General features: G+C 39.4%; 221 protein-coding genes, 1 tRNA gene, 19 pseudogenes, 2 riboswitches and 1 other annotated feature (2 of these 244 cut by a window edge). Of the genes and pseudogenes, 161 read left to right on the forward strand and 80 right to left on the reverse strand.

The window, feature by feature from the left end; genetic code table 11:
* Positions 1-1,036, forward strand: partial view of an oligoendopeptidase F gene (pepF, locus tag LIT25_05555; protein USK34820.1) — the 3' portion only. Its footprint begins 782 nt before the window's first position; only the last 1,036 of its 1,818 coding nucleotides appear in the window; its start codon lies beyond the left edge, outside the window; its stop codon occupies positions 1,034-1,036.
* Positions 1,037-1,338: 302 nt separating this feature from the next.
* Here the strand turns inward: pepF and LIT25_05560 are convergent, their stop codons facing one another.
* The 5 genes from LIT25_05560 to LIT25_05580 form a co-directional block, all read right to left on the reverse strand.
* Entirely contained in the window at positions 1,339-1,497 is a 159-nt protein-coding gene (locus tag LIT25_05560) for a hypothetical protein (GenBank protein USK36172.1), read from the reverse strand.
* A gap of 344 nt (positions 1,498-1,841) precedes the next feature.
* Positions 1,842-2,720 (reverse strand): DsbA family protein, encoded by an 879-nt coding sequence (locus tag LIT25_05565; GenBank protein USK36173.1) that lies wholly within the window; start codon positions 2,718-2,720, stop codon positions 1,842-1,844.
* Positions 2,720-3,130: a thiol management oxidoreductase gene (locus tag LIT25_05570; protein ID USK34821.1), complete on the reverse strand. Its 411-nt coding sequence runs from the start codon at positions 3,128-3,130 to the stop codon at positions 2,720-2,722. The genes LIT25_05565 and LIT25_05570 overlap by 1 nt, the downstream gene beginning before the upstream one ends.
* Before the next feature lie 294 nt (positions 3,131-3,424).
* Complete coding sequence (locus LIT25_05575) at positions 3,425-4,021, reverse strand: lytic transglycosylase domain-containing protein (GenBank protein ID USK36174.1); 597 nt, start codon at positions 4,019-4,021, stop codon at positions 3,425-3,427.
* A 4-nt stretch (positions 4,022-4,025) separates the two neighbouring features.
* The gene (locus LIT25_05580) at positions 4,026-4,637 is read right to left on the reverse strand and encodes a CYTH domain-containing protein (GenBank protein ID USK34822.1); all 612 of its coding nucleotides are present in this window, start codon (positions 4,635-4,637) and stop codon (positions 4,026-4,028) included.
* A gap of 415 nt (positions 4,638-5,052) precedes the next feature.
* Here LIT25_05580 and LIT25_05585 point away from each other — a divergent pair, with 415 nt between their 5' ends.
* From LIT25_05585 to LIT25_05600, 4 genes are all read left to right on the forward strand, one after another.
* Entirely contained in the window at positions 5,053-5,436 is a 384-nt protein-coding gene (locus tag LIT25_05585; GenBank protein USK34823.1) for a hypothetical protein, read from the forward strand.
* A gap of 172 nt (positions 5,437-5,608) precedes the next feature.
* On the forward strand, positions 5,609-6,244 hold the full coding sequence (locus LIT25_05590; protein USK34824.1) for a GTP pyrophosphokinase family protein: 636 nt from the start codon (positions 5,609-5,611) through the stop codon (positions 6,242-6,244).
* A 21-nt stretch (positions 6,245-6,265) separates the two neighbouring features.
* Positions 6,266-7,060, forward strand: a complete 795-nt coding sequence (locus LIT25_05595) for an NAD kinase (GenBank protein USK34825.1) — start codon at positions 6,266-6,268, stop codon at positions 7,058-7,060.
* A 21-nt stretch (positions 7,061-7,081) separates the two neighbouring features.
* On the forward strand, positions 7,082-7,984 hold the full coding sequence (locus LIT25_05600) for an RluA family pseudouridine synthase (GenBank protein USK34826.1): 903 nt from the start codon (positions 7,082-7,084) through the stop codon (positions 7,982-7,984).
* A gap of 136 nt (positions 7,985-8,120) precedes the next feature.
* Here LIT25_05600 and prpE read toward each other — a convergent pair whose 3' ends face one another.
* Entirely contained in the window at positions 8,121-8,855 is a 735-nt protein-coding gene (gene prpE / locus LIT25_05605) for a bis(5'-nucleosyl)-tetraphosphatase PrpE (protein USK34827.1), read from the reverse strand.
* A 145-nt stretch (positions 8,856-9,000) separates the two neighbouring features.
* A complete protein-coding gene (locus LIT25_05610; GenBank protein ID USK34828.1) occupies positions 9,001-10,176 on the reverse strand; it encodes an FtsW/RodA/SpoVE family cell cycle protein in 1,176 nt (391 codons plus the stop codon).
* Between the two features lie 318 nt (positions 10,177-10,494).
* Here LIT25_05610 and mgtE point away from each other — a divergent pair, with 318 nt between their 5' ends.
* From mgtE to LIT25_05675, 13 genes are all read left to right on the forward strand, one after another.
* Positions 10,495-11,862 (forward strand): magnesium transporter, encoded by a 1,368-nt coding sequence (gene mgtE, locus LIT25_05615; protein USK34829.1) that lies wholly within the window; start codon positions 10,495-10,497, stop codon positions 11,860-11,862.
* A gap of 22 nt (positions 11,863-11,884) precedes the next feature.
* A complete protein-coding gene (locus LIT25_05620) occupies positions 11,885-13,738 on the forward strand; it encodes a monovalent cation:proton antiporter family protein (GenBank protein ID USK34830.1) in 1,854 nt (617 codons plus the stop codon).
* A gap of 69 nt (positions 13,739-13,807) precedes the next feature.
* Positions 13,808-13,917: riboswitch (TPP riboswitch) on the forward strand.
* A gap of 72 nt (positions 13,918-13,989) precedes the next feature.
* Positions 13,990-14,676, forward strand: coding sequence for a thiaminase II (tenA, locus tag LIT25_05625; protein ID USK34831.1), 687 nt, complete (start codon positions 13,990-13,992; stop codon positions 14,674-14,676).
* Positions 14,673-15,281, forward strand: a complete 609-nt coding sequence (gene tenI / locus LIT25_05630) for a thiazole tautomerase TenI (protein USK34832.1) — start codon at positions 14,673-14,675, stop codon at positions 15,279-15,281. The genes tenA and tenI overlap by 4 nt, the downstream gene beginning before the upstream one ends.
* Positions 15,278-16,393, forward strand: a complete 1,116-nt coding sequence (thiO, locus tag LIT25_05635; GenBank protein ID USK34833.1) for a glycine oxidase ThiO — start codon at positions 15,278-15,280, stop codon at positions 16,391-16,393. The genes tenI and thiO overlap by 4 nt, the downstream gene beginning before the upstream one ends.
* Entirely contained in the window at positions 16,390-16,593 is a 204-nt protein-coding gene (thiS, locus tag LIT25_05640) for a sulfur carrier protein ThiS (GenBank protein USK34834.1), read from the forward strand. Before thiO ends, thiS begins: the two co-directional genes overlap by 4 nt.
* A 3-nt stretch (positions 16,594-16,596) precedes the next feature.
* Positions 16,597-17,364: a thiazole synthase gene (locus tag LIT25_05645; GenBank protein USK34835.1), complete on the forward strand. Its 768-nt coding sequence runs from the start codon at positions 16,597-16,599 to the stop codon at positions 17,362-17,364.
* Entirely contained in the window at positions 17,365-18,381 is a 1,017-nt protein-coding gene (locus LIT25_05650) for a thiazole biosynthesis adenylyltransferase ThiF (protein USK34836.1), read from the forward strand.
* 142 nt (positions 18,382-18,523) lie between these two features.
* Entirely contained in the window at positions 18,524-19,759 is a 1,236-nt protein-coding gene (locus LIT25_05655) for a DUF445 domain-containing protein (protein USK34837.1), read from the forward strand.
* A gap of 118 nt (positions 19,760-19,877) precedes the next feature.
* Positions 19,878-20,651, forward strand: coding sequence for an enoyl-ACP reductase FabI (gene fabI, locus LIT25_05660; protein ID USK34838.1), 774 nt, complete (start codon positions 19,878-19,880; stop codon positions 20,649-20,651).
* A gap of 618 nt (positions 20,652-21,269) precedes the next feature.
* A complete protein-coding gene (locus LIT25_05665) occupies positions 21,270-21,731 on the forward strand; it encodes an SRPBCC family protein (protein ID USK34839.1) in 462 nt (153 codons plus the stop codon).
* Positions 21,732-21,737: 6 nt separating this feature from the next.
* Entirely contained in the window at positions 21,738-22,184 is a 447-nt protein-coding gene (locus LIT25_05670; protein USK34840.1) for a GNAT family N-acetyltransferase, read from the forward strand.
* Between the two features lie 70 nt (positions 22,185-22,254).
* Positions 22,255-22,671 (forward strand): spore coat CotO family protein, encoded by a 417-nt coding sequence (locus LIT25_05675; protein ID USK34841.1) that lies wholly within the window; start codon positions 22,255-22,257, stop codon positions 22,669-22,671.
* A gap of 127 nt (positions 22,672-22,798) precedes the next feature.
* Here LIT25_05675 and LIT25_05680 read toward each other — a convergent pair.
* From LIT25_05680 to LIT25_05700, 5 genes and pseudogenes are all read right to left on the reverse strand, one after another.
* Positions 22,799-24,151, reverse strand: a pseudogene (locus tag LIT25_05680) (IS1182 family transposase).
* Between the two features lie 123 nt (positions 24,152-24,274).
* Positions 24,275-24,844: a manganese catalase family protein gene (locus LIT25_05685; GenBank protein USK34842.1), complete on the reverse strand. Its 570-nt coding sequence runs from the start codon at positions 24,842-24,844 to the stop codon at positions 24,275-24,277.
* An 18-nt stretch (positions 24,845-24,862) separates the two neighbouring features.
* Positions 24,863-25,126 carry a spore coat protein CotJB gene (locus LIT25_05690; GenBank protein USK34843.1) on the reverse strand — a complete coding sequence of 88 codons (264 nt, stop codon included), beginning with the start codon at positions 25,124-25,126 and terminating at the stop codon, positions 24,863-24,865.
* 2 nt (positions 25,127-25,128) lie between these two features.
* The gene (locus LIT25_05695; protein USK34844.1) at positions 25,129-25,362 is read right to left on the reverse strand and encodes a spore coat associated protein CotJA; all 234 of its coding nucleotides are present in this window, start codon (positions 25,360-25,362) and stop codon (positions 25,129-25,131) included.
* Positions 25,363-25,549: 187 nt separating this feature from the next.
* Entirely contained in the window at positions 25,550-26,608 is a 1,059-nt protein-coding gene (locus tag LIT25_05700) for a CotS family spore coat protein (protein ID USK36175.1), read from the reverse strand.
* Between the two features lie 616 nt (positions 26,609-27,224).
* Between LIT25_05700 and LIT25_05705 the strand changes: the two genes are divergently transcribed.
* The 3 genes from LIT25_05705 to LIT25_05715 are packed head-to-tail and all read left to right on the forward strand — an operon-like array spanning position 27,225 to position 30,128.
* Positions 27,225-28,358 (forward strand): glycosyltransferase family 4 protein, encoded by a 1,134-nt coding sequence (locus tag LIT25_05705; GenBank protein ID USK34845.1) that lies wholly within the window; start codon positions 27,225-27,227, stop codon positions 28,356-28,358.
* 15 nt (positions 28,359-28,373) lie between these two features.
* Positions 28,374-29,474: a CotS family spore coat protein gene (locus LIT25_05710; GenBank protein ID USK34846.1), complete on the forward strand. Its 1,101-nt coding sequence runs from the start codon at positions 28,374-28,376 to the stop codon at positions 29,472-29,474.
* Between the two features lie 15 nt (positions 29,475-29,489).
* The gene (locus tag LIT25_05715) at positions 29,490-30,128 is read left to right on the forward strand and encodes a hypothetical protein (GenBank protein ID USK34847.1); all 639 of its coding nucleotides are present in this window, start codon (positions 29,490-29,492) and stop codon (positions 30,126-30,128) included.
* Positions 30,129-30,225: 97 nt separating this feature from the next.
* On the opposite strand, the gene LIT25_05720 is transcribed toward LIT25_05715, so the two are convergent.
* The 3 genes from LIT25_05720 to LIT25_05730 are packed head-to-tail and all read right to left on the reverse strand — an operon-like array spanning position 30,226 to position 33,592.
* Complete coding sequence (locus LIT25_05720; GenBank protein USK34848.1) at positions 30,226-31,356, reverse strand: glycosyltransferase family 4 protein; 1,131 nt, start codon at positions 31,354-31,356, stop codon at positions 30,226-30,228.
* The gene (locus LIT25_05725; protein USK34849.1) at positions 31,353-32,309 is read right to left on the reverse strand and encodes an NAD-dependent epimerase/dehydratase family protein; all 957 of its coding nucleotides are present in this window, start codon (positions 32,307-32,309) and stop codon (positions 31,353-31,355) included. Before LIT25_05725 ends, LIT25_05720 begins: the two co-directional genes overlap by 4 nt.
* Positions 32,306-33,592 (reverse strand): UDP-glucose/GDP-mannose dehydrogenase family protein, encoded by a 1,287-nt coding sequence (locus LIT25_05730; protein ID USK34850.1) that lies wholly within the window; start codon positions 33,590-33,592, stop codon positions 32,306-32,308. The genes LIT25_05725 and LIT25_05730 overlap by 4 nt, the downstream gene beginning before the upstream one ends.
* A 217-nt stretch (positions 33,593-33,809) precedes the next feature.
* Between LIT25_05730 and LIT25_05735 the strand changes: the two genes are divergently transcribed.
* A complete protein-coding gene (locus tag LIT25_05735; GenBank protein USK34851.1) occupies positions 33,810-34,892 on the forward strand; it encodes a glycosyltransferase in 1,083 nt (360 codons plus the stop codon).
* Between the two features lie 149 nt (positions 34,893-35,041).
* Here LIT25_05735 and LIT25_05740 read toward each other — a convergent pair whose 3' ends face one another.
* Both LIT25_05740 and LIT25_05745 read right to left on the reverse strand, forming a co-directional pair.
* Positions 35,042-35,830, reverse strand: coding sequence for a hypothetical protein (locus LIT25_05740; GenBank protein USK34852.1), 789 nt, complete (start codon positions 35,828-35,830; stop codon positions 35,042-35,044).
* 45 nt (positions 35,831-35,875) lie between these two features.
* Positions 35,876-36,151 carry a hypothetical protein gene (locus tag LIT25_05745; GenBank protein USK34853.1) on the reverse strand — a complete coding sequence of 92 codons (276 nt, stop codon included), beginning with the start codon at positions 36,149-36,151 and terminating at the stop codon, positions 35,876-35,878.
* Between the two features lie 143 nt (positions 36,152-36,294).
* Between LIT25_05745 and LIT25_05750 the strand changes: the two genes are divergently transcribed.
* On the forward strand, positions 36,295-36,645 hold the full coding sequence (locus LIT25_05750; protein USK34854.1) for a DUF1360 domain-containing protein: 351 nt from the start codon (positions 36,295-36,297) through the stop codon (positions 36,643-36,645).
* A 132-nt stretch (positions 36,646-36,777) separates the two neighbouring features.
* On the opposite strand, the gene LIT25_05755 is transcribed toward LIT25_05750, so the two are convergent.
* Together LIT25_05755 and LIT25_05760 are read right to left on the reverse strand one after the other, a co-directional pair.
* Entirely contained in the window at positions 36,778-37,575 is a 798-nt protein-coding gene (locus tag LIT25_05755) for a hypothetical protein (protein ID USK34855.1), read from the reverse strand.
* A 127-nt stretch (positions 37,576-37,702) separates the two neighbouring features.
* Positions 37,703-38,410 (reverse strand): hypothetical protein, encoded by a 708-nt coding sequence (locus LIT25_05760; protein ID USK34856.1) that lies wholly within the window; start codon positions 38,408-38,410, stop codon positions 37,703-37,705.
* Positions 38,411-38,622: 212 nt separating this feature from the next.
* On the opposite strand from LIT25_05760, the gene LIT25_05765 reads away from it, so the two are divergent.
* From LIT25_05765 to LIT25_05785, 5 genes are all read left to right on the forward strand, one after another.
* Positions 38,623-38,943, forward strand: coding sequence for a hypothetical protein (locus LIT25_05765; protein USK34857.1), 321 nt, complete (start codon positions 38,623-38,625; stop codon positions 38,941-38,943).
* A gap of 119 nt (positions 38,944-39,062) precedes the next feature.
* The gene (locus LIT25_05770) at positions 39,063-39,206 is read left to right on the forward strand and encodes a hypothetical protein (protein ID USK34858.1); all 144 of its coding nucleotides are present in this window, start codon (positions 39,063-39,065) and stop codon (positions 39,204-39,206) included.
* 140 nt (positions 39,207-39,346) lie between these two features.
* Positions 39,347-39,562 carry a hypothetical protein gene (locus tag LIT25_05775; GenBank protein ID USK34859.1) on the forward strand — a complete coding sequence of 72 codons (216 nt, stop codon included), beginning with the start codon at positions 39,347-39,349 and terminating at the stop codon, positions 39,560-39,562.
* Positions 39,563-39,654: 92 nt separating this feature from the next.
* Positions 39,655-39,789: a YjcZ family sporulation protein gene (locus LIT25_05780; protein USK34860.1), complete on the forward strand. Its 135-nt coding sequence runs from the start codon at positions 39,655-39,657 to the stop codon at positions 39,787-39,789.
* A 317-nt stretch (positions 39,790-40,106) separates the two neighbouring features.
* Positions 40,107-40,361 carry a stage VI sporulation protein F gene (locus LIT25_05785; GenBank protein ID USK34861.1) on the forward strand — a complete coding sequence of 85 codons (255 nt, stop codon included), beginning with the start codon at positions 40,107-40,109 and terminating at the stop codon, positions 40,359-40,361.
* 75 nt (positions 40,362-40,436) lie between these two features.
* Here the strand turns inward: LIT25_05785 and LIT25_05790 are convergent, their stop codons facing one another.
* Positions 40,437-42,698, reverse strand: coding sequence for an ATP-dependent helicase (locus LIT25_05790; GenBank protein ID USK34862.1), 2,262 nt, complete (start codon positions 42,696-42,698; stop codon positions 40,437-40,439).
* A gap of 155 nt (positions 42,699-42,853) precedes the next feature.
* Here LIT25_05790 and LIT25_05795 point away from each other — a divergent pair, with 155 nt between their 5' ends.
* Positions 42,854-43,000: a hypothetical protein gene (locus LIT25_05795; GenBank protein USK34863.1), complete on the forward strand. Its 147-nt coding sequence runs from the start codon at positions 42,854-42,856 to the stop codon at positions 42,998-43,000.
* 123 nt (positions 43,001-43,123) lie between these two features.
* Positions 43,124-44,011, forward strand: a complete 888-nt coding sequence (locus tag LIT25_05800) for an MBL fold metallo-hydrolase (protein ID USK34864.1) — start codon at positions 43,124-43,126, stop codon at positions 44,009-44,011.
* On the opposite strand, the gene LIT25_05805 is transcribed toward LIT25_05800, so the two are convergent.
* The 5 genes from LIT25_05805 to LIT25_05825 all read right to left on the reverse strand — a co-directional run bounded on the left by LIT25_05805 (position 44,008) and on the right by LIT25_05825 (position 48,500).
* Complete coding sequence (locus LIT25_05805) at positions 44,008-44,685, reverse strand: DUF421 domain-containing protein (GenBank protein ID USK34865.1); 678 nt, start codon at positions 44,683-44,685, stop codon at positions 44,008-44,010. The genes LIT25_05800 and LIT25_05805 overlap by 4 nt on opposite strands.
* Positions 44,686-45,603: 918 nt before the next feature.
* Positions 45,604-46,035, reverse strand: coding sequence for a GNAT family N-acetyltransferase (locus tag LIT25_05810; GenBank protein USK34866.1), 432 nt, complete (start codon positions 46,033-46,035; stop codon positions 45,604-45,606).
* Entirely contained in the window at positions 46,036-46,557 is a 522-nt protein-coding gene (locus LIT25_05815) for a YjcG family protein (GenBank protein ID USK34867.1), read from the reverse strand.
* 72 nt (positions 46,558-46,629) lie between these two features.
* On the reverse strand, positions 46,630-47,352 hold the full coding sequence (locus LIT25_05820) for an esterase family protein (protein USK34868.1): 723 nt from the start codon (positions 47,350-47,352) through the stop codon (positions 46,630-46,632).
* Positions 47,353-47,444: 92 nt separating this feature from the next.
* Positions 47,445-48,500 (reverse strand): hypothetical protein, encoded by a 1,056-nt coding sequence (locus LIT25_05825; GenBank protein ID USK34869.1) that lies wholly within the window; start codon positions 48,498-48,500, stop codon positions 47,445-47,447.
* Between the two features lie 167 nt (positions 48,501-48,667).
* Here LIT25_05825 and LIT25_05830 point away from each other — a divergent pair, with 167 nt between their 5' ends.
* From LIT25_05830 to LIT25_05865, 8 genes and pseudogenes are all read left to right on the forward strand, one after another.
* Positions 48,668-49,555 carry a DMT family transporter gene (locus LIT25_05830; protein USK34870.1) on the forward strand — a complete coding sequence of 296 codons (888 nt, stop codon included), beginning with the start codon at positions 48,668-48,670 and terminating at the stop codon, positions 49,553-49,555.
* A gap of 71 nt (positions 49,556-49,626) precedes the next feature.
* Positions 49,627-49,756: riboswitch (SAM riboswitch) on the forward strand.
* Positions 49,757-49,841: 85 nt separating this feature from the next.
* A complete protein-coding gene (locus LIT25_05835) occupies positions 49,842-50,966 on the forward strand; it encodes a methionine biosynthesis PLP-dependent protein (GenBank protein USK34871.1) in 1,125 nt (374 codons plus the stop codon).
* Positions 50,953-52,137: a cystathionine beta-lyase gene (metC, locus tag LIT25_05840; protein ID USK34872.1), complete on the forward strand. Its 1,185-nt coding sequence runs from the start codon at positions 50,953-50,955 to the stop codon at positions 52,135-52,137. Before LIT25_05835 ends, metC begins: the two co-directional genes overlap by 14 nt.
* 207 nt (positions 52,138-52,344) lie before the next feature.
* Positions 52,345-52,539, forward strand: a complete 195-nt coding sequence (locus LIT25_05845) for a hypothetical protein (GenBank protein USK34873.1) — start codon at positions 52,345-52,347, stop codon at positions 52,537-52,539.
* Positions 52,540-52,944: 405 nt separating this feature from the next.
* Positions 52,945-53,394, forward strand: coding sequence for a YfmQ family protein (locus LIT25_05850; protein ID USK36176.1), 450 nt, complete (start codon positions 52,945-52,947; stop codon positions 53,392-53,394).
* A gap of 190 nt (positions 53,395-53,584) precedes the next feature.
* Positions 53,585-53,890, forward strand: a complete 306-nt coding sequence (locus tag LIT25_05855) for a hypothetical protein (protein ID USK34874.1) — start codon at positions 53,585-53,587, stop codon at positions 53,888-53,890.
* Positions 53,891-53,996: 106 nt separating this feature from the next.
* Positions 53,997-55,193: pseudogene (locus LIT25_05860) on the forward strand (threonine synthase).
* 80 nt (positions 55,194-55,273) lie between these two features.
* Positions 55,274-55,648 (forward strand): DUF948 domain-containing protein, encoded by a 375-nt coding sequence (locus LIT25_05865; protein ID USK34875.1) that lies wholly within the window; start codon positions 55,274-55,276, stop codon positions 55,646-55,648.
* A gap of 24 nt (positions 55,649-55,672) precedes the next feature.
* On the opposite strand, the gene LIT25_05870 is transcribed toward LIT25_05865, so the two are convergent.
* Entirely contained in the window at positions 55,673-56,608 is a 936-nt protein-coding gene (locus tag LIT25_05870) for a YafY family transcriptional regulator (GenBank protein ID USK34876.1), read from the reverse strand.
* Positions 56,609-56,701: 93 nt separating this feature from the next.
* Here LIT25_05870 and LIT25_05875 point away from each other — a divergent pair, with 93 nt between their 5' ends.
* On the forward strand, positions 56,702-57,226 hold the full coding sequence (locus LIT25_05875; protein ID USK34877.1) for a dihydrofolate reductase family protein: 525 nt from the start codon (positions 56,702-56,704) through the stop codon (positions 57,224-57,226).
* A 36-nt stretch (positions 57,227-57,262) separates the two neighbouring features.
* Here LIT25_05875 and LIT25_05880 read toward each other — a convergent pair whose 3' ends face one another.
* The gene (locus LIT25_05880; GenBank protein USK34878.1) at positions 57,263-58,504 is read right to left on the reverse strand and encodes an AraC family transcriptional regulator; all 1,242 of its coding nucleotides are present in this window, start codon (positions 58,502-58,504) and stop codon (positions 57,263-57,265) included.
* A 170-nt stretch (positions 58,505-58,674) separates the two neighbouring features.
* Here LIT25_05880 and LIT25_05885 point away from each other — a divergent pair, with 170 nt between their 5' ends.
* Complete coding sequence (locus LIT25_05885; GenBank protein USK34879.1) at positions 58,675-59,040, forward strand: hypothetical protein; 366 nt, start codon at positions 58,675-58,677, stop codon at positions 59,038-59,040.
* The gene (locus LIT25_05890) at positions 59,040-60,605 is read left to right on the forward strand and encodes a cation acetate symporter (protein ID USK34880.1); all 1,566 of its coding nucleotides are present in this window, start codon (positions 59,040-59,042) and stop codon (positions 60,603-60,605) included. Before LIT25_05885 ends, LIT25_05890 begins: the two co-directional genes overlap by 1 nt.
* Before the next feature lie 206 nt (positions 60,606-60,811).
* Here LIT25_05890 and LIT25_05895 read toward each other — a convergent pair whose 3' ends face one another.
* From LIT25_05895 to LIT25_05905, 3 genes are read right to left on the reverse strand one after another with little or no spacing between them, the layout of a single operon-like run.
* Positions 60,812-62,416 carry a YndJ family protein gene (locus tag LIT25_05895; protein USK34881.1) on the reverse strand — a complete coding sequence of 535 codons (1,605 nt, stop codon included), beginning with the start codon at positions 62,414-62,416 and terminating at the stop codon, positions 60,812-60,814.
* On the reverse strand, positions 62,403-63,005 hold the full coding sequence (locus LIT25_05900; GenBank protein ID USK34882.1) for a DUF4166 domain-containing protein: 603 nt from the start codon (positions 63,003-63,005) through the stop codon (positions 62,403-62,405). Before LIT25_05900 ends, LIT25_05895 begins: the two co-directional genes overlap by 14 nt.
* A gap of 10 nt (positions 63,006-63,015) precedes the next feature.
* Positions 63,016-63,918 carry a DoxX-like family protein gene (locus LIT25_05905; GenBank protein USK34883.1) on the reverse strand — a complete coding sequence of 301 codons (903 nt, stop codon included), beginning with the start codon at positions 63,916-63,918 and terminating at the stop codon, positions 63,016-63,018.
* An 87-nt stretch (positions 63,919-64,005) separates the two neighbouring features.
* Here LIT25_05905 and LIT25_05910 point away from each other — a divergent pair, with 87 nt between their 5' ends.
* The 5 genes from LIT25_05910 (at position 64,006) to LIT25_05930 (ending at position 68,629) form a co-directional block, all read left to right on the forward strand.
* A complete protein-coding gene (locus tag LIT25_05910) occupies positions 64,006-64,578 on the forward strand; it encodes a histidine phosphatase family protein (protein USK34884.1) in 573 nt (190 codons plus the stop codon).
* 77 nt (positions 64,579-64,655) lie between these two features.
* The gene (locus tag LIT25_05915) at positions 64,656-65,510 is read left to right on the forward strand and encodes an AraC family transcriptional regulator (protein ID USK34885.1); all 855 of its coding nucleotides are present in this window, start codon (positions 64,656-64,658) and stop codon (positions 65,508-65,510) included.
* Positions 65,511-65,762: 252 nt separating this feature from the next.
* Positions 65,763-66,482, forward strand: a complete 720-nt coding sequence (locus tag LIT25_05920; protein ID USK34886.1) for a DUF2161 family putative PD-(D/E)XK-type phosphodiesterase — start codon at positions 65,763-65,765, stop codon at positions 66,480-66,482.
* Positions 66,483-66,717: 235 nt separating this feature from the next.
* Positions 66,718-67,584: an effector binding domain-containing protein gene (locus tag LIT25_05925; GenBank protein USK34887.1), complete on the forward strand. Its 867-nt coding sequence runs from the start codon at positions 66,718-66,720 to the stop codon at positions 67,582-67,584.
* Between the two features lie 427 nt (positions 67,585-68,011).
* Positions 68,012-68,629, forward strand: a complete 618-nt coding sequence (locus tag LIT25_05930; GenBank protein ID USK34888.1) for a DedA family protein — start codon at positions 68,012-68,014, stop codon at positions 68,627-68,629.
* 43 nt (positions 68,630-68,672) lie between these two features.
* On the opposite strand, the pseudogene LIT25_05935 reads toward LIT25_05930, so the two are convergent.
* Positions 68,673-69,308, reverse strand: a pseudogene (locus LIT25_05935) (FtsW/RodA/SpoVE family cell cycle protein).
* 177 nt (positions 69,309-69,485) lie between these two features.
* Between LIT25_05935 and LIT25_05940 the strand changes: the two are divergent.
* The 6 genes from LIT25_05940 (at position 69,486) to LIT25_05965 (ending at position 75,976) form a co-directional block, all read left to right on the forward strand.
* Positions 69,486-71,075: a long-chain-fatty-acid--CoA ligase gene (locus tag LIT25_05940; GenBank protein ID USK34889.1), complete on the forward strand. Its 1,590-nt coding sequence runs from the start codon at positions 69,486-69,488 to the stop codon at positions 71,073-71,075.
* A gap of 72 nt (positions 71,076-71,147) precedes the next feature.
* Positions 71,148-71,783 carry a lysoplasmalogenase gene (locus tag LIT25_05945; protein ID USK34890.1) on the forward strand — a complete coding sequence of 212 codons (636 nt, stop codon included), beginning with the start codon at positions 71,148-71,150 and terminating at the stop codon, positions 71,781-71,783.
* Positions 71,784-71,798: 15 nt separating this feature from the next.
* Positions 71,799-72,542, forward strand: coding sequence for a hypothetical protein (locus LIT25_05950; GenBank protein USK34891.1), 744 nt, complete (start codon positions 71,799-71,801; stop codon positions 72,540-72,542).
* 83 nt (positions 72,543-72,625) lie between these two features.
* Positions 72,626-73,252: an NUDIX domain-containing protein gene (locus LIT25_05955; protein USK34892.1), complete on the forward strand. Its 627-nt coding sequence runs from the start codon at positions 72,626-72,628 to the stop codon at positions 73,250-73,252.
* Positions 73,253-73,699: 447 nt separating this feature from the next.
* The gene (locus LIT25_05960; protein ID USK34893.1) at positions 73,700-74,857 is read left to right on the forward strand and encodes a rod shape-determining protein RodA; all 1,158 of its coding nucleotides are present in this window, start codon (positions 73,700-73,702) and stop codon (positions 74,855-74,857) included.
* A 180-nt stretch (positions 74,858-75,037) separates the two neighbouring features.
* A complete protein-coding gene (locus tag LIT25_05965) occupies positions 75,038-75,976 on the forward strand; it encodes a DMT family transporter (GenBank protein USK34894.1) in 939 nt (312 codons plus the stop codon).
* A 388-nt stretch (positions 75,977-76,364) separates the two neighbouring features.
* Here LIT25_05965 and LIT25_05970 read toward each other — a convergent pair whose 3' ends face one another.
* A complete protein-coding gene (locus LIT25_05970; protein USK34895.1) occupies positions 76,365-76,832 on the reverse strand; it encodes a CPBP family intramembrane metalloprotease in 468 nt (155 codons plus the stop codon).
* 10 nt (positions 76,833-76,842) lie between these two features.
* The gene (locus tag LIT25_05975; protein ID USK34896.1) at positions 76,843-77,076 is read right to left on the reverse strand and encodes a hypothetical protein; all 234 of its coding nucleotides are present in this window, start codon (positions 77,074-77,076) and stop codon (positions 76,843-76,845) included.
* A gap of 268 nt (positions 77,077-77,344) precedes the next feature.
* Here LIT25_05975 and sigH point away from each other — a divergent pair, with 268 nt between their 5' ends.
* Together sigH and LIT25_05985 are read left to right on the forward strand one after the other, a co-directional pair.
* Positions 77,345-77,995, forward strand: a complete 651-nt coding sequence (sigH, locus tag LIT25_05980; protein USK34897.1) for an RNA polymerase sporulation sigma factor SigH — start codon at positions 77,345-77,347, stop codon at positions 77,993-77,995.
* A gap of 150 nt (positions 77,996-78,145) precedes the next feature.
* Positions 78,146-78,934: a DUF4240 domain-containing protein gene (locus LIT25_05985; protein USK34898.1), complete on the forward strand. Its 789-nt coding sequence runs from the start codon at positions 78,146-78,148 to the stop codon at positions 78,932-78,934.
* Positions 78,935-78,969: 35 nt separating this feature from the next.
* Here LIT25_05985 and LIT25_05990 read toward each other — a convergent pair whose 3' ends face one another.
* Positions 78,970-79,761, reverse strand: a complete 792-nt coding sequence (locus LIT25_05990) for a DUF817 domain-containing protein (protein USK34899.1) — start codon at positions 79,759-79,761, stop codon at positions 78,970-78,972.
* Between the two features lie 300 nt (positions 79,762-80,061).
* Between LIT25_05990 and LIT25_05995 the strand changes: the two genes are divergently transcribed.
* Positions 80,062-80,910 (forward strand): VOC family protein, encoded by an 849-nt coding sequence (locus LIT25_05995; protein USK34900.1) that lies wholly within the window; start codon positions 80,062-80,064, stop codon positions 80,908-80,910.
* Positions 80,911-82,122: 1,212 nt separating this feature from the next.
* A pseudogene (locus tag LIT25_06000) lies at positions 82,123-82,473 on the forward strand (Crp/Fnr family transcriptional regulator).
* A 177-nt stretch (positions 82,474-82,650) separates the two neighbouring features.
* On the opposite strand, the gene LIT25_06005 reads toward LIT25_06000, so the two are convergent.
* A complete protein-coding gene (locus LIT25_06005) occupies positions 82,651-83,139 on the reverse strand; it encodes a DinB family protein (GenBank protein ID USK34901.1) in 489 nt (162 codons plus the stop codon).
* Positions 83,140-83,420: 281 nt separating this feature from the next.
* Here LIT25_06005 and LIT25_06010 point away from each other — a divergent pair, with 281 nt between their 5' ends.
* From LIT25_06010 to LIT25_06020, 3 genes are all read left to right on the forward strand, one after another.
* Positions 83,421-84,440, forward strand: coding sequence for a fatty acid desaturase (locus LIT25_06010; protein USK34902.1), 1,020 nt, complete (start codon positions 83,421-83,423; stop codon positions 84,438-84,440).
* Positions 84,441-84,522: 82 nt separating this feature from the next.
* Entirely contained in the window at positions 84,523-85,647 is a 1,125-nt protein-coding gene (locus LIT25_06015) for a sensor histidine kinase (GenBank protein ID USK34903.1), read from the forward strand.
* Positions 85,644-86,243 (forward strand): response regulator transcription factor, encoded by a 600-nt coding sequence (locus tag LIT25_06020; protein USK34904.1) that lies wholly within the window; start codon positions 85,644-85,646, stop codon positions 86,241-86,243. Before LIT25_06015 ends, LIT25_06020 begins: the two co-directional genes overlap by 4 nt.
* 327 nt (positions 86,244-86,570) lie before the next feature.
* On the opposite strand, the pseudogene LIT25_06025 reads toward LIT25_06020, so the two are convergent.
* The 3 genes and pseudogenes from LIT25_06025 to LIT25_06035 form a co-directional block, all read right to left on the reverse strand.
* Positions 86,571-87,475 (reverse strand): annotated as a pseudogene (locus LIT25_06025) (NAD(P)/FAD-dependent oxidoreductase).
* Between the two features lie 222 nt (positions 87,476-87,697).
* The gene (locus tag LIT25_06030) at positions 87,698-88,096 is read right to left on the reverse strand and encodes an Rrf2 family transcriptional regulator (protein ID USK34905.1); all 399 of its coding nucleotides are present in this window, start codon (positions 88,094-88,096) and stop codon (positions 87,698-87,700) included.
* 384 nt (positions 88,097-88,480) lie between these two features.
* The gene (locus LIT25_06035; GenBank protein ID USK34906.1) at positions 88,481-88,966 is read right to left on the reverse strand and encodes a DinB family protein; all 486 of its coding nucleotides are present in this window, start codon (positions 88,964-88,966) and stop codon (positions 88,481-88,483) included.
* Positions 88,967-89,108: 142 nt separating this feature from the next.
* On the opposite strand from LIT25_06035, the gene LIT25_06040 reads away from it, so the two are divergent.
* The 7 genes from LIT25_06040 to LIT25_06070 all read left to right on the forward strand — a co-directional run bounded on the left by LIT25_06040 (position 89,109) and on the right by LIT25_06070 (position 94,389).
* Positions 89,109-89,939, forward strand: a complete 831-nt coding sequence (locus tag LIT25_06040; protein USK34907.1) for a GNAT family N-acetyltransferase — start codon at positions 89,109-89,111, stop codon at positions 89,937-89,939.
* 159 nt (positions 89,940-90,098) lie between these two features.
* Positions 90,099-90,851 carry a hypothetical protein gene (locus LIT25_06045; protein USK34908.1) on the forward strand — a complete coding sequence of 251 codons (753 nt, stop codon included), beginning with the start codon at positions 90,099-90,101 and terminating at the stop codon, positions 90,849-90,851.
* Positions 90,852-91,017: 166 nt separating this feature from the next.
* A complete protein-coding gene (locus tag LIT25_06050) occupies positions 91,018-91,176 on the forward strand; it encodes an NUDIX hydrolase (GenBank protein ID USK34909.1) in 159 nt (52 codons plus the stop codon).
* On the forward strand, positions 91,155-91,427 hold the full coding sequence (locus LIT25_06055) for a hypothetical protein (protein USK34910.1): 273 nt from the start codon (positions 91,155-91,157) through the stop codon (positions 91,425-91,427). The genes LIT25_06050 and LIT25_06055 overlap by 22 nt, the downstream gene beginning before the upstream one ends.
* 53 nt (positions 91,428-91,480) lie before the next feature.
* Positions 91,481-92,017 carry a DinB family protein gene (locus LIT25_06060; protein USK34911.1) on the forward strand — a complete coding sequence of 179 codons (537 nt, stop codon included), beginning with the start codon at positions 91,481-91,483 and terminating at the stop codon, positions 92,015-92,017.
* A 71-nt stretch (positions 92,018-92,088) separates the two neighbouring features.
* A complete protein-coding gene (locus LIT25_06065; protein ID USK34912.1) occupies positions 92,089-93,363 on the forward strand; it encodes an MFS transporter in 1,275 nt (424 codons plus the stop codon).
* 555 nt (positions 93,364-93,918) lie between these two features.
* A complete protein-coding gene (locus tag LIT25_06070; protein ID USK34913.1) occupies positions 93,919-94,389 on the forward strand; it encodes a GNAT family N-acetyltransferase in 471 nt (156 codons plus the stop codon).
* Between the two features lie 444 nt (positions 94,390-94,833).
* Here the strand turns inward: LIT25_06070 and LIT25_06075 are convergent, their stop codons facing one another.
* Both LIT25_06075 and LIT25_06080 read right to left on the reverse strand, forming a co-directional pair.
* Positions 94,834-95,742 carry an endonuclease/exonuclease/phosphatase family protein gene (locus LIT25_06075; protein USK34914.1) on the reverse strand — a complete coding sequence of 303 codons (909 nt, stop codon included), beginning with the start codon at positions 95,740-95,742 and terminating at the stop codon, positions 94,834-94,836.
* 763 nt (positions 95,743-96,505) lie between these two features.
* On the reverse strand, positions 96,506-97,261 hold the full coding sequence (locus tag LIT25_06080; protein USK34915.1) for an alpha/beta fold hydrolase: 756 nt from the start codon (positions 97,259-97,261) through the stop codon (positions 96,506-96,508).
* Between the two features lie 162 nt (positions 97,262-97,423).
* Here LIT25_06080 and LIT25_06085 point away from each other — a divergent pair, with 162 nt between their 5' ends.
* The 6 genes from LIT25_06085 to LIT25_06110 all read left to right on the forward strand — a co-directional run bounded on the left by LIT25_06085 (position 97,424) and on the right by LIT25_06110 (position 102,079).
* Complete coding sequence (locus LIT25_06085) at positions 97,424-98,656, forward strand: MFS transporter (GenBank protein USK34916.1); 1,233 nt, start codon at positions 97,424-97,426, stop codon at positions 98,654-98,656.
* 10 nt (positions 98,657-98,666) lie between these two features.
* Positions 98,667-98,819, forward strand: coding sequence for a hypothetical protein (locus LIT25_06090; protein USK34917.1), 153 nt, complete (start codon positions 98,667-98,669; stop codon positions 98,817-98,819).
* A gap of 170 nt (positions 98,820-98,989) precedes the next feature.
* The gene (locus LIT25_06095) at positions 98,990-99,517 is read left to right on the forward strand and encodes a helix-turn-helix domain-containing protein (protein USK34918.1); all 528 of its coding nucleotides are present in this window, start codon (positions 98,990-98,992) and stop codon (positions 99,515-99,517) included.
* A 31-nt stretch (positions 99,518-99,548) separates the two neighbouring features.
* Positions 99,549-100,340, forward strand: a complete 792-nt coding sequence (locus LIT25_06100) for a CPBP family intramembrane metalloprotease (GenBank protein ID USK34919.1) — start codon at positions 99,549-99,551, stop codon at positions 100,338-100,340.
* 19 nt (positions 100,341-100,359) lie between these two features.
* Positions 100,360-101,259: an ABC transporter ATP-binding protein gene (locus LIT25_06105; GenBank protein ID USK34920.1), complete on the forward strand. Its 900-nt coding sequence runs from the start codon at positions 100,360-100,362 to the stop codon at positions 101,257-101,259.
* Positions 101,252-102,079 (forward strand): ABC transporter permease subunit, encoded by an 828-nt coding sequence (locus LIT25_06110; protein USK34921.1) that lies wholly within the window; start codon positions 101,252-101,254, stop codon positions 102,077-102,079. The genes LIT25_06105 and LIT25_06110 overlap by 8 nt, the downstream gene beginning before the upstream one ends.
* Before the next feature lie 116 nt (positions 102,080-102,195).
* Here the strand turns inward: LIT25_06110 and LIT25_06115 are convergent, their stop codons facing one another.
* Complete coding sequence (locus LIT25_06115; GenBank protein ID USK34922.1) at positions 102,196-102,963, reverse strand: SurA N-terminal domain-containing protein; 768 nt, start codon at positions 102,961-102,963, stop codon at positions 102,196-102,198.
* Positions 102,964-103,200: 237 nt separating this feature from the next.
* Between LIT25_06115 and LIT25_06120 the strand changes: the two are divergent.
* Positions 103,201-103,488 (forward strand): annotated as a pseudogene (locus tag LIT25_06120) (amidase).
* A 49-nt stretch (positions 103,489-103,537) separates the two neighbouring features.
* Positions 103,538-104,050, forward strand: a complete 513-nt coding sequence (locus LIT25_06125) for an acyl-CoA thioesterase (GenBank protein ID USK34923.1) — start codon at positions 103,538-103,540, stop codon at positions 104,048-104,050.
* A gap of 159 nt (positions 104,051-104,209) precedes the next feature.
* Here the strand turns inward: LIT25_06125 and LIT25_06130 are convergent, their stop codons facing one another.
* Positions 104,210-104,857, reverse strand: coding sequence for a glycosyltransferase (locus tag LIT25_06130; GenBank protein ID USK34924.1), 648 nt, complete (start codon positions 104,855-104,857; stop codon positions 104,210-104,212).
* A gap of 63 nt (positions 104,858-104,920) precedes the next feature.
* A complete protein-coding gene (locus LIT25_06135) occupies positions 104,921-105,055 on the reverse strand; it encodes a bacitracin ABC transporter ATP-binding protein (GenBank protein ID USK34925.1) in 135 nt (44 codons plus the stop codon).
* A 456-nt stretch (positions 105,056-105,511) separates the two neighbouring features.
* Here LIT25_06135 and LIT25_06140 point away from each other — a divergent pair, with 456 nt between their 5' ends.
* The 6 genes from LIT25_06140 to LIT25_06165 all read left to right on the forward strand — a co-directional run bounded on the left by LIT25_06140 (position 105,512) and on the right by LIT25_06165 (position 113,590).
* Positions 105,512-107,338 (forward strand): APC family permease, encoded by a 1,827-nt coding sequence (locus LIT25_06140; protein USK34926.1) that lies wholly within the window; start codon positions 105,512-105,514, stop codon positions 107,336-107,338.
* 164 nt (positions 107,339-107,502) lie between these two features.
* Positions 107,503-107,952 carry a MarR family transcriptional regulator gene (locus LIT25_06145; GenBank protein USK34927.1) on the forward strand — a complete coding sequence of 150 codons (450 nt, stop codon included), beginning with the start codon at positions 107,503-107,505 and terminating at the stop codon, positions 107,950-107,952.
* A gap of 13 nt (positions 107,953-107,965) precedes the next feature.
* A complete protein-coding gene (locus LIT25_06150) occupies positions 107,966-111,094 on the forward strand; it encodes an MMPL family transporter (GenBank protein ID USK34928.1) in 3,129 nt (1,042 codons plus the stop codon).
* Between the two features lie 507 nt (positions 111,095-111,601).
* Positions 111,602-112,219: a YitT family protein gene (locus tag LIT25_06155; protein USK34929.1), complete on the forward strand. Its 618-nt coding sequence runs from the start codon at positions 111,602-111,604 to the stop codon at positions 112,217-112,219.
* A 602-nt stretch (positions 112,220-112,821) separates the two neighbouring features.
* Positions 112,822-113,097, forward strand: a complete 276-nt coding sequence (locus LIT25_06160; protein ID USK34930.1) for a metalloregulator ArsR/SmtB family transcription factor — start codon at positions 112,822-112,824, stop codon at positions 113,095-113,097.
* Between the two features lie 109 nt (positions 113,098-113,206).
* Positions 113,207-113,590: a VOC family protein gene (locus LIT25_06165; protein USK34931.1), complete on the forward strand. Its 384-nt coding sequence runs from the start codon at positions 113,207-113,209 to the stop codon at positions 113,588-113,590.
* Between the two features lie 396 nt (positions 113,591-113,986).
* Here the strand turns inward: LIT25_06165 and LIT25_06170 are convergent.
* A pseudogene (locus LIT25_06170) lies at positions 113,987-115,415 on the reverse strand (IS4 family transposase).
* A gap of 332 nt (positions 115,416-115,747) precedes the next feature.
* Positions 115,748-116,731, reverse strand: coding sequence for an NAD(P)-dependent alcohol dehydrogenase (locus LIT25_06175; protein ID USK34932.1), 984 nt, complete (start codon positions 116,729-116,731; stop codon positions 115,748-115,750).
* 383 nt (positions 116,732-117,114) lie between these two features.
* Between LIT25_06175 and LIT25_06180 the strand changes: the two genes are divergently transcribed.
* The 3 genes from LIT25_06180 to LIT25_06190 all read left to right on the forward strand — a co-directional run bounded on the left by LIT25_06180 (position 117,115) and on the right by LIT25_06190 (position 119,839).
* On the forward strand, positions 117,115-117,231 hold the full coding sequence (locus tag LIT25_06180) for a spore germination protein (protein USK36177.1): 117 nt from the start codon (positions 117,115-117,117) through the stop codon (positions 117,229-117,231).
* 104 nt (positions 117,232-117,335) lie between these two features.
* Positions 117,336-119,165 carry a bifunctional metallophosphatase/5'-nucleotidase gene (locus tag LIT25_06185; protein ID USK34933.1) on the forward strand — a complete coding sequence of 610 codons (1,830 nt, stop codon included), beginning with the start codon at positions 117,336-117,338 and terminating at the stop codon, positions 119,163-119,165.
* 386 nt (positions 119,166-119,551) lie between these two features.
* Positions 119,552-119,839 (forward strand): hypothetical protein, encoded by a 288-nt coding sequence (locus LIT25_06190; protein USK34934.1) that lies wholly within the window; start codon positions 119,552-119,554, stop codon positions 119,837-119,839.
* 268 nt (positions 119,840-120,107) lie between these two features.
* Here LIT25_06190 and LIT25_06195 read toward each other — a convergent pair whose 3' ends face one another.
* Positions 120,108-120,323 (reverse strand): YjcZ family sporulation protein, encoded by a 216-nt coding sequence (locus LIT25_06195; GenBank protein USK34935.1) that lies wholly within the window; start codon positions 120,321-120,323, stop codon positions 120,108-120,110.
* A 155-nt stretch (positions 120,324-120,478) separates the two neighbouring features.
* On the opposite strand from LIT25_06195, the pseudogene LIT25_06200 reads away from it, so the two are divergent.
* The 7 genes and pseudogenes from LIT25_06200 (at position 120,479) to LIT25_06230 (ending at position 126,672) form a co-directional block, all read left to right on the forward strand.
* Positions 120,479-121,322, forward strand: a pseudogene (locus LIT25_06200) (MFS transporter).
* Between the two features lie 1,252 nt (positions 121,323-122,574).
* Complete coding sequence (locus LIT25_06205) at positions 122,575-123,264, forward strand: alpha/beta hydrolase (protein USK34936.1); 690 nt, start codon at positions 122,575-122,577, stop codon at positions 123,262-123,264.
* A 214-nt stretch (positions 123,265-123,478) separates the two neighbouring features.
* Positions 123,479-123,937, forward strand: coding sequence for an SAM-dependent methyltransferase (locus LIT25_06210; protein ID USK36178.1), 459 nt, complete (start codon positions 123,479-123,481; stop codon positions 123,935-123,937).
* Between the two features lie 275 nt (positions 123,938-124,212).
* A complete protein-coding gene (locus LIT25_06215) occupies positions 124,213-124,605 on the forward strand; it encodes a VOC family protein (GenBank protein ID USK34937.1) in 393 nt (130 codons plus the stop codon).
* A 231-nt stretch (positions 124,606-124,836) separates the two neighbouring features.
* A complete protein-coding gene (locus LIT25_06220) occupies positions 124,837-125,619 on the forward strand; it encodes a DUF2935 domain-containing protein (protein ID USK36179.1) in 783 nt (260 codons plus the stop codon).
* Positions 125,620-125,888: 269 nt separating this feature from the next.
* A complete protein-coding gene (locus LIT25_06225; GenBank protein USK34938.1) occupies positions 125,889-126,164 on the forward strand; it encodes a helix-turn-helix domain-containing protein in 276 nt (91 codons plus the stop codon).
* Between the two features lie 46 nt (positions 126,165-126,210).
* Positions 126,211-126,672, forward strand: a complete 462-nt coding sequence (locus LIT25_06230) for an SRPBCC family protein (GenBank protein USK34939.1) — start codon at positions 126,211-126,213, stop codon at positions 126,670-126,672.
* A 329-nt stretch (positions 126,673-127,001) separates the two neighbouring features.
* Here LIT25_06230 and LIT25_06235 read toward each other — a convergent pair whose 3' ends face one another.
* Both LIT25_06235 and LIT25_06240 read right to left on the reverse strand, forming a co-directional pair.
* Positions 127,002-128,594 carry a phosphodiester glycosidase family protein gene (locus tag LIT25_06235; GenBank protein ID USK34940.1) on the reverse strand — a complete coding sequence of 531 codons (1,593 nt, stop codon included), beginning with the start codon at positions 128,592-128,594 and terminating at the stop codon, positions 127,002-127,004.
* A gap of 605 nt (positions 128,595-129,199) precedes the next feature.
* The gene (locus tag LIT25_06240) at positions 129,200-129,538 is read right to left on the reverse strand and encodes a VOC family protein (GenBank protein USK34941.1); all 339 of its coding nucleotides are present in this window, start codon (positions 129,536-129,538) and stop codon (positions 129,200-129,202) included.
* 360 nt (positions 129,539-129,898) lie between these two features.
* On the opposite strand from LIT25_06240, the gene LIT25_06245 reads away from it, so the two are divergent.
* Both LIT25_06245 and nhaC read left to right on the forward strand, forming a co-directional pair.
* Positions 129,899-130,228, forward strand: a complete 330-nt coding sequence (locus tag LIT25_06245; protein USK34942.1) for a M20/M25/M40 family metallo-hydrolase — start codon at positions 129,899-129,901, stop codon at positions 130,226-130,228.
* 183 nt (positions 130,229-130,411) lie between these two features.
* Positions 130,412-131,833: a Na+/H+ antiporter NhaC gene (nhaC, locus tag LIT25_06250; protein ID USK34943.1), complete on the forward strand. Its 1,422-nt coding sequence runs from the start codon at positions 130,412-130,414 to the stop codon at positions 131,831-131,833.
* Between the two features lie 30 nt (positions 131,834-131,863).
* Here nhaC and LIT25_06255 read toward each other — a convergent pair whose 3' ends face one another.
* Positions 131,864-133,129 carry a transcriptional regulator gene (locus LIT25_06255; GenBank protein USK34944.1) on the reverse strand — a complete coding sequence of 422 codons (1,266 nt, stop codon included), beginning with the start codon at positions 133,127-133,129 and terminating at the stop codon, positions 131,864-131,866.
* A gap of 108 nt (positions 133,130-133,237) precedes the next feature.
* Here LIT25_06255 and LIT25_06260 point away from each other — a divergent pair, with 108 nt between their 5' ends.
* Entirely contained in the window at positions 133,238-134,365 is a 1,128-nt protein-coding gene (locus LIT25_06260) for a dipeptide epimerase (protein USK34945.1), read from the forward strand.
* Positions 134,362-135,069, forward strand: coding sequence for a GNAT family N-acetyltransferase (locus tag LIT25_06265; protein ID USK34946.1), 708 nt, complete (start codon positions 134,362-134,364; stop codon positions 135,067-135,069). Before LIT25_06260 ends, LIT25_06265 begins: the two co-directional genes overlap by 4 nt.
* Before the next feature lie 313 nt (positions 135,070-135,382).
* On the opposite strand, the pseudogene LIT25_06270 reads toward LIT25_06265, so the two are convergent.
* A pseudogene (locus LIT25_06270) lies at positions 135,383-135,703 on the reverse strand (transposase).
* A 175-nt stretch (positions 135,704-135,878) separates the two neighbouring features.
* Complete coding sequence (locus LIT25_06275) at positions 135,879-136,169, reverse strand: general stress protein (GenBank protein ID USK36180.1); 291 nt, start codon at positions 136,167-136,169, stop codon at positions 135,879-135,881.
* A 289-nt stretch (positions 136,170-136,458) separates the two neighbouring features.
* On the opposite strand from LIT25_06275, the gene LIT25_06280 reads away from it, so the two are divergent.
* Positions 136,459-137,175: a YebC/PmpR family DNA-binding transcriptional regulator gene (locus LIT25_06280; protein USK34947.1), complete on the forward strand. Its 717-nt coding sequence runs from the start codon at positions 136,459-136,461 to the stop codon at positions 137,173-137,175.
* Positions 137,176-137,844: 669 nt separating this feature from the next.
* Here LIT25_06280 and LIT25_06285 read toward each other — a convergent pair.
* The 3 genes from LIT25_06285 to LIT25_06295 all read right to left on the reverse strand — a co-directional run bounded on the left by LIT25_06285 (position 137,845) and on the right by LIT25_06295 (position 142,097).
* On the reverse strand, positions 137,845-139,071 hold the full coding sequence (locus tag LIT25_06285) for an NAD-dependent malic enzyme (protein ID USK34948.1): 1,227 nt from the start codon (positions 139,069-139,071) through the stop codon (positions 137,845-137,847).
* Positions 139,072-139,337: 266 nt separating this feature from the next.
* Positions 139,338-140,777, reverse strand: a complete 1,440-nt coding sequence (aspA, locus tag LIT25_06290) for an aspartate ammonia-lyase (protein ID USK34949.1) — start codon at positions 140,775-140,777, stop codon at positions 139,338-139,340.
* A 33-nt stretch (positions 140,778-140,810) separates the two neighbouring features.
* Positions 140,811-142,097: a cation:dicarboxylase symporter family transporter gene (locus LIT25_06295; protein USK34950.1), complete on the reverse strand. Its 1,287-nt coding sequence runs from the start codon at positions 142,095-142,097 to the stop codon at positions 140,811-140,813.
* Between the two features lie 218 nt (positions 142,098-142,315).
* Between LIT25_06295 and LIT25_06300 the strand changes: the two genes are divergently transcribed.
* The 3 genes from LIT25_06300 (at position 142,316) to LIT25_06310 (ending at position 145,954) form a co-directional block, all read left to right on the forward strand.
* Complete coding sequence (locus LIT25_06300) at positions 142,316-143,557, forward strand: sensor histidine kinase (GenBank protein ID USK34951.1); 1,242 nt, start codon at positions 142,316-142,318, stop codon at positions 143,555-143,557.
* A complete protein-coding gene (locus LIT25_06305) occupies positions 143,554-144,468 on the forward strand; it encodes a response regulator (GenBank protein ID USK34952.1) in 915 nt (304 codons plus the stop codon). Before LIT25_06300 ends, LIT25_06305 begins: the two co-directional genes overlap by 4 nt.
* 286 nt (positions 144,469-144,754) lie before the next feature.
* Positions 144,755-145,954, forward strand: a complete 1,200-nt coding sequence (locus tag LIT25_06310; protein ID USK34953.1) for a phosphoglycerate dehydrogenase — start codon at positions 144,755-144,757, stop codon at positions 145,952-145,954.
* 647 nt (positions 145,955-146,601) lie between these two features.
* On the opposite strand, the gene LIT25_06315 is transcribed toward LIT25_06310, so the two are convergent.
* Positions 146,602-147,282 (reverse strand): response regulator transcription factor, encoded by a 681-nt coding sequence (locus LIT25_06315; protein USK34954.1) that lies wholly within the window; start codon positions 147,280-147,282, stop codon positions 146,602-146,604.
* 325 nt (positions 147,283-147,607) lie between these two features.
* Between LIT25_06315 and LIT25_06320 the strand changes: the two genes are divergently transcribed.
* Entirely contained in the window at positions 147,608-147,817 is a 210-nt protein-coding gene (locus tag LIT25_06320) for a hypothetical protein (GenBank protein ID USK34955.1), read from the forward strand.
* Positions 147,818-147,931: 114 nt separating this feature from the next.
* Complete coding sequence (locus tag LIT25_06325) at positions 147,932-149,398, forward strand: phospholipase D family protein (protein USK34956.1); 1,467 nt, start codon at positions 147,932-147,934, stop codon at positions 149,396-149,398.
* Positions 149,399-149,697: 299 nt separating this feature from the next.
* Here LIT25_06325 and LIT25_06330 read toward each other — a convergent pair whose 3' ends face one another.
* Positions 149,698-150,090 (reverse strand): DUF948 domain-containing protein, encoded by a 393-nt coding sequence (locus LIT25_06330; GenBank protein USK34957.1) that lies wholly within the window; start codon positions 150,088-150,090, stop codon positions 149,698-149,700.
* Between the two features lie 142 nt (positions 150,091-150,232).
* Between LIT25_06330 and LIT25_06335 the strand changes: the two genes are divergently transcribed.
* The 5 genes from LIT25_06335 to LIT25_06355 all read left to right on the forward strand — a co-directional run bounded on the left by LIT25_06335 (position 150,233) and on the right by LIT25_06355 (position 153,211).
* Positions 150,233-150,751, forward strand: coding sequence for an N-acetyltransferase (locus tag LIT25_06335; GenBank protein ID USK34958.1), 519 nt, complete (start codon positions 150,233-150,235; stop codon positions 150,749-150,751).
* A 290-nt stretch (positions 150,752-151,041) separates the two neighbouring features.
* The gene (locus LIT25_06340) at positions 151,042-151,170 is read left to right on the forward strand and encodes an FbpB family small basic protein (protein USK34959.1); all 129 of its coding nucleotides are present in this window, start codon (positions 151,042-151,044) and stop codon (positions 151,168-151,170) included.
* 15 nt (positions 151,171-151,185) lie between these two features.
* Positions 151,186-151,578, forward strand: coding sequence for a sporulation protein (locus tag LIT25_06345; protein USK34960.1), 393 nt, complete (start codon positions 151,186-151,188; stop codon positions 151,576-151,578).
* Between the two features lie 4 nt (positions 151,579-151,582).
* Positions 151,583-152,368: a TerC family protein gene (locus tag LIT25_06350; protein USK34961.1), complete on the forward strand. Its 786-nt coding sequence runs from the start codon at positions 151,583-151,585 to the stop codon at positions 152,366-152,368.
* Between the two features lie 264 nt (positions 152,369-152,632).
* Positions 152,633-153,211, forward strand: coding sequence for a YdcF family protein (locus LIT25_06355; protein USK34962.1), 579 nt, complete (start codon positions 152,633-152,635; stop codon positions 153,209-153,211).
* Here LIT25_06355 and LIT25_06360 read toward each other — a convergent pair.
* Positions 153,208-153,411, reverse strand: coding sequence for a hypothetical protein (locus LIT25_06360; protein USK34963.1), 204 nt, complete (start codon positions 153,409-153,411; stop codon positions 153,208-153,210). The two genes, LIT25_06355 and LIT25_06360, sit on opposite strands and share 4 nt — an antisense overlap.
* Positions 153,412-153,794: 383 nt before the next feature.
* Between LIT25_06360 and LIT25_06365 the strand changes: the two genes are divergently transcribed.
* The 10 genes and pseudogenes from LIT25_06365 to LIT25_06410 all read left to right on the forward strand — a co-directional run bounded on the left by LIT25_06365 (position 153,795) and on the right by LIT25_06410 (position 163,356).
* Complete coding sequence (locus LIT25_06365) at positions 153,795-154,523, forward strand: amino acid ABC transporter ATP-binding protein (protein ID USK34964.1); 729 nt, start codon at positions 153,795-153,797, stop codon at positions 154,521-154,523.
* Positions 154,524-154,545: 22 nt separating this feature from the next.
* Positions 154,546-155,358, forward strand: a complete 813-nt coding sequence (locus LIT25_06370; protein USK34965.1) for a transporter substrate-binding domain-containing protein — start codon at positions 154,546-154,548, stop codon at positions 155,356-155,358.
* 62 nt (positions 155,359-155,420) lie between these two features.
* The gene (locus LIT25_06375; GenBank protein ID USK34966.1) at positions 155,421-156,074 is read left to right on the forward strand and encodes an amino acid ABC transporter permease; all 654 of its coding nucleotides are present in this window, start codon (positions 155,421-155,423) and stop codon (positions 156,072-156,074) included.
* A 13-nt stretch (positions 156,075-156,087) separates the two neighbouring features.
* On the forward strand, positions 156,088-156,738 hold the full coding sequence (locus LIT25_06380) for an amino acid ABC transporter permease (protein USK34967.1): 651 nt from the start codon (positions 156,088-156,090) through the stop codon (positions 156,736-156,738).
* Between the two features lie 210 nt (positions 156,739-156,948).
* Positions 156,949-157,754: pseudogene (locus tag LIT25_06385) on the forward strand (DUF1206 domain-containing protein).
* A gap of 159 nt (positions 157,755-157,913) precedes the next feature.
* Positions 157,914-159,434 carry a spore germination protein gene (locus LIT25_06390; protein USK34968.1) on the forward strand — a complete coding sequence of 507 codons (1,521 nt, stop codon included), beginning with the start codon at positions 157,914-157,916 and terminating at the stop codon, positions 159,432-159,434.
* A 13-nt stretch (positions 159,435-159,447) separates the two neighbouring features.
* Positions 159,448-160,540: pseudogene (locus LIT25_06395) on the forward strand (spore germination protein).
* Complete coding sequence (locus LIT25_06400; protein USK34969.1) at positions 160,537-161,460, forward strand: Ger(x)C family spore germination protein; 924 nt, start codon at positions 160,537-160,539, stop codon at positions 161,458-161,460. The pseudogene LIT25_06395 and the gene LIT25_06400 overlap by 4 nt, the downstream one beginning before the upstream one ends.
* 176 nt (positions 161,461-161,636) lie before the next feature.
* Positions 161,637-162,260 carry a spore coat protein gene (locus tag LIT25_06405; GenBank protein USK34970.1) on the forward strand — a complete coding sequence of 208 codons (624 nt, stop codon included), beginning with the start codon at positions 161,637-161,639 and terminating at the stop codon, positions 162,258-162,260.
* 853 nt (positions 162,261-163,113) lie between these two features.
* Positions 163,114-163,356 carry a WGxxGxxG-CTERM domain-containing protein gene (locus LIT25_06410; protein ID USK34971.1) on the forward strand — a complete coding sequence of 81 codons (243 nt, stop codon included), beginning with the start codon at positions 163,114-163,116 and terminating at the stop codon, positions 163,354-163,356.
* 65 nt (positions 163,357-163,421) lie between these two features.
* Here LIT25_06410 and LIT25_06415 read toward each other — a convergent pair.
* From LIT25_06415 to LIT25_06425, 3 genes and pseudogenes are all read right to left on the reverse strand, one after another.
* Positions 163,422-164,025: pseudogene (locus LIT25_06415) on the reverse strand (alcohol dehydrogenase catalytic domain-containing protein).
* 187 nt (positions 164,026-164,212) lie between these two features.
* Positions 164,213-164,548 (reverse strand): metalloregulator ArsR/SmtB family transcription factor, encoded by a 336-nt coding sequence (locus LIT25_06420; GenBank protein ID USK34972.1) that lies wholly within the window; start codon positions 164,546-164,548, stop codon positions 164,213-164,215.
* Complete coding sequence (locus LIT25_06425; protein USK34973.1) at positions 164,548-164,970, reverse strand: SRPBCC domain-containing protein; 423 nt, start codon at positions 164,968-164,970, stop codon at positions 164,548-164,550. Before LIT25_06425 ends, LIT25_06420 begins: the two co-directional genes overlap by 1 nt.
* A 286-nt stretch (positions 164,971-165,256) precedes the next feature.
* On the opposite strand from LIT25_06425, the gene LIT25_06430 reads away from it, so the two are divergent.
* From LIT25_06430 to LIT25_06445, 4 genes are all read left to right on the forward strand, one after another.
* The gene (locus LIT25_06430) at positions 165,257-166,246 is read left to right on the forward strand and encodes a TAXI family TRAP transporter solute-binding subunit (protein USK34974.1); all 990 of its coding nucleotides are present in this window, start codon (positions 165,257-165,259) and stop codon (positions 166,244-166,246) included.
* 62 nt (positions 166,247-166,308) lie between these two features.
* Positions 166,309-166,818, forward strand: a complete 510-nt coding sequence (locus LIT25_06435) for a DUF1850 domain-containing protein (protein USK34975.1) — start codon at positions 166,309-166,311, stop codon at positions 166,816-166,818.
* Positions 166,808-168,775: a TRAP transporter permease gene (locus tag LIT25_06440; GenBank protein ID USK34976.1), complete on the forward strand. Its 1,968-nt coding sequence runs from the start codon at positions 166,808-166,810 to the stop codon at positions 168,773-168,775. Before LIT25_06435 ends, LIT25_06440 begins: the two co-directional genes overlap by 11 nt.
* A gap of 448 nt (positions 168,776-169,223) precedes the next feature.
* Positions 169,224-169,295, forward strand: a tRNA-Val gene (locus tag LIT25_06445).
* Between the two features lie 96 nt (positions 169,296-169,391).
* On the opposite strand, the pseudogene LIT25_06450 reads toward LIT25_06445, so the two are convergent.
* Positions 169,392-169,523 (reverse strand): annotated as a pseudogene (locus LIT25_06450) (site-specific integrase).
* Positions 169,524-169,539: 16 nt separating this feature from the next.
* Between LIT25_06450 and LIT25_06455 the strand changes: the two are divergent.
* The 3 genes and pseudogenes from LIT25_06455 (at position 169,540) to LIT25_06465 (ending at position 170,761) form a co-directional block, all read left to right on the forward strand.
* Positions 169,540-169,698 (forward strand): annotated as a pseudogene (locus LIT25_06455) (VOC family protein).
* A 206-nt stretch (positions 169,699-169,904) separates the two neighbouring features.
* Complete coding sequence (locus LIT25_06460; GenBank protein USK34977.1) at positions 169,905-170,285, forward strand: hypothetical protein; 381 nt, start codon at positions 169,905-169,907, stop codon at positions 170,283-170,285.
* Positions 170,286-170,389: 104 nt separating this feature from the next.
* The gene (locus LIT25_06465; protein USK34978.1) at positions 170,390-170,761 is read left to right on the forward strand and encodes a hypothetical protein; all 372 of its coding nucleotides are present in this window, start codon (positions 170,390-170,392) and stop codon (positions 170,759-170,761) included.
* Between the two features lie 1,242 nt (positions 170,762-172,003).
* On the opposite strand, the gene LIT25_06470 is transcribed toward LIT25_06465, so the two are convergent.
* The 3 genes from LIT25_06470 to LIT25_06480 all read right to left on the reverse strand — a co-directional run bounded on the left by LIT25_06470 (position 172,004) and on the right by LIT25_06480 (position 178,697).
* Positions 172,004-172,399, reverse strand: a complete 396-nt coding sequence (locus tag LIT25_06470) for a tyrosine-type recombinase/integrase (GenBank protein USK34979.1) — start codon at positions 172,397-172,399, stop codon at positions 172,004-172,006.
* A gap of 215 nt (positions 172,400-172,614) precedes the next feature.
* Positions 172,615-176,769, reverse strand: coding sequence for a S8 family serine peptidase (locus LIT25_06475; GenBank protein ID USK34980.1), 4,155 nt, complete (start codon positions 176,767-176,769; stop codon positions 172,615-172,617).
* A gap of 842 nt (positions 176,770-177,611) precedes the next feature.
* The gene (locus LIT25_06480; protein ID USK34981.1) at positions 177,612-178,697 is read right to left on the reverse strand and encodes a site-specific integrase; all 1,086 of its coding nucleotides are present in this window, start codon (positions 178,695-178,697) and stop codon (positions 177,612-177,614) included.
* 376 nt (positions 178,698-179,073) lie between these two features.
* Between LIT25_06480 and LIT25_06485 the strand changes: the two are divergent.
* From LIT25_06485 to LIT25_06525, 9 genes and pseudogenes are all read left to right on the forward strand, one after another.
* Positions 179,074-180,146, forward strand: a pseudogene (locus LIT25_06485) (IS3 family transposase).
* Between the two features lie 595 nt (positions 180,147-180,741).
* Positions 180,742-181,083 (forward strand): metal-sensitive transcriptional regulator, encoded by a 342-nt coding sequence (locus LIT25_06490; protein USK34982.1) that lies wholly within the window; start codon positions 180,742-180,744, stop codon positions 181,081-181,083.
* Positions 181,084-181,098: 15 nt separating this feature from the next.
* Positions 181,099-181,305 (forward strand): copper chaperone CopZ, encoded by a 207-nt coding sequence (gene copZ / locus LIT25_06495; GenBank protein ID USK34983.1) that lies wholly within the window; start codon positions 181,099-181,101, stop codon positions 181,303-181,305.
* A 180-nt stretch (positions 181,306-181,485) separates the two neighbouring features.
* Positions 181,486-183,906 carry a heavy metal translocating P-type ATPase gene (locus LIT25_06500; protein USK34984.1) on the forward strand — a complete coding sequence of 807 codons (2,421 nt, stop codon included), beginning with the start codon at positions 181,486-181,488 and terminating at the stop codon, positions 183,904-183,906.
* Between the two features lie 24 nt (positions 183,907-183,930).
* Positions 183,931-184,809, forward strand: a complete 879-nt coding sequence (locus LIT25_06505; GenBank protein ID USK34985.1) for a hypothetical protein — start codon at positions 183,931-183,933, stop codon at positions 184,807-184,809.
* Positions 184,810-184,834: 25 nt separating this feature from the next.
* Positions 184,835-185,170 (forward strand): (2Fe-2S) ferredoxin domain-containing protein, encoded by a 336-nt coding sequence (locus LIT25_06510; protein ID USK34986.1) that lies wholly within the window; start codon positions 184,835-184,837, stop codon positions 185,168-185,170.
* A gap of 153 nt (positions 185,171-185,323) precedes the next feature.
* Complete coding sequence (locus LIT25_06515; GenBank protein USK34987.1) at positions 185,324-185,572, forward strand: hypothetical protein; 249 nt, start codon at positions 185,324-185,326, stop codon at positions 185,570-185,572.
* Between the two features lie 448 nt (positions 185,573-186,020).
* A complete protein-coding gene (locus LIT25_06520) occupies positions 186,021-186,791 on the forward strand; it encodes a hypothetical protein (protein ID USK34988.1) in 771 nt (256 codons plus the stop codon).
* 63 nt (positions 186,792-186,854) lie between these two features.
* A complete protein-coding gene (locus LIT25_06525; GenBank protein USK34989.1) occupies positions 186,855-187,085 on the forward strand; it encodes a hypothetical protein in 231 nt (76 codons plus the stop codon).
* Between the two features lie 59 nt (positions 187,086-187,144).
* Here the strand turns inward: LIT25_06525 and LIT25_06530 are convergent, their stop codons facing one another.
* Together LIT25_06530 and LIT25_06535 are read right to left on the reverse strand one after the other, a co-directional pair.
* A complete protein-coding gene (locus LIT25_06530; GenBank protein ID USK34990.1) occupies positions 187,145-187,300 on the reverse strand; it encodes a hypothetical protein in 156 nt (51 codons plus the stop codon).
* A 343-nt stretch (positions 187,301-187,643) separates the two neighbouring features.
* Complete coding sequence (locus LIT25_06535) at positions 187,644-188,186, reverse strand: tetratricopeptide repeat protein (protein USK34991.1); 543 nt, start codon at positions 188,184-188,186, stop codon at positions 187,644-187,646.
* 437 nt (positions 188,187-188,623) lie between these two features.
* On the opposite strand from LIT25_06535, the pseudogene LIT25_06540 reads away from it, so the two are divergent.
* From LIT25_06540 to LIT25_06555, 4 genes and pseudogenes are all read left to right on the forward strand, one after another.
* Positions 188,624-188,806: pseudogene (locus LIT25_06540) on the forward strand (dienelactone hydrolase family protein).
* Positions 188,807-189,596: 790 nt separating this feature from the next.
* Positions 189,597-189,752: pseudogene (locus tag LIT25_06545) on the forward strand (6-phospho-beta-glucosidase).
* Positions 189,753-190,292: 540 nt separating this feature from the next.
* The gene (locus tag LIT25_06550) at positions 190,293-191,459 is read left to right on the forward strand and encodes a pyridoxal phosphate-dependent aminotransferase (GenBank protein USK34992.1); all 1,167 of its coding nucleotides are present in this window, start codon (positions 190,293-190,295) and stop codon (positions 191,457-191,459) included.
* A gap of 45 nt (positions 191,460-191,504) precedes the next feature.
* Positions 191,505-192,188, forward strand: a complete 684-nt coding sequence (locus tag LIT25_06555; GenBank protein USK34993.1) for a copper homeostasis protein CutC — start codon at positions 191,505-191,507, stop codon at positions 192,186-192,188.
* 125 nt (positions 192,189-192,313) lie between these two features.
* Here LIT25_06555 and tatC read toward each other — a convergent pair whose 3' ends face one another.
* The 3 genes from tatC to LIT25_06570 all read right to left on the reverse strand — a co-directional run bounded on the left by tatC (position 192,314) and on the right by LIT25_06570 (position 194,564).
* Positions 192,314-193,060, reverse strand: coding sequence for a twin-arginine translocase subunit TatC (gene tatC / locus LIT25_06560; GenBank protein USK34994.1), 747 nt, complete (start codon positions 193,058-193,060; stop codon positions 192,314-192,316).
* A 66-nt stretch (positions 193,061-193,126) separates the two neighbouring features.
* On the reverse strand, positions 193,127-193,306 hold the full coding sequence (tatA, locus tag LIT25_06565) for a twin-arginine translocase TatA/TatE family subunit (protein ID USK34995.1): 180 nt from the start codon (positions 193,304-193,306) through the stop codon (positions 193,127-193,129).
* Positions 193,307-193,364: 58 nt separating this feature from the next.
* Positions 193,365-194,564 carry a metallophosphoesterase family protein gene (locus LIT25_06570; protein USK34996.1) on the reverse strand — a complete coding sequence of 400 codons (1,200 nt, stop codon included), beginning with the start codon at positions 194,562-194,564 and terminating at the stop codon, positions 193,365-193,367.
* 423 nt (positions 194,565-194,987) lie between these two features.
* Between LIT25_06570 and LIT25_06575 the strand changes: the two genes are divergently transcribed.
* Together LIT25_06575 and LIT25_06580 are read left to right on the forward strand one after the other, a co-directional pair.
* Entirely contained in the window at positions 194,988-195,779 is a 792-nt protein-coding gene (locus tag LIT25_06575; protein USK34997.1) for a DeoR/GlpR family DNA-binding transcription regulator, read from the forward strand.
* A pseudogene (locus tag LIT25_06580) lies at positions 195,769-196,784 on the forward strand (histidinol phosphate phosphatase domain-containing protein). The gene LIT25_06575 and the pseudogene LIT25_06580 overlap by 11 nt, the downstream one beginning before the upstream one ends.
* 81 nt (positions 196,785-196,865) lie before the next feature.
* Here the strand turns inward: LIT25_06580 and LIT25_06585 are convergent.
* Positions 196,866-197,852, reverse strand: coding sequence for a LacI family transcriptional regulator (locus LIT25_06585; protein USK34998.1), 987 nt, complete (start codon positions 197,850-197,852; stop codon positions 196,866-196,868).
* Between the two features lie 235 nt (positions 197,853-198,087).
* On the opposite strand from LIT25_06585, the gene uxaC reads away from it, so the two are divergent.
* The 4 genes from uxaC to LIT25_06605 all read left to right on the forward strand — a co-directional run bounded on the left by uxaC (position 198,088) and on the right by LIT25_06605 (position 203,309).
* Positions 198,088-199,494 (forward strand): glucuronate isomerase, encoded by a 1,407-nt coding sequence (uxaC, locus tag LIT25_06590; protein USK34999.1) that lies wholly within the window; start codon positions 198,088-198,090, stop codon positions 199,492-199,494.
* A gap of 21 nt (positions 199,495-199,515) precedes the next feature.
* Complete coding sequence (gene uxuA, locus LIT25_06595; protein USK35000.1) at positions 199,516-200,607, forward strand: mannonate dehydratase; 1,092 nt, start codon at positions 199,516-199,518, stop codon at positions 200,605-200,607.
* Positions 200,585-201,430: an SDR family oxidoreductase gene (locus LIT25_06600; protein USK35001.1), complete on the forward strand. Its 846-nt coding sequence runs from the start codon at positions 200,585-200,587 to the stop codon at positions 201,428-201,430. The genes uxuA and LIT25_06600 overlap by 23 nt, the downstream gene beginning before the upstream one ends.
* Positions 201,431-202,292: 862 nt before the next feature.
* Positions 202,293-203,309: an LD-carboxypeptidase gene (locus LIT25_06605; GenBank protein USK35002.1), complete on the forward strand. Its 1,017-nt coding sequence runs from the start codon at positions 202,293-202,295 to the stop codon at positions 203,307-203,309.
* A 48-nt stretch (positions 203,310-203,357) separates the two neighbouring features.
* On the opposite strand, the gene LIT25_06610 is transcribed toward LIT25_06605, so the two are convergent.
* Positions 203,358-203,540 carry a YolD-like family protein gene (locus LIT25_06610; protein ID USK35003.1) on the reverse strand — a complete coding sequence of 61 codons (183 nt, stop codon included), beginning with the start codon at positions 203,538-203,540 and terminating at the stop codon, positions 203,358-203,360.
* 304 nt (positions 203,541-203,844) lie between these two features.
* On the opposite strand from LIT25_06610, the gene LIT25_06615 reads away from it, so the two are divergent.
* The 3 genes from LIT25_06615 to LIT25_06625 all read left to right on the forward strand — a co-directional run bounded on the left by LIT25_06615 (position 203,845) and on the right by LIT25_06625 (position 207,611).
* Positions 203,845-204,669, forward strand: a complete 825-nt coding sequence (locus LIT25_06615; GenBank protein USK35004.1) for a uroporphyrinogen-III synthase — start codon at positions 203,845-203,847, stop codon at positions 204,667-204,669.
* Between the two features lie 147 nt (positions 204,670-204,816).
* Positions 204,817-205,039: a binding site (T-box leader), on the forward strand.
* Between the two features lie 217 nt (positions 205,040-205,256).
* The gene (gene proB / locus LIT25_06620) at positions 205,257-206,348 is read left to right on the forward strand and encodes a glutamate 5-kinase (protein ID USK35005.1); all 1,092 of its coding nucleotides are present in this window, start codon (positions 205,257-205,259) and stop codon (positions 206,346-206,348) included.
* A 15-nt stretch (positions 206,349-206,363) separates the two neighbouring features.
* A complete protein-coding gene (locus LIT25_06625; GenBank protein ID USK35006.1) occupies positions 206,364-207,611 on the forward strand; it encodes a glutamate-5-semialdehyde dehydrogenase in 1,248 nt (415 codons plus the stop codon).
* A gap of 114 nt (positions 207,612-207,725) precedes the next feature.
* On the opposite strand, the gene LIT25_06630 is transcribed toward LIT25_06625, so the two are convergent.
* Both LIT25_06630 and LIT25_06635 read right to left on the reverse strand, forming a co-directional pair.
* Complete coding sequence (locus LIT25_06630; GenBank protein ID USK35007.1) at positions 207,726-208,016, reverse strand: hypothetical protein; 291 nt, start codon at positions 208,014-208,016, stop codon at positions 207,726-207,728.
* Between the two features lie 177 nt (positions 208,017-208,193).
* On the reverse strand, positions 208,194-208,475 hold the full coding sequence (locus LIT25_06635; protein USK35008.1) for a hypothetical protein: 282 nt from the start codon (positions 208,473-208,475) through the stop codon (positions 208,194-208,196).
* A gap of 336 nt (positions 208,476-208,811) precedes the next feature.
* Here LIT25_06635 and LIT25_06640 point away from each other — a divergent pair, with 336 nt between their 5' ends.
* Genes LIT25_06640 through LIT25_06655 form a run of 4 tightly spaced genes read left to right on the forward strand, consistent with a single transcriptional unit; the run spans position 208,812 to position 211,804 of the window.
* Positions 208,812-209,543: an NTP transferase domain-containing protein gene (locus LIT25_06640; protein USK35009.1), complete on the forward strand. Its 732-nt coding sequence runs from the start codon at positions 208,812-208,814 to the stop codon at positions 209,541-209,543.
* Between the two features lie 3 nt (positions 209,544-209,546).
* The gene (gene rfbB / locus LIT25_06645) at positions 209,547-210,506 is read left to right on the forward strand and encodes a dTDP-glucose 4,6-dehydratase (GenBank protein USK35010.1); all 960 of its coding nucleotides are present in this window, start codon (positions 209,547-209,549) and stop codon (positions 210,504-210,506) included.
* 4 nt (positions 210,507-210,510) lie between these two features.
* Positions 210,511-211,353: a dTDP-4-dehydrorhamnose reductase gene (gene rfbD / locus LIT25_06650; GenBank protein ID USK35011.1), complete on the forward strand. Its 843-nt coding sequence runs from the start codon at positions 210,511-210,513 to the stop codon at positions 211,351-211,353.
* Positions 211,346-211,804 carry a dTDP-4-dehydrorhamnose 3,5-epimerase family protein gene (locus LIT25_06655; protein ID USK35012.1) on the forward strand — a complete coding sequence of 153 codons (459 nt, stop codon included), beginning with the start codon at positions 211,346-211,348 and terminating at the stop codon, positions 211,802-211,804. The genes rfbD and LIT25_06655 overlap by 8 nt, the downstream gene beginning before the upstream one ends.
* A 10-nt stretch (positions 211,805-211,814) precedes the next feature.
* Here LIT25_06655 and LIT25_06660 read toward each other — a convergent pair whose 3' ends face one another.
* Genes LIT25_06660 through LIT25_06670 form a run of 3 tightly spaced genes read right to left on the reverse strand, consistent with a single transcriptional unit; the run spans position 211,815 to position 214,306 of the window.
* The gene (locus tag LIT25_06660; GenBank protein ID USK35013.1) at positions 211,815-212,633 is read right to left on the reverse strand and encodes a glycosyltransferase family 2 protein; all 819 of its coding nucleotides are present in this window, start codon (positions 212,631-212,633) and stop codon (positions 211,815-211,817) included.
* Between the two features lie 6 nt (positions 212,634-212,639).
* A complete protein-coding gene (locus tag LIT25_06665) occupies positions 212,640-213,284 on the reverse strand; it encodes an acetyltransferase (GenBank protein USK35014.1) in 645 nt (214 codons plus the stop codon).
* The gene (locus LIT25_06670; GenBank protein ID USK36181.1) at positions 213,281-214,306 is read right to left on the reverse strand and encodes an SDR family NAD(P)-dependent oxidoreductase; all 1,026 of its coding nucleotides are present in this window, start codon (positions 214,304-214,306) and stop codon (positions 213,281-213,283) included. Before LIT25_06670 ends, LIT25_06665 begins: the two co-directional genes overlap by 4 nt.
* A 452-nt stretch (positions 214,307-214,758) precedes the next feature.
* On the opposite strand from LIT25_06670, the gene LIT25_06675 reads away from it, so the two are divergent.
* The 12 genes from LIT25_06675 (at position 214,759) to LIT25_06730 (ending at position 227,672) form a co-directional block, all read left to right on the forward strand.
* A complete protein-coding gene (locus LIT25_06675; protein ID USK35015.1) occupies positions 214,759-215,877 on the forward strand; it encodes a DegT/DnrJ/EryC1/StrS family aminotransferase in 1,119 nt (372 codons plus the stop codon).
* Positions 215,874-216,902 (forward strand): N-acetylneuraminate synthase, encoded by a 1,029-nt coding sequence (gene neuB, locus LIT25_06680; GenBank protein USK35016.1) that lies wholly within the window; start codon positions 215,874-215,876, stop codon positions 216,900-216,902. Before LIT25_06675 ends, neuB begins: the two co-directional genes overlap by 4 nt.
* Positions 216,892-218,052: a UDP-N-acetylglucosamine 2-epimerase gene (neuC, locus tag LIT25_06685; protein ID USK35017.1), complete on the forward strand. Its 1,161-nt coding sequence runs from the start codon at positions 216,892-216,894 to the stop codon at positions 218,050-218,052. The genes neuB and neuC overlap by 11 nt, the downstream gene beginning before the upstream one ends.
* Positions 218,053-218,072: 20 nt before the next feature.
* On the forward strand, positions 218,073-218,789 hold the full coding sequence (locus LIT25_06690; GenBank protein USK35018.1) for an acylneuraminate cytidylyltransferase family protein: 717 nt from the start codon (positions 218,073-218,075) through the stop codon (positions 218,787-218,789).
* Entirely contained in the window at positions 218,779-219,579 is an 801-nt protein-coding gene (locus LIT25_06695) for an SDR family oxidoreductase (protein ID USK35019.1), read from the forward strand. Before LIT25_06690 ends, LIT25_06695 begins: the two co-directional genes overlap by 11 nt.
* Positions 219,573-220,493 carry a Gfo/Idh/MocA family oxidoreductase gene (locus tag LIT25_06700; protein ID USK35020.1) on the forward strand — a complete coding sequence of 307 codons (921 nt, stop codon included), beginning with the start codon at positions 219,573-219,575 and terminating at the stop codon, positions 220,491-220,493. The genes LIT25_06695 and LIT25_06700 overlap by 7 nt, the downstream gene beginning before the upstream one ends.
* Positions 220,477-221,301, forward strand: coding sequence for an SDR family oxidoreductase (locus LIT25_06705; protein USK35021.1), 825 nt, complete (start codon positions 220,477-220,479; stop codon positions 221,299-221,301). Before LIT25_06700 ends, LIT25_06705 begins: the two co-directional genes overlap by 17 nt.
* A gap of 16 nt (positions 221,302-221,317) precedes the next feature.
* A complete protein-coding gene (locus LIT25_06710) occupies positions 221,318-222,781 on the forward strand; it encodes a CDP-glycerol glycerophosphotransferase family protein (protein ID USK35022.1) in 1,464 nt (487 codons plus the stop codon).
* Between the two features lie 21 nt (positions 222,782-222,802).
* Positions 222,803-224,269, forward strand: a complete 1,467-nt coding sequence (locus LIT25_06715) for a CDP-glycerol glycerophosphotransferase family protein (GenBank protein ID USK35023.1) — start codon at positions 222,803-222,805, stop codon at positions 224,267-224,269.
* Between the two features lie 27 nt (positions 224,270-224,296).
* Positions 224,297-225,259, forward strand: a complete 963-nt coding sequence (locus LIT25_06720; protein USK35024.1) for a Gfo/Idh/MocA family oxidoreductase — start codon at positions 224,297-224,299, stop codon at positions 225,257-225,259.
* Entirely contained in the window at positions 225,244-226,197 is a 954-nt protein-coding gene (locus LIT25_06725) for a Gfo/Idh/MocA family oxidoreductase (protein ID USK35025.1), read from the forward strand. Before LIT25_06720 ends, LIT25_06725 begins: the two co-directional genes overlap by 16 nt.
* Positions 226,198-226,325: 128 nt before the next feature.
* Positions 226,326-227,672 (forward strand): CDP-glycerol glycerophosphotransferase family protein, encoded by a 1,347-nt coding sequence (locus tag LIT25_06730; protein USK35026.1) that lies wholly within the window; start codon positions 226,326-226,328, stop codon positions 227,670-227,672.
* 66 nt (positions 227,673-227,738) lie between these two features.
* Here LIT25_06730 and LIT25_06735 read toward each other — a convergent pair whose 3' ends face one another.
* Positions 227,739-228,617, reverse strand: a complete 879-nt coding sequence (locus LIT25_06735; protein USK35027.1) for a glycosyltransferase — start codon at positions 228,615-228,617, stop codon at positions 227,739-227,741.
* A 152-nt stretch (positions 228,618-228,769) separates the two neighbouring features.
* On the opposite strand from LIT25_06735, the gene LIT25_06740 reads away from it, so the two are divergent.
* Positions 228,770-229,195, forward strand: a complete 426-nt coding sequence (locus LIT25_06740; protein ID USK35028.1) for an OsmC family protein — start codon at positions 228,770-228,772, stop codon at positions 229,193-229,195.
* A 46-nt stretch (positions 229,196-229,241) separates the two neighbouring features.
* Here the strand turns inward: LIT25_06740 and LIT25_06745 are convergent, their stop codons facing one another.
* The 3 genes and pseudogenes from LIT25_06745 to LIT25_06755 all read right to left on the reverse strand — a co-directional run.
* On the reverse strand, positions 229,242-230,189 hold the full coding sequence (locus LIT25_06745; protein USK35029.1) for a nucleoside hydrolase: 948 nt from the start codon (positions 230,187-230,189) through the stop codon (positions 229,242-229,244).
* Positions 230,190-230,449: 260 nt separating this feature from the next.
* Positions 230,450-230,620 (reverse strand): annotated as a pseudogene (locus LIT25_06750) (DUF805 domain-containing protein).
* A 31-nt stretch (positions 230,621-230,651) separates the two neighbouring features.
* Positions 230,652-230,686, reverse strand: partial view of a helix-turn-helix transcriptional regulator gene (locus LIT25_06755; protein ID USK35030.1) — the 3' portion only. 325 nt of this gene lie beyond the right edge of the window; 35 of the gene's 360 nt are visible here — the last part of the coding sequence; its start codon lies beyond the right edge, outside the window; it ends in the stop codon at positions 230,652-230,654.

Raw genomic sequence — 230,686 nt, forward strand, 5'->3', positions numbered from 1 at the left:
CGAAGCAGCCCTCAGCAATAATAATATTCCTGAAGAAGTGTATGAGAATCTCGTTAAAACGGTAAACGATAATCTCCACCTGCTTCATAAGTACATCGAGCTCCGCAAAAAAGTGCTCGGTCTTGATGAGCTTCATATGTATGACCTTTTCACACCGCTTGTGAAAGACGTCAAGATGAAAATTCCTTATGCTGAAGCAAAGGACTATTTGCTGAAAGGTCTTGCTCCGCTTGGCGAGGATTACCTGGCCATCTTGAATGAAGGCTTTGAAAACCGCTGGGTTGATGTGCACGAAAACAAAGGGAAAAGAAGCGGTGCCTACTCTTCTGGAACGTACGGCACAAACCCATATATCCTGATGAACTGGCAGGATAATGTGAACAATCTCTTTACATTGGCCCATGAATTCGGTCACTCCGTGCACAGTTATTACACAAGAAAATCTCAGCCGTATCAATATGGACATTATTCAATCTTCGTAGCAGAGGTTGCTTCTACATGCAACGAAGCGTTATTGAATGATTATCTGTTAAAAACCATTGATGATAAGAAAAAACAGCTTTATCTCTTAAATCATTATTTAGAAGGATTCAGAGGCACAGTATTCCGTCAAACGATGTTTGCCGAGTATGAACATACGATTCATAAAAAAGCACAGGAAGGCGAACCGCTGACGCCAGATCTATTAACGAAGCTATATTATGATCTAAACAAAAAATACTTTGGTGAACACTTGGCAGTGGACGAGGAAATAGGCCTGGAATGGGCAAGGATTCCACACTTCTACTACAATTACTATGTTTACCAGTATGCAACTGGATTCAGTGCAGCAACCGCACTCAGCAAGCAGATCCTTGAAGAGGGAGAGCCTGCTGTCGAGCGCTATCTGGAGTTCCTTAAATCCGGAAGCTCGGATTATCCGATTGAAGTGCTGAAAAAAGCAGGCGTGGATATGACATCGCCCCAGCCAATTGAAGAAGCTTTGAAGGTATTTGAAGAGAAGCTGAATGAGATGGAACAGCTTTTGTCAGAGTAAAATAAGAAGAATGCAGCTTTTGGGCTGCATTCTTTTTTAGTTTCTGCAGAAGGCGGGAAGGCGATTAAAGGCTTTATTTGGCAAAAGCGGGAAGAGGATAAAAAAGCCGTAATGTACTATAAACGGCTGCTGTCATTCTATTAAAAAAAATGATTCGGCTAAATGTTTCTTAATTCAAGCTGGAAAAACGGATAATCTGCTAATAAATTAGCTGATTCCGCTTAAAAAACTATAAAAATGGCTAGAAAAAGCTTGTCAAAATACAGATATCGATTGAATATAGACCATATTCAGAGTTGCGACTAAAACCCCTTAAAAGTTTTCCGGTGATTCACCAAATATAGTGTCACAAAGATGGAAATAAACAAAAGCGGAGATGATATCAGCAATGGAAACATCTCCATTAATCCAAGTATATTTAGAAAGAAACTTATAATAATCAGAATTATACTGATAATCAGGGGAAGGCTGCTGTTCAATTTGAAATCCTCCTTGTTTGTCCTTTCTAAAAAAATATGAAAGACACGCTGTATTTATGTTTGTGACAAATTTGTGAAATGAGTTTCTATGGGTTGTCATAAGTCGACAATTTCTGATATATTATAGATGTGAAATCAATCACAAACAAACATTTACCCCTTTGTTTGACCGTGAAAAATTTCTCCCATCCCCTTTGTTGTCGTTAAGACATACAGAAGACTCCGTATTACCCGTGCGGAGTCTTTTTAAGAATAAGAAAGTAAGCGTTTTCAATTTAAAAAGAAAGAAATCCGGTACAGGAAATTGTACCGGATTTCTTTCTTTTCTATCCAATGTATCTCCAGAACGTACCGTGCTTCACTGGCACGCGCTCAACCTTTTGAGAAAGCAAATACTTTTTCATTTCCTTTTCCGCGTCTTCTGCCGTCATATTGTAAACTGCCGCAATCTCTGCTGTAGCGACAAATTGAAAATAGCTTAAAAAGATTTCAAGCGGCGGAGCTTGAGATGGCTTCGGTACATCCCCGAGCATTTCCGATAAGATGCCAACATACATTTCATAAGAATAATACCCGCTGATTTTCAGCCCTTCCTGATCGACATTCTGATTAAAGAAAGTGAGTGTAGGGTTTTCCTGAACGTCCATTTCCACAGATATTTTTAAATCGCATTGCAGTGCTTTGGCGGCACTGGCTGAATGAAGATCTTTTACAAACTCATCAGCGTCAAGGCCGACTTCCTGTGCAATTTGTACAAGAACTTTTTCTTCTGCAATATTCTTTGTTTGAAGAAATAAGACTTCCTGAAGTTTCCGCAAATAACGGATACCTGCTTTTCGGCCCTGAAGCTCTGCTGATTTTATCGCAAGCGAAGCTGCAAATGGAGATGAAATCGAACTTTCAGATCTTAGTATCCCATCACAGGACATCCCTGTTAAACTGGCTGTTTTTTCCCATGCTCGCGCAAGATTTGCCGGATTTTTCCGTTTCAGCTGGTTAAGCGTTTTGATGCGTCCGCTGATGATATGTTTTAATGTAAAGAATCTTCCATATTCAATCAGCAGTTTTTTTATGATCGGTTCAAGTGCCCAGCAGTCAGGGCATAGTGGATCGATGAACATATAGATTTCGAGCGGTTTTTTTGAATTGCCCTGACAGTGAGAGAAAAATGGAGCTGATTTTTGATTCTCACCGTGCTGAATCATCATTGCTGAGAACCCTTCGGCTGCTGTTTTTCATCTGAAGTGTTCACCATGTGCCGGGCTGTCAGTTCCAGCCGTTCAAAAAACCATTCCCGAAATCGTTCATCAAGTTCTAATTCATCCATTGCTTCTTCCATGCAGGAAAGCCACGCCCCGGCTCTTGCAGGGGTAATTTGAAAGGGCAAATGTCTTGCCCGCAGCATGGGATGTCCATGTTCTTCTGTATATAAAGACGGTCCGCCTAAGTATTGCGTCAAAAATTGCTTTTGTTTTCTAGCTGTTTCCGACAAATCATCTGGAAAAATCGGAGAGAGCAGAGGATGCTTGTGCACTCTATGATAGAAGGCATCAACCAGCTGCGAAAGTGCATCTTCCCCAATCGCTTCATATGGTGTTGAAAATTGATCAGCCATGCCTGTGATCTCCTTTATTAATAAGATAAGCTTATTGTAACAATTGACCTACCATTGCTCAAACAAACTGCCTTGAAAAGTCATGTTATGTTCTAATTATATAATCCAGATGGAAAATGGCGATAGCCCTTTTTTAGTCTCCAGGAGTCTTTGTCCAGTTCTATAGTTTAGATCCAAGGTCAAAAGGGATTTGACGGTGCTTCCGCTTTTCTTAGTATATGTGAAGGGCTTCGTTCTATGAAATGAAAAAGGGAGCTGATTTAAAGCCGCTTTCGCTTTAAATCAGCTCCTTTTTTAAGCAAAATAGGAAGAAGTAATTTTTTGTACGTAATTTTGTGTTTCTTTAAACGGGGGAATGCCGCCGTACTTATCAACATTTCCAGGCCCGGCGTTATATGCTGCAAGAGCAAGTGGGATTTCACCATTGTATTTCGTAAGCATCTGCTTTAAATACTTCGTTCCGCCTTCAATGTTTTGAACGGGGTCAAAAGAATTCATGACGCCAAGTGACTGTGCCGTTTTTGGCATAAGCTGCATAAGTCCTGCAGCCCCTGCAGCACTCTTGGCATTAGGGTTGAAGCCCGACTCTTGAGAAATGACAGCTCTGATCAGTTTCTCATCCATGCTGTATTTGGCTGCCATTTGAGAAATGATGCTGTCAATTGCCTTGCTTGCCGGTTCAGAAGATGTCATACGGACATTTACGTTTACGGGCGGCATTGTCAAAGGGACGGCAGCTTGCTTAAATTGAGGCTGGACCTCTTCTGTCAGTCCGTCAATATAAGATTGAAAGATATCCTTGAACATGGACGCAGAGGAGGATTCGGAAGCTTCATCTGTTTCCGTTTGGGACAGGCTGCGTAAAGCCTGAAGCTGCATCAATGCTTTCATATAGTTAATTTCCACTATCAAGCTCCTTCTCATTAGCGATCTGACGTTTATGATCATAAAAACGTTTAATTTTGTTCGGCGTTGTGCGCAGAGGAATTTGCAGGGAGGCGAGCAGCTCGTGAAAAGCAAGCAGTCCTTCATCTGCATCCAAGACCTCATATTCAACCTCATAATCCTCTTTATTTATATATCGGCTGTGATCAAGAACAATTAAGCCATTTTTATAGGTTTTCTCTGCCCGATTTGTGGATAAAGTTCCAAAGAAGGAAATGCTTTCAGAATGAATGCCGAGTAAAAGTATCCGTTCTAAAACCTGGCCTTTTGGAAGGGCTGAGTCGGATGAAAGAAGCTCTTCCGCTTTTTTGCCTGTGATTTCCTGGTGAGTTTCAAGCAGGCCGACAGGTGCAGGTTCTTTTAATGTCAGTATGTACCTGCCGTTTTTAAAGCGAATACGCAGGGCCGCACCGTGCTCTTTAAGATGGAATTCCGGCGTATCAAAATAATGGTTTTCCTGGAGTCTGAAGTCATCATCAGAGATTTGAAAAAAATCAGCCAGGCGGGAAAATTCACTTTCAGTAAGCAGATTTTTATATTCAATTTCAATTTCCTGGGTCATGGTTAAAGTCCTTTCGGTTATCAGATATTAAAGCGTTGCTAATTGATGGTAAGCAAAATTGCCTGTCGGCTCTGCTTTTCTTGTTGTCCAGCTACACCGCCCGGCTCCTCGGCCAGAACGGATCCGCCAGTAAAGGCAAAAAGCGCCTTTTCTGTCGGATCCTTATCTGTCTGCCTGCGCTAAACAGGGCGATTCCGCATTTCAGTGTTGTCCAGCTCCACCGCCAGCTCCTCGGCCAGAACAAATTCCCTCAAGAAAGTCAAACCCGGACTTTTCGGGTGAATTCTTATCTGTCTGCCCAGCCGGCTCCGCTTTTCTCTTTATTATGGCAATTTAAAAAACGGTTTTCAATGTTTATCATGCACAGGGTGAATATGATAAAATAGACGTGGAATTGATTTGGAAGGAGATTTTTATGAAACGAAGAATTGAAGTGAATGAAGCTGTACTTGATCAAGAAAGAATGATACTTAAAGCGATGCCTTTTGAAGAGGATGATTTAAATGGTTTGACTGCAAAGGGACAGATGCTGGTCGACTCCGATCAATTGGCGTTTATTTACATAATGGATAATAATGAAGATTTTATTTACACAAACCTGCCAGCTGAGGTTTGGCCGCAGCTGAAAACGGCATTAGACAGCGGGATACCATTAGATCTGAATGTAAACGGATTGACGATTGAGCTGACAGATATCCTTGATGAATTATCCTATTTGCTTGAAAATATTAAAGGTAACGCAAACTATGGGGAAGAAATGGAAAAGAAAGTCGTTGAGACATTTGGCTTAAATGACTAATACAAAAAAGCATGTCAGATAAAGTTTGCGCATTGACGGCAAGCGGAGTCGCCCAACTCTTGCCAGAACAAATCCGCCAAAAAAGTCTAACCCGGACTTTTCTGCCGGATTCTTCTGCCATGTCTGAGCTAAACGGGCGCTTGCGCTTTTCTAAATGACGAGGGGGAAGGCTATGATCGGAAGAAAATGGGAAGTATTTTTAGCACCGTACCATCAGGCGGTTGATGAGTTGAAAGTGAAGCTTAGAGGGACAAGAGCGCAATATGAACTAGAAGGCAGCCATTCTCCGATTGAATTTGTTACTGGAAGAGTTAAGCCCATTGCAAGTATTCTTGATAAAGCAAGACGCAAAAATATTTCGCTTGATGCGCTTGAGACTGAAATGCAGGATATAGCTGGCATTCGCATGATGTGCCAGTTTGTAGATGATATAAAGCTTGTCGTCGAAATGCTCAGACAGCGGAATGATTTTGAAATCATTGAAGAACGTGATTATATTTCGCAAAAAAAAGCAAGCGGATACCGCTCCTACCATGTAGTGGCCAAATATCCTGTTCAAACAGTTTCAGGTGAAAAAAGCATTTTGGTGGAAATTCAAATCAGAACGCTTGCGATGAATTTTTGGGCAACTGTTGAACACTCTCTTAATTACAAGTACAGCGGGAATTTCCCCGAAGACATTAAAATCAGGCTGAAAAGATCAGCGGAAGCAGCTTTTCTTTTAGATGAAGAGATGTCAAAGATACGCGGAGAAATAAGAGATGCACAAGTCATTTTTTCAAGGAAAACAGAAACGAAAGATAAATGATGAATAAAGGGGCATGCTGTTATGAAATTTGCGGTCACATCTAAAGGAGATACCGTTTCAAATACATTAATGCATAAGATGAAAGCCTATTTAATGGATTTTCATCTCGAATATGATGAGGATAAGCCTGATATTGTGATTTCAGTAGGAGGAGACGGGACACTTTTATATGCCTTTCACCGCTACCGCAGCAGGCTTGATAAAACGGCATTTGTAGGAGTACATACTGGTCATTTGGGTTTTTATGCCGACTGGGTTCCGGATGAAATTGAAAAGCTTGTGATTGCGATTGCGAAGACACCATATCAGGTTGTTGAATATCCGCTGCTTGAAGTTATCATCAGACATAATGACGGAGGACGGGAAGCCCGCTATCTTGCCTTAAATGAATGTACCGTGAAAGCGATTGAAGGCTCTCTTGTCATGGATGTTGAAATCAAAGGCCAGATTTTTGAAACCTTCCGGGGCGACGGTCTGTGCATGTCTACACCTTCAGGAAGTACAGCTTATAACAAGGCTCTCGGAGGAGCTATTTTGCATCCGTCAATTCCTGCGATCCAGGTTGCGGAGATGGCATCAATCAATAACCGGGTATTCAGAACAGTAGGCTCGCCTCTTGTTTTGCCGGATCATCATACTTGTTTATTAAAGCCGGTTAATGATGTTGATTTCCAAATCACCATCGATCATTTAACGGTTCTGCATAAAGACGTAAAATCGATTCAATGCCGCGTTGCCAATGAAAAAATCAGGTTTGCGAGATTCAGGCCATTTCCATTCTGGAAAAGAGTCCGCGACTCATTTATTTCCGAATAGGATCCTGAGAGGAAGATCGTTGTGAACGCGTTTCAATTAACATGGACAATCCCTGCTGCAAAAGAAGGCATGCTCATTCGGGATTATCTTAAGGAAAAGAATATATCAAAGCGCGCTTTAACAGATATCAAGTTCGGAGGCGGATGCATTTTAGTGAATGGTGAACATGCAACCGTCCGCTTCGAGCTTAAGTCAGGGGATGAGCTCAAAGTCATCTTTCCTGTTGAAAAGCCAAGTTCAGGCATGCTTCCTGAAAAAGTAAACTTTGGTATTGTATATGAAGATGAATGGTGTCTTGTCATTAATAAGCCGCCTTATCTACCGACCATTCCCTCGCGTGAACATCCAGGCGGGACGCTTGCAAATGGTCTGCTCTTTTATTACAGGGAAAAAGGGATCGCTTCAACCATTCATGTTGTCAACCGTCTGGATAAGGATACATCTGGGCTAATGCTTGTCGCTAAGCATCGTTTCGCACACTCCTTGTTTTCTTCCCTTCAAAAGCAGCACGGAATCAAACGGACTTACCTTGCTTTGGTTGAAGGGAAAGTTTTGGTGAAGCAGGGCACAATTTCTGAGCCGATCGGCAGGAAAGAGGACAGCATTATAGAACGGACTGTCAGAGATGATGGCAAGCCTGCTGTTACACATTACAATACTATTGCGAATTCAGAATGCAATACACTTGTTTCCCTAAAGCTTGAAACAGGAAGAACGCATCAAATAAGAGTTCATATGTCCCACATCGGCCATCCGCTATGCGGCGACAGTTTATATGGAGGCAGTCATCGTCTTCTATCAAGGCAGGCGCTGCACAGTGCTGAACTGTCATTTTTTCATCCGTTTCTGGAAAAAGAAATGAACTTCAAGATTGATTTGCCGGATGATATCCGATCGGTGATAAATAAGAAAGACTCATGCTGAGCACGGCATGAGTCTTTTTCGATGATTAAAAGTGGGTTTTCGAAAATAAAAAGGATCTTTTTATCAAATTCTATTTTTCGCAGCTAAATCCGATGATTTCGAAAATAGATTTACTTTCACACTAATTTCAGGCTCTTCAATCCATCTCCCGGAACCTTGATTCGTCATACGGCAAAGATGATTTGACTGTAACAATCTCTTTTTCAGGATATCTGAGCGCTGTTAAATAACCTCCAAATACTGCTCCAGTATCAATGTTCACCGTATTGCCGACAAACCGTGCTTTGCGTACAGGTGTATGCCCATAGACAATTAACGGTTTACCTTTGTAAAGCTTTGCCCAGTCTCTTCTGACAGGAGTTCCGTCAGGGTTAGTCTGGCCGGTTATGTCCCCGTAAAGCACAAATTCTTTTACTTTTTTGTGCGTTTTTCCTATGTAGTCAGCCCTGATTCCTGCATGGGCAATGACCAGTCTGCCCTCATCGAGGACATGATAGAGAGGAGATTGATCGTAGAGCTTCATAAAACTCTGATAGACATCCTTTCGCTCTTCTTCTCCCAATGCTTCGAGTTCTGCCGCTGTCGTTTCTAAACCGTGTGCAACTTGGACTTTGTTTCCGAGCATGTAGCGGTAAAGTTTGTTGCAGTGGTTGCCTGGCACATAATATCCTGCTTGGTTCGAAGTGATTTTTATAACGGTCTTGATTACTTTTATAGAATGGGGTCCCCTGTCAGCCAGATCTCCTACAAAAGCGAGTTTTCTGCTGCTGTGAACAGGATACCCATTATTCCAATCATAGCCAAGCTTTTCCGTAAGCTCGCAAAACTCGTCAAAACAGCCATGAATATCACCGATAATATCAATTTTCATCTAAACCCGTCCTCATTTGTCTCTTTTTCTAAGATGATAGCAGATATCTTTAAAGAATCAAAAATATCATATACCTTCATCGTTCCAATAAAGAAAGAAAAGAATTCAGGATAAAAGAAAAAACCCGTTATGAAAACGGATTTCATTAGTCAAACATATACTTTCTGGTTCGTGATCTGACATTTAAAACAATGCCGATGGCAATCATATAGGTTGCAAGTGAACTTCCTCCATAACTGATAAAAGGAAGCGGGAGTCCTGTAATTGGCAGGAGGCCGACGGTCATGCCGACGTTTTGGAAAACCTGAAACGTGATCATGCCGATGACTCCTGTGCATAAAAAGCTTCCGAATGGATCGTTGCTCTCAAGTGCAATATGAATCATCCGGTAGATTAGAAGGAAGAAAAGGGAAATCACGATACTGCCGCCGATAAATCCGAATTGCTCACAGATAATGGCGAAAATAAAGTCTGTATGTCCTTCAGGCAAGTAAACCTCAAGCTGCTGATAGCCTTTTCCGTAAAGCTCACCCGATCCAATTGCAAGAAGAGATTTGATAAGCTGAAATCCGATATCGCTGGAATATTCATAAGGATTAAGCCAGCCATAAATACGATCAAGTTTATAAGAATTGGTGTCTAAAATGTACTTGTTGAAGAAATCCGGAAATGTGAAAAAAATAAATACGCCTAGAGCGGCAATTCCGGCACATGATAATATAAAGCTGAAGATGATTTTCCATTTAACCCCCGAGACAAGAATTAATGAGCCGATTATGGCGCAAAAGACCATTGTCATCCCCGTATCCGGCTGTCTCATCAGCAGGAGTATGGGAGGTGCCGCTGTGGCAAATACTTTACCTAACAGGAGCAGGTCATCTCTGACTGTATTTGTGGCGTATTTTTCCCGGTGGTCTGTAATGATTTTGCTAAGGACAATAATCATAAAAATTTTCATCAGTTCCGATGGCTGGAAATTACCGATTCCAGGAAGGGTATACCAGCTTTTTGCACCTTTAATCGGCTCTACAATAGGCGACGGCAGGACTTCAAGCCCCAATAGCAAAACCATCCCAAATCCATATAAATACCATGAGAGCTGTTTGAAACGGTCAAAATCAATGACCATTGTTCCGATGACTGCGATAATACCGATGATGTACCATTTAATCTGAAGAAAAGCAAAGTTTATATTCTGCAATTTTTCGGGTAGAGTAGGTTGGGCACTGCTTATCGCAATGACACTGGTCAGCGCCATTAAAAACATGATAAAAATAAGTGTGTAGTCTAACTGCTGCTGTGGGGATTTATCTGTGTTCATTATGGATCCCTTTCTATTAAAAAACTAATATTGCAATGAATCATATTTTTTTATGAACCACCAAACAGTGGGGAATAAGCTCCCTGTGAATGAAGTTTCACTTTATCAATCTTAGCGAAAATTGATGAATTTGCAAAGGATTCATTTGTAAAACATCACAAAACATGCTACCTTATCACAAGGAAAAAACGACTGTACAGAGCGCAAACGCTAGTGCAGTGCATGTTTCTGCATGTAAATAAAATGTATCACAATTTGATGACATTTTGATGTCTTGGCTTTAATATAGGAACGGATTGGGGAAGGAGGAGACTCTGGATGTCAGATGAAAGAGAAAAATTAGAGATTGAAGCTGCGGAACTAGTAACAGCTTTGGAAAACGAAGATCTAGACGGGTTTCGCTCCATGTTTTTGGAGCAGCATCCATATGATCAGGCGAAAATCTTTGTGAAGCTTGAGCAAGAGGAGCGATTGAAGCTTTATCATTATTTGTCTCCTGAAGAAATGGCTGCTCTTTTTGAGAATATTGAAGATGAAGAATACAATTACGAAATGTATTTATCCGAAATGGATCCGCGTTTTGCATCACAAATGCTTGAGCACATGTACGCGGATGATGCGGTAGACGTGCTTAACGAATTAAACAAAGATCAGGCAGCAAGCTATCTGACCATCATGGATGATGAAGCTGCACAGGAAATTCGTGAACTCCTGCACTACGAGGAATTTACGGCAGGAAGTATCATGACCACAGAATTCATTGCCATCATTGCAAATCAGACTGTCAAATCGGCCATGCATATTTTGAAGCATGAAGCTCCTGACGCTGAAACCATTTACTATCTTTATGTAATCGATGAAGATAAGCATCTAGTGGGCGTTATCTCGCTTCGTGATTTAATAGTCAGCGATGATGATCTCATGATTGGCGAAATTATGAGTGAACGGGTATTTTCCGTATCTGTGGGCGAAGATCAGGAAGATGCAGCAAGAAAAATGAGAGACTATAATTTCCTTGCTCTGCCAGTAGTTGATTTTCAGAATCATCTTTTAGGAATCATAACGGTTGATGATATCGTTGATGTTATCGACGAGGAAGCATCTGATGACTATTCGAAGCTTGCAGCTGTATCTGATGTGGATTCCATTGACAGGAGTCCTCTGTCAGCCGCTAAAAAAAGATTGCCTTGGCTTGTGATTCTTTTATTTCTCGGAATGTTAACGGCAAATTTAATAGGACAGTTTGAAGAAACGCTTAATAAAGTGGCCATTCTTGCTGTTTTTATCCCGCTGATTGCCGGAATGGCAGGGAACACTGGTACTCAGGCACTTGCGGTAGCCGTCAGAAGAATAGCGATGGGAGACCTTGAAGAAGGCAGTAATTTTAAAATTATTGCCAGAGAAGCTGGTACAGGGATTATCAATGGTGCCGTGTGCGGAGTTCTAGTAACAGGCGTCGTCTATTTCTGGCAGCATGATTTCTTCCTGGGTCTTTTAGTTGGCATTTCCATTCTTGCAACCCTGACTGTTTCGACAATCGCCGGCGCTTTTGTTCCGCTTGTGATGCATCGGCTGAAAGTTGACCCAGCTGTTGCATCAGGCCCATTTATTACAACGATTAATGATATTATTTCCATTCTTATTTATTTTGGTATGGCTACATTGTTCATGCAATATTTAATCTAGATTCAGTTAGGAGGGAAATACTGTGCATGGAGCTTCCTTTTCATCACTAGTTATCGTACTGTTAGCCGCTTTTGTAACCCCTCTCCTGCTGCATCGCTTTAAAATTAAAGTCATGCCTGTCGTAGTGGCCGAGATTATTATGGGGATCATTATCGGGAAAAGCGGATTCAATCTTGTTCAGGAGGATATGTGGCTTGAAACGCTATCCATGCTCGGTTTTATTTTTCTTATGTTTTTGAGCGGACTTGAAATTGATTTCACTGCTTTTATCGGTGGACGGAAGAAAGAAAAGCTGCCGAGCGGGAAGGAAGCGCCAAATACGTTTGCCGTTTCTTTTCTTGTCTTTGTTGGCATCTTTATATTGTCTCTGCTCTTATCGTATCTGTTTGTTTTCCTTGGTTTTATTGAAAATGCCTTCTTGATGACGCTGATCATTTCAACCATATCACTCGGAGTGGTGGTCCCTACACTGAAGGATGCAGGCATTATGAAATCGAATATCGGTCAGATTATCTTGCTCGTTGCTGTCATAGCTGACTTAGTGACGATGATTCTTCTTGCCGTGTTTGCATCGATATATGGAGGAGAAAATACAAATACATGGCTGCTTCTGCTGTTATTTGGTGCTGGAATTGCTTTATATTTTCTCGGCAAAACCTTTCAGAGCAGATCATTCATAGAAACGATGTCTAAAGGCACGATTCAAATTGGGACAAGAGCTATTTTCACTCTGATCATTGTCCTTGTTGCCTTATCAGAAACAATCGGGGCAGAGAACATTTTAGGAGCGTTTTTAGCGGGTGTTCTAGTCTCACTGCTTTCCCCAAATAAAGAAATGGTTCAGAAAATGGATTCCTTCGGGTACGGATTTTTGATACCGATCTTCTTTGTTATGGTTGGTGTCGATCTTGATGTATGGTCGCTGTTTGAGGATCCAAAAATTTTAATGCTGATCCCATTGCTGTTTATTGCGCTGCTGATCTCTAAAATTGTGCCGATTTATTTACTGAAGAGATGGTATGACACAAAAACAACGCTTGCTTCAGGATTTTTGCTGACATCAACCCTATCCCTTGTTATTGCGGCAGCTACCATTGGAGAAAGAGTAAATGTGATTGATGCTCAAATGTCGGGTGCGCTCATTTTAACGGCTGTTCTGACGAGTATTTTTACTCCGATTGGGTTTAAGAAGCTATTCCCTGAACAGCTGTCTTCGCAAAAGAAGGTGAAGGTAGCTTTTATAGGAGCCAATCAAATGACACTTCCAGTGACGCGCGAGTTAAATCCGAAAATGTACGATACAACGGTGTATCATACTCATGTCGATAAAAATGAACAGCAGATCGCTGAATCATTGTTTCAAATTGAGGAGCTTGAAGATTACTCAATCGAGACCCTGCAGTCCCAGGGAGTTTTTGAAGCAGATATCCTTATTGCTGCTGCAGGCGATGAGGATACGAATGCTGAAATCGCCCTATTTGCAAAAGAGGTTGAAGTTGGGCGGGTGATTGCCAGCATCTCATCACCGTTATTAGACGAGCAGCTAAGAGCGAAAGACATTGATGTCTTCTCTGTGCTGCTTTCTACTAAAACCCTGCTAAGGGCTCTTATTGAAGCACCAGGCATCATGAAGATTCTGACCAATAACGATTCAGCGCTTTATCAGATAAAAATGAACAACAGACGCTACGATGGCATGGTGCTCCGCGGCTTTCCATTTACAGGCGACGTCATTTTTGTCCGTATTTTCAGGGAAAATGAATCGATTGTGCCGCATGGGGATACAGAGCTGAAACGCGGAGATTTACTGATTCTGACTGGATCTGCTGAATATGTGGATGAGCTCAGACAAGAGCTTGAGTTCCATAAAAGTTGATAATTATGACTTGAAAGTTTCTTTGAGCATGGTATGATGTACATGTGAATATTTCTAAAATAATATATGAACGACCGCTAGGGGAGCCCTTTTAGAAGGGCTGAGATTGAAGTTTGCCTTCAAGACCCTCCGAACCTGATCTGGCTAAAACCAGCGTAGGGAAGTGGTGTAAAGGTCTATTTATACACCACTTTTCTATTCGAAAAGTGGTTTTTTGCCGTTTTTATACTAAAAATGAGGAGGAATAAAACATGTCATTTTCAAAAGAATGCCGGGAGTATGCAAAAAAATGGTGGGAAGGAAGCTTTGAACATCCTTTTGTAAAAGGGATTGGTGAAGGCAGCCTTTTAAAAGAGAAATTTAAATATTATGTGATGCAGGATTCTTATTACTTAACCCATTTTGCAAAAGTACAGGCTTTTGCAGGGGCTATGGCCACTGACTTGCATACAACGTACCGGATGTCCGTTCATTCGCAGGGAACCTATGAGGCAGAGCTATCTTTGCATCAGCAATTTTCTGTCCTGCTTGGGATCACGGACACCGAACGGAAGGAATTTAAACCATCGCCGACTGCGTATGCTTACACCTCCCATATGTACCGTTCAGTTGCGACAGGAAATCTTGGTGAAATCATTGCAGCTCTGCTTCCATGCTACTGGCTCTATTATGAAGTCGGGGAGCACCTGAAAGATTGCAAGCCGGGTGATGAAGTTTATGAGAAATGGATTGCGACTTATCACGGTGATTGGTTTAAAGAGCTTGTCCTCGAGCAGGTTGCAAGATTTGACGAGCTTGCTCTGCGTGCAAGTGATCACGAGAGACAAATGATGAAAGAAAACTTTCTCATCAGCTCGATGTATGAATATCGTTTTTGGGATATGGCGGAAAAGATGGAAGCATGGGATGAGACACAAACCATGCTGATGCAAAAGTGAAATTGCATCTTGTCACAGATGGACGGCACACTGCTGCAGAGCTCGTGAAAATCATCACAGATATACATACAGCTGCAGATGCCATTCATATTAGAGAAAAGAATAAATCGGCTGGGGAACTGATCGACTTGATTGAAGCGCTCCATCAAAATGGGGTGCCAAAATCAAAGCTTGTCATGAATGACCGTGTGGATGCAGCTGTTCTTTCTGGTTTGCACCAGGTTCAGCTCCCATCGCACAGCTTCAATGTGAAACTGGTGAAACAGCGCTTCCCGCATCTTGAGGTAGGCTGTTCCGTCCACACTGCTGCTGAAGCAGTATATTGTGCTGAAAATGGGGCAGATCGTCTCCTTTTCGGGCATGTGTTCCAAACATCATCAAAAAATGGTCTAGAAGCAAGAGGGATAAGCAAGCTTGCGGAAATAGCGGAATCTGTCAGCATTCCAGTCATTGCAATTGGAGGAATCACTCCTGCTGTCATTCCTGATCTAAGAGATTTAAAGATTGAGGGAGCAGCCGTGATGTCCTATGTTTTTTCAGCGGAGCAGCCAAATCATGCGGCACTTGAACTTGCTGATCAGTTAAAAAGGGGGATGGGCCATTGAAGCCTTTATTTGATGCGGGCATTATCGGCGGAGGAGTCATTGGGCTTGCCTCTGCCTATTATTTAGCGAAAGCCGGTCTTCGAGTTGCGGTATTTGAAAGCGGAAAAACAGGCAGCGGAGCATCCAGTGCTGCGGCGGGTATGCTCGGAGCCCATACTGAAACTGAAAAGGACGATGCTTTTTTCAGGTTTGCTAAAGAAAGCCAGGCACTTTATCCAAAATTAGCTCATGATTTGCTGCTTGAAAGCGGAATTGACATCCAGCTTCAATACAATGGAATGTACAAACTGGCAATGACGGCCGAGGAAGCCGATTCTTTGAAAAAAAGAGCAGAAATAGAAAAGGATGTAGAATGGCATTCCAAAGAAAAAGTCCTAGAATATGAAAAAGACATAACAGATGCGATTTACGGGGCTCTGAAAATTGAAAAAGATGGAAAGCTTACTCCAGCTGCTCTGTGCAAAGCTTTTACAAAAGCCATTCAGCTGATGAGCGGAAAAATCTTTGAAAACACACCAGTATACAAAGTGAGCAGATTTGAAGGCTCCCACTATGAAATTGAAACGCCTCAAGATACGTTTTTTTGCGAAGCTCTTATACTTGCAAATGGCACATGGAGCAGCCGGCTGATAAAGGATTTAACACGTAATATATCTGTTCATCCTGTTAAGGGCGAATGTTTGTCTGTGACAATGAAAGATGGAAAACTATCGTCTACTGTTTTTCATGAAAGCTGTTATCTTGTGCCAAAGCTTGATGGAACTATAGTTATTGGGGCAACGATGAAAGAAGGAACCTGGAATACTGAGCCTTCCGTACAGGGAATCGCTGCTCTCTTGAATAAAGCAGTTACAATTATGCCGGCAATTGAAAATGCCAGTTTTCATCGTGCATGGGCTGGATTAAGGCCGGGAACAGCCGACAGCAAGCCCTTTATTTTCAAGCATCAGGGCATTCCGAATCTCTTTGTGGCAACAGGGCATTTCCGAAATGGCATCCTGCTCGCTCCCAAAACAGGTGAAATGATCAGAGATTTATTTTTTAATAGACCGGCAGCTGAAGAATACGTTCACGCTTTTAGAATGGACCGTGCAGATGAGGTGAAACTATGAACATTAAAGTGAATGGCAGCATGATAGATATGCAGTCTTCTGTGCGCACCGTTCAAGATTTGCTTGCTTTTTATGAGGTGAGCAAAAGAATCGTCATTGTGGAATATAATTCAGAAATAATAGCCAAAGAAGAATACGCGAAAACAGTTATTAATGATGGGGATGTTTTTGAAATTGTTCATTTTGTAGGAGGAGGATAATTTATGTTAACGATTGCTGGAAAAACCTTTCAATCAAGACTGCTGCTTGGAACGGGAAAGTATCCCTCTTTTGACATTCAAAAAGAAGCGGTAAATGCAGCTGAAGCTGATATTTTAACATTCGCGGTGAGAAGAATGAATATTTTTGAACCGTCTCAGCCTAATTTTCTGGAGCAGCTTGATCTTTCGCGCTACACGCTGCTGCCGAACACAGCTGGTGCAAAAACGGCTGAAGAAGCTGTCAGAATCGCCAAACTCGCTAAGGCTTCAGGGTTATGTGATATGATTAAGGTAGAAGTTATCGGGTGCGCGAAAACATTGCTTCCCGATCCTGTTGAAACCTTAAAAGCAAGTGAGGAGCTTGTCAAGGAAGGATTTATTGTACTTCCTTACACGTCTGATGATGTCGTGCTTGCGAGGAGACTTGAAGAAGCAGGCGTTCATGCGATTATGCCGGGCGCGTCTCCAATCGGTTCAGGACAGGGCATTATCAATCCTTTGAATCTATCATTTATTATCGAACAAACGAAACTGCCGGTTATTGTGGATGCAGGGATTGGATCAGCTGCAGATGCTGCAAAAGCGATGGAGCTTGGAGCGGATGGTGTGCTGTTAAACACTGCTGTTTCAGCTGCAGGCAATCCGGTCAAAATGGCAGCGGCTATGAAGCTTGCCATTGAAGCAGGAAGATTAAGCTTTGAGGCAGGCAGAATACCAGTAAAAACCTATGCATCTGCAAGCAGCCCGGAAGAAGGAATGATTACATCCTAAATGGAACGGTACTCTAGGCAAATCTTATTCTCTCCAATAGGAGAAACAGGACAGCAGAACATTCGAAATGGTCATGTGTTAATCATCGGCGCGGGAGCTCTTGGGACAGCAAATGCGGAAATGCTTGTTCGTGCGGGTGTCGGCACACTAACGATTGTGGACCGTGATTACGTCGAATGGAGCAATTTGCAGCGCCAGCAGCTTTACACTGAAGAAGATGCGGTTTTGCGTCTTCCTAAAGCTGCTGCTGCAAAACAAAGACTTTCCCAGATTAATCATGAAGTGGAAGTCCAGGCGGTCATTGAAGATGTAACAGCTGATAATATTTTTGCATTCAGTCAGCATGCAGACGTTATTGTAGATGCGACGGATAACTTTGAAACTCGTCTTGTTATAAATGATGCAGCGCTTAAGCAGGGCATTCCGTGGATCTACGGGGCATGTGTCGGAAGCTACGGCCTCACTTATACAATCATACCGGGACTCTCGCCATGTTTGAATTGCCTTTTAAAGCAAATTCCAATGGAAGGCCAGACGTGCGATACAGTTGGCATTATTAGTCCGGCGGTCCAAATGGTTGCCTCTTATCAAACAGGGGAAGTGCTGAAATTGTTAACCGGGGCAGCGGATCAGGTGAGAAAAGAATTGCTTTCTTTTGATGTTTGGAGAAATCAATTTTCACAAATAAAAGTGCATGCATTAAAAGATGAAGCCTGTCCATCATGCGGGGACTCTGCCGTTTATCCATTTTTATCACGCAGCAACAGTGTGAAAACGTCGGTTCTCTGCGGCAGAGATACGGTTCAAATAAGGCCGGCAGTCGCTAAAGAAATGAACTTTAAGGAGCTTGCAAAAGTACTTGGAAGAGCGGTAACAGAAATCACTGCAAATCCGTATTTACTTTCATTTCAGACAGAACATCAGAGGGTTGTCGTATTCCGTGACGGCCGTGCCCTGATTCATGGAACAAAAGACATGGCTGAAGCCAAGAAGATTTATCAGCGATATTTGGGGTAACAAGCCTGTAAGAATACAAGAAAAGAACTGGCCATGCTTTGGCCAGTTTTTTCTGTAAAAGGACATAGATTTATTGGATTTCTTTCTGATTTTAGACTAGCATGGAATTACCATTATTTTATATAGATTGAAGGTAGATTATGTGTCTAATAAATCAAAGAATTTAGCCGGAATATCACTTGCTGTCATGGGAACAGGGTTTGCTGCAGCGATCCCTTTTCAGGGAACTGTCGCTGGAGAATTTATGCAGGGAGGATTTGAAGCTGGGCTTGTCGGCGGATTAGCAGACTGGTTTGCTGTTACAGCTTTGTTCAGACACCCATTCGGCTTGCCTATCCCTCACACCGCGTTACTGCCTAAAAATCGAAACAGGATGATTAGGGCACTTGTTAACACAATCGAAAATGACTGGCTGTCAAAAGAAAGCATTCAAACGAAATTATCACAAATAAATCTGACAGAAAAGCTGCTGCCTATTCTTGAAAAAGAGGTACATTCCGATTCTTTCAAAAAAACAATGAAATCGTTCATTATCCAAATGATTGAAAGTGCTGATTTGGGAAAGCTTGCTCCCCTTATTCAGAAGCAGCTGAAAGGTTATTTAACGTCAGATGAAGTATTAAAGATGCTTAAAGCTCTCATTCATCAGGTTCTTGAACGGAAATATGATGAAAAGAGCCTGGATTATTTCCTTTCAAAATTAGAGGAATGGGCATCAAGGCGTGATCAACGGGAGGAGTTTGGCAGATTTGCGATGAAGGCCATTGATAATGGACAAGCTGATGGTTTTTTGCAATTTGCCATAAAATCCTTCCGGAATATTGTAAATGAAGAAAAACTCGGAAAGATTCTTCAGGATATTATCCTGAATGTTATTGGGGGGTTGCGAAATCCTGAGAGTGAATATCGTCAGGCCATCCTTGGCCGCGTTCGAAAAGAATTGCTCGGCATTCAGGAAAATCATGCTTTATTAGAGGAAATAGACCGGTTGATTTTAGAGTGGGACCCTTCAGAAAATCTGATGACAATCTTAAAGAAAACGCAAGTAAAAGCTTTAGCCATCATTGAAGAAGGTTCATTTATGGATGATCATCTTATGCCTTTTGCTGATCAATTAATCGGAAAAATAAGTGCTGATAAAGAAAAAACAGATGCAATCGAGAACAAAATACAGGAACAAATTACTCTTTTTATTGAAAAAAATCATTCGAAAATCGGTAAACTGGTCGAAGAGAATTTAAACAAGCTTGATGATGAGAAATTAATTGATATGATAGAAAATAATGTAGGGAAAGACTTACAGTGGATCCGTGTGAACGGTGCAGTGTGCGGATTTTTCATCGGAATCGTTTTGACAGGACTTAAAATGCTCTTTTAATTTGCTGTAATGATCCAGGTTCATTCATGAAATCCAGCAGCGGTCTAGAAAAACAGCAAATAGCATGCTATACTTATAACCAGGTACTAATAACATGTATTAATTAGGAGGATTCCAAATGAATTTATCATTAGCTGGACGCAATGTAGTCGTAATGGGCGTCGCAAACAAACGAAGCATTGCCTGGGGAATTGCCCGTTCTCTTCATACGGCAGGAGCACGTCTTATTTTTACATATGCAGGTGAACGCCTTGAAAAATCAGTGCGCGATTTAGTTGAAACGCTTGATCGCAATGATTCGATTGTCCTTCCTTGTGATGTAACAAATGATGCTGAAATTGACACTTGTTTTGAAGCGATTAAAAATGAAGTAGGCGTTATTCATGGAATTGCACATTGCATCGCGTTTGCACATAAGGAAGAATTGAGCGGAGAATACATGAATACAACCCGCGACGGATTTTTGCTTGCTCACAATATCAGCTCTTATTCACTGACAGCTGTGGCAAAAGCTGCAAGAGGCTTGATGACAGAGGGCGGAAGCATTGTGACACTCACATATCTTGGCGGAGAAAGAGTCCTTCCTAATTACAACGTTATGGGAGTGGCAAAGGCATCACTTGATGCAAGTGTGAGATACTTGGCAAGCGATTTAGGAAAAGACGGCATTCGCGTGAATTCAATTTCTGCCGGCCCAATCCGTACGCTTTCTGCTAAAGGAATCAGCGATTTTAACTCCATTCTGAAAGATATCGAAGAACGCGCGCCGCTGCGCCGTACAACAACTCCGGAAGAAGTTGGGGATACAGCACTTTTCTTGTTCAGTGACCTTGCAAGAGGGATGACTGGAGAAAATCTACATGTAGACTCCGGATATCATATTTTAGGTTAATCAAAGCCTCCATTCTCTTTAATTTTAATGGAGATAACAAAATACAGAAGAAAACGGGTAATGAATTGCACAGCAATTTTTGCCCGTTTTTTTGTTGTTTGGGGCGAGTATTGGCAAGCTATGATTTCCTAAATACAGGAAAGAGCGTGTTTAGAGGACTCAAAGGCCCTGTATGATTCTCCAAATCCAGGATAGAGGGTGATTAGAGAACTCAAAGGCCCTGTATGATTCCCCAAATCCAGGATAGAGAGTGTTTAGAGGACTCAAAGGCCCTGTATGATTCCCCAAATCCAGAATAGAGAGTGTTTAAAGGACTCAAAGGCCCTGTATGATTCCCCAAATCCAGAATAGAGCGTGTTTAGAGGACTCAAAGTCCCTGTATGATTCCCCAAATCCAGGAAAGAGCGTGTTTATAGGACTCAAAGGCTCGGTATGATTCCCAAAAATCCAGGAAAGAGCGTGTTTAAAGGAATCAACTACCAACCCGATAATCTCTTTAATGAGGCAGTTTTTTTATTCCTGAAACAAATAAGTGATTGCTTGTCTATGCGGCGTCTCCTAGTCTGATAAAATGTGGATAAGGAATAAATCATAATCATAAGGAGGATTGATTATTGCATGAGTGAATTTCAAGATCAAGTCACTGTAAATGCACCGCTTGACCAAGTATTCAAATTTTCCGCTGACGTTGAAAATGCCCCTCTGTTTATGCAAAATGTGACGAAAGTAGTGAAGCTGACGGATGGACCTGTTCAAGCAGGCACGAAATACAGAGAAACCCGTGAAATAAGGGGAAGAGAGGCTTCAGCGGTTATTGAATTTATTGAGTATGTTCAGAGTGCAAAGTACTCAGTTAAAAGTGAAATGAAAGGGATGGAAGCCATCTATCATTACACGTTTTCTGCATCAGGCAATCAGACGACAATCCGTTTTGAATGTGAAATCAATGCGAAAAAATTCACAATGAAACTCATTAAGCCGGTATTTGTGAAGATTATGAAAAAAGAAGACGGAGATCATCTTCAGCGTTTAAAAAAAGCATTGGAAGCTCAGGCTGCGGATGATAAAAAAGGACAGTGACCAATTATGGGGTTAACATTTAAACTGGCAGCTTCAGACGAATTAGAAGAAATTTACGAATTAGCAGGAGAAAACCGCAGGGAAGCAACCAATCACGTTTCAGACGATAATAAGGAAAAGATGATTGAAGCCTATGAATATTCCGCAAAATATCAGGCTTATTTTGTTTGCTTGATGGACGGCAGCACAATGCTTGGCTGGATTATGATTGATAAAGCATTCGATTTCTTAACGGGAGATGAAATTGGCTGGATTAATGATCTATATGTAAAAGTGCCATACAGAGGCAAGGGATACTCCAAGTTATTGATGGAGGAAGCAATAAAAGAATTCAAAAAAAACGGGTACAGCGATGTTAGGCTGAATGTGTATGCACATAACCAAAAAGCGATGAAACTGTATGAACAAATGGGATTCAAAGACGTCAGCAAATTTATGAAAGTATCACTTTAACACACTCATCATAAAACTGATCTCCCCGCATATACTTCTTTGTAGATCATGAACATGAGGAGGGAAGTCTGTGAAAAAGCATCAATCTGTTAAAAATCCTCCGCTGCTGTATATCGTTCAGCCGGAATTGGAACCTGTTTTAACATCTATGCAAAAAACATATGTCTTAAGAAAAGATCTGCCGGCAGAAACAGCAGCGGTACCTGAAGAGCCAGTATTGAGCGAGGAAGTGAAAGCTGAATCTGCTATGCTGAAAGAAAAAAGGCTGACAAAGCCTCTGCACTCGTTTAACGATCTTACAAATAAAGAGAAAATTGAGCTGCTTCTAAATTTACCTGAGAGACTCTCCAGTTTAAATTGCAGCATCAGTACAAATGTAAAGACTCATATTGGAAAAGTAACAGAATATAAAGATGAGTGTGTTTTGATTAATGGAGAGAAGATTCCGTTAAACGAGATTCAGGCTATCACTTTAAAAGATTTATAAAAGAACCACGGGTTTTCCGTGGTTCTTTCAGATTGTAGACAAAAGGCATTCGGATGAACTCTATCCGAATGCTTTTTGTCATTTCTGGGGCTAATTTGATGTTTGTAGGCCTATTCGTTGACTATTTTTATACCGCTTTCGCTGGCTTCCATGTCCAGGATGCCAACTTTTTCAAGTTCATGGCAGCAAAAGTAAGCATCGCCTGCATGGACAATTTTTTGAGTCCTCTCAACGTTGTCCAACGCATACCATGCTTTTCTTTTGCATCTGCAAAGACACGCTCTATCGTTTCTTTGCGTTTTGCATAAATTGTTTTGTTCTCTTCTGTATGACGAAGGTGTTCAGCTTCATCTAAGTATTCTTGCCAGAGATGCCTTTCAATCAATTTCTGATGATTTTGGCTCTCCGTACATTGGCTTAGGAATGGGCAATTTTCACAAACCTTCGGATCGGAAGAGTATTGTCTGTATCCTTTTTTCGTAGTAGTTCTGTAAGGAAGCACTTGATCGTGCGGGCATATGTAACAATCAAAATGTTCGTCATACACATAATCACTTTTCTTGAAAAATCCATCTTTTGTTTTTGGCCGTGTATAAGGAAAAACCGGACGAATTTCTTTTTCGTTCAAATAGTGAGCAAGAGCAGGGTTCTTGTAAGCAGCATCGGCAGCAACAGCAACAGGTTTCTTGTGAAGCTCAGTTACTTGATCAAGTAGAGGCTCGAATATTGCACTGTCGTGCACGTTACCAGGCGTAACGATTGTCCCCAGAACAAATCCTTTTCGTCAGAGGCTGTGTGAAATGAGTAAGCGAACTGTTTTGTTCTTTCATCTTTTACGTAATAGCCACTTTCCGGATCCGTCGTACTTTCTTTAATCACTTTCTCTTCCGGTTCAAATTTATCTGGGGAAAAGGCTTTTTCCGTTTTCTTCGCGGTCTAGATTGAGTTCGTTTTGGAGCCTTTCCTCATATGATTTCGTTTCTTTTCGTACGATCTTTTCTGATACTTTCGTTTATTAGCACTAGCCTTTACGTGAGTTGAATCAATAAATACCTGTTCTCCATTGACCAGTTTCTTATCAATCGCCTCTTTTAAGATGCGGTAAAATATCTGCTCAAACAGATCTGTATCCTTAAAGCGCCGTTCATAGTTTTACCGAATGTTGAGAAGTGGGGCACCTTGTCATGAAAACCAAAACCCAAAACCAACGGTAGGCTAAGTTGGTTTCAATCTCTTCAATGGTTCTTCTCATGGATCGAATACCGAAAAGGTATTGGATGAAGGTCATTTTAATCAATATGACCGGATCAATACTTGGACGACCTCGATCTGCGGAATAGACTTTCTCTACTAATGGATAGATGAAAGAAAAATCGAGAGCTTGTTCAATTTTACGGACTAAGTGATCTTCCGGCACCAACTGTTCAAGTGTAATCATTTCTAGTTGATCGCGATTCATTTGATTATTTTTAGACAACATCCAAATCACCTCTGTATTGTTCTATTTTCATTATATAAAAAAACTGCCGACAAATCCCCCAAAAAGGGGGGATTTGTCGACAGTCTGAAAGAACCACGGGTTTTCCGTGGTTCTTTTTTGTTCTCAAAAGATCTTTTTTCTGTCTCTTTCTTCTTTTAAAATTTCTACGGCTTCTCTAAACCTCTGAGAATGCACGATTTCCCGTTCCCTTAGAAATCTGAGAGAATCATTTAAATCAGGATCATCAGACATATCAATAATCCATTGATAGGTAGCACGGGCTTTTTCTTCTGCTGCAATATCTTCGTATAAATCAGCAATAGGATCTCCTTTTGCCTGTATATATGAAGCAGTAAAAGGAACTCCAGCAGCATTTTGGTAAAACAATGCGCTGTCATGGATTACGTAATGATCTCCAATACCAGCTTCTTTCAATTGCTGGGGGGTTGCATCTTTTGTTAATTTATAAATCATTGTCGCAATCATTTCAAGATGGGCGAATTCTTCCGTTCCAATATCTGTAAGAAGTCCGACGACTTTATCAGGAATGGAATAGCGCTGATTCAAATAACGCAATGCAGCAGCAAGCTCTCCGTCCGCTCCTCCATATTGTTCAATTAAAAATTTGGCCAAAGTAGGGTTGCATGTACTGACTCTTACAGGGTATTGCAGCTTTTTATCATATGTCCACATTCTGATCCTCTCCTTTCGTCATACTTGCCATGGCCATGGACCGCTTTTCCATGTCCAGTATTCACCTGAAGGATTAGGACTTCCTTGACTGAGAGGTCCAAATTGGGCTTCGAACGTTTGTTTGATTTGTCTGCAATATTGTGCATACTGGTTATATTGGGAGATAGCCTGAGCATCATCAGGATGCGTGTCTAAATATAAGGTTAGTTCGACAAGAACAAAATCAACCGCCTGGATTTCCTCTAACTTCTGATAGTATTCGGGCGGAAGTGTTTTAGCCATCTTTAGCTTCCTCCTTTTTTATATGGATTTTCATAATAATCATAAAAAACAGGCCATAATGTACCTTTTTTTAAGGCTTCATATGGGGAGAATTGAGGAAGATTGGGCGGCTGAAATCCCAGATATAAGTTTGGGGGAGTCGAGTAGTATTTTTTGCCGATCGGCGGACAGGGATCGAATTGGCTGTGAAAAGGAATATAGGTTTTAACTGAGGAGAAAGATTCCTGATTTTTCATTTTCATACACCTCACATTATTTAAGTCTCTTACGAATGTATTCATTTAGTATTAAAATAATGAATAACTTGAATGATATGGATTTGTACTTAGATGGTTTAACTCAACATGGTTTGGTCTTTTTCAAATAATAAAAAAAGATGACAGCAGCCAGCAGCCAGCAGCTGAAATCATCTTTTGATTGGCATTATGAATTAATTAAGCTGTTTAAATGGGCTTCTTTGATTCTTTCATACTGGAAAGCCTGAGCAAGCTCCTCTGGGAACATATCTGTTTTTCTGACAAACTTTTCCCGTGCAATATCATACATTTCATAAGGGAATAGCATATCGATATACATCACTTCTTTTTGTTCAGACGTTAAAGGATTGACACTTTCATAAGCATTCATCATTAATTGGAATCTTGCTTCATCCCACACTCCTGTTGTATCAAGTAAAGGTATAATCATTTTTCGCAGGTCGCGGATAGGAAGATCATAAGAGACCGTATCTAAGTCGATGACCCAAATCTTGCCGTCATTCCCGAGCACAGTATTTCCTGCGCCATAATCCTGATGGCAAAGGGTTGGATTTGCAGACTGTTCTTCAATCCAAGGGACATACTTTGAATTCATCAGGCGGTCAAGGGTTTGGCGCCCCTGTTCGATGAAATAGTCAATTTCCTGCAGATACAATTGAGAGAACGGGTTATCTGGAGTATTTTGGGCGATAATTTTCCATGACTCCATTTGCTGACATCTTTTAATATAGTGATTTTGCCAGCGTCCGAGCTTTTTAAACACAGGAATGCCTTCTGGCGGATGATAACCTTCAGACCAAAGATGAAACTCCGCCAGTCCTTTCATAACCACTTCCAGATCCGGATCCACTGCTAAATCAAATACGCCGCCTTCAATCCAGTCATAAAGAACGAATAGAAAAGGACCTTGTTTTGTAAAGAGATCGTTGTGTACATTACGGATGATTCCAGGTACTCTGCCGCCTTTTTCGGCTAAGTAATTCTGTGCATTAATGGAGAATAATGCTTTCTTCTCAGGACGGTGTATCCGCTTTAAACAAACCGGTCCATTGCTCGTGTGAATTTTCCATACGAGTGCCATTTGCCCGCCTTGAATGACTTCAATCCGGTCAACCTGAACGTCCCAGCTCTGAATAATGTATTCCGCAAGCTTAACAAGTTTGGCTTCCTCTTCAGGAGAGAGAACATATGTCTCTTCTTCTTCATTGCTATCTTCTTTTTTTATTTTAGCTTCTTTTAGGGTTTTTTCAGGTCTAGGCGCGATAAAATTATCAGCCTTTTTTTGTCTTTCTTTTCTAGCTTTTGCCTCTGGAGACATCGGTTTTTTTTTCTTTTTCTCCTTCTTTGTGTTAAGCTCAGCAGCGGGTTTCACTACTTTCTCCGTCTTTTCCATTTCATTTACATCTTCTGCTGTTTCTTCAGGTGCTTTTTTCTTCATCACTTCTACTCCAGTTTTAGAACCAAAATCAAACGAAACATTTGATTTCATCGATTTCCTTTTTGTATTACTTTTCCTGCGCCTCGCCGATCTAAGTACGGCTGGTTCAGCTGCTTGATTGGGAGCACTTTCTGCAGCTGTTTTTTTAGTTTCCGTATCCTTTTCTGAGAAGCCCAAGGATCCTGTGTTTGCGTTTTCTTTCAATATGGTCACCATCCCATCCTTTTACTTCATAGATTATGAGAAAAGGTTGTTTTTTGTCCTAGGATAAATGCCGCCGTCTGAAAAAAGATTAAAAAATAATCAAATCGCCTTTTTTGAAAATGTTACATGAAGAAAAGCACATACTCCCTGTTTTTTCGTATTTTAAGATAAGGGCTTACTAGACGAATGGAGGTAACGTATGAAAATTGCATTAATAGCGACTGAAAAACTCCCTGTTCCCGCAATTAAAGGAGGAGCTATCCAGATCTATCTGGATTCCATCGCCCCTCTTATTGCACAAAAACATGAAGTGACAATCCTTTCAATTCAGCATCCAGATCTACCTGAAAAAGAAACGAGAAATGGTGTTCATTATATACGTTTTGCACAAAGCGAATATCAGTCTTTTCTCGGGGAGCATTTAAAGAACACAAAGTACGATGTGGTTCACCTGTGCAACAGACCAGCCTGGATTCCTGCCCTGCATGCCCAGTCGCCGAATACGAAATGGATTTTAAGTGTTCACAATGAGATGTTCGCGGTTGAAAAAATGACGGATGAAGAGGGCAGAGCCTGTATTGCAGCTGTCGCTCAAATCGTAACAGTCAGCGATTATATTGGCCGTACCATTACAGACAGATTCCCTGAGGCAAAAGGGAAGGTAAGAACCGTTTATTCAGGTGTAGACCTGCAGACTTATTTTCCCGACTGGACGCAGGAAGGCAGAAGGCTCAAAGAAAGAGTGCGTTCTGAATTAAATCTGAATAATCAGAAAGTTATTTTATTTGTAGGTCGTTTAAGTAAAGTAAAGGGACCTCATATCCTCCTGCAGGCAATGCCTAAGATCCTTGAAAAACATCCTGATACTGTTATGGTTTTCATCGGATCGAAATGGTTTGGCGACAATGAAGTCAACAACTATGTCAGTCATTTATATAAACTCGGCGCCATGTATCCTGAAAATGTTCAATTCATTCAGTTCGTTCAGCCGAAAAACATTCCAACTCTATATGCCATGTCAGATATTTTTGTATGTTCATCACAATGGCAGGAACCGCTTGCACGTGTTCATTACGAAGCAATGGCCTGCGGACTTCCAATCATTACGAGCAACCGCGGAGGAAATCCTGAAGTCATTGATGAAGGCAGAAATGGTAAGGTTATCAAAAATTTTGAAGATCCATTTGCTTATGCTGAAGCGATAAACTCCCTGCTTGACAGCTCTGGAAAGCGTAATGAAATGGGAAGATACGGAAGATCAAAAGCAGAGCGTGAATTCAGCTGGAACACAGTAGCCGGGAATTTACTTAGAGTTTATGAAAATGGAAGATAGAGAGGGTGAAACATCTTGGATACAGAACTAAACAAATATGAGCTCCAAATGAATATCCTAAACTTGTACCCTTTTGATGTGCAGTCGATAACCCTTTTAACCAACAAAAGCGGGCGTACGACTTGGAAAGTAGAGACGGGTCAGGGTGTGAAAATTTTAAAGAGAGTAATCATGAAGCCTGCAAGGATGCTGCTGATTGCAGAAGGACATGAGCATTTGCAGGACAATGGTCTGCCGATTGCAGGCATACACCGTACAAAAGCAGGCGCAATCTGTGTCGGTGCTGATAATTCAGCATATGTCCTGTATGATCTGCAAGAAGGAAAAGAAGTTCTCTATTATGATAAAAGACAAATGCTCCAGATCATGGAGTTCATTGGGAAATTTCATCAAACTTCAGCTGGCTATATGCCGGATGAAATGAGCAAAAAAAGAAGCCGCCTGGGAAAATGGCATAAGTTATTCAGATGGAAGCTGCAGGAACTTGAAGGAAATAAAATGCTCGCTATAAAATCGGATAAAGAAAACAATCTTCCAGCTCCGGCGGTCATCGAACCTGATGCAGAACAAACGTGGCTGCAGGATCCCTTCTCAAAAATGGTGATTGAATCAATTGATGAAATGATTCTGCGAGGCCAGCAGGCCCTTGCGGAACTCGATGAAGGCCATTATAAGCAATGGTCTCTTGAATGCTTAGAATCCAGAATGTTTTGTCAGCAGGACTTTACGCTTGCCCGTTTTATTGAGACCGAAGAGGGCCTTGCAATGAAAGAACTGCATTCCATTACAAATGATTTGCCATCCAGGGATTTGAGAGTGATTTTAAATAAAGTTTTGAAAAAAATGTCAGTCTGGGATACTGAGCTTGTCATTGAGTTATTAAGAACGTATGACAAGACGAATCCACTTACGAAAGAACAGTACAGGGTTTTATGGACAGATTTGAAGTTTCCTCATTTATACTGTTCGATCGTTCATAAGTATTTCCTCGGTCAAAAAACATCCTGGTCAGATGAGAAATATAAATGGGCCCTGCAGAACATTATTTCTGTTGAGCAGTCAAAGCATGAATTTTTAACTGATTTCGATGGGTTATTTTCAAAAATTAAAGCATAAAGGAGGGTGAGCAAGATGAGTACAAATCACTCTGAATTCAGTGAAATTCCAAAAGTGGAACTAGTGAACTTTTCATTTTCTCCTCCTGGTCCGATGGGATGGAGCTCAGCTGAATATGAATCGATGCTTGAAGATCCAGAGACTTTCTTGTCAAAGTATAAAATACGGCATGCAGAGCCTGCGACTGGAAATGTAGAGCTAATTGAATTGCCATTAAAAAAACGGAAGCCTCAAGAAGCAATTATGGGTGTTGAGCCAATAAACGAAGTAATGCATGAGACCGTCCAATCTTTAACCCAAGAGCTGCAAGAGGCAGCAGAAGAACCTGCAGCTGCTTTATCTGAAGCAGCTGAGGTGAAAGCTGTTAAGGTGAAAAAAGAGAAAAAGCCTTCATCAAAGAAAAAAGGAAAAGACCAGCTGATTGTATCTGAACCTGCAGCTGAGATTCCTGAGACAGCAGTTCAGGAATCTGCTGCTAATGAAGAAGAAATGATCCCTGCAGCGAGTCTAAAGGCTGAAGTAACTCAGAAGCTGTCTGCTTTTGAACAGCCAATAACCGATCAAGAACAATCGGGTCTTCGCTTTACCTCATCAAGAAGAAAATCAAAATCAGGGCCTTCAGCGCGTAAAAACAAAGTTTTGTTTTTAGATTGAAGGTTAGTAGTTTGATATCAGCTTGCTGATATCTTTTTTTAATATTGGCCGAACCAGAATGCCAAAAATTAAAAGAACCAGCATTTAGCCGGTTCTTTTAAGCGTTAATATATATTTGTTCCAATTTTCTTGCTGTCTTAAAAAAAGAAAAATTCTTTTCAGCATAGTGCCGTCCATTTGTCCCTAGAACTGCAGAAAGAGTGCTGTTCGCAAGGAAGTCTGAGATGTGTGCTGCAAATGCCTCTGGCTGATCATACTCTTTGATCACATAGCCATTCATACCATTGATGATTACTTCTGCATTTCCCCCGCGATCAGTGGTGATAATCGGCAGCCCGGCTGCCATGGCCTCGTAATGAATTCTCGCCAAAGGTTCATGCCACTGCGAGCTGCATACGAGCATATCTCCCATGAGAAGTACATTTGGTATTTCTTCAGAAGGTATATATTTTGTAAAAAGGATATGTTTATTTAAAGGCTCTGATTCATCGTATAAGTACTGAACATATTCATTTATTCCATTTTCACTGAACCATTTTCCTCCGACAATGACTAAAACGGCGTCAGGGTGCTCTTTAATGACTTCCTCCATTGCTCTTATTAAAATATGGGGTCCTTTAGTCCGGCTTAATCTTCCGATAAAAAGGATCACTTTTTTATTTTGCAGTCCGTATTTCTTCCTCCATAAATCCTTAATTTTGATGCCTTCAGGAGACCCGCTGGGATAAAACTTTGAAAAATCAACACCAGAGTATACTACATGAGTTTTTTCTTCTGCCTCTGGATAGCGGACGGTGACAGTGCGTTTAATGTATTCACTCACTGTTGTGATTGCATCGCAGTCTTTAATGGCTGTCAATGCCTGATTGGGTTTTAGTTTTCTCGTTGAGAACATATCGTTATGCAGGCTGAGAATCAGTTTGCTGTCCGGGGAAGCCTGTTTATATCTCCAAATTTCGTTCGGGCGATTAAAAACATGAATATGTGTAAACGATTTTCCCTTTAGATTATGTGCTGCCTCCTCATGAAAGGATGACCTTGGAAAACGAATATATGCAATGCCATTTTCAGTATTCTCAGCAGGGAGAAGAGGGTCTGTAATCGAATAAATTGTGACGCTGTACTTTTGGCTGAAATAAGGGGAGATGCCGTCCAGCATAAGCTGAATGGCACCTCCTTTCACAGCTGGTGCGGGCAGTTTTTCCGTGCAGATAAAGGCGAGATTCATGGCGATTCTCCTTTTAAAATGACCTTCATATAGTCAAATTCTTTTATAAGCCCTTCGCGAAGGGAAATATCAGGTGAATAGCCTAATACCTTCGCTGCGTGAGAGATATCTGCATGAGTGTGCTTCGGTTCTCCGGTAGCTGCATCTAAATACCGAATGACAGCTTTCTTGCCTGCAATTTTTTCAATTTCAGTTATGATTTCATGAATGGCTGCTCTTTCCTTTCCGCCGATGTTAAAAATTTTTCCGATGGTATTCTCTGCGTTCATGACAGCGGCTGTTCCCTTAACGCAATCATCAATGTACGTAAAATCACGGGATTGAGTGCCGTCGCCAAATAAAGTGAGCGGCTGATCCGTTAAAATTTGTTTAAAGAAGCGGTGAAAGGCCATGTCTGGCCGCTGTCTTGGACCATACACGGTAAAATAGCGCAAAATCGTAACAGGAACATCAAAGTTCTGATGATAAACGGAGCATAAATGCTCGCCTGCAAGCTTTGTTACCCCATAAGGCGAGAGCGGATCGGGCATGGTATCCTCAGGGACCATTCCATGTTTGTATCCATAAATAGAAGAGGTGGAAGCATAGATGAACTTTTTGAGACTTACAGACTTAGCAGCCTCCAATAAACGCTGTGTAGCAAGGATATTATTTTCAGTATAAGGAAAAAAGTCCTTTCCCCAGCTTGCTCTTACTCCAGGAATACCTGCAAGGTGATAGACGATATCTGCTTTTTTCAGGAGGCCGGCACAGTCAATATTCATGATTGATTCTTTAATCAGCTTAAAGCGAGGATGCGGCAGCAGATTAAATGCGTTTAAATCTTTCAAAGAGCCTGGTGTGGGACCGATAAAACAATCGATCCCGATAACTGTATTTTCTTCTTGTTCCAGCAGCTTTTCGCATAAATGAGAGCCAATAAATCCAGCGCATCCTGTCACAATGATTCTCATAGGCGGCCAACTCCAATATAATCTAAGTCAGCTTTCCTGATGAGAACAGGATTAAGACAATTTCTTGCATCGATCACAGATCTGCCTTTCATAATACGCCGTACCTGCTTCCAGTCGAGGCCGATGATTTGCTTCCAATCCGTTGCGACAACAATTAGATCTGCATCCAGTATAGCTTCATAAGGAGTCTCAGTCTGCTCAACCATACTGAGCTCTTTTGGCAAAGCTGCTTTGGGATCATAAGCAGACACTGTACATCCATATTCATGGAGTTTTTTAATGAATGCAACAGCTGGGGATTCCCGGATATCATTTGTATTTGGTTTAAAAGCAATGCCAAGAACGGCAATTTTCATAGAGGACAGAGCCGGAAACATGGTTTTTATTTTCTCAAAATAGACGTTGATTTGTGTGGCATTCACAGATTGAACAGCATCCAGTATGAGCGGCTGCAGCCCGTTATCTTTAGCAGTAAAGCTTAACGCTTTTAAGTCTTTTGGAAAACAGGAGCCTCCGTACCCAATACCTGCCTGCAAAAAAGAATGGCCAATTCTCGCATCCAGGCCGATCCCTTTAGCTACATGTGTTACATCCGCGCCAAAAAGTTCACAAACTCGGGCGATTTCATTGATAAAACTGATTTTAGCAGCTAAAAATGCATTAGAAGCATATTTAATCAATTCTGCTCCAGCATAATTTGTTACGATGACGGGCGCTTCAATTCCTTTATAGAGTTCATTTAATTTATCAAGTAAATCCTCGTTTTCTTCCGCTAAGCCATAAACAATCCGATCAGGAAACTTCATATCATGAAGAGCTGATCCTTCCCTCAAAAATTCCGGATTTGAAACAAGATCAAATAGGGAAGCCTGATATCCTTTTTCTTTCAGCAATTCCAGGATTGCGGCATTGGTGCCCGGAGGAACTGTACTTTTTATTATGATTATTTTATAGGAAGCGAGATGGTCCGTCACATCAATCATCGCTTTATATAGAAAGCTTAAATTAGAGCTGCCATCCGGTAGGGACGGTGTTCCTACTGCCATAATAATGATTTCTGCATTGCTTATGCCTGATGAAAGATCGTCAGTAAAGCGGAGCCTGCTTTTATTTTTCTGGACGCAATCTTCTAAATCAGGTTCAAAAATTGGAATAGAGCCGTTCTGCAACGATGCAATCTTATCAGTGTCTTGATCGATGCATGTAACGTGATGACCAAGATCTGAGAGAACTGCTGCAGTTGTTAAGCCAACATAGCCAGCGCCAATCACGCAAACATTCATAGTAGAAACCCCTTTCTAAACACCATCTCCCATAGCCTATTATGAAACAAGCATGAAAGGTTACAGCAGATGAGAAAAAACTCATAAAAGGGCCTTTTCACAGGGACAAATTACCTTCAGGGCATCTTGTGAATAGGCTACAACATAAAAAAATGAAGAGCGAGTGAGGTAGAAGAATTCTTATCTTTACCTTGAGCAGAGGAGTGAATCTTCTCAGATGGAAACAATTGCGCATTATTTAACGGAAGATGTGAAAATCAATCAGCGCTTTATATATAATCAAATGGTTTATCAGGGGCTGTACCGCTCTATTGTAATCGGTCCATTTCAAAGGAAGCATGACACGGATTTCCCCTTAGATTCTTTTTATAATATAAATGAGATCCCGGATCTGACTGCCTTTTTTAACGAACAGAGGGTAGCCGCCATTCATGCACATCATGGCAAGCATGCCGTTGATGTCTTTCCGCTTGCCATGCAGCATAACCTTCCATTTATAGTCAGCATCCGCGGTTCTGACGGTTCGGCACAAAGCGAAGCGCTGTATAATAGAAACTTTTCGCGTTACCGTTCAATTGTCAATCATGACAGTTTATTCGTGCCGGTTTGTGAATATCTTGGAAATGAGCTTCTGAAGCTTGGGGTTCCAAACTGTAAAATAAATGTTCTGTATGGAGGAATTGACCTGGATGTGTTTCCATTTCAAGAACGCCACAAACCTGCTGATGGGGAGTTTGTCATCATTTCAGTCGGCAGACTGGTTCAAAAAAAGGGGCATGATACACTGATACGAGCTTTTAAGTCGGTCCATGAAACATATCCGAATATTAAGCTTAAAATCATTGGAGGCGGAAAGGAGAGAGCTAATCTCGAAGCGCTGATCGGGGAACTGCATCTAACGAATGCTGTGTTTTTATTAGGAAAAATGAGCTTGTTTGATATAGCAGAAGAACTGAAAAAAGCGCACCTCTTTTGTTTGCCGAGTGAAATAGCCCAAAACGGAGATGTGGAAGGCATTCCAAATGCTATTAAAGAAGCGATGGCGATTGGTCTACCCGTGATATCAACCAGGCATGCAGGGATACCTGAGATGATTTCTCATCTTCGCACAGGCTATTTAATTGAAGAAAGAAATGTTCAGCAGCTCTCGGACGGAATTGAATCATTCCTCCGTTCACAAGAAACATGGAGTGACTATACCCGTGCTGCAAGACATGTGATTGAAGAACGATTCGACTTGAAAAAACAGCTGATCAAGCAGCATGAGATGTATGATAAATTTCTTAAGAAGAATTGGTAATAAACGCAGAATGAAATCTGCGTTTTTTTCTGCTGCAATTAAGAAATGCCCAAGTGCCTTGGTCAGCGCAGGCATGGAGGATCCATTCTGTCTGAGGATTAAGACGCTGAGTACGGCAATCTTTCTTATCCAATAAAAAAAACACCTGACTAGGTGCCAAAGTATTTGCTGTTTGCATCTATGATAAGCTGAGGAAGCTCATGCAATCCCTCTCTTTTTAAAAAGGCAAGCAGCTTCTCTTTTTCCTGCTTCGTGACATTCCAATCAGATGGGATTTCTGCAAGAATCGCCCGAATGTCCTCTTGCTTTACATTTCTCATTTTTTCACTGAAATCATAAAGCAAAAGGGGATCCATAAGAAGCGAACTAGCCCATTTGTATACAGGCATATCAACGCGGTAAACAGGCTCTTTAGAAAGTGTTTCTTCATTCCATACATACATGCCCGGAAAGCATCTGCCATGATCAATCATCCAAAAGAAATAGGTTCCGTTTTCTTTTTCTTCAAACAGTATATTTGTCCGGCTGCGGTCATTGTTGTTCACCCACTGATCAAACACGAGCATTCCCGCCAGGTCTTTCATATTTACAAGGTTTTCTTTTTGCGGAGGCATTGAAAGCTCTGCATAGGATTTTACATTTGTCAGAAATGGAAAAGCCAGATGGTTACCCTGCTTATAAGAAGAATAGCGGCATGCAGGTATTTCTGCCAGAGAGTCTTCAGGCATATGAACAACCTTTAGCGGCAAACACGGCAAATCAAGAAGATGGGCAAGCTTTGCTGTAAGCCACTCATTTACTATTTCCCGTTTGCGGTAGTGCCGCACCATATGAAATTTAACCACATAATGATTCCCATCACTGAATAAAAACAGCTGCGCATAATTTCCTTCCAATGTTTTTAAGTATTGGATTGGCATGATCTCTTTATCTGACAAGTATCCATCCCCCTTATACTAGGAAGAGCTGTTATAGACAGCTCTTTACTCATCCTCTCCTTCAACAGCATCTTCACTGAGCGGAAGTTCAAGTTCAGTAATTTCATCTAAATGGAAAGTCACGGGTTCTCCTCCATTTTCATAAAAACGGTCGATGATAAAAGCAGCTTTTTCATCATCTGAATTGTATGATTTGAAGGCAGCTTCATAATGAATTTTTTCCCCGAGATGAACATTTACTTCATCCCCCGCTGTTATTCCGGCCAATTTTTGTTTTATATCATTTGATTCTTCAAAGTTAAAAAAGATTACTTTGCCCATAATATCCTCCTTTGATGCTCCATTTCCTATACAGTATATGTAACACCTCTCCAGAAAGTTAACCAGTAAACGCGAACTTCGGTCATAAACGCCATGACCTTTCATAAAATGTATCATTATCCAAAGCAGAGAAGGAGATATATATGATTGGATGGATCGACTTTATTTTACTGTTTTTAGCGAGCTTCAGGCTTACCAGGTTGCTTGTTTTTGATAAAATAACAGCTTTTATCAGAAGGCCTTTTCATAAGGAAGCGGAAGAGGTTTTGCCTGATGGAAGCACACTTTCCTATATTGAAATAAAGGGAGAGGGGCTTCAGAAGTGGATTGGCGAATTGCTCAGCTGTTACTGGTGTACGGGTATTTGGACTTCTGCCTTTCTGTATATTATTTTCGTTAACATGCCGGACCTCGCATCTCCCCTGATACTCATTCTGGCGATCGCAGGCTGTGCAGCGATTCTTGAATCTATTATTGAAAAATTAATCTTCTAAAAAAAGAGTCTATGCCGCTAGACTCTTTTTTGTATTCTTTGCACATAATCTCTGGACTGGACTAAAAAAGAGCATTTTTCCTGTCTGGTCCTTATCTGTCTTCTTGCACTAAACAGTCGGCTCCGCTTTTCTTTATTGAATCGAGATTTTGTTTAACGAGGGCACTCCCCTCTGCAGTTCTTTGGTGTAAACAAAGCCATTTACGGTTATGGGACGGCTGTCTGGTTTTGGGAAGGATATTTCGAAACTTGAGAAAACTAGATGATCATTTGGTTTAATTGGTGCATCGATTAAAGGCTGGAGCCAGTATTGATTGTCGCTGCGGATTCGCTCACGCCAATTTTCATGGACGTGTTTCCAATGATTATTTGCAGCATCTTCGTAAATTTTAGTATCATCCATTTTTCGCTGCAGGATGATTTTTCCGCTTAATGATCCAAAGAGAAGCGGTGTAATTTGAATACAGATAATCGGCTGGTGCAGAGGCTGATTACCGGTGTTTTTTAGGATGAAGTCTCCAAATACAGTCAAGTTGTCATCTTCTCCCTGAGGAAGGAGAATGGAAGCCTGAAAGTGGGCACTTGCTTGCACAACCGGTTCTATGACTGCTGGTTTTGCCTGATCTTCCTGCATCAATATTTTTTTGCGCAGATCAGCTGTCCGTTTTTTTTCTTCCTCAAGAGCGACTTCTAGTGTGAGCACTTTTTTCTCAAGCTTAAACACCTCTTTTTCAAACTGATCGGTGTGGGTGTGGAGTGCTTCGTTCAGTTTTTCCTGCAAATACTGATTCCGGATGAGCTCTTTCTTTACTTGATTTTCTGCGTCATTGACAAGCTGCTGCATACGGCTTAGTTCAGAACGGTAATGCAGAATTTGCTGCTGCAGCTGAAGAGAGCGCTCACCGGAATTGGGCTTTTCTTGCTTTTTCATTTTTGCAGCTCCTTTCTGAACTCCCTAAAGCATATGTATGAAGGAAAGCATCAAATCATTTCTTGGTACCCGCATATGAAACAAAAAAAATAAGAGGCTGTATTTGATAACAGCCATCTTAGTTTAATTAGTGTACTGGGAAGATTTCAGGGCATTGCGGCGGGAATTTCATGTTGTTGTCGCATGCACCGCTTGCTTCTGTTAACTCTTCACGCGGCTTACAGATTTTAGCTTCCACTTCTAGTTTCACGTCAGCTTCCATTTGGATATCTAAGCAGAATGAAATGGATACATCAAGTTGTGAGAACACGTCTGTGCAAACTAAAGTTGCATCGCACTCAAAGAAGTTAACATGGCAATCAAGTTCAGTTCCATCTGGAGCACAAAGGATGAATGTTTGAGCTGTAGCAAACGGAATTGGTCTTGATTCACAGATAACCATGTCATTTGCATCTAAGATTTCAACTGTTACAAAGCCTTTAACAAGTACTTTTACTCTTTGCAAAGTAACTTCGTCCCCGTTTGGAAGGGTTACAGTTACATCTTGACGTTTGTCTTGAGGTGAAATCTCCATGCAGAGAAATGACTTGCTTTTCTCGTTTGGATCGATGCGATTACCGTCTTTATCACTTAGGAAGCAGTTTACTGTAACGTCTCTTGTATGCCCCATGTTCTTTAAGAACATACAAATATCGTCTGTTTTGCCGTCGCAGTCAAATATTTCATCTAAATCATCGTCGTTTATACTGATTAGAGGCAGGTCTACTGAACGTGTAACCCAGTCGAACACTTTACGCGTATTAATACAAACTTTTTCTTTTCTAGATTGACTCACTGTTGTTTTCCTCCTATCTTAATTTCTCCCGTCCAATTTAATGAACAGATACATTAGGTGTCGGGACTAATGTATAGTATGTTTTTTCCCAATTTGTGTGCCGTGATAAGAGCGGAATTTTAGGTGAATGTCAGTTTCCTGCATAAAACCTCTGAAGGCTGAATTTCATAGTAGTAAGGGAATAATTTAATATATGGATGGGAGAGAGGATTGTGACAAATCAACAGACAGAAAACGTAAAAGCTCTCAAAGCGCGGATCTCTTACTTGCAAAGAGAACTTTCACATACGCGGGCACAGCTGCTGGATTATGAAGAGGATGGGTCTTACAATGAACTGCGCAGAGAAAATAAAAATCTAAAGGAAAAACTCATTCATCTTGAAGGGGAAAATCTCGTTCTATTTGAATTGCTTACAAAAAATAAAACTGAGGAAGAAAAAGATTCTGCGCAGTCAGATAAATTTTATGATTCATGGTTTATAAGCAACCTGAAAAATCAAGCTTCAAAAGATGACGATAAACCGAAAGAATAACATACTCTTAAATAAATGACTGACCTTGTGTCTCCGCTTTTATTATTAGTTCTTTCGCTGAAGTCAAAGAGATGGTTTATGACATAGATTATAAGCAAGAAACGTAAGGGAGGATTATCATGCTAAATAAAAAAGCAACGAAAGCGCCGAAATCAAATTCAGTGGTCTTTTATGGCTCTTCCCACTATAATCAGCAGCCTTCTGGCAGCATGAAGAAAACCGGCTGCGGATGCGGAAAGAAAAAGATGATTGTCAGAGATTAGATAATTGATAAGAGTCCTCTCCATTTGGCAGAGGATTTTTTGTTTTTTAATTAAGTTTTTAATTGCTCCTTGAGGAAGGAGCTTTAAAACAAAGGCAAACGCCGGCACTTCTGAATAAGTTAATAGAAGAGGTGAGTGACATGGGAAAGATTAGCGGGAAATTCGAAAAGTTTCTTGATGGGCTGTATGACCGCCATGATGAGATCCAGGAAAAGCATTCAAAATGGATGAGCGAGAAGGAGAAGGATTTAAAGTCACTTGCTATCTCAGCAGGCAAGTTTGAGGATAGGGTGGAGCAGGCGGCAAATGAAGTGGAGAGATGGATGGCAGCTCAGGAAAAAAATCTAAAATCATAAATATCCGCACTTGACCTGCTCAATTTGTCCAACCAAAACGGCATCACGGACATATGCTGTATAGACGAAAGATAGAAGGAGGTGGCTAAGATATGGGTTACGGATACTATGGCGGCTGTGGCTACGGCGGCGGTTACCAAGGCGGAGGATACTGCGGTTCAACATTTGTTTTAATCGTAGTATTGTTCATCTTATTGATCATTGTATTAGGTGCTTCTTTCTGCTAAGCATTTCTGAACGTGATAAAAAAGGAAGTATGGGCATTATTGTCCGTACTTTCCTTTTTTTAAGGCTCTTTTCGTAAACATTGATGCTTAAGGTAGTCATTAAAAAATCGGGGCTTGGATTTTTTACAGTAGTTTCGGTATATAAAAATAGCCATGCATTTTTAAATTTTTGGAAAAGAGCACGACAGAGAACTTATTGCGAAAAAAAAACATACGCAAAGCAACAATCAATGCGAACACAGCCTTTTATAAAAGATAGGCAGGCACATCAAATACAGAGCTTCATAGGATATATCATCGTAAAGGAGGCAACAAACATGGATAATCACTTCTTTAAAAATCTTGAAAAGAAAACTGGCGTTAATATGAAGGAAGTATTAGATCTTGCCAACTCCCTTCAAAATGCCAATTTCCAAGATGAACAAACCGTCCGCAGCGTTATTCGCCGCGTCTCTCAAATTGCCAATAAGCCTGTTAATAAAGAAATGGAAGACAAAATCGTAAACAGCATTGTGAATGGAAAAGAGAAGCTGGACTTTGGAACAATTTCTAAGATGATTAATAAGAAATAAGAAAGCAGCCTCTCCAGATTTGGAGAGGCCGTTTTGTGAGGTTTGGCTGAAATATTTCGGCTGATTGTCTCAAACTCAAACCATCAGCCCTCTGATAAAGCGTGACGGAATCGCTTTCCGTCCGCGTCTGTATTGAGGAACAGAAACTGACAGAGAAGATTTAGCACGTGTCATGGCGACATACATTAAGCGGCGTTCTTCTTCGATTGGCTTTTCATCGCCTTTTCGGAAGGAGTCCAGGGCAAAGTCATGCGGAAGGCCTCCGTCTACTGCCCCCAGAATATAGACATGTTCATATTCTAAACCCTTCGCCCGGTGCACCGTCATCAGCTGAACGGCATGTGGATCACGCTTTTGTTTCCATTCTTTCGATTTGGCTGTCATATGCTCGACATGCTCCAAAAGTTCCGCAACCGTATCGAATTTATTGGCAAGCACTCTTAAATCTTTCAGATCGTCCGAGCCTTTTTCAATGGCGTTGCCTTCATTGCCCCGTTTTTTCAAAAAGTCAGAGAACCCCATATCTTTTTCAATTATATCAATGGCAGCTGTAGGCTTTAATGTTTTCAGCTTTGCAAACATCGGGACAATCCTCTTGATTTTTGCCTTTTGAAAAGGCTGAAGGGCCTCCAGTTTGGTCAGTGCTTCAACAAATGTACAATCGTATGTGATGGAAAAAGCCTTTAAGTCGTTCAGGGCACTCTGTTTTATAAACAGGGCGCTCATCACATGGACGATGGCTGCAGAATCATCAGGGTTCATCCCAAGCCTTAAGTAAGCAAGCAGCCCCTTAATCATTCTCCTTTCGTAAAAAGAAAGGCCTTCCTGTTCAATCGTAAAAGGGATGCTCGATTGAGCGAGCCGCTCGAAAATGGCACGGCCAGCCGTATGGGTCCGGTACAGCACAGCAAATTCACCCGGCTTTGCCCCGTTTTCAAGCTTTTCCTTCATGTCATTCACAACAAGCGTCGCTTCCTCTTCTTCATCATGAGGAAAAAAGAAGAGCGGAGGTGCCTCATTTTGATATTGAGCGTTCATGGCTTTTTGGTGGCGCTGTTTATTTTTAGAAATAACCGAATTGGCACTAGAAACAATTTCGTGGCTTGACCGGTAATTCTCTGCAAGTGTCACAATTTTCGCATCAGGAAAATCATTTTTGAAATTCAGGATAAAAGACGGATCACTGCCCCTGAATGCGTAAATGGATTGATCATCATCTCCGACAACACAAAGCTGATTTGTGTGAGATGACAGCATTTTTAAAAGCTCGTACTGAACGGGATTAATGTCCTGGAATTCATCAACGAGAAAATAGCGGAATCGGTTTTGATATTGGGCAAGCAGTTCAGGATTTTCTGCTAAAAGCACGTAGCATTTGATCAGCATATCATCAAAATCGAACTGATTCTGAGCGCTCTTCATTTCTTCATATTTTTCGTAAAGGAATAAGGCCTGTTCTTCCCATTCTGTTTCAGGCTTAATGCCGCGGTTAGAGAGAAACGTATTTTTCCAAAAGCTGATCTGCTGCAGAGCCTGATCGTATGGAAACTCCTTCTCATTTAGACCAAGCTCGCGTCCGGCGGATTTTATGTACTGCTCTTTCTGCCAGTCCCATTTAATTAAGTGCTGACCATTCCATCTTTCGGGATCACTGTGCATCAATATTTTGTAAAAGATGCTGTGGAAGGTACCGCAAACCAGCCTTCCTGATGAAGGCGATGCGGCATATTCATTCAAACGGTGTTTCATTTCCTGTGCTGCCTTTGAAGTGAAGGTGACAAGCATAATGGAGCCTGGGTTTATTTGCTGTTCCTCCATCATGTAAAGTGCGCGTGTAGTTAAAACGCGGGTTTTGCCGCTCCCGGCGCCAGCGAGAACAAGAAGCGGACCGTCAATAGTAGTAACAGCTTCAAGTTGTGTATCATCAAGATTTACTTTCAGAATGCTTTTTGCAGCCGTTTTTTCTTTTACACGCAAGGGAGTTTGTCCTAGTTTTGCAAGCTGGTAAGGCTTCCAGGAAGTTTCTTTTTTTGGCTGATCCCCGCCTATGGCTCTTTGGGCAGGCATGCGGAAACCGTTTGTTTCTTTATGAACGATTTCTTTTGAGGCAGCAGCCTGCTGAATCGTTTCGCTGTATTGTTCACATTGCTCATGTATCGCATGATCAGCATGATAAAAATAAGGTTTTTGTTTGATGCCTAAGTATAGCTTTAATGGCTGATTACAGCATGCGCATGTCACTTTTCCATGAAGGCTTGCTTCATAGATCTGCTGAAAACGTTCTCTGGCCAAGTAAGGGAGCTGTATAAATTCATCTTTAAATTTTCCGCAAATCAACGAAAGTCCTCCCATAATTTCACAGTAAAATGCGTACCTTTATAAATAAAGACACAAACTCTATCTTATCAAAAGGAAGCAAAACAAAAAAGGGGAAGGAACATTCGTTTTAGAGCACGAAATGATGGGAATAGATTCTGAAAGGGGTGATGTAGATGAGTTACGTAGCACCAATAATTATAGATCAATATGTGCAGTACACCAATCGGATGGTCAGGCACAAGCCGGATTATGCAGAATTATTAAGTGTCGCGCGAATTGAACTAAACACCAGACCTGAGGGAGGAAGAGAAGAAATTTGACCATATGCTGGATCAGGCAAAACGGACAAAGCGGGCAAGGGAGGTTTATATGAAAACATTGACAGGGAATGGATGTCTGTTTTACGAATCGATTTGAAAAGACTTAATAAAAAGGAGTATGTCATGAAATGCATCAAACTAACGGAAAAATGCTTTTATTTTCAAGGTGCCGTCAATATCGGCTATATTATGAGCGGCAATTATGGCATGCTTATTGACGCAGGACTGGATCCTCAAACAGCAAAAAAGGTCTGCAGGCAATTATCGGCCCAAGGCTTTCCATTAAGCCATTTATTTATCACTCATGCTCACGCCGACCATTACGGCGGCGCAGCATATATTCAGGAAAATCATTCAGTTCATACATACGCTTCAAAAGAAGAGGCAGCCATATTAACCAATCCGATACTAGAACCGCTTTATTTATTTCAAGGCAACAAGCCACTTCCTGAGCTGCGGAACAAATTTCTGGAAGGGGCACCTATTATCATTGATGAAGAGGTAACGGAAGGAAAGCACCAATTTGGCGATGTCTTATTTGAATGCATGGCACTCCCCGGTCACAGTCTTATGCAGCTTGGCGTAATGGTGGACGGCATATTATTTGCTGCGGACGCCTATTTTGGTGCAGAACAGATAAAAAAACATAAGATTCCTTACATAATAGACGCCGAAGATACACTTAAATCCTTAGAAAAACTTTTAACCATCGAATGTCTAGGAGCGGTGCCGGGTCATGGAAATTATGAGGAAGCGTTTCAAGAAACGGTCAAGCTAAATATAGAGTATCATCATCACGTTCTTTCCGTCCTTTTGGACATTCTCTCAAGCCGTCCTCATACTCATGAACAAGTCATCCAAAAAATGTGCCGTCATTTTGGCGTTAATCCATCATCCCTTTCATCATGGCTGCTGTTTAGAACTGCAATCATGGCATACGCGACGAAGCTGATAAAAGATCAAAAAGCTGAAATGGTGATCGAGGATGCCATCCTTTATTTAAAAAGTTAATTCATTTTTTGAAGGTAAAGTCCTTCTCCTTCAAGCCATTCAGCGTATAAGACCTCCTTGTAGGTCTTTATATTTTGCTTCTTGAGCTCTTCCTGCAGCCATTCTTCTGAAAATCCTGCTTCCTGTACATTATCAAGCAGGACTTCTCCATCAAGAATCATTGAAAAAGGCAGAATTGCCTTTTCTTCCGGCATGCTAAAATCACTTCGCGTCGGCATTTCAAATTCAGGTTTTTTTAAAATGTTTACTGTCCCATCTGTTTCCAGAACAGCAAAAGCTACTTCACTCAATGAAAATGCGCCTCTTGCTCTTACCAGATGCTGAAGCTGATTGAGATCAAGCTTGCTTGCTTTTAAACTTTCACGAATAATTCTGCCCTTATGAATAATAATGGTGGGCCTTCCTTCTAAAAAGGCTCTCGTGTTCTTCCATTTTTGCGTAATAATTTCAAGAAGATAAATAAGAGATCCCCATACTGAGATAGCGAACAGTATTTTAAGTATGCCAGTATCGTCGTCAAATACGGCATTTCCTACAAGCTCCCCAAGTACTAGAGCAGAAATGAAGTCAAATGTAGTAATTTGGGTAATTTGGGTTTTACCTAAAATTCTTGTTAAAAAGAATAATCCAAAAAACCCAACGATTAAATCAAGACCTGTATGTAAAAACTCCATAGCGTCACCTTGTCTCGTATTAGATGAAGTTAGCATGTGCAGGTTTGCCTGTTTTTATTGAAGAAGAAATCTTAAAACATCGGTATTAAATGATGCTGCTGGAATTTAAATTCTAAAAAACAAGACAGCACCAAGTATTTGCATAAGGTCTTAGAGAATGTGTATGATCCCCGAAACCACTAGATCTATGATTTTGAGTACTCAAAGGAAGCGTATGATTCCTCAAAAAAGTCAACTCCATGGTTTTGAGTACTCAAAGAAGGTGTATGAGTACTCAAAAAAGCCAACTCCATGTTTTTGAGTACTCAAAGGAGGTGTATGAGTACTCAAAAAAGCCAACTCCATGGTTTTGAGTACTCAAAGTAGGTGTAGGAGTACTCAAAAAAGTTAATTCCATGTTTTTGAGTACTCAAAGGAGGTGTATGAGTACTCAAAAAAGCCAACTTCAGTGTTTTGAGTACTCAAAGAAGGTGTAGGAGTACTCAAAAAAGCCAACTTCAGTGTTTTGAGTACTCAAAGAAGGTGTAGGAGTACTCAAAAAAGCCAACTTCATGGTTTTGAGTACTCAAAGTAGGTGTAGGAGTACTCCAAAAAGTCAATTCCATGTTTTTGAGTACTCAAAGGAGGTGTATGAGTACTCAAAAAAGCCAACTTCAGTGTTTTGAGTACTCAAAGAAGGTGTAGGAGTACTCAAAAAAGCCAACTTCAGTGTTTTGAGTACTCAAAGAAGGTGTAGGAGTACTCAAAAAAGCCAACTCCATGTTTTTGAGTACTCAAAGGAAGCGATTAATTCCCCTAAGAACAAAACGTTAATCACAACAAAACAACGGATACCAATTGCACAGTGCAATGTAGTACCCGTTTTCTTCCGTATTTTGCTGTTTTCTCGCCTTAAAAACGCAACCCGTTAGCTGCTTTTTAAGCTTTTATTTCTTTTACCATCGTAACATGCGGAATGCCTGCATCTAAAAATGTTTCTTTTGAAATGGTGTTATAGCCAAGCTTCTCATAGAAAGGCTCTGCATGTGTTTGTGCATTCAGCTTTAGTTTTTGCATTTCCTTTGAAGCAGCAATCTCTTCAAGTTTTTCCATGATGATTTTGCCTGCGCCTTTAGAGCGGTAATCAGGAAGCACGCAAATTCGTTCAATTTTGCCGATGCCGTTCAGGATGCGAAAACGTCCTGCACCAACTGGCTTGTCGCCGTCATATAAAACAACGTGAGAAGCTTCTCTTTCAAACTGATCGATTTCTTCTTCTTCAGGCACATGCTGCTCTTCTACAAATACTTTTGTTCGGACATCATAGGCTTCCTGCAATTCTTCATCTGACTTTACAATTCTTGCGATCACCTACAGACCTTCCTTTCCAAGAAGAAATGTCTCAAAAACCGTCCATGATCCATTTTCCAGCTGATAGAGAAGATGGAAGCGGTCAACCGTTTCTTCATGCTGAAAATCTGTCATTTTCAGGTGGCCAAGCACATCTGAAAGCTCATCATCAGACAGCTCTTGACCAATCGTAATATGAGGAACAAAAGCATATTCAGGCTCAATATCAGAGAAGTATTCATCATGCAGAGCATCATACAGGTTCAATATTTCTTCTGTCGGTTCAACTTTAAGATAAATGACGTTGTTTACTGGTGAAAAGGAACTGAATTTTCTGATTGAGAGTGAGAGCGGCTGCATTCTTTGTGCAATCTGACGCAGTTCTCTTGAAATGTCCCTTACCTGCTCATCTGTCGCTTCAAATGGCTGTTTAAGCGTCAAATGAGGCGGGATCAAAGCATAGTTGGTGTCATAGCGCTTTCGGTAAGAGTTAGCTGAATCCTGCAGTTTTTTTGATGGAAAAATGGCAATACCGTACTTCATATGTGTTCCCTCCCATGTATAAATATGTATTCATAGTATATCAAAAATTAAGGTTTGAAGCATATGAGACAATTAGAACATTGTTTTTAAAATCTTTTTCAAAGACGGCTGCCAGAACGTCCATTTGTGGTCGCCTTCAAATTCTTCATAGACGGATGGAATTCCTTTAGCGGAAATGGCCGCGTGCAGTTCCCTGTTTGGGGTAATGAAGTCCTGCACTGCGCCGTCAGTCGTTTTGACTTCTGTTTCTTTCGTGCCAATTTGGTGATAGACCGATAATAAAGCCGGGAAAGAAAAATCCTTCACCATTTGCAGAACAGCTTCATCTGAATAAGGTGATTGCATCATTACTTTTCCAAACGTATTCGGATAAGTAAGAGCGGTCATAAAGGATACAGTTCCAGCAAGAGAATCTCCGATTAGAGCTCGCCCGGCTCCTATTTGATAGGTCGGAAACTCCTTGTCCAGATAGGGAACAACTTCATTAGCCAAAAAGCGAATATAGGCTTTTTGCTTCGGCCCTTCCGGATGATATTTATCACGGCGATCATGCACGTCACGATACGGAATGCCTACAATGATTACATTTTCGATTTCTTTTTCACTTAATAGCTCCTCTGTCTGCCTTGGGATGCGCCCGAGTCTGAAGTAATCCTGACCGTCCTGTGCAATGATCAGGCTGTACTTATAAAGAGGCGAATAATTCTTCGGCAAATAAATCAGGAGCGTTACTTCTTCTTCTAATTCTTTTGAATAAAGCAGCGTCTCTTTTACAATTCCTGCTTTCGCTGTCATCACAAATACCTCCAAAGATGTTGGACGCTGTCACATCCATTATTAAAAACGCTTCCATTCATTTTAGCATGAATTGTGACAAAATTCTTGCTTCATGCACGATTGATTTTTGCTGATACGTCTGACATGAATTGTCGGGCCTCATCCGCATTCAGATGAATAACATCCGCATTTTTTTTAAAACCATACATGTAATCCACGGTTACAGCTTCTTTTAAAACGATTTGAATGGCCGGTTTTTCTTTTATGAATTCCGGCAGGCTCAAATCCAGAACGGTTCGTTCTTGTATTTTTGTTGATTTTTCAGGGAAATCATTGTCCTTGATCTCATTTATTAAGTGAAGCGGAATGGTGACTCTTTTAGATATTCCTGCCTGAAGGTATAAGCTAGTATCTGTCAGTCTATACGGAGTCAGCCGGATTGCTTGAAGATCAGCCAGAATAAAGAGGACGCCATATCCGTTTAAAATAAGCAATATCCATGAAAGAACCGGACTAAACGAATGGAGAAGAAAATGGAATCCCGCTGTTTCCAGGACAATCGCATGAATCAGCATAATATTGAGGGCAGCCACACTTGTTTTATGATGGGCTGTGAAATAAACCCCTGTTCGTTCAGGCGCTTTTTTCCTCCAAGTGAAGAAAGCGTAGTAGAAAAGGGATATTTCAGTAAAAAGGATATCCATCAGACGGTTAGAGGGAACATGCTTTTCGAAAGCAGCTTTAGCTTTTGGAATAAAGAAAGGGAGATCAGTCATTTTATACTGTGCAAGGATTCGCGGCAGTTTCTTGATAAATAGAACGAGAATAAAAATCTCTGCGAGTAAAACAAGAGCTTCACAAGCAAAGAGCATCCAGGGAATGAACGAGAAAGTCTCCATCTGCTGTGCGGGTATCAGAAAGCGGGCAAATACATAGCCGGCCAGGATTACAGGCACTAGATAGGAAAGGGAGTACCTTTTTCTCAAAATAAACAAATAGGTTAAGAGCGGTATAACAATCAAGAAGTCAAGCAGGGAACCAAGAGCTGCTCCCGCTGGAACAGGCTGCATAAATGGAAAACGGTAAATCGCTGCATTTGATCCCGCTATGAGAAGAACAAGGATTGAAAAAAGACCCCATTTTGGCTTTGTTAATGAATATGTCATCCGTATCGCCGCCTTTCACTTATAGGATAAATATACCATGTAAATATGTAAAAAAAATACAGTTAATTTGAACACTCTTTGACAGATATAAACCCATCATAATTCCTTTATTCAGTACATATTCCTTATATGAAGACAAGCCTGATAAAGGGAGGGAATGCCTGAAAATGAGGAAATCAATTCATGTCACGGCAGGTATCTATGCAGCTGTCTCAATTTCTTTCTGGGGAATTTCCTTTGTATCAACAAAAGCCGTTTTAGTTCAGCTGGAACCTTTTACATTGCTTGTTTTGCGTTTTGGTATTGCATCACTCTTTTTATTCCTCCTTCTTTTCATCCTTCGACAGCCTTTAAAAATAAAAATGGATTATCTCCCTGAGGTTTTTATACTTGCCGTACTCGGCATCTTTGTCCATCAAGTCATTCAGGCTGCAGCACTGCAGTCCATTCAGGCATCGCAGGCAGGATGGATCATCTCTTTTTCCCCGATTTTCACAGCTGTTCTGGCATCTCTATTTTTGAAAGAAACGTTTACGCTTTTTAAAGCAGCAGGCATGACAATTGCTGTACTAGGCGTTCTCTTGATTACATCTCATGGACAAGGCGGGTCATTAACCTTTCATGCAAATGCGGGATACGCACTGATGATCTTAAGTACATTAAATTGGGCGGTTTATTCCATTCTTATAAAAAAATTAAAAATCCCTTATCCTGCATTAACCATTACTTTTTATACAAGCTTTTTTGGTTTTATGATGACAATTCCATTCTTTATAAGAAATAACGGCTGGATTCAGATGAGTGTACTGACTCAGGAAAACTGGACTCATTTGCTGTTTCTCGGAATCTTTGTCTCGGCAGTCGCTTACTGGTTTTGGGGAAAAGCCCTGGAGGTCATGGAGGCGACTAAAGTGTCATCCTTTCTTTACTTTGAACCGCTTGCAACTGTTATTGCGGCAGTCATCTTGCTGAATGAACCGATTTTATTAATGAGCGGGGCAGGCGGTTTGTTGATTATTGCCGGTGTGATGATTGTAAATCGTAAATATTCATAAAAAAACCCCTTGCAAATTATTTGGTAATGAGATAAGGTTATAAAAACAATTCAAAAAGTTCATACTATTTATTCTTATCCAGAGAGATGGAGGGTTCTGGCCCTGTGAAATCTCAGCAACCGGAAAAGAACAGAGAATGTTCCTGTTCGAACCAAGGTGCTAAATCCAGCAAGCGCAGGTAATAAGCTTGGGAGATAAGGAGAAGCAATCATTCGATATCAACGTCTTCTTCTTAAATGAGGAAGACGTTTTTTATTGTTGAAAAAACTATGGGACGGTGTTGGAAATGTCAGAACGCATTGAAACAATCTTGGCTCAAATTGGAAATCGAAGTGAAAACGTAACGGGAACAGTGAATCCGCCCGTCTATTTTTCTACAGCATACAGGCACAATGGAATTGGGGAATCAACTGGATTTGACTACATCCGCACTGGAAATCCTACTCGGACGATACTTGAAAAAGCCATTGCAGAGCTTGAGCATGGAGATCAGGGATATGCCTTCAGTTCAGGAATGGCTGCGATTCAGACATTGATGGCATTGTTTAAAAGCGGAGACGAGTTCATTGTTTCCTCAGATTTGTATGGAGGAACCTACCGTTTATTCGAGCGGGAATGGAGAAAATACGGACTTGTTTTTCATTACGCTGATTTTAAAGACGAAGACTGTACGCAGCGGCTGATCAATGAACGCACAAAGGCCATTTTTCTGGAAACCCCGACAAATCCTTTGATGCAGGAAACAGAGGTCAGCAAGATTGCAAAAATTACCCGCGATAACAATTTGCTGCTGATTGTCGACAACACGTTCTACACGCCTATCCTGCAAACGCCGATATTAGATGGAGCGGACATCGTTATACATAGTGCCACCAAATATTTGGGCGGACACAATGATGTGCTTGCCGGTTTGGTTGTTGCTAAGGGAACAGAGCTTTGTGAAGAGCTTGCACAACATCACAACGCAATCGGGGGGGTGCTTTCTCCTTTTGATTCCTGGCTCTTGATCCGCGGCATGAAAACCCTTGCCCTGCGGATGAACCAGCATGAGAAAAATGCCGCTCAGCTTGCAGCATTTCTTGAAAATCAAACAGAAGTGACAGACGTGCTTTATCCTGGCAAAGGCGGAATGCTTTCGTTCAGGCTGCAGAAGGAAGAATGGGTGAATCCATTTTTGAAAGCCTTAAAGACAATCACATTTGCAGAAAGCCTGGGCGGATTGGAAAGCTTTATCACATATCCAGCGACGCAGACTCATATGGATATTCCTGAAGAGATACGCGCGGAAAATGGCGTGTGCAACAGGCTATTGCGCTTTTCTGTCGGAATTGAATACGCAGGAGATTTGGAACTGGACTTAACACAGGCATTTGAACGGATGAAGGAGGCGGAGAAAGTTGAGCAGCGATGATTGGAAGTTTGAGACGAAGCTTCTCCACAATCGTCAAAAGGTGCAAAAAGAAACTGGAGCGGTAAGCGTGCCGATCCATCATTCTTCTACTTTTCACCAATTTGACTTTGATGACTACGGAAAATTTGATTACAGCAGATCGGGGAACCCGACACGCGAGGCATTAGAAGAAACGATTGCCGAACTAGAAGGCGGCACAAAAGGATTTGCCTTTGCTTCTGGAATGGCGGCCATTTCAACCTGTTTCTTGCTCCTTTCTAAAGGAGACCACGTTTTAATTACTGAAGACGTATACGGCGGAACGTACCGGATCATCACAGATGTATTGAGCAGATTCGGCATTGAATACAGCTTTGTCGACATGACCGATTTGCATGAAGTGGCGTCACACATCAAGCCAAATACAAAAGTAATCTATGTTGAGACACCGTCAAATCCGCTTTTGAAAATTACCGACATCCAGGGCATTACGAAACTTGCAAAAGCAAATAACTGTTTAACATTTTTAGACAATACGTTTTTAACACCTGTTCTGCAGCGGCCGCTCGAGCTGGGAGTTGATATCGTACTTCACAGCGCAACCAAGTTTTTGGCCGGACACAGTGATGTCCTTGCAGGACTCGCAGTTGTAAAAGACGCAGAGCTTGCTGCACAGGTAGGAAAACTGCAAAATGCGTTCGGTGCGGTACTAGGAGTGCAGGACAGCTGGCTTGTGCTCCGCGGAATTAAAACACTGAACGTCAGACTTCAACAATCATCGGCATCTGCGCGGAAGCTGGCAGAGTACTTGTCTAAGCATAAAGCTGTCCGTCACGTTTATTATCCAGGATTAACGTTCCATCCTGGCCACTCAATTCAGCGTTACCAGGCGGACGGACCAGGTGCCGTGCTATCATTCACATTAGCCGATGAAGACGCTGTCCGCACCCTTGTTAAAAATGTCGAGCTCCCTGTATTCGCTGTAAGCCTCGGCGCAGTAGAATCTATTCTTTCCTACCCGGCGAGAATGTCTCACGCCGCTATGCCAAAAGAAGAGCGGGAGCGCCGCGGGATCTCGGACGGTTTATTGCGCATCAGCGTTGGCCTTGAGGATGCAGACGACTTGATCAAAGATTTTGAGCAGGCCTTGGCGAAGCTGCCTGCACATGCTAATAACAAGTTGAGAGCTTGATAGAGTTTAGGACGATTCCTTTGTGGGGAGTCGTTTTTTTTTCATGTAGATTTGGAAACTTTCGCACGACAACTACGAAATGGATGGTCAAAATTACTCTAAATTGGACGGTTATTACATTTGTTCTTAATTGTATAATACAATAGAGTTTATAAGTAACGCAGATAAGCTGAGAAGTTACCCTGAGCAGATAATGAGGTGCATACCATGGAGCTTGCAATAGGTTTAGTGATAATTATTGGAATGGTTTCACTTATTTCCACTTTATTAATAGCCGGAAAAGGTGATAAAGATTACAGGAACGCAGTAAAACGAAACACTTCCAATCTAACTTGGATTTACGTTATTGTTATTTTAATTTCTCTTATTGCAGTAGGTGTATATATATCATGGTTTACCTAATTTAAATCATTTCAATCACCTAAAGAAGCTATAATCGAGATGTAATTTATGTTCCAGGTTCTACCTGGGGATTTTTTGGAATAAAAAGTTGATGGGCTCTTTAAAAACAGTGAAGATTATTGAAAACAGACAATACCTGGATTTGAGCTGGTTGAGAGTCTCATATGTGCTCTATGATTACCCAATGCCTCGATTTGAGCTGGTTTAGGGTCTCATACGTGCTCTATGATTACCCAATGCCTCGATTTAGTGGTTGAGGGTCATACGTGCTCTATGATTATCCAATTCCTCGATTTGTGCTAGTTTAGGGTCCCATACAGCTCTATGATTACCTGGGATATGAATAAATTTATAGTTATTTTATAAAAACTCAGTTTTTAAAGTAAGGGGATGAAAGATATGGATATGACTTGGGCAGTTTTGCTTTCGTTAATTCTAATGAGTGCTGTTAAAATAGTAATGACCTGTATTCCAACATTTGGTGCGGAATGGCTGATCAGCAAATTTGAGATTCATTCAAAACTTACTGACTCAAATTCCACACTAACCATTAATGGGGATTTATTAGAAGGTGAAGACAAAATTCAGGTTATTAATTATTTTAACGAAGCTACATTTTTTAAAAAATATTATATATATCCAGGGAGCGAGAAATTATTTTTACATCCAGAGAACGGTGGGACTCCAATAGTCATTGAGACTAAAAGAGGAAAAAAGGATGTTAGGTTATTTGTATACAGTTACAAAGATCACGTTTATGTAGTAAAACAGAACAAAAAGAAAATAGCCGCCTACAGTCTGCTTTCTGATAGCCTCCAAAAACGTTCTAATTCAGTAACAGAGGAAGTCGTTTAACAATCCTTCTGCCAAAAAGAGTTTAAATAACTCCCCTCAAGCATTCGTGCCTAAAATACAGGTACCCGCCTGCCTCCCAAAACTGCATCCAAACCGTCAGCCCAAAAAACAGAAAATACATTCTCTAGCTTCCAGAATCATGATATTATTTTTGAGAAAGGTGTGAGATGCAGTGGGGTGTTTAGGTTTTTTGTTTAGACTCTTTTTTCTTTTGGGTGCGTCTTTTTTTGTTTTGATTACAGGAGTGCTTGCCATTTTTAAGTTTATTGCGATTCCTTTTGATGGGACCTTCGGTGAATTCCTGCAGACTTACTTGATCTGGCTTGTGGGGAGCTACTTTGTTGGGTGGTTCATTGAGGCAAAAATGAGGAATGATGATGTTGAGACCGGCAGTTTTTTTATGGATGCATTGTTGTGGTTTAATGTTTTAAATTATAAAATGATCAATCGGATTTTCAGACGAAGACATAATCGGGAAAGCAGCCGTTCGGTTTGACTATTTAAAAAAGATAAGCTATCTTTCTATACATATGCTGATCGGAAAACCGAAGGCCCTTAACATCCACTTGTTAGGGGTCTTTTCTATTTGGAGGGATTTGTTCATGAACTATAGTTATCTATCACATTTAAGCTGCCCGAAATGCGGGGCGGAGTATTCAGCAGAAACGATTCAGCAGAAACGATTCAGCAGCTTTGCGCGTGCGGATCGCCTTTGCTGGTAAACTATCATTTGGATCAAATTAAATCTGTTTTGACGAAAGAAGAGGTAAGTCATTGAGAGAACAGTCTATGGAAATATCATGAGCTGCTTCCGGTAGAAAATCCGGACAATATTGTTTCGATGGGAGAGGGAATGATACCGCTGCTTAACATGGATAGAATCGGAAGCGAACTCGGGATTCAACACCTTCTTATGAAAGATGAAGGTCTCATTCCAACCGGTTCTTTTAAAGCGAGAGGAGCTGCTGTCGGTATTTCGAAAGCGAAGGAACTGGGTGTGAAAACTTTTGCGATGCCGACAAACGGGAAGGCGGGTGCAGCGTGGTCACTCTATGCAGCAAGAGCGGGAATTGAGCCGTTTATTATCATGCCGCTTGATGCGCCTCTTATTATTAGAAAAGAAACAGCAATATCCGGTCAGTGATGCCGGAAAAGTTGTAGCGCAGCTTGTAAGTGATGAGGGTTTTTACGCTGCTCTACTCTAAAAGAGCCATACCGCATTGAAGGGAAAAAGATGATGGGGTATGAAATCGCGGAACAGCTGAACTGGAGTGTGCCTGATGTTATCCTGTACCCGACTGGCGGGGGTGTGGGCATAATCGGAATCTACAAAGCACTTCTTGAATTGCAGGAGCTTCTCTGGAGCAGCAAGGACAAGCTTCCCCGTCTTGTTGCTGTTCAGGCTGAGGGCTGCGCACCCATTGTGAAAGCTTTTGATGAAGGCAAAACGGAATCAGAGTTCTGTGAAAACTCACAGACGGATGCGTTTGGCATTAATGTTCCTAAAGCGATAGGTGATTTTCTGGTTCTTCAGGGAATTTATGAAACGAATGGCTGTGCCATTGCTGTTTCTGAAAAAGAGATTCATGCGGAGCAGTCACATGTTGCTGAATTAGAAGGCTGTTTTATTTGTCCGGAGGGGGCGGCGACTTTTGCGGCGGCACGTCTTTTAAGAGAAAGAAGCTGGATTAAAGAAGATGAGACAGGTCTGCCTGAATACTGGGCAGGGAATCAAATATCCGGAAACAGTTCATGCAGAAGCACCGCTGCTCCGAAAAGGTGAAATGCTGAAACTATAAGCTTCTACTAGCCATGGCCGAAACATATAATTTACCAATGTACAGCATGTCTTGTACATAATAGGCCGTGGAGGTGCTATATGTTAATTGAGCTAAGTGCTGCCGGAGCTGCTTTAGCGTTTATTTGTCTTGTCGGGTATTTGATTCAAACGCTCAGAAGGGGAATGATTACACTCGAAGAGACTAATGATACGCTAGTTGAGGTAAGAAAGGCTGTTCATGATTTGTCTGGTGAGGCGGAGGATCTGATTCACTCTGCCAATCAAATTACAGTCGATGTGAAAAGCAAAATGAAATCAGTCGAACCTTTGCTAGAATCTGCTCAGGATATGGGCGAGGTCATCCACAGTGTAACGAATACGGTAAAACAGGCGGCAACTGGGTATGGATATGGACTTCCGCCGGTGAAAAACGATAAGGCACCAAACCGCGAAGTGAAAATTAAGCTAAAATGAAAATTCCCCGGAAAGGGGAATTTTTTAATTGTTATACCGATCCAGCATGGCACTCGCATGTGATAATATCACCTCTATCAGTTCCTGCGGTTCTTCTACGAAAACGTCCCCTCCAAGCAAATAAAAGTGCCTGGCCATAAAGTTGATTTCATCTATAGGGATTTTGGCAGAGATGCTGCCTGTTCCATCATGTTGAAGAGTGATATGATCAGCAAGGTATGGTATGCTCTTGCATTCCCTCACTCCATTTTTCGTCAATTGAACCTTTAAAGGAATCTGTTCCCGCTGTTCCATTTTAGATACCCATTCTGATAGGTTCGTTCTTATAGATACTTCTGCATCCATGAACTTAATGCCGCAGATTCGGTCCACTCTGAATAATCGGTCCTCCTCATTGCTGTAGTCATAGGCTGGACAATACCATAACCCTTTAGATGCATAAATGCCATATGGAAGAATTTTGCGAAAGGCTTTCCCTTTCTTTCCCTCATATTCTATCTCGATTTGCGTTTGGCTGACGGCGCTGCCGAGAACATCATTTAGAAAAGGCGCGGAAATTTTCTGAGGAGGAGTCCAAAAGGACACGTGATTCCTTATTTCGTTTATTTTCTTTTTGATTGCGTCATTAAATGATAAATATAGTTTATCGGAAGCGGCCTTAATTTCAGTTTGAAACGGCAGGGTTTGGTAGTGCATCAGGTGCTCATATGAAAAATATAAAGCCAGTCCTTCGTCTTCAGTAAAGAAAAGCGGCGGAAGAATGTTATTTTTCAAAACAGTGTATCCCCCGTGAGGTCCTTGTTTACTATATATAGGCATGCCCCATTCTTCAAGCTCGGCCAAATCACGCTGGATGGTGCGGACAGATACTCCAAACTCATTAGATAATTCCTTTGCCGTTACTTTTCTGTTCCGGTTTATGTGGAACAGGATCCTGAATAATCGCTGAAATTTTGACATGTTTTTTTCCTTTCTGATCACGACTAATTCTGTCGTCATTATCTGTTACTATGAAAGCGAAAGTCAATCCTATCTACTAAAGGAGATGTAAATATGAGCCGAAAGATTGTTTTATTCATTGCAATTAGTCTTGATGGATACATTGCACGAACAGATGGGGATATCAGCTGGCTAGATGAGGTACAGGGTGAAGGGGACAATGGCTTTAGTGAGTTTATCGGATCCATTGATACGGTCGTGATGGGAAAAAAAACGTATGACCATGTTCTTGTTTTAACCAATAATCAGTATCCGTATGAAGGAAAAACCAGCTATGTATTTACAAGAAATGAAACCAGCACGAATTCAGATATTCATTTTACAAATGAAGACCCTGTTTCGTTAGCTGGAAAATTAAAATCACAGAAAGGCGAAGACATATGGCTTGTTGGAGGAGCCGGACTATTGGACAGCTTTATGAAAGAAAAATTGGTCGATGAGTACATAATCACGACTGCCCCGATTATTTTAGGTGACGGCATTCCGCTGTTTAAGACAAATAATCCTGAAATCAAGCTTAAGCTGAAGAGCACCAGACAGTTTGGGGAATTTGTAGAGAATCATTATGTGAATGTCTGAAAAAAACGCATGGAGAGATCCATGCGTTTCCTGACTTTATACGAACAGAATTTCATCCGTCAGCCGATATTCGCTCGGGGTAATGCTCACGTATTTTTTAAAGGTAGAACTGAAATAGTTCGGGGTATTAAAGCCAAGTTCATCTGCAATTTGCTCAATTGTTTGATCCGTATGCCGGAGCATCCAGACTGCGCGCTGGAGCCTGACGAAGGTTACATATTCAACAAAGCTGCGTCCGGTTTCTTTTTTGAAGAGTTTGCAGAAATAAGGCACACTGATGTTAATTTGATCTGCAACAATTTTAGTCGTCAGTTCACTTTGACAGTGCTCGGCAATAAAGTTTGTGCATGTATTGATTTGAGGATTATCGGTTATTTCCTCAAAATAGCGAAGGGAGAGCCGGTTGTAGTGCGGAGTGCGTCTTGCTTTGCGTGCTTCCCGGTAAGAATGGGACAAAAGCAAAGGCTCTCTGTAAATGGAACCGACACCTATATATAAATGAATGCCATGTTTATTTCTCAGTACTTCCATTCCATGGAGCAATTTGCTTTCACCTTCCTGCCAGGACCGAATGGATGAGAAGTCATGCGGAACCTGGATGAGCATTAGCAAATGTTTTTTGTAAGCAAGAAAAGACAGCTGCTGGCCCACTTGTGAAAAAAGCTCTTTAAAGACTGTCTGAATGAGAAGAGGGGCAGATTCTGTTTTTTCCCTGCTCTGATTGTGAATAAATCCCTGTATGAAGCAAACTGCGTTTGGAACTGAGTTATCAGGAAGATAGGGACGTGCTGCAAACAGCTCTTCTTCTGATTTTACTTCGGCACGGAGCAGTCTGCGCAGGAAAGCTTCTTGAAAAGGAAGGAGACGCGCATCTGTCCCGCGGTCATGTTCCAGCTGCTGAACGATTGAACCATAATTTGTTATGACTGCGCTTTCATTTTTATTAGACGTAATCACTTTCCTTAAGCTTTTAATAAAGGTATGTTTTTTGACGGGTTTCACAAGCATGGATTGCAGCTTCAGTTCGATGGCAATTGGAGATGTTTTCAGCATAGATGGGTCAAGAAGCGGAAAGATGATGCAGTCATGGTGCTGTTTTTGCAGCCGGTGAATTTTGACCCAGTCAAATAGCTTAGCAATCTCTACGACGGCAATATTAATAGAAGTGATCTTATTGCCTTCATCTTTTTTCAGGGAATCCTTTAATTCTTCATGTATCCATGCAGTCATTTTATCTTTTTCTGCTGTTTCTTCCACTATGAATGTAACGTTGTACACGCTTAATTCCCCATCCCTTACAGTATGTCTCTAGTACTAGTATACATGAAATGGAGAATATATTAAATATTTATATATTTCTGATAATTTATTGTAAGGTATGCCGTTTCCTTCTATTGTAAAATACAAGCATGCAGTGAAAATTGATAAAAACAAAGGGGGAACGGATTTTGGCCGCTGAGTTTAAAGACTATGATTATGTAGAAGCAGGGACAATTGACGTCCGGGAGCTTGCGCCGCTTGATCAGCAGACACGCCACTTGATGAAGAGTGAATTTCGTACAGGTTCGAAACTCACACTGTTTTATTTTGCCTTTATTTTTGCGATGCCGATTCTGAATTGGTTTGCACCCGAGTTTATGTTTTCAAGTTTTTACGGCGGAATGACATATGCCTGGTTTTTTACAGGGATTGTTGCGATGGGAATGGCCTTTATTATTGCTTATATTCATACTGCTTTATATGAGAAGAGATTGAAAAAGAGCCAGACGATAGACAGCTCCATTCATCCTTCTGACGGAAGGGGTGTCAACTGATGGCTGCTTTATTTGAACCCAAAATGCTGCTCACCATTTTTCTGATGGGAACGATTGTCTACATTACGTATCTTTCAAAGCGGAATACAACGGCTTCAGACTTTTTTGTAGGCGGCCGAAGCTTCGGCTGGTTTACAAATGGATCTGCCATCGGAGGGGATTATTTAAGTGCTGCCACATTCCTCGGGATTGCAGGCCTGACGTTTCAGCTTGGCTATGATGGAGCCTATTATGCTTTTTGCTTCTCTATCGGATTAACCCTTCTTGCAATCTTTGTTGCGGGACCGTTACGCAGATTTGGTGCTTATACGGTTGCGGATTTTCTTGGCTACCGCTTTCACAGCAAACGGGCACGACTTGCTGCGGTTGCCGTCGTATTGGCTATTTCAGGATTCTATGCTGCGCCGCAATTATTGGGAGCGGCACAAATTTTAAGCATGTTCTTTGGTACAAGTTATGAATTTGGAATTATTTTTACTTGCAGTGTCATGATCTTCTACGTTGGAATCGGCGGAATGAAAGGAACTACTTTAAACCAGGCGCTCGAATTATGGATTCGTCTTGGCGCATTTATTTTAATGGTAGTAGCGGCGATATACGGCGGTTTATATTATGAAAGAATTCTTGCATCCGTTACAGAATTTACAGGAACCATTGCCGGAACTGCAACGTTTGCTCCTGACGGAAAAGACGTTGTCCATGACGGTCAAACTTGGATTGGCACCGGAAACTACTTTCCTTCCTTCTGGCAGACCATTTCTATGACAATCGGACTTGCGTTAGGTACGATTGGTCTTCCGCATATTCTATTGCGCTTTTATACAAACCCAAGTGCAAAGGCTGCTCGTAAATCAGCTCTTATGGCGATCTTAATTGCAAGCGTTTTCTTTTTCTTCGCGGTTTACCTTGGAGCAGTTGGAAGATCAATTTTCTTAAGCGGTTCAGCGGATCCTCAAGTGATGAAAGATCTTGTAGCCGGAGGAAACAACATGGTCATTCCTTCAACTGCACAGGCTCTAGGCGGAGAATGGCTGCTTGGGCTTGTTATTGCAGGTGCATTTGCAGCAGTATTCTCAAACTTGTCCGGATTATTTATCGCAAGCTCTGGTGCTTTGGCACATGATTTATATGCAACTTTTTTAAGAAAGAATATTACTCAAAAAGAACGCGTTATTGCAGGTAAGGTCTCGATTCTCGTTTTAGGTGTTCTATATGGAGCACTTGGTCTTCTTGTAAAAGAAGCATCAATTGGTCACCTTGTTGCACTGGCCTTTACTGTTGCTGCAAGTACATTTACACCTATCTTCATCCTCGGTATCTGGTGGAGAGGCATGACAGAAAAAGGGGCAATCGCAGGACTGGTTCTCGGGCTGCTCTCATCCATGTATATGATTTTCTTCCCGACGACACTGCCTGAATTCCTTCAATTCAGAGTACCTGGCCTGATCACCGTTCCAATCGGATTCCTGTCTGTTTATATTGTATCGAAACTTGACCGTAAAGTTCCTTCTGATGTAAACGACTTTATGAGAAAAGTGCATTCGAAAGAATCTGAGATTGCTTGACAAATAGGGAAGAGGGCTGAAACAGCCCTCATTTTTGTGGTGCTTTTTGGATGTGTATAGAGCCGGTTCCTAATGGAAAAGGCGGACGCAGCTATCATGTCGTTTTCCTGAAAAAAGTACATCATAGCGGTTGAATGGAACAGAAAAACCGTCTTCACCCTGAAAAAAGTGCGTCAAAGCGGTTGAACATAAAAAAACTCCTTCAACTATAAGGAGTTTTCTTGTTTTTTTACAATTGAATAATAAATAGTCAAAAAGGGAATCGAAAAAATCCACATCTTATGCTTTGCTTTAAGATTACTTCCAGCTGTTTCCTCAACATGAAAAACTTCCTCAATCGGCAGCTTGAAAAGATATTGTCCAAAAGCTAAGTACACACCGCCATCTGAATCCGGCTTCTCTCTTTTACTTGAAAGCTGAAGGTTCTGCCCATTCTGCTTGAGTTCCAGTATCCCAATCATGGCTGAGCGAGGGAGAGGAAGCGCAATGTTCATATAAGTTTTTTCATTTGTTCTGTGATACGAATAGAGGGCTACAAAGGCAGTTTCGCCATTTACTTTCCTCACCCATGCCCGGGCAGATTCTCTGTCATCGTTTTCTTTTTTTACCGGATAGATGTTTCCGGTCATTTCAGCCTGCTTGCTTGATACCGGCAGATTAATTTGCTTCACTTGCCGGCTGATAAATCGGTAGAGGATTGCGAATGTCTTGAACCAGTTGTGCCATTTCACCTCTGCAAGCAGGCGGTATTGATTCGTATTTTCATAAAAGCTGATAATGTCTTTAGACAGGGTATTCAGAGAAATGTGAGGTTCATAGATTCCCATATTATCTACCAGTCCCTCGTATTCAGCTGAATTCTTGTCTGCTATCTTATCCAGTATTTTTTCGCCAATCACTCTTTTTCCTCTGATTTTGCTGATTGGAAAGGCCGCAGCATCTGGGGCAGAAGGCGTGAAATTGGACCATCCAATCACCCCAAGTAAAGCAAATAAGCCGCAATTCAGCATGCCATGAAAATTAAGCATAAAGGTAATGGTTACGGTGAAATCTCCCCATACATTTCCCAGGGCATAAGCCAAAGAAAAAAGAATCGTGATCCCAAGAGATGAAAAGGACAGTCTGATCAGCCATTTCGCTTGTTGAAGCGGCACATTAAATGAGAGATAGATCAAACCATATATGCCAACAATGTAAAATAGGACCGACAATAGCTCAAGCCAGACTGAAAAGGTAATCCCCAGCGCTACAATAATTGGGGATACAATCAGGATTGAAGTCGAAAGCCGGTAAAATGGAGGTTTCGAAATTCTTCCCAAAAACCCTGCAAAAATCGGCAGCAAAAAGGAAGAATAGTGAAAGTGAATGCCTGTCAGCCACCTGATGATAGGGGAAAAGCCAGTTTCAATATCTGCTATATGGGCAAAGAACCAAGCCCCGCCGACCATTAAGGAAAAAAGACCTATATCCACGGAAAATTCCTCAAAATGGATAAAACCCCGGCTTAAAAAACGTGAGCATCCATAAGCTGCTGTGATAATCGTAAAGAACAAATAGACACCTGCAAAAAAGACATCAAATGAGTTTTCACCCGTTATTTGCAAGATAAATACAGATGCATAACCAGGAATCGAAACATAGGGATACAGCTTATAAAACCAGTCCCCTTTTTTCATGACGAGCTGCAAAACTAGCGGAACATAGACAAGCTGTGCTGCTGTAAGCAATAAAAAATACCATGGACCTGCATGGAAAAGCACGGATACTAGAAATAATACAATGTGAATAATAGCTATGCTACGAAACTTCATCTGCTGTAAACTCTCCTTCATATGTAAAAACAGTGCCAATGACAGGATTTTTGACTGCAACCTTTATTAAAAAGATATTTCTTTCATCGTCATATGATTCTGTAACCGAGGCCAATCCCTGAAGCATTCTCGGCATGGGAATCTCAAGATTTCCAAGAACAAGCCGCTGACATCTGGACTCTATTTTTAATTGACCGTTATCATTCACATGGAAAGCTAAATCTGAATAGAACAGTTTCGGCTCACCCAGGTAATCTTTAATCAAGTTTCTTTTAGAATCCAGACTCATTAAGGCATTGAAGTACCTTTTCTTATTTTTAAAATAAAAGATCCGTTCCCAGTGAACCTGTTCTTCTCCATTTGAACCAGTGCACGGTGTATTCCTGATCGTAAACGGAATATCTTTCCCATACTCCGGAAATAGGAGTTTAAAGCGGACTCCTGCTAAAAAGACGGGATATAACCATTTAGGACCGCCTTTTATTGTTCTCATCACCCCTTTAGCTGTAAAGGGAAACTCATACCTTTTTTGAAGCTTGGGATGGAGCCGCTTATACTGATCGCCTAATACACTTCTATAAATAGACATCGTTATCTCCTTATCTCTTTCTCTTGCAGCTGCTGGCTGTCGGAAGGTCCCGGCTTTGGAGGAATCCAATTATAGAAAGGGTGAATAAAGCAGCATTGAAGGTAATTGGACTGAATGGATGAACCAGGTTTGCAGGCTCTGCCAAAACGGCTGAAAGCGATAGAAGCGGAAAAGCCATGATCTGCACGCCAAATAACCTTCTTTTATTAATCGGCAAAAGCCACAGCAGTCCGAAGAGAATTTCAGCTATGCCAACCGCAGATACGATTGAGGAAGCCTGTCTCATGGAAATGGACAGCAAGTTTTGCGTCATAGATACTTCTTCGGGCTGCTGAAAAAGCAATTTAGGCACTGTGCCGTGATAGGTCCATATAAAAAAGAAAAGATAGGAAATAAGCCATGTACTAAAAAAGCGTAAATACTGGGAGGATGGCGCTTCGTTCTTTTCAAGCCATCTTTTCAGGACATCAAAGCTTAAGGCAGTTGCCCAGCCGATTAACGGCCGAAAGATCATTCCATCACAGAACGTTCCTAATCGGCCAAAGTTCACTTTATAATCGTATTGTGTCAGAAAAGTCAGTGTGTCTTGTTTTTGTATGTACTTCCAGTAACCCTTGCCTTCTTTGATAAGGGAGATTTTTTGATCAGTTCCGAAATGAAGGGAGGATGTCCTCGATCCATCTTCAGCATGAAAGGTCCCTGCACTTTTTCCCCATCCATGGACGCTCTGCCCAAAGCCAATGTTGGTTTTGTATAAAAAATGCTGAGGTTCGTTCTCTTTTTTCGGAAGGTATGTAATCGATGAAAAACGCAAATCCCAGCTCGAATGCAAGTCTGGAGTTTGTGTTGCGTTCCATAGTTTTTCCATGTCTGAGCCGATCGGTATTTCTACGAAAATTGGTTTTCTTTTCATCGTCTTCACCTCTCTTTTAGAGTATCATAATCTTAGATGGAAGAATTAGAGAATGATAGAAATTAATTGAAAGGAAATGATCCAATCATGACGAAAATAGGGATTATCCGCCATGGACGCACGGCTTGGAATGTAGAGAGAAGAGCACAAGGGAGCTCAGATATTCCGCTTGATGAAAATGGAATGGAAGAAGCCGTGAAGCTTGCGGAAAGGTTAAGCTCTGAGGACTGGAATCTGATTTATGCAAGTCCGTTGGCAAGGGCAAAACAGACCGCGGAATACATAGCAGCAAAGCTTGGAAATCTGCCCATTCAATTCGATGCAAGACTAAAGGAAGTGGACGGAGGTCAAATAGAAGGAACGACAGAAGCGGAAAGAATAAAGAAATGGGGAGCTGACTGGAGGGAGCTCGATCTTGGAATTGAGAAGACTGACGCTGTCATCAAAAGAGGTCAGTTGTTTTTTGAAGAATTAATAAAGAAGCACCCTGAAAAAAACATTTTGATTGTCAGTCACGGAATGTTTATCTCCCACTTTTTAAGACAGGTTGTGCCTCATTTAGAAATGAAGGATGCACTGAGAAATACGTCGATCTCGACAATCGTCAAAGGGGAAAAGGGATGGAATTGCGACTTATATAATTGTACAAGACATTTGTAAGAGCAGTCACCACAAAGCATAAAATGACAGGATTGAAAGAATCTGAATTGGTAAGATTGGTTCAAGGAGTGAGCGATATGACATGGATTAAGTCAATACAGAAGGCGATTGACTATATGGAAGAACATTTGCTTGAAGATATTTCGATTGAGCAGATTGCTAAAGAGGCAAATGCTTCAGCCTTTCATTTTCAGCGGACGTTTACAATCTTAACGGACATTTCTGTTGGGGAATATCTTCGGCGCAGACGTTTAACATTAGCCGCCCAGGAACTTGCAAACAGCAGCTCTAAAGTGATTGATCTTGCCTATAAGTATGGCTATGACACTCCCGAATCGTTTACAAAGGCTTTCAGAAGGCAGCACGGGATTTCACCTAGTGATGCCAGAAAAAGCACGTGTAAACTAAAATTCTACAGCCGCCTGACCATTCAGGTGAGTTTGAAAGGGGCAGATCCATTGAATTACAAAGTGGCAGAACGAAAAGGGTTTGATGCAGTCGGGATTAAACGTGAGTTTTCTTGTGAGAATGAGGAAAATCTGATCGGAATTCCTAAGCTTTGGAATGAAGTAAATCAGGATGGAACCAATGAGCTGCTGATGAATCTGAACAATGGAGAAATTAAAGGCGTGATGGGGATTTGTGTAGCAGGCAGTAACAAGATGATGGATTATTGGGTAGCTGCAGAGTATGAAGGTGAACCGCCTGAAGGCCTGTCAAAGCTTACAATTCCAGCGACAAAATGGATTGTATTTGAAGTTCATGGCTCAATGCCGGATGCCATGCAAAATACGTGGAAGCAAATTTTCTCAGAATGGTTCCCGACGAGCGGATATGAGCATGCGGGCACACCTGATTTAGAGGTGTATACAAATGATGATCCATTTAGCTCAAACTATTATTCAGAGATTTGGATTCCTGTAAAAGCATAAAAGACAATAAAAGATAAACACTCTTAATTTATTTTGAGTGTTTTTTTTTTTGCAATAGGAAAAGGCTGATGCAAATTTAACATCAGCTCCCATAATCACGAAGCTACTTGTCAAACCATCTTTTCCAAAGCTTTGTAGACTGTGCAGCTTCATTAATCGTTTCATTTTCAGGTGTTTCTTCAATTGCTGGTGCGTTTTTTAATTAGCATTTTATGATAGTGTTAGATTAAATGAAAATGCGGGGTATAAGGAATGAAACAAGATAAAATTTTAGAAAAGGATTTATATCTGCCAATACAAAGATATTTTCTAAAACGGGGATTTGAAGTGTATGGAGAAGTAAATGACTGTGATCTGGCTGCGGTTAAGGCTGAAGAGCTGATTTTAGTAGAACTGAAGCTCAGGTTAAACGTAGAACTGCTCATTCAGGCTGCGAAAAGACAGCGGTATACTGAGCAAGTTTATATTGCTGTTCCCAAACCATCATACAGTTTGCGTTCAAAAAAATGGAAGGATCTTTGCTACTTGGTGAAGCGGCTGGAGCTCGGTCTGATTATCGTATCTTTTCGTCAAGGAAAAGGCTATGCTGAAATGAAAATGGAACCTGCTTCCTTCGATAGAGGTAAAAGTATGAAGCAAAGCAAGAAAAAGAGAGACAGAATACTCGCTGAAATTGCCGGGAGAAGCGGAGATCACAATGTCGGCGGAGTGAATAAAACGAAAATCATGACAGCTTACAAGGAAAGGTGTATTCACATTGCCTGCTGCCTCGACCGGAAAGGTCAGCTCAGTCCTAAAATTCTCCGTGAAATGGGAACTGGTGATAAAACGCTCTCGATCTTAAATAAAAATTACTATGGCTGGTTTGAAAGGGTAGAAAGAGGGACGTATATCTTGAGTGAAACCGGGAAAAAAGGATTGCTGATGCATGAAGCATTGAGTGAGTACTACTATACTAAGATTGAAGATTAGATCCTGCGGTTATGTGTGCTGCAGGTTTTTAATGTTTTTTAGCAGAACAAACGGATTTAATAGGTGATTGACGGCTGAAAATCTGGCAATTTCGGCTTGAAAAAGATCGGGTTTGGCTGAAAGCAATATGAGATGATGCAAGTAATTATTCGAAATATAGCACAAAAAATCAAAAAAGGAATACAGGCATCTTGTAAAATATGGGTATAAGGACGACGAAGAAGGGTGTGAAGACATGGATACATACCATCGGATTCAAAAAGCAATTGAGTATATTGAAACAAATCTTTTTGAAGATTTAAAGATTCATCACGTTGCATCTCAGGCTTTTTTCTCTCCGTTTCACTTTCAGAGAATGTTTCAGGCAATTTCAGGATTTACTGTTCAAGAATACATTCGAAACAGAAGGCTGTCTGAAGCAGCTGTTCTTCTGAAAAAAGACATTCCTATATTACAAATAGCACTCGATTGCCAATATGGCTCGCAAGAATCGTTTACAAGATCATTCTCTGCATTCGCAGGAATACCGCCATCTAAGTACCGTAAATCACAGATATCCCTAAAGCTGCAGCCTAAAATGAATTTTCTGGATTTCAAGCAAAGGATGAGAGGTGAAATTCATGTGAACAAGCCTCATATTGTAAACCTTTCCCCTATTCATATCATTGGATGTGAATACAAAACAAACTTAAACAATGATGCCCATTATGAAGAAATACCAGGATTCTATCATGATTTCGGCATGAATGAATACTACATGAAAATAGCGGATAAACTCGCGCCGGGCATGTCCTACGGGATCGCCTGCAGCTTTGAAGATGATGGAGGTTTTTCATTTATCATTGGTGAGGAAGCAAAAGAATCAAATGCTAAATTGCATGAGCCCCTTATTCATTTTAAAATTCCTGAAGGGAAATACGCGGAATTCAAAGTGAATGGCTCCGCTGACATGGTTCAAAATAATCGCAGGTACATTTACGGCACTTGGCTGCCTCAATCCAACTTTGAACGGAGAGAGGGGCCGGATTTTGAGGTAACGGATGTACTGGGCTCAAGCTACCCTGACAAAATGAAGATAAATATTTATATTCCTGTTTATTAAACCAATTCTTCCGAGAAGAATTGGTTTTTTGATGGAAGAAATCTGTAAAATGGGTTTAGATCTGATGTGAGGAATCATACACATCCAAGGGTTACCCGATTCATGTTTTTGCGCAGTTATGGGGAATCTCTCTATGATTACCCGATTAAAAAAAACGGCCAAATAAGGTCCCGAATAGAAAATATTTTTTCCAAGCTTACTCACAAATGGTTTGAGATTCTAAACGTATAGTACTATTCTTATAGATAGAACAACGTTTTGGAAAGGAGAACCATGCAAACTAAAAACAAATTACACACAACCCTTAAGAAAATAAATAAAGAGATTTAAGATTAAAAACAAGAACTGATCCAAGCTATAAAAGTAGAAAAGAGCATCAAAAAATGATTTTTAGTAAAGAAAAGGCCTCAGTGAAGGAGTGAAGTAATTGGAGAACTGGATTACGGATTTTATGGAGCAATATGGATACTTTGGCATCTTCCTGATGATCGCATTAGAAAACATTTTCCCTCCTATTCCTTCAGAAGTTGTATTGCCTTTTGGAGGCTTCATGACAACCAATTCCGACATGAATGTGATTGGAGTCATACTTGCCGCTACAGCAGGTTCTGTTGTCGGAGCAGTTATTTTATTCTGGATCGGACTGCAGCTGGATGTTGAACGGCTCGAAAAAATCATTGATAAGTGGGGACATATCCTAAGAGTAAAGAAGAAGGATGTGCACCGGGCAGATGCATGGTTTGATAAATACGGCATATGGACTGTTTTTTTCTGCCGTATGATTCCGCTTCTTCGCAGCCTCATCTCCATTCCGGCAGGCATGTCGAATATGAATTTCCTGAAATTCGCTCTATTTACAACTTTTGGAACCTTGATCTGGAATATTGCACTTGTTATGCTGGGGGCATCACTCGGTGAAGCCTGGCCTAAAATCAATGATTATGTCGGCGTCTATTCGTCAGTCATTTATGCAGTTCTTGGAGTTGCAGCTGTTGTATTTATTATCTGGTTTATTCGCAGAAGGCAAACGAAGAGTACACATTAAATGGATGAAAAAGACCCAATCCGAGTGGGGATTGGGTCTTTTTTTATGCAGCCTGCGGCTTACTGTATGCCTGTTTAAATGTATTCATCATGGAAATGTTCACAAGCATTCCAGCAGAGATGCAGAGCAGGATCAGCGATGATCCCCCGTAGCTTACGAATGGAAGGGTAACACCCGTAATCGGAAGCAGTCCGACTACAGCTCCAAGGTTGACGATTGCCTGAATTCCGATCATGGATGAAATGCCAATGGCAAGGAGTGAGCCAAATGGATCGGGACAGTTTTTGCTGATCGCAAAGCCTTTTAACACGATAAACGAAATCAGCCCGATGACAAAGAGTACTCCGAACAGTCCTAGCTCTTCACTGATGACCGCCATAATAAAATCCGTATGGCTTTCCGGCAAATAGCCATATTTTTGAATGCTGTTTCCAAGGCCGAGCCCGACCATGCCGCCGCTGCTGATTGCATAGTAGGAGCTGACCAGCTGATAGCCTGAATCGGCGATATTTTCAAAGGGATCCATAAAACCTGTGAATCTCGAAATTCTCTCAGATGAGAAGACATCGGCTAATTTATTTGTGACAAATAAAAGCAAAAGCCCGATCGTCACTGCAAGCGCTATAAAGGCCGATAATTTAATAAAGCTTTTTAACGTAATACCGGAACAAAGAATGATGATCGCAGCATTCAGAGGTCAGCGCCGGTTTCTTTAATTTGATCACTGAGGGGACAGTTAAAATTAGCTTCCAATCTATTAAGACTGCATCATACTTGTTATATAACACATTCTCACATTTGTGCTATAATTATTTTGAAAAATAATTGAATATTTCGACTAAAAGGGGATGAAGAGATGAAGGTGCCATTGCTGCTGCCTCAGTTTTTGGATCGGGCTGTCAAGCTTTACGGGGAGAAAACAGCTGTGATTGATGAGTTAAAAGAATTTACATATGCAGAGGTAAATGAAAGAGTCAATCAGCTTTCGCGGGGGCTAAGGGAATTAGGGATTGAAAAAGGGGATCGTGTTGCGTATCTTGCACCAAATTCTTCTGAAATGTACGAGGGGTTTTACGGGGTTCTTCAGCTTGGAGCGGTTATTGTTCCTCTGAATACACGACTGATTCCGGATGATTATGTGTATATATTAAATCACAGTGAAACAAAAGCATTGTTTGTTGATCATGAACTTTATTCACAGATTGAGCCTGTCGCAGATCAATTGAAAACCGTTAAAACAATTATTGTCCACGGTCTTGAAATCAGTGAAGACGGGCCGGTTGCTTATGAGCAATGGCTTAGTCAATTTGAAAAACATGAAATCGATCGTCCTGAGATGGAGGAGGACGATCTGGCAACTCTCCTTTATACTAGCGGGACAACCGGAAAGCCTAAAGGTGTCATGTTGACACACCGCAGCAACTATTTGCATGCACTCGCTTCGATGCATCATCTTCGGGTTTCTGATCGGGATGTTCTTCTGCATGTTCTTCCGATGTTCCATGTCAGTGGATGGGGATCGCCATTTTATTACACGGCAAATGGCGCGACACAGGTATGTCTTAGAAAAGTGCTGCCGGCCGATATTTTCAAAAAGATAAATGACTATAGAGTAACCGTCATGCATATGGCTCCAACTGTCCTAAACAGCCTGCTTCAGTTCTCGGAAGTGAACGGCTTCGCAAAACAGCCGCAGGATATCCGGATAGTCATAGCAGGATCTGCCCCGCCGCCTGCATTTGTGAAGCGGGTGGAAGAGGAATTGAAGTGGGAGTTTATCCAAGTCTATGGCATGACTGAAACATCCCCGCTAATTACAACTTCCATTATTCGTGATACACAGGAGCGTCTTTTGCCGGAGGAAAAATATCGTTTAAAAGCAAAAGCAGGCTATCAGTTCATAGGAAGCGATGTGAGAGTTTTTAATGAGCTTGGAGAGGAAGTTAAGCACAACAGTCAGGAAATCGGTGAGATTGCGGTGCGCGGAAACGGAGTAATGGAAGGCTATTGGAACAATCAGGAAGGAACAGATGATGTCATTCGCGGCGGCTGGTACTATACCGGTGACATGGCTGTTGTGGATGAGGATGGCAACATTGAAATTGCTGATCGAAAAAAAGATATTATTATCAGCGGAGGAGAAAACATTTCTTCCATCGAAGTCGAAGGCGTCCTGTATGATCACCCTGCAGTGCAGGAGGTCGCTGTCATTTCTGTCCCCCATGAAAAATGGGGAGAAACGCCGCAGGCCATTGTCGTCATAAAGGATGGACTGCTGACAAGCGAGGAAGAACTTATCGCCTTTGCGCGCAGCAAGCTAGCCCATTTCAAAGCTCCGACGAAAGTGATATTTGCAGATGAGCTGCCTAAAACGGCATCAGGCAAAATTCAAAAAGTTCATCTTCGGAAGGAATTCTGGAAGGAAAAAGAGAAGTTTATAAACTGACAAAATAGGAATGCACGATCAAAAGAAAACCAGGGAAACCTGGTTCTTTTTTAGGGGAAAAAGGGGTGACACATGTTTACAATTCTTTTAATTATGTTCGTTTTTGCTTCTGGAACGGCTTACATGGCAGCCATTTATTATAAAAAAGAAACATGGATTTATGCGCTGAAACCAGGAACGATGCTTTTGATCATTGGAATTGCCTTAATTAATCTGAAGGCCGCCGGCATTTACGGAATACTGGTTGTCTCGGGATTGCTGTTTTCGCTGGCAGGCGATGTCTTTCTCATGCAGCCTGCTGATCGTTTTTTGCAGGGGTTAAGTTCTTTTTTCATAGCTCATGTTCTTTACACTGCGGCATTTATCTCTGAGCGGGACGGTGCAAGCAATCCCCTTATTTGGAGTGTGCTGATTGTCATTGCTCTCCTCTTTTTCCGCCTTCTTTTTAAGGGAGTAAAAGAAAAAGGGGGGATTGTAATGATCGCAGCTGTTTCGCTGTATATAACGGTCATTACACTGATGACCGGGACGTCTTTTTTCAGCGGACAAGTCCTGATCATTGCAGCAGCATTATTCTTTTACCTATCAGATGCAGTGCTGGCATGGGACCGATTCAGGAGTTCTTTAAAATACAGGGACTATATGGTGATGAGCACTTATTTTCTGGCGCAGCTTCTATTTGCTGTCAGTGTCTATCTTTTTAAATAAGGAAGGGTGATAGAAATGAAAGCAACAGATGAAATCTTATCAGTATGGAAGAAATTTGATGAATTTCCGATGGAAACCCTTACTAAGGCATGGTATTACGGGAAAGCCGGTTCAAAAAAGCAGAGAGATCTTTCGTTAATGAAGGAACACAAGGAGCAGTACGGCATAACAGGCAACTGTTTTGATTTATCGATTTGGCTGCTGGATGAGCTTGCAAAAGGAGGAATTGATGCTTACCCAATTGGATTAGATCATGCAGCTGTCATTGCGCTTGATGAATTGGGCAGAAGATATTTGTGTGACTTGGGAGATCAGTGGCTGAATCCAATCTTGATTGACGCCAAAGCACAGGATTTCACGACTGAAAAACTAAAGGGATTTTTTCCTGCTGCAGAAATAAAGGTGGAACCGGTCGGAGATGATGTGAAGATTACTTACTATCGTCCGAATGGAAAGTCGTCCGCACAAATCTATCAGACTGTACCTATCGATCGAACACTGTTCATGGCTGCAGCTGAACAATCTCAAAATACAATCAAGCGGGAGCCTCTTTTAGAAAAAAGAGTTGAACTTGGAAAAGAAACAGCTCATTTTGAATTTTATAATTGGAAAAGCTTTTTAAGCACCAATAGCGGATTGTTTGACGACCTGGACGCAGAAACCATAGATGAATGGGCTGATCGAATTCATCAAAAAACGGCGTATGATAGAGAGTTTCTATTGGAAACATTGATGATTTATAAAAAGATGGAAAAATAGTTGTGTGTTTTCCTATTCTTGTTATGTTATATAATGGAAGATTGTAAAGCGGTGAAAGAAGAGAATTGAGAGGACATCAAAAGATGGATAAAGAATTACTTCGTATTTATGATGAGAATCACAATCCAATAGGAACAGCTGCCCGCTCAGATGTCCATAAGTCCGGCTACTGGCATGAAACCTTTCATTGCTGGTTTGCGGGAAGAGAGAACGGCAGGGTGTACCTCTATTTTCAGTTGAGGAGCAAAGCGAAAAAGGATTACCCCAATTTATATGATATTACGGCTGCAGGCCACATTCTGGCCGATGAAACGATTGAGGATGGAACCAGGGAGGTAGAAGAGGAAATCGGCATTCGCCTCTCCTTCTCAGATCTAGTCCTGTTGGATGTTCTGAAGTATTGTGTATCTCAAAAAGGGTTAATTGATAATGAAATTGCACATGTGTTTTTTTATCCATTTAATCTGCCCTTTGAAAGATTTACCTTGCAAAAAGAAGAAGTAGCGGGAATGGCTCGGGCAGAATTGCAATTAGTTAAAGACCTTATGGCTGGGAGAAGAACTAGTCTTCTAATGGACGGTTTTGAAGTGAATCAGGACGGAACTAGAAAAAATGTCCAAACAAAAGTAGATAAATCTAGATTCGTGCCTCATGAAGATACCTATTATGAGAGAGTTTTAGAATTGATTGAAGATGAGATGATGAGATAATGAGAAAGTAATAGGGAAATAGAGTTTGAAAAAAATCTATGATTTCCTGAAACCTTTTCTCAAAATTTTTCGTATTTACATATTAGAGAGGGAAACAAGATGATTCCAGTTTGGGTTGTGGTTTTAACTGTTAGTGCCTGCAATCAGGTTTATGATTTGAAGCCAGCCATCTTCATGTATGCGGTCATACTAATCAGCAGACAGGAAATGGTGAATGCAGCTTAGACGGTAACGTGCACCGTATGCCGGACAAGGCAGTAAGCCTATTTTGATTGTAAAGACATAAGGACTGCGATCAGCAGTCTTTTTTTTAGTATTACTGCAATTTTTATAGTATGTAGGGTCTTTGTCAAGCTCCAGCGCCTAGATCCTTATCTGCCTGTCGGATCTGATCAAGGTGCATGCGCTTTTCTGCAGCTTAAAGTGATGTGAGAGGATTTGCAAAAAATGGAGAAAAACGAACATCCTTTTGATTTTAGTCTGGTTTTCATTGTATTTTTATTTTCGATCATCAGTTTTCTATCAATCAGCACGGCTCAGGAATTCGGACAGTATAATGAAAATTTTCTTGTGAAGCAAATGGCCTGGTATATCGCAGGCTGCGGAATTATTTTGGCAGTCATGTATTTTGATATGGAGCAAATTGAGAGAATGCAATGGTTTGCTTACGGTTTTGCCATGCTTCTGCTTATCTTTCTGATTCTCGCGCCAGAATCGATTGCAAGGCCGGTAAACGGAGCGAAAAGCTGGTTTCAGATTCCTGGTATTGGCTCCCTGCAGCCGTCTGAACTTTCCAAAATCGCCCTCATACTTACACTCAGTCATCTTATTTCAGCGCATCATGAGAAATATGTATTCAGAGATTTGAAATCAGATTTTCTCCTTTTAAGCAAAATGGGTCTCGCAACATTTGCTCTGATTGCGATTATTATGCAGCAGCCTGATTTAGGGACTTCACTTGTGCTCATTGCCATTTTCAGCGGACTGATTTTAGTTTCGGGCATTTCGTGGAAAGTGATTGTCCCTATCTCCCTTTTAATGAGCTCTGTTGGATGTCTGCTTATTTATTTCATTGTATTTCAGCCAGATGTTCTGAGTATCATCGGAGTCAAGCAATATCAGCTGGGACGAATTTACGCATGGCTCAGCCCGGAAGAATTCAAAGAAGGGGACGGGTATCACTTGTATCAGTCCATGCTTGCGATTGGATCCGGATTGGTTACAGGAAAAGAAGCAAGCTTAGGCAATGTCCATTTGCCGGAGGGGCATACTGATTTCATTTTCAGTGTCATCGGAGAAAAATATGGTTTTGTCGGAGCGAGCTTTGTCATCAGCCTGTATTTTCTTTTAATCTATCGAATCATCAGCCTTTCACTTGATGTGAAGGACCCTTTTTCTTCGTACATATGTACAGGAGTTATTTCAATGATTGCTTTTCACGTGTTTCAAAATGCCGGAATGACGATCGGCTTATTGCCGATTACCGGAATTCCTCTTCCATTCATCAGCTATGGAGGAAGCTCAATGATCAGCAACATGCTTGCACTGGGGCTCGTTTTCAGTATTAGCATCCGGAATAAGAAATATTTTTTTGATCGTGAATGAAAAAAATCCTCCTTCAAATTAATCTGTACCCTATAGAGTAGACACTTAAAAAGAGTCTACCTATAGGGTATTTTTTTCATGAAACCATGCAAGATAATTCTTTTGATCAAAAGAAGGAAAGCCAGTCCTAATCACAGAAGTTTATAAGCATAGATAAAACCAGAAAAGGAATGAATAGCTTTGAATAAACGCAACCCCTATTTTCTTCTTGTTCTTGCGACAATTTTATGGGGAGGGAATTTTGTCATCGGCCGTGCCATAACAGACAGCATGCCTCCATTTACCCTCTCCCTGCTCAGGTGGTGTACTGCATTAATCATTTTTCTGCCCTTTGCATGGCCTCATCTTAAAAAAGAGTACGTACAGTTAAAAAAGAACTGGCACATCCTGATTTTGATGTCTATAACAGGAATTGCAGGATTTAACAGCCTGCTTTATCTTGCGCTGCATTACACAACATCCATTAATGCTTCATTAGTAAACATGTCGACTCCAATTGTGATTTATATCCTTTCCTTTTTTATTCTCAGGGAGCAGCTGAACAGAAATCAGATGATCGGAACCGTTCTTTCTCTTGCGGGGCTATTTTTTATTCTTTCAAAAGGATCTCTTTCAGTCCTTGTCAATTTCTCGTTTAATTTTGGGGACTTCATTGTCCTTGCCGCGGTTGTTTGCTGGAGCATCTATTCCATTTTAATAAAGCGTTATACAGGAATTTTGCCTGGATACAGCACATTTCTCGTATGTATAGCTTTCGGTATTCTCGTTCTGCTTCCGCTTTCTTTTTATGAGACTTTCATTTTAAATATTCCTATCGTGTGGTCAAGTTCTTCGGTTTTCACCATTTTATACACAGGAGTTTTTGCATCTATTGTTGCTTTCATCTCCTGGAATACGGCTGTTGTCAGAGTAGGAGCAAATAAAGCGGGTATCTTTCTGAACTTGATTCCGGTCTTTGCCGTCATTTTTGCTGTTTTATTTATTGGAGAAAAAATAATGTGGTATCAGCTTGCAGGAGGCCTTTTTGTCATAGCTGGAGTCTACCTTTCAGCAAGGTCTATTCCGCTTGAGAAAAAGGAGAAAAAGATGTTTTTAAGAGATAAGGAGTTTTACAGATGAAAAAAGCAAGCCGTTTTTTACTCGGTTTGGACAGCTTATCTTTCTATTCGCCCTTCTGGCAGGCACCTTTTTTTCTGGTTTCATGATTTATGACTGCATTCTTATCCATGTATACGATAAAATGGACATATACATTTTTATGCTCCTTTTTTGCATGTATTTTCTCGGCATGCTTATGGAGAAGAACAATTTTGATGGGGTAGCTGGTACGGATTTTATTGCAATGGCTGTTTCATTCTTTTTGTCCTTTTAGTAGGACTTTTTTATCACGGGATAAACACAATAAGAAAACATATTTATTGGCTCTTGTTCCCTCATCGAAAACAAGTCAGGAAGAGTGAGCCCTTTTCGTATAAGAAGGCCAGGAAGAATAGGTAAACTCTTACCGTTAGACATGTAAAAATTTAAAATAAACGAGTATGATTCCTAAATCTGCGAGCATGTGACAAAGTACGGCAGGGATCAATGTCTGAAATTTATGGCGAACATACCCCCAGACCATTCCTGCCAGGAAGACAGGTATGACTCCTAGAAGGTTAATGGGCCATTTAAACAAGGAGATCAGAGACAGCATGTGATATAGGCTGTAGAAAAAAGATGTAATCAGCAGCGTATTAAAAATACCCATTTTCTGGTTCAGTTTGGCATACATGAATTCCCGCCAATAAAATTCTTCCAAAAGAGGATTGACGATCAGCAGGATCAGAATAAGCAAGATATGATGCCCTCCAGTAAAGTTCCAGTCTATTAACAGCTTCTTAAGCTTTGCTGAATCAAAAAAAGATTCAGAGAAAGCTGATACTGTGCCAAAGATTAAGGCTAAAAAGATGATTCCAGTAATAAAACCAGTTAACAAACCTTCTTTTTTAGAATAATAGGTTTCTCTCAGATTTAAGGCATTGACGAATTCTGGCGCCGGAGACCAGCAGAAGCCAGCCGTAAAACAGAAAAAAAGTCAGGGGAACGCTCTTCAATCCGTGCAGTCCCAAAGCAATCATGATCGTTGGTCCAATAAAAAGCAGCATGGATTTTAACACATCATCACCTCTTCCAAATGCGTTCCATTTCTTCTTCTGGGTGAAGATGGAAAACACCTTCAAAAAAGAACCTCTTACTTTTTAAATTTGATTTATCTTAAACCTGTTTTTATTAACAAAAATACTGACAAAATAAACGGAAAATCTTCTTTATTCGACAAATTCCACATCTATTCTTGCAATGTTTTCTTATTTTATGGCTCCCGCTGTAAACAAGAGTCGATATTTTTACATATCTTTCAAGTTCTATCTGGGGTAATATAAACATACTTCCTAGTTTCTATTTTTTGGGAGGGACCATTATCATCATGAAATCTGCGGAGGGATCTGTATGAGTGTTACATTAGAAGTGAGGAAGATTGAAAGTTATGCTGAGTTGACAGATGAGATTTTGCTTGAACTCGTTCAAGAAGGAGATTCAGAATCGACCGACTTTTTAATCAGCAAATATCGCAATTTTGTCCGGGCAAAAGCGAGCAGATATTTTCTCATTGGCGGAGAACGAGAAGATATCGTGCAAGAAGGAATGATTGGTCTATATAAAGCCATTCGTGACTTCAAAGTGGACAAGCAGGCTTCATTCAAGGCGTTTGCAGAATTATGCATTACCAGACAGATCATAACGGCCATTAAAACAGCCACCCGTCAAAAGCACACCCCTCTTAATTCCTATGTCTCTTTGTACAAGCCTCTTTTTGAAGATGATAACCACACGCTGCTCGACGTGATTCCAGGAACAAAAACAATGGATCCGGCCACCTTGATCATTAATCAGGAAAAAGCGCTGGATATTGAAATGAAAATGGCCGAAATGCTGAGTGATCTGGAAAGAAAAGTATTGGCCCTTTACATGGACGGACAATCATACGTTGAAATCTCCGAAGAGCTGAATAAGCACGTTAAATCAATAGACAATGCTCTCCAGCGGGTAAAGAGAAAACTCGAAAGATACATGGAGATGCGGGATTACAGCCTGATATAGAGAGAAATATCAGAATAGCGGGAAAATGGATGGCATGACTTTAATCGGTGATGCTTTTTGTTTTGTTTGTTTTTTTAGATATTAAAGAAATTGATAGTCTTGTAAAATGTAAATAGTAGATTATAAAATGAGAGGGTTTGATGTAGGTTTATGGAAAAACTGCTTATTTTCAATGATGGAGCATCCAATAAATTTTGGAAGATAAAAGCAGAAGAGACCTCCTATACAATTACATATGGGAAGATAGGCACAGGCGGAGCAGTCAAAACTAAAACATTTGAGACTGCTGAGATCTGTCAAAAAGAAGCTGAAAAACTAATAAAGTCTAAGGTAAAAAAAGGCTATATTCCTGCTGAGGGAAGCGAGGGGATTATAAAAGAAAGCGCCATGAAAGATAAAGCGTTTTGGGATCTATTGAAATTGGTTAAGAGCAAGGCTGAAGATAGTGAGGAGCAAATAGAGTGTCTGATTGACTATTTATCCAAATTGAGTGTTAAAGACTTGATTAAATTTGATTCTATTCTAAATCAGTACATGAACAAATCGTATACTTCAAACCTATGGGCTGCTGCCTATATCATTTTGGGCGGATGTTCTGATGATTGTTTTGACTATTTTAGAGCATGGCTTATTTTTCAAGGAAAAGATGTTTATGATAATGGCAATAAAGATCCAGAAAGTCTTATTCCTTTCCTTATAAAAATGGAAGAACTTGATGATTTGCCGCAGTTAGAGGATTTATTATCAGCGGCATGCATGGCTTTTGAAGAAAAAACTGGTCAGGATGATGAAGCCTATTACGATCTCTATGAACAGCTTGCAGGGTTTGAGGAGCAGCCTGAATTGGAATTTGACTGGGATGAAGACGATGAGGAAGGTATGAAAAAGAGGTTTCCAAAGCTATGGGAACGATATGGTGAAGTCCCGGTCGAATGGTAGAAAAGCTTGCAGCGTTAGGAGAGCTGCAAGCTTTTTTATTGTCGGGCAGATAAGGTTTCAGGCTGTTCATTGAATTCTTTTATGTGCTTCAACTGAGCCACAATCATAAAACTGACAATCACCAGCAGCAGCCATGAGCTGATTTTTCCGATATGGACAATTTCCCAGTTTTGCTGCTGATTTGGATAGGCCCATGCCCCAAAGAAAGTCGCAATATTTTCTGCTATCCAAATGAAGAATCCTATTAGAAAAAAGGATAAAGTAAGCGGCATGGAATAGGCAGTTTTGTTTATTGTGAATGATACAAACGTCTTTAGGAAAACAAGAAGGATCAAAAGTTTCAAAATCCAGCGCACATCATAGATGTAATGATGCGTGTAAAAGTTTAAGTAAATAGCAGCTCCAAGTATGACTACGATCCATAAGGCCGGCCAGCTGCTGATCCGCAAATCCATTCTCCTCCACGCCTGGCACATATAGCTTGCCACACTCGCATACATAAACCCGCTGTACAATGGCACCCCGAATACTTTGCTTATCCCTTCTTCAGGATACGCCCACGAACCCATCTGCACCTTATAAAGCTCAAGGGCAAGTCCGATAATATGAAAAACAAAAATAACCTTCACTTCATCTGCTGTTTCGTATTTGAAATGAATCATCAGGATTTGAGCAGCAAGACAAATCAGCAAAATCAGATCATAGCGGGCAATTGAAGGAACTTCTATGTATTTTGTCAAAGCGAGAGTTAGAAAGATAATAACCGGAAAAAGGCAGGACACGGCTTGCACGTAACCAAAGTAAAAAAGATTTTTTAGATGTTTCATAAGAGCACCTCTGGTAAAAGCGATCGTTTAAGCTTTTGAATTTAGATATTGGAAAGAATAAATATTGTGCTTTGATGGTATCTCAAGCTCCGCATCTCGCATTCGTATCTGCTTTTCGGAGCGGGCCTTGGTTCTATCCTTTTTCTTAGTATGGTTGAAACGAATTGGGAAGTCTATATAATTAAGTGCTTTTCTTATTTGACAATTGTAAATTAATTGCTTGACTTCTTATGGTTACGAAAATATAATTACTTACATAAAGTAAGTTATAATCATATCATATTAAAGGGGGATTCATTTATGGAGTTTCATCAGCATCCGCATACGTATGTAGGTCAAGTCACCATTAAAGTTCAGGATTTAAACAGGGCATTAACGTTTTATCAGGATGTGATCGGTTTTAAGATTCTTGATCAAACTGAAAAGCATGCTAATTTGACAGCTGACGGCAAGACGGTTCTTCTGTCGCTTGAACAGCCGGAAAATCTTTCAGCTAAACAGCCTCGAACAACAGGGCTTTATCATTTTGCTCTGCTGCTGCCAAATCGGTCAGACTTAGGCAGGGTCCTGCAGCATTTGGTTCAGATCAACTATCCTATTGGGGCATCCGATCATTATGTGAGTGAAGCCCTTTACTTAAATGATCCGGACGGCAACGGAATTGAAATTTATGCAGACCGTGCAGCATCAGAGTGGACATGGCAGGATGGTCAGGTCTCCATGGCTACAGAACCGCTTGACGCTCAAAGTGTTCTGGCTGAAGGGAAAGGTGGACCATGGACTGTTCTTCCTGATGAAACAGTAATGGGGCATATCCATCTGCATGTATCTCATTTGAAAGATACAGAAGAATTTTATGGAAAAGGTCTGGGATTTGAGGTTGTCACCCGTTACGGCAGACAAGCTTTATTCATGTCAACAGGCGGCTATCATCACCATATTGGTTTAAACACATGGGCTGGAGAAGGTGCCCCTGCTCCGTCCGAAAACAGCGTCGGGTTAAAATGGTTTACACTCGTCTTTCCTGATGAAGAAGCAAGAACTAATGCTATTCAGCAATTGAAGCAAACAGGTGCAGACGTCTTGGAGGAAAACGGCGAGTTGATCACGGCAGACCCTTCCGGTAACCGGATTTTATTAAAAATTTAATCATTGCTGCAGTCTTATTGGCGACGCCTGTAAGGCTGTTTTTTGTTACATCTGAGAAAACTGATTAAAGTTTGATTTGCACTGATTGGACATAGATTTACACTAATAGAATCTGGATTTGTTCTGATAGAGCTATGGAGCCCCAAAACTGGGTAAAAGGTGAAAAAAGTGTTCCAAAGGATCAGAATGGAGCCCCAAAACCGGGTAAAAGCTAAAAAAAGTGTTCCAAAGGATCAGAATGGAGCCCCAAAACCGGGTAAAAGCTGAAAAAAGTGTTCCAAAGGATCAGAATGGAGCCCCAAAACCGGGTAAAAGCTGAAAAAAGTGTTCCAAAGGATCAGAATGGAGCCCCAAAACCGGTTGAAAGCTGAAAAAAGTGTTCCAAAGGATCAGAATGGAGCCCCAAAACCGGGTAAAAGCTAAAAAAAGTGTTCCAAAGGAGCAGAATGGAGCTCCAAAACCGGGTAAAAGGTGAAAAAAGTGTTCCAAAGGAGCAGAATGGAGCCCCAAAACCGGGTAAAAGGTGAAAAAAGTGTTCCAAAGGAGCAGAATGGAGCCCCAAAACCGTGTAAAAGGTGAAAAAAGTGTTCCAAAGGAGCAGAATGGAGCACAAAAACTGGGTAAAAGGTGAAAAAAGTGTTCCAAAGGAGCAGAATGGAGCACTAAAACCGGGTAAAAGCTAAAAAAAGTGTTCCAAAGGATCAGAATGGAGCCCCAAAACCGGGTAAAAGCTGAAAAAAGTGTTCCAAAGGATCAGAATGGAGCCCCAAAACCGGGTAAAAGCGGAAAAAAGTGTTCCAAAGGAGCAGAATGGAGCACTAAAATCGGGTAAAGGCTGAAAAATGTGTTCCAAAGGATCAGAATGGAGCCCCAAAACCGGGTAAAAGCTAAAAAAAGTGTTCCAAAGGATCAGAATGGAGCCCCAAAACCGGGTAAAGGCTGAAAAATGTGTTCCGAAGGGGCAGAATGGAGCCCCAAAACTGGGTAAAAGCTGGAACAAGTGTTCCAAAGGAGCAGAATGGAGCCCCAAAACCGGGTAAAAGCTGGAACAAGTGTTCCAAAGGATCAGAATGGAACCCCAAAACCGGGTAAAAGCTGAAAAAAGTGTTCCAAAGGAACAGAATGGAGCACTAAAATCGGGTAAAGGCTGAAAAATGTGTTCCGAAGGGGCACTAGAACTCGGATCATCCCTGTTCGAACGGGTTTTCAACTGCTGTACAAGGCTGGTATGCGGCTTTTCTAAAACATGCAGCTTTGCCGAATGCTGATCTGATCAATTTTCTTGTTCCATGGGGTGAAACGCTTGTAGGAATTGCTTTAATCGTAGGACTTGCAACACTCCCGGCTCTATTAGCAGGTGCATTCTTGAATCTTAATTTTATGCTGGCAGGGACAACAAGCACAAATCCAATTCTCTACACCGCAGCTATGCTATTAATGGCAGCCGGTGCAGTAACATGGTTTTACGGGGCTGACCGCTTTGTCATTCCAACTATCAAAAATTATTTGAAACGAAATCAAGGGCTGAAAAAAACGAATCAAAAACATGCTGCAGCTCATTAATGATAAGCCTGGACCAGAGGGTGAAAAAGGATTGAAAGGATATAATTTTTAGCGCTTCTGTCTAGTGTCAGCGCCTAACTTCGGACAGAACGGATCCGCAGTAAAAGCAAAAAGCGCATTTACTGGCGGATCCTTCTCTGCCTTTCGGAGCTGACCAAGATGCTTGCACGGTTCTATTTAAGAAGTTGGAGCTCCCATATCAGACCATTCTTCTTTTGATGGCCCATAAGCGCCCGTAACTGGAAGTCCTGCCTGACGCATCAAAACAGTCAGCTGTCCGCGATGGTGGATTTCGTGTTTAACGAATAGAGATAAGGTCATCCCGTTTTTCCACTGAAAACCAAACACTTCTTTTGTTTCCTGCATCTTCTCATCATCCCAATCACTTACGCCCTCAAGAAGAGATTGAACCGCCACGCGGTATTGCTCCGCAATCTCTGCTGCTTTAGCCGGATGCTCGCTGTTTGCAGGTCCCTGAACTTTTAACCCCATCGGTTCAAGCATTCCTGAAGCCGGCACTAAATGCCATGCCAGATCACCAAGAGACCGATGCCCGGGTGCAACTTCCTGCTTTAGTGAGGCATCTGTTAAAGAATCCAGCAATTTTTGAGTGACCGCTGCTTCATTTTTGTAGTCGCTGATAAAGCTTTGTACGGTTAAATACATGTGATTAGCTCCCATCCGATTTGAATTTGCAATAAGAACATACGTACTGTTCACTATACAATTCTACATAAGATCTTTATTTCCTTCTTTTAATTGATAAGGTTTTTTAAATCTCAAAAAACACGTATAGAATATTTTTAACCTGCAGAAAATGAATGTGGAAATCATCTCCATTCCCTATATGACATTTATCATGTATCCAGCATGACACCTATGTCTGCACAGATGAATGGAATACCTCTATAATTTGAATTACCTTATTTAGAAGGGAATCAAAAACAATGAGCAAAGAATTGCAAAAAAACTTACGAAAACAAGTAGCTCCATATGAAAAAGCAAATACGAAAGACAGCATCATGCAGATCATCAATACGATAGGACCCTTTATGATCATTTGGGTGCTTGCGTATCAGAGTCTGTCGATTTCATACTTCCTGACACTTGGACTTGCTGTCTTAGCTGCTGGATTTTTAACAAGAATTTTCATTATTTTTCACGATTGCTGTCATCACTCGTTCTTTAAGAACCGTAAAGCAAATAAAATCGTTGGTACGATTACAGGGGTTTTAACGCTGTTTCCTTACAACCAATGGCAGCATGACCATTCGATTCATCATGCAACTAGCAGTAATTTAGATAAGCGCGGAACTGGCGACATTTGGGTTCTCACAGTGGATGAATATCTGGCAGAGCCGGTGTGGCGCAGAATTGCCTACCGTCTATACCGAAATCCGCTTGTGATGTTCGGACTAGGACCAACTTACGTATTTATTTTCAAGAACCGTTTTAATAAAAAAGGTGCAAAGACAAGTGAGAAAATGAACACTTATCTTACGAATGCATTAATTGCGGCAGCAACGGCTGCTTTGTGTTTCACGATTGGATGGGAAGCCTTTCTTTTAGTACAAGGTCCGATTTTCTTAATCTCGGGATCAATGGGAGTATGGCTTTTCTACGTACAGCATACATTTGAGGATTCTTATTTTGAAGAAGATGAAAACTGGGATTATGTAAAAGCAGCTGTAGAAGGAAGTTCATTTTATAAGCTTCCAAAGCCGCTTCAATGGCTTACGGGCAACATCGGCTATCATCATGTTCATCACTTGAGCCCGAGGGTGCCGAACTACCGTCTTGAAGAAGCACACAACAACACAGCGCCTCTTCAAAACATTCCGACAATTACACTTGCAACAAGCTTGCAGTCACTTAAATTCCGTTTATGGGATGAAAGAAGCAAAAAGTTTGTCGGATATAAAGAAATAAGAGCTCTCTCGAAAATGAGAAGCAGTCATCAAGTATAAGAGAAATTGGAAAATACATGCAGTCTTTATAGGCTGCATGTGTTTTATTATGATAAAATAGTTAAAAAAAGGAGTTTCCATCATGTTTAAACGATATATTAATAACGGAATTTCTCCTTATATATGGGCCGTACTCAGCATTCTGCCATTTTATTTTATCCTTCAATCATCCTCAACGGCTGAGATCATCGTTGGAATCTCTTTGACCATTTTATTTTTTATTATTTTTAGGTTTGCATTTATTTCAAAGGGCTGGCCTGTTTATCTTTGGACGAGTCTATTAATAGCCATTTCTTTTACGTCGATGTTTTTATTTACTTACATTTACTTTGCGTTTTATATTGCTTATCTGATCGGAAATATAAGAGACCGCATCGCTTTTCTGACACTTTACGTCATCCATTTAGTTGTTACTACAGTTGCCATTAACTTAACTATTATTTTTCAGGAAGCATCGTTTTTAGAGCAGCTCCCATTTATTATTATCACGTGCATCAGTGTCATTCTTCTTCCTTTTAATATCTATAATAAAAAGGAGAGGGGACAGCTTGAAGAAAAGCTTGAGGATGCCAACAAGAAAATCTCCGTGTTTGTAAAGCTTGAAGAGCGTCAGAGAATTGCCCGCGATCTGCATGATACGTTAGGACAAAAGCTATCGCTTATAGGTCTGAAAAGTGATTTGGCCAGGAAATTAATCTATAAAGATCCTGAAAAAGCACGCGAAGAATTAAAAGATGTTCAGGCTACAGCAAGGACAGCCTTAAATGAAGTGAGAAAGATGGTCTCGCAAATGCGGGGCATCAGGCTTAAAGAGGAAATGGTCCGCGTAAAACAGATTTTAAAAGCGGCTGAAATTGAGTTTGTGCTTGAACAGGATGCAGCACTTTCAAATGTTTCCCTGCTTACTGAAAATATATTGAGCATGTGTTTAAAAGAAGCGGTAAACAATGTTGTGAGGCACAGCAAGGCAAAAACCTGTTATTTCCGGGTTGAACAGACGTGGGACGGAATTGTGATGACGGTCCGTGATGATGGAATCGGAAGCATCACAGAGGGTGATTTTACAAAAGGCAACGGGCTGAACGGCATGAAAGAGCGCTTGGAATTTGTAAATGGAAGTCTCGAGATTTACTCAGAAAATGGAACCACGCTTATCATTAAAGTACCGAATGATGTAAAACAAAAGGATAAGGAGGATTTCATATGATCCGAATCGTTATTGCAGAGGATCAGCAAATGCTTTTGGGCGCATTAGGATCACTGCTGAATTTGGAAGATGATATGGAAGTTGTAGGGAAGGCTCATAACGGGGAAGAGGCTGTGGCCCTTGTGAAAAAATTCAAGCCGGATGTTTGCATCACAGACATAGAAATGCCTGGAATGAATGGACTCGAAGCCGCCGAGCAGCTGAAGGCGGAAGGCTGTAAAGTGATTATTTTAACAACGTTCTCTCGCTCTGGATATTTTCAGAGAGCGGTAAAAGCAGGAGTTAGTGCTTATCTATTAAAGGACAGCCCAAGCGAGGAGCTTGCAAGCTCAATCCGCAGTGTAATGGAAGGCAGAAGAATTTACGCACCTGAACTCATGGATGATGTGTACAGTGAAGAAAATCCTTTAACGGAACGGGAAAAAGAAGTGCTGGAGCTCGTCGCAGACGGAATGAACACAAAAGAAATAGCCGAAGAACTTAGCATTAAAGCAGGAACAGTCCGGAATTATATCTCAACAATCTTTGATAAGCTGGAAGTGAAAAATCGGATAGAGGCCATTTCCCAATCAAAGGAAAAGGGCTGGTTTAAATAAATGACTGTAAACCTTGATAAAGTGGAAAACACTGAATTGAGGTTTTTTGTTTTGGCGGGAATTGGCAGCTGTTTGAAAAAAAAGTATTTTGTAAAATCGGACACTATTTTATTGAATTGGGATAGTAACTTAATTATATTGGCAAGTAAAAGTATTATTTAAGAAAGTGAAAAAAAGCTCACGATCAAGTTTTGAATTCGGTTAATCAGTGCAAACAAATCAACTAACAAATGAAACAGCATACCAATTGGCATTGTAATTTGTATGCTCTTTTGTTGATTTGATCGGTTTTTACAAAAAGCACCCTTTAGCTGCAGATTACCGTAATCAAAAACGTTCCATAGTTAGATCAGTATTTACGGAAACTGCAGCTTTACTGCCATCTGCGGCAGAAATCATTAATGAGGAAGGTCCGGATTTTTCAGTTTCTCCCGCAATATATATATTTTTTTGTGTTGTTCTACCAACACCATCTGTTACAACTGTTCCGTTTTCTTGAACTTCACACCCAAGCTTCTCGGCAAATTGATTTGGACGATAAAAAGATGGAACAACAAACCCAGCTGATCTTATGATCGTTTCTCCTGATAAAAATTCAATCTTTTGTAGATAACCGTCATCACCTATTAAGTTTTTTATCGGCTCCGATTTTATTATGATATTGCGTTTTGTAACTCTTGAACTCCTTCTTTAGAAAGTTCCGCTCCATTTGTTATGACTACTATATCCTTCGACCAGTTATAAATTAATTTTGCCATATGCAGGACATGCTCTTCTTTTTCTGCTATTACAATTAATGGCTTATCCCTTAACTCCCAGCCATCACAATACGGGCAGCTAAAAAGGCTTTTCCCATAATAATTTCTCACACTTGGAATAGAAAATATCTCTTGAATACCGGTGGCTAATATAATCTTTTCTGCAGCAAATTCCTGACCATCTGTTGTTGTAACAAAAAATCTTTCATTGCCAATATCTTTGATTATTTCAGTAATTGTGGTATTAAAATATGATACGGATGGATAATTCTCCAACTCTTTTAACCCTATTTCTTTAAACCCTTGTGGTTTTATCCCATCTCGAGTAATAAATCCATGTGACTCTTGTGTGACTCTATTCCTGTTCGTTCCATCGTCAAATAATGCAATCTTTTTCCTGGCCCTCCCTAAAGTTAAACTAGCACTTAACCCAGAGGGACCTCCACCTATAATGATACAATCAAAAACATTCATTTTTTTACCTCCCTATTCATTTTTTTCACCTGTTTTAACAACCATTAAAGACCTTTTATGTCTATAATTAAACTAAAAAAATGACATACGTCACTTATTAATCTGTATCCACACAATTATCAATGTTAATTTTCATAAAAATCCTTGCTCAATTCGACTCCAATTTTAACGACATTAAAGATATTTTATATCCGCAATTGCGGTATAAAAGACAACTTTGTTTTATATTGTTGTCCTTTTATCAATCAAATCAGCGATTGTTTGTTTTCTTAGTTCTTCTTCCATTTTTTCTTCTGATCTCAACATGACTTTTTGAATTGAGCATTCAGATCCATGATCATAATCACAATCAAACAAAGAAGACTTCCCTTCAATTGCATAGATAATATCGAGAAAAGAAATGGATTCCCACCCCTTAGTTAATGAGTATCCGCCATTAGCTCCTGAAGCAGAAGTAACCATGCCTTCTTTAACAAGCTTTGTTAGTATCTTAGATAAATAAGTAGGTGATACTTTTTGCTGTTCTGCCAGCATCTGTACACCAACAGGTTTTGCGGAATTTGACAATGCTAAGTGCAGCATCGTGTGAAGAGCGTAATTAGTGGCTTTTGAATACTTCAATGGTTTTCATCATCTCCCTATAAAAGACTTTAAGAGTCTGTAATGTCCATTATAATTCAGGTGATTTGATTGTCAAGTTAAAGGTAATCTTACTCTCAAAATATACACAATCTTAAAAGTTGCTTTTCCACTAACCAGCCCGTTCGTTTAAGTGAAAATCTTCACAATTTCCATGATGTGTTTTAACATAGATCTTCGATTTTATTAATAACGTTCTATAACAATCTGACCGATGATCAGAAATCTAGAAACCATTCTTCAACTAAACTGCTGGAATTTCCATTTTATCATTGATTATATCAACGAAAAATCAGACCATTTTCATGCTAAATGGTCTGCTGATAAGTATGCGATTTTACTGTTTTGCACCTCTGAACTTTTTGACTAAGCAGTCTGTTCCGCTTTTTTAATGGCTTTGAAGATGCGCTTTATTGTTTCAATATGCATGGCTTCGTGATAGAAACTGAATAAAAAGGTCTCTCCTACAGTATGAAATGTAATGCCGGCCCGGTTGGTGAAAGGCTCTTTCAACTTTTGATGAAAGTGACCCGGGATGTACTCCTTTAACCTATCCTTTTGATTTTTCAGCACTTCTGAAATCTCAGCAAATGAAGGCGGTGTTCCATTCCAATCAGACGGTTTAGTGCCAGCGCTGAACAGCTCCTTGTAATGCCCAGGAACTCCAGCTTCTTCTCCAGCGAGTTCAAAAACAAGCTTTTCCTGTATGTAGGCAATATGTCCAAAGTTCCAGCGGATGTTATTGTTATAGCCTGCAGGAATGATGTCCGCTGTTTCATCAGGTATTTTGCTGAGTGTGTTTTCTGTAATTCCTCTCACAATCTCCATGTGCTGCATAATTGTATGTTCCATGAAAAAATCACTCCTTTATATATAATTTATTCGTGTCTATGCCCTGTTTTCCTCCTCTTTTGCCTTTTTTAAAAGGATTTTTGATTTCTTTTAAAGAATAATACTTTGATAGTCAAAACTTTATAGTTTCTGGAGGAACAATATGTTAACTGAAAAACAGCTGATTGAGATTGGGGAGCTTCAGCATGAATGCGAAGCTAACGATAAAATACAATTAAAACTGAACTGGGAGATGCTTAGAAATCGTTCTGAAAATGAACAGAGTGATTTTCTTCATTATGAAGACGGAAAGCTTGCGGCATTTTTGGGAATATACAGCTTTGGAAAAAAAGCTGAATTATGCGGCATGGTCAATCCAGAGTACAGAAGAAAAGGGATTTTCTCAAAGCTTATGAAACAGGCTTTGTCAGCCTGCACAGAGCAAAAGTACAGGGAAGTTCTTTTTAATGCTCCTGGACAGTCTGCAGCTGCAAAGGATTTTCTGACAACTATTTCATGTGAATATTCCTTTTCTGAATATCAAATGAAGTGGGCGGAAAAAGAACTTGCCGCTGATAATCATGTCACGTTAAGGCAATCTGAACCTAGCGATCTGCCGCTCGAGATTCAGCTGGATGTAAGATGCTTTGGATACATGGAACAAGATGCATCAGATTACAACCATTCCATCAAACGTGAAGATGATCAGGATTTTATTATGATTGAATTTGAAAACAAAGCAGTGGGGAAAATGCGTGTTTCTCATATAAATGGCGAGGCATGGATCTACGGATTTGCTGTGCTGCCTGCTTATCAGGGCAGGGGCATCGGAAGAAATGCCTTGCATAAAATAATCGCAAAGGAAAATGAAGCAGGCTATCCGATCTTCCTTGAAGTTGAGGCTGAAAATGCTCATGCTCTTAAACTGTATGAATCATGCGGATTCAGGTCGTTTCATGTTCAGGATTATTATGAATGGCAGAAAAGCAATTAGAAATCTTTTGTCAGGCGTTATCAATTTATTTGATGACGCTTGTTATCTCTTTTAAGCTGACAGCATGTTTTTTTAAAAAAATAAGAAAAAAATGCTACTCCTCATTAAATGCCTCTTTATAACTTTTTTGACAGGAAGTTATGAGGAGGAATTTTTCTGATGAAAAAAAGGATTGATTTTCTTGCATGCCCTGAGACTTATAAAAAACTGCAGCTCTTTAGCACATGCGAAGAGCTTGACGCATCCATCTACAATCATTTGAAAGATGAGAATAATAGGCTTACCAAAACAATGATTGAGGTTTTAAAGCTTATTGGAAGATACAGTTTGAAGTACATGGGAGTCTCTTTTTTATCAAAAAATAAAATAGGTGAATTAACAGGGAAATGCCGGAGAACGGTTATCCGTGTTTGTCATCAATTAGAGGAATTTGGAATTATCAGGCAGTATGCACTTAAGCGTAAAAGCGACAATCAGCAAACGTCAAATGCTATTGTTATTCTCCCTCATCAGCAAAAGCAAAATGTCACACAAGAGAAGATGCAAAATGTCACACCTTTAAGCCATCCTTCTTTAAGCATAAAAAAAGAATTAAATACGTATCCAGAGATCCAGCCTTTGTCACCTTTTCTCCAATTTCAGCATATGTGCCAATGCTTTACAAAAGATCAAAAATTAATTAACCGCATGTATGGAATTTATACAGCACAAATTGTCCATTTAAATGGTATTTACATAGAAAAGGCGTTATTAAAAATAGGAATTGAATCAGTCAAAATTTTGTTTCAAGCTGTAAAGCGAAAAAAGGTACGCAGCATCACAGGGTACTTTAATGGCGTTCTAAATCAGCTTCTTGATCGATTGTATTATGAGGATATGGAGGAAAATCATTGGAAGTATAAGGAAAGATAAGAAGTTGGTGTGTTCATTAATTTACAATTCACCTGTGACATTCCTGAAAAGCAGAGCATAATCATCTCAAATGACCAAGCACATTCTCTTCGCAGAATTCAGGGAGGAATAGACTATCAGGAGCCGATCAGAATTTGATGACTTTTTAAGCGCAGATGAATCCGAAATGGTTTCATTTCAGCCGTTGGCAGGATCTTTTGTTATTTTCAAATGCAGGGGGAAATTCCTGCTTTGTTTCAGTATAAAGAGAAAGCAATGGGAGCTTCCCGGCGGGAGAAGGAAAATCGGGGAATCTCCAAAAGAATGCGCAATAAGAGAGTTATAGGAGACCGGGCAATTTATTCCGGAACTGGATTTTGCCGGTTTGCTGAAAAAAGAAAGAAGCGCACGGGAAAAGTAAAATACAGTCCAATTTTTTTCGCTGCTGCAGAGGATTTAAAGCTGTTTAAAGTGAATAAGGAAACATCCAAGATTCAATTATGGAACCTTTCTAAAAACATAGGCTCTGTAGATGAAACCCACTTTAGGCTTTTGATCCGGTTGGAAAAGATGCTGAGGGATGGGAATTGGTCATAGAATGAAGAATAAGAGTGTATAAAAGAGAAAATATTTGATAAAGGATGAGGAGCATGAACAAACGCCCGGAACAAAATGAATATGCACAGTATTATGCAGGATATATCAGCATGATACCTGAAGGAGATATTGAACAGCTTTTAAAGCAGCAAGTAAAGGATACCCTGCATTTGCTTAACGACCTTTCTGAAGCAGAAGGGGAATTCAGATACGCAACGGGTAAATGGAGCATAAAGGAAGTGATCGGCCATGTTGTGGATACGGAAAGAATCATGGCATACCGTCTTTTATCCATTGCAAGGGGAGATGCGGCGCAGCTGCCTGGCTATGATGAAAATGCATATGTAGCTCAGGCGAATTTTAATCAGGAGAAGATGGAAGATCTCCTTCAGAACCTGTTCGTTGTCCGAGAGGGAACGCTGCTCCTGCTTAAGAGTTTAAAAGAAAAAGACTGGCTGAGATGGGGAATGGCAAATCAATTGGATGTTACAGTACGTGCGATAGCATGTATTATTGCCGGTCATGAGCTTCATCACAGGAAAATCCTTAAAGAACGCTATTTGGGGGCGAAGGAATTTTCAGCTGGATGAAGCTTGAAGATTACTGCTGTGAAATACTATGGTTAATATAAAATAGAATAAAAGAGAATGAAGGTACATATATGAAACGTATTCACTATAGCTGGATCATTTTATCTGTCACTTTTTTGGCCATTATTGTAGCCGGCATTATCAGATCTTCCTCGGGAGTATTTATCGTGCCTTTTGAGAAGGAGTTTGGCTGGGACCGCCCCGTCATATCGCTTGCTTTTGCTATCAGTCTGTTTCTATATGGCCTGTCAGGACCATTTATGGCTGCCCTGATCGAAGTGCTTGGCTTAAAAAGAATGATGATTCTTGCGATGACCACCTTACTGTCAGGGATTGTACTCACTTTTTTCATGCAGGATTCCTGGCAGCTCATTCTTATATGGGGTGTTATTATAGGTCTTGGTTCAGGGTTGTTTTTGACCGTATTGAGCCCTTATGTTGCAAATCGATGGTTTGTTAAAAGGAGAGGGCTTGCCGTTGGTATTCTGACAGCAAGCACTGCAACCGGCCAGTTGATTTTACTGCCGGTTTTAGCCTGGATCACTGAGGCTTATTCATGGCGGGAAGCCATTTCCCTCGTTTTATTTCTTTGTCTTGGAATGTTTGTAATCATCCTGATTTTTATGAAAAATTCACCAGTGGATATCGGGATTTTGCCTTATGGATCAGAGGATGAAGAACCAATAGAAAGCTCGGTCCAAAAGAAAAATCCGATCATCATGGCATTTCAGGGCTTAATTGAAGCAATAAAAGCAAAGGAATTTTGGCTGCTTGCAGGAAGTTTTTTTATATGCGGACTATCGACGAGCGGGTTGATCGGAACGCATTTTATTCCGGTTTGCATCAGTTTTGGTATTCCGGCAGTGACAGCTGCGGGCTTGCTGTCCTTTATGGGCATCTTTGATTTAATCGGAACAACGGCGTCTGGATGGCTTTCAGACCGATTTGATAATCGCTGGCTGCTGTTTTGGTATTACGGACTTAGAGGTTTGTCTTTGCTGTTATTGCCATATGCATTATTTGAAGGCTCTACAAGTCTACTAATCATTTTTTCTATTTTTTACGGTTTGGACTGGATTGCGACTGTTCCGCCTACGATTGGAATATCGCGGCAAGTCTTTGGGATTGAAAAGAGCGGCATTATTTATGGATGGATATTTGCAGCACATCAAGCTGGTGCTGCAGCGGCTGCCTTTGGCGGGGGAATGATCTATAAGGTTCTCAGCTCTTACACGTGGGCTTTTCTTATATCTGGTCTATTCTGCTTGGTGGCGAGTCTGTTTGTTTTAGTGATTAAGAAGCAGGAAGCACCTGTAATTTTGAAAGACCGTACTGTAAAAGGGTAGCTAGAAAAAGCTGTGCCACATTGAGGACATAGCTTTTTCTAGTTATATAGCCTGGCTCTGTTTCAGACAAACGTCTTTTGTTCACAATTATGCGGAATTAATGGAAAAAGTCTTGGAATTAACTCGAAAAGTCTCGGAATTAACTCGAAAAGTCTTGTAATTCACTCACAGACTAAATGGGTAGTTCGGTATTCCCTTGTCAGAAAGCTCTTTTTCAGTCGCATTACAGATACCGCTTAAAGCGCCTGTAATAAATTACAACTTTATTTTCAGCTGTGAGAAATTTTCATAACCTCGCTTTGATAAGAATGATAAACAGGTATCTCTCCCTGTTTGCGCCCAGTTAAACTTTATAACTGCAGATGAAAAAGGAAGGAGCTGAATCAATTGACTCTATTCTGCTGCTAATACCGCTTCTGCTGTATATAGGATTCTTTTTTTAGGGATCTTTGCGGTCATCTATTTTCTTAAATTAACAAAAGAAAGAAATGATGTTTTAAAAGAGATAAGAGATGAGCTGAATAAAAGACAGCTTTAGTTATAGAGGGGGATTGCATGCAGTTATTAATAAAAAAGATGAGCCGAAGAATGGCTGCTGAAATTCTGCAATGGAACTATGAACCGCCTTATGATTTTTATAACATGGATCTTACAGAAGGCAATATCAATGGAATGCTGTCAAACTCTTATTATGCAGTGGTTGACATGAACAGCAGATTAATAGGCTTTTTTTGCCTGGGAAAACCGGCTCAAGTTCCGAACGGCTCTCTACCGGACATCTATTCAGAGAATATGATTGATATCGGCCTTGGTCTTGAGCCGGACAGAACAGGCAGGGGATTGGGCTATTTGTTTTTTTCGTTCATCCTGCATCATGTTCAGCTGGGATTTCCAAATATGCCTCTAAGATTAACTGTGGCTTCTTTTAATAAAAGGGCCATTCGTCTATACAAAAAAGCAGGCTTCATTGAAACAGTAAGTTTTGACAAGGGGCAGTCAACCTTCTTAGTCATGGTCAAAAAATAAAGGCTCTGTCTTTTAATAGTAAAGGGTTCCGTTTTGAGGTGCTTTTCTGAAATTTCAAATCGAAATGACAGTCGTTTTGACATAGCTAATGGTATATAAAAAAGCAAAACTCGCCGCTGTATTGGCGAGTTTTCTTTATTTTAGTTTACCGGATTCTTATTTAACTAAACCACCCTATAGTTTAAGTAGAGACCTTCACAATCTCTTATAGACTTTAACATAATCCAATCCCTTAAATGTATGGTTCTTGAATCTAACTCATTACAAAAAGACGCCTTCTTATTAAAGAAAAGTGCCCAATTGCTGTAGAAGTGAAGTTGGAGTCCACTAGAGTAATAATCAAGCATTCTAATCTTTATTTTTAAATATCTTAATATAGAAAAAGTCTCAATCCTTTTCGAATAAAGGATCAAGACTTTCCAATTTCTTCTTTCAATAATTGGCTTAGTAAGTCAAAGTCAAATCTGCCATAACAGGATAATGATCACTTGGGAATTGGCCATGTTTATGATCATCGAGAATTTCAATTGTATGCGCTTGGACATTCCCTTTAGAAAGAATCCAATCAATACGCTTCTCCGGCCCTCCACCAGTCGGGTCTTTGAAAGCATTAGCTGTACCAAGTTCTTCGTTAATTCTTGTTTCCGCTACTTTCCATAAATCAACAAATGGTCCTTCCGTCGTAAGGAGTTGATAAGGTTTGCTGTCAGGGCTCGCATTAAAATCCCCTGTTAATACAATAGGAAGCTCTGGATTGAAGGCTTTTATTTTTTCTTTAATTAATTCTGCACTCTTCTCTCTAGCATTTGCAGATTTATGGTCAAAATGAGTATTTACAACATAAAATTGTTGATTGGTTTGCTTGTCAAGAAACTTCGCCCATGTTACCATACGTGGAATTGTATTTCCCCAAGTCATGGATCCTATCACATTTGGTGTATCTGATAACCAAAAGTGGTCATACTCTAAAGGAGTGTAGCGATTTTCATTATAGAAAATAGCTGAGTATTCGCCTTTGCTTCCTCCCTCACGGCCTAAACCAATCCATTCGTATTGCGGCAAATTTTCTTCAAGATCTAGAAGCTGTTTATGTAAAACTTCCTGTGTACCAATAATATCTGGTTGTTCCCTTTCAATGAGTTTTTTAATTGCCGGAAGCCTCTCTGCCCAAGTATGCGGTGAAGGATCACTGCTATTTTGATATCTTACATTATAAGTCATTACCTTTAAATCTACTTCAGATACTTGTTCTGATTCTTCTGAAGCGAACACATTTGATGTTACTGAAAAAGCACTGCCTACCAACATTGCTACAATTGCTACTAATAAAACAGGATTAAACAACTTTCTCAATTTATTTCCCTCCTAGTTTTGTATTCAAAAAAATCATACCGTTTGTATGTAAACTTGATTAAAGAAAAATTTAAATATTCATAAAGATTATTTAATTAGATGAAGGCGTTTAATATCAAGGGTTACAAACTAATAATTAGTATAATAGACTGAGAAATTTAAGATCTTTGGTAAATATTTCAGTGAGGTATTACCTATAAAAAATTACATTCTTTATTAGTATGTAATAATTTTTTCTTTTATTTTACTACTATGTAATAATCTTCTTAATTTCAGAAAAATGGTATAAACAGTAAAGTAGTTGCTGCTATGCGCAAAAAATTAGTCCATGAAAACACCCACTTTAACGAAACATTTATGATTTATTTGCTTTGTATTATATGTAGCATCACTAAGGGAACTACAATTTCAAGTAAACATTCAACATTGATTTGGTAGAAAAAAGAAAATTTAGGTTCTCAAAGTTAGCCCAACTAGCCTGATCCGTTAGTTGAAGAAGGGAAACAACTTTTTCATTATACCGGCACCCAAAATGACATTAATATTGGCAGTCAATTTGGCACTCTTCCTGAATTGTACAATACTTATTGTCCATTAAAAAATGATGTCAATTGCAATGTAAAAAAGCATAAAAAAGTCTAAAATCCTTGGTAAATATAGAAAATGACGTGTGCCAATTCACACGTCATTTCTTATGTCATTTATAAAGAAAGCACCCGAAAACGGAACCCTTTATTTTAATAGATAGAGCCTTTTATGTGCATTAAACGGCAGTCTGATTCAGTACTTTTTTAATAAAGTGAAGCGTCTCATCAATAATCTGCTGCTGGTCATGATCAAGCGTAGCGACATGGTAGCTGTTTTCAAGAGTGATCAGATTTTTATCCCTTGAAGAAATCTCTTCATAAATGACCTTTGAGTTATCCGGCGGGACAACGTTGTCCACTGAGGAAACGAAAATAAGCGCAGGACATGTGATCTCGTACAGGCTGTTTTTTACTAATGCCATGAGCTTATTAATCTCTTTTAATGATTGAACAGGTGTTTTTTCATAAGCAAGCTCGGCTACCGCAGGATTTTTAATGTCAGATCCAATTGCGTCCAGAAATCTGGCCTGAATTTGCTGGGCTCCTGCCATGGTCGGAATATCAATAGCAGCATTTATGGGAATGATCGCTTTTATTTCCGGATGTTTTTGGGCGAGATAGAGAGTAAGGGTGCCTCCCATTGAAAGTCCTGTAACAAAGATGGTGCTGCAGCGCTCAGACAGCCATTGATAGCCTTCTTCAACAGAAGCAGCCCAATCCTCATAAGTGGTTTCTTCCATTTCCTCATAATGTGTACCGTGGCCTTTAAGGCGAGGTCCGCACACAGTGTATCCAGCTTTTGCGTAGGCTTCTCCAAGCGGGCGCATGCTTTGTGTTGAGCCTGTGAATCCGTGTGATACAAGAATCCCAACCGAATTCCCTTCAAAATAAAATGGTTCTGCTCCTTTTAATACCGGATATCTTTCTGACATAAAAAAACCTCCTGCCAATTATTTAAAAACCTCAACGTTTTACCATTCGCTATTAGACTTGCAATCTCCTACTAAAGGATGAGATTCATCCTTCCATTTTAGGATTCAGAAAATGAGAAATTGTGGTAAACTAGCTTTTATCACAAGGTGGAGGGTACATTCATGAAACAGCTTAAACAGATTCATCCGCTTGGGTGGAACATCTTAATCGGCACGATATTCGGCAGAATGGCAACATCCATGAGCATTCCATTCCTTGCCATCTATTTAACGCAAGTGAAAGGCGTCTCTGCGTCCATGACAGGGACGATTATTGCCGTCAGCTCACTTGCCGGCATTTTATCAAGCTTTTATGGAGGCTATTTGTCTGACAAACTAGGAAGGGAAAAAGTGCTGCTGACATCCATCTTTCTTTGGATACTTGTTTTTATTGGTTTTGGAGTGGCAGACAGTGTGCTTTCATTTTTTATAATGAATGCTCTGAACGGGGTGTGCAGATCGGTATTTGAACCAACCACGAGAGCGCTGTTATCGGATATTACCGATCAGAAAAATAAGCTGCTGATTTTTAATTTGAGATATGCTGCCATCAATGTCGGGGTGGTATTCGGACCAATACTTGGCATCTTTTTGGGATCAGCAAAAACGACCTTTCCCTTTTATATTGCTGCCGCGATTTATACCCTTTACGGCATCTCACTGCTGCTCACATTTATGAAAACGGAACTTGCAAGTGAAGCAGATGACACTGCCCGCATTTCATTTCGGGAGGCATTTCATGTAACGAGAAAAGATAAACTGCTTCTGTTAACTTTAGTCGGCATTATTTTATGCATTACAGGATTTTCACAGCTTACTTCTACATTGCCCCAATACTTTGCCATGTCTCCTGAGATTAAGGACGGGGCCAAAACGTTTTCCATTCTGCTGTCCCTGAATGCTGTCGTGGTTTTGATCTTTCAGTATCCGGTTGTCAGAATTGCGAGGAACTATTCTCCCATCAGATCCATTATGCTTGGGAATTTATTTGTCGGTTTAAGCCTTTTCAGCTTTGCTTTTGCAAAAAGCATTTGGATGATCGGCCTGGTTGTCATTTTCTTTACAGTTGGAGAGGTCCTGCTCTTCTCGATGATGGATGTCCTGATTGATGAAATTTCCAATCCTGATATGAAAGGTACTTATTTTGGCGCAATGGGATTTACTCAGCTCGGGAATGTTCTCGGTCCATGGATCGGAGGGCTGCTTCTCGATTCTTACGGTGTCAGTGATCCAGCCATCTTATTCGGCTGTCTGATGCTTATCACATTAAGCGGTCTGCCGGTTCTGCTGCTTGTGAAAAAAGAAATGGAGAAAAAGGAAAAAAGTACAATTATTAAACAGCATGTTCAAGTGTAAGGAAGGAGGGATGCGTACAACGTGCACTTCCTTTTTTTTTGACAGCAAAAAAGTTCAGATAACCTTCGCCATGTTTCGTGATTCTCTTTTAGTTACATACGGTACCAATAAAAGCAGAACGGGTTATCATCATAACCTGCTTGGAAAATTGCTGCCTGCATAACTTCCTCCTTATATAAAGGTTTTATAGAATGATTCAAAGAGAAAATTTGGAAAAAACAATTGATTATTATCAAATGATATATTATTATCAAAATTGATAAATGAAGTTAATTTTTGTAAATTCTATCTTTATTAATAATGATAACAATGAATACACTGGAGGATAAAGACTTGAATAAATCAAAGATGAACCTGATCCTGCATCCTGTGAGAATGAAAATTGTTCAATCTCTGCTGAACGGCAAAGAAATGACTGTTGGCCAATTGGGGGAGCGGGCCAAAGATGTTCCTAAGGCGACACTGTACAGACATCTTAATAAACTTCTTGAAGCCAAGGTCATTCAAGTTGTAAAAGAAAATCAAATTAGAGGAACAGTTGAAAAAGTTTATGCGCTAAATGAACCATCTGTACAGTCGCAGGAAGACTTTTTAAACTTATCAAGTGAAGAGCATTTAGAATTATTCATGAATTTTACAACGCAGCTGATGGGCATGTATGAGAATTATTTACAGAAGGGAGCAGCTGATTTGATGAAAGATGGAGTTAGTTACACTGTAGCAAATGTTCATTTATCAGATTCCGAATTTATAGAACTGATAAAGGGTATGGCTGAACTGCTGCAAAAGGCTATGCTTAATGAACCTTCTCCCGAACGTACAGGAAGAAACATTGCAACGATAGTCATTCCGCAAAAGTAATAAAACGTAACAGCTGGAGAGGGAGAGGCTAATGAAGGGGATGGATTTGAAAATAGCTTTATTGATTGCAGGCATCTGTTTTGGATCTGGTTTTCTTTTGCTGCCATATCAAATGGATTCATTAAAATCAGCGGTGTCTGCAAATGAATTTGAGAAAATGACCGGCGGTGCCTCCATGGTTGTTTTATCTCTAGTATCATCTGTTCAATTATTTATCATGAGTTTCCTCCTTGCATTTCTTGGTTTTAAACTGGCACGAAAAACTGGTTTTTCTTTTGACATCCTTCAATCTCTCTTTGAAAAAGGAAAAAAGAGGCCATTCAACCGTTCATATCTGCTGCTTTCCATTGTTCTTGGAACAGTGGCAGGATTCATAATTGTCGGTTCAGACCGCTTTTACTTTCAGTATCAGATTCAGGAGATAGGGGGAAGCACGCCTGAATTCTCTTGGCTTGGATTATTCGCAGGTGTTCTGGCAGGCGGAGTGTTTGAGGAAACCCTGATGCGGCTGTTTTTAGTCAGTTTGCTGGTATGGATTTTTCAAAAAAAGGCCGGAAGAAAGAGGCATCAGCTGCCGAAATCTTATTTCTGGGCGGCCATCATCATCGCTTCACTAGTATTTGCTGCTGGCCATTTACCGTTCACTTCAATGGTATTTGGTGATTTAACGGGTATGGTTCTTTTCCGCTGCTTCCTGCTGAATGGTATTGGAGGTTTGTTCTTCGGTTACCTCTATTGGAAAAAAGGGTTTGAGTATGCAATTGTCTCGCACATGTTTGCTCATATCTCAATGCAGCTGCTGTTTATTCCATTATTCTATTAAAAAGGGAGCTTGAATACAGATGATTGAAGTCGCGGGTGTTTCAAAAACGTTTGGAAGTCAGACTGTGCTGAAGAACGTCCATTTCAAAGCAGAACAAGGAAAGATTGTAGGGCTCCTTGGACCAAACGGAGCTGGGAAAACAACATTTATCCGAATATTAAACGGCGTCATTAAAGCTGACAGCGGGACGATTTCGATCCTGAATCATGATCCTGTAACACAAGGCGATGAGATCAGAAAGATTTCAGGAATTGTCACAGAAGGTGCAGGTTTGTATCATCAATTAAGCGGTGAAGAAAACTTAGCTTTTTTTGCAGATTTATATGGAGTCAAGGATAAATCCAGAATCATTCAATTGCTTGAGCTGTTTGATCTGGCTGAGCATAAAGATAAACCTGCAGGAACGTACAGTACAGGCATGAAAAAAAGGCTTGCGCTTGGAAAAGCGCTTTTACACAGTCCAAAATTGCTGTTTCTGGATGAACCGACAAATGGCCTCGATCCGGACGGCATCAAAATGGTACTCGCTTATTTGAAAAAATACAACGAAGAAACCGGCACAACTATGATTATCTGTTCTCATGTATTGCATCAGCTGGAACCTGTTTGCGATTCATTTGCTTTTCTTCTGAATCAAACCATTGTTGAGCAAGGCACAATGGCTGAACTTGAGAAAAAGTATTTAAAAGAAATCAAGGTAAAAGTAAACACAGATATGAAGCTTCATAGAAAAGGATACTTGGAGTTTCCTTGTGAACAACGTGCAGAAGGCGAAGTCATTTTCACACTGCCTGCAAAAGAAGACATACCTTTTTTACTGAAGGGGATTTTAGAAAAGCATCATGTCTATTCCGCAGAAATTTTAAATAGTGATCTTGAATCCATTTATTTTAAAGTAAGGGAGATGCACAATGAATAGCGCAATGATGAAGGCGATCATCAAAAAAGATTTAAGGGATATTTTCCGCAGTAAAAATTTGTTTGCTACGCTGATTATTATTCCGGTTATTTTTTCAGCAATCATACCCGCAGCTCTCCTGGGAAGTGCTCTTATTTTTGATATCGAAGAGATGGCGGGAAATGATGCACAGAAGCTGATCAGCAGTTTCCTGACTCATTTGAAACAGGAGAATCTTGTGTTTGAAACAGCCGAACAGCAATTTGTTTATTTGTTTATTAACTACATGCTTCCGTCCTTGTTTTTGCTGGTGCCGATTATCACGGCAAGTGTTGTAGCCGCCAACAGCTTTGCAGGGGAAAAGGAGCGGCGTACACTTGAGAGTCTGCTTTTTTCTCCTGTGCCGATTAAAACACTCTTTGTGAGCAAAATCCTTGGATCTTTTATTCCGTCTCTTCTCGTCTCCTTTTTGAGCTTTTTGCTGAGCGGAATGATTATTAATATTCTGGGGTTTCAGCTGTTTGGAGAAATGATCTTTCCATCTGCCAATTGGCTTGCGCTGATCTTTTGTCTTTCACCAATGGTATCACTAATGACGGTCTTGCTTAACGTCTTTATCTCCTCCCGTGTCAAAACGTATCAGGAAGCGCAGAACATTGGAGGCTTGATTATCCTGCCTGCTGTGGGAATGATGGCTGGTCAGTCAAGCGGTTTATTTTTTGTGGGGGCACAAATTACGCTGCTGATCTCACTTGTGATTCTGATCGTGAATGCCGTTTTGCTGCAGAGAATCACGAAGTACAATGATCGGTTTATGCTATTTGAAAAGCAGATTCATTGAGGGGAATCGAATTTAGGCTGATGGAAATCAGGTTTTCTTTATATGGTAATCCTTGATTTACACTGACAGAACTAAAAAACCCCCTTGCCGTCTCATCTGGCACAGGGGGTTAGCTGTTAAATCTTAAGATCAATCTTCGCGTTTTTCTTCAGTTCTTCCACTTTTTGAGCAAGCAGTTCCTGCTGTTTTTGCTGTTGAAGAGATTGTTCAATCTGAGGTTTTACTTCTTCAAGTTTTGGAACTTCCTGTCCGCTGCTTTTTCCTTGCTCAGCGTATTGGTCATATGTTTTTTGAATTTCTTCGTCTGAGATTTCACCTGCAGGCACTTCTTTTTCAACATACTGTCTGAATTTAATATCATCTGCAATTTGAGCTTCAAGTGTTTTCATGTCCATGCCAGATTTTTTAAGGGCTGCTTCGAATTCTTTTTCCGTTTTAAACTGTTTTTTCGTTTCGCCAATCTGCTTTTTAACGTCTTCATCAGATGCTTTATAGCCTTTTTTGTTTGCCTCTTGAAGAAGCAGGGTTTGTCCGACTAAGCTGTCAAGTGTTTGTTTTTTCACTTGCTCTGCAGCTTCTTTAGAAGTTGGGTCTTGTCCCATTTGCTGCATTTGGCCCTGAGTTGATTGCAGGACGCTGTTATAGTCGCTGCCAAGGATTTTTTCATCATTCACAAGAGCAACAGTTTTCTTTTCATCCACTTGCTGCGCTTTTAATTTCTTTTGCATTTCTTCCATTTGCTTTTGCTGATCCTTCTGCTGATCGGTTTCGGCTGTTTTTGCTTTATCATCCTTTTTTGCTTCTTTGCTTTCTTCATTGCCTCCGCATGCTGCTAAAGCAACGGCCATTAGACCGGTTATTAATGGTAACATGACTTTTTTCATAATCGATCTCCTTCCTCAAGCTAGAAGTATAATTTTTTCTTTAGAAAAAAAATCATCTAGTGCGAATTATAAAGGAAATCCTGTGAAAAAGAAACCTTATGGAGCCGATCTGACGAATTGTAACAGGATTGAAACGTTTAAAGTCAGCGGAGGGAATTGGGAAAATATGTTAGAGTATGGGGGTTATTCAGAAGAAATAAACGAAATAATGCAGATATGGATATCAGATGAGCACTTGAATATATACAAGCAAAATTAGAAGATATATACTTTTCCCTGCAGGATAGTATTGATTATGCATTGAAAAAAAATAATCTCGACGCCATCCTTTTTCCTTCGTATATCGGTTCAACTATCTGTGCAAAAGCTGGTTATCTTTCCATTGCCCTTCCTGCAGGGGATATGCAAAACGGAAGGCCCTTTGGAATTACTTTAGAGGCTTTTGCTTTTAGTGAGGGGCTTTTAATAAAGCTTGGATATTCTTATGCACAGCATACGAAGCTTAGAAGAAGTCCATACTTTTAGAAAAATATTCAGCAAAATTCTTAGAAATGCAATTAAAAAGGAGATTACTATGACGCAGATACCTAACAGCAAACCGTGTTCAGAATCAAGAGTCTTCCAAACAAACCGTGTACTTCCGCCTGATACGAATAATCATGAAACCTTGTTCGGCGGAAAATTAATGGCTTCAATAGATGTTGTAGCCTCAATTTCAGCAGCTAAACATTGCCGGACAGAATGTGTCACAGCATCCATGGATTCGGTGGATTTTCTCCATCCGATTCGTCCGACTGATGCGGTGCATCTTGAATCTTTCGTCACATTTACGGGAAGATCATCGATGGAGGTATTCGTGAAAGTAACGGCAGAAGATTTAATAAGCGGTGAATCCAGAGTAGCAGCTACAAGCTTTATTACATTTGTTTCATTGAATGAACAAGGTAAGCCAAAAGCCGTTCCGGGAGTTTATCCTGAAACAGAAGAGGAAAAATATTTATTCGATTCAGGTGAGGAGCGCTCGCTTATCAGGAAAGCGAGAAGAAAAGCAAGTATTACGTTCTCTGAGAAAATTAAGCAATATTAATTGGTTATTTAAAATCAAAAATAAAAAAGAGGGAAGATCTTTTAGGGATCTTCCCTTTAAAACAGATAAAACCCTTTATTTGACTGATAAAATTGTTTATTAATAAAACACGAAGTTACACGGATAAATCTTGAAACAGACTGATTTTCAAAAGATAAGCTAGAATTTCTCTGGAAACTGCTTCATGATTCCTGCCGAAAGTACATCGGCCAGCATCATCAAATGATCCAGCCCTTTATCAAATGCTTCAATACTCGCATTCCAATCCTTTTTAAGGAGAGCAGACAGATCTTCAGAAAGAATTTGCAAATGAATATACAATGCTTCCTTCAGCTCTTTTTCTGACCAGTTCGGGTTTGCGCTGCTCAAGAACTTGGAGATGTCATCTGCATTCTTATGCCATTCTGCATTAAACTTTTTAAAGTCTGATTGATTGCCGCTTTTTGCAGCTGCAGTCAATTTTCCTGCAATCAGAATGTGCTCTCTTAAGAGCTCAGCAAGCTTATTTCCTGCTTCTTCCCCGTAGTAAGGCTTAATAGCATTTCCGAAGTCATCCTGATTTTTTAAGAGCCTTGCAAGCAGCTTTTTTTGATTCTCTAGTTCGTTAAGGGAACTGACAATATAGCTTTTTGTCCAAACCGCATGATCAGTCCAGAGCCTCCTCATGGTTTCTTTTAAAGCAAGGGATTCTTTTGTGATGCATTCTTCGCGTGCCTGTGTCATGTCTTTTGCATCCGTTTTTATTGGCGACATGACGAAGACTAGGGACATAATCAGCATTCCAGCAGTTATTAAGTGTTTTTTCAAGTTGGAAATCCTCCTTTTTAATAGTAGTGCGGGACATCAATCGTTTGCATGTAACCCTAAGTTTTATTCTTCTTCCGCATGAAACTCCCGATCTGCTTTTTCAATTGGATCATTTTCAAAACCGTATGCCTCATTGATCTCTTTTGTCACTTCATCTAAAAATTCATCAGATAATATCGGTATGTTTTCTTTAGTCATCAAAATCCTCCTATGCTTGAATAAAAATAGTGTTAGCGCATGGGCCCAATATCATACATTTCCTCCTTTTATTGACCGGTAGCTTATTGGTTTAAAAAAGTCAAAGGATATGAATTATTTTTATTTACATCTCTTAAGGATAGGAGTATGATAACCAACAGTTTCATATTTATTAATCGCTTAATCCATGAGGAGCGGGGAACCCGATATTGTGATAATATTCGCAAAGGGGTGAATCCTATTCATGTAGGTAGGGATACTCTTTTGTCCCGAATCCGTCAGCTAACCCCGTAAGCGTTAGGAGAGAGGATGTGTAGCGGTGAGACTGCGATTCTAATGTCCATTATGCTGTTCGTAATGACTTGCGGATAATTATGTTGATACGCTAATTAAAGGTTTACATTCTTAAATGTCATCAAGAAAAAGTTCAAAAGAAGAAAAAATGGTGGTGCAGAAATGTTTTCTATGCTTAAAAGAATAATCATTGGGGCTCCCTTAAAGTCTACAGAATTGGGAGAGCAAAAATTAAATAAAAAGAAAGCACTGGCTATTCTATCTTCAGATGCATTATCTTCTGTAGCGTACGGGCCAGAGCAGATCCTGCTTGTCTTAGTTACTATAAGTGCTGTTGCATTTTGGTATTCCATTCCAATTGCAGTAGGTGTACTATTTTTATTAACGGCTCTGATCTTATCTTACCGTCAAATTATCTATGCTTATCCTCATGGCGGGGGAGCATATGTCGTTTCAAAAGAAAACCTTGGAGAAAATGCAGGGTTAATTGCAGGAGGTTCACTCTTAGTTGATTACATATTGACAGTTGCCGTGAGTGTCTCGGCAGGAACAGATGCGATTACTTCTGCCTTTCCTGCCTTGCATGATTATAATGTCATCATAGCCTGTTTGCTGGTTGCTTTTATCACCATACTAAATCTCAGAGGAATCACCGAATCAGCCTCAATATTAGCCTATCCGGTCTATTTGTTTGTTTTGGCCCTTTTTATATTAATAGGGGTAGGAATATTTAAAATCATAACCGGGGATGTTTCACCGGATTTGCATGCACCGATAGGGACTCCTGTTGCAGGCATTAGCTTGTTTTTGCTGCTGAGAGCATTTGCTTCAGGAAGTTCTGCATTAACCGGAGTCGAAGCAATCTCGAATGCGATACCGAATTTTAAAGATCCTGGTCCTAAAAATGCAGTCAGAACGCTGATGGCAATGGGGTTATTGCTTGCCATTTTATTTTCAGGAATCGTATTTTTAGCCTATTACTTCGGGATAGCTCCAAAACACGAAGAAACAGTTGTTTCCCAAATTGCAGCTGAAACGTTTGGTAGAAACTTTATGTATTATTTTATCCAGGGAACAACAGCTATGATTCTTGTTCTCGCTGCTAACACCGGATATTCTGCTTTTCCTTTGCTTGCATTCAACCTTGCAAAAGATAAATACATTGCAAGAATGTTTACGATGAGAGGAGACCGATTAGGGTATTCCAATGGGATCATCACTCTTGGAATCACGTCCATTTTACTAATCATTATTTTTAAAGGGCAGACAGAACAGCTCATCCCTCTTTATGCGGTAGGCGTGTTTATTCCATTTACCTTATCCCAGACTGGAATGCTCGTGAAGTGGCTGCGTGAGAAGCCTAAAGGCTGGGCGGTTAAACTTGCGGTAAATTTAACTGGAGCACTTATCAGCTTTCTTGTCATGATGATGTTCTTCATTACAAAGTTCTCACAGGTTTGGGCGGTCCTGATCTTTTTGCCTCTTATCGTTTTAGGATTTCATCAAATTAAGAAGCACTATGTGGCCGTTGGTGATCAGCTGAGACTCACAACATGTGAGCCGATCAAGCCGATTGAAGGGAATGTCATTATCGTGCCTGTAGCGGGAATGACTCACGTAGTAGAAAATTCTTTGAACTATGCAAAATCATTATCCGCAGATCAAATCATTGCGGTTTACGTTTCATTTGAACGAGTCGATGAAAAAATCTTTGAAGATAAATGGAACAAGTGGCAGCCGGATATTCGGCTTGTAACTCTGCAGTCTTATTATCGAAGCATCATTCAGCCATTGACTAAATTCATTGATACAGTTGAGAAAAAAGCAAGTGAATCCAACTATAGGGTTACGGTTTTAATCCCGCAATTTATTCCCAAAAAAAGCTGGCACAATATTCTTCATAACCAGTCAAGTATCTTAATCAGGACGTTTCTCTTGTATAAAAGAAATGTCATTGTCACTACTGTTCCGTATCATTTGAAAAAATAGGGAATGTGAAGGAGCTCTTTGAAAGAGCTCCTTTTCTTATGGGTAAAGAAATTGCAGTTTGTATGTCTTGACATTTTATAAACCGGACATTAAAGTTAAATCAGTTAATAGTTAAATTGTTGAATAATTAAATAATAGAATAATTTTTGAAATGAGGTAAAGAAATGTCAGGAGAAAACATTAAAGAACTGGTCGACCGGTACATAGCGGTTTCTTTTTCCGTTACAAGCATCGCCGAGACTCTGGTCAAAGAACAGATTGGGAGTGATCTGACGAATGACCAGCACTATGTGCTCAGGTATATCAATCAGTCAAAATCATGCACTTCTTCCGAATTGGCAGAAGTGTTTAATGTGAAAAAAAGCGCGATAACCGCGATTATCACAAGAATGTTTGAAAAAGGACTGATTGAGAGGACGCGTGATGAAAATGACCGCCGTGTTGTCTATTTGACGCTCTCTGATAAAGGAAATGAACTGTATGAAAAAGCAGAAGACCGCATTCATAAGCTTGTGGAATCCTTCATTAATAAGTTCGATCCGTTGGAAATTAAACAATTCATAGAAACGTATGAAAAACTCAATCAAGTTTTAATAGAAAGCAAAGAGGAATAACTGGGGGAAGATCATGAAGACAATTATTAAAAGCAAATGGCTTGTTATGATTGCCTGGATTGCTGTTGTAACTGGATTATTGTTTGCGGCCCCGAATATGGCGGATTTAGTCAGGGAAAAAGGACAGATTGATGTGCCAGAAGGGTATTCTTCATCATATGCCTCCCGGATTTTAGACGAAGTGCAGAAGGATGAAGGCGGCGAAGATGAAAGCCGCGTTGCGCTTGTTTTTTACAGTGAGAAAAAACTGACGAAAACAGAAATAGCCGAAGCTGAAAAAGCAATCCGGCTGCTTGAGAAGAATGAAGAAAAGCTTGGAATTACAGAAATTCTCACGCATTTTAACGAAGATAGTTTAAAAGAACAGCTTGTATCCAAGGATGGAAAAGCAATATTGGCCTCAGTCAATGTGGCCTGGAATGAACGTGAGCCCACTGAGGTCAGAGAAGCCTTATACGGTGCGATTCAAGAAGTAAAAGTTGATCACGATTATACGGGGAACTGGTTGATCAATGAAGATTTGATGAAAAGCTCGGAAGATGGCCTGAAAAAGACAGAAGGAATTACGGTTGTCTTTATTTTAGGCGTTCTGCTTTTGGTGTTCAGGTCGGTTGTTGCGCCCCTCATTCCGCTGCTTGCAGTTGGATTTAGTTATTTGGCTTCACAATCGATTGTTTCGTTTTTAGTCGATTCATTTAATTTTCCGATTTCAAATTATACTCAAATCTTTTTAGTTGCCGTCCTGTTTGGGATTGGAACGGATTATTGTATTTTGATATTAAGCAGATTTAAAGAGGAATTATCAGCGCATGAAACGGTGCCGGAAGCCATTGTGGCCACTTACCGCAACGCCGGGCGCACCGTGTTTTTCAGCGGTGTTGCCGTTATGATAGGCTTTGCAGCGATTGGTTTTTCACAGTTTAAACTCTATCAATCTGCTTCTGCAGTTGCGGTAGGTGTTGCTATTTTACTAGTAGCTTTGTTTACGATTGTGCCGTTTTTTATGGCGATTTTAGGCGGTAAGATTTTCTGGCCGTCAAAAAGCAAAGCAGAGCATGGAGAAAGTAAGCTATGGGGAGTATTAGGAAGATTCTCTCTTGCACGTCCGTTCCTTTCGCTTCTGATCGTAGCGGCCATTTGCGTTCCATTTTTAGCGGTCTATGACGGAGAACTATCCTTTGATTCGCTTGAAGAGGTCAGCGGAGATGTTGCGTCCATTAAAGCATTCAATGCGATCTCAGACAGCTTTGGCCCAGGGGAATCCATGCCGACTCAGATTGTCATGAAAAATGATGAAAAAATGGATTCTGCAGAATATGCGGCACTTGCAGAGAAAATCAGCCAGGAGCTCGAAAAAGTGGACCTGGTCGATAACGTCCGCTCAGTTACACGTCCTGCAGGTGAACCGATAGAAGACTTCTTTGTCGCTAAGCAGGCAGAGAGCCTCGGTAAAGGCATAGGTGATGGAAAAGAAGGAATAGATGAAATCAGCAAAGGGCTTAATGAAGCAGGCAGCGAACTTTCAAAGTCTGAGCCTGAGCTGAATGATACAACAGATGGCATAAACGACTTGATTTCGGGTACTTCTGAGCTTCAATCGGGGCTGACTGAAGTACAAACGAACTTAGCAGCGATCGAGGATGGGATTCGCCAAGGCTCAGCGGGATCCTCTGAAATCAAAAGCAGGCTTCAGCAGGTTAAAGCAGGAAGTGAGAAGCTGCTTGCAGGCTATGAGGAGCTCCTTAAAGGATATGAAGATATTCAAGGGAATTTGAAAAACTTAACTGCACAATATACGCAGGTTCAAAATGGTCTGTCAGCTTTAATTGAAACGATGGCTCAAATCCAGCAGCAGGATTTTGCCTATCTTGAAAAGAAATATGCAGGAATAGAAAATGAAGCCCAGTATCAAAAAATAAAAGGAACAGTGGGCGCCGCAAAGCAGGAGCTGCCTAAGCTTTCAGCAGGACTAAGTCAGCTGAACTCCGGTTTAGCTCAATTGACTGCAGGAATGAATCAGGCAAACGCAGGCTTCGGTGAAGCTAATGCAGGACAGCAAGGAGTAGCTGGGGGTCTTGATGCTCTTATTAAAGGTGTTGATCAGCAGCTCGAAGGACTTAATCAGCTTGCTGACGGACAGGGGCAAATCATAGATAACATGCCGAAGTTCACAGACGGACTCAGCGGAATTAACTCCGGCCAAAAACAGCTGCTTGACGGGTTTGAAGATCTTGGGGGCCAATTAGGTCAGCTCACAGATGGACTGAATCAAAGCGCAGACGGACTGAATAAAGTTTCAGACGGACTTGGATCAGCTCAGGATTACCTTTCAGGCTTATCAAAGTCATCAGATACAAATGGATTTTATTTGCCTCAGGAAGTGTTAGAGAGTGAGGAATTTGAGCAGGCTCTTGATGCCTACATGTCAGAGGACCGCAAAACAATGACTCTTGATGTTGTAATGGAGGCAAGTCCGTATTCAAATGAGGCGATTGAACAAGTGCCTGAGATCAAAGAAGCAGTAGAAAGAGCTGTGAAAGATACGAAACTTGAAAATGCAGTAGTAGCAGTTGGCGGGATTACAAGCACAAATGCAGACTTAAGCACAGTTTCTGCACAGGATTATTCCCGGACAGTAGTCCTGATGCTTGTCGGCATCTCGATTATTCTCATTTTTATGTTCCGGTCTATTATTATGCCAATCTACATTATTGGATCCTTGGTTTTAGCTTATTTTACCTCTATGGCTATTAACGAAGTAATCTTTGTAGATATTCTGCAGTATGCCGGCATCAGCTGGGCGGTGCCATTCTTTGGATTCGTCATTCTTGTCGCCCTTGGCGTCGACTACAGCATCTTCTTAATGGACCGCTTCAGCGAGTACCGCGATCTCTCAGTAGGTGAGGCGATGCTGGTGGCCATGAAAAAGATGGGAACCGTCATTATTTCAGCAGCGGTTATTCTTGGCGGAACCTTTGCTGCTATGATGCCTTCTGGTATGCTGTCCTTGCTGCAGATTGCATCTATCATTCTAATAGGGTTGTTCCTATACGTGCTAGTTATCCTGCCGCTGTTTATCCCTGTGATGGTGAAAAGCTTTGGGCAGGCGAATTGGTGGCCTTTTAAACGGGTTTCCAACTGAATAGGATATTAATTAAAGCCGTTCTCTTGATGAGGGCGGCTTGTTTGTTTAAAGAAACATGAGATAAAGAAACGGTATGATTGGAATGGTTTGTCATTAAACTAGGGGCAGATTAGCATTCCTGCAGATCGTTATTTTTCGACTTTGAAAAAAAGTTGATTCATATTACACAATTGAGGAAGCTTACTAAAATTATTGAAATCTGAATATTCCATTAACAAAGGGTTGCTCATTTGTACACCGCCCAAAAGGGGTGTTTAGATGGGTCTCCTTTCAGTCGGAAACGTTCCCTTCTGGGTAATAGCCTGCGGTATTATTTATCCCAAAAAAGGAGGTAGTGACATGAGCGTGTTTTTAATGATTATTCCACTAGCGCAGTATAAATAAAAGGTTTTGTTGTTGCAACCAATGTTACTAACGGCTAATCAAGACAGTAAATGAGTACTTATAATGTTATACTAAATCTAAATAAAGAAAAAATACGTTGAAATTCTAGGGGTTTTTTTAATGAACATACTAATCAAAAGCATAATACTTGGAATTGCTGCCACTATACAAGGTGTTGCGATGGCGACTTTTTTATTCCCGCACTTTATTCCCTCAGGTGGTGCTGCTAGTATAGGTATTTTGTTAAATTACATAATAAATCTGCCGTTTGCGATTACACTTTGGGTTGTAAATGCTAGCTTGTTACTAGCTGCAGTAAAATGGCTTGGAAAAAGTAGTGCACTTTGGACAATGTATTGTGTGTCAGTAACTTCTGCTACGATCAACTTTATTTCCCCGTTTATGAAAAATCCCATATCAAATGTGATGCTTGATCTCACTTTTGGTTCAGTTGTCTTTGGAATAGGACTAGGTATATTGTTTCGAATGGGAGCTTCTTCAGGTGGGATGGATATTTTGGCCTTAATACTTTCCAAAACAAAAGGACTTTCACCAGGAAAAGCGTTATTTTGGATAAACGGAAGTTTAGTAGTTTTAACTGGAATTGTCGTTGATTGGAAAATCATTTTGTATGCGTTGGTTTGCCAATATATTGGGACAAGGGTTTTAGATCAAATCTATAAATTCCCAATTAAATCGAGGTATTTTGAGGTTAAAAAAAATTATGAATCATTTTGAATATGCTTAATTAGCTAAACAGCTAATAGAAGTTATAATGATCTTCCACGAACAGGGGCTTTAGCGGGAGTCTCCTTGTAAAAAATAAGTGTACATATACTAATATCGATTTTCAATAAACGGGCGCGTTTATGGAATAACGAATAAAGCACAATTTCTCTATTTTAATTCAGAGAAATTAGGCTTTTTTTTTGGAAAACCGGATTTTCCAAAAGGTACCCCTTTTTTGCTGTCATTATCAAAAACGATCGTTTTCGGTACTTTTCAAGGATACTAAAAACTATAAAACCAATAATTGAATTGCCTGTATATTATTAGAAGTGAATTTGTAACGGGGGCTCATTATGATGGAGTCTAATAATAGAAAAAATAAATCAACATATGTAATTGTAGCTTTCGTTAGTTCTGGAATAGGTGCTTTATTAGGTATAGTTGCTTATGTAAAAGATTGGTTCTGATTTGAGATCTTTAGTATTTTATTTGATGAATTGAACATATGTTGTTGGTGAAAAAGATTGCATGCATACGGTTCCCTTGATAAGCAACCACGCAGTTACTTATACTTATTGACATGCAACTTTAAAGTTGCTTATACTTGATGTATGTGGGACAAAGACGCTATATTCAAAGCACTCGGCGATTCGACTCGGCGGCTGATATTAGACGAACTATCTGAACGCAACGAGCTGACGTTGTATGAACTTACGGTACGTCTCATTACGAAGCACGACCTTGCCATTTCGCGACAGGCGATCGCTAAACATCTTTCTGCATTGGAAGATGCAGGACTCGTAAAATCAAAACGAAAGGGAAAATATCGAGTACTTATGTTCAACAACGAACCACTTAAAAACTTGCTGAAAGGATGGATAGAGTAATTTTATAAATCGGAACAGGACTTCTGACGAATGTGTGGGTTGTTTTGCTTGCAGCCAGATTGTTAGCAGAGCACCATACGTCGCAAATATCAAAGGAGGCAAAAACAGTATGAAAATTATTGTTACCAGTATATTCGTACAAGATCAAGACAAGGCACTGGAGTTTTATTCAGAAACGCTGGCGTTTGTAAAAAAGGAGGACGTTCCCGTCGGAGAATTTAGGTGGATAACGCTTGTTTCTCCCGATGATCAAGACGGTACTGAGCTTTTACTCGAACCGAATGACCATCCTGCCGCCAAAGAGTATCAAAAGAAGATATTTGCCGAAGGCATCCCAGCAACAATGTTTGGCGTTGCAGATATTCGTAAAGAGTACAAACGATTATTGGAAAACGGCGTGAAGTTTACTATGGAGCCAACAAAAATGGGCGAAGTCACAATAGCTGTCTTCGACGATACATGCGGCAACCTTATTCAGATAGTGCAGAAGTAACTTTATGTCGAAATAGATGTTCGGTGAAGTGTTTTTATCAACAATTAAAGAACAACTTTATGTTAACCCTGTCCTAATTTGAAGTGAACCCAAAAAGTTAGACACTTTATTATTAGGCAACGGGTAGGGCATGAGTTCGGTATTCAACCGGACTCATGACGAAGGAAAAAGAAGTAAAGAACCAGCATATTTGGCATGCCTTTCTTTAGTCAAACATAGAGGGTTCGGCTCTACTCTAAACATTCTTTCGGTTAGCTTGATGGGCATGGGGTACCGCCACATACCCATCAAGCTAACAACATAAATTACAAGATACGGGTTGATCATTGTTTTAAAACAAACGAGTAATGAAAAAGTTGACATGACAAAAAAGCCTATTAAAATGCTATTTTTTTGCTAGGCAGCTTGTCTATCCTTCACCGTTTTTTCATATACAACTCCAAGAATATCCAAGACAGTCATCTTCTTATAACGATGACATTTACGACCATTCTTTTTGAGCAACTGATAAAGGCGATGCAGAATGTTCAAAAGTTCTTCTGTGCCAACTGCCATCGCTTGAAACAGTAACGGGAAGTAATCTTTAATCATATAAATTGCTTTGTATTCACTCAATTCCTTCTTTTTCTTTTCAAGAAGTAACTGTCGCATTTGAAACATGGTAGAAGAACAGAGGAGAATGCCAATGAGTTGGCCATATAAATGGCACTCAAGGCGTTCTTTTTTGATTGTTTTGCATTCATCGATTTCAAAGAATGACTTCCATGTTTTAAACAAAATTTCGATTTGCCAACGCAGGGAATAGAGGGAATGAACATAGTCAGTGGGAACTTCTTCTGGTGATGTATTCGTTATGTAGACATTCATACCCATCAAGTGCTTACTTTTCTCCTTCATGACAATGCCTTTCTTCTTTTCTCGAATCGCTTGGTTTTTTAGGCGTGTTTGCGTTTGATCATCGGTTAAACGATGGATAATGACACGTGCTGGAAGCTTCTGATTTTGACCAATGTATGCTTCAGTGATTTCCAGTGTTTCACCAGAGGTTAGACGGGACATCATTTGTGTCATATCAAGCTGGATGTATTCGGTTTGTTTTTAACGTGCCATTGTTGAAAAATTCTGGATCAGGGTTCTTGATATAAATACGTGTATTTAACTTCAACCGAGAAATATAATAAGCCTCTTTATCATGAATGGCTTGTAAGTCTCCTAAATCAAAGTAACCAAGATCACGTAAACATAAATCGCCTTTCTCTACAGTTTCAAGGCAGATTGTACCGTATGTTTTATCATTGTTTTTTCCTGGTCCTAACTGTACGTTTAAAAATTGGCCACTTAATAAATCGTATTCCAATTGGATTTTCACCCCTGCAGTATGACTACTCCCTCCAGAGCCTTGATAATTTGTGGCGAAGGAATCAGGTAGCTGAAATACAGTCGCATCTAAAATCCGAATACGTTCGAAAGCAGAAATCATGTGTGAAGAAAGCGAATGATTTAAACAGAGATTTTGTGTTAGGAGTGAAGTAAAGACTTCTCGGAGGAATGCGACAGCTGCTGGATTAAAGCGCTGATTCAGCCCTTCTGGGCTTATTAGTACACCCATGGAAGCCTCCAAACGACTACATAATTGCGTAAGTGATGTACTAGCGACTTCTTGGCTGAGCCAAACGCACAGGGCGATAAGTCCATTTGCTTGATACTTACTAGATCGTTGTACAAAGCCCACCTGTTTGGCAGTTTCTTGTAGGACTATTGGGGATAGAAAACGTTGTAATTCTTTTGCAAAAAGTGTCAGTTCACTGGAGACGATAGGATTCATAAAAAAACACCATCCTTTCTCGTAAACTTCTTACGATAAGCATAGCGTTTTTTCATTTTTGAAGGTATTGTTTAAACTTAGCTTGATGGGCATGGGGTACCGCCAGCAAAACGCGGATTTACAACGTTAAGGATATTCCAGCATTAAAAATCCCAATCTCTCAGAGATATAAATGAGAAATTGGGATTTAATTATTCAACAATTGCGCCCGATTGTTGAAGATCGTAATATAACCTAATCTTTATATTGAATGGGTAAATTTTTAGAAAAGTGCTATGAACCTACCGAAAATTTAATAATTTAAGTGCTTCAAAGAGGGGAGCGTACTAGGCTTAGTTATTATGTTTCAAAATTATGACTACATTTCCCTTTTTGTGTCCTTTGTCGACATACCTGTGAGCTTCGACAATTTGTTCCAACGGATAGCGTCTATCTAAAACCGGTTTAATCTTACCTGCCTCAATTATCTCTTTGAGAAAGATTAGATCTTTAGTTCTTTCGCTAGCTGACCTCATACCTGTGGCCGCAATCATCGCCTTTTTTCTACCAATCATTGAAGTCAATAACACTTGTGGAAGAATTGCAACTTCAATGGCAGCTTCAAGAAAGATTCCATTTTGCTTTAGGGAACCTTTACAACGTGAAAAAGAGGTCTTGCCTACCGTATCAAAAATAATATCATAGGTCTGTCCGAGCTTAGTAAAATCCTCTTTCGTGTAATCAATTACTTTATCAGCTCCTAAAGATTCCACCATTTCTAAATTCGTTGTACTGCATACCCCGGTGACCTCTGCCCCAAAATATTTGGCAAGCTGTACTGCAAAAGTACCTATCGATCCAGAAGCGCCATTGATTAGGACTTTTTGTCCACTCTTAATTTTTCCGGTATCCCTAAGGAAAGGCAATGCTGTTAAAGCCCCATCACAGCTGGCAGCAGCTTCCTCATATGTCAGATTAGCTGGTTTTATCGCCAGAGTCGTCCCTTCTTCGGGCAGACATATATACTCCGCATAAGAACCATATCCAGTACAGGTACCAAAAACCTGATCCCCTTCTTTAAATAATTTTACCTCTTTGCCTACTGCTTCAATTTCACCGGCAAACTCTTCCCCTAATTTCGTATTTTTTGGTCTTATGAAACCAGTATACAATCTTGAAATAAATGGATTACCCCTTCGAAATGTGCACTCCGTTGCCGTTACTGTTGTCGCATATACTCTTATCAGCACTTCATTGTCTTTAGGTTTAGGTTTTTCTACCTCTTTGAGTTGAAGAACATCTGGTGGTCCATATTTTGTGTATACAATTGCTTTCATAAGTCTCCTCCTTTATTTGAAGCCTATAATCAATTGAATGATAAAATGTCTATGCAAATTTACCATCATTGTTTACAGTAAAAATTCTATAAATATTTAAAACAAGCAATTATGAAATTGATTCAAATCATTAAAGAATTTATTTAGTTTGCTCACAAAAACACCTTCACTAATAACTATGATTAAATAAGTTGGAAGTTCTCACAGAACCATAATTACACATCTAAATTATTAAACAATCTGGTCCTTTAATGTGAATTAAGTGGGATTGATATGAATGTACCTGCCTGTATTGCTGCTGTTGGGATTGCTATAGTAAGTAATGGTTTACCTTTTACAAAAATATTAAAAGTCAAACAAGCAATAAAAGCTTTGGATGGAGTATCTTTTACTTAAACAAAACAACAGAACGATCAGATGTTCTCGCATCCTCATTATATGAAGGAAAGGTAGCAATTATTGTGGCTGCGGACAAAAGACTCCTCTCGATCAAAAATTAACATTTTTTTAAAAAATTACATAAAATTTACGTTGCTGCTATTACTATTTCATATTAGTTTTCTATCATATTTTTGTATAAACAATAATGTGGGAGGAAATGATATTGAAAAAAATATTTAAACGTCTCTTTTTAGTCTCTTTTGTTGTGGCACTTGTTTGTACTGGCTTTATGGGTTCTTCGAAAATTTTAGCATCCCAAAATGATGGACAAGCAGAAGCAAAAGATACATCGCACAATGGCAGAAACAACAATGACCTTGTCAATCTTCAATTACTAAGTTTGACGGACTTACACGGGTACCTTCAAGCATTCAATGACAAATCAAACGGTCAAATTATGACTACTAACGGTCCACTGACCGTTGGCGGTGCAGCCTATATGGCCACTCATCTTAAGAACCTAAAAGCCGGGCACGAAAACTCAATTTTGTTTTCGGCGGGTGACGACTTCAGCGGTTGGCCTTTCGAGGTTGCATCTCATCACAATGAGCCTACAATCGAATTCCTTAATGCAATTGGGCTAGACTTTTCTGTTGCTGGTAATCATGAGTTCGATGCTTCCAAGGAGTTCCTTACAGAGCACATGATGAAGGGAAAAAGTTTTGGCGTACGTGACGTGGACAGTTCTTTCACCGACTCTACCGGAAAGAAATTTAAGGGTGCAGACTATGAGTACCTTTCTGCAAATGTGCGTGATGCACACACTGGGGACCTTGTGTTAAAGCCTTACATCATTAAGAAGATCCCTGATGGTAAAGGAGGTACTATCCCTGTCGGTTTTATCGGTCTTACCACACCTACAACAGTAAAGGGATCCACATCGTTTCAAGAAGGTACTTTAACGAATGACCCTCTTGTAGAATCTGCGAACCGGTATGCAAAAGAATTGAAGGATAAAGGTGTCGAAACGATTATTGCGGTCGTTCACGAGGGTGGTTCGACGAAAAGTGACGGTTATGACATTAACGGTTGTGACAGTCCTTTTGGTCCTATATTCGATTTCGCAAAAGAGGCTTCACCTGCGATCGATGCAATCGTGTCCGGACATTGGCATGCAAAATTCAATTGCTCAATTGACGATCCTGCAGGGAACCCTCGTCCGGTGATAGAAGGAGCCAATCATGGCCGACTTCTTAGCGAAATTAACCTGTCAATTGATCCGAACAGCAAGGATGTTGTACGTAATTTGACCACATCAACGAACCACCCGGTTACACGTGATGTACCAGCTGACCCAGAGATCGAAAAGATGGTATCTTACTGGGTAGAACGTGGAAAGAATCGTTGGGCAGAGCCGGTTGCCAAACTGACGGGTGACCTGACTCGGGCACGTAATGCAAATGGTGAAAGTACCCTCGCTGATGTTGCCGCAGATGCTCACTATGCTGCTGGGAAAAAAGCAGAGAATCCAGCCGAATTCGCTTTGACTGCAGCAAGTCCGTTGCGTGGTGATCTACTGTACAAAAAGGGTAATAATCCCGCAGACAGTGACGGTCAGATCCTATTTGGCGAACAGTGGCAAGCTCATGGCTATCAAAACCCAGTATTAGTCGTAACTTTAACTGGGCAACAAATTAAACAGATTCTTGAAGAACAGTGGAGAAAGAAACCGGACGGCTCCGATGACTTTTACCCGCTCGCTGTTTCGCACAATGTGCACTATAGTTACGACAAAAGCAAACCAATTAATGAAAGAATTGATCCACAAAATGTTAACATTAATGGGGAGCCTCTCGACCTGAATCGCTCTTACCGCGTGGCTGCATTAGCATATTTGGTTATCGGAGCTGATGGATACCCGGCATTTAAACAATATCGCGACTCAGTTCGGGCTGAAGTCGATTATTGGGCATTCATAAACTATTTAAAGGAACAGAAGGTCATAGAACCTCCAGCACTAAACCGTGTCACATCAGCATCCAATTCTCAATAAGTTGTAATGCAAAAAACCCCTCGTTTGTATGAAAGTTTTCGCAAACGAGGGGTTCCTTGTATTCATTAGCTTCAGATAATAGGATCTTGATCCAATTTGATGTAATGGTAGGCGTTTAAGCAAGAAATTAATGATAAGGTCAAAATGATTAAAGACGGCAGCGGCTTTCAATTAGAACAGACAATAAAATAATACTTTCTATTGTGCATGGACGATACAGGAAGCTATATCCATCAGCAAATCAGCTGTAACAATACCTTTAGGGGGTACGGAAACGATTTAGGGTTTCAAGGGCCGCACTTCAAAAATATCCCATTATATAATTTTGATAGGTGTATTTGATAAGTTTTAAATTGTGAGATATAGGACTGAAAGAAGATGGACTAATGGCAATACGTACTGTATATCCAATAATGTACTACAGCAAAGAAGGTTTCATTGAACGAAAATTGGAGATCAATGAGGAAGTCTTACAGGAAATCATTGGAGATTACTTAAGAAGAAATACTGATTTTGATTTTGATGAAGTCGAAATCGTCAATAACCGTCCAATGAACATATGGCTTTATGCCAAGTGTAGAACATATATTGACCCCGATAATCCTGAAAAAGACGAAGCACTGTTTGATGCGGAAATAGAAATTACCGGAAACTATGACGGGAACCCTACATGATAGACTGGGGCCCACTATAAATATTTTCAATAGTGGCTCCTCATTCCTCGAATCGTTTCCGTACCCTTTTAGTTTTTTTAATACTGTATGGGGTGAAGTCTAAAAAGGGTTGGGCGTCTAAAAGATACCCAACCTCTTTAATTACTGATAATGCTCATTACGTAAACTACATTGCGATCCATCAAGACGGCTTTTTTGCTTAACTAATCAATAAAAACTCCAGTACTCATACTGGAGTTTTTGAAGGCGGATGCCTGTGATTAGGTCATCACTTATAACCACAGAAAGTACATGCGCCAATAATGATTAGTAAAATAAACAACACAACTATAATCGTGAAATCATGACATCCATGACGGTGATCTCTATATTCACAAACAGGAGCTGCGTATCCATAGACAGGGGCTATATATCCGTGAGATAAAGCAGGTGAGAGAGGAATATTCTCTCCAGAAGTAAATGGTGCGTTTACGTTATTATACATTTTCACATCTTCCTTTCGTTTGTAAAGCCCTATGATTATCCATTTCATAAAGCTTTGATAAAGTATTAATATGCTGTACGGTCCATATGTGAAGCTTATTCGCAGCCTAAATTACGATCCGTTAACTACCAGTTATGGTAACTACATCAGAGGCAGTTCCAAAGGATAAGCTGATGAAAGTGAATGGAACAAACGGAAGTCTTCAGGCAATTATAATGTTCGTGTCACCAATCGTTAGTGCAGCACTGTTGACAATGGCTTCCATCGAAATGATTTTTATGATCGATGTCATTACCGCAGCAATTGCGATTCTGACGTTACTTGTGTTTTTTAATATTCCGGTGCATGAGAAGGCATCCGAAAAACAAACTACGAGTTACTACGATGATTTTAAAAAAGGATTAACGTACATTAATAATCACGATTTTCTTAATAAATTCTTTCTGTTTTTCGCTTTTTTCTTTGTCCTGATAGCGCCTGCATTTTTAACACCACTGCAAGTTACTCGCAGCTTCGGCGACGGTGTTTGGCGGTTAACAGACATCGAAATCGCTTTTTCGATAGGGATGATGGTGGGTGGAGGAATTATTGCTTCTTGGGGAGGCTTTCAAAACAAAGTTTATACGATGACATTCGCAAGTCTTTTAATGGGAGCTTGTACGCTTGCGCTCGGGATTGTTCCTGTCTTTTGGATTTATTTAATTTGTATGGCTGTATTTGGAGTTGCTATACCAATTTTTAATACGCCAACTATGGTTTTATTGCAAGAGAGAGCAGAAGAAAATTATCTAGGGAGAATTTTTGGTGTGTTTGGGGTGATATCGACTTCGGGTGATGCCGATAGGGATGCTCATTTTCGGTCCAATCGCAGATATAATAAAAATTGAATGGCTGCTTACTGGAACAGGGTTACTCATTTTAATACTTGCAATCTTTTTAGGCAGAAACAAAGTATTAATTGAAACCGGAAAGCCAATCTTGAAAGAACATTCCAATTAGGTAGGGTTATCGTTATTACAAATAAGCCCCCTTTTTGTAATAAGGTTTTCGCCTTTAGTAAAAGGCTTAATTTTGAAATGATTTGAATTAAGCAATCTGGCAGGTTTGTTGAGCTTCCGATATTCTTCCTTCTTTAGTAGAAGGTCCATCTAGGGTATTATACGCGCTCTTTGAGTCCCAAAACCAGGATTATTCTTGTTAGAAGGTATCATACGCACTCTTTGAGTACCCAAAACCAGGATTTAGCCTGTTTTAGGGTATTATACGCGCTCTTTGAGTACCTAAATAACGGATTTTTCATGTTTCAGGGTTCCATACGCGCTCTATGAGTATCCAAAACACAGATTTAGCCCGTTTTAGTGTATCATACGCACTCTTTGAGTAGCTAATTAACGGATTTTTCATGTTTCAGGGTTCCATACGCGCTCTATGAGTATCCAAAACACAGAATTTGCCCGTTTTAGTGTATCATACGCCCTCTTTGAGTACCTAAATAACGGATTTTTCATGTTTCAGGGTTCCATACACGCTCTATGAGTACCCAAAACACAGATTTAGCCCGTTTTAGTGTATCATACGCCCTCTTTGAGTACCCAAAACCAGGATTTAGCCTGTTTTAGTGTATCATACGCCCTCTTTGAGTACCCAAAACCAGGATTTAGCCCGTTTTAGTGTATCATACGCCCTCTTTGAGTACCCAAAACACAGATTTTGCCCATTTTAGTGTATCATACGCCCTCTTTGAGTACCTAAATAACGGATTTTTCATGTTTCAGGGTTCCATACACGCTCTATGAGTACCCAAAACACAGATTTAGCCCGTTTTAGTGTATCATACGCCCTCTTTGAGTACCCAAAACCAGGATTTTACCCGTTTTAGTGTATCATACGCCCTCTTTGAGTACCCAAAACACAGATTTAGCCCGTTTTAGTGTATCATACGCCCTCTTTGAGTACCCAAAACCAGGATTTAGCCTGTTTTAGGGTATTATACGCGCTCTTTGAGTACCCAAAACACAGATTTAGCCCGTTTTAGTGTATCATACGCCCTCTTTGAGTACCCAAAACCAGGATTAGCCCGTTTTAGTGTATCATACGTACTCTTTGATTACCCAAAACCAGAATTTTGCTTGTCAACTAAATGGAGAAGAGTTTAAGAAGGAAATATTCACACATTCGCTGAAATATATATGTATGGATATTAAATAAATCGGGTTTAAATGACGAAACCCGCCCTAGGAGATGACCTGAGATGGAAACACGGGTGAATCAAATTGAGTTGAATGGACTCACTTTTCAATATCGTGAGAGTGGGGAACCTTCTGCACCGCCGCTTGTTGCACTTCACGCGCTGGGAAAAAGTGCAGAATCATGGGATCAAGTGGCTGCCGTATTAGGAGAAAAATACCGCGTTCTAGCATTAGATCAACGGGGTCACGGTGGGACTGCCAGAACTAGTACATACACTTTTGAACTGATGTGCGATGACTTGCTTCATTTTGCGAATGCTATGAATTTGGAACGGTTTACGCTAATTGGTCATTCCATGGGGGGGACCGTATCTTATCTTTTCTCGGAAACATTTCCGTCAAGGATAGAACGGCTGATTGTAGAAGACACTCCTCCTCCTTTTCTGGATAAGCCGATCGAAGTTCCTTCCAAACCATCTGATCCCCTGCCATTTGATTGGCTGGTTGTGCCTTCGATTCTGCGGCAGCTTAATGAACCAAATCCCGAATGGTGGGCGCGGCTTGCCGACATTATCATGCCGACTCTTATTATAGGCGGTGGGTCCAGTCATATTCCTCAAAACAAATTGCAGGAAGTTTCTGAGCTTATTCCGAATTGCGAATTGGTGACGATAGAAGATGCTGGGCACTTTGTGCATGATGCTAATTTACCGGCCTTCTTAGCTGCCGTAAAAAGTTTTCTTCATTTATGAGTTTCCGAACGCTTCCATTGTTACCCTGATTTTATTAAACAAACGGACGCATTTCTATAATAAGGAGTACGTGTAAACTAAAATAATTGGAATAAGCAAATCGGTTAGGATTGTTGAATTAAGAAAAAGTTATTAATCATATTAAGAAAAAAGTCATACTATTTCAATAAATGCAGTGTTATATTTCCCTATAAAGGGAGTGTTGAGAATGAGTATTTTTACTATACATTCAATTGGAGTAGTTTCCAACGAACGTAAAACACCGGAAGATGATTTTTGGGGGGAAGTTGTTTCGGTAATAAATTTAGAAAAAGATTGGGATATAAGTTGTCTAGATGGTATAGAATCTTTTAGTCATTTAGAAATAATATACCTCTTTCACCTGGTTTCAGATGGAAATATACAATTTACCTCAAGACACCCCAGAAATAATAAAGAGTTTCCTAAAGTAGGTATTTTTGCACAACGAGGAAAGAACCGCCCAAATAAAATAGGTGCTACAATTGTTGAATTTATCAAAAAAGAAGAACTTTCTATAATAGTCAAAGGCTTAGATGCAATTGATGGTACACCAATAATAGATATAAAACCTGTTATGAAAGAATTTTTACCAAAAGGAGAAACAAAACAGCCTTCATGGGCTTCTGAGTTAATGGAGAATTATTGGAAATAGCAGATAAGAGATATTTAAATTAATTTTCTTATTCAAGTATTAGGCGCTTATCCAAAACAAGGATTGAAGCGACTGCTTCTTATTCAACAATCCGGGGGTGTTAATTAAAGAAGGATAACTGCTCTTTTTGTTGAATAATAACAATTGGGCAGGATTAAGTCGATTCCTTTAGGAAATCAGCCTGTAAAGTTATTTCATAATTCTAAAAACTGGCAAGTATTTGTTCATTAAGGTGTGAAGGTTTTCAACAAAGAGAATAGAAGGAGTGAATAGGAATGATTAATAAAGTTGGACAAATCATGGTATATGTAAATAACCAAGATGAGGCAGTAAAATTTTGGACAGAAAAAGCGGGGTTTACGGTTATTTCAGAAGAGGAAAACGGTCAAGGAATGAGATGGATTGAAATAGCCCCATCAAATAATGTTGAAACAAGTATTATTCTTCACAACAAAGAATTAATCTCAAAAATGCAGCCTGAACTAAATCTTGGCACACCTTCCTTAATGTTTTTTACAGAAAATCTCGATCAATTACATAGCCATTTAGTAAATAAAAATGTCACCGTCGGAGAAATTGTAAATATACCTGCTGGGAGAGTATTTAACTTTGCCGATAGTGAAGAAAATTATTTTGCGGTCATGGAGAAAAGTGAAAAACAACAGTAAAAAACAACTTCCTTTTCAAAAAAAACGTTAAGTCGATTCCAATTGGGGTGCAGTTCAATTGGAATCGGCTTTTTGATTCACCAGGCACTTTAGTTGATGAAAATCTCTATAAAAAAATGTGCCTTTTTTAGAACAGATGTGCTTACTCATACATTAATTTAGAATTAGTTAGAATATGGACAACAATTCAAATATATATTTAGAAAGGAGTGAGTAAATGGGGGGATTATTCTGGCAAACTTAATTGTTGCAAGATCGCTGGATGAAATAAAATTTTGGTCAAGGATTATGAAAGAGCACGCCTTATTTTTAAGTTTAGGGTTTACCTATGAACAGAAACAATTGATTGGTGAAGCACAGCAATTTATCACGATTTTTGAAAGAATAGAGGAAAAGTTGAGCAGGTTCACGGTAAACTCAGATTTAAGTCAAATACAGGCTTTTAATAGTGAGGTTTATCAAGCAGTTGCATCTATATGGCAATATAAGAGAAAAGTGTTAGGTTTAACATTACGTTGCGAAATTCGTTCTAATAATTACCCGTTATTGGTTGATCACATCAGCAGAGAAGCAGCTTACTTTGCTAATCGATTAAAAGACCTCAATGAAGGTAAACTAACCCCAAAACCAGAAGCTATTATTGAAGAAAATGTTTTCTTTCTTAAAATCATGGCAGATCATGCTAAGTTTATCGGGCATCTTTTAGATCCTTCGGAACGAAAATTAGTAGATCAGGCGAGAGAGTTTAGTCATGATTTTGATCAATTGGTTTTTCAAGCAGTTGATTTGGATTCTATGCGGCCACAATCAGAAACTAGACCTATCTTAAGCCATTTCTTAAATCAAAATAGAGTATCAGTAGCCTCGTTAAGGGATTTTAAGAAAACAGCAAGAGAGTTAATAGAAGCATGCCGTATTAAAAGCAATATTCATCCCCTTTTAGCTGATCATACTTTTAGAGAAGCTGAGAGGTTTCTTGAGATCATAGATTTATTTGAAGCGAGTCTAGAATAAGCCTAAAATTATTTTTGAAAAGGTATTTACTTATTCAATTCAAGGAACCGATGATAGAATAATCTATACCTTATTTTAACTAAATTGGTGGCTTAGTGAACTTACAAAAGGACATATTTGGTCCTTTTTTTTGTTTGTTTTTTCAGCAAGGTTATCTCCAAACATCATAAGAGTGTCTGTCGTCTGCATAATCAAACAATGCAGGCACTCCTATATGAACATGAATAATTTATTGCATTTGACATATATAATGGTAACTTAAAAGGAGGTTGAGACAGATAGATAAGATCTTTAAGGCTCTTGCCGATTTAAGTCGCAGACAACTGCTTGACCAGCTGTATAGGAATGACGGGCAAACATTAAGAGAGTTATGTAAACATCTGGATATGTCTCGACAATCTGTTACGAAACACTTGGTAATATTAGAAGAAGCAAATCTTGTTGCTGTGGTTTGGCAAGGGCGTGAGAAGCTTCATTATCTTAATCCCGTACCGATTAGTGGATATATCAACGATGGATACGAAAATATGAAAGCCATCATATAGAAGCATTTCATGAATTGAAAAGTAAACTTGAGGAGGACAAGAAAAGATGACTAAACCAAAATTTGTCTATGTGACTTACATTGCAACAACTCCAGAAAAACTTTGGGAAGCATTAACAAACAGTGATTTTACAGAGAAATACTTTTTCGGAAGCAAAATTGAATCTAATTGGCAAGAAGGCTCAACTATTACCTATTCACGAAATGGACAAGTTTCCGATTACGGAAAAATACTAAAATGTGAGCCTCATCGTTTACTTTCTTTTACATGGACCTATGTAGAAGATAAAGCCTTGCGCGAGCAGCCCTCACAGGTTACTTTTGAATTATTCCCTTTGGATTCAACTGTAAAACTAACTCTTAAACATGAAAATCTTGTGCCTGCTGATATTGTAGAAAAGGAAGATACCTTTGAAGGTTTAAACAATGGTTGGCCTGCTATCCTGAGTAACTTGAAAAGTTTGCTTGAAACCGGAAACACTTTGCCGCCTATTTCAATAGATAATTGAGTTAAGTTTTAATTGAAGTATATTTATATGGTAATGATCATTAATAGAAGAAAAACATTTAAAAAGCTCTAGCAGATATTAGCTAGAGCTTTTCGTTGTGAGCCCGGCATGGATGCAGTTTATAGGGGGCAAGTCCCGAACCGAGAAGGCTTAATGCCTTTTTCTTCTGTTCCCAAGTTGTATTACGGGAGAGTTGTTAACTTGTCTGCCAGATGTTCTCCTTCGTTCCTTGGTTGAAGAACATCTGGATTTGCAAACGCCAAGTAAATTGAAACTCTCGTTCATGCAGCCGCCAGTCATTCTCATGAGTTTAATAAGTTATCTTATATTTATTGAGGTAACAGTAAGATACCATCACCGACTGGACGTTCACCAGTAGCATCAGAAGGCGTGCCTGCCAATTTTTGATTTACTGTCATGGTTGTGGAGCCGCCCCCATCAAGATTTAGGGCGTTTACAGCACCTAAAGATTTTAAAAGCTGTGCACTTTCTTTAAAGTTAGCTCCAACGCTATAACCTGGTTTTCTTCCATCAATGGTTACCAAAAGAATAGTACCATCAGCTTTAATTCCAGCAACGGTTCGAGGATGCCGTCTTTGGCCGAACTGATAAAAGAACTCAGGGTTATCAGGCTGGTGAAATCCTTCTGCAGTTGAAGGGATGTCTATCTTTTCATTTTGCAGGAGTCTTGGGCCGCCATTGATGATTCCAATTCCTTTTCTTGAAGGAATCGAGCCTTCTTCTGTAAACATCTTTTCCTTGATATTCACCTTTTCTCCAGCTTGCAGATGATCATGAATCCACCGTGCATCTTCCGACGTACCCGATAAAACTGTACTTCCTTCAGGAATTTTGCCTCCACGTACATCTTTGATTTCGGTAACGATCCCTTTGCTGTTAATTACAGCTTCAGCACCGTCACCAGAAGGAGTATTCGTTCCAAAGTGTGTAGAGTACTGGATCAATTCGCTTGAATCTGTACAAGTATAATCGTGTTTTGGCTGATTGGTTTCTTTATCACCGACACCGCCGCATCCCCGAATAAGGCCAGGTACCCGATTTAGACCATCTATTTCCCTTTTTTCACCATCAGATGTTTGTATACTGAGTTTTGTATTTATCGTAGATATGGAAGCATGATTTTTCTCGTTCAAAATGAGGCTTGTTCGACCATTTACAGCCTCGCTAATAAGCTTGCCATCTACCATAGAAATACCTGCAAGGTCGCCCTCAGTTCCATCTTTTGGACCCATTACAAAATATCCGCCATTAATACCGCCTATTGCATTCATCCTCTTTGACATACTAGTCAGCTTTTCTTTACTTTGGACTTGGTCATTTGCTATAACAGGCGTTATATGCCCTTTAAACGTTTTTGGGTTTATCTCAAGAACATTAACAACCCATGGTCCTGTGGTCGCATCTCCGTCTTCTCCCGTAAAAACAACCCTTGAATCGCTGTAGCCTCTTGACTTCAATTCATCTTTTAAAATCTTAGCTTGAGACTCTGCTTGGTATGGCCCGATTCTCACTAGATATCCAAGAGGTTCTCGTTCTGGATCGTCTTGTGCTCTTTCATTGACTGTATGAATAAATGAATCATAGCCTTGAGAAGCCAACTTTTCTTTTAGTTTTATTGCTTCATTATTTGAGGTAAGGAAATCTACATTTACCATGAAGGCATCTTCATGATTTGTTTTTCCGTAAACGAGTCTAGAAAATGTTGCTCCTTCCTGTAATTTTTGTGATTCTTTAGTTTCATACTTCATAAATGGTGATCGAGCTTCTGCTTTAACAATTTTCGTTTTTGCATCGTAACCATAGGTAAGAGATGGAGTTATAAGCATACATAATGCTGCTAAAGTTATGTGAGAAAACCTTATAATTCCTTTTTTATGAGGTTGAAATGTTTGTTTCTTCATCATTGCCTCCCTTAGAGTTGTGTCTACTTTACTTTACTAAATTGTTATTAAGCTAGAGTAAAGGGAACATTATGTGTTTATTAACATTTGTTTACATAGTTAGAAATAGAAGGATTATGAATAATAATAAAAAATGTATATCTTTGATACTATTAACAAACAAAAATGCACTAGCATAATTATTTTATAATTTAATACATTATTTTCTCTAAATAAAAGGTAAGTGAAACTAGAAAAAACAACCGATTTTTCTCCGCAGCGCAGGAAAAATCGGTTATTTTCATCCTGGAATTCTCATAGCGTTTGTTTTCCGCGAATTTACAACGTTAAGGATATTTCAGCAATAAATATCACAATTTTCTCAGTGTCATAAATGAGAAATTGGGATTTATTTATTCAAAAATTGCGCCAAATTGTGGAGTAGATATCATTGTTTAACACTTTCTTTTCAGAAATTTATTTGTCTTATAACTTTATTGAAACTAAGGACCACATTCTAGTGTATCAGTCAAAGTAAAATTTATTTTATCTTATAGATCATTTAGGTTACGGATACCCCTGATTACTAGGAGTATAAGGTAAACCATTTACTAAATATGCCTCATTCAACTGAGAACCTCCACAGTAAATCCGCCTGGAGCTTTAACATAGAATGTCCAGCGATGAGCCATTTTGGGCGGTTTCACATCAAATCCATCATCCTTTAATCGTTGATTAATCTCGTTCACTCTTTCTTTACTCTCTTGTAAGAAGCCAATATGAAAGGACTTAGGGTAGTTTACCTTGGTATCTTTCATCAAGGCGAGCAACAATCCGTTTTCGTCAGTCATTACAGTAAATGAATCGCCATGTATGCTCTTGGTTTGCAACTCGAAATATTTCGCCAAGAACTCTCGGGCAGCGTTAACGTCAGTGACCGTAAGATTGATATGATTTAGTTTCATAGGTTACACTTCCTCTACTTAGGAATAACTTTCTAAACCGTTCGACCACACTTGATGTAGACCTTCTTGTTTCTTCCTCTCTATTGTAACGACTAATATAAGTTCAGAAATCGATAAAATGATTGAAGTTCCCTACAACTTTAGATCGAGGTTAAGACCACGTTTATTTATCAAATTGTTCGTTAAAAACGTAATTTACTTTTGACGCTGACCTTATACCCAAAACGGCCACTTATCCCATTGCAGGAAACGTACCCAATAAAAGAAACGCCTTCTTACTTAAGAAGTGCGCCCGTTTGTTGAACAAGGTTTCAATTAATATCCCCTAAATAAACTGTTCAAGAGCGAATAATAGAAGGATTGAATGGCTTAAAAAAAATTTATGGCATCGAAATTGAATACCAATGGAATGACTATACACCTGGGGCGAAAGTTTCAATAGAAGCCGAGTCAATTGCAAAAGAAGCGATCCGTTGTGTTGTAGGAGATGCAAACACAGCACCACCCGTCGTAACTTCAGGAAGTGCTGATTTTCATTTTTATACTATCAAGCATCCGAACGTGAAAGCGACGATGATAGGTATAGGCGCAGGCTTAGTACCAGGCTTGCATCATCCAGATATGACGTTAAGCAAATCGGCGCTCGATGTTGGTGCACGGATTTTAGCAGAATCACTTAAAAGAGCCTGAAAAATAAATCGGGTTTAAAAAATAAATGGAAAAATCAAATTGACGAATGACGAGAGAGCGTTTATTATTACCCTAATAGCGTCTATTTTGCGACAATTATAAATTTTTAAAAAATAATAGCGTCTATTTTTTGACAATTAATAATTGTCAAAAATAATAAGTCGTTTATTGGGGGGAGTAAGTATGAAAAAAGAGATGTCTTTTAGGGTGGCAATCATTCCACTCGTGGTGATGATTGCTGTAATGAGCATTACAATTATTTTTCTTGAGCAGGGACCGCATATTCCACTGATAGTTGGGACGACTGTTGCTGCCATTGTTGCGTGGCGCTCGGGTTATAAATGGAAAGAGATTGAAGAGGCAATGTACAAGGGAATTCGCCTTGCATTACCAGCTATTATTATCATCATTCTTGTCGGCTTAACCATTGGTGCTTGGATTGGCGGGGGAATTGTAGCGACTATGATTTATTATGGTTTAAAAATTATTACACCTTCATTATTTTTAGTTTCAATCACAGTTATTTGCTCCGTTGTTTCTTTAGCAATTGGGAGTTCGTGGTCAACAATGGGAACAATAGGGGTTGCTGGTATAGGTATTGGGGTAAGCATGGGCATTCCAGCACCGATGGTTGCAGGTGCTATTATTTCCGGTTCTTATTTTGGAGATAAAATGTCACCGCTTTCAGACACGACAAACTTAGCAGCAGGCTTAACAAATACTGATTTGTTTGTCCATATTCGTCATATGCTATATACGACGATTCCAGGGTTAGTTATAACGTTAACAGTGTATGCAGTTTTAGGGAAGAATTTTGGCAATAGCGGAGTTGACACTGCTGGTATTCAACAAACCATTGGTGTTCTGCACGATAGCTTTTTAATTTCCCCTTTTCTATTAATTATTCCGCTGCTTGTAATGGTGTTAGTAGCCAAAAAGGTGCCTGCCATTCCGGCTCTTATTGTTGGAATTATACTTGGATTTTTATCTCAAATCTTTATTCAAGGCGGTTCTGTTTCTGATGCGATTGCTGCTTTACAAAGTGGGTTTGTGATCGATACGGGAAACAAGATGGTTGATGATTTGTTCAACCGCGGCGGTTTAGATTCCATGATGTATACAGTTTCGATGACCATTGTAGCAATGACATTTGGAGGTGTTTTGGAACACACAGGAATGCTTCAGGCGATTGTGAACCAAATTTTAAAGATTGCTAGAACTGCAAAAGGCGTTGTTGTTTCAACAGTTCTCTCTTGTTTTGCAACAAATGCTACTTGCTCTGAACAATACATTTCAATCGTCATTCCTTCTAGGATGTATGCAAATGCATACACAGAAAAGGGTCTTCATTCGAAAAATCTGTCACGTGCTCTTGAGGATGGAGGAACGTTAACGTCTGTCTTTTTTCCATGGAATACATGCGGAGTTTTTATATTGGGAACGCTTGGTGTTCATACATTTGAGTATGCACCTTATGCTGTGCTTAATTTCATCGTTCCAATTATTTCAATAATATATGCATTAACAGGATTGACGATTGTGAGGTTAACAGAATCAGAAATGTTGGCGCTGAAGAAAGAACAAGAGGGTACATTGAATGTTTAAAGGGAAAATGGTAAGCTCGCCAAAGTGAACTTACCTGTAAATTGGGATATTAAGCTCATAAATAGCACGCGGACGACCTTGTTGGTACGTCATTTCTTCACCAATAACAGTAACATATCCATGGTCGACTAATTTTTTTAAGATACGTTCTGTTGTGCGTCGCGTAACTTGCATGTAATTTGAAAGATCCGCTGTTGTAAATTGAAGGGATTGACGAGATCTGCTAAATTGGATTATTTTTGACAAGTTAGCAGGGCTAAGCTTAGTTTCTTTCGCTATTTGTAAAAGTTCTGGATGGTCATTCTTTAGATTTTGTACTTTGTTTTCTTTTGGAAATGGGCCAAGCAGTTCTTTTTCTTCCGTTAAAATGTAACCACAGCTTTCGTTTTCATGATTTAAAGCGAAACTTCGTGCAATTTTTGCATTTTGTTTGGCTTCTGTTGCAGTGGCTCCGTATCCAAAACCAACTGCAATAAAATCTTGCCAAGTTAATAGAAAATCCCGAAACGCGCTGGTTTTCATAAGCGCTTCAATATCGCCGCGCGTACTATAAAGGATGAATGAGTATTCATCTACTTGTTGAAAAGAACCATGCAAGCCACGGGCGAAATCGTCCAGATGTTTGATTTGAAGATTATGTGGCGTCAAGCTCGAAACAAAACTGGCCGCTACTTTGGCAGAAAGACTTTTAGCTAGCTCAGCTTGTGCTTTTGCATCCTGCAAACCACGAATCAACGATTTTGTGGGATCAAGCATCCGCTGCGACGGGAGGCCAAGCGCTTGAAGCTGATCGTACACTGCATGGACACTCGTTAAAGCAAAGTCGATGACACCTAATTTAAAGCGGGAATAGTGAAAATCGACGATCTCAGGTATATCAATCTTGTTTGGTAACATGGCTGCATAGTCCATTACATGAGGAGAACGATTGATGCCTATGTCCATTAACACGTTTGACACAAAGGAAGAATCGATTAAATCGATTGAAATTCGATCAATTGGAATATCCTTGTGGTGTAAAAGTGAAAGTAAAGAAGTCGCTATGGTCATTTCGTCTTGCTCTAAAAAAACAGATGGAATTGGCAATTGTTCTCGCATTTCTTTAGAAGCATAGAAAGGTAATGCGCCTGAGAAAAAGACGGCATCACATGGTTTTAGATGTCTAATAAGTTCCGCTGCTTCTTGTGGCTGTAAATATACATATGGATCAATTTGAATGCCATCAATTCGAGGTGCAACAGACAATATAGTATTAATAAAATCTGCTGAACCTATGACTGCAATTTTTGTCGTCATTGTTCAAACTCCCTATAGTTATTCTAAAAGTTTATTTATTTTGCGTCTATTTAACGTCAACTATATCAAATAACAAAAACGATTGTAAACGGAAAGGAATCCACTATTATGAAAATTACAGCGATTCACCTTTATGCCATTCGTTTGCCACTTCATGTTCCATTCGTCGTGAGTTACCACACATATCGTGATATGCCCTCTATTATTGTGAAACTTGAAACAGATGAGGGGATTACAGGTTACGGGGAAGGGGTCGCTGACGAACATGTGACTGGTGACACGTGGGAAAGTACGTTTCACATTTTGAAAAGCACATTAGCTCCAGTAATATTGGGCACAGATCCAATGAATATGGAGAAATTACATGACAATATGAATGGAGCAATTTACGGTGCACCAACTGCAAAAGCGGCAATTGATATTGCTTGCTTTGATATTATGGGTAAAAAGCTTGGACAGCCTGTCTATCAATTGATTGGAGGACGCTATCATGATGAATTCCCGATTACACATGTACTAAGTATTGCAGAGCCAGAACAGATGGCTGAAGAAGCCTCTTCCATGGTCAATAAAGGATATGATTCATTTAAAATGAAAGTCGGGACTGATGCCAAGAAAGATGTCAAGAGAATTCAGGCTGTACGTGAACGGGTAGGAAAAGATGTTGCTATTCGTGTGGACGTCAATCAAGGCTGGAAAAACAGTGCAACGACATTAGCGGCAATGCGCTCATTGCGGAACTTGGACCTTGACTGGCTAGAACAGCCTGTTCTAGCTGATGATATCGATGGGATGGCCTTCATTAAATCAAAGACAGATGTCCCGCTTATGATTGACGAGGGGCTTAAAGGGCCCAGAGAAATGCGAGAAATTATTCAGAAACGTGCGGCTGATAAAGTAAATATTAAATTGATGAAATGCGGTGGAATATATCCCACTGTGAAGCTGGCCCATCAAGCAGAGTTGGCTGGAATTGAATGTCAGATTGGCTCTATGGTCGAATCCTCTGTCGCTTCTTCTGCAGGATTTCATGTTGCTTTTTCGAAAAAAATCATTACAAGTGTTGAACTAACAGGCCCCTTGAAGTTTTCAAAGGATGTTGGTAATCTTCACTATGATGTACCCTTTATTCGACTGACTGAAAAGCCTGGATTAGGTGTAGATGTAAATGAAGATATAGTTAGCGAATTAACGGTTTTTCAAGATGTTGTTCGCTACGATGAGGAAAATCTATGAAAATTCTTTATGAAGGAACCTTGAATCATTGCAAGCAACAATACAAAGTTCTGCCGTTAACTATAGATCATGTAAAACCAATATTAACCTTACAGGAAATTGTGATTGAATCGTTGGAAAACAAGGATATTCTGCAACCTCTTTCCTTAGAGGAATATCAGTATATTTTAGAAGGAAACGGCCTGATGATCGGGGCGTTCGTTGAGAAACAGCTCATTGCATTTCGTGCGCTCCTGGTACCTCCGATTGATCAAGATCATTTAGGCTGGGACTTAGGTTTAGCAGAAGAGGATTTAGCAAGTGTCATCTATCAGGAAATATCGAATGTTCATCCAGCTTACCGTGGGAATCGTCTACAGCAAACATTGGCCACTCTCGTCATGCAAGAATTAGGAAAGCTTAACAAGACTTATGAATATATTTGTTGTACAGTTGCACCATTTAATATTCCAAGTTTAAAAGATAAATTCAACCAGGGAATGGAAATTGCTGCTATGAAAGAAAAATATGGCGGCCAATTACGCTATATTTTTGTTAAGAAATTAGAGGATGATAGAAATAGAGATTGGACAGAAATCGTTACACTTCAAATGGGCGACACGGGTGGTCAGCAAGCCCTTCTCACAGAAGGCTGGCGTGGAATCCAAATGAGAAATCATGATGGAGAGTATTGGGTGGATTATGCTGACAGCTCCCGTATCTGAAACAGATGGATGAATGATATTTCGCAAACGTCCTTTACAAGCTTTGATTGAAAGATGCAGAGTCAAGACTTGGGCGAGAGACTTTTTTAGAAGTTCAGATCATTCACTCAGAGATGATACTGTAAGGTGTTTCAATGATTCGTTATGTTTCTTGACAAAATGATCAAAATATACAAAAAACACCTTATCCTTTGGTATAGTGTGAATGTCTAGAAAACACTTCCAAATAGAAGAGGTGCTTCCATTATGATAGAGGATAATAACCAAAACAATCAACTACCAAAAGAATTAATCTTGTCTTTCGTGATCTAGAGAGGAGAATGCCAATGAGTTGTCCATATAAATGGCACTCTAGGCGTTCTCTTTTCATATTTTTACATTCATCAATTTCGAAGAATAACTTCCACGTTTTAAACAAAATCTCAATCTGCCAACGAAGTGAATACAATGAATGCACGCAGTTCGTTGTTACTTCTTCTGGCGACGTGTTTGTGATATAGACGTTCATGCCCATCAAGCTACTTTTCTCCTTCATGACAATGCCTTTCTTCTTTTCACGTATCACTTGGTTTTTCAGGCGTGTTTGCGTTTGATCATCAGTTAAACGATGGATAATGACACGTGCCGGAAGCTTGACTAAAGCAAAACGTAGATATTAGTAATAAGGTTTATTAAAGATTTCAAGATTTTATAAGCAGTTTTCCAAAGTTATAAAAAGAAAGTACTAATGTAAAATGAAACAACTACTGCTGTTAATGTCAGTAGTTGTTCTTTTTTTTGATGTATATCATATACAAAATGGAAATAGATCAAAACATCACTTCATCCTGATTTCTTACAACCAGCAACGTTTTCCCTTTATCCAATTCTTCTTCAAGCTTTTCAGCCATTTCTTTTTCAAAGCCGATTTCTTCCATTTTCACTCGCAATTTATCGCCTTTGCTTCGGAACACATTTTTTAAGGCAGTTCCGACTCCGGTTACGCCTACCCCGATTTTGTTGGCATCTGTTTCTTTGCGGTCACGCCTTACATGGTCGTTGTCATGTGAAAGAATATAAATATCATCATCTCTGATTCCATCATGTCTTAGTGTATCAATGGATTTGCTTAATTGCTCGTCATCCGTGAAATACTTTGAATTTCGGTTTCATTTAGATCGCCTCCATAGGTTAGAGATTCCCGCTCTATTAAATGGATAAACAAGAGAATATTTATTTGATTCAGCCGAGAGCAGCTGGCCTTTTCTTTTTTCAGCAAGATACTCGTGAAAAATGAGGCGAATTTGATATAATAGATTGAATGCAGTAAATAACTAGTTTTAATCATGCAGCGAACTTTTTTAGGCATCGAAACTGCCTTTTATATGAATGGAAAGAGAGTGAAAGAATATGGGTCGCAAGTGGAACAATATTAAAGAGAAAAAAGCGTCAAAAGATGCTAACACAAGCCGGATTTATGCAAAGTTCGGACGTGAGATTTATGTGGCAGCAAAGCAGGGTGAGCCTGATCCGGAATCAAATCAGGCGTTAAGAGTGGTGCTTGAGCGTGCAAAAACTTACAGTGTTCCAAAAGCGATCATCGACCGTGCGATTGAAAAAGCAAAAGGCGGTTCAGAAGAAAGCTATGATGAACTTCGATATGAAGGATTTGGACCGAATGGATCAATGGTTATCGTGGATGCCTTGACTAACAACGTTAACCGTACAGCATCGGATGTCCGTGCGGCATTTGGCAAAAACGGCGGCAACATGGGAGTTAACGGATCTGTTGCCTATATGTTTGATGCAACAGCTGTTATCGGCATTGAAGGCAAAACAGCAGATGATGTGCTTGAGTTGTTAATGGAAGCGGATCTTGATGTGCGGGATATTTTGGAAGAAGAGGATGCAGTGATTGTTTATGCAGAACCTGATCAGTTCCATGCTGTTCAAAAAGCATTTAAGGATGCCGGCATTACAGAATTTTCAGTTGCAGAACTGACAATGCTTGCGCAAAATGACCTTGAGCTTCCTGAAGATGCACAGGCACAATTTGAAAAAATGATTGATGCCCTTGAAGATTTAGAAGATGTTCAGCAGGTTTATCATAATGTAGATTTAGGGTAGAAAGAAGAAAAATACAGAAGAAAACGGGTACTAAAGTGCACAGCATTTTAGTACCCGTTTTTTGTTATTTTAACGTTTGTTATTAAAAAACCAATAGTTTTGAAGAATTGCTGCAAAGGGAATCGGACTATCCCTGTTTTTAGGTTAACAATTGCCCACTATGATCCTTTACCTGCTTTTTAATCCCGACTGGCCACACTCATTCCGCATATTTACGCAAAGTAGTGCAAATAATAATTGAATATTCTCCGTTTTTTAAAATGAAGCCGGAAGCTTATACAGTTTTGATGAAAATCAGGAGAAAATCCATCTTAAATATTGTTTAAGACTATTCACCTGCCCAAAATAGTCATTATGTAAAACTGTGAGATGGTTAAGAGCGAAATGATTCATGACGAGCTAAATATGACTATAAAAGGCATTTTCCATGCAATTAAAGACATTGAGTGCTACGAGAGTTAATTGTTTATTCAAATAGATAAAAAAAGCAATTTAAAAATATTAGTTGATATATTTATTCTTAAAAAGAATACGGGTTTTTATGAAACTGTCAAAGGAATGTACGACGCAGAATATGAAATAAAGATTTTGGGAGTTTGCAATGAGCAACATTTTTCTTAAACAGTCTGCTTTATCGCTATCTAATGTTTTAAATATAATAAGAGTGTATTATTCTTTAAGGGATAATAACCGTTTTTTAATGTCTTCTGGGTTGATAGTTGTTTGGGCTACTCCACTGTCTATTGCCGCCTGTGCTACAGCTGCTGCAACGTGAGCCGCAACTCTGCGATCAAATGGATCTGGAATTACATAGTCTGAATGAAGCTCTTGATCTGGAATGAGTTCGGCAATAGCGTAAACTGCTGCTAACTTCATTTTTTCATTGATTTCTGTTGCGTTTACGTCCAGCGCACCGCGGAAAATACCAGGGAAGGCAAGAACATTGTTGACCTGGTTCGGAAAGTCGGACCGACCTGTACCGACTACTTTAGCACCCAAATCTTTTGCTTCTTGAGGCATAATTTCAGGGATTGGATTTGCGAGAGCAAAAATGATTGGATCATGATTCATGGACTGAATCATTTCTTCATTGATAGCACCGGCAGCCGATACACCTACAAAGACATCGGATCCAGCCATCGCATCTTTTAATGTTCCTTGTTTCTGCTCTCTATTCGTAATAAGTGCCATTTCTTCTTTAAAAGGATTCATGCCGACAGGGCGACCTTTATAGATAATTCCTTTTGTGTCACATAAAATCACATCTGTTACACCCATTTGCAGTAAAAGCTTCACAATCGCTACACCGGCAGCGCCTGCTCCATTAACAACAACACAAATTTCTTCCAACTTCTTATCTACAAGCTTAAGGGCGTTAATCAACCCAGCTACTGTTACAATGGCAGTTCCATGCTGGTCATCATGGAAAATAGGGATGTTGCAAGCCTTTCCTAATTGTTCTTCAATCTCAAAGCATTGCGGTGCTGCAATATCCTCCAAGTTGACGCCTCCAAAGGTAGGCTCTAACAATTTAACCAATTCCACAACTTTATTAGGATCAGTCGTATTGATGCAAAGAGGGAAGGCATCAACATCGGCAAATGATTTAAAGAGAAGGGCTTTTCCTTCCATTACGGGCATTGCAGCACGCGGCCCGATGTTTCCTAACCCAAGCACAGCCGTACCGTTTGAAACGACCGCCACAAGATTGCCTTTCATGGTATAGTCATATACTTTTGATTCATCATGATGTATCTCCATGCACGGTTCTGCAACGCCAGGGGAGTAAGCAAGACTTAAATCATAGGCATCACGCACCGGAACTTTCGAGTGAACACCAAGCTTTCCTTTATTTTTTATATGCATCTGTAACGCTTTTTCACGTAGACTGTTCATCTTTTTGTTTCTCCTCTCGCATAATGGTTAAGGGGGGAAGGCTGAAAGGGTACTTCTTCAGCCTTCCCCCCTTAATTTTGTATGAGCATGATTGTTTTTTATCCCGTTTAGGCTTTTCTGTTCTTACATCTTGTATAAGCTCATAAAGGTTCTCATAAAAGCGCTTGACAAGAACCCGCAGAGAGATTGGCATCCGCTAATACGAAATCATTGACATAGATGTTTTTAATCCATGTCCAATGATTTATGTGGATTTAAACAGCAGGTTACTCTCTTTCAAAAAGGGCAGCACCTGCAATCCCAGGGTTTGTCATCTCGTAAGGGTTTAAAATGAGATCAAGCTCTTCTGCTGTTAATACATCATATTGCAGGCACAGCTCGCGTACAGATTTTCCTTTTAATATGGCTTCTCGTGCGATGCGTGCAGCCACTTCGTATCCAATATGCGGATTTACAGCTGTAATAATTCCTGCGCTTTTTTCTACATATTCTTTTAACCGGTCTTCGTTTGCTTCAATGCCTGCAAGGCAGTAGTCGGTGAATGAACGAAATGCATTGTTCATTATACTGATTGATTGAAGCAAGTTGAATACAAGAACAGGTTCCATCACGTTTAATTCAAGCTGACCCGCTTCAGATGCCAAACAGATCGTATGGTCGTTGCCAATTACCTGGAATGCCACTTGGTTAATCATTTCCGGCATAACCGGATTTACTTTTCCCGGCATAATCGATGAGCCTGGCTGACGAGCCGGCAAGGTTATCTCCCCAAATCCCGCACGAGGGCCTGATGCCATTAAACGCAGGTCGTTGGCGATTTTCGACATGTTCATCATACATACTTTTAGGGCGGCAGAGACTTCTGTGTAGGCATCCGTATTTTGTGTTGCATCAACAAGATGCTCTGCACCTATGAGAGGAAGGCCGCTAATGTCTGCTAAATGCTTGACCACATTTTTGATATAGCGAGGGTCTGCATTTAAGCCTGTGCCAACGGCTGTCGCCCCCATATTTACTTCATACAGATGCTGGCGTGATTGTTGAATGCGTTTAATATCACGCTCCAATACACGACTGTAAGCTTCAAACTCCTGGCCAAGACGGATCGGTACCGCGTCTTGGAGGTGTGTACGCCCCATTTTAATGATAGGATCGAATTGCTTCGCTTTTTTCTTAAACACTTCCAGCATGTATTGCATTGTGTCTAGCAATTTTCCAACTAAATTAAGTGTTGCAATATGAATCGCGGTTGGAAACACATCATTCGTTGATTGTGACATGTTGACATGACTGTTTGGACTTAACTCAACATATGCGCCTTTTTCTTTGCCGAGCAGCTCAAGAGCACGGTTCGCAATGACTTCGTTTGCGTTCATATTCATGGATGTACCAGCGCCGCCCTGGATTGGATCGACGATAAATTGATCATGCCATTTCCCTTCAATGATTTCATCTGCCGCTTGAACAATTGCATGGCCAAGTCCCTCGTATAAACGTTTCACATCCATATTGGCAAGCGCCGCCGCTTTTTTGACGATGGCCAATGCTCTAATTAATTCCTCGTGAATGCGATAGCCTGTAATCGGAAAGTTTTCCACAGCCCTTAATGTTTGCACACCGTAATAGGCATTAATAGGCAATTCTCTTTCACCCAAAAAATCTTTTTCTTTTCGTACATGTTCGTTTTTCAATTTGAATTCCCCCATCTATATCTTGCTCACTTATAATGTTAAGAAAGATTATGCTGCATTTGTTTGATTACTGGCTTCAAGTGATTTGATATAATCTTGCGCTTTTTGTTCATTGAATTGACCTTCCCATTTAGACATTACAATTGCCGCAAGAGAGTTTCCTATAACATTGACCACTGTTCGTGCCATATCTAATACACGATCCACACCTGCGATAAAAGCTAATCCTTCCATCGGCAGTCCCATTGCGCCGAGCGTAGCCAAGAGCACGACAAATGAGGCACCAGGTACGCCGGCCATTCCCTTTGAAGTTACCATCAGAACTAACACAAGGGTCAGCTGTTCTGGAATAGACATGTCAATTCCATACATTTGTGCGATAAATAAAGCTCCAATCGCTTGATAAATCGTCGAGCCGTCCAGATTAAAAGAATACCCTGTCGGAATGACAAAAGACGTTATAGCTTTCGGACAACCGAAGCGCTCCATTTTTTCCATTAGTTTTGGCAGCACCGCCTCTGAACTTGCGGTAGAAAAAGCGAGTACTATTTCATCTTTCAAGATTTTCATGATCGTAAAGATATGGGTGCCGCACCATCTTGCAACCAATCCTAGTACAATCAATACGAAGAAGATCATGGCACCGTATACCACTAATACAAGCTTGCCAAGCGGAATAAGGGACGCAAGTCCAAATTTTGAAACCGTGACGCCGATTAAGGCAAATACCCCAAACGGTGCAAACTTCATTACTTGATTTGTCACCCAAAACATGGAGTCGGCAACACCCTCAAAGAATGTCAAAACGGGCTTCCCTCTTTCACCGAGTGATGCTACCCCAAGACCAAACAAAATTGAAAAGAAAATAATCGGAAGCATATCGCCCTTCATTAAGGACTCAAATATGTTCGAAGGTACGATGTTAACGAAAGTATCGGCAATTCCATGATTATTTTGTTCGTTGGCTGAATCGACATATTGATCGATGCTGGTCGTACCTAACTCATCCATTTGAATGCCTGCACCAGGCTGTGCAATGTTTGCAGCCAGCAACCCGACGATAATCGCAATGGTTGTGATGACTTCAAAGTATAGAATCGTTTTGCCGCCAAGTTTTCCAAGCTTTTTTATATCACCCACGCCGGCAACACCGACAATCAATGTTGCGACGACAATCGGCACGACAATCATTTTAATTAAGCGAATAAAAATATCTCCAATCGGCTGGAGGAATCCTTCAATATTTGGATTTCCATAAAAGGCAGCTCCAACCGCGATTCCTAAAATGAGACCAATTACAATCTGCCAAGCTAAGCCAAGTTTTCGTTTTTTCATCCAATCCACCCCTTCAAGTCTATCACTAATATTAGTGTAAGCGGTTACCTACAATAACCTACTGAATCATACGAAAACCAACAAATACTAATAAAAAATAAAAAATTTCTCATAACTGTTTCAACTTTCCAAAGGTTTGAGTACAATGAGTAATGTTTGTACATTGTTTTGTATGGAGGTGTCCGAATCTGAAGGAACGAATTATAGCAGTTTTATTGATGATGATTGCCGTACCGTTCGCCGGAGAGTTTAAATTCTATCCGTTCAATGATGCATTCCGCGTCAGCCTCGGGACACCGGCATTTTTCTTATTTTTGTTATGGAACAGGGGTATTCACCCGTATATTGCAGGGATTTTGACTGGGACAAGTGTGTTTGTGTTTCGGTTTTTGCTTTCGGTCATCATCAGTGACATACCGGTTGAAGAGGCAATCTACCGTCATCTTCCGGTATTCCTTTATTACGTCATGTACGCTTTCATCTTTCATATTACAAAGCTGAATGAGCAGCATAACAAGCCGTTTATGATTGGATTACTAGGCGTGGTCATTGAATTTTGTGCAGGCTTGTCGGAAATGGCGATTCGATCCTCGTTAGCGGATCAGACCATTTCATTTCACTCAATCGAACAAATTATCTTTATCGCGTTTATTCGAAGTTTTTTTGTACTTGGTTTTTTTAACATTATTAAACTGAGAGAAGCAAAATTGGCAGAGGAAGAGCAACGCAGACAAAAAGAGCAAATGCTGCTGTTCATTTCGAATTTGTATGAGGAATCTGTTCAGCTTAAGAAAACGATGCAAAATGCAGAAGAAATCACCCATAAATGTTATGATTTTTATCGTAGGTTGAAATCGGGAGATTCTCATGGCAATGAGGCCCAAACAGCACTGCAAATTGCAGGTCTCGTGCATGAAATGAAAAAAGATAATCAGCGAATTTATGCTGGACTATCAAAGTTGATGGACTCTGAAAAGCTAGAGGACTACTTGAGCATTGAGCAGCTGAGTAACATTATGTTTGTTTCAAATAGAAGGTATGCGGAGTTATTGAATAAACACGTTTCGTTTTCTCTGCATGTGGAAGGGGAACATCCGCCATATCAAGTATACATGGTGTTATCATTGATAAATAACTTGATGGGAAATGCGTTGGAAGCCATTGAACAAGAGGGACATGTATCGTTGTATGTCATTCGAAGAGACCGGATGGTAGAATTTCAGGTCTGTGATAATGGACCAGGCATTGAGCAAAAGCTGAAAGAAGTCATTTTTAAAGAAGGGTTTACAACGAAATATGATTCTTCCGGCAATCCTTCTACAGGCATTGGCCTTTCGTATGTGAAACAAACCGTTGACAAGCTAGGCGGACATATTAAGCTAATAGATAGTCATAAAGAAACCATATTTGTCATCGGGCTTCCGATTGATGCGATGATACAGAAAGGACAGGTCATATGAATTACTTCATTATAGACGATGATCCAGCTATTAGAGCGATGCTGACAGACATGATTGAGGATGAAGATTTAGGCAAAGTGGTGGGTGAAGCAGAAGACGGATCATTGGTGGACAATGGAAAGCTTGCGCTCAAAAAAGTGGACGTGGTGCTCATGGATTTACTGATGCCAAAGAGGGATGGAATTGAAACAATTCGTGTTCTTGCTTCTGAATTCCAGGGGAAATTCGTGATGATTTCTCAAATGGAGGCAAAGGAGCTCATAGGGGAAGCATATAGTTTAGGAGCAGAATACTACATTACAAAGCCGTTAAACCGCCTTGAAATAGCAGGAGTGTTAAAAAAGGTAAACGAGCGGGTGATTCTGGAAAAATCAATTCGAGGCATTCAAGAATCGTTAACATTATTTACAGGTCTTCAGTCTCCGCCATCCAGCTCTTCTCATACAAAAAATATAATCGAAGCAGGCCGTTCATTGATTTCGGATTTAGGGATGATCGGAGAAAGCGGAAGTGAAGACTTGATGAAAATTTTAGAATTCCTGCAGGATGATAAACAAAAGTTCGGATCCTCCATCTTTCCGCCTCTAAAAGAAATATTTTATGGAAATGCCCAAAAAAAGCTTGGAAAACAGGCTGCCGAGGCGGAAATACAAAAAGAAATGAAAGCCTCCGAACAACGGGTTCGCAGAGCTATTTACCAGGCGCTCAACTATATTGCCTCATTAGGGTTAACAGATTACACGAATCCAAAATTCGAAGGGTATTCATCCACATTTTTCGATTTCTCGGAAGTCCGAAAGAAAATGCTGGAGCTTGAAGACAAAAGTGAACGAAGCACCAATCAAAGCCGAATCAATATGAAAAAATTCATTCAATCGCTCTATATAGAAGCACAGCAGTTGGTGGATTAGCAAATAAATTTGTTTCTTGCAAATTGCAGGGATTATAAAAAGTGCTGCAGTCATGTTGTATGAAGCTCGGTAAGTAAATCTAAATGAGAACATTTTTGAGGTTGAAGGCTGGTAAAGAAATTGATAGAATGGAAGAAATGAAAAGACTGTGTGTGACTGGCGAAACGCGGATAACCGCGAGGGAGCACATAGTGTCGTAGCCGTTCGCCTGGGCAAAGGTAAGGGATGTATCCCTTACCTCTTTTTGTTTATTAGAAAAATTATAATAAAAAAAAGGAGAAAAAAAATGAGCCCAATAACTTTAGACCAAGTGAAAAAAATTAAAACATTAAATAATATTGCAGAAGGAGGTTTAAATGTATTTCATATGGATACCTTTACGGTCGATAATGACTGTGAAAATCCTGATGCGATTATTGTTCGCAGCTTCAATATGCATTCAATGGAATTCGGAAATAATGTAAAAGCAATCGCACGGGCCGGGGCAGGTGTCAATAATATTCCTGTCGACAAATGTACAGAGCAAGGAATAGTGGTTTTTAATACTCCTGGTGCTAATGCTAATGCTGTAAAAGAGATTGTTTTAACCTTATTAATGGCTTCATCACGAAACCTTTTTGACGGTGTTTCATGGACAAAGACCTTAGAAGGTGAAGGGAAACAAGTTCCAAAGCTTGTGGAAGCAGGAAAAAAACAATTTGTAGGGAAAGAAATTAAGGGTAAGACTCTTGGTGTAATTGGATTAGGTGCAATTGGTGCATTTGTTGCGAACGATGCGGTTGCTTTAGACATGGATGTGATTGGATTTGACCCGTTTATCTCTGTTGATACAGCATGGAATTTATCGCGTAATGTCAAACGTGCTTTAACCATTGAGGAGTTGTTTGCAAGCGCTGATTATATTACAGTACACACACCATTAACTGAGGATACAAGAAGAATGTTTAACCAAGCAACATTTAGCATTATGAAACCAGGTGTTCATATTTTGAATTTCTCGCGTGGGGAGCTTGTGGATGAAACGGATATGAAGGTTGCACTTGAATGCGGGATAGTGGGTAAATATATTACAGACTTTCCAAATGAAAATGTATTGAAAATGAAAAATACTGTGTCTATACCACATCTTGGTGCCTCAACAAAAGAATCTGAGGAAAATTGTGCGATTATGGCGGGTCGCCAGATAAGGGATTTCCTGCAGACAGGAAACATAAAAAACTCTGTGAATTTTCCAAATGTTTGCCTTCCATATACAGGTAAGCAACGTGTAGCAGCTTTCCATCAAAACGTTCCTGGCATGGTTGGTAAGATTACCTCAGCCATCTCAAGCTATGATTTAAACATCGCAGATATGGTGAACAGAAGTCGTGGGGAATATGCCTATACAATGATTGACATTGATAATAATGTAACGAGCGATATCATTCCCCGTTTGGAGGAAAAAATCTACAAGATTGAAGGCATTGTTACAGCACGTATTATCTAAAGACTGCTTTGCGAAAGACAAGATAAATCTCTTATATGATAGGGGTTCGTGCACTTTTTTCTTTTAAAAAAAGTAAAAACCCTGAATTTAAAGGGCAGATAGAGGGGAAAATTCTAGTTTCCGAATTCTACTTACTCCAATTGCAATAAAGGTTTCGGTAAACATTATCATAAATAGAGGTGTTTTTAATATAATTAATGGTGATACAAGTTTCTGTATCACCTTTTTTGTTTTCTAAGAAAATGTTGTAACAGGTTCAATTAACTAACTGTTAAGGATTCGGATTTTGCTTCATCAATAAACGATACATTTAATGAATTATGGAATAGTAATGATTTGGGATATTGGCAGGGATAATGGGACAAGCCTGTCCCTTACCTCGATTCTTTGTTGAATAAATGAAACGCTATAGTTAATCATTAACAAGTTTATATAGTCTATTTAAGGAACTAGACTCTGCATGGCATAGAAACCCGCCAGTTAAACTGGTACGGAGAACCGTATCATAAGAATCAGCCGCCTTCAATGATTCCCCAAACCTTGTAGTAAGCGAGTTCCGAGTAATCAACCGCCCACTATGATTCCCCCAAAAACCTAAAGTAGGCGTTATCCGTTATATCAATCGGTGGTTTGCTTTTTGCTGATGCTCAATTCTCTGCTTCAAACTTATAGCCTACACTCCATACAGTCTGAATCAGCTTTGCCTCATCCTTTAATTTTAGCCGCAGGGTTTTAATATGAGTATCGACCGTCCTGCCGGTGCCTTTATAATCATCTCCCCAAACAGACTGCAGAAGCTGATCACGGGAAAAAACAGTCCCTTTATTTTTTGCGAGAAGTGACAGCATCTCAAATTCTTTTAGTGTTAAGGAAAGCGGCATACCATGTATGCAGGCACGAAAGGCCATGGAATCCAGAACGAGCGGACCTATAGATAATTCTGTGTTCTGCTTGGTTGAGTAATTGGCTCTTCTTAACACGGATTCAATCCGTGCAAGCAGCTCCCCGGGATGGAAAGGTTTAACAATATAATCATCCCCTCCAAGCTTAAGACCATGAATTTTATCCCATTCTTCTCCTTTGGCAGTTAAAAAGATGAGAGGGATGTTATAAGATTTCTTCAATTCTTCTGCAAAAACAAATCCATCCATAAAAGGCATCATCACATCTACAAGGATAAGATCAGGTTCTTTCTTTGAAATAAATTCAAGGCCTTCCAGACCATTAGAAGCTTCCAATACCGCGTATCCATCTTTATGTAAAAAAGTCTTAATCAATGATCTCATGGCTTCTTCATCATCTATTATCAATATCGTCGGTTCATTCACACAGAGTTCCCCCGCTGTTTTCATCATTTTAAATCAATTCTCTCAAGTCATTTTATAGGAAAAAAAGAAAATAGACAAAAAAAGTGATCCATATGAAAATAGGCACCGTTATTCCTCGGGCATCAGCTCCTATTGATGAAATTTTCCAGACTGCAGAAGGCCAGTATTTAAATCTGATTACGTGCTCGGGCACATTTAACCGTTCAGCTGGAACTCATGAAGAAAGACTCGTCGTGTTTGCTGAGTTGAAAAAAGAAAAGGAGATTAAACAGGAAGCACCTCCTGCCTCACCAGAAAATGTAGAGGTGACCGGGACATTTGTTACATGGCACGCTGTACGGAAGGAAAAAATAATGGGTTACCGAATTTACAAGGAGATAAAATAGGAAGTAAGTTTAAAAAAGCCGGAAGCATTTCATCGCATGAAAGAAAGAGCTTTACTGATGAAAATGCAGCAGATCACATTTATTACGTAACCGCAATTGATGCTTATGGCCAGGAATCAGAGCCTTCTGAACTCGCAGCCGTAAAATAATTTTTTTAGAACCGATCTGACGATACAAATCGGTTTTACTTTTTTAGAAGGGTAACTTCAACTTTTAGAGAATATACTTATTTAGCCATATATTCAGTAAAAAGGGGTTACACCATGACAAAACCAAATGTTACAGAACCAGTCATTATGAAAAAACGAAAGAGAGAGCTTTTTCTTGGAGCTGTCCTGTTCTTGATGCTGCTTAGTGCATGTATCGCTGTTTATCATTATTCAAAGCCGCTTCCCGCAGGGATCTCGCATGAAGGGGACATTCATTCTTCCGGTCAGGTAGAATTTTTATATGATCTTACCTTTGAAAATGGAGATAGCATCAAACATGATCAGGTTATTTTTAATCAGATTGAAACCATGATTGACGAAGCTGACGATTTTATCCTGATGGATATGTTCCTCTTTAACGATGAATATGACCGTTCCGCGAGCTATCCTGCTTTATCAAGGAGTTTAATGGAGGCTTTAATAGAAAAAAAACAGCAGGACAAAGAAGTTGAAATAACTGTTATTACAGACCGCATAAATACCTTTTACGGATCATATCCGTCTGAAATTGCAGAAAAACTGAAGGAACAGGGGATCCAGGTTGTGTTTACGGATTTGAAGCCGCTGAGAGACTCCAATCCTTTTTATTCAGGCGGGTACCGGACGTTTCTTCAATGGTTTGGAACGTCTGGCAGCGGCTGGATTCCAAATGCCTTCAGCCCGGACTCTCCGGATGTCACGCTGAGATCATATCTGGATCTTCTGAACTTTAAAGCCAATCACCGAAAAGTAGTGGTGAACGAGAAAGAGGGACTTGTTACTTCTGCCAATCCGCATGACGGCAGCTCGCTGCATTCCAACATTGCATTTCTCGTCAAAGGTGACATATTGAGGGAACTTGTTCAAACAGAAAAAGCCGTAGCGGACCTTTCAGGGGCAGAGATAGAGATTGCCGAAAGCGCAGCTGTTTTCAAACAGGCAGAATCCGGTGAGTATGATGTTCAGCTTTTGACAGAAGGTAAAATTAAAAAACATCTGCTTGATGAACTAAAAAAGACTCAGAAGCAAGAGAAAATTACGGTAGGAGCGTTTTATTTATCAGACCGCGACATTGTAGGAGAACTGCTTGCAGCATCAAAAAGAGGGGCTGATGTGAAGCTGATCCTGGATGCCAACAAAGATGCATTCGGACGCGAAAAGAATGGTGTCCCAAACAGACCTGTTGCTCATGAACTGGTTATGGAATCTGATCAAAAGATTAAAGTGCGATGGTACAAAACAAATGGGGAGCAGTATCATACAAAACTGGTCTTTTTTGAGAGAGATCAAGAGGCAACAGTGATTGGAGGCTCCGCAAATTTCACAAAGCGGAATCTGGGTGATTTTAACCTTGAAACGGATTTAAAGATAACGGGTCCTGAGGGCACTGGTATGATGGCAGATATCGAAGAGTATTTCCATACGATCTGGACTAACGAGTCAGGTACTTATACAGAAAATTATGAGGTCTTTGCAGATGATTCGTTTGGACTCCGGTTCCTATATCGCTTTCAGGAGTGGAGCGGCATCTCAAGCTTTTAACAAAACGGCAGCCTGTGAGCTGCCGTTTTGCTTTTAATACACTTTATAAGTTTGGCCGTAGTAAAGTTATGTAAGTAAAGACTTAGATTTAATACCGTAATTTACCTAAACTGAAACCGTTGTATTTGATTTTTTTGACTTTTATTAGATTTATTTGGGAAAATGATAATATTTTTGATAAAGAAGAAAGTATTTTATGCATAGTGGCAAGTATTGGCCACAAACTGGAAAGTAAAATCTTCATTATGGAAAGTAATGCAGAAAAAGAACGATCTGCCGTCAGCAAATCGCTCTTTTTTTCACTTTACATTAATGTGAACAGGCCCCTTAATTCGGACTGGAGGTTCATTTACTGAAATTTCGGTGCGCGGGGGCCGTTTTCCGCCAAAGACGGCACCAACCTGTTTAATCGAGCTTGTTACATTATGAATCATTTCTCCCACATCCTGTGCGGATTCAAGCAGCGGATCGACGGTTTTAATTTTCCCTTTTACATCAACGGTAATCTGGTTAGCTGTATGTATCAGCTGCTCTGCTTCTTCGGTCAGGCCATTTACCGCATTTCTGACTTCAGCAAGCGTCTTGTTTGTTTCATCAAGTGTGACCATCCCTTTTTTTAATGTCCCGACCAGATTGACTGCAAGAAAAATAAATGCGCCTGATGCTCCTGCTACACTCAATTTTATAAGCATTTTTTCACTCCTTTTTACTTTCACTTTATGTTTTTCCGGGAGCGTACATTCCTATATTTAATAGATAGAAATTTAATGGGCAATTACGGTAAACTATTGGTGGTATAGACAAAGAGCATGAGTGACAGAAAGGGATGAACAGATGTTCACGATCAGAAAAGAAACAGCTGCTGACATTGCTGCAATAAAAGAAGTGAATGATGCAGCATTCGGTCAGGAAAATGAAGCAAATTTAATTCATGAAATAAGACAATCTGAGTCCTTTGTGCCAGAGCTGTCATTAGTTGCCGAGAACGAAGAAGGAGAAGTCATTGGACATATTTTGTTCAGTAAAATAATCATCGAAACGGAAAACGGGGAGGTGCCTTCACTAGCCCTTGCACCTATGGCGGTTAAACCAGGGTTTCAGAAAGAGGGCGTAGGTTCTCTGCTGGTACATGCAGGACTGAAACACTGCAGAGAACTGGGTTATTATTCAGTCATCGTTCTTGGACATCCGGAGTTTTATCCTAAGTTTGGTTTTGTTCCTGCAAGCAGCAAAGGAATTAAGCCGCCGTTTGAGGTTTTGGATGAGGTGTTTATGCTGACTGAGTTAAAGCCGGGTGCGCTTGATGAAGCATCAGGTGTTGTCAAGTATCCGCCTGCTTTTATGAATGTGTGATCTTGTCCTGATTTTCAAAATTATCATTATTTAGTGTTGACATAAATTCAGATTACCTTTAAGATAAGAGTATACAAATCGAATAGTTCTCCTAAAGGGGAGTAGCTTTTACAATAGAGTCGTCATTTCGAAGCATTTGCTTCCGGCCCTATTGGCAACCATAACGTTGTTAGCAAGACCTTTACCTATAACGGTAAAGGTCTTTTATTATTTTTCAGATAAAACCTTTGCCGGATCACAGGCAAAGGTTTTTTATTCGAAAAAATGTCATGGAAGGTGAGATGGAAAAAATGAAAAAAGTCAGAGGTTCAATTGAAAAGCTTATTAGAGAAAACAAAGAGGAGCTGCTTAAAGATAAACGCCAGCTCGAAAAAATTGAAATACGCATAGATGATAAATATTCAAAAGGAAATTCATAAAGGGAGGCATGTCCAATGATACTCAGAAAATATATGTCGATTTTAGGAATAGGCTCAGCGCAGATTGATCTTATTCTTCCAAAGGAAGAGTTTCAGCCGGGAGAATGCATAAACGGTTATTTTTTAATTAGAGGCGGTGTCATTGAGCAGCAGCTGAAACGGATTGATTGTGATTTAGTTATGGCAGATTTGACATCACGAACTGAAAAGGTTATAGAAACAGCCAATATCTTAACGTCGAAACAAATTGAGTCAGATGAACAGAACCGGATCGATTTTATTTTCCGATTGCCTGAAGATTTAGCGGCTTCCACTGAAGAGAGGTCGTATTACTTTAATACAAGACTTGTTTTTGATGAAGGTGTAATCAGTAAGGATCAGGATTTTATTACGATAAAGGAGGACTAATTAGATGGAAATGACAATGTTAATGGAATATGGTTGGGTTCTTCTCCTGTTAATTGTGATTGAAGGGCTGCTCGCAGCAGATAATGCCCTTGTGTTAGCCATCATGGTGAAGCATCTTCCTGAAGAGCAAAGAAAGAAAGCCTTATTTTACGGTCTTGCAGGGGCGTTTGTTTTCCGCTTTGGATCCCTGTTCGCCATTTCTTATCTCGTTGATGTATGGCAGGTTCAGGCAATTGGTGCTCTTTACTTATTGTTCATCGCAGCAAATCATATATTGAGAAAGCTTGTTTTTAAGAAAAAAGAAGATGAAGCCAAACCGGCCGACAAGAAAAAGTCCGGATTCTGGACAACAGTGCTTAAAATAGAGCTTGCGGATATTGCCTTTGCAGTTGATTCAATTCTTGCAGCCGTAGCTCTTGCGGTTACCCTTCCAAATACGAGTCTGCCTCAGATTGGCGGTTTGGACGGGGGCAAGTTTCTCGTCATTTTTGCTGGAGGAATCATCGGACTTGTGATCATGCGATTTGCGGCAAACTTCTTTGTGGAGCTGCTTCATAAGAAGCCTGGCCTGGAAATCACAGCCTTCGCAATCGTGGGATGGGTCGGTGTAAAGCTCTTGGTTTACACGCTGTCTCACCCTGAGCTCGCTGTATTGCCTGAAGGATTCGCTGAATCTCCTCTTTGGAAAATCACATTCTATGTTGTCCTTGTTGGAATCGCATTAGCGGGATGGTTTTTATCAAAAGAGAAAAAGGCAATAACACCTGTAGATCAAGTGAAAAATGCATAAAATTGAATCGGTATCTTTTTTGCCATAGCTGGCAAGGGGGATGCCGATTTTTCTTTGACGGAGTGTTGAATCGGGATTCAGGCGAGTTGGAGTCCTGATCCTCTAAGTAAAGAACCTGTACTATAGGCAGCCAGAAAAAGAGCAATTAATACGACTTATAAGAAAATCGCATTCTTGAAAAAGTCGAAAAATTACTAGTTTTTTCCATGAGAAATCGTTTATAGTGAACCTATAACCTATTAAACAAGAAATGGACGAACCTGAATGAAAATAAAGTTACCAATTAGAAAGATTCTTTTCACACTGGTGGGAATAGGCCTTATCTATACTGGATTTTTACATTACAACATCCACAGGTACAGTTCAGAAAAGCCGATTGTAGACGCTGATTATTTAATTGTGCTCGGTGCAAAGGTAAATGGCACGGTTCCGTCGCTTGCCCTGCAATACCGCGCGGATGCAGCAGCAGAGTATTTAATAGAAAATCCAAATACGATTGTGGTTGCTTCAGGGGGACAGGGGCAAGGCGAAGAAATAACGGAAGCAGAGGCCATCAGCAGAATCCTGCAAGATCATGGAATAGAGGAATCCCGTATAATAAAAGAATCAAAGTCTACAAGTACGATAGAAAATTTGACCTTCTCAAAAGCAATGCTTCCTCCAAGTGCGAAAAAAGGTCTCATTGTAACAAATGATTTCCACATCTACCGTTCATGCATGGCTGCAAAAGATCTTGGTCTTGATGCCAAAGGGCTCGCAGCTAAAACGCCAAAAATGGCTATCTTAAAATCATATACAAGAGAATATTTAGCCATCACAAATTACTATGTAAAGAGCCGTTAAAAGGCAAAATAAAAAGAACCATCTTTTCCGTCTCCATGGAAATGGTTCTTGTATTTTTGCTTATATAGCTGCTCTTTTTTTGTTTTTGTTTGTCTAGTGCGCAAATCCTGAAAAACAAATGGGCTTCTTCCAGCCTCCGGATTTCTTTCTCCTTCTCGCAATTTCTTTAATCGCTGTTTTTTTGCCTTAGATTGACTCATACTTAAACACTCCTTGTCATGTATTTCTATCTAGTATACGAGGAAATGCACCTTTTTGTACAGTAAATGGAAAAAACAGACTGTGTCTGCTTCTTAAAGGATGCATTGAATGAAAGGTTTGCTGGCCATTTTTAAAATAGTCGCTGATAAATTTTAATATTGAATGCAAATCAATTAAATGAGGGGCGGAATAAAATTCACTGCTTGCAAATGAAGCAGTGCGTTTTCTTATTTTATATTTCAATATTCAGTATATATGAATAACTCAAAATTGTTTGACTATTAGATTCTATAAAATGTATAATTCTAGAGATGAATATTATATTTAAAAAGTTCTAGTCAGCTGGAATGAATGCCTGCAATCAGAGATAAGGGGGAGCAGCATGATTGTTTTTGACAAGGTAAACAAATATTTTGGTGATTTCCAGGTTTTAAAAAACATTAATTTAACGATAAAAAAGGGAGAAGTGGTCGTGATTATTGGTCCGTCCGGATCCGGTAAGAGCACGATGCTCCGCTGCATCAACCGGCTTGAAACAGTGTCAGAAGGTACATTAACGGTTAACGGCATTGCGGTTAATGACAAGAAAACAGATATTAATAAAGTAAGACGGGAGATCGGCATGGTCTTTCAGCATTTTCACCTGTATCCTCATAAAACCGTTCTTCAAAACATTACTCTTGCTCAAGTCAAGGTTCTTGGAAAATCAGAGGAAGAAGCGAAGAAAACAGCGCTATATTACTTAGACAAGGTTGGAATTCCCGATAAATCAGGTTCTTTTCCTTCCCAGCTTTCAGGCGGACAGCAGCAGCGTGTAGCGATTGCCAGAGGCCTCGCGATGAATCCTGAGATTATGCTATTTGATGAACCAACCTCAGCACTTGATCCTGAAATGATTGGCGAGGTATTGGATGTCATGAAGAATTTGGCGAAAGAGGGCATGACAATGGTAGTGGTTACCCACGAAATGGGATTTGCCAGAGAAGTTGCAGACCGCATCGTGTTTATAGATCAAGGTCAAATTTTAGAAGAGGCGGTACCGGAGGAGTTTTATGCGAATCCTAAAGAAGAAAGGGCACGCTTATTTCTCAGCCGTATTTTAAATCATTAATATAAAAATAGGGGGACATTTTATGTTGAAATCAAAGAGTTTGCTGAAGCTGCTTTTCGTATCCATGCTTGCTGTACTCGTTCTTGCAGCGTGTGGAAAATCGGAGGAAAAAGAAACTGCAAATGCACTTGAAGCTATTAAGAAGGAAGAGAAAATTGTTTTTGGCGTTAAAAACGATACAAGACTATTTGGACTTAAAGACCCAGGCAGCGGTGAGATTGAAGGCTTTGACATTGATATAGCTAAAGAGATTGCAAAGCAAATCGTTGGTGATGAAAAGAACATCGAATTTAAAGAAGTTACCTCTAAAACACGTGTGCCAATGCTTCAAAACGGTCAAATCGATGCGATTATCGCAACGATGACCATTACAGAGGAGCGTAAAAAAGAAGTTGATTTCTCAGACGTTTATTTTGAAGCAGGACAATCCCTTTTAGTTAAAAAAGGCAGCGATATTAAGAGTATAGATGATATAAAAAAAGGTACAAAAGTTCTCGCAGTTAAGGGATCAACATCCACAAAAAATATCCGTGAGAAATCACCTGATGCAGAGGTGCTTGAATACGAAAATTACACGGAAGCATTTACAGCTTTGAAATCAGGTCAAGGGGACGTTTTAACAACAGACAATGCGATTCTCTACGGAATGGCAGCTGAAGACAGCAGCTATGAGGTAGTCGGCGAGCCGTTCACAGATGAGCCATATGGAATTGCCGTTAAAAAAGGAAATGAAGATTTGCTGAAAGAGATCAACGCTGTACTTGAAGAATTAAAATCAAGCGGCAAATATGATGAAATTTATAAAAAATGGATTAAAGAAGATTTATCCAACTAAACAGATCCTCAATCAGGATGAGCAAGTGATGCTCATCCTGATTAGTTAAAGGAGTGAAAGATGTGCTTGATTTCTCTATACTTGTCGACAATATGGACATGTATCTAGAAGGGTTTAAGAACACTGTAATGGCAAGCTTAATTGCTTTGATTGGAAGCTTTTTGCTTGGAACCCTTATTGCTGTTCTTAGGATAGCTCCGCTAAAACCTTTGAATTGGCTGGGAACTGTGTACGTAGAATTCGTCAGAAATATTCCATTGCTGATTATCGCGTTCTTTTTTTATATCGGATTGCCTTCGCTCGGTTTAAGGCTTGATGGGTTTACAGCCGGGACCATTGCACTTGTCATTTATACGGCCTCTTTTATCGCAGAAGCCATTAGGGCTGGGATTTTAGCCGTTCCTAAAGGACAAATGGAGGCAGCCAGATCATCAGGTCTCACTTATAACCAGACGATGAGATTAATTATTTTGCCTCAGGCTATTAAAATTGTAATTCCGCCTCTTGGAAACCAATTCATTAATCTAGTAAAGAATTCCTCAATTCTTAGTGTCGTAGCCGGACTAGATATTATGTATCACGGAGATTTGATTTCGTCTGATACGTTTGTCGTTTTTGATGTATATATATTTGTAGCCATGTTTTATTTGATTCTTACTATTCCTTTAAGTATTGGCGTGGGTTATTTAGAGAAACGCCTTGCAAAGAGTAACTAAAGGAGGGTGAAAAATGGATTTTGCTGGTGCATATACCCCAGATCATCTCATGTTTTTGCTTGACGGGTTCTATATCACATTGAAAGTAGCATTTATTTCAATTATCCTAAGCTTTATCATCGGCGGAATTGTCGGTACATTAAGATATGCAGAAATTCCGGTGCTATCAAAGGCACTAGCTGTAATTGTCGAAACGATCAGGAATTTACCGCTATTATTAATTATCTTTTTTACATATTTCGCCTTGCCTGAGATAGGAATTGATTTGGGGATTACTTTATCTGCAATTGCTGCATTAACCGTGTTTGAATCAGCCATGTTATCAGAGGTCATTCGAAGCGGACTGAAGTCCATTGAAAAAGGGCAGATTGAGGCAGGACGTTCTTCAGGACTCACATATGTTCAAACCTTAAGATACATTGTGATGCCGCAGGCGCTTCGCAGAATGGTGCCGCCCATTGTAAGTCAATTCATTTCATTGTTAAAAGATACATCGCTTGCTGTGGTCATTGCGCTTCCAGAACTGACTCACAATGCACAAATTATTAATGGGCAAAAATCGACTTATATCATCCCTATTTTTATCATGATTGCATTCATGTATTTTGCAGTGAATTACTCGCTTTCGCTGCTGGCCCGCCGACTGGAATTGAAAAGTGCATAATCTTTTATGAATTTCACCTCAAAGCAGAGGCAGCTCTGCTTTGAGGTTTTTTTGCATGCTTTTGTTAGCAGTTAATATCCAATATCTTGTAATTATGAAATCCAGGTTTCTTTTTCACCTTCAATGGGAAATAAACACTCAGCAGGCATTATATTTAATGGAGAGATAAATATGGAGTATTCTGCAAAAGCAGATGCCTAGCAAAAAGCAATTCATGCAAAACATGAAACAAAGCCCTGGATCATACGTTTGGGAAGATTTGGATATATGGCACAAGGCACCGTTTATTTTTTAATCGGGATTCTTGCTCTTTTGGCAGCGCTTGGTCTTGGAGGCAAAATGACAGGAACAAGCGGAATGTTTGAGACGGTTGCAGGCAAGCCCTTTGGAGAGGTTCTTCTTTGGCTTATCGGCATTGGCTTAATTGGTTATGTGATTTGGGAAATTATAAAGGTGATAAAAGATCCGGAGAACAAAGGAACGATGCAAAAGGTTTGTTGACCAGAGCTGGCTACGCAGTAAGTGCAATTATATATGGAGCAATCGCGTTTAAAGCCATCTCCATCGCTATGCATGCAGGTTCCGGAGGCGGATCTGAGAAAACAATCTCTGCTAAGTTACTGGCTCAGCCTTTTGGACAGTGGATAATCGGACTCGTGGGCATTATCATTATTGGATACGGACTTTATGAACTCTACGATGGTTATTCGGAGAGATTTATGAATAAGTTCAGAGTAAGTGAAATGAATCAGCATGAGAGAAAAATTGCAAGAAAATCAGGGAAAATGGGCCTGATCGCCCGCGGTGCTGTTCTTGCAATGATCGGTTATTTCTTTATTCAGACAGCGATTACGGCAATCCCTGAGCAATCAAAAGGAATTGACGGGGCACTTGCAGAACTTGCTTCGAAGCCTTACGGTCTGCTTGGAATTGCTGCAGCGGGACTGATGCTTTATGGCATTTACGTAGTGATTCGCGGACGCTATGAACATATGAGCTTTGGCGGAAAAACTTGAGCAGCCTCCTGGGACACTTGATAAAGAACAGCTGATTAGTAAAAAGGACTGCTGAGGTTCTATTTATTAATTCTTTCATATTTTGCAGCAAACAAGGCGTGTTAAGAATGTCTTGTTTTTTTTGCATCAACTATCCTCAAACAAGAGGAGGGGGAGATTATGTTTTCTTTTTTTAAGAAAAATCCATCCTATATACAACAGAAAAAAGCGGATATGAAAGACGATGACCCTAAGCTTGAGGATCTGCTGAAGCAATGCAAGCTGTCAGCTGACTTTACCTCTTATCGTTATTCACAAAGCAGTCCCTATTATATTCATTACTATAAAACTTTAATAGATATTAATGTTTTACAAAAGCATGTTCTCCCTTTTTTAACCGAAGGACAGAGCAATACGAGTTTATTTGAACTGCAGGAAGTTCTGCCGATTGATAATACAGAAATCATCAGCAAAGTAGACAAAATTCAGGAAAGATTAATGTCCGGTTTTATTGCCATTCAATCCAAAGCTAATATAAATGAAGTGCTCTTGCTACCTGCAATTTCCCTTGAGAAAAGAGAGGTCAGCCTTCCTGAGGTTGAATACAGTGTTGTTGGACCAAAAGAAGCCTTTGTTGAATCCCTGGATGCCAATCTGAACTTAATTCGAAAAAGATTGCCGATCCCCGAACTCATTGCAGAAGAGATTAGGGTAGGCAGGCTTTCTAAAACAAGAATTGCTGTTTTATATATTAAAGGTACTGCGGACGACGAGAACATAAATACCGTTGTAAAAAGAATAAAAGACATCGATTATGACTCGATCCTGGACAGTTCAATGATTGCACAGATTATATCAGATAATAACAATTCGCCATTTCCCCAAATGATTGATACAGAACGGCCTGACAGGGTAGCCGGTGTTCTGTCGGAAGGGAAAATTACGGTTTTAGTTGACGGTTCCCCTCATGCACTGACTGGTCCTACAACGCTGGTAGAATTTTTTTCTGCTTTTGAGGATTATTTTTTATCCTGGCCGATTGCCTCCATTTTCAGGCTTGTCCGGCTATTTGCGGTTTTCTTTTCTGTTATTTCTACTGCCATGTATGTTGGGGTTCTTACCTATCATTACGAAATGATTCCGCAAAAACTGCTGAATCCTCTTGTAGCTTCGAGAAGCGGTGTGCCTTTTCCGCCAATATTAGAGGCAATTATTCTTGAGCTGACAATCGAGCTGCTGAGGGAAGCGGGAGCCAGATTGCCGAATAAGATTGGTCAGACAATCGGTATCGTAGGAGGGATTGTAATAGGAACAGCAGCTGTTCAAGCAGGGCTTACAAGCAACGTACTGCTGATCATCGTGGCACTGGCAGCACTTGCATCCTTTACTACTCCCGTTTATCAAATGGGCAACGTCATCCGCTTAATCCGTTTTCCTTTTCTTTTTGCCGCCAAGCTTTTTGGTCTCATAGGGATTGCCTTTTGTTTTGCTTTTTTTCTGGGGCATTTGCTTAAGCTAACATCCCTGGGAAGGCCATATCTTGCACCAGTCTATCCTCTGAGGCTTATAGATTTAAAAGATTCGCTGTTTAGACTGCCGATGTATATGCAAAATAAACGGCCTCTGCAAATGAAAACAGCCACACCTGATCGTTTTCAGCCGAAGCCTCATAAAAAAGAGAAACGGGATATCGAGGAGTAAAGGAGGTGATCCAATGTTCCCATTGCCTAAAGAAGATAAAAAGGTATCCAATTATTTTGTATTTTATTTGATTCACAAAATGCAAATAGGGGTGGGGATCTTAGGATTTGAGAGGTATATCGCAAAGTCTGCCGGCCACAGCTCCTGGATATCCATTATTACATCCGGCATCATAATTCTTGTTTTGATTTGGTTATCTTACTTAATCCTGAACCGGGGAAAGAATGATATCGTAGCCATCCATCACCAGATTTTCGGAAAATGGATTGGCGGGTTTATCAGTTTTTATTTCATTATTTATTACGCTATGTTTGTCCTTGTGCTGATACGTACGTATGTAGAAGTTATCCAAGTGTGGGTTTTTCCGGATGTCTATCATTGGGTATTCATCGCCATTATTATTCTGATTTGTTATTCATACGTTACAGGGGGATTCAGAATTGTGACCGGGATTGCTTTCCTTGGAGTCATTTATGGATTGCCGTTATTATTAGTTAAATATTTTCCGATAAAAGAGTCTTATTTTGGCAGCCTTCTTCCTGTTTTTGATCTATCGTTCAAAGGAGCTCCTGTCCGCTACAAAAGGAATGACTCTTAATTATCTGGGGTTTGAAGTGCTTTTTATGTTTTATCCGTTTATAAAAGATCCGCCTAAGTCCCAGAAATGGGCTCATTATGCTGTTTTATTCAGCATGTTTCTTTATTTGATAACTGCTCTTGTTTCATTTGCATACTATGATCAGAATCAGCTGAAATCTACAATTTGGGCGACGCTTACTCTATGGAAAATTGTAGACTTGACCATTATTGAGCGGTTTGAATACGTTGGAATTTCGATTTGGTTCTTTGTGGTTTTGCCCAATATGTGTATTGGACTATGGAGCGCAAGCAGGGGAATGCACCGGCTTTTTGCGATGACACAAAGAAATGCACTGCGGGTTATCTGCTTATTCATTTTTATCTTTGCCGTTTTTTTAAAAGACAGAGAACAGATTGATCTGCTCAATACCAATATGTCAGAGATAGGTTTTTATACGATTTACGGCTATATCCCATTGCTGTTTGTTTTGCAGGTCATCATTATGAAGGTGAGGAATAAAAAATGAATGGGTACAAAGCATGCGCACTCCTGCTAGGCATGTGTCTTTTAAGCAGCTGTATTCCTGATTCAAAAGTCCTAGAAGATGTTCAGCTGATTCAGGCAATTGGCTATGATTATATTAGTGATGGAGAATTCCAATTGACTGCCGGTGCGACTTATACTCCGCCAGGAATCCAATCGGAACCGCAAAATGTAGCATTAACAGCTATAGGCCGGACAAGTAAGCATATAAGACAGGAAATTCAGGCACAATCTCCAAGACCCATCGAAATAGGCAGGGTAGGGGTGATTCTATTTGATGAGGAAATGGCTAGAAGCGGAATTGGTGATCACGTTGATAATCTGCAAAGAGACCCAAATATAGGAAGAGACATCAGTTTAGTTGTATCAAAAGGAAAATCAAACGAAATTCTTTCAGCAGACGTCGAACAGCATGAATCTGTTTCACAATTTGTTATTGACCTCGTCACACAAAATATGGAGAGGACGATTCCAAGCATCAATCTGCATCATTTTCTTTTTCAGTACCGGGGTCTTGGGTTTGACCCTTTTTTGCCTCTTATAGAAAAAAAGGATGATCTTATTCAAGTCTCTGGGGTTGCTCTTTTTAACGATGATCACTTAATCGATACCATAGATCTGAAAGAAGGATATATTTTAAAAGTCCTATATGAAAAAATCCGCAAAGGAATCATTGAAATCGATTTAAAAGAAGACAAGGAGGTCAGCATTCAAAATCTTTCCTCCAACACAAAGTTCAAACCTAAAAAAACAATAAACGGGTATAAATTCAATGTCAGCATAAAAATGGATGGAAGTGTCATGGAAGGCGGAGGATTAGATCTTACCCAAAAGAAGTTTATAAAAAAAATTGAAAAGAAAACAGAAAAAATGCTGGAAAAAGAAGCTCTGGCGAAGAGCTAAGACAAGCTGGCTACAAAGATTGGAAGAAGCAATATGGCTCTGTTCAATTTGAGGTAGACGCAGCAGTTCGTCTGATTCAGGCAGGGATTATGGAATGAGGAAAAGACGAATAGATTTCCCTCTCGGATACAGAATAGGTATGTATGTATTAAAATGATAAGAGAGGAATGAATAAAATGGATCAATCAATGAACAATGCAGGATCTGAAAACATGCACACTGGAGCTTTGCAGCCCCAATTAAGCCATGGCGGACATGAGATGTTTGATGTATCTGAAATTTTATCTGGTGCCATCAATACATTAAACTTATATACCATTTTAAAACCGCATGTTAAAGATCCGGAACTTCTGGATATGATGAACCGCCAAGAGCAATTTATGATTACGGAATACAACACGATTGTTGAGTGTTTTCAGTCAGGTATGAAGCCTTCAGTTTCGACGGAAGTCTACAATATGAAGCAGGGAAATGACTTTGTTTATGGCCTTAAACCTTCACAGCCGATGAAGCCGATGAAGATGCCTGAGGAAATAAATGATCAGGTTATTTCAGACCTCATGCTCGGCTCTGTAAAATCAATTGCGTCTTTAAAAGGTATGGCTACGACAGAGGTAGCAAACCCGGTTGTCAGACGAGTTTTGGCTGATACCATTCCAAATTGCATTGAAATGGCTTATGAGATTTCAATTTATCAAAATAAACATCACTATTATCAGGTTCCACAGCTTACAGAAGGCGATATGCAGCAGATGGTGAATTCATATGCTCCTGCACAATCGAATAATCTTCCGAATTGAATAATCTCTGTCAAAAAAAGACCTCTCAATCTTGAGAGGTCTCAGAGTGTAGACAAACCCTATTTTCTAATATCATATTGTTGAAATAGGGTTTTTTCTTTCGTTTTATTCGTATATTTAGATGTCTTTTTGTAAAAAGACCACAATATCTTGTGCCTGACTTTTGGTATAAAAATAGCTGTCGACTTTGTCGACGGCCTGAGACCTCTCAATCTTGAGAGGTCTTTATATTTGAACCATTGCCTTGATTTGAAATATTTTTTACAAACCCTATAAAAAATCGTGTAAAAAGAAAGGTAAGTGTGATTGTTAGAAAACTGATGTTTGAATTCCAGCCTTTATGATATTTAATTAATTTTGAATTTTTTTCAGGGCCAGTCTTCTAAAAGTGTCATTGGAACACTGAAAACGAAAACTTTAGCAAAAATACCTCTGATTGATGAATTCAATGTCAATTGATTGTAATAAACACAGGTTTTCGGAAAAATCAAATAATCAAAAATGACGCTAATATTAAAATACTTCTTGAACAGATTGACTAGATACGAAATATATCGCTGTTTGACGATAAAATAATCTACCAGGGATACAAAATAGCTTTTCAATAAAAAGATGATCAGCCAATCTTTAATTGGCGGTTTTTTAAGTAAGACGAGAAAAGCACTGAAATGCGTGCACCCGCAGGGATTTCTTCTAATCTGCATTTGGTCTTTCGGGGGCAGGCGGCAAACCGGCCTCATTCTTTTTTAAAAGTGTTTCAAGTTCTTCAATGCAAGGCAAAATATTATTTTGAATAATTTGATCAAGTTTGAAGAGAATAACAAACGTACTAATAAAAAATGGAGGTGTTCTCATGAAAAAAAATGTAATGATGATCCTATTTTCAATGGTTATCGCGGTTATGATGTCTGGTGTAAACGTTCAGGCAGAAAATAACAACAATGACAGAAACGATAATATAGGTACAAGAAATGTAAATACAGAAACTGCCGCTGCAGCTGACGATAACGATGATATGGACATGGGATGGATTGGTTTATTAGGTTTAGCAGGGCTGTTAGGTCTTAGAAGAAAAGATAGAGATCGCAGGGATTAAGATAACTGCAGACATACCAAAGCATGCGGCAAAATGCCGCATGCTTTTTCTTTTGTATCTTTAATATCATCAAAATTGATGAATTCAACATTGTTCATTCTTTTTGCCCGCTCTAATCTCAACAGTATCATCACTTTTTACGTTGGCATTTTCAATGCTCCAATACGCAGTAGGTAATACATCTGACATAAACAGCAAGGTTTCATCCTCAAGCTCAACAGATTCAGGGATGACAAACGGCATGAAATTTCCAAACGGCACTCTTAAGTATTCAGCCTGACCGCCCGGGTGATTCCCGTACCTCTCTGTAAATCCAAAGTAACCGCCTGTATCAATTTCCGGATTGGGATTTGAATTATCGCACTGGCTTTCAAGGTCGTGCTTGCAATAGTAGCAGCTTCCGCAGGAAATATTAATTGGGATGACAACTCTGTCGCCTTTTTGAACTTTTGTTACTTCTGATCCGACTTCCTCCACAATCTCCATCGGTTAATGGACAACAACATAGTTTTTTTCAGCAGGAAGGGCTGCTTGGTAAATAGGAAAATCTGATCCGCAAATGGCCGTTGAGGTAATTTTGACAATGATATCGTCCTATTTCTGAAGCACGGCATCCGGAACTTCCTTCACTTCCATTTCCTTCATTCCCTGAAATGTGACAGCTTTCAATTTAACAACCTCCCGTATAGTAATAGTTTTGATATACCCGCTGAAAGATTGAATAAAAATGAAAAAAGGAGAAAATGAGTCTTTCATCTGATTTTTTTATGTGATTTTTTCTCAGTATTTGAGGATTCTTCCTGAAATATAAAAAAGAACAGCGTCCCTTTTAAAAGGACGCTGTTCAAATGGTATTTCATTTCTCGTTTTCATTAGGCTGCTCAACAAGATGCTTCAGCATAGACAGCTTGTTATTCCAGAATTGCTCGTAATAGGAAAGCCATTCATGTAATTCCGCAAGCGGCTCCGGATGAAGCCTGTACCTTTTTTCTCTTCCTGTTTTTCTTCCGCTTACAAGTTCAGCCTCGGAAAGAATGTGAAGATGTTTGGCAATCGCTGTTCGGGTTACTTGAAAATGGCTTGTGATTTCTGAGATCGGCATCTCTTTTTCTGCAAGCAGCTTTAACACTTCTCGTCGCGTTGGGTCAGCAATAGCCTGAAAAACATCATATTTTTGTGCAGAAGATGACACTAGTTTCCAACAACCTCTCCCAGGCGTTCGATAATCTTTATCCAGCCGTGATTCATGCGGTCACGAATGACAGAGGCTTTTTCATTGGCTTTTGGCAGAATTGTGTCTGATTGCTTCCAGCCGCCATGGATAAGGGTAAACTCCGTTTTTCCTTCCATTTCTTTCAATAAGAAAGTGACGATCCAGCCATCTGTATCCCATGTAAATGAAAGACGGTGAGGGGGCTCCAGTTGGATCACTTTACATGGTGACGGGCCGAACGGGGATTGCAAGTGAAATTCATGGCCAACTTCGGGCTGAAAATCATTAGGCATAAACCATGCGGCAATTCCTTCAGAGGTGGAGACGGCATTCCATACTTTTTCAATGGGAGCGTTGTAGACAACGGTCTGTGTAATGTCCGGCAAATTAGTTTGATTCATCATGTATTCTCCTTATCGTAAATATAAAACCATTTGGTTTCGTATTTGATTATATAAAACCATTTGGTTTTATGTCAATGAATTAATATTTTGTTAATTTAATTTATTGAATAGAAATCTGCGTAAACCCCATAGTTTTAGATGTTTCATATAGAACCGCCTCAAATAGTATTATATTAGATAAATTTCAAATGTTAAGAATAGATTGACAATTATCTTCAAACATATGGTAATATAAAAAAGTGGTAATGTTACAATTAAATGACAAAGAGGGGGAAATTTACTAGTGAAAATGAGTAAAAGTTTATTTGTAATGATGCTGCTTGCTCTTATCATGATTATTTCTGCGTGTGGCGGAAACGGTGCAACATCGGGTTCCGGCGGAGGTTCTGGAGATTCAAAGCCGAAAACGCTGCGGATTTTAACAGGCGGAACGGGTGGTACATATTACCCTCTTGGCGGATCGTTTGGAGATATTATTTCTGATAGCACAGATTACAAGGCAACTGTTCAGTCATCAGGAGCTTCAGTAGAAAACATGCAAACCTTAAAAAGCGGAGACGCTGAAATAGCATTCTCTCAGACAGATATTGCGACATATGCTTTAAAAGGGGAGAGTATGTTTAAAGATAACAAGATTGATAACGTACTTGGACTTGGCACGCTATATAACGAAACAGTTCAATTAATCACTACGGAAAAAAGCGGAATTAAATCCGTTGCAGATCTAAAAGGCAAAAAGGTTTCCGTTGGAGCAATCGGTTCAGGAGCTTATTTAAATGCTACTCAGGTTCTTGAAGTTCATGGTTTGACAGTGGATGATATTAAGGCTCAAAACCTGTCATTTGATGAGTCAACAGAAGGAATTCAAGGCGGCAGCATTGATGCGGCATTCGTAACAGCCGGAACACCGACTGCTGCAGTTGAAACCCTTTCAGCTCAAAACGAAGTCGTTGTCGTTCCTCTTGAAGCTGACAAAGTGGAAGAGCTTATCGAAAAATATCCTTTCTACTCAGAGGATGTTATTCCAAGCGGCACGTACAAGATTGGTGAAGACGTTAATACAGTAGCTGTTAAAGCGATGCTTGTTGTTCAAGATGAGCTTGAGGAAGATCTCGTATACGATATCACAAAATCCATTTTTGAAAACACAGATAAAATCGCTCATGCAAAAGGAAAATTGATTAAAGCAGAAACGGCACTAGAAGGAATCGGCGACTTAAAGCTTCATCCTGGTGCAGAGAAATATTTCAAAGAAAAAGGCGTACTGAAATAATGGTTTGAGAGATAGGCCGCAGGGGAACTGCGGTCTATCGCTTGATTTTGGAGGAAATAGGGATGAAGAAAAAGCTATTATTCGTTCCCATGCTTTTCATCGCTTTGATTCTCATCTTTTTTATCCCGTTTAAGAAAACCGTTGCTTTTCATTTTGAAGACACAAGCAAACTATTGGCTTACCTTTCTGTTAATGAAATGGATACTTTTCAGGTAAGGTATACCCATTCCATTCATCTGACAGATGTGGTTGAAACGTATGAACTTTCGAATAAACAGATCAAACAAATTGAGCTTTCATATGACACGTTTGCAGTAGGCATGCCTTCCGGGCCCGAGGGTGAAGAAGTTTTTGAGAGAAAGAATGGACGGTATATCATTTCAAATATGAATCGGACATTTCCGTTTATTGACCTCAGCACAGGACAGGTAGTAGCCAATCATAGAGCAGTATACAAAGGAAAAGAATATGAATTGAAAAAATACATAGAACCCGGTACATGGGTCAGAATCAGCTATGAAACCATGAATCTTTTTCAGCTTTTTAGAGGAGTGAAAATGAATGAAGGATGAAGAAGTAAAATTTTTATCACTTGAAGAACAGCAGGAAATTCTTGAAAAGTACGATCCGGAAGCTGCAACGAGAAAGCTCACAGGAATCATGGGATGGATTGCTTTCCTAGGTTTGCTGTCATTCTCCCTTTTTCAATTGTACACAGCAATTTTTTCTGTTTTTACTGCTCAAATTCAGCGTTCCGTCCATTTAGGATTTGCATTGTCGCTTATTTTTCTATTATTCCCGTTAAGTAAGAAAAAGAAAGAAACCGGCAAGTGGCAAGTTGGCTGGTATGATATCGTGCTTGCTCTTCTCAGTATTGTCGTAGGTGCATATTGGCCGCTTTTTATGGAAGACATCGCAATGCGCGTTGGTATCTTAACAACAACTGACTTTGCAATTGGAATTATTGCGATTCTGCTCGTTCTAGAAGCAACAAGAAGAGCGGTTGGCCTGCCTATTACGATTATTGCCATTATTTTTATGCTTTACGGGATATTTGGACAATATATGCCAGGATTTCTTCAGCATGGGGGCTTGAGTCTTGAACGATTGGTTCAGACGATGTTTTTCACAACAGAAGGTATTTTAGGAACGCCTCTAGGGGTCTCGGCAACATTTATTTTCTTGTTTCTGTTATTCGGTTCCTTCTTAATTCAAACAGGAGTAGGCCAATATTTTAATGATTTATCAGCTGTAATCGCAGGAAAAAGAGTCGGCGGACCGGCTAAAGTTGCTATTTTTTCAAGTGCCCTTCAGGGAACTATCAGCGGAAGCTCAGTTGCGAATGTTGTAACCTCAGGGGCATTCACCATTCCAATGATGAAAAAATTAGGATATAAAAAGGAATTTGCCGGAGCTGTTGAAGCAGCATCTTCAACTGGAGGTCAATTAATGCCGCCAATCATGGGAGCAGCTGCTTTCTTGATGGTCGAGTTTATTGGAAATGGCATCACTTATTGGGACATTGCAAAAGCTGCAGCTATTCCAGCTATCCTTTATTTCACTGGGATCTGGATCATGACACATTTTGAAGCGAAACGATTAGGCTTACGGGGATTAACAGAAGAAGAAATGCCTAACCGTAAAGAAGTGGCGAAGAAAATCTACCTTTTGCTTCCGATTCTAGCGATTATCATCTTGTTAATGACAGGTATTCCAGTCATGCATGCAGCCCTCTATTCTATTTTAATTGCAATAGTAGCAGGTTTTATAAATAAAGAAACTCGAATGGGGCCAAAAGCTATTATTTTAGCATTGGTGGATGGGGCGAGAACTGCTTTGTCTGTAGCGGCGGCAACTGCAGCTGCAGGTATCATTGTTGGAATTGTTACGAAAACAGGACTTGGGTTAACGCTTGCAAATGGGCTAATTGACCTTGCACAAGGCTACATTATACCAACACTGATTTTCACTATGATCGCATCCTTAATTTTGGGAATGGGATCACCAACAACGGCAAACTATGTCATCACATCAACAATAGCAGCACCTGTTATCATATTCATGGGCTATCCGGATTTAGCTGCTCATCTATTTGTTTTCTATTTTGGAATCATTGCAGATATTACACCGCCGGTGGCACTAGCAGCTTTTGCTGCTGCCGGAGTATCCGGAGGAGAGCCTATTCGTACAGGGATACAATCGTCGAAGCTTGCTATCGCAGCATTTATCATTCCATACATCTTTGTCCTTTCCCCAGAAATGCTATTAATTGATACAACCGTTCCAGAAGTCATTTGGGTTGTATTTACAGCTGTGACGGGAATGATTGCAATTGGAGCTGGAATCATAGGCTATTGGATGAGACCTATGAACTGGATAGAACGAGTACTGGCTATCATAGCAGGCTTACTATTAATCTATCCAGAGGGAATTTCAGATGTATTCGGTCTAATTATGTTTGCAGGATTGTTTGCAGCACAGTTCTTTATAAATAGAGATAAAGATCAGAAAATAGTACAGCAGGCATAATAAACTGATGAAGCATGAAAATTAACTTGATGATTTTCATGCTTTTTTTTAAACAGCAAACTCAGACGATATCTAGGTATTTCGTCGATTATTGTCCGGGAAATGAGTCGAATCGAATTCTGGATTTATGGTAAAATATATTCTTTATATTCCAACAATTAATTTTTCATTCACTCTTTGATCATGCTAAATCTTTTCGAATGTTTCCTGCGAGTTAAGGCCCTGAACAACTCCTTGCCTTGAATCGCTTTTTTCAGCGGTGCTTCACCGATAAAACAATATGGATACACATAATCCGAATAGATTTAACCGTCATCTTTATTCCTTCACCATGTGATAAGCACATTGTAGCAGACAAAAAGAAGCGGAGGAGAGCGTGAATAATTTTTATTGACATTGCGCACGCATCCTCATATAATAGAGTTTGTCAGCAACACCTACATACTGCGACTTGTTAGCTCAGTGGGAGAGCACTTCCTTGACAGGGAAGGGGTCGGGGGTTCGAATCCCTCACAGGTCATATACCTATAAACGTTGATATAAAAGGGTTTCCCAAAAAAGGGAGACCCTTTTATTTGTCATTAAAAAGAATTAACTGACCAAATGACTGACCGATTTAATTTCTGACCTTTAAAAAGGCATTTCCAACGTCTGAATCCATTTTTTTAGTGACATGTGTATATAAGTTCATCGTGGTCCCAATATCTTTATGACCAAGTCTTTCTTGGATAGCTTTCATACTAAAACCTTCACTTAACAAATAGGTTACTTGTGATACTGAAGAAGAAATTAACAACTTTTATCAGAAACTTATCAAGGGTGGACAAGCACTTATGCCAATTGGTGATTATGGTTTTAGTCAGAGGTTTGGTTGGCTAAATGATCGGTTTGGAGTATCGTGGCAACTAAATCTTCCTTCGTGAAAGTCTTAAGTGTTTTCATTAAATAAATACTACATTAAAAGCAACAAGGTATTACTCCATCAGGTAATACCTACTTTTAAATTAAAGAGCTTAATTAGTTTTGATTTTGTGAAGTAATGTACTTAAACTAATTGGTGCTTTAGTGCAGAACGATTTGCTGCTTCGGCAGCTTTTTTTGTTGTTCCACTAACGAAGCAGGTTTGTTCATGAAAACACTGAAAGTACATAAGATTAGAAATTCGTTGATGCAACTCAAGCCCTTTTGGCATAACATAGAACAGTTACAAAATAAGGGAGGGGATATTCTGAGTAGTAATATTGAGAATGGTGGGAAAGACTCTAATTCTGTTGATATTTTACAATTATTTGGACAATGGTTAACTACAACAGAAGATGCAATTAGCATTATAGGCCAAGCAATTGCATTAGAAAATGATAAGCTACAACAAATTCAAGACCAAAAAGAGAAAGAACCACTAGAATTGCAACTGCAACAAACCCTACAACAAATGACACAGACGCAAGAAAAAATAAGACTTTTACAAAAACAAAAGAAAATAGAGCTTTATAACAGGATTAACGATTAGGTTTATAGAATGACTGAAATAAGAATAGAATTGATTATATAGGTCCATCTTACTGTTTACTTTACGAACCTATAAATCCTTGTTTATAGTTATGGGGTGAGTTCATGAATAAGAATAAAAGGCTTTACATTCCCCCTCCTTTCCCTCCTACAGCCAACATTAACGGTAATGACTCTAATTCAACCTTAGGTAATTTTGAATATAAGCCACCTAACAATACTGGGGTAATCATAGGTATAATTGGCGGTGCATTGGCTACTGTGGGTGACGCTTTGTCGACTATTGGAACAATCATTCAACTAAATATAGATGTTTCTGCCGACTTTCAATCACAGGTGGATGATTTTAAGTCAGATCAAGAGAAGGATAAGATGCAGGAAGAGATTGATGATCTTAAGGAACAGGTGAAAGAGATTGATGATCTCAAGGAACAGGTGAAACAGCTTGTGAAAATAATTAAGAGTAACCAAAATTAAGAGGTTACTCTCTTTTTATTTATCTTCGCAATTTTGTATGAATTATCCTGAAGTTTGCATATTAACACCAGAAAACAGAATATTCGAAGTTGAGTTTCTTGCAAAACTAGGAAGAATTTTAAAAATCGAAGAAGAAAATGATTTTGATTAATACTACAAATATGAATTTAGGGGTGCGATGTTTAACAAGGCATTGCTTTTTTGTTTGATTAACGAAGAAGATTGTGAAGTATTATACTTAAAGTAACGGGGGCTTATCAGGAATAACTGGTAAGCCTCTTATGAAATAATTGATCTTCCGCAATCAGGCGCTTTAATGGAATTCTGGAAAATTTTTCAATAAGCTAACCGAATGGCTGTTTTTTGCAAGCTAGGTAAATCAAAAAAAGCTAGACCACAATTTCAAATGCTGGTTTCGGTTATGTTCTTATAGATAATGTTAGTGCTATTGAATGTTTTATAAGAAGTTGGGGGCGCATTTAATAATCTTCTTTTTGACCACATTATTGACCACATTTTCGCCGAAAGAGTATGAATATTTACGAATTTGAAAATCATCATTTTGAAGAAATGTTAAGTTGACATATATTTATAGAAGTAAAATGAAAGAACCTGATTTTCCAAGTTAATAATAAAAAGATGTTTGCTTTACTTGGGAAACCAGGTTTTGAAGAAGTTAAAGCAGAGCTTGAGAAACGATTGAAATATGAAGTGAAAAGGAGATGTGCCAATGGCACATCTCCTTTTTTTACGAAAACAGCCAGCTGACAATTGAGATTAGTCCTTTTTCCAATGAAAAACTTCAAAACGGAACCCATTATAATTAAATTGGCGGTTTTTCTTCTTTTAATAAATGACTCCAAAGTTCTTCTTCATATTTATTAAGTATCTTTCCAATATTTAGCGCTACCCTTAATGTTTAGCAATATAACTGACCTGACCAAACTGACCCAAATGCTTTTAATGTTTCATAAAGTAGTAGAATGGTGGTTTGGAAAATGCTGGTACAAATGGATTTGTCATAAATTCTCCTGAACTTACCCAGCTACGCTATTTCCTTGACAGGGAAGGGGTCGGGGGTTCGAATCCCTCACAGGTCATTAGGAAAGAGCCATGAAAACGTTGAGTTATCACAGGGACTTGTTTTAGATAAATACAGATGGGTTGGTGGCAGATTAAATCTTATTTTTGATTTTTTTATAGATTTATGACTTTTCCTTTTTCTTGGGTTGAAATAAATAATCAAATTATTTGCAGCTCCCTATCAGCACTGTCTAAAGCATGACCATATAGATCCATGGTTGTACCGATTTTTGCATGACCTAACCTTGCGCTAATAGTTTTCATATGGACATGGACACCCTGATTAATTAATAATGTAGCAGAGGTGTGCCTTAGTTCATGAAACGTAATCGACGGAAGTCCGAATATCTTTAATTTTTTTCTCCACCATGCAGTAATACTTGATGGATACATAGGTTTACCATCCCATGTAGAAAATAATAAAAATCGCACAAAACCTTCCCATTTATCCCCCAGACATAATCTTTCCTTATTCTTTTGAACCTTATATTGCTTCAATTGTTCCGTTACACTTGGCGATAGCGAGATTATTCGAACCGAAGGAAAAGGGCGCACATGCAGAAGCTTCTAGGCACAGCCAAAATGAAATGAATAAGCTCAACTATTTCTATCAACCTAACTATATTAATCTTTTAGGAAAGCTAACAAAAATGTTGATATTGTCCTTCTATTCATTTGTCTTTTGTCGGTAACGGACATCATAGTTTAATAGGGACAAGGTAATGATCCCCTTGCCCCTTTCATTGACAGTCATCTAAATATTAAAACCTTTATTTTAAACCTAACTGACTTAACACCTTATCCAACGTAATACCCTTATACGTATCTTTCGCTCGAGGGGCATCTGGAACAGAGTCATTTTGTAATCCATAGTTTTTAATCACATAATCCATATCCTTTTTATCAACAATCTTATCGAAGTTAAAATCTGTAGTTACATTATTAGTTCCCCAATTTTTTTGTAACTCGATTGCGTCTAATACATCGATTACATCATCCTTATTAACATAGCCAGCTCGTGCAACTTTTAATAAGTTTCTGAAAGATTTACCTATTAATTCTCCACGAATGTCATCAAATAGGAAGTCTACTGTTTTATACATTGTAAAGTGTCCAGGAGCATCTACTTTAATCGTATACGGCTTTGTATCTGCCTTAATACCATCAAATGCATAATCACCTTGTTTTGTTGTAACTGGTGTTTCAAGGACAGTTTTTCCATCAAATGATGTTAATGTTACTTTCGTTTCTCTGAGATCAATTTCAGAAATCGGTTGGCCTGTAGTTGGATTTTTCGCACCTTCTATTTGTACTGAACCAGATAATCTTGAAACTTTTGCATTTACAAAATAATTATCTATATAAGTGAAAACATTTTTCATTTCTACATTTGATTGGTCAATAGTCGTTCCATAGAAATCCCATCCAATTGAAGGTTCTGTAGTAAAGCTTTTATCTAGAGTTTTTACGTCAAAATTAAATAACTGTAGGTCCTCAGGTAACGTTTTATCACCTAAATACGTAAATGTAAACGTATATTGTAATCTGTTTTCCGAAGTTGTTGGTGCAGTTGTTACTGAAACTTGTGCGTCGCCATATTGTTTAACCGCATCGTTAACAATTACATTTTCAATTGCACCTTGATTCTTGTTTACTTGCATTGTAATTTTTGCCGTTTTTAGGTTTTTAACATTATTTGAACGAACTGAATAATTTACAGTCTCTCCAGTAGTTATATTTTGTTTATTTGCTTTCAAATAATAGTAAGGTGTTGTATTTTTTGTAAACACAACGTGTTTATAGGAAGAAGCATTCATTGCAGCATCTAAAGCATAGAACACTACCGGTAATTTTGCATATTTACTATCAACTAAAATATGATCTGAATAGTCACCATTTTTATCTACACGAATAGGTTTTGAAGGATATGGTGATGCCCACGAATAAACAAATGAATTATTTGATTGATCAACGGGAATACCGTACTTTTTCGCCTCATCGATTTCAGGATCATTTATGTTGAGCTTAAAGTCATATAACATTTGTCCCTTTGAATCTAGATCGCTGTCACTATATTCAATTACTTTTTGATCTAACGAATCAAAGCTAGCTGTAAAATTTGGTGTTCCATACTCCAGCATAAAATCTTTTTCCATAGAGAATGTTTTTTCACTTTCACTTGTTCCTACTAGTTTCAATTTATAATGACCAGGTCTAATTAATTTTTTATCACTACTGATCGGATTTTTTGAATCACCTGTAAATGGGTAGTAATCCGTAGCTGCTAGGGTCATAATATTATATACTTGATTTTCATTCATTACGCCTGTATTGAAGTATCCAATTACCCCTAAATCTTCACCTGTTTTTGGATCTTGAATGACAACATCTAATGTTTTCATATGTGATTTTAATGAGAATGAACCAGACATAAACGGATAGTCATAAGAAGTTACGTTTGTCATTTTGTTTGAATACAATGGATTAGATAGTTCAAATGTATCGATTCCCTCGTACACTACACGGCCACCAAATGGAATTTGGTATTGCTCAGTTGAATCCTCATTATTTGTAAATACGATATATCCTTCGTATGTTCCTTTTTCAGCCGTTTTCGGAATGTCCAAACTAAATCTAATTGACTTTTGGCTACTTCCATCAACTTTTACCGAAGTAGGACCTGTTAAAGTCACATTATTTAGAGCTGCATCTTTTGAGCCTCTTAATCCTGTTTGGAATTTAACATTTACATCAAATATTTTTGATTTTTCACTTCGATTTTTTAACATGATATTCCTAGCTTCTGTGATATCTTGGTCATCAGAACCAAACGAACCAAAGCTAATTCCACCTGTTAACTCTTTGATTGGTTTTTGTTTTCCATCTATGATTGTCGGTGTTTTATCGACTACTTGTAACTCTACGTTCGAGTGAATTGCTTCAAATGCATCTACTCGTCCACTTCCTACTTCAAATACACTATAATCTTTTAATAATGGATCAGCTGTATTCATCAAAATGGATTTAATATCAGCTGGCCCGAGATCTTTATTTGATTGAAGTAATAATGCTGACACACCTGCTACATAAGGTGTAGCCATTGAAGTTCCTGATAAACGCTGATATGCATATTTATAATCTTCCGGTTTTGTTCCATCTGCTGTTTTATCGTTTACGTAAAATGGGACGGTTGAAAGAATCGAAACACCTGGTCCAGTTACTTCCGGTTTAATGTCATAATTTATTCGAGAAGGACCTCTAGAACTAAATTTTGCTAACTCATCGGATGCTGTTTGTATCTTAGTAAAATCGCCAAATGTGAAATCAGTTTTACCAGTTTTTAATGCTTCCAAGATCGTTAATCCTTCTTCATTTGAAACAGAGAATGAAGGAATCGCATTAACTGATTCACCTAAAAAAGACTGAATTGCACCCTCGGCCTTGTTTGCTTCATCATTATACATGATAACGCCAGCAGCACCTTGTGCCTTGGCATTCGCAATTTTAGAGTCCAATGTATAAACTCCTCGGCTCATGAGTACAAATTTCCCTTTTACGTCTTTTCCTGTATAGTTATCTCCGAGCCCCACATCAACAAGTTGGATAGTTTTTCCTTTTAATGTAGATAAATCATCTTTATAGTTTTTTGCTAATTGTCTTAAATTGTAATTCTTCCCATTATGTGCACCTGCATATTGATAAATATCAATTGCAACAGATGATGCACCAACAGTTAACGCTAAGGCTGCAGCACCTGGTGAACCTAGCGTATAATTTTTATCGCCACTATTCCCCGCTGCAACAACGGTTGTTACTCCACTTAATACTGCATTGTTTACAGCAATTGAAGTTGCATATAATGGATCATTAAGTGAATTACCTAGTGACATATTAATAACATCCATGCCATCCTTCACAGCTCGATCGACAGATGCAATTATGTCATCAGCTTGTCCGCTGCCATATGGTCCAAGCACTCGGTAAGCATAAATATCTGCTTCTGGTGCTGCTCCAACTGTTGTATACTCACTATCCGTTACTCCACGGCTTCCAATAATCCCAGCAACATGTGTACCATGATTAGTATAATAGGTCGATCCATTCATTTCTGGTTTACCTGATTTTTTCCAATCAGCATAGGTTGTTTCCATCGGATCACTATCGTCATCTACAAAATCATATCCACCTTTATAAGCATCCTTTAAATCTGGATGGTTATAATCAATTCCAGTATCTAGAATACCGATTTTAATCCCTTTACCGGTATAGCCTTCTGCATGTAAACGGTCTAATCCATCATAAGGTGTATAATTTGCGATATTGAATTCATCTGCTTTTAATTGATCATTATCTTTTCCTTGAACAGGCGGATCAATCGTAAACGTTTCGTTACTCCAAACTGATTTGACAACTTTTGATTTTAATAGATTCTGAATTTGATTTGCAGGTAAACTCATTGAAACACCATTAAATGCATGTTTATATGAGCAATTAATCTTATAATTTACTTTTTTACTATTTTCATCAACTAATACTTGTCCTAAATCTTTTTGAAATATTTCATGATCTTGATCAACTAAATTTGATGCTTCAGAATCTGATAGTTGTTGACCTTCTGATGCCGCTTCAATCTTAGCAACTTTTGCTGGTTTATTTGCAAACTCAATAATGACAGAAGTCTGTTTCGTAGAATTTAAATCAATATCAGAAGAAATTTGAAGACCTGTCTCTTCATTTGTTGAAAGTTGGTTAAGAGCTGCTCTTTGTTCTGGTGTTAAATTAGCAAGTAAATTTTCAGTATTCGAATAACTAACCGCTTTCGTAGTAGTTGGTACTTGTCCAATAGAACCTAAAATAAAGCTAGATGATAGAGTAGCAATAACTAAGCTTTTGACAATCCTACTTTTGCGTGCTTTTTTTCCCATTTTCTTCCCCCCCCAAGTCTCTGTCACTTTATTACATATGTAGTGCAATGATTTACGAAACAATGATTCTAATAGGTTTTAAGTATTTATTTAGAATTCATCGATTTTCGTTGATTCATTATAATTACATAAGCACTTACAATTATTAAGAATATTTGGAGTTTTGTAAATTGGGGGGAATATTGCATAAATACATAATTCAAAATACGCTTTTTTTCATCAGTTTTTTTAAAATAATTGTCGTTAAGATGTAGTTAATGTAGAACTTTCATTTCATCACCAATATTATGTTATTTATTTTGTCAAAATAAAGGGAATCTAATTTGGGGGAATATTGTACAAAACTATTAAATACTGTTGATTTAGTATAAAATATTTTTTCAATACGATACAAAACTAGGAAACTATAAACGAAATTGATATCTTCTTCAAAGTATGTTTGATCCAAATCCTCTTATAAACTTCCGGATATTACACTAATGCATTCGTTAGTTGTATAAGGAATTAAACGTTTAAGTTTTTTATCATAAATGCAGGTTTTTATGCCCCTTAAGTTTTAAATTGATATCTCTAAATTAATAGCTTGGATAACGTAATTTTCATGTTCTTCTGATTTAGAATATCCAATTTTGAATTCGTTTGAATCAATTAGATTGTTAATACTCTTTGGTATTTTATAATTCCAGTCAACATCATTATATTGAAATGGAAAATGATCACCGTTTGGATTTGGACTATGAATAAAAACTGCATCATATCCTGCATCTAAACTGCACATGACAGATAATTTGTCTTACAGTACCAAGGGTTCCATTGATTGCTTTTTTGTTCCTTTTTGACCATTACGTCCAGAATCGATCATCAAAGCGATCGGCTGTATTCTTCTGCATTTCTTCATTTGTATGCGAGTAAATATCGAGAGTAATCCCGACTCTTGCATGTCCTAGCCGCTCACTAACGACCTTTGGATTTTCTCCCATTCGCATTAAAATGGTGGCATGAGTATGTCTTAAATTATGAAATGGAATTTTAGGAACGTTGGCTTTCTTCGTAAGTGCTTGAAATTTACGAAGTAGATTTCTTGGCTCAAGGTAGGTTCCGTTTTTTGATTGGATCACCAACCCGAGATGATTCGTTCCTTGTTGTTGTCTATATTGGATCAAGGAATCTCGTATACTAGCTGATAGATACACGTCACGTTCTGAATGAGAAGTTTTCACTACCTTTACCAATAATCCGTTTCTTTTTGTCCTCGTTAACGATTCTTCGACGTGAATGACACCTTTTATCAAGTCAATATACTTCCATTTTAATGCGAGAATTTCTCCTCGCCTCATGCCGGTAAAGATAGCTAGTAAGAAAGGAACAAGCGCGTTTTCTTGTTCGCAAACTTTAAGAAATGCTTTAACTTCTTCGACTGTCCATATTTGTTTACGTTTTTTATGAATCGAAGGAGGAGAAGCGTCTTTAGCTGGATTATTCTTAAGTAATCCCCATTTAACGGCTTTCTGTAAAGCTTTTGATAGTAGATTGTGTATTCTTTTTACCGTTGCATTGGCTAAACCGTTGTCTAATTTTTGTGCATACAATTGATCAATATCATACGATGTAATCTTCTCCAGAGGAGTCGATTGAAAGTATGGTATCAGATGAACACGTACAATTGTTTCACCTAATTCAAAGGAAGCCATTTGAACTTCGTATTTATACGTGTGCAGCCAAATATGAATATAATCCTTAAATAAGGTTTTGGAAGGCTCGCTGTATTCTCCATTCATAATGGCAGCAGTTAGCTTATTCATTTCATCTAATGCTTCACGCTTCGTATTAAAGCCGCCACGATAAATTTGTTTCCTTTTTCCGGTTCTGCTATCTAACCCAGCATTAATTCGAAAAGACCATACTTTACCTATTTTTTTAACTGACATTAAAAAACCTCCATTGGAGATGGAGGTAGGGTTAAGCAGGGAGTGTATGATTTTTTAACACACTTTGTGCCCGCTCAAAGGTGGTTTTTTACTTCGTGTTTGTATAAGGTATGAAGCCATTTAAATAGGAAGTTTTCCATGTCGTACTCTACAAAAACGACAGCGTATTGACAGAGGATGCGTCTCTGACCCTTTTGAGGATTTCATCTCAGTTATTGTGACTTTAATAAAACCCCTTTAGATATTAAATGTCTTAATGTTGTAAAAAGGTTGATAATGAATCGGCTACACTAAGTTAGACAATTATTTTAAGGTCAAGTAGACTAATGAAAACAACGATAAAAGGAGAACATTTACGCAAGAATTTAAAGAACAAATCGTACAACTGTATCTAAATGGATAGCCTCGCAAAGAAATTATAAGTGAGTATGACCTGACTCCCTCCTCACTAGATAAATGGATCAGTCAACAACGCAACTCAGGTTCGTTTAAAGAAAAAGATCATTTAACGCCTGATCAAGTGAAATTGGCTGAGGTAATGAAGAGAAATAAACAGCTAGAAATGGAGAATGATATTTTAAAGCAAGCCGCGCTGATCATGGGACGAAAGGAAATGTGATTCGAAATAACGCCCACAAATACTCGGTATCAGCAATGTGTAACGTCCTCAAGATTTCAAGAAGCACATATTATTACGAAGAAAAAATTCTACCTCAAACAGATGAGGTAACCCTTAAAGTGATAGAAATCTTCCATGCCAGCCGCCAAAACTATGGCACGCGCAAAATTAAAGTGGAACTCCAGAAATGTGGATACCAGGTTTCAAGAAGACGGATTGGTCGAGTGATGAAAGAGCAAGGCCTAGTGTCCACTTATACCATTGCCCAGTTCAAGCCCCATGTCTCAACGTGTAATGAATCGAAGCAAAAGAATGAGCTAAACCGTGAGTTCAGACAAGAAGCAGCTTACGACGTGGTTGTCAGTGATTTAACGTATGTGAGAGTCGAGAAAAAATGGCATTACATATGTGTATTTGTTGATCTTTATAATCGGAAAATTATCGGATACAGTGCTGGTCCACAGAAGGACGCAAAGCTTGTGTATCAAGCGATTTCTTCGATAAAAATTGATCTAAACAAGATCAAGTTATTTCACACGGATCGTGGAAGTGAATTCAAGAATAAATTGATTGACGAAGCCTTAGAAACGTTTGAAATCAAGCGTTCTATGAGTATGAAAGGCTGCCCATATGATAATGCGGTTGCGGAGGCAACATTTAAAATTATCAAGACAGAGTTTGTAAAAAAACGCCACTTCGAATCACTATCCGACTTAAAGAGGGAACTATTTGATTATGTGAACTGGTTTAATGGAACAAGAATTCATGGAACATTGGGTTGTTTAAGCCCACGAGAATACAAAAATTTACACCTTAAGAAAACTGTCTAGTTTAGTGTTGACATACCAATAGATAAAAATGGTACTACTATAGTTTTTCTATACAAAATATTAGAAGTCCTTCTTTTACTATCCTGCCTCTTTAATTGCACAAGAAAAGCTCTACTCCTTATTGAAGTAAAGCTCCCTATTGTTTTTAACATAATGTATCCAATCCCTTGTTCCACAATCGGGCCCGAATGTGGAACACAGTTAAACGCCACTCATCAACTAAACTGTATGACCACAAAAAAAGCCCTTCTCCTAATCGAGAGGGGCGTTCTACGGATGAATTAGGACCGATAACCCCAACTTTATACATTATTTCCTCCTATTTTAGAAAAACTTTATATATATAACATTCTATATAGAAATTAAAAGAAATTATAGTCTCAACCATAGGTTCTGGTACAGAAATTTCAAATTTCTTGAAAGGAATCTTTGACTTTCTGAACATATTACTTAGTCTATGGGATTGTGGAACAGGAAAGCCTTGTTCGCTGCGAACAGTATATATTCAAAGGTTAAAAATGGGTAAGAAAATAAATGAATATGGCTTTACATAGGGTGGAGGGGTATGGTATATTATTTTCAAGGAGGGAAGTTAATGGAAAAAGAAATTGTAAATATTGATCTTCCTATAGAGGATGACTGCTGTAATACTTCTTCCCGAAAAAGTCATCACTCAGATGCAGTAAAGAAAAATTTAGTAACCCGTTTAAATCGCGTCGAAGGGCAAATCAGGGGTATTAAAGGTCTTATAGAAAAAGATACTTATTGTGATGATGTAATTACACAAATAGCAGCAACTCAAGCAGCTCTAAACAGTGTTGCAAAAATTCTGCTTGAAGGCCATTTAAAGGGCTGTGTAGTTGATCGGATCAATGAGGGTGATATGGAAGTTCTTGATGAGTTTGTCGTTACGATACAAAAACTAATGAAAAAATAAAAGGAGAAGTGAAAAATGCAAAACGTAAAATTGAATGTAAGCGGAATGTCCTGCGGACACTGTGTAAAATCTGTAGAAGGAAGTGTAGGGAAACTTGAAGGCGTTAATGAAGTAAAAGTACATTTAGAAGATGGAAAAGTGGATGTTGCTTTTAACCCGGAAAAAGTTTCTTTAGATAAAATTAAAGAAACAATTGATGACCAAGGCTATGATGTTGAATAAAAAATGAGAGTGCTTTTTAAGCACTCCTTTTTCTCACTTAAATATACCCCCTCTAGGTATAAAAAGAGAAGGTTCACTTGAATAAAGCAAAAGTAGATGTATCATTTGTGTCTGGATGGCACGTCTTATTCCCTTAAAAATATACCCCATTATTGTATGTGGTGATAGGAGTGTAAGTTTATGAGCGATAAAAAAGAAACAACACTTCAAATAGCTGGCATGACGTGTGCAGCTTGTGCAGTGAGAATTGAAAAAGGTCTCAAAAAAATAGATGGAGTAGAGGATGCGAGCGTGAATTTCGCATTAGAAAAATCAAAAGTAATTTTTGATCCATCTAAATCAAATGTAAATCAGATTAAAGAAAAAGTGGAATCTTTAGGATACAAAGTAGTAAGTGAAAAAGCAGAATTTGATATAAGCGGAATGACATGTGCAGCGTGTGCTAATAAGATTGAAAAACGTTTAAATAAGGTAAATGGAGTACAAAATGCAACGGTAAATTTCGCCTTGGAATCTGCGTTAGTAGAATATAATCCGGATGAAGTTTCTATCGTTGATATGAAAGAGGCCATTAAGAAATTGGGCTATCGTTTAGAACAAAAGCAAGAAGCTGCAGGCGAAAAGGTTGATCATAGACAGAAAGAAATTGAGAAACAAACAGGAAAATTCATTTTCTCTTCTATTTTGTCTATCCCTTTACTTTGGGCGATGGTCAGTCATTTTGAATTTACATCTTTTATTTGGCTGCCAGAGATGTTTATGAATCCATGGGTACAGCTCGCGCTTGCTACTCCAGTTCAATTTTTAGTCGGCGGTCAATTTTACGCAGGCGCCTATAAAGCATTAAGAAATAAAAGTGCAAACATGGATGTTTTGGTGGCGCTTGGCACCTCTGCAGCTTATTTCTACAGTATCTACCTGAGCATTCAAACAATAGGGTCTGATTCACATATGGTGGAATTATATTTTGAAACAAGTGCTGTGTTAATTACCCTTATTATTTTAGGGAAGCTGTTTGAGGCAAAGGCAAAGGGACGTTCATCTGAAGCCATTAAGAAGCTTATGGGCATGCAGGCGAAAACGGCCACAGTGTTTAGAGACGGCCAAGAATTGAATGTGCCAATTGAAGAGGTAATCGCTGGTGATATCGTATACGTGAAACCAGGTGAAAAGGTACCTGTTGATGGTGAGATTTTTGAAGGACGATCTGCTCTTGATGAGTCAATGATTACAGGTGAAAGTATTCCTGTTGATAAAACAGCTGGAGATTTAGTAATAGGATCAACCATTAACAAAAATGGGTTTTTAAAGGTAAAGGCAACAAAGGTTGGAAAGGATACTGCTTTAGCGCAAATCATCAAAGTAGTTGAAGAAGCACAAGGATCGAAAGCTCCTATTCAGCGCCTAGCCGACGTAATCTCCGGAATTTTTGTCCCAATTGTAGTTGGGATAGCCATTGTGGCATTTCTAGTTTGGTACTTTGTTGTAAGCCCCGGAGAGTTTGCAGTAGCTCTTGAAAAGTTAATTGCCGTATTAGTTATCGCATGTCCATGTGCTCTAGGTCTAGCTACGCCTACGTCCATTATGGCAGGGTCAGGCCGAGCTGCTGAATATGGAATTTTGTTTAAAGGCGGGGAGCACCTTGAAACGACACATCGATTGGATACAGTGATCCTTGATAAAACGGGAACTGTAACATATGGAAAACCAACACTCACAGATGTTATTCTTTCAAATGGATTTGAAGAAAAGGAATTTTTAAAGTTAGTCGGTGCTGCAGAAAGAAATTCTGAACATCCGTTAGCTGAGGCAATTGTCCAAGGCATTAAAGAAAAAGGTATTGAACTAGGAAACACTGAACATTTTGAAGCAATTCCTGGCTTTGGAATCGAATCTAAAGTTGAAGGTAAATCCTTGCTTATCGGAACGCGCCGTCTTATGGAGAAAAATAACATTGATGTTGCGAACATATTGCCTAAAATGGAAAACTTGGAAAAGCAAGGTAAGACCGCAATGCTAGTCGCAATTGATCATCAGTTTGCAGGAGTGATTGCTGTCGCAGATACAATTAAAGAAACCTCTCAAAAAGCGATTGAAAGGTTAAAAAAGATGGGTCTTGAGGTTGTTATGATTACAGGAGATAACAAGCAGACAGCTCAAGCAATTGCAAATGAAGTCGGAATTGACCATGTGATAGCAGAAGTTCTGCCAGAAGGAAAGGCAGAAGAAGTTAAAAAGCTTCAAAAAGCTGGAAAGAAAGTGGCGATGGTCGGTGACGGTATTAACGATGCACCAGCGTTAGCTACTGCAGATATAGGCATGGCAATCGGTACTGGTACTGATGTAGCAATGGAGGCTGCTGATATCACTTTAATCAGAGGAGACTTAAATAGTATTGCCGATGCCATCTATATGAGTAAAATGACGATTCGGAATATCAAGCAAAATCTATTTTGGGCCTTTGCTTATAATGCTTTAGGAGTTCCAATTGCAGCACTGGGCTTTCTGGCACCATGGCTTGCAGGAGTAGCAATGGCATTTAGTTCAGTTTCCGTTGTTTTAAACGCACTCAGATTACAAAGGATTAAGCTAAAAGGATAATTTTAAAAAGAGAGGAGTGTTTTTATGAAACAAAAAAAGATAGTTACCTGGGCGATTTCAGCCATTGTTTATCTCGGGTTAGTAATTGGCGGATATACGGTATATGCAAGCATGAATAATAAGAATGATCACACTGATACCCACTCGGCTACATCAAATAGTAACGAGAAAAAGGAAACTAGTACTGAGGAAGAGCATAACGATGATCATACTAGTCAAAAAAGTGAGGGTACGGATTCAGGGCATTCAGATCATGGAGCTCGTTCAGAAAGTGAAGTGGTCACGAACGTAAAATATGAGGAAGGCTTAATTACCATTGATTTAAAAGATAAAGAACAAAATTCACCTGAATTAGAAATTTCACATGAAAAGATTATGCATTTAATTATTGTAAGTGCCGATTTAGAAGATTATTACCATTTACATCCTGAGGAAAAAGGAAATGGCATATATACTCTGAAATTCGACCTGCCTGAAAACTCATATAAAGCGTTTGTTGATATTAAACCCAAAAACCTTGCCTATCAGGTTATTCCGATAGAGCTGCATGTGGGGGAAAGTCATGGTGAACATGAGGAAAATTCACTAAAGGTGGATACAAACTTAACAAAAACAATCAATGGAAAGTCAGTAGAATTAACCACTGCAGAGCTAGTGTCAAACAAAGATGTTACGTTAAATTTTGATACAAAAGGGATTACTCCAGAACCCTATCTGGCAGCTTTAGGTCATGTTGTAATTTTAGATGATAAGGGTGAGAAATTTGTACACGTGCACCCTGCATCAGAAGAAAAGACAATATTTGAAACAAAATTTGATAAATCTGGGATCTACAAAGTGTGGGGAGAATTTAAATTTGATGGTAAAGTAAATAGCTATCCATTTGTTATAGAGGTCAAATAAACAAGAAGAACAAAGGGGAATTCTTATGAGCTTAGATGGGGTTAGCAAACATCTATTAATTTGTAACGGGAAAACATGCACGAAAAATGGAGCAGAAGAAGTAACAGAGACCATTAGGGGAGAATTGAAAAGCTTAGAGCTGCAAAAGGAGATACACACAACAAAAACATTATGTAATGGCCAATGCAAGTATGGTCCAATCGTGGTTCTATATCCACAAGGCACCTGGTATAAAGAAATGAATAAAACAAAAAGTGAAGAACTTATTCGTCAATTAAAAGAAAATAACAGTGTTCATTTAGGTTCTGAGCTTTATTACCATGATGGGAAAACATTTAAGAACCATGAAAGTGAACTGTAACATCTTATCTTTATATAGAAAAAGGCGTTTCTGTGTAACAGGACGCCTTTTCTACTGGAATAAGTCTAGTAACAATGGCAATAAAGTCAAAAATGGGACACAAATTCAGGAATAGATTTGATTAAAATCAGTCATCTTAACACTAAGGAGATGATGAAAATTATGCCAAGGAATGAACAAAATAGTGAAGCAACTCCCCATTTTGATGGAGAAAATGAAAACGTCATAAATGATTCAACAGCCATGCAAGGTAAGCAAATGGGAATAGTAATAAACGCTGACGAAGAATTCGCTCAAGACCAAAATCCATATCATTTTTCTAACATTCAGACCAATGAAAAGATGGAAGATTTTGAGGAAATTATGCGTGGAAATAAAATCGACAATAAAATCAATAAGTAAGCCTCTGGATATAAAGGGCACCTCTCTCTACCTGACATTTTGACTGTGTTGACATGTGCATATTATGGAATATATGCAAAAGGTTAAATCAGTGCATTTACCATAGTTTATGAATGTAAATTTCTAGAGGGTGCAGTGATTTTCTGCAATCAGAGGCTTTAATGGAGCAGATCCAGTCTAAATCCCCCCTTAACTTAATCAAACCATAAGCTCAGTAATATGAAAAAAGACTCGTCAAATGGACGAGTCTTTTGTGTTTATTCTTTGTCAGCTGCAATGTCAATACCACTGTCATTTTAACTGTTTTTTTTGAAAAAGCACATTAGAATAAAAAGCTGCCTTTTTTAATTTTTTTAATAAAATTCTATTAAAATTAGTATAGATATTATGTGGGAACAATTGGTATCATTACTTAAAGAAGAATTAGACAATGAGGGAGAACGGTTGGATGTGGAAAAAGCTAATAAAGATGCTGCAAGAAAATAAAGATAAGATTTATTACAGCATCATACTGATTTTCTTTGTTCTGGCGGTTGTATACGGAGTAAAAGGATATTTTCATCATCAATCTATTCACGCTGTTAAAGATGGAAATGACCTTATAGGCAGAATTTTCTCCCCGTTTATATTAGCCGTTCTGAGATTCGTCTTAGTTGTGCTTTTAGGAATTTTCGTTGCTATGATTGTCATTGCAACCCCTCTAAAGAGAATTAAGGTGATGCAATTTGAAGTTGAGTTTGCTGAAATAGCTAAACAGCAAGAAAAGCAATTAAACCAATTTCATTTTATATCGTCTGTTCTGAAGTTGAATACTTACTTTATAGGAAGAGTGTCTTCCTATTCTCCGGTCCCATATGAAAGGACCGTTCAAGAAATCTTAGCAAAATACGAAGAATTCTTTCAAAATGAACTTTTAATCAATATTCAAGCGCAAGTTTGGGAATATCAAGCGGGTACTTCACCATTCTCGAATCCATATTACACAAATGTAATGGATAGGCTGGTTCTTGAAACATCGCCTGACAAACAAGTGTTTATAAAGAATAAGGTATCTGTTGACACCAATATTTTAATGGCAGTTAGAGAAGAGTTTGGGAAAAAGGTTATTGTTCTCATAGAGAGTAAAGAGCACACATTTACAGATTATGATAAAGAAGTAGTTACTAGTATTTTTGAATATGGAAAAAATATTTGTCATACAACCCTTCTTATCCCATAACTCCCTTGAGTGTTTACATAGATATTGATTAGGATATACAATAGAATAAAGGGAGTGAATTAAATGGAAAATAAAAATTCACATATGCGTATTTACCATTCCGAAGAAGAATATGAAAATTGGAGAAAACGTCAGGATTCTGAATTTTCTATAAAAGAAACATATAAATCACACTTTTTAGAAACAATCAAAAACAGCAGCATGACTGATGTTCAAATTAACAAAGTCAATGTCTCTAAAAACGACCCAGTATTGAAAAACATTCAAGCTTTTCTAGCCAACAGCGCAAAATAAAAAGGTAACCGGGACTGCCGGTTTCCTTTTTATCGCGGCTAATGAATGGTATATAACAATCACAGCCTTCTTAACAGGCTTGGAACAGGAATAAGTTTTAGTATCACGTCTTTCATTGTTGGATAGGCGACTTTTTTTATGTTGGGATCGTGATGACGTTCTTTTTCCGTCCTAATCTCTTCTAACAAAGCTTTTTTCCACTCTTCTTTAGTCATAAGTGTTCAACCACCTTATTATTTATCCATCATTTAATGTATTCACTTGGTCTATTATTCATTCTTATTTCAAATGTTTACTCATCATTAAATGCGACAAAAAAAAGAGCCTTTTTCGGCTCCACAGTGTTTAAAATTATCTCCAAATTAATTGCTTAAAATACGATAAAAGCAGAATTTCATCTAATAAGTAGAGAGAAAATGCCATACGTTAATATACCATAAGGGTTAATTAACTTTGAAAAACGCAGTGAAATTCATAAATGAATTCCACTGCGTTTAACTTTTACTTAAAATTAGCTTTTTAGGAGGAAATCTTCAGACGTTTTTCTATTTTTAATGATTACCAGGTTTCATCAAGGTGCTGTGCATAGTAAGAGATCCCCCGTTTAAAGTATTGAAGGTTTTCATCAGTCGTGGTTTCCATCAAATTCATCAAGACTATTTCCATTGCTTCTTTATATTTACCGGTATTATACAAAGCCATTGAATAAAAGACTTGCAGACCGCGATGTTCAGGAAACTGAGTCACACCGCGATGCAGGGTTTCAACTGCTTCATCATAGTGCCCCAAAAGACGATAAGTACTGCCTAGACCGAGTAAACATCTTTGTAGATCTGGTTCTGAAAGGCCTTGCTCAATCGCTTTAACATAATAAGGAATCGCTTCTTTCCCAAAGCCGGAATTATCATAAGCAATCCCAATCTGATAATTAATCTCTGCGTTGTCTGGATAAACTTCAGACATTTTTAAAAGGAGGGTACGTGCTTCATTCAATAGAGTCATATCTTGTTTTGCGCGTCCGTTTTCACGCAGTGAAATAGCTTTGTTCAGAAGCTTACGTAAATTTGTATTTTCAGAAGTGTTCTTAATTTTTTTATTCATTTTTTAATCACCCCTTCTGTTTTAGTGCTGGTCAAGCTAATACTGTCAGGGAGTATTCATTTTTGGCAGCTACTCTTAATAAAATAATCAGTGCATTAATCCTCCTTCAAATCTGAGCATTAACATTGAGTTCATTTGTATATTAATGTATATTATATAAATGGTCAATTAAAAATCAGAATTTTTAAACAATAGATGATATAATATGTTTGTTTATAGCATTAAGAATGGTCGCATTTTAATTTGTATTCTTCTGAAATAAAGTGGAGCATTAAGTTGTCACAGGGCATAATTGGATAAACATAATAAACATGGTGAGTAATGAAAGGAACTGTTGTAGCAGTCTTTTTTTATTGCCTAACTTAGGAAGTTAGAATGTAGGGATCACAAATGGATTCAATAAAATAAAAAATATCTTATTTGATATGAAAGATGAGTACTCAAAAATATTTATTATTGGATTTAGTGCAGGGGCCACTATTTCTTGGTTATGCAGTGAGCTAGAGTTTGTGGATGGTATTGTCGGATACTATGGTTCACGAATTAGAGACTATGAAAATATATCTCCAAAATGTCCAACATTGCTGTTTTTTCCCCAAGCAGAAAAATCATTTAATGTTCATGAATTAATCTCAAATTTAATAACTGAGTCTTTACTCCGCTCACTCCTGGATTTGGGTACTCATAGAGTCCATATGATTCCTCTTTTTTGGCTCAATCCTGGATTTGGGTACTCATAGAGTCCATATGATTCCTCTTTTTTGGCTCAATCCTGGATTTGGGTACTCATAGGGTGCGTATGATTCCTCTTTTTTGGCTCAATCCTGGATTTGGGTACTCATAGGGTGCGTATGATTCCTCTTTTTTGGCTCACTCCTGGAGTTGGATACTCATTGAGTGAGTATGATTCCTCTTTTTTGGCTCAATCCTGGATTTGGGTACTCATAGGGTGCGTATGATTCCCCTTTTCAGGCACAATCCTGGAGTTGGATACTCATTGAGTGCGTATGATTCCTCTTTTTTGGCTCACTCCTGGAGTTGGATACTCATAGAGTCCATATGATTCCCCTTTTCAGGCTCAATCCTGGATTTGGGTACTCATAGGGTGCGTATGATTCCCCTTTTCAGGCTCAATCCTGGATTTGGGTACTCATAGGGTGCGTATGATTCCCCTTTTCAGGCTCGATCCTGGAGTTGGATACTCATTGAGTGCGTATGATTCCTCTTTTTTGGCTCGATCCTGGATTTGGGTACTCATTGCGTGCGTCTCCTTTCTTTTTTTGAAGGAATAGGGAAATAAAAGCTTTTGCGCATTGAAGGCGAGCGCAATCGCCAACCTTCGACAAATCTGTCATACAGGAGCTAAACAGGCACTTGCGCTTTTCTTATTAATTTGATGAGGTGAATGGGATGAAAATTGTAACAATCGGCGGCGGTTCAAGCTATACACCGGAATTAATTGAAGGATTTATCAAACGCTACAGCGAGCTTCATGTATTGGAAATCTGGCTCGTTGATATCGAAGCCGGCAAGGAAAAGCTGGAGATTGTCGGACAATTGGCAAGGGCGCATTCCTGTATTGGATTAAACGACGATTGATCAAAAAAATAACCTCTTGGTATAATATGAGAGTCATAAGCAGGCAAGCCTGCTTCTCAAACACTGATTATAGGTGTGAATATTGCAAACATAAGCTTGCAGCTTGTACACATACATAGAGTTTGTGTATCTTTCACCTCGAGAAGATCCAACGACATTGATCTCGTCATACAGATAGGTTATCTCTAAGTTCTCCCTTTCAATGACATTAAAAATGTTTAGTAGTGATGTTACAAGAACTCCAAATGCCTGCACTGAGGAAATTTTTTCTTTTTTTAGATAACAAAAAAAGGGGAATAGGGCCGATTAGTTAAACTTTATATGAAGAGAATTGTGGAACCTGATCCTGAAGGCAGGCTCCCTTACATTATCTAAAATATCAACTATAACATTCCATAGCCTCTAAAAAAGAAGTTCAGGATAAAAGGATAAAAGGATAAAAGCTCTTTACTTCCTGTATAATATGGATGAATTATCTTTAGGGGATAAAAGATAGGAGAAAACGTCATGCAGCTAGAAAAATTTATTGATCGAAGAAAAACGCATTCTGTTAAATGGTACATAGAGGATCAAGATATTATTCCATTATGCATTGCAGATATGGATTTTCAAGTTTCAGAAGAAATCGTAAATGCTATAGGTCAAAAAGCAGCGCACGGAATATATGGCTATAGTACATTTTGTGAACGTTATTATGATGCTGTTCAGTATTGGTGGAAAACACAGTACAATTGGGAGTTAAAACGCGAGTGGATTTCTTTTAGCCCTGGAATTATTCCTGGAATAAATTTATTATTAAAAGCATTAACACAGCCAGGTGATGCGGTGATCGTGCAAGATCCTGTCTATTATCCGTTCTTTTCTACAATTGAAACACAAGGCTGTACCATTTTAAATAATTCTCTTGTCTGTTCGAATGGAACATATGAAATGGATTTTGAAGACTTTGAAGAAAAAGCATCACATCCCAATACGAAAATATTCATTTTGTGCAGCCCCCATAATCCAGTAGGAAGAGTTTGGACTCGTGAGGAATTGCGTAAAATTGGTGAAATTTGTGACAAACATGGTGTTTTTGTCATTTCGGATGAAATGCATGGAGATTTAACTTACGCAGGTTATAAACATATACCATTTGCAACCGTTCACCCAAACCATTTAAAGTTTTCTATTACATGTGCTGCACCAAGTAAAACTTTTAATATCGCAGGCATGCAAAGCTCTATTTTTATTATTGCAAATAGAGATGTGAAAGAAAAATATGAAGCCCTATTAACAGGATACGGTTTAATGCGTCCAAATGCCTTCGCAGTCGAAGGAACGATTGCTGCCTATTATAAGGGATTGCCATGGCTTCAAAAAGTAAGGGGTTATTTAGAAGAGAACCTTCAGTATGTATGTGCTTATTTAAAAGAACATATTCCTTCTATTAAAGTGGTGAAACCTGAAGCGACTCATTTGATTTGGCTGGATTGCCGTGATCTTGGGATTCCTCACGAAGAGCTGCATACATTCTTTTTAGAAAATGCAAGAGTTCGCCTTGATGAAGGAATGAAATTCGGTAAAGGCGGGTATGGGTTTGAACGTATAAATATTGCATGTCCTCGTGAGGTTTTAACGGAAGCTTTACTTAGAATGAAAGCTGCTGTAAAAGGAAAAGAAGAAACCTGCTGATTTAGGTGGAATAAAAAATTTTAAACAAAATTAGGAGAACAGATTATGATTATCGAAACCATCGCTGATTCCCTTGAAGATGCAAAAATCGCACAAACTGCTGGTGCCGATCGGATAGAATTAGTCACAGGATTGATGGAAGGAGGGCTTACACCAAGCTATGGTTTAATTAGAAGTGTGTGCAGCGAATTAACGATTCCAGTGAATGTGATGATTCGCCCGCATAGCCGCAACTTTTGTTATACAGAAGAAGACTTGAATATTATGTTAGAAGATATTAAGATTTGCCGCGATTTAGGTGCTGCTGGAGTTGTCTTTGGTGCTTTAACGCAAGAGAAGAAAATAGATGAGGATAAGGTAATGAAGTTAATTCAAGCCTCAAAAGGGTTAGATATTACATTCCACCGGGCGTTTGACGAGGTTGATCATCTGTTCACGGCTTTAGGAGTTCTTCAGAAATACCCTGAGATATCTAGAATCCTCACATCCGGCAGCAAGCAAAAAGCTACAGAAGCGATCGAAGAGCTGGGTCAGCTGGCAGACCTTTCGGCAGGGACTGGACCTTCCATTATGGCAGGATCAGGATTAACACCTCAAAATTTGCAGGCATTCTTAAAAAAGGTAAACGTGAGAGAAGTACACTTTGGTTCAGGAATCCGTTTTGAATCAAGCTATCAGAACCCTATCGATCCTAACAAAATAAAAACGATCAGGAAAATCGTTTCATAAAGAGTGTCTTCACTTTTGTTAGAATTCGCTTTTACGACAGATTTGGATTGATAATTTAAGAGACGAATTAGTTTAACCATCAGCGAAAAGGCTGCAGACATTTATTAAATCCTGCAGCCTTTTGTTTATGAAGTTTTTTTCAATGGGATAATTGTTTCAGATTGCTTTGGCTGTTTTTTTCTATAAACCAATTTAGATAAGCTTACACTGATTTCATATAAAACGAATAACGGTACAATAACAAGTATGTCTGAAATAAGGTCAGGGGGGGTTATGAAAATAGCAATCAATGTAAGTAAAAAGTAAGAGATCTTTCTTGCTTTAGAGAGCAGCATCGGGTTAATGATGCCAATTGAGGTAAGAAACATAGCTATTAAGGGTATTTCAAAAAGCAATCCAAACGGCAGTGTCAGATTGATCATAAATTTAAAGTACTTTTCTGCAGTAAACATGGTTTCAAAATGTCCTTTTGATAAAGAGATTAAAAAATTAAGGACAAGCGGATAGACGATAAAGTAACCGAATGATAAACCTGCAACAAATAAAGTAAACAATCCTGGAATATACGCTAACGCTGTTTTCCGTTCCTTATCGGATAATGCCGGTTTTACAAACAGCCACATTTGATAAGCTGCAATAGGAATAGTCAGTGCGATAGCAATGACCCCTGCAATCGTAAAATAGACCCACAGAATTTCACTTGGCCCTAAGACAGCTAAGTTATGACTGAGATCCCGAACCAGCCATTCGTATATTTCCTGAACATATAGGAATGAACCAAATAAAAAAATGGCAAAAGCGACTAAAACAAAAATTAACCGTTTCCTTAACTCCCCCAGGTGATTAACAAAAGATAACTCTTTATTGTTCATATAAGCTTCTCCCTTTTTGAAAATAAGAGGAAGATGCAAACATGGTGTTTACATCTTCGGGCACTTTTACTTAGAGCTGCTGTTATCTTCTTTTTCTTCTGACATGATATCCTTTGCTGAGCTTTTAAATTCTCTTAATGTATTACCAAATGCACGCCCAATTTCAGGTAACTTAGATGGCCCAAATATGATGAGTGCAATAATTAAAATTAATATTAGACCTGGCACTCCTATGTTTTGTAACATGCTGCTGCCTCCATTAAAAATATTTTTAAACGATTGAGACGAATAAGATGAGATACATTTATCCCTTTACTCTATCATTTAATGGTAAAGGATCCATACTTTGATCGTTGTTTGTTAAATCAATTCCATAGTCCTTAGCGAAAACCATATGGGTTTCAACAAGAACACCTTCTTTATTTTCATCTAAATTGAATACTCTTGCTCCACGTAGTCTGTTGTTATCAGCACCACCAAGACCGTACGTTCCAAAACCTGTGTTACCAGCATACCCAAGCAAAATTCCATAATAGTTGCCACAATAGGTGTTTGTATGATCATGTCCGCAGAAAACTCCTTTAACGTCTCCTCTATCTAACATGGCTGAAAATAAGCCGCCGTTAACCGGTCCTGGACATTCAACTTCATTTCTTTCTCCTACTATTTTATGCCTTGCCATTGCAAGCTCATGGCTTTCTTGTGTTCTGACGTCTACGCCTCCATGCCACATAAAACGATGCTCCCATAAAGGGATATGAATGAATACGAGTGAAGGAACTTTATAACCGTATTGCTTCTCAATTTTTTTAGATTGCTCATAGTACCAGTTCACTTGATTGAAACGGAGCCAGTCCCAAGTTGGGTATCCTTTAAAATCTTGCCCAGCTATTTTTGCTGGTGCATATCTTCCGCTATCAAGAAGCCAGAGGTTGAATGCGGCTTTATCGCCTTTTGATTTTCTTATTAAGATGTTCATGTTTCCTGTTCCAGAAAGGCCCTTTTCTCCAGGTTCATTCATATTATATTTGTAATTACTATAGAACTTCAGCATGTCATTTTCATACATTCCAGTCTTGGCTGAACAATCTTCATCATGATTTCCAAATGTAACCGCCCATTTAATTCCTCTTTTTTCCATTGGCTGAGCTACATTATTTAGGGCTTGTTGCATCTCTAATTCCGTATCAATGCCTGATTCAATATTGTCACCGTTAAGAACAACAAAATCCGGCTTCTCTGAGTCAAGAACTTTCTCCATAAGTTCAATTGTTCTGCGATCAATTCGTTCATCATCTTGAGTATCGTTAAATTGTACAACTTTAAACTTGCCATCTGAGTTAAATTGAAGCTTAGCATTTTCTGATTGTTCAGCATGTGCTTTATTAGTCAATAAATCACCCGGCAAACCAGTAGAAGCAAGTGTTAACGCAAGCGTACTCATTCCGCCTATTTTTATAAAACTCCTTCTGTCCAGCCCTTTGTTTAGATCCTGATTACTCATAAAATTACCTCCAGTTTTTTTGTAATTAAAAAATCCTAGCAATTGAAAAGAGTAAAAATAGAGGAAATAACTTATACAATTTTAAGTAAAACAGTCCATATTTAAAATTGAGTTGCCGCCAATATCCCCGTAATCTACTTTTTCATCATAGTATATAAATATTGATAGATTATTAAACAAAACAGCAATTTAAGTAAATAAAACAAAACAAAAAACAAAAATAAACAGCTTATTTCGCATGAAAATGAAGCTTATTAGACTTGCTATGAGATGAAAGCTTGATAATCGAACAGATTAGACTTTTGATTTCGTTTTGATTTTTGTTTAATTTTACAAAAGTTAATATTTTCCCTGTCTTGTATTTATATAACTTTTTTATAATAGGTTAATTAAAAACAAACCAAAACAAAATGGGGGAAGGAAATGAAAATGAATGATAGATATAAAGCGATAATCAGAGAACTAGAAATGAAAAATAAGATTGGCGTAGCAGATATAGCTATAAAATTAAACGTGACGCCTGAAACAATCAGAAAAGACCTGAGTGCACTCGAAGAGAAAAAGAAATTGCGCAGAATTCATGGGGGAGCCATCCAATATCTTGGTGTGATTAAAGAGCCTCATTTTAATAAAAAAGTCGGAATCTTTCATCCACAGAAAAAAATGATAGGAGAAGCTGCGGCGACTTTTATTATGGATGGAGATTTAATAGCTCTGGATGTCGGCACAACCATTTTTCAAATTGCAAGTGCTATTAAAGATGTCAAAAATGTAACAATCGTGACCAATTCTCTGGCAGCAGCTGAACTATTAAATAGTCGGATCGAAAACAGGTTATTTAATGGAAAAGTCATTGTCCTCGGAGGCGTTTCCAATCCTCTGCAGCGTTCTATATGCGGGTCCATAACCAATAAGTTATTGGAACAATTTTATTTTGACAAAGCCTTTATTTCTTGCGGGGGAATAAACAAGGATGGAATTTGTGATTTTAATGTAGAAGAAGCAACGGCTTCTTCTATTATGATGAAGAGATCAAAACAAGTAATTGTTGCAGCTGATTCTTCTAAACTGAATCAAAGAGCTCTTTTCCATATAGGGCCATTCTCTGCTATTGACTGTCTGATTACTGATCAAAAAATGCCGGTTGACTGGTCGAAAGATCCAGTTATTGGTGAAGTAGATTGGATAAATGCAGGTCACGCCAATGAGAGTTGATTATCACGTTCATCTTGAAGAAGGTCCGTATACATCTAATTGGCTGAAAAAAACCTATCAAAACCTTCTTATAGGACAGCATTTTTCGCCAGAAGAAAAATCCTCGAAACAATGGGCTGCCCAATCCGTGCAAAAGTTATCTGAAAGAATGATAAAAGGAGCTTATGATCCAAGCTGGCTTGATTTATATCTTGAAAATGCGAAAAGAAAAGGAATCAAAGAAGTCGGGATAGTGGATCATTTATATCGTTTTACAGATTGCCGAAAGTATTTTGAAAAGAACATGCAGCTTGATGAAAGTCCGATCGGCCGCATGCAAAAGCAATGGTTAAATCTAGTCATGACCGAAAGCATGGATCATTTTGCGGAATCCATTTCAAGAAATAAAGAAAAATAGGCCAAGCAAGGTGTGCAGTTAAAAATAGGAATAGAAGCAGACTATTTTGAGGATGATGAAGAGGATTTATCTGCATTGCTTTGCAAGCATGATTGGGATTTTATTAATGGCTCTGTTCATTTTATCAATGGATGGGGATTTGATAATCCTAAAACGATCGATGAGTTTGAAAATTATGAAGTACATGAATTATATGAAACATTCTTTAGAATCGTGGAAAAGGCCATCAGAAGCGACTTGTTTGACTATATTTCCCACCTGGATAATATTAAAGTTTTCGGCTACCGTCCGCATAACGATCTTTTGCTGCCCATGTACAAAAGGATAGTAAAAGCTTTAAAAGAAATGGATGCAGCTACAGAGGTTAACGCAGGGTTATTTTACCGATTTCCGGTAAAAGAAATGTGCCCAAGTGAACCATTTCTTCATTTATTAATCGAAAATGAGATTCCATTGCTTCTTTCTTCTGATGCCCATTTTCCAGAGGATAAGGTGCTTTTCTAGATGAAAACATTGAGATGCTGATTAATAAAGGGGTAAAGGAAATCGCTACTTTTGATAAGAGGAAACGGATTATGAAGCCTTTTTCGATTAGGGATCTTCATTAAAAATACTTTAGCAGAAAACAGATAAAAACACCTTAAATCTTAATATGCGATTTAAGGTGTTTTTTAAAATGAAAAAATGTATTATTTTTTCTGTGCCGATTTCCGGATCACGATTTCAGGCTCCATCATCTGAGTAAGGCTTACGGAACCAGGCTGATCGATTAAAGACAGGAGGGAATCAACCATTGTCTCAGCCAGGAGGCCAATTGGAACACCTACGCTTGTCAGCTCTGTTTCGAGGCTCGCCATTTGCGGGATATTATCATATGAAATTAAGGAAAGATCCTCTGGTATCCTCAAGTTTAGCTCCTTTACGGCTCTTAGTATCCCTACACTGATATCGTAGCTTCCGCTTATAAGAGCTGTTGGCTTGTTTTTGTACTGCAGCAGTTCTTTTGCAGCAAGGTAGCCATCATACCAGCTTAATCCCTTCGTATTGCCGATGCTTTCTTCGGTTACAGGAAGTTTAGCTTCTTCCATTCCTTTATGATATCCCTTGAGCTTTTCTGCCTGTCGTCTGTCACAGGGGGACAGGTCCCCAATATAGTTTATTTTTGAATGACCCAGATCGTTTAGGTGAGCAACCGCTTTTTGAATCGCTTTTTTATGATTGACGTCGATAATAGGATAGGCATTGTCTCCTGAAACCCCATAGGACAAGATGGGAACGGATGAGGCCATATTGGAATGCAGCTGAGTTTCACCCCCTTCCTCGAAAATCACGACGCCGTCAACCTGAAAGCTTTTAAACATTTCTACCGCTTTGTCAGCTGCATTAACAGATAGAATCATAAAATAATTTTTATTTGTCACGATTTCATTTATTTTCGATACTAGGGCAGTAAGGGCAATTCGGTCAATCGCAGGCCATACAAGACCAATCGTTCTGCTTTTTTTAGAAACAAGATTTTTTGCGGCAAAATTGGGAGAGTAGCCTAAAGTCCGTGCGGCTTCTAAAACCTTTTTCTTCGTATCCGGCTTTACAAGAGGACTGTCATTCAAGGCCTTGGAGACAGTTGAATAGCTTACTCCTGATTCCCGGGCAATATCTTTTATCGTTACACTCATTAGAAATCCTCCAAAACAGACAAAAATGAAATGTTGAAAATTTTCAGAATACAGATTATACTGTTAAATAACAACGTTGTTACTTGTAGTATAGTATAAAAGCTGAGGAAATACATGCTTTTTAAAGAAAAAATAACAACGTTGTTATTTTTCAGATAAAAATAACAACGTTGTTAAAAATGATTCAAGCTTTTTGTATAATGGGCAAGTTCACTTGAAAAAGGGGGACTCTGAATTGAAAAAATTTATGGATGACGATTTTCTATTAGATTACGAAAGCTCTAAGATTCTCTACCATGAATATGCAAAAGATATGCCAATCTATGATTACCACTGTCATTTAAGTCCTGAAGAAATTGCGGAAAACAAGCAGTTCCGAAACCTGACGGAAATCTGGCTGAACGGCGATCACTATAAATGGAGAGCCATGCGTGCAAATGGCATCAGCGAACATTTGATTACAGGCAGCGCAAGCGATAAGGAAAAGTTTGATGCATGGGCAAAAACAATGCCATCCTGTATCGGGAATCCCCTTTATCATTGGACACACTTGGAGCTGAAGCGATATTTCAACATTGATTTGCCGCTGAGTGAAAAAACAGGAGACGAAATCTGGGAGCGCTGCAATCATCTGCTTTTGCAGAAGGATTTTTCTGCACAGTCCATCATAAAAAAATCAAATGTTCAAGTGATTTGCACAACAGATGATCCGGCAGATTCGCTTTCCTATCATAAGGAAATTCAAGCAAATGAAAGGATAGAGACAGCCGTTCTGCCAGCTTTTCGTCCGGATAAAGGCATAGAAATTACGAAGCAAGGTTTTCTTCGTTACATAGAGAAGCTATCTAAAGCAGCAAATATCGAAATCAACGGCTACCAAGATTTAGTAAAGGCTTTTGAAAATAGAGTCGATTATTTCCACGAAGCAGGGTGCAGAGTGTCAGACCATGGTTTTGACCATCTTTTCTATGAAGAAGCAACACTGGAAGAAGTTTCAGCGATATTTGATAAGACAATTCAAGGTCAATCCATCACCTTATCTGAAGAAAATAAGTATAAGACATATACACTTCTTCATCTGGTGAAGTTGTATCATTCTCATGGCTGGGCGATGCAGCTGCACATTGGGGCGATCCGCAATAACAATACAAAAATGTTTAAGAAAATAGGCCCTGATGCAGGGTTTGATTCCATGAACGATTTTGAACTGGCTAAGCCGCTGAATCAGTTTCTGAATCGTCTTGACAGAGAGAATGAGCTGCCAAAGACCATTCTCTATAATTTGAATCCTGCTCACAATCCGATCATTGCATCAGCCGTCGGGAATTTTCAAAATGAAGAAGCAAGAGGGAAGCTTCAATTTGGCACAGGCTGGTGGTTTAACGATCAAAAAGACGGGATGATCCGCCAGATGACAGACCTTGCAAGTATAGGGATGATCAGCAATTTTGTGGGTATGGTGACGGATTCCCGGAGTTTCCTATCTTATACAAGACATGAATACTTCCGCAGGATTCTATGTAACTTAATCGGCGGCTGGGTTCATAAAGGCGAAGCACCAGATGACTATGAACTACTCGGACAAATGGTGCAGGATATTTCCTATAACAATGCGAAAACATATTTTGAGATTGCTAGATAATCAGATGGAGGGAAAACGCTTATGCAAATGACATTTCGCTGGTATGGAGATAATGATCCTGTTACCTTACAAAAGATACGACAGATTCCAGGTATGACTGGAATTGTATCCGCTATTTACGATATCCCTGTCGGGGAGGCCTGGCCTTATGACAAAATTATTGGGCTCAAAAAGAAGGTTGAAGAGAGCGGCTTAAGCTTAAGTGTAATAGAGAGCGTCCCTGTTCATGAGGACATAAAGCTCGGCCTTCCTTCCAGAGATCGATATATAGAAAACTACAAAACTGCGATTCGGAATTTATCCAGGGCTGGAATTAAGATTGTATGTTATAACTTTATGCCTGTCTTTGACTGGACTCGTTCATCACTTGACTATGAATTAGAAGATGGCTCCACAGCTCTTATTTATGAAGAAGAAAAAGTAAAGCAAATGAATCCGATAAACGGGGACTTAAAGCTGCCGGGCTGGGATACAAGCTATGAACCGGAGCAATTGAAAAACCTGCTGAATCAATATCAGAATGTATCGGAAGAGAAATTGTGGGCGAATCTCTCGTATTTTATTAAAGAAATCATTCCGGTTGCCGAGGAAGAGGAAGTCAAAATGGCTATTCATCCGGATGATCCGCCATGGTCAATCTTCGGACTGCCGAGAATCATTAACAGTAAAGAAAACTTAGACAGATTCGTCAATCTTTATGAAAGTCCATACAACGGACTTTGTTTATGCAGCGGGTCGCTCGGTGCAAATCCAGCTCATGATTTCCCTGAATTTGTCCGTTATTTTGGCAGCAAAGGGAAGATCAATTTCGTTCACTTAAGAAACATTAAATGGACAGGTGAAAAATCCTTTCAGGAATCTGCCCATCTTTCAACGGACGGTTCATTGGATATGTATGAAATTGTCCGTGCCTTAAGAGAAGTTGATTTTTCAGGACCGGCAAGACCGGATCATGGCAGAATGATCTGGGGAGAAACAGGAAAACCGGGTTATGGTTTGTATGACCGCGCACTTGGTGCTGCGTATCTAAATGGTTTGTGGGAAGCTGCAACTAAAGAAAAAAACAGACAAGCCGAAACGGGGAATAAATATGAAGATTCCTTTTCAAATTGATTTAGAGGGAAAAGTGGCTGTCGTTACGGGTGGAAGCGGTGTTCTGTGCAGCCAATTTGCCAAAGCTCTTGCAGCATGCGGAGCAAAAACGGCAGTCATAAGCAGACGCCAGGAATCAGTAGAACGCGTTGCCGAAGAAATTCGTGCAGCTGGCGGGACTGCTATAGCACTATCTGCTGATGTGCTTGACAAAACAAGTCTTGAGCGGGCAAAAGCAGAAGTGAATGAAAAACTTGGCCCGTGCAGCATTCTAATAAATGGAGCAGGAGGCAATCACCCTAAAGGGAATACGGATAAAGAATACTATTTCAATGAGGACTTGAACAACTCAGAAATCAATACGTTTTTTGATTTGGATTCAGAAGGGGTCCGTTCAGTTTTTGATTTGAACTTTCTCGGAACCCTGCAGACCACTCAAGTGTTTGGCAGAGATATGGGCGAAGGTGATGTGATCATTAATGTCTCATCAATGAATGCCTATACCCCATTGACAAAAATTCCAGCTTACAGCGGGGCAAAAGCGGCAGTCAGCAACTTTACTCAATGGCTGGCAGTGCATATGTCAAAGGCAGGCATACGCGTCAATGCCATTGCACCTGGCTTTTTCTTAACAGAGCAAAATCGAAATTTATTAACGAACACAGATGGCAGCTACACCGATCGGGCTAAAAAGATTCTTAACCAGACACCGCTCGAGAGATTTGGAGATCCTGAGGATTTGAATGGAACACTGCTTTGGCTTGTCAGCAATGAAGCATCGCGATTTGTGACTGGAACGGTGATTCCGGTGGATGGCGGATTTTCAGCTTATTCAGGAGTTTGATGACAGCTGATTTTTCGTTTAGTGGATAAATTCTTACTTTCCGTTGATAGAGTAAAACGAACCTTCCTTGAGAGGGTTCTTTTTTATCTTGAAGGAAAGTCATTCCAACGAATAGAACTAACAAAGGAGGAAGAAAAATGATCGTGCACATTGCTATACCCGCTGCATTAAATTTAGAAGTCGATCTAACTTTTCCGATGCCGGAAACTTATGATTACTGGCCTGGCTTTAGCGGCTTACTTTTTGATCGAATCTGAATCCATTGAAATTCACTGCTGGAGCCCGCTTGGATTGCATCCGTTACCCCGATTGAAACGGAAATACACCAGTTCCAATAAGGGAAAACAGTCTAGTGAGACTGTTTTTCCTTATTTATTGTGGAAAATAGCATTATGCGAGAAACTCCAAAGACTTTGAAATCTTATTCCAAGACTTTCAATACTAATTCCAATACTTTTAATAATAATTCCGAGACTTTCCAAATTAATTCCGAGACTTTCCGAATTAATTCCGTATAAATGTGAACTCGGAATGAAAGCGTCTATCCTCATCCTAATAATTGATCTTTTTTCTAGAAAATGACTTTTAAATATCCACTCAATCGAGTACACTAGTCAAAACTTTGTTGATTACCTGAAGCAGGTCCGCATCCTTAACAGCTCGCCGAAGGAGTTTAGAGAGCAAGCCCACGAAACTAGGGGAAAATAGAAACAAAAAAGTAAATGCCTCAATTTGGGGAAGTAAATCGGTTAAACCATACAGAAAATCTATGAAAATAGAAAGTATTTTTAAAATAATCAAAAAAACTTGTTGGATTGCAGTTTCTCAGATAAAATCAGCTAAAACAGTCAGGAGGATATCCATGATTACCTACCCTAACTTAAAAAATGAAGCAACAATTGGAGTAACGGCTCCCTCATCAGGGGTTCCATCAGAATTACACGATATTCTTACCCAAGCATGCACCCGCATGGAATCTAGAGGGTACAAAGTGATCTGCGGAAAAACACCGTGGACGCAGGAAAAAGCAAAATCAGCTCATTTTAAAACTCGGGCAGAAGAATTTAACCTCATGATGCAGGACGAAGAAATCGATCTGATCATCCCTCCCTGGGGAGGCGAGCTTTTGATGGAAATGCTTGAACTTGTAGACTATGACTCAATCAAGCAGAAATGGGTGCTGGGCTATTCAGATATCAGTCTCCTTCTGCTTGCCATCACGCTAAAGACCGGAATGGCCACTGCTCATGGAACCAATCTTGTGGACTTAAGAGGCGAGAAATCCGATCCTGCAACAGCAATGTGGGAGAACGTTCTTAAGACAAAAAGCGGGGAATCAATTCTTCAATCCTCTTCAGGCCATTACCAGAATGAGTGGCAGCACAACAATCCGACTCCGCACATTTTTCATTTAACTCAACCTACAGAATGGAAGACCGTGTCCAATTGGCCAGAAAAAGCAGAAGGCCGATTGCTCGGAGGATGCATTGATGTAATCAGACATTTAGCCGGAACGCCTTTTGGCGATGTTAAAACCTTCAGGAAACAGCACATTCCAAATGAACCCATTCTCTGGTACTTAGAAAACTGCGAGCTGACAACAACCGATTTACGCAGATCCCTTGTGCAGCTAAAGTTAGCAGGATGGTTTGAAAACTGTTCGGGTATTTTGTTTGGAAGGAGTGCAGCAAATCATCCTGTCGATGATTATACAGTGTTGGATGTATACAATGATCTTGCTGAGGAACTGGATATTCCTGTAATATATGACATCGATTGCGGCCATCAGCCTCCTCAAATCACATTGATTAACGGGGCTTATGCGGAAGTTATGGCGGAGAATGGGAAAGGGGAGGTCATTCAGAGTTTTAGAGAATAAATAGCCAAACAAAAAAGAGCATCATCCCGCATGATGCTCTTTCCTGTATTAATAAATTTCTTTAATTCCCGCAAGCCTGATAGAGAAGATATTCTTGTTTTCGTCCTCTAAAAACAGTGTCTGATCACTAAGGTCCAGGTTGTGAACGCGGCCTTTTAATGTCTGAAGCGCACCGTCGATGTAATAGTTAACCGTTACTAATTTATTTCGCCTCAAAGCTTTTAAGATCATGGTGAATTCTCCTTCCGCAAGTTTTGTTATATTTAAGGTTAATTAGTCTATAAAAATAACTTTCTGTTATTATATTCCTATTATACTACAAGTTTTTGAAAGCGATTACATAAAGTTTGAACACTTTGTGAAAAAAAACACATTTGCTGCTTTCTGAGAAACGATTGAAACAACCAGTACATAATGATACCTTTAGATATAAGAAAAATCGGATATCCAATTGGATGGACAAGATAGGATGAAATTGCATGGTCCATTCGAAAAGGCTTTTATTTAATATAGTCATAGGAAGTGGGGATATAAAATGGGAAAAGGCTTAGAAGGAAAGCGGATTGTTATCGCAGGCTCCCGCAAAACAGATGAAATGAGCACATTAATTGAAAAACAGGGAGGTATTCCTTTAGTCCGTTCTCTGCAGGGGACTGTTTTTCTGGCTGAGGAGCAGGTTGAACCGGCACTGCGGAAATTTATTCATGACGGTGCGGATTGGGTCATCTTTACAACGGGTATAGGAACGGAAACGCTTTTAAATCTTGCCCGGAAACTAGGGGAAGAGGAAGGTTATTTAAATAGAATTCATCAGGCGCAAATCGCATCCAGAGGGTATAAAACATTTGCTGCTTTGAAAAAGCTAGGTTTAGTGCCTGCGGCAAAAGATGATGACGGGACGACGAGAGGGCTTGTGCACGCTCTAGAAAATGAGGATTTGAAAGGTAAGAAGATCATGGTTCAGCTTCATGGGGAAACGGCTCCTGCTTTGATCCAATTTCTTGAAGAAAAGGGCGCCTCTGTTCTGCAGGTTTTGCCATATCAGCATATTGCTCCAGATGAAGCGGCAGTCAGCCTCCTTTGTGAGGAAATGCTGAGCCGTAAAGTAGAGGCTGTTTGTTTTACAACCGCGGTACAGGTACGCGAGTTTTTCGCTTATGTGAAAAAAAAGAAGTATCTGCCGCAAATCCTTCACGCATTTGAGACTCATGTTTTGCCGGCCGCTGTTGGAAAAATTACGGCAGAGGCATTGATGGAAGAAGGCGTCCGAAATCCGCTTGCACCCGAGCTTGAGAGAATGGGTGCCATGATCATTGAGCTTGCAAAGTTTTATGATGAAGCAAAAAAAAATAAAGGATGATGCATCATGCCTAAATGGCTGAATAACACGTTGTATGCCCTGGTCTTAATTGTCAGCATCGGATGTGTTTCACACGGTTTTGAGTGGAAGAAATAAGATGGGAAGTTCTTGACATAAAGTCGTTTACTCCGCATAATATATAAAAATCAATGAACGTTGAAGAGGGACTAGTATGCGGGTCTTTATGTGACAGAGAGCGGGGTTTATCAGCTGGAAGACCCCGCCGCAGCAAAGCCGCAGAACCTGCCCTCAGAGTCCTATGTCAAAAACATAGGCGCCATAAACCTGGCGTTATCAGGCAAAGCGGGATGCTGTGTGCATCCAACTAAGGTGGTACCACGGAAAAAGCCAAGCCCTTTTCGTCCTTTCTATAAGGATGAGAAGGGCTTTTTTTGTATGAGGAGCTAGATATAAAATCATTTGTCCGGGCGGCCCTTCATACGGTTCGTCTAAATGTTTCCCAATTTCCGCTAATAAATCTTAATAATACGCTAGAAAAAATGTAGTTTTCGCTAATAAATGTCTGGTTTTCGCTAAATGGAAAACGCAGGCCGTCCGTATTCAATCAAAATAGGAGGTTTCATCTCATGAAAAAACGAATTGTCGTCAAAATCGGCAGCAGCTCCTTAACGAACCGCAAAGGAGAAATCGATCAGGAGAAGTTTACGGATCACATTGCTGCAATCGCCGCCCTTAGAAAAGAAGGCCACGAGGTTTTGCTCGTCTCATCAGGAGCAGTGGCTGCGGGCTTCAGAAAGCTGGGCTATCCAGCGAGACCTGTCACCCTAAAAGGAAAGCAGGCAGCAGCAGCGGTTGGACAAAGTCTCCTGATTCAATCGTATATGGAGCAGCTTGGCAGTTTTGGCATCATTCCTGCTCAAATATTGCTCACCCGCAATGATTTTTCGAAAAAGGACCGCTATAAAAATGCTTATGCCACAATCCGCGAGCTCCTTGACCGGGGCATCCTGCCAATCATCAATGAAAACGACACGGTTTCAGTAGAAGAGTTAACCTTTGGCGACAATGACATGCTTTCGGCTCTCGTCAGCGGACTCGTACAAGCAGATCAGCTGATTATTTTGACCGACATCAACGGATTGTATGATTCTAATCCGCGTGAAAATCCATCTGCCAAAAAGTATGATCAGCTTCTCGAAATCACAGATCAAATGATGCAGGGAGCTGGATGTGCAGGTTCACTTGTTGGAACAGGCGGCATGAAGTCCAAGCTCATCGCAGCAAAAACGGCTTTATCTTTAGGCGTGAAAATTTTTATCGGCGCCGGAATGGGTTCAGAGAAATTCATCGAAATCCTTGACGGAAAAGGCGACGGAACGTACATAGGCGGAGATAGCCGTTTCTTCGTCAACAGCAGCAAGCAATGGATCGCCCTGCATTCACTCGTCAGGGGGAAAATCTATGTAGACCAAGGGGCTGAACTTGCATTGACTGCAAACGGAAGAAGTCTTTTGCCGGCAGGCATTTATGACATTACCGGTACGTTTGAAGCAGGAGACGTCGTAGAAGTTTTCGGGACAAACGGTCTGCTCGGGAAAGGAGAAGTACTCTATTCATCAGAAAGTCTGAAACAAGTAATGGGAAAACGAAGCCACGAATTAACGGATGAAATTATCTCTATTGAAGTGATTCACCGCGACCGCTGGGTCAAAGCCTGAAACGGAGGGGAAAACATGAGCGAAGTACTAAGTAAGGGCAAGGCAGCCAAAGCTGTCAGCTATCATTTAATTGAAAAAACGACTGAAGAAAAAAACACCGCATTAGAAAAAATTGCCCAGCAATTAGAAAGGGAACAAGACTATCTTATCACCGAAAATCAAAAGGATCTTGATTTTGGAAGAACTAATGGCTTATCTGACTCAATCCTTGACCGCATGCTGCTGAACAAAAAGCGCATTGAAGACATGGCACATGCCATCCGTCTCCTGATCAAACTGAAAGACCCAATTGGAGAAACACTTGAAACCATCGAAAAAGAAAACGGCCTTCTTATCCAGAAGAAGCGTGTTCCTCTTGGAGTGATCGGCATGATTTATGAAGCAAGGCCAAACGTCACCATCGACGCCGCAACACTTTCTTTGAAAACAGGAAATGCCGTCATCTTACGAGGCAGCTCATCCTCCATCCATTCAAACAAAGCGCTTGTATCCGTCATCCACCGCGCTCTTGAACAAACGGCAATTCCGAAGGAAGCCGTGCAGCTCATTGAAGACACGAGCAGGGAAACAGCGAAAGAGTTATTCACCCTAAATGAATTCCTGGATGTTTTGATCCCGAGGGGCGGAAAAAAACTGATTGATACAGTAGTTAGAGAATCCACTGTTCCAGTCCTTGAAACAGGCGCAGGCAACTGTCATATATATATTGATGAATCAGCAGATCCAACAATGTCTGAACGGATCGTATTAAACGGAAAAACACAGCGTCCATCCGTGTGCAATGCCATTGAAACGATTTTGATTCATGAAAAATGGGTGAACAAACATGGAGAAAAACTGTTGAAAGAACTTCACCAGCGATCAGTTGAAATCTATGGCGATGAACAGGTCCAATCTATTTTTCCAAAAGCAAAACCAGCCACTGAAGAAGACTGGGGCACAGAATATTTAGCACTTACCGTTAGTGTAAAGACAGTAAAAGGTGCAGATGAAGCCATTCAGCATATCAATCAGTACGGAACGAAACACTCTGAAGCTATCATTACAAAAAATGATGGAATCGCAGAACAGTTTCAGACACGGGTAGATGCCGCCGCTGTTTATCATAATGCATCAACCCGATTTACGGATGGTTTTGAATTTGGGTATGGAGCTGAAATCGGCATCAGCACGCAAAAACTGCATGCCAGGGGGCCGATGGGACTGCCTGCGCTTACCTCCAGCAAGTATTATATTTTTGGAGATGGACAGATGAGAGAGTAAGAAATTAAAAGAAAATAAAGGGAGAAGGCAAATAAATGCCCTCTCCCTTTTTTGGTATCTTCAAGTATCAAAAGATAATTTTTTGCCTTGTGTAATGTGAATCTTGAAGTCCATTTAGAAAAAGAGTGTTGGTGATGGACCAAAAAAGTTAGTTGCATTTGCAGCAACAAAAGCTTCAAAATCATCAGCGTTAAGTGATGATAAGTCGACAATAGCTTCAATCTCAGTAACTGCGACAGTTGCAGGGAATAGACCGGGTGCACTTGGTGCTAATCTGACTAAGCAATCTTCATCAATAAATGCAAGCTGACCGGCAAATCTTCCACCAGAGGTGACAATAAGAACATTTTCGCCATCTAAACTTTCAAGTTCATCTTCCCAAAATTTACAAGGATTACTTGACAATAGTAACTCTCCTTTGCTTTAAAATAAAGGGTAAGAAAATGATTTTTTGCATACTTTTAGATCGTATGCATCCATTTCTTTTAAATAATATATACATTTCTTTCCTTTTAGGAACGGCAGATGACTAAATCCTTCATTTAAATCATCAGCCGTACTGATTTTGAGCATAACTGTATGTTAGAAAGTAGAGTTTACAGCGTCTGAAGTTGCAACGAATGAGTTATACTCAGCAAGAGACAATGCTGATAAATCAGTAATGTTTTCGATTTTTGGAACTGCAATAGTTGCTGGAAGGAGTCCCGATGCATTAGGAGCTAAACGAACAATACATTTGTCGCTTGTTAATGTAAGGGATCCGACAAAGTTTCCTCCAGAAGTAGTAATAAGAACATTTTTGCTCTGAAGTCTTTGGATCTCATCTTTCCAAACTTTACAAGAGCTGCTGCTTTTATGTGACAATAATAACTCTCCTTTTCAAGTAAATTAAAGAAAGAGGAGGCCGGTTTGATGTCTTTCTATCAGACTGGCTTCTTCCTTTTGCTATATAGTAGTTGAGTAACGGCATATTGCCCGCTCAGCAAAAAACGATGAAAACGCTGATAGACTCGGGTTTATACGTTATTTATTATTCAGAATATTTATACAAACATAGATGAAAGAAAGGAGAATGATCATTTTTTTATAAAGACCTTAATTTGACAATTCAAAGCTGTTGTCATTACAAAGGCAAGGAACATACATATAAGAAAATGGTTAAATTCATATGTACTAAAAAACAAAGGCGGTCTTTCATATATGAAAGGGGTTATTTTAGCAGGGGGCACTGGCTCGCGTCTGGGCCCGCTGACGAAAGTTATGAATAAACATCTGCTTCCAGTCGGAAGGTATCCGATGATCTACTGGCCCATCCTAAAGTTAAAGGAAGCAGGGATTCACGAAATACTGATCGTAACGAATAAACAGCATCTCGTTTTATTTGAAAAATTACTTGGGCAGGGAGAAGATTTAAACGTTTCGCTTATTTATCAGATTCAGGAAAAGCAAGGCGGAGGAGCAGCAGATGCACTTATGACAGCATCTCATTTCACTAAAGGTGAAAAGTTTGTGGCGCTGCTTGGTGATAATATATTTGAAGATTCATTAATTCCTTTCGTTAATGCATTTCAGCATCAGGGGCCTGGCGCAAGAGTGCTGCTGAAGGAAGTACAAGATCCATCTCCTTACGGAGTTGCGCAGATTGACCACAAATTAAATCAAATCGTTACGATTGAAGAAAAGCCTCAGAACCCGCTCTCTTCATATTGTGTGACCGGAATATATATGTACGATCATAAGGTGTTTCAATTTATACAAAGCCTTCGTCCTTCATGGAGGAATGAATTAGAAATAACCGATGTTAATAATTTATATATCAAACAAAATCAGCTTCATTTTGATTTCCTCAAAGGATGGTGGATTGATGCAGGAACGCACGAATCCCTTTTCCAAGCAAATCAACTTGTATATAAAGCAGGCGAAGGAAGCTGACATATGAGCAAACACCTTCTAATCACTGGGGGAGCCGGGTTTATTGGTGCTAATTTCATATCCTATATTTTAAAAAATACACGATATTCAATTACTAATGCAGACGCCCTGACATATGCAGGTAATTTTGATCATTGCAGGCCTTTTCAAACGTCAGAACGCTATAGATTTATCAAATCTGATATTGGAAAAAACGATCAGACAGATAGGCTATTTGATCAGAAGTACGATGCGATCATCAATTTCGCTGCTGAAACGCATGTTGATCGAAGCATCATTGATGCATCTCCTTTTATTCATACAAACATAAATGGCACCTTTCATTTACTTCAAGCTGTGTTAGCTGGAAAGGCAGATAAAATGCTCCAGATTTCAACAGATGAAGTTTATGGTTCACTTGGACCTGATGAAGAGCCCTTTACAGAAAGTACACCCCTCACACCTAATAATCCGTATTCAGCAAGCAAAGCAAGCGCAGACCTCCTTATCCGTTCTTACTATCAAACGCACCAGCTGCCCCTATTGATAACAAGATGCAGCAATAACTACGGCCCTATGCAGCATCCAGAAAAATTCATTCCGAAAGTGATTACGAATGCTCTCAGAAAAAAAGAAATACCTTTATATGGGGATGGATTAAATATACGTGACTGGATTTTTGTTGAAGACCATTGCGCAGCGATTCACAGGGTCCTCGAAGCAGGAAAACCTGGCGAGATTTATAATATTGGAGGCAATGAAGAGAGAACCAATAAAGATGTGATTCAAATGATTTTAAAACAAACAGGCAGAAATGAAAAACTTATCAAATATGTAGTAGATCGCTCTGGTCATGACCGCAGGTATGCGATGAATTCTGCGAAAATGGAAAGAGAACTTGGATGGAAACCGGTCATTTCTTTTCATGACGGCATTGAAAGAACCATAAGATGGTATAAGCAAATGCTGCATGAAAGCAGGTGATGTCATGAATATCATGATTACAGGGGCATCTGGTCAGCTGGGAAAAGAGCTCTGCAGGCAACTGAGTCAAACAAACACTGTTACGGGTCTCAGCAGGAATCAAATGGACATGACAAAAAAAGATGAAGTTTTCAATCATATTCAGCAGCTGAAGCCTGAACTGATTATTCATTCAGCAGCATTCACGGCAGTCGATCAGTGTGAGGCTGATCGAAAGAAAGCATTTAATATCAATTGGCGCGGCACATCTTACGTTACTGAAGCTGCTGGAGAGGTGAATGCGAAACTCATTTATATTAGTTCAGATTATGTATTTGACGGCAAAAAAAAAGCTCCTTATACAGAAAAAGACCATCCTTATCCGCTTTCAATTTATGGTTTAAGCAAGCTGTACGGGGAACAGTGTGTTCTAACGTATAAAAAAGGCACAATCATCCGAACATCCTGGCTGTTTGGGCATGAAGGAAAAAATTTTGTCAAAACCATTCTTCACCTAGCAAAGCAAAAGAAGAATTGGAAGGTAGTAAATGATCAGATAGGCTCTCCTACCTACGTGAAGGATTTAACTGAAATCCTGATCAAGCTTATTGATAAAAAAACGGGTATCTATCATGTTGCCAATTCCGGATCTTGCTCCTGGTATGAGTTTGCAAAAACCATTCTTAAAGAAGGAGGAAGTCCTGAAATGGTTACTCCAGTTTCATCCGAATATTACGGAGCAAAGGCAAAGAGACCGGCTTATTCTGTTTTAGCTCATGATGCACTGACCAGAGAGAAACTCGGTCCGATGCGTTCATGGGAAGAAGCATTAAAAGAATACTTTCAAAGGGAGAAAGAGCATGATTGAAGGGGTAAAGGTAAAAAAGCTTATTAAGCACTGTGATGATCGCGGATTTTTTGCAGAATTGATTAGAGATGATGAACCTGAACTGCTTTCCCGTTTCGGTCAGACATCCTGGTCTATGAGCTACCCTGGAGTTATTAAAGCGTTTCATTATCATGAAAAGCAGGATGACCTTTGGTTTTTTCCTTCGGGCAATGCACAAGTTGTTCTTTATGATCTTCGCGAGAGATCTCCTTCTAATGGGCAAACTGATGTCTATTACATGGGCGAAGAAAATCCAATTCTGCTCCTGATTCCAAAAGGTGTAGCGCATGGGTACAGGGTTCTTGGAGAGAAGCCTGCTGTTATTATTTATTTTACAACTGAGTCCTATAATGCACTGAACCCTGATGAAAAAAGGATTCCATGGAATGATCCGGCAATCGGATTTAACTGGAAAACGGAACATAGATAAAGAAAGCCTTTTAAAACGGAACGTAATGACGTTCCAACTTAAAAGGCTTTTCTTTTTCGACTATATCTGCAATCTGGCTTAGGTCCTTCATGTTCCATTTATTAAAAAATTTCTTTTCACTGCTTTTAACCGTTTTAATCTGCATAACACGATTCGTTTTAAAACTGCTGTTCCCGTAATGATGGATAAAAACATCATTTGCCACCCATAGCTTTTTTCCATAGATTTGCGCCCTCAGTGAAAAATCTGTATCTTCGTAATACCCCGGTGAAAACCGTTCATCAAGTCCCCCAATTGCATCTGCCAGACTTTTTTTGAAAACCATGCATAGACCGCTTATATGATCAGCCTGATTTCCTTGCTGATCATATTTTCCTGATAAAGAATGGGCAAAGTCATGCATTTGATCAAGTGTTTTATAGGAGGCGGAACGAACGGCCTGATGAGGAAGAACTAAATTTGATCTTGGACCGGCGATGCCTGCTTGAGGCTGGTTATCCAGACACCATAGCAGTCTTTTAAGCCATTCATTTGTGACAACTGTATCATTGTTTAAGAGCACAATGTTTTCGCCTTTTGCTATTTTAAGCCCTTGATTGCAGCCGGCAGGAAAGCCTTTATTTTCTTTGTTTGCAATGACAGCAGTATTAGAAAGTGTTTTCAAATAAGGAATCGTTCCATCTGTTGAAGTGTTGTCAACAATGATAAGCTCTATTGGTTCTGGTGTATGTTCAAAGATGCTTGAGATACACTTCCTGGTAAAGGAAAGTCCATTATGAGTAAGAATAATAATCGAAGTTAGAGAGGATTGATTCAAATTTGATTTCACCCAATTTCAACTCTCTTTTTCCCTTAAATTTTTTATGACCTTTGCAGGTACTCCGTATACTAGACTGTAATCAGGTATATCTTTGACTACAACCGAACCTGCACCGATAATGCAGCCTTTGCCAATTATCACCTGAGGGATAATGATGACTCCGGTTCCTATGTCTGTATGACTTCCGATTGTCACTTGACCAGCTAAATGTGAGCCAGGCCCGATATTCACAAAATCATCAATCCTGCAGTCATGATCTACACTTGCTGAAGTGTTGATAATACATCCTTTTCCTATCCGAGCATCAGCATTGATGACGGCTCCGGCATTGATGAAACTGCCTTGACCTAAAGAGGAAGATGGGCTTAAAAATGATTGGGTATGAATAATGGCCGGTACATCGAGCTTGCTATTGAAAAGCTCATTCAGTTTTCTTTCCCTGATCACAATATCACCGATAGCAGCATGCCATTTATCAATATCGGAGTGATAGGACTTAAACATTTCTTCATCATCTGCTGTGACTGTGTATGATTTAAAAAAATGCCCATCCGGCAAGCTTTTTGTAAAAAAGATGACACTGGAAAGAGGACCTCTGCCGGCAAGTGCTTCAAGCACTACCTTACTGTGGCCCCCCGTTCCGATTATTCCCCACCTCATGATTTTAGGTCCTTGAAGATTTTCGCAATTTCTGTTTGGCTGATCATCTTTACTTTATCTGAACGATAGTCCGAGAGATGGGTTTTCATGAAGGATCCATTTTTAGGCTGTGAAGGCGAAATCACATACATCTGGTCATTTTCATACACATTTTGAAGTTCAAGATCAGATGCCAGTTCTTCATACAGCTTTTCGCCTTTCCGCATTCCAATAATGGAGATATTCGGCACGTTAAGCTGTTTTTCTTTTGTATACTGTTTTAAACCTGTAACTAAATCAGACAGCATCAATGCTTTCATCTTTAGAATATATGTTTCTCCGCCCTCTGCATATTCACAGGCTTTGATCGTGAGCTGGACAGCTTCTTGAATGGACATGAAAAACCGCGTCATGCTGAGGTTTGTGATAGTCAAAGGCTGGTCATTCAAAAGCTGATCAAATAGGAGAGGGATGACGGAACCGCGTGAGCCAAGGACATTTCCAAACCGGACAGAGCTGAACGTTGTCACGCGATTATTCAGTTTCATATTGGCCTGATTAAACAATTTTTCAGACAAAAGCTTTGTAGCCCCCATTGTATTAGATGGATTAACAGCTTTGTCTGTACTGATATTAATGACTTTCTTTACATTATTTTTAATGGCTGCCTCAATAATATTCATGCAGCCTAAAAGGTTGGTTTTAATTGCTTCATCAGGATTTTCCTCACACGTAGGCACCTGCTTTAACGCAGCTGTATGAAAAATGAAATCAACTCCCGTGCATACATATTCCACTCTGCGGTAATCACGGATATCGCCGATTAAATAATAAATGTTTGTGTACTCCTTAAGCGTTTGCTTCATCAAATATTGTTTACTGTCATCCTTACTTAAAATAATGATTCTAGCAGGAGAATAGTTTACTAGTTCTTTTACAATCTGGCTTCCGATCGAACCAGTGCCGCCTGTTACAAGGATAACCTTATCTTTATAGAAGGTATGCGGGTTCGAATTGACAGGTGTAGAATTCCTCTGGTTAATATTGAAAACCTCCTTATAAAGGGATATAAATCAATTCGTTAGTAGTATCATATGATTTCTCATTGAAATTGGAGTTAGGAAATGCATACATTTTTCTAAAAGAATCACTTTGTTTGTTCCTATTAAAAAAAGGACTAGTCTATTTTCTCTCTTTTCTTCTGATACCTGAAAAAAGGAATATACTGTTAGGAGAATTTGTGCAGTTTTACTGAGGATGTGTCCTTTATTTTCAGTCGCAGCATAATCTATTTTTTATAGGATAGGCTCTTGGTGCAAGCGAAAATAAGATTGCTTAATAGAATAAGAAAGATGAAATGATACGCTTTTTTGGTTCCTGATGTATGGTAAACCGAATACTTAACAACAAATCAAGCTATTTTGAAGCAATCCTCCTTAACCATCGCTTTACGCATCCAGGAAGCTCTTACTACAAATGTACAAGGAGAATGTAAATGATGATTCCCTTATCAAAACCAGATATTACTTCTTTAGAAAAGAAGTATGTGATGGAAGTATTGGACTCAGGGAGATTAAGTTTGGGAGATAAAGTAAAGGAATTTGAAGGGAAGTTTCAAGCTCTGCTGAACATCCCATATGCTGTTGCAATGAACAGCGGCACAAGTGCTCTGCACGCTGCCGTCAAAGCACTTGGACTTACTGCGGGAGATGAGGTCATAACATCCCCTTACAGTTTTATCGCATCAAGCAATTGTTTGCTTTATGAAGGAGTAAAGCCTGTTTTTGTAGATGTTCATCCTGATACAACTGTTATGAATGAAGATCTAATTGAGGATGCGATAACTGAAAAAACAAAAGCGATATTAGTTGTTCATATTTTCGGGCATCCATGCAATATGGATAAAATAACAGATCTTGCACGCAAACATGATTTGAAAATAATAGAGGATGCTTGTGAAGCACTTGGGGCTTCCTGGAAGGGCAAGCTTGCGGGAACTTTTGGAGATGTGAGTATTTTTGCCTTTTATCCAAATAAACAAATTACAACTGGTGAAGGCGGAATGCTTGTTACAAACAATAAAAAAATCTATGAGGTTTGCGCAAGTTTGCGCAATCAGGGAAGAAGCATCAGCAACGAGTGGCTTGTTCACGAAAGGCTTGGATACAATTACAGGCTCTCAGACGTCCATGCAGCAATAGGTATTGCCCAGATGGAAAGACTGGATGACATTTTAGCCAAGAGACAAAAAGCTGCAAATTATTATCACCATTTAATCAATCAGTTAAAGGTGCCTGTTTCTTTCCTGAAAAATCATCCGGAAGCAGTGATCAGCTGGTTTGTCTATCCAGTGCTCGTTCCAGAGACAGCGGATCGTGATGCTGTGATGGAGAAGCTTCTTGAAAAAGGAATACAAACGAAGCCGTATTTTCCGTCTATTCATTTGCAGTCATTTTATCAAGACCTCTTTCAAACAAAAGATGGAGACTATCCTTCGGCTGAAATGCTTGCAAAACGGTCATTGGCTTTGCCGTTTTTTAATGATTTGAAAGAAGAGGAACAAACATATATTATCAATACCCTTCATGAAATCCTAATGAGGGATCAGGGATGAACCTTAACTTTCAAAAGAGAGCATTTATTATCGCTGAGGTTGGCGTCAATCACAACGGTTCGATTAAGACAGCAAAGAAATTGATCGATAAAGCCTTGCATGCAGGTGCAGATGCTGTGAAATTTCAAATGTTTCATGCAGATGAATTAACGACTAAAACGGCAGATTTAGCTGATTATCAAAAAAAGACACAGGAAAAGAGCCAGCATGAAATGCTCAAAAAATTAGAGCTTTCCCCTGCGGATTTTATCGAACTGAAAAAATACTGTGACGAAAAGCAGATTTTCTTTTTGGCTACTCCGTTTGATTTAAGAAGTGTGGATTTTTTAAGTGATTTGGGGATGAGTGTTTTCAAAGTCGGAAGCGGCGATTTGACCAACTTTCCTTTATTAAAAAAAATTTCTAAAACTTCTAAACCTATTATTCTCTCTACCGGAATGGCTATGCTTGAGGAAATTGATCAAACGATCCGTTACTTAAGATCAATGAATAAGGAGCAGGAGATTTGTATTCTGCATTGTACCTCAAGCTACCCTGCACCGGAGCAGGAACTGAACTTAAAGGTTATAAATGAGTATTTAAAGCGGTATCCATATGTCATTGGCTATTCGGATCACTCCATCGGAACGCATATCCCGGTAGCTGCAGTGGCTTTAGGAGCAAAAATAATTGAAAAACATATTACTCTTGATCAGTCTATGCCCGGACCTGACCATGCAGCTTCTATGCCGGCTGAGGAGTTCAGGGAGATGGTCAGGCTGATCCGCTTAACAGAGCTTGCTCTTGGAACAGAGCAGAAGCAAATGACCGGACTCGAAAAACAGGTTAAGCCGCTGGTGAGAAGAGGTCTATATTTAAACAGTGACATAGATGAAGGCAAGATTTTAACAGACAATGATCTAATTGCGCTCCGTCCATTAGAAGGGATTGAAGCAAACGAATATGAGAATGTTCTTGGCAAGGTGCTGAAAACTTCTAAAAAGAAACATGAACCACTTTATTGGGGGGATGTCAATGAAGAATAAAGACATCGTCTGTCTGACTGGAACCCGTGCAGATTACGGGATTTACCGTTCTCTCTTGCTTAAGCTTGATCAAAGCGATGATTTCACCCTTTCCCTTATCGCAACAGGGATGCATCTAGTGAAAGAATACGGAAGAACCATTGATATCATTAAAAAAGATAAGCTGAATATAACCGCAGCCCCGTCCATCCTTCTAAAAGGAGACAGTAAGCTTGCCATGTCTCAATCTTTGGGCCTTGGCATCCTTTATTTCTCGGACATATTGGAGGAAAGAAACCCGGATTACTTGCTGGTTCTTGGTGACCGCGGTGAAATGCTCGCAGCTGCAATTGCCGCTCATTACTTGAATATCCCGATCGTTCATTTTCATGGAGGCGAGATCAGCGGATCAGCGGACGATTCCATTCGGCACGCCATTTCAAAGCTAGCCCACCTGCATTTTGTTTCATCAGAAAAATCCTATCAGAACCTAGTGAACTTTGGAGAAGAAAAATGGCGGATCCATGTGATCGGAAGCTTAAGAAAAACTGAAATCAACGAGATTAAAGCGATGGAAAAATCTCAACTATATGATCTCAAAGCAAAATATTCGATTGATTCAGCAAAAAAACTTCTCTTAATTGTTTTTCATCCAGATTCACGTGATTCTGCCCCTGTTGAAAAACAAATTGAAACGCTGCTTGCTTCGCTTTGTTCTTTCAAGCGCGGGCAAATGGTTATCATTGGCGCAAACAGTGATGCCGGCGGAGACTTGTTTAATCAAAAACTGATCGAGTTTTGCAGCCAAAATAGGGAGACTGCATCCTTCTTTTATTCCGTCCCTCAAGAAGACTACCTATTTCTTCTAAGTCAAGCAGACGTCTTAATCGGCAACACAAGCAGCGGATTAATTGAAGCTCCCTTCTTTCATCTCCCTTTTGTTCTGCTTGGCAATCGGCAAAGGGGAAGAGAAAATGGAAGCAATGTCATTGAGATACCGTATGATGAAACCCAAATAATCGCTGCGATCAATAAGGTGCTGCAATCAGAGAGGGTGTTCACTTCGAATCCTTATGATGTGCTTCCCAGTCCAGAAAATGACGTGATTTGCATCTTAAGAAAATCAATTGATAGATGGAAGCTAATCAATAAAGTTTTTCATCAATTATAATCGTTGGGTGGTTAATTAGAATGTATAAAAATAAAAGAATAATAGTTTTGGTTCCTGCAAGGGGAGGGAGTAAAGGAATTCCCTATAAAAATATAAAGCTGCTTTTGAATAAGCCGCTTATTGGCTGGACATTGGAATTAGCGGGGGAAATACCTGAGGTTGATAAAATAGTGGTCTCAACTGATGATCTGAATATTTCAATCATATCTCAGTATTATGGAGCAGAGGTAATAAAAAGACCAGCAGAGCTCTCGGCAGATCACTCATTATCAATTGATGCTGTGAAACATACCCTTCAGGTGTTAAATGATAAGGAAGAAACTTATGATATTATGCTTTATCTTGAACCTACCTCTCCATTAAGAACAAAAGAGGATATATACGATTGTCTGGACCTTTTAATTGATAATGATCAAGGCTATACCTCTACAGCGACATTCTCAGAAGCTGAATTAAACCCTATTAGAGCATGGACACTGGAAGGCACGAAACCTAAAACGTTTATAGAAAACGCAGCTCCATTTATGCCCCGCCAAAAACTTCCTAAAGCTTATAAATTAAATGGATCTGTTTATGCTTTTTTCACTGATACAATCGCTGATAAAGTGGAGTCATTTCTGGATGACAGGACAGGGGGAGTCATTACATCTAAAGACAGAGCAATCGATATTGATGAAGAAATAGACTTTATCCTGGCTGAAAAGCTTATTGAAAGGAGTAACAAACATGGAGAATAGGCTGGACGAATTATTTTCGCTAAATGGGAAAGTAGCTCTTGTATCAGGCGGTGCGGGTTATTTGGGTTCTTCCATTTCAGAAACACTCGCAGAACTGGGAGCAAAGGTAATAATTGTAAGCCGTAATTTAACAAAATGTCAAAAAAAATGCGAAGAATTGGAACAAAAGCTTAATATTAAAAATCAGTTATTTAGTTTAGAAATGGATGTAACAGATTCAGTGAGTATATCTAAAGCCTTCAATGAAATTGAGAAAAATTTCGGCAGGCTGGATATTCTCATTAACAATGCATGGTCTGGCAATAAGAATTCATTTGAAAGTATTTCAGAGGAAGATTGGCAGTATGATATTAATATGAGCCTGACTTCCGCATTTAAATGCGTAAAAAAAGCCCTTCCATTATTAAAACAATCCAAAGGCGTTATTTTAAATATAACGTCAATGTACGGCCATACAGCACCTGATTACCGTATTTATGATGGAATTGAATTGACCAATCCACCAAGCTATGGCGCTGCAAAAGCAGGTGTCATTCAGCTGACAAAATATTTGGCAAGTTTTCTTTCACCCTATCAAATACGCGCTAACTGCCTGAGTCCAGGTCCGTTCCCTCATCCGGAAACTCAAAAAAATACCGCATTTATGAAACAGCTTGGTGACAAAAATCCTCTAAACAGAATCGGTGAACCACACGAACTAAAAGGAGCCGTGGCTTTACTCTGCTCAGATGCTTCCAGTTATATAACAGGACAGAATCTATGTGTAGACGGGGGCTGGGCAGTGTGGTGACCAAATTAGGAGTCATTGGGTTAAGTGAAGGCAATGGCCACCCGTTTTCTTTTTCAGCGATAATAAATGGATTTGATGAAAAATGCATGAGAAAATCTGGCTGGGACGTCATATATAACTATTTAAAAGTAAGGGATTCCTCTGAATTTGGTATTCTTGATGCAAAAGTCACTCACTGCTGGACACAGAGTGAAGAAATCACACTGGCATTATCTGAAGCTTGCAAGATTGATACGCCAGTTAAAAATATAGAAGAGATGCTCACCCAAATAGACGGTGTGATTATTGCAAGGGATGATCAAGAATCCCATTTTCCAATTGCTAAGTTATTTCTTGAGAAAGGAATTGCAGTATTTATTGATAAGCCTTTGACCCTTAATTCTGATGAACTTTCTTATTTTATACCCTTTATTGAGAATGGTTTATTGATGAGCACGTCAAGTTTTAGATATGCAGATGAAGTGAAAGAGGCAAAAAGACATTTTAGCTGCAGCCACCCGGCTTTTTTTAGAGGAACGATTCTAAATGATTGGGAAAAATACGGGATTCACTTAATAGAAGGCTTTTCAACTTTAACTGATTTCGATCCTAGTGCAGTGGAATATCAGCACGGGTATTTTGACTGCTATTTCATTTATTTAAAAAACGAAGATGTGATTCAAATAAATTGTATGGGAGATGCTTCTCCTCTGTTTCTAATGGAAATAATAGCAAAAAATCATTATTCCAGTTTTCAAGTGAAAGACAACTTTTCGATGTTTAAAAAGATGCTGTGGCATTTCATTTATTCCATTCGGACAAATATCCCGCCAATCGATGCTGAGATCACCTCAAATATGATGAAGGTTTTAATTGCTGGTACAGCCTCAAAAAAAGAGAAAAGGCGGGTGTTTTTACATGAACTCAAAATATAAAGCGCTCTTTTCACTAAAGGATAAGAATATTATTGTGACCGGAGGCTTGGGGTATCTTGGACGGGAGTGTGTGAGAGGGCTTGCTGAATTTGGTGCAAATATAGTGATTGTCGACCTTTATGAAGAGCCTGCAAAAAAGTTTGCAGAGGAAATTACTAAGGAATACAATGTTGCAGCTATCGGAATAGGCTGTGATGTTTCTCTTGAATCAGATGTCCAAACAATGGTTCAGCAAACAGTCCAGCAATTAGGCAAAATAGATGTGCTATTTAATAATGCTGCTTCAAAATCAAAGGATTTAAATGCATTTTATTCATCTTTTGAGGACTATTCACTTGATGAATGGAGAAATGTAATGTCTGTCAATCTGGACGGCATGTTTTTAGTTGCGAAACATACAAGTGCTGAAATGAAGAAGAATCAAGAAGGAGGTTCCATTATTCAAACATCTTCAATCTATGGTGTAGTGGGGCCAGACCATCGAATCTACCGAAATTCCCTTTTTTTAGGAAGAGAGATAAACTCTCCAGCTGTTTACTCTGCATCAAAAGCAGGGGTTATTGGTTTATCAACCTATCTTTCTACTTACTTAGCTAAGGATAAGATTCGTGTAAATACGATTTCTCCCGGAGGTTTGCAAACAGGCCAAAATGAGCAATTTATCCAAAACTATTCAAACCGGGTACCTTTAGCCCGAATGGGGGCTGTTGAAGAAATGGTAGGCGCTGTTATCTTTATGGCTTCAGATGCATCAACTTATATGACTGGCCAAAACATAATCCTTGACGGGGGATTAACAGTTTGGTGAAAAAGGAGAAGATTCAATGTATGGTGAGAATGAAGTCAATGACTATCATCTAATTAAATATTCTTTATTACATGATTTTTATCTTTACTTTTCTTCTTTAAATATTTTCGGACTGCCGCTAGCTCAATGTTTAACTGGAAGGTTTTTATTGCATATCCAGCCATTTGTTGATTTGAAAAGGAATAATCCTGCTTTTATAAGCAGAATTAGAAACCAGAAACAATTTCAAACAATGGGAGTGATTAATGAGATATTATCTTCAGTCAATGCGGTCACACAGGTTCCGCTGAAAAAATCAAAAAAGTCTATCCTTTTGTCCAGTGATTATTATGATTTTGCAGCAGATCAGCTCAAAGAATATGAAGTCTCATTTTATGGGGTTCTCTATAAAGAATATGAAAGCGGGAGTCCGTCAGATTTCAAACATTATTTTTTCCAAGATGAAATATTAAAAGTAAGCGGAAAAATGGTCAGCCAGCAAATACAGCTATTAAAAAAACTGGTGGAGAAACATTTTAAGACTTCTCCTGCGCATTATTATTTCAGTACAAGTTTATTTAGACAATGGTTTTTAAATGCAATTACCGGAATAATTAAATGGGTCTATATCCTCGACCAGCTTGTTTTGAAAACAAAGCCAGCTGTTATTATAGATCCTGCGGAAGCCAGTATATTTGGAACAATTCTTGGACTTTTATCGAAAAAATACCATATTCCATTTATTAATATGCCATTGTTGCTCGTTGGAGATCGCGCGGTCATACCTTCAAGGGCGGATTATTATTTTGTTTGGGGAGAATTCCAGAAGAATTGGTTTATTGAAAGGAATTTTAAAGAAAATAGGGTCATTCAAACAGGAAATATTAAATATTATTATGAAGGGAATAAACCTGTTTGTTCAAGGGATGAACTCTTGGAAAAGTTAAGTATTCCATCTGACCATCTTATTGCAGGTATTACAACACAGCCATTCTTCCAAACGAATCATGTACTTGAGGAATGGCTGGCCACAATTGATGAGGATCTCCCAGTTACGCTTATTGTAAAAAAACACAGAAATGATAAATATGGATACAGATTATTAGAAAGGAAAAAAAATGTGAGAATCATAGATTCTGACATGCAGCTCTATAATTTTCTGAAATATTTGGATGTTCTGATGACCGTTTCATCCAATACAGCAATTGAAGCGGCAATTATAGATGTGCCACTTTTTATACTTCAGCCTGATATTCCATATAACTATCATTTAAATCATAATTCAATCAATGCTCATTTAGCAGAAGCAAAGGCTGGGGAAATTATTCGAAATGCTGAAGAATTAGTTCAGGCATTATCAAATCTGTTGAAAGATGATGATTATTCTAAGCAATTAATAGAAATGGGGAAAACTTTTCTTTCAAGAACGTTACTAACAGTCAATCAAGCTCCAACAATTGCAAAAAGAAAAATTGAAGCAATCATTCAATCTAATATGTAGTCTTTAAAGGCAGGTGGAGAAATGTACGGTGAATCAGAGGCAAACGATTTTCACCTTTTGAAATATGGATTATTGTATGATTTTTATCAAATCTTTTCTCCAATAAAGATATATGGATTGCCATTAGCTCAATGTTTGACAGGGCCATTTTTAAATCATATACAGCGATTCGTTGATCAGAACAGAAAGGACAATATCCTTCTTTCAAAGTATAGAAATCTCAAAGATTTTCAGACGATGGAGGATATTAATCGGAGACTGATTTCTCTTGATGATATTGCGAAGTCCACTATTATGAAAAAAAATACTTCAATTCTAATGTCCGAAGACTATTTTGATTTTGCTGCAGATCATCTAAAAGAATATCAAGTTACGATGTATGGTTTTGAAACCAAAAGAGGGGTTCATCCGTTACCGCTAAAGTTCAGACAATTTAATTTCAATAAAGAAATTAAAAAAGTCAGCATTAAGGCGATACAGTCAAAAAGAAACTTAATTAAATTAGTCAATCGTAAGGTTAATAGACAATCCATCAATCGTTATTTTCTTACTGAAACATTTAAGAATTGGTTTATTAATGCCAGTATTGGAGTGTCAAAATGGGTGTATATGATCGATCAATTAATTTTAAGAACTCGCCCAACCGTTATCATTGACCCAGTAGAAGCAAGTATTTTCGGGACCATTTTAGGGCTTTTTTCAAAAAGGTATCAAATACCATTTGTTAATATGCCAATTATGCTAATAGGAGATCGCTCCCTTATTCCATCTAGAAGTGATTACTTTTTTGTATGGGGAATAAATCAGAAAAATTGGCTGCTTGACAGAGGAATTGAAGATAAACAAATCACTGTATCCGGGAATATAAAATACTATTACGAACTCAGGCAGCTTGCCGCAGAAAATAAAATGTTTAAAAAAAAATTCATAGTACCGGGAAATCATCTATTAGCAGGGTTTTCTACTCAGCCTTGTTTAGCAGCAAATCAAGAATTAGAGAGCTGGATCTATTCTATTCCTGATTCGATTCCAATTAGTATACTCATAAAAAAACACAAAAGTGATGAGTATCAATATCCCTTATTAAATAAAAAGAAAAATGTGGCGTTTTTAACTAAAGAAGATTCATTATATGAATTTCTGCACCAAATTGATTGTTTAATGACCATATCCTCCAACACTGCCATAGAAGCAGCCCTTTTAAGCAAACCGCTTCTAGTTCTTCAGCCGCCTAATCCTTACCATTATCATTTCAATCATAATCAGATTAATACTCATTTAGCTAAAGCCCAAGCAGGTGAAATCATTAAGAACAAAAACCAGCTGATACAGGCATTAAATCGTTTGGCAATCGATGAGGAATATAAAGTTCTATTGACAGCAAAAACAAAAAAATTTCTTGCTTATACAAACTATACCGTTGATCAGTCTCCTTTTATCGTCAAAAAAAAGCTGGAAGAAATAATAGGAAGCCATACCCAAGGTTAATATTTAAATCAAGAAAGAGGGGAAAAAATGTTTAATGTATTAATAATAGGTGCTGGCAATATTGGATTCAGGCACTTTGAAGGATTGCTTAATACAGCATTGCCGCTTGCTATTCATATTATCGATCCAAATTCAGATGCACTGAACCGTGTTAATCAAAGATATAAAGAATCAGCCACGAAAGAAAAGGCATGTTTTTATAATCAAAATGAACTGGAGCTTCCTGAAAAGATAGACGTTTGCATCGTAGCTACAAGTTCAAAAGTAAGATTGGAAGTAACAGAAGCAACTCTAAAAAAGACTGCTATAACCTATCTGATATTAGAGAAAGTTTTATTTCAGAAGGAAGCAGACTACGAAAAAATGTCTGATCTTTTATTAAAGCATGATGTTAAAGGATGCTGGGTGAATTGTCCATTAAGAACGTATCCAATATATAGTGAGCTAAAAGAGAAGCTGACAGGCAAACTGGAAATTAGCCTTGAATATGGGAAGTTCGGAATAGGCTGTAATAGCATTCATTATCTTGATTTGTTTTCCTATTTTACGGACAGTTTGAATATGAATATTGATGTCAGCAATCTTGATAAAGTTGTTCAAAGCAAAAGACAAGGCTACTTGGAAGTGCTTGGAACATTAAAAGCAACTTCACCTAATGGTGATCGGTTAATCATCCGTTCAAATGGAGATTCAACTGAAGAATATACCATTACAATAAATGTAAGTAACGAACAGTGGACGTTTTACCCGTTTACTGAAAAAATTGTCATTGTAAATAAGCTCACTAAAGAACAGAGTGAAAAAACGTTCTGGCTTCCTAAACAAAGTGAAGTGACAGGAATGATGATCACAGACATTCTTTTATATAATAAATGCGGACTTTTAGAATATGAAATGTCAAAACAGCTGCATGTAAACTTAATTAGGGAATTAAATTTGTTTTTTTCTAAAGCTTTTGGTTATGAGGTGACGGAATGTCCAATCACATAAAACCCATTCTTATTGTCGGAGCGGGCTATATGGGCAAAGAGTATGCGAAGGTATTGAACGGTATGAATCTGCCTTTTCATGTTTTTACCAGGAGCGAGAAAACAGCTCTTCTTTTCAAGCAAAAGGTTGAAGCTAAAGTATCTTTTGGTGATCTGACTGACTTTTTAAAACAAAACCCCTCTTTTGAAAAAGCGATTATAGCAGTTCCAGTACAAAACTTAAAGAATATTGGACTGGCACTTATTCAAAATGGTGTTAAAGAAATTTTGATTGAAAAGCCAGGGGCTATGAATAGTGATGAATTAGAGGAAATGAAGATAGCTTCCCAACAAAAGAATTCAACAGTATACATCGGCTATAATAGAAGATTTTATGAGTCGATAGACTGCCTTTTAACACATGTATCCAATAGTACACCTGTCAGATCCATTCATTTCGAATTTACAGAGCTCAGCAATCAAATTGAAAAAAGCAATCTCGATCCTAAGGTAAAAGCAAATTGGCTAATTGCGAATTCTTCCCATGTAATAGATTTAGCCTTTTTTATTGCAGGTAAACCTCAATCCATTCATTGCATATCATCCGATTCTTTAAACTGGCATCCTGCAGCAGCAAGGTTTACAGGGTGCGGTGTAACTGAAAATCAAGTTCTATTCAGTTATCACGCTGATTGGAAATCTCCAGGAAGGTGGGGGATTGAAATTATGACCGATCAGCATAAATTCTTTCTAAAACCACTGGAAAAGCTTTTCATCATGAGGCATGGTTCCTTTGAAGTTAATGAAGTTCAGCTTCATCAAGATTATGATACCCGCTATAAACCAGGACTCTATAAACAAGTGGAAGCTTTTTTAACAGATAAAAAGAGATTGCTCAGTATTTCAGATCAAATTCAAAAAATTAATTCGATTTATAATCCCATATTATTTGGTAATTGATTTATAAAATACTTATTCAGATTAGCTTGTCAAACCTTTTTGAAGAAAAACAGCCATTTTCCGTAAAAATAATGAGGTGAATAACATGAGGTTTACCGAATTAAATCGCACATGTGAGGATAGAGAAATTGAATAGAGAATACGATGAAAAAACCCTGCTTAACCAATATCCTTCACATATTTTAGAGAATCTGGATTTATTGCTGGCCGGAAAAATGTTAAATAAACAGTTAGATAGTCCGGTTTATAAAAAAAAAGCTTCAGATATTGCTGTAAAGCAAAGTCACTTTCAGAATAAATGGTACACATCGGACGCCCTGCTGTATTTTGGATGTTATAGAAGAGATTATGAACTATTTCTTTTTCCCATAGCGAATCGACTATCAGAAATTGGATTGTCTGTCTATCTTGTTATATATGATACGGCTTCTCCAAATCTCTCTATGCTTTCTAAAAAAGTAAAGCTGCTGTCTTATAAACACTTAATAAAAAAATACAATGTCCATAAAAATGCAAATCTCTACTATACAAATCATTTATTAAAAGGCATTGAAACATTCAGTTCAAAAATGGCTCTGACTTCTTCGCAAAAGAACAAGCTTTATGCCTTTTATAAAAGATATGCTATCGACTTTCTTTTAACTGACTATTTGATTCAAGAGACACGGCCAAAATGCATTTATGGTATCCACTTTCTTTTAACGCCTGGCTGCATCCGTGCTATTGAACATTCAAAGTATCCAATCATCTGCACATTAATTCAGCACGGTTTAATAGCTTCAGAGAAATATGAACGTCATCATTTCAAAGGTGCAGATCTGGTTTTTGTGTGGGGGGAATTCTTCAATAATCTTTTAAAAGCAAAAGAAAATGCTCCAGCTTCCATTGTTCTTGGCAATCCTAAACTCGAGCAAGCGAAAAATGATTTTACGTTACATAATAAAAGCATAAAAAAAGATGGGTTCAATATCCTTTATGTTCTCACGGGTTCTCTCCAGGATGAATTCAACAGCAAAAATTTAATCCTCTTTTCTAACAGCATCAAGAAAATGAACAAAATCAGGGTCATTTATAAGCTTCATCCAAACTCTTCCAAACGGGAGTGTGAATTCTTTATCCGCAAAGGAATCATGAAAGAAAATGAAATCATCAATGATGTGCCGATCCAGCTGCTAATAAATCAATCTGACCTGGTAATTGGAGATTATTCAACCTCGATCTATGAAGCAGCAGCTTGGAATAAGCCTGTTATTCAAATTCATCAATCCAATTATCCTGAAATCTACATCAAATTTAGTACCGTAAGTACACATGAGCAATTAACGAACCTTATTAACAGGCTTTATAAAGATCAGAAATATTACGCTGATTTTATAAAAAAACAACAACAGTCCGTTTCAGAATTATTCCTTCAAATTGACGGATCCATTAATAGAATTGCATCACACATTCAGTCGCTTATAGGGAAAAACTAGTAAGCGTCATAAATTAAGTAGTATGAATGTTTTTTGAAATTAAAGGATTTGCGATGAAACAGTTCTTTAAAATGGAATATCAAATGTCCTCATATACCAGCTATCATCATATTTCCTTTTTTTCTCATACAGAGCTCGTTTCTTATCAATGTCACTTTTACGCAGCATTCCCATCAACTTCGCTTCCTGGCTGAATTTAATAAGTTGTTTGCACTTTTTGATCCGCTCCTCATTGAAGTGCAAATGAGCCATACGCAGAAGGTTATAATTAACATGATTCCAGCTGAGCTTAAATGGCGGTGAGCTCGGTCTGAACACGTGCAGCACTTTAACCGCGGGAACGATATAACAGCGATAACCGAACAGCCAAAGCTTGAGGGAAATCTCTTCATCCTCGCGGCCCCATACCTGGAAGCCGCGTTCAAATCCATCGATATCCTCAAAAGCCGCGCGTGTAACAGCTAAGCAGCCTCCTGCAAGCAGGGGGGAGGGAAAGGGTGAATCTTTTTGTTCTTTATTCCATTCGATCTCCAATTTCTCATTCCAGGCAAATCCAAATCCAACACGGTTTGGCCGTTTAACATCTCCTATACCTGGGTTGACTGCGTCTGCTGTGCCTTGCTGTATGGGTTCAATCAGCTTTTCCAGCCACTCATCCTCAAAAAAAACATGGGCATCACAAAAAATAAATATGTCTCCGCTTGCAAGAACAGCGCCCGCATTCCGGGCATTAGCTGCTCCAAGCCCAGCGGTTCGGATCATTTTGATTCGATGATCTATGGTATGATCTAGAAATGAGCAGCACCCATCCTCTGAATGATCATCAACCACAATGATTTCAAACGGACAGTTTGTTTTTATTTTTAACGCTGACTCAATCGTATTCTTAATATGAATTCCTTCGTTTTTTACCGGCAAAATGACGGAAACGAGAGGTTTTGTCAATTTAACTCACAACCTTCCCATCAAGGCAAATGTCCTCCTTTAAGATATGCAGGGATCCTTTATCAGTTCTTTTCTGAAGGGATTTTCTCATGATAATTGCCGGAGAAGAGAATATTACGTAATGAAGATTACCATGTAAGGAGCTGAATTGAATGAACACAACAATTAAATGGAACGGGAAAATGAGTTTCTCAGGCACAGCGCCATCAGGCCATGAAGTGAAAATGGATGCTGCGGAAGACTTTGGGGGAGAAAATACTGGCGCCAGACCAACGGAGCTGCTTTTAAATGCAGTTGCAGGCTGTACTGGAATTGACATCATTTCCATCCTGCAAAAAATGAGGCTGAATCCTTCTTCTTTTCACATGGACGTAAACGGAACACGGGCAGAAGATCATCCGAAACTCTTCACAGCTATCCACATTCACTACGCTTTAGAAGGAGATCTTCCTGAAGATAAAGTGGTAAGGGCAATTCAGCTGTCCAAGGACAAATATTGCTCTGTTTCACAATCACTGAATGCGGAGATAACGGTCGGATATTCCATTAATGGTGAAGAAGGCAAACAGAAAATTTAGCGAAAAACAGAGAGCTGGCTAGTATAGCAGCTCTCTTTTACATTTATTAAAATCGTTCCCCCGTCATAGTGGACATGAACTTAGAAAAGAACAGACTGTAGTTGAGTTCAAATGCAATACGGTGTTTTTTCTCTTTTTCACCGAACTTCACATAGGGCCTGATATCGGCGATGCTGTGGCCTCTTTCCATGCTATCCTTTGATTGGACCACATATACTGGCAACGATCTGTAGCTCAGCATTTCCGGATGAAGCGGAGCCATAATCGTTAAGGCATCGTGAACTGGACTTCCGGCAGCAGCCGGATTTCTTTTTTTGTAAAAGGCATAATAGTAGTCTAGCAGAGGCTTTAGAATTTTAGCTTTTCCTATGCTTGCAATGTAATCGACCATTTCCTGATTGACAATGGCTCGTTCGGTCACATTTAAGGGGATAATCGTCAGATTGCTTGCGTGAGTCAGAACTACTTTAGCCGCTACAGGATCAGCATGGAAATTGGCCTCTGACACAGGTGTCACATTGCCAGGCACCCAAAAGGCACCGCACATGACGTAAAAACCTTTAATGCTGTTCATTAACGTTTTGTAGTGAATAAACATGGTCGCGAGTGACGTAAGCCTTCCGATGCTGACAATGGTCAGCTCTTTTCCATGAGTTTCAATCACTTTTGCTATTTCGAGAAAATTATCTCCCTTGCCGGAATACTCCTGCTCAGGAACGATGGGTCCCATTCCGTATTCTCCGTGGATCTCTGGATAATAGGTCGGATTTTCCCCTGTCATCGGAAGCTCTGCCCCTTCAAAAATGGGGATTTGATCGGATTGGTTAAATAAATCATGCAAATACTGGACACTGGCCATTGCATTTTTTCTTGAAATGTTCCCGTAATCAGCTACCACCCCGACAATCTCGATCTCATCATGCAGCGCTCCATATATAAGGGCAACCATGTCATCAATGCCGATATCTCCAAACAGCAAGACCTTTAAAGCCACTGGAAAGCCTCCCCCTATGTGACCATTATCTAAAGAAAACATTTTCTAATTCTGTATCCTTTTTTCTTATGTAAAATACCTCTTTTTTACGGCTGTTGGAAAATCACTTCCAAATACCTAATTCTCCTCCATGAAGCAAAAAAGTAAGCTGTTTAACTGGTGAAATTTGGCGTGGGAAAAATCAGCTGATAAATGACTGCTGACTTATTTTAATACAGAAAAAAACCGCTCTATTAAAATAGGGCGGTTTACGTGATCAGTTACATTTTAGGATTTGGTCCATATTTATTCGCATTCGGCTGACTATCCTGACAGCTAAATACAAGAATCACAATTGATCAGATCAGCGGGATAAGGTTGATTAAAAGCCACCATCCAGTTCTGCCGGTATCATGTAATCTGCGGCCTCCAACTGCCAATGAAGGTAAAAGAAATCCCATTCAGGAATTTCGAGTTTTTCATTTATTTATTCAGGATACTTTCCTCAAGCACAGCCG

The organism is Bacillus sp. F19, from assembly GCA_023823795.1.
GTDB lineage: Bacteria > Bacillota > Bacilli > Bacillales > Bacillaceae > Bacillus_P.

What these genes read in the sequence shown, in the direction of transcription:
- LIT25_05565 (USK36173.1), bottom strand. Translation starts at nt 2,720, where the DNA reads ATGATTCAGCACGGTGAGAATCAAAAATCAGCTCCATTTTTCTCTCAC.
- LIT25_05570 (USK34821.1), bottom strand. Translation starts at nt 3,130, where the DNA reads ATGGCTGATCAATTTTCAACACCATATGAAGCGATTGGGGAAGATGCA.
- LIT25_05575 (USK36174.1), bottom strand. Translation starts at nt 4,021, where the DNA reads ATGAAAGCATTGATGCAGCTTCAGGCTTTACGCAGCCTGTCCCAAACG.
- LIT25_05580 (USK34822.1), bottom strand. Translation starts at nt 4,637, where the DNA reads ATGACCCAGGAAATTGAAATTGAATATAAAAATCTGCTTACTGAAAGT.
- LIT25_05585 (USK34823.1), top strand. Translation starts at nt 5,053, where the DNA reads ATGAAACGAAGAATTGAAGTGAATGAAGCTGTACTTGATCAAGAAAGA.
- LIT25_05590 (USK34824.1), top strand. Translation starts at nt 5,609, where the DNA reads ATGATCGGAAGAAAATGGGAAGTATTTTTAGCACCGTACCATCAGGCG.
- LIT25_05595 (USK34825.1), top strand. Translation starts at nt 6,266, where the DNA reads ATGAAATTTGCGGTCACATCTAAAGGAGATACCGTTTCAAATACATTA.
- prpE (USK34827.1), bottom strand. Translation starts at nt 8,855, where the DNA reads ATGAAAATTGATATTATCGGTGATATTCATGGCTGTTTTGACGAGTTT.
- LIT25_05610 (USK34828.1), bottom strand. Translation starts at nt 10,176, where the DNA reads ATGAACACAGATAAATCCCCACAGCAGCAGTTAGACTACACACTTATT.
- mgtE (USK34829.1), top strand. Translation starts at nt 10,495, where the DNA reads ATGTCAGATGAAAGAGAAAAATTAGAGATTGAAGCTGCGGAACTAGTA.
- tenA (USK34831.1), top strand. Translation starts at nt 13,990, where the DNA reads ATGTCATTTTCAAAAGAATGCCGGGAGTATGCAAAAAAATGGTGGGAA.
- thiS (USK34834.1), top strand. Translation starts at nt 16,390, where the DNA reads ATGAACATTAAAGTGAATGGCAGCATGATAGATATGCAGTCTTCTGTG.
- LIT25_05645 (USK34835.1), top strand. Translation starts at nt 16,597, where the DNA reads ATGTTAACGATTGCTGGAAAAACCTTTCAATCAAGACTGCTGCTTGGA.
- LIT25_05650 (USK34836.1), top strand. Translation starts at nt 17,365, where the DNA reads ATGGAACGGTACTCTAGGCAAATCTTATTCTCTCCAATAGGAGAAACA.
- fabI (USK34838.1), top strand. Translation starts at nt 19,878, where the DNA reads ATGAATTTATCATTAGCTGGACGCAATGTAGTCGTAATGGGCGTCGCA.
- LIT25_05665 (USK34839.1), top strand. Translation starts at nt 21,270, where the DNA reads ATGAGTGAATTTCAAGATCAAGTCACTGTAAATGCACCGCTTGACCAA.
- LIT25_05670 (USK34840.1), top strand. Translation starts at nt 21,738, where the DNA reads ATGGGGTTAACATTTAAACTGGCAGCTTCAGACGAATTAGAAGAAATT.
- LIT25_05685 (USK34842.1), bottom strand. Translation starts at nt 24,844, where the DNA reads ATGTGGACATATGATAAAAAGCTGCAATACCCTGTAAGAGTCAGTACA.
- LIT25_05690 (USK34843.1), bottom strand. Translation starts at nt 25,126, where the DNA reads ATGGCTAAAACACTTCCGCCCGAATACTATCAGAAGTTAGAGGAAATC.
- LIT25_05695 (USK34844.1), bottom strand. Translation starts at nt 25,362, where the DNA reads ATGAAAAATCAGGAATCTTTCTCCTCAGTTAAAACCTATATTCCTTTT.
- LIT25_05705 (USK34845.1), top strand. Translation starts at nt 27,225, where the DNA reads ATGAAAATTGCATTAATAGCGACTGAAAAACTCCCTGTTCCCGCAATT.
- LIT25_05715 (USK34847.1), top strand. Translation starts at nt 29,490, where the DNA reads ATGAGTACAAATCACTCTGAATTCAGTGAAATTCCAAAAGTGGAACTA.
- LIT25_05720 (USK34848.1), bottom strand. Translation starts at nt 31,356, where the DNA reads ATGAATCTCGCCTTTATCTGCACGGAAAAACTGCCCGCACCAGCTGTG.
- LIT25_05725 (USK34849.1), bottom strand. Translation starts at nt 32,309, where the DNA reads ATGAGAATCATTGTGACAGGATGCGCTGGATTTATTGGCTCTCATTTA.
- LIT25_05730 (USK34850.1), bottom strand. Translation starts at nt 33,592, where the DNA reads ATGAATGTTTGCGTGATTGGCGCTGGCTATGTTGGCTTAACAACTGCA.
- LIT25_05735 (USK34851.1), top strand. Translation starts at nt 33,810, where the DNA reads ATGGAAACAATTGCGCATTATTTAACGGAAGATGTGAAAATCAATCAG.
- LIT25_05745 (USK34853.1), bottom strand. Translation starts at nt 36,151, where the DNA reads ATGGGCAAAGTAATCTTTTTTAACTTTGAAGAATCAAATGATATAAAA.
- LIT25_05750 (USK34854.1), top strand. Translation starts at nt 36,295, where the DNA reads ATGATTGGATGGATCGACTTTATTTTACTGTTTTTAGCGAGCTTCAGG.
- LIT25_05755 (USK34855.1), bottom strand. Translation starts at nt 37,575, where the DNA reads ATGAAAAAGCAAGAAAAGCCCAATTCCGGTGAGCGCTCTCTTCAGCTG.
- LIT25_05770 (USK34858.1), top strand. Translation starts at nt 39,063, where the DNA reads ATGCTAAATAAAAAAGCAACGAAAGCGCCGAAATCAAATTCAGTGGTC.
- LIT25_05775 (USK34859.1), top strand. Translation starts at nt 39,347, where the DNA reads ATGGGAAAGATTAGCGGGAAATTCGAAAAGTTTCTTGATGGGCTGTAT.
- LIT25_05780 (USK34860.1), top strand. Translation starts at nt 39,655, where the DNA reads ATGGGTTACGGATACTATGGCGGCTGTGGCTACGGCGGCGGTTACCAA.
- LIT25_05785 (USK34861.1), top strand. Translation starts at nt 40,107, where the DNA reads ATGGATAATCACTTCTTTAAAAATCTTGAAAAGAAAACTGGCGTTAAT.
- LIT25_05795 (USK34863.1), top strand. Translation starts at nt 42,854, where the DNA reads ATGAGTTACGTAGCACCAATAATTATAGATCAATATGTGCAGTACACC.
- LIT25_05800 (USK34864.1), top strand. Translation starts at nt 43,124, where the DNA reads ATGAAATGCATCAAACTAACGGAAAAATGCTTTTATTTTCAAGGTGCC.
- LIT25_05805 (USK34865.1), bottom strand. Translation starts at nt 44,685, where the DNA reads ATGGAGTTTTTACATACAGGTCTTGATTTAATCGTTGGGTTTTTTGGA.
- LIT25_05815 (USK34867.1), bottom strand. Translation starts at nt 46,557, where the DNA reads ATGAAGTACGGTATTGCCATTTTTCCATCAAAAAAACTGCAGGATTCA.
- LIT25_05820 (USK34868.1), bottom strand. Translation starts at nt 47,352, where the DNA reads ATGACAGCGAAAGCAGGAATTGTAAAAGAGACGCTGCTTTATTCAAAA.
- LIT25_05825 (USK34869.1), bottom strand. Translation starts at nt 48,500, where the DNA reads ATGACATATTCATTAACAAAGCCAAAATGGGGTCTTTTTTCAATCCTT.
- LIT25_05830 (USK34870.1), top strand. Translation starts at nt 48,668, where the DNA reads ATGAGGAAATCAATTCATGTCACGGCAGGTATCTATGCAGCTGTCTCA.
- LIT25_05835 (USK34871.1), top strand. Translation starts at nt 49,842, where the DNA reads ATGTCAGAACGCATTGAAACAATCTTGGCTCAAATTGGAAATCGAAGT.
- LIT25_05845 (USK34873.1), top strand. Translation starts at nt 52,345, where the DNA reads ATGGAGCTTGCAATAGGTTTAGTGATAATTATTGGAATGGTTTCACTT.
- LIT25_05850 (USK36176.1), top strand. Translation starts at nt 52,945, where the DNA reads ATGACTTGGGCAGTTTTGCTTTCGTTAATTCTAATGAGTGCTGTTAAA.
- LIT25_05865 (USK34875.1), top strand. Translation starts at nt 55,274, where the DNA reads ATGTTAATTGAGCTAAGTGCTGCCGGAGCTGCTTTAGCGTTTATTTGT.
- LIT25_05870 (USK34876.1), bottom strand. Translation starts at nt 56,608, where the DNA reads ATGTCAAAATTTCAGCGATTATTCAGGATCCTGTTCCACATAAACCGG.
- LIT25_05875 (USK34877.1), top strand. Translation starts at nt 56,702, where the DNA reads ATGAGCCGAAAGATTGTTTTATTCATTGCAATTAGTCTTGATGGATAC.
- LIT25_05890 (USK34880.1), top strand. Translation starts at nt 59,040, where the DNA reads ATGGCTGCTTTATTTGAACCCAAAATGCTGCTCACCATTTTTCTGATG.
- LIT25_05895 (USK34881.1), bottom strand. Translation starts at nt 62,416, where the DNA reads ATGAAGTTTCGTAGCATAGCTATTATTCACATTGTATTATTTCTAGTA.
- LIT25_05900 (USK34882.1), bottom strand. Translation starts at nt 63,005, where the DNA reads ATGTCTATTTATAGAAGTGTATTAGGCGATCAGTATAAGCGGCTCCAT.
- LIT25_05905 (USK34883.1), bottom strand. Translation starts at nt 63,918, where the DNA reads ATGAAAAGAAAACCAATTTTCGTAGAAATACCGATCGGCTCAGACATG.
- LIT25_05910 (USK34884.1), top strand. Translation starts at nt 64,006, where the DNA reads ATGACGAAAATAGGGATTATCCGCCATGGACGCACGGCTTGGAATGTA.
- LIT25_05915 (USK34885.1), top strand. Translation starts at nt 64,656, where the DNA reads ATGACATGGATTAAGTCAATACAGAAGGCGATTGACTATATGGAAGAA.
- LIT25_05920 (USK34886.1), top strand. Translation starts at nt 65,763, where the DNA reads ATGAAACAAGATAAAATTTTAGAAAAGGATTTATATCTGCCAATACAA.
- LIT25_05925 (USK34887.1), top strand. Translation starts at nt 66,718, where the DNA reads ATGGATACATACCATCGGATTCAAAAAGCAATTGAGTATATTGAAACA.
- LIT25_05940 (USK34889.1), top strand. Translation starts at nt 69,486, where the DNA reads ATGAAGGTGCCATTGCTGCTGCCTCAGTTTTTGGATCGGGCTGTCAAG.
- LIT25_05945 (USK34890.1), top strand. Translation starts at nt 71,148, where the DNA reads ATGTTTACAATTCTTTTAATTATGTTCGTTTTTGCTTCTGGAACGGCT.
- LIT25_05950 (USK34891.1), top strand. Translation starts at nt 71,799, where the DNA reads ATGAAAGCAACAGATGAAATCTTATCAGTATGGAAGAAATTTGATGAA.
- LIT25_05955 (USK34892.1), top strand. Translation starts at nt 72,626, where the DNA reads ATGGATAAAGAATTACTTCGTATTTATGATGAGAATCACAATCCAATA.
- LIT25_05960 (USK34893.1), top strand. Translation starts at nt 73,700, where the DNA reads ATGGAGAAAAACGAACATCCTTTTGATTTTAGTCTGGTTTTCATTGTA.
- sigH (USK34897.1), top strand. Translation starts at nt 77,345, where the DNA reads ATGAGTGTTACATTAGAAGTGAGGAAGATTGAAAGTTATGCTGAGTTG.
- LIT25_05985 (USK34898.1), top strand. Translation starts at nt 78,146, where the DNA reads ATGGAAAAACTGCTTATTTTCAATGATGGAGCATCCAATAAATTTTGG.
- LIT25_05990 (USK34899.1), bottom strand. Translation starts at nt 79,761, where the DNA reads ATGAAACATCTAAAAAATCTTTTTTACTTTGGTTACGTGCAAGCCGTG.
- LIT25_05995 (USK34900.1), top strand. Translation starts at nt 80,062, where the DNA reads ATGGAGTTTCATCAGCATCCGCATACGTATGTAGGTCAAGTCACCATT.
- LIT25_06005 (USK34901.1), bottom strand. Translation starts at nt 83,139, where the DNA reads ATGTATTTAACCGTACAAAGCTTTATCAGCGACTACAAAAATGAAGCA.
- LIT25_06010 (USK34902.1), top strand. Translation starts at nt 83,421, where the DNA reads ATGAGCAAAGAATTGCAAAAAAACTTACGAAAACAAGTAGCTCCATAT.
- LIT25_06015 (USK34903.1), top strand. Translation starts at nt 84,523, where the DNA reads ATGTTTAAACGATATATTAATAACGGAATTTCTCCTTATATATGGGCC.
- LIT25_06020 (USK34904.1), top strand. Translation starts at nt 85,644, where the DNA reads ATGATCCGAATCGTTATTGCAGAGGATCAGCAAATGCTTTTGGGCGCA.
- LIT25_06035 (USK34906.1), bottom strand. Translation starts at nt 88,966, where the DNA reads ATGGAACATACAATTATGCAGCACATGGAGATTGTGAGAGGAATTACA.
- LIT25_06040 (USK34907.1), top strand. Translation starts at nt 89,109, where the DNA reads ATGTTAACTGAAAAACAGCTGATTGAGATTGGGGAGCTTCAGCATGAA.
- LIT25_06045 (USK34908.1), top strand. Translation starts at nt 90,099, where the DNA reads ATGAAAAAAAGGATTGATTTTCTTGCATGCCCTGAGACTTATAAAAAA.
- LIT25_06050 (USK34909.1), top strand. Translation starts at nt 91,018, where the DNA reads ATGGTTTCATTTCAGCCGTTGGCAGGATCTTTTGTTATTTTCAAATGC.
- LIT25_06055 (USK34910.1), top strand. Translation starts at nt 91,155, where the DNA reads ATGCGCAATAAGAGAGTTATAGGAGACCGGGCAATTTATTCCGGAACT.
- LIT25_06060 (USK34911.1), top strand. Translation starts at nt 91,481, where the DNA reads ATGAACAAACGCCCGGAACAAAATGAATATGCACAGTATTATGCAGGA.
- LIT25_06065 (USK34912.1), top strand. Translation starts at nt 92,089, where the DNA reads ATGAAACGTATTCACTATAGCTGGATCATTTTATCTGTCACTTTTTTG.
- LIT25_06070 (USK34913.1), top strand. Translation starts at nt 93,919, where the DNA reads ATGCAGTTATTAATAAAAAAGATGAGCCGAAGAATGGCTGCTGAAATT.
- LIT25_06080 (USK34915.1), bottom strand. Translation starts at nt 97,261, where the DNA reads ATGTCAGAAAGATATCCGGTATTAAAAGGAGCAGAACCATTTTATTTT.
- LIT25_06085 (USK34916.1), top strand. Translation starts at nt 97,424, where the DNA reads ATGAAACAGCTTAAACAGATTCATCCGCTTGGGTGGAACATCTTAATC.
- LIT25_06090 (USK34917.1), top strand. Translation starts at nt 98,667, where the DNA reads ATGCGTACAACGTGCACTTCCTTTTTTTTTGACAGCAAAAAAGTTCAG.
- LIT25_06100 (USK34919.1), top strand. Translation starts at nt 99,549, where the DNA reads ATGAAGGGGATGGATTTGAAAATAGCTTTATTGATTGCAGGCATCTGT.
- LIT25_06105 (USK34920.1), top strand. Translation starts at nt 100,360, where the DNA reads ATGATTGAAGTCGCGGGTGTTTCAAAAACGTTTGGAAGTCAGACTGTG.
- LIT25_06110 (USK34921.1), top strand. Translation starts at nt 101,252, where the DNA reads ATGAATAGCGCAATGATGAAGGCGATCATCAAAAAAGATTTAAGGGAT.
- LIT25_06115 (USK34922.1), bottom strand. Translation starts at nt 102,963, where the DNA reads ATGAAAAAAGTCATGTTACCATTAATAACCGGTCTAATGGCCGTTGCT.
- LIT25_06125 (USK34923.1), top strand. Translation starts at nt 103,538, where the DNA reads ATGACGCAGATACCTAACAGCAAACCGTGTTCAGAATCAAGAGTCTTC.
- LIT25_06135 (USK34925.1), bottom strand. Translation starts at nt 105,055, where the DNA reads ATGACTAAAGAAAACATACCGATATTATCTGATGAATTTTTAGATGAA.
- LIT25_06140 (USK34926.1), top strand. Translation starts at nt 105,512, where the DNA reads ATGTTTTCTATGCTTAAAAGAATAATCATTGGGGCTCCCTTAAAGTCT.
- LIT25_06145 (USK34927.1), top strand. Translation starts at nt 107,503, where the DNA reads ATGTCAGGAGAAAACATTAAAGAACTGGTCGACCGGTACATAGCGGTT.
- LIT25_06150 (USK34928.1), top strand. Translation starts at nt 107,966, where the DNA reads ATGAAGACAATTATTAAAAGCAAATGGCTTGTTATGATTGCCTGGATT.
- LIT25_06155 (USK34929.1), top strand. Translation starts at nt 111,602, where the DNA reads ATGAACATACTAATCAAAAGCATAATACTTGGAATTGCTGCCACTATA.
- LIT25_06160 (USK34930.1), top strand. Translation starts at nt 112,822, where the DNA reads ATGTGGGACAAAGACGCTATATTCAAAGCACTCGGCGATTCGACTCGG.
- LIT25_06165 (USK34931.1), top strand. Translation starts at nt 113,207, where the DNA reads ATGAAAATTATTGTTACCAGTATATTCGTACAAGATCAAGACAAGGCA.
- LIT25_06175 (USK34932.1), bottom strand. Translation starts at nt 116,731, where the DNA reads ATGAAAGCAATTGTATACACAAAATATGGACCACCAGATGTTCTTCAA.
- LIT25_06190 (USK34934.1), top strand. Translation starts at nt 119,552, where the DNA reads ATGGCAATACGTACTGTATATCCAATAATGTACTACAGCAAAGAAGGT.
- LIT25_06195 (USK34935.1), bottom strand. Translation starts at nt 120,323, where the DNA reads ATGTATAATAACGTAAACGCACCATTTACTTCTGGAGAGAATATTCCT.
- LIT25_06205 (USK34936.1), top strand. Translation starts at nt 122,575, where the DNA reads ATGGAAACACGGGTGAATCAAATTGAGTTGAATGGACTCACTTTTCAA.
- LIT25_06215 (USK34937.1), top strand. Translation starts at nt 124,213, where the DNA reads ATGATTAATAAAGTTGGACAAATCATGGTATATGTAAATAACCAAGAT.
- LIT25_06230 (USK34939.1), top strand. Translation starts at nt 126,211, where the DNA reads ATGACTAAACCAAAATTTGTCTATGTGACTTACATTGCAACAACTCCA.
- LIT25_06235 (USK34940.1), bottom strand. Translation starts at nt 128,594, where the DNA reads ATGAAGAAACAAACATTTCAACCTCATAAAAAAGGAATTATAAGGTTT.
- LIT25_06240 (USK34941.1), bottom strand. Translation starts at nt 129,538, where the DNA reads ATGAAACTAAATCATATCAATCTTACGGTCACTGACGTTAACGCTGCC.
- nhaC (USK34943.1), top strand. Translation starts at nt 130,412, where the DNA reads ATGAAAAAAGAGATGTCTTTTAGGGTGGCAATCATTCCACTCGTGGTG.
- LIT25_06255 (USK34944.1), bottom strand. Translation starts at nt 133,129, where the DNA reads ATGACGACAAAAATTGCAGTCATAGGTTCAGCAGATTTTATTAATACT.
- LIT25_06260 (USK34945.1), top strand. Translation starts at nt 133,238, where the DNA reads ATGAAAATTACAGCGATTCACCTTTATGCCATTCGTTTGCCACTTCAT.
- LIT25_06265 (USK34946.1), top strand. Translation starts at nt 134,362, where the DNA reads ATGAAAATTCTTTATGAAGGAACCTTGAATCATTGCAAGCAACAATAC.
- LIT25_06280 (USK34947.1), top strand. Translation starts at nt 136,459, where the DNA reads ATGGGTCGCAAGTGGAACAATATTAAAGAGAAAAAAGCGTCAAAAGAT.
- LIT25_06285 (USK34948.1), bottom strand. Translation starts at nt 139,071, where the DNA reads ATGAACAGTCTACGTGAAAAAGCGTTACAGATGCATATAAAAAATAAA.
- aspA (USK34949.1), bottom strand. Translation starts at nt 140,777, where the DNA reads ATGGGGGAATTCAAATTGAAAAACGAACATGTACGAAAAGAAAAAGAT.
- LIT25_06295 (USK34950.1), bottom strand. Translation starts at nt 142,097, where the DNA reads ATGAAAAAACGAAAACTTGGCTTAGCTTGGCAGATTGTAATTGGTCTC.
- LIT25_06300 (USK34951.1), top strand. Translation starts at nt 142,316, where the DNA reads ATGATGATTGCCGTACCGTTCGCCGGAGAGTTTAAATTCTATCCGTTC.
- LIT25_06305 (USK34952.1), top strand. Translation starts at nt 143,554, where the DNA reads ATGAATTACTTCATTATAGACGATGATCCAGCTATTAGAGCGATGCTG.
- LIT25_06310 (USK34953.1), top strand. Translation starts at nt 144,755, where the DNA reads ATGAGCCCAATAACTTTAGACCAAGTGAAAAAAATTAAAACATTAAAT.
- LIT25_06320 (USK34955.1), top strand. Translation starts at nt 147,608, where the DNA reads ATGGCACGCTGTACGGAAGGAAAAAATAATGGGTTACCGAATTTACAA.
- LIT25_06325 (USK34956.1), top strand. Translation starts at nt 147,932, where the DNA reads ATGACAAAACCAAATGTTACAGAACCAGTCATTATGAAAAAACGAAAG.
- LIT25_06330 (USK34957.1), bottom strand. Translation starts at nt 150,090, where the DNA reads ATGCTTATAAAATTGAGTGTAGCAGGAGCATCAGGCGCATTTATTTTT.
- LIT25_06335 (USK34958.1), top strand. Translation starts at nt 150,233, where the DNA reads ATGTTCACGATCAGAAAAGAAACAGCTGCTGACATTGCTGCAATAAAA.
- LIT25_06340 (USK34959.1), top strand. Translation starts at nt 151,042, where the DNA reads ATGAAAAAAGTCAGAGGTTCAATTGAAAAGCTTATTAGAGAAAACAAA.
- LIT25_06345 (USK34960.1), top strand. Translation starts at nt 151,186, where the DNA reads ATGATACTCAGAAAATATATGTCGATTTTAGGAATAGGCTCAGCGCAG.
- LIT25_06350 (USK34961.1), top strand. Translation starts at nt 151,583, where the DNA reads ATGGAAATGACAATGTTAATGGAATATGGTTGGGTTCTTCTCCTGTTA.
- LIT25_06355 (USK34962.1), top strand. Translation starts at nt 152,633, where the DNA reads ATGAAAATAAAGTTACCAATTAGAAAGATTCTTTTCACACTGGTGGGA.
- LIT25_06360 (USK34963.1), bottom strand. Translation starts at nt 153,411, where the DNA reads ATGAGTCAATCTAAGGCAAAAAAACAGCGATTAAAGAAATTGCGAGAA.
- LIT25_06365 (USK34964.1), top strand. Translation starts at nt 153,795, where the DNA reads ATGATTGTTTTTGACAAGGTAAACAAATATTTTGGTGATTTCCAGGTT.
- LIT25_06370 (USK34965.1), top strand. Translation starts at nt 154,546, where the DNA reads ATGTTGAAATCAAAGAGTTTGCTGAAGCTGCTTTTCGTATCCATGCTT.
- LIT25_06380 (USK34967.1), top strand. Translation starts at nt 156,088, where the DNA reads ATGGATTTTGCTGGTGCATATACCCCAGATCATCTCATGTTTTTGCTT.
- LIT25_06390 (USK34968.1), top strand. Translation starts at nt 157,914, where the DNA reads ATGTTTTCTTTTTTTAAGAAAAATCCATCCTATATACAACAGAAAAAA.
- LIT25_06400 (USK34969.1), top strand. Translation starts at nt 160,537, where the DNA reads ATGAATGGGTACAAAGCATGCGCACTCCTGCTAGGCATGTGTCTTTTA.
- LIT25_06405 (USK34970.1), top strand. Translation starts at nt 161,637, where the DNA reads ATGGATCAATCAATGAACAATGCAGGATCTGAAAACATGCACACTGGA.
- LIT25_06410 (USK34971.1), top strand. Translation starts at nt 163,114, where the DNA reads ATGAAAAAAAATGTAATGATGATCCTATTTTCAATGGTTATCGCGGTT.
- LIT25_06425 (USK34973.1), bottom strand. Translation starts at nt 164,970, where the DNA reads ATGAATCAAACTAATTTGCCGGACATTACACAGACCGTTGTCTACAAC.
- LIT25_06435 (USK34975.1), top strand. Translation starts at nt 166,309, where the DNA reads ATGAAGAAAAAGCTATTATTCGTTCCCATGCTTTTCATCGCTTTGATT.
- LIT25_06440 (USK34976.1), top strand. Translation starts at nt 166,808, where the DNA reads ATGAAGGATGAAGAAGTAAAATTTTTATCACTTGAAGAACAGCAGGAA.
- LIT25_06460 (USK34977.1), top strand. Translation starts at nt 169,905, where the DNA reads ATGAAAACACTGAAAGTACATAAGATTAGAAATTCGTTGATGCAACTC.
- LIT25_06465 (USK34978.1), top strand. Translation starts at nt 170,390, where the DNA reads ATGAATAAGAATAAAAGGCTTTACATTCCCCCTCCTTTCCCTCCTACA.
- LIT25_06475 (USK34980.1), bottom strand. Translation starts at nt 176,769, where the DNA reads ATGGGAAAAAAAGCACGCAAAAGTAGGATTGTCAAAAGCTTAGTTATT.
- LIT25_06480 (USK34981.1), bottom strand. Translation starts at nt 178,697, where the DNA reads ATGTCAGTTAAAAAAATAGGTAAAGTATGGTCTTTTCGAATTAATGCT.
- LIT25_06490 (USK34982.1), top strand. Translation starts at nt 180,742, where the DNA reads ATGGAAAAAGAAATTGTAAATATTGATCTTCCTATAGAGGATGACTGC.
- copZ (USK34983.1), top strand. Translation starts at nt 181,099, where the DNA reads ATGCAAAACGTAAAATTGAATGTAAGCGGAATGTCCTGCGGACACTGT.
- LIT25_06500 (USK34984.1), top strand. Translation starts at nt 181,486, where the DNA reads ATGAGCGATAAAAAAGAAACAACACTTCAAATAGCTGGCATGACGTGT.
- LIT25_06505 (USK34985.1), top strand. Translation starts at nt 183,931, where the DNA reads ATGAAACAAAAAAAGATAGTTACCTGGGCGATTTCAGCCATTGTTTAT.
- LIT25_06510 (USK34986.1), top strand. Translation starts at nt 184,835, where the DNA reads ATGAGCTTAGATGGGGTTAGCAAACATCTATTAATTTGTAACGGGAAA.
- LIT25_06515 (USK34987.1), top strand. Translation starts at nt 185,324, where the DNA reads ATGAAAATTATGCCAAGGAATGAACAAAATAGTGAAGCAACTCCCCAT.
- LIT25_06520 (USK34988.1), top strand. Translation starts at nt 186,021, where the DNA reads ATGTGGAAAAAGCTAATAAAGATGCTGCAAGAAAATAAAGATAAGATT.
- LIT25_06525 (USK34989.1), top strand. Translation starts at nt 186,855, where the DNA reads ATGGAAAATAAAAATTCACATATGCGTATTTACCATTCCGAAGAAGAA.
- LIT25_06530 (USK34990.1), bottom strand. Translation starts at nt 187,300, where the DNA reads ATGACTAAAGAAGAGTGGAAAAAAGCTTTGTTAGAAGAGATTAGGACG.
- LIT25_06535 (USK34991.1), bottom strand. Translation starts at nt 188,186, where the DNA reads ATGAATAAAAAAATTAAGAACACTTCTGAAAATACAAATTTACGTAAG.
- LIT25_06550 (USK34992.1), top strand. Translation starts at nt 190,293, where the DNA reads ATGCAGCTAGAAAAATTTATTGATCGAAGAAAAACGCATTCTGTTAAA.
- LIT25_06555 (USK34993.1), top strand. Translation starts at nt 191,505, where the DNA reads ATGATTATCGAAACCATCGCTGATTCCCTTGAAGATGCAAAAATCGCA.
- tatC (USK34994.1), bottom strand. Translation starts at nt 193,060, where the DNA reads ATGAACAATAAAGAGTTATCTTTTGTTAATCACCTGGGGGAGTTAAGG.
- tatA (USK34995.1), bottom strand. Translation starts at nt 193,306, where the DNA reads ATGTTACAAAACATAGGAGTGCCAGGTCTAATATTAATTTTAATTATT.
- LIT25_06570 (USK34996.1), bottom strand. Translation starts at nt 194,564, where the DNA reads ATGAGTAATCAGGATCTAAACAAAGGGCTGGACAGAAGGAGTTTTATA.
- LIT25_06575 (USK34997.1), top strand. Translation starts at nt 194,988, where the DNA reads ATGAAAATGAATGATAGATATAAAGCGATAATCAGAGAACTAGAAATG.
- LIT25_06585 (USK34998.1), bottom strand. Translation starts at nt 197,852, where the DNA reads ATGAGTGTAACGATAAAAGATATTGCCCGGGAATCAGGAGTAAGCTAT.
- uxuA (USK35000.1), top strand. Translation starts at nt 199,516, where the DNA reads ATGCAAATGACATTTCGCTGGTATGGAGATAATGATCCTGTTACCTTA.
- LIT25_06600 (USK35001.1), top strand. Translation starts at nt 200,585, where the DNA reads ATGAAGATTCCTTTTCAAATTGATTTAGAGGGAAAAGTGGCTGTCGTT.
- LIT25_06605 (USK35002.1), top strand. Translation starts at nt 202,293, where the DNA reads ATGATTACCTACCCTAACTTAAAAAATGAAGCAACAATTGGAGTAACG.
- LIT25_06610 (USK35003.1), bottom strand. Translation starts at nt 203,540, where the DNA reads ATGATCTTAAAAGCTTTGAGGCGAAATAAATTAGTAACGGTTAACTAT.
- LIT25_06615 (USK35004.1), top strand. Translation starts at nt 203,845, where the DNA reads ATGGGAAAAGGCTTAGAAGGAAAGCGGATTGTTATCGCAGGCTCCCGC.
- proB (USK35005.1), top strand. Translation starts at nt 205,257, where the DNA reads ATGAAAAAACGAATTGTCGTCAAAATCGGCAGCAGCTCCTTAACGAAC.
- LIT25_06625 (USK35006.1), top strand. Translation starts at nt 206,364, where the DNA reads ATGAGCGAAGTACTAAGTAAGGGCAAGGCAGCCAAAGCTGTCAGCTAT.
- LIT25_06640 (USK35009.1), top strand. Translation starts at nt 208,812, where the DNA reads ATGAAAGGGGTTATTTTAGCAGGGGGCACTGGCTCGCGTCTGGGCCCG.
- rfbB (USK35010.1), top strand. Translation starts at nt 209,547, where the DNA reads ATGAGCAAACACCTTCTAATCACTGGGGGAGCCGGGTTTATTGGTGCT.
- rfbD (USK35011.1), top strand. Translation starts at nt 210,511, where the DNA reads ATGAATATCATGATTACAGGGGCATCTGGTCAGCTGGGAAAAGAGCTC.
- LIT25_06655 (USK35012.1), top strand. Translation starts at nt 211,346, where the DNA reads ATGATTGAAGGGGTAAAGGTAAAAAAGCTTATTAAGCACTGTGATGAT.
- LIT25_06665 (USK35014.1), bottom strand. Translation starts at nt 213,284, where the DNA reads ATGAGGTGGGGAATAATCGGAACGGGGGGCCACAGTAAGGTAGTGCTT.
- LIT25_06675 (USK35015.1), top strand. Translation starts at nt 214,759, where the DNA reads ATGATGATTCCCTTATCAAAACCAGATATTACTTCTTTAGAAAAGAAG.
- neuB (USK35016.1), top strand. Translation starts at nt 215,874, where the DNA reads ATGAACCTTAACTTTCAAAAGAGAGCATTTATTATCGCTGAGGTTGGC.
- neuC (USK35017.1), top strand. Translation starts at nt 216,892, where the DNA reads ATGAAGAATAAAGACATCGTCTGTCTGACTGGAACCCGTGCAGATTAC.
- LIT25_06690 (USK35018.1), top strand. Translation starts at nt 218,073, where the DNA reads ATGTATAAAAATAAAAGAATAATAGTTTTGGTTCCTGCAAGGGGAGGG.
- LIT25_06695 (USK35019.1), top strand. Translation starts at nt 218,779, where the DNA reads ATGGAGAATAGGCTGGACGAATTATTTTCGCTAAATGGGAAAGTAGCT.
- LIT25_06705 (USK35021.1), top strand. Translation starts at nt 220,477, where the DNA reads ATGAACTCAAAATATAAAGCGCTCTTTTCACTAAAGGATAAGAATATT.
- LIT25_06710 (USK35022.1), top strand. Translation starts at nt 221,318, where the DNA reads ATGTATGGTGAGAATGAAGTCAATGACTATCATCTAATTAAATATTCT.
- LIT25_06715 (USK35023.1), top strand. Translation starts at nt 222,803, where the DNA reads ATGTACGGTGAATCAGAGGCAAACGATTTTCACCTTTTGAAATATGGA.
- LIT25_06720 (USK35024.1), top strand. Translation starts at nt 224,297, where the DNA reads ATGTTTAATGTATTAATAATAGGTGCTGGCAATATTGGATTCAGGCAC.
- LIT25_06725 (USK35025.1), top strand. Translation starts at nt 225,244, where the DNA reads ATGTCCAATCACATAAAACCCATTCTTATTGTCGGAGCGGGCTATATG.
- LIT25_06740 (USK35028.1), top strand. Translation starts at nt 228,770, where the DNA reads ATGAACACAACAATTAAATGGAACGGGAAAATGAGTTTCTCAGGCACA.